The sequence below is a fragment of the Cryptosporangium sp. NPDC048952 genome (assembly GCF_043197895.1).
Classification (GTDB): Bacteria; Actinomycetota; Actinomycetes; order Mycobacteriales; family Cryptosporangiaceae; genus Cryptosporangium.
The window spans coordinates 1-224,675 of record NZ_JBICTY010000002.1; the positions used below are offsets into that span (position 1 = coordinate 1).

Here is a 224,675-nt window from a genome sequence, read left to right on the forward strand (position 1 = left end):
GTGGTGTCCTCCCCCTATCACCCCCCGGGGTTTTTGCGGGTGTCGGCCCCGGGCCACTCCCCCCCCCCCGCGCGCGGCCCGGGGGGGGGCCCGCCCCCCCACGGGGCGCCCGGCCGGGTCGGCACGTGGGCCGACCCGGACCACCTGGTGCTGCCCGCGTCGACGCTGGTGTCGCTCGCGGGTCCGGTGGCGGACGAGACCGGGTGGCGTGCCGGGTTCGACCAGATGATCGAGTACGCCACGAAGAAGGGCTGGGTCGACGCCGCGGGCGGCATCCGGGTGCACGTGGAGCAGCGCCGCTAGCGCGCCTCGGCCGTGCGGAGGCGGGTGGCGTCCTGACCGGGTGGGGCGCCGAACTGCCGCCGGTACTCGCGGCTGAACTGCGACGGGCTGTCGTAGCCGACGAGGTGGCCGACGCGGGCGACGTCACCGGCGTCGGCGACCAGCAACGCGCGGGCCTCCTGGAGGCGGATGCGCTTCTGGAACTGCAGCGGGCTCATCGCGGTGAGGGCGCGGAAGCGCCGGTGGAACGCCGACGGGCTCATCCCGGCGCGCTGCGCGAGGTCGTCGATCCGGAGCGGTTCGGCGTAGTTGCTCCGGATCCACCGGATCGCCCGGTTGACGTGCGACAGGTCGCTGTCGGGGGTGCCGATCCGCCGCAGCAGCGGGCCGTGCGGCCCGGTGAGCAACCGCCACAGAATTTCCGTGACGACGAGCGGCGCCAGCACGGGCGCGTCGTCCGGGTGATCGAGGAGCCGGACGAGCCGGGTGACGGCGTCGAGCAGGGCGGCGTCGGCCGTGCCGGTGGCCAGGGTGGGGAGGTTGTCCGGGGCGCGGCCGCCCGGTGCCCGCAGCAGCAGCGGCGCGATGTCCTCCGGGCGGAGCGCCAGGCCGAGCCCGAGTGCGGGGTTCGTTCTCGTCGCGTCGACGAAGTGCCCCGTGACCGGGAGGTCCGTCGTCACGACGAGATAATCGCCCGCGCGGTATTCGAATTGCTGCTCACCGAGGAGTAGTCGCTTGGCGCCCTGAGCCATGACGACGAACAGCGGCTCGGTGAGTTCGTGGTCCGGTTCGGACGTCTGAATCTTGGAGAGCGCCAGCCCGCTGATCGACGTCCGGAAGTCGGAGCGGGCATGCCTGTCGATCAGCTCCGCGAGTGGGGTCACTGTTCGATCCAGCCAGATCGAGCAGGATCGTGCAAGAGGTAGCCAGGATCGATCTACCCGGTTTCTGCCCCGTGCGGTGAGCTGGTCCCACCAACCTTTGGAGGCCAGGCACCATGCCACTCGACCACTACGTCACCCTCGGCCGCTCCGGCCTGCGCGTCAGCCCGCTCGCCCTCGGCGCGATGACGTTCGGCGACGACCCGGGCGCCGCCGGATCGGGGGTCGAAGAGTCGGAGAAGATCCTCGCCACCTATCTCGACCTGGGCGGGAACTTCGTCGACACCGCGAACTTCTACGCCAACGGGCACTCCGAGAAGATCCTGGGCGACTACTTCGCGGCGCGCCCGGGGAGTCGTTCGCGGGTGGTCCTCGCGTCGAAGTTCTTCACGAACATGCACCCCGGGAACCCGAACGGCGGCGGCGCCGGCCGGTCGTCGATCCGGGCCCAGTTGCACGAGACGCTGCGCCGTCTGAGCACCGACTACCTCGACCTGTACTGGCTGCACAACTGGGATCGGAACACGCCGATCGAGGAGACGATGAGCGCGTTGGACGACCTCGTGCGCGCGGGCACGATCCGGTACGTGGGCTTCTCGAACGTGCCCGCGTGGGTGACCGCGCAGGCGCAGACCCTGGCGGTGCTGCGGGGTTGGACACCGCTGGTGGCACTGCAGGTGGAGTACTCGCTGCTGGCCCGGGGCGTCGAGGGCGAGATCGCGCCGTTGGCCGCGGACCAGGGCCTGGCGCTCGTGCCGTGGAGCCCGCTGCGCAACGGGTTCCTGTCGGGCAAGTACCGGCGTGGCGTCGCGGTGAGCGACTCCGCGCGGGCGGCGTACGTCGGTGGCCCGACCGATGAGGAGTTCCGCGTGATCGACGCGGTGGGCGCGGTCGCCGGGTCGCTCGGGGTTTCGTCCGCGGCGGTCGCGCTGGCGTGGTTGCGTGCCCGTCCCGGGACGGTCGTGCCGATCCTGGGCGCCCGCCGCCTGGAGCACCTGCAGACGAACCTGGCGGCGCTCGACGTCACGCTGACGCCGGAGCAGATCCAGGCACTGGACGAGGTCTCGGCGCCATCGCTCGACTACCCGGCCCCGATGCACGGCGCCCTGCGCGCGATGCTGCAGTTCGCCGGCACGACCGTCGACGGCGAGCCCTCGACCGTCTACCCACCGCTCCTGGCCAGCGACGTCCGCTACTGAGCCACAGCCGTTCGGGGCCCGCGGGCTCGAGCGCTACTCCACCATCCGGTGACCCGCTGCTGGAGGAGGTATATCGGGTCGCGGAGACGATCGTTCCCGCCCGGCGGTACTCACCCGGGCCAGGAACGACCGGGTCCGCTCGTGGGTCGGCCGGGAAAGCACGTCGTCCGGCCGGCCCCGCTCGACGATCCGGCCCTCGGCCATGAAGACGATCTCATCGGCGACGGCCCGCGCGAACTCCATCTCGTGCGTCACGACGAGCATCGTCATGCCGGACCGGGCGAGGTCGGCCATCACCGCGAGCACGTCGCCGACCAGTTCGGGATCGAGCGCGGACGTCGGCTCGTCGAACAGCATGAGTTTCGGGTCCATCGCCAGCGCCCGCGCGATCGCGACCCGCTGCTGCTGACCGCCGGACAACTGGCGGGGATAGGCGTCGGCCTTGTGTGCCAGCCCGACCTGATCCAACAGCTCCGCGGCCCGGGCGCGGGCCGGCGCCGTTTTCTGCTTCCGGACGCGTATCGGCGCTTCGACGATGTTCTCGACGACGGTCAGATGCGGGAACAGGTTGAACTGCTGGAAGACCATGCCGATCTCGGCGCGGCGGCGAGCGGCTTCCCGCGCCGGGATCTCGCGCAGCACGGTGCCTCGCCGCTCGTAGCCGACGTGCTGACCGTCGACGGTCAGGTACCCGCCGCTGATCGTCTCCAAGTGGTTGATGCACCGGAGCATCGTGCTCTTGCCCGAGCCCGAGGGCCCGATGAGGCACAGCACCTGGCCGGTGTCGACGGACAGGTCGACGCCCTTCAGTACCTCGTGGGAATGGAACGACTTGCGGACTCCGACGGCGTTCACCAGCGGGCCGGTCATCGGGCCTCCTTCGTGCCGCGTCCGAATCGGCGTTCGAGCAGGGATTGGCCGGCGGTGAGCAGCGCCGTCAGCGCGAGGTAGTAGAGCGTCGCGACGATGAGAAGCGGGATCGTCTGATAGGTCCGGGCGTAGATCGTCTGCGCGGTGTTGAGCAGTTCGGGAACAGCGATGATGCTGACCAGCGACGTCGTTTTCATCATGCTGATCACCTCGTTGCCCATGGGCGGAACGATCGATCGCATGGCTTGCGGCAGCACGATCCGCCGCAGGGTCAGCAGATGGGACATGCCCAGGGCGGTCGCCGCCTCCCGCTGACCGGCGTCGACGGAGAGGATGCCGGCTCGCACGATCTCGGCCGTGTACGCGGCCTGGTGCAGGGAGAGTCCGAGCAGCGCGGCGGTCCACACACTGATCAGCTGCTCGGCGGGCACCTCGACCAGGGCGGGACCGCCGAACGGTACGGCGAGCGCGACCGACGGGTACAGCGCCGCGAGGTTGTACCAGAACAGCAGCTGCACGAGCAGCGGCGTGGCCCGGAATACCCAGACGTAGGCACCGACGACCCCGGAGACCACCGGGTTGGGTGACAGCCGGAGCACGGCGAGAACCGTGCCCAGCGCCGACCCGGCAATCATCGCGACGACGGTGAGCTGCACCGTGTTCAGCAGACCGACGAGGATCGCGCGCGCGAACAGGTAGTCGGCGACGACGTCCCACTCGAAGCGAGGATTGCTGGTCATCGACCAGAGCACTTCGGCGGTGAGCAGGAGGACCACGGCACCGCCCGCCCACCGGCCCGGATGACGTTGGGCCCGTACGGTCAGCGGGGCCTCGTCCACACTCGTCACCGGTGCGGTCGCGGCGCTCATGCTGCGGCCGCGCTGTTGACGCGGGCGGTCCGCACGGCGTTGTCGGCCAGCCCCCACTGATCGAGGATCGTGCGGTAGGTGCCGTCGTCGATCAGGTGCTGAACGGCGAGCTGCACGAGCCGCGTCAGCGGTGTGGCCTTGGGGAGCGCGGCACCGACCATCGCCCGCTTGTACCGGCCGGCGATCCGGAAGGCCTTGTTCTGGTCGGCCGTCCACGCGACGACGGAGATGCTGGCGTAGAACACGTCCACCCGGTTCCCTCTGATCGCCAGGACGGCGGCGTTGGTGTCGGGGAAGGCCTGGAGCTCGTAGGGACGTCGGCCGGCCTCGGCGCAGAGTGCCCGGGAGTCCTCAAGGGTGGACTGCTGGGTGCTGCCGGTCTGGACGGCGACCCGTTTGCCGCAGAGATCCCGCAGGTCGGTGACGGCGAAGCCGCTGCTCTTCGACGCCAGAAAGCCTTGCCCACCGTAGTAGTAGTCAACGAAGTCGACCACGCGCTGGCGTTCGGCGGTGACGCCCATCGACGACATCACCATGTCGAAGCGCCCCGCCTGCAGGCCGGGCACGAGCGTGTCGAATCCGGCGGTCGTCACGTCGGCGCGTAGCCCCAGCGTGGCCGCGACTGCCTTCGCCATGTCGACGTCGAGGCCGACGAGAGTCGCGTTGTCGTCCGCGACGAACGTCATCGGCGGCAACGACGAGCTGGTCGCCACGCGTAGCACGCCCTTCGTTCGGAGCGGGGACGGAACCTGCTTGGCTAATGCCGGAACTTCGCGGACGTCCGGGGCCGAGGATCGAGAGGCCTGGGGTTGGGTCGGGCCGTCGGCGGCTGGATCGACCGCGCAGGCGGCGGCGGCCGCGACGACGAGCGCGAGGACGCCGGTGAGCAGAGCGCGGCGGACGGAGGGGGGTCGGAGGTGATCCATGGCAACGGCCTGCTCTCTGGTCATCGGAGTCGGATCCGGAAGGGTGCGAGCACGTCCGGTCGGCGACCGCTGGTCAGCCAGTCCGCGGCGTGCCGGGCGACCGCCGGCGCGATGGCGAACCCGTGCCCGTGCCAGCCGGTGGCCACGAAGATCCGCCGGTCGGCGTCGAGGAAGTCGAGGTAGGGGAGCCCGTCGGGCGTGTAGGTCTCGGGGGAACCGGCGTCGGCCGTCATCAGGGCGCCACCGGCCAGCGCCGGGAAGACCGACGCGGCGACGTCGAGGCTTTCCCCGATCGAGGCGTCGACCGGACGACCGGTGTTCGTGCGTGGATCCCACCGGCCGCGCATGCCGCCGGAAATCATCGTGATGCCGTCGCTCAGAGGTTTGACCGACAGGGTCTTGGCCAGATGTCCGACCAGGTGGCGGGGCTGGTAGTCGTCCTTGGCCTGGACCATCAGCACCTGCGGCGCCATCGTCCACAGCGGGAGAACCGGCATCGCTGAACGTTCGAGCAGCGCGTTCGTCCCATGGTTGGTCGCGAGGACGACCGCGCGGCGGGCTCGCAGCGTCGTGCCGTCGCGCAGCCGGACGGCGGGCCGCGAGCCGGGGTTGATGTCCAGGACCGGGCTCGACTCCCGGATCGAAGCGCCGAGCTTCCCAGCGGCGGCCGCGTAGGCCAGCGCAGTGCTTCGCTGGTCGGCTATCCCCTCGTCGGGATTGAACAGCGCACCGGCCGCGGAAGGCGCGACGCCGGGTTCCAACGCCGCCAGGTCGTCGCGGGCGAGCAGCCGTGACGCGAGGCCGAAGGTGGCCTGCAGCCGCTGGTGCGCCTCCGCGCGCGCCCAGCCGATCTCGCCCTGCTCCGGGGCGGAATCGACCAGCATGAGGCCCCCGAGCCGCTCGAATCCGGTTTCCGCGCCGAGCAACTCGGACAGGGACGGCCACTGCGCCAAGGCTTCGTGGACCAGCGGAAGTTCCCGCGAATTGCGACCGTTCGCCCGTACGCCGCGCTTGCCGGGTCCGCCGGACGCGCGCGTGGCCAGGCGGTCGGCCTCGACGAGCGTGACGGACGATCCCGTCGACACGATTTCGTACGCGAGGGCGGTGCCGTACACACCGCCGCCCACAATGAGAAAGTCTGCGTCGTCCACAGGCGAGCACCCTTCCGGTGGCCGGAGTCCTGAAGCATTTACTTCAGGAATTGGCCGAGACTGTAGTAGTCTCTACGGCAGTCCGACAAGGGTCGCCGGGAGGAAAGTGAGTACGAGTTGGAAGCCAGCACCCCACTGCACGAGCGGGTCGCCGCCGTCACCCCTTCGCTGACGCCGAGCGAAGCGCAGGTCGCCGCGTTCATGGCGGCCAACCCGGCCCTGGTCGCCGTCTCGTCGACGGCAGAGCTCGGCGAGCTCACGTCCACCAGCGACGCCACGGTGGTGCGGACGACGAAAAAGCTCGGCTATCAGAGCTACCGGGAGTTGCGCCGGTCGGCGCTGGCCGTCTCCGGGCGGCACCGGGATCCGTCGAAGGTGCTCGACGACCAGCTCGGCCAGCTCAGCGGTTCGGGGTCAGGGGCGACGAAGGTGCTCCGGGACACCGCGGAGCTGCTCACTCAGTTCGAAGCGGAGCTGGACGCGGACGGCTGGAACCGCGCCGTCACCGCGATGGTGCGTGCCGAACGTGTGCTCACCTACGGCATCGGGCCGAGCGGCTGCCCGGCCGACTATCTCAGCATCTACCTCAACCGTCACGGCCTGCGCAGCGTCAGCATGCACGCCACCGGATTCGCACTGGCCGACAACCTGCTGGACGTCACCGGGTCCGACGTCGTCGTCGTCTTCGCCACGCTGCGCCGCTTCCGCGAAGTCGACGCGGTGATCGACCACGCGGGGAAGGCAGGAGCGACGACGATCCTGATCAGCGAGACGCTGGGGTCGGCACTGCGCGACCGGGTGGACATCGTTCTGGCCACCCCGCAGACCACGACCGGCACCAGCGACGGCGTCATCATGGCGATGGTCGTCGCCCGGGCGCTCGAGCTGTCGGTGGCCGCGCACGACCCGGCGAGTGCGGTGCGGTCGATGGAGCGGCTCAACGCGCTGCGCGCGGACATCGTCGGCGACGAACTCGACGCGGACGGCTGACGGCGGAACAGCGGACCTCGGACTAACGGCGCCGTGCGGGCATCAGGAAGACTGTGCACCGAGCAGCAGCCGAACGAGGAGGTTCGATGGCCGCCGAGCGCCACGGGGTGCGATTTCCCACCGTCGACGGCCGTCGGAGTTCGTCGAGGACGGGCGCCGACATCGTGGCCGACTCGCTCGTGCGGGTGGACGGGCGGCTCGCCGGGCAGGCCCGGCAGGCGACCGACTGGCGTAAGAGCTACGCCGAATTCTTCGCCGCCTCGACGCGGGAGAGCGCGTTGGCGAAGGACTCGGTGGCGATCGCCGAGTACGGGCTGCAGTCGGCGTGGGACCGGCTGGTGTTCCGAGCGGCCGACGGCGCGGAGACACCGATCGCGACGTGGGCGCGGGACGTGCCGGCGGACGATCGCCTCGGCACGTCGCAGGTCGAGGGCACGGCCGAGCGGCTCGAGCGGCTGGAGGTGCCCTACCGCGGCGAGACGCTGCACGGCGTCGCGCTCGAGCGCCAGCTGCGGGAGTGGGTGCGGCGCGGCATCGTGGAGCAGGGCTTCGCCGACGCCGTGCAGACGGTGGTGGAGGAGCCGGCGCGGCTCGCGCTGCCGGGGTACGAGGTGATCCTGCTCGGCGCCGGTGCCGAGATGGGGCCGATCGAGTCGCTGCTGCGCTGGGGTGTGCGGGTGGTGGCCGTGGACGTGCCGGGCGCCGCGATCTGGGAACGCCTCCGGGGTCTTCCCTCGGCGGGCACGCTCACGTTCCCGGTGATCGACGACGTGCCGGGCGTCGACATCGGGGCAGACCTGCCCGCGCTGGCGAGCTGGCTCGCCGGGCGGTGGAATGGCGACGCGGTGCCGGTGCTCGGCAGCCACGCCTATGCCGACGGGGCCGCGCACGTGGAGGTGAACCTGGCCGCAGACGTGCTCGCTCATACGCTGACCACCTCTCGTCCGGATGCGGTGCTGTCCTATCTACACACCCCGACCGACAGTTTTCTGGTGCCGTCGGACGCGGTCGCCGAGGCGCGGGAGCGGGGGCGTTCCCGGCGCTGGAACGGGCCTGCGCACCGGGTCGCGGCGCTGGCGAGCGGGCGGCGGTTGTTCCGGCCCGCGTACCCGGAGACGTACGCCGACGACACCGGGCGGGCGTGGGGGCTCTCGGACACGCTGGTGCCGATCCAGGGGCCGAACTACGCGCTGGCCAAGCGGCTGCAGCGGTGGCGTGCGGTGCTGCAGTTCCACGCCGGGCGGCCGATCTCGAGCACGGTGGCTCCGGCATCGTGGACCAGGTCGGTGACGAAGAACCGCGTGCTCAACTCGGTGTACGCGGGGGCGGGTGCGTTCGGTGTCGAGATCTTCCGGCCGGAGACCGCGCGGGCCCTCGCGGCGGCGAAGCTGGTGGCGGACGTGCACCGGCCGGTCGCGGCGTCCGACGCCCACCCCGAGAGCGTCTTCGTCGACGCCGCCCACGGCGGTCTCTGGCGCCAGCCCTTCGACCCACGCACCGCGCTGAGCGTCGCCGCCCTGCTCGGCGGCCCGAAGTCCCTGGTCGGCCGTGGGGTCAGCCGTTGACGTCGGACGGGTGTGTCGCGAGCGGCGTCACGTGGACGTCCAGGTACGGGAACAACGGCAACCCCGACAACAGGGCGTGCAGCTCGTCGTTCGATTCGACGTCGAAAATGGAGTAGTTGCTGTACTCGCCGACGATGCGCCAGAGGTGCGGCCACTTGCCCGCCCGCTGGAGCCCCTGCGAGTACTCCTTTTCCCGGGCCACGATCCCGGCCCTGTCGCCCGGGTCGAGATCGTGGGGGAGACGGACGTCCATCCGCACGTGGAACAGCATCAGGCGGGGTCCAGCACGAAACCGTAGTCGACGTGCACACTGCCGTCCGGCTGCGTCACCGGCGCCAGGATCAGCTCGGGCTTCACCGCGTCGGCGATGTCGTCGTCGTTGTGGGCGTCGCCGGGGAAGTACAGCTGCGCGGTGAGCTGCTCGTGCCCCTCCGCGGCCACCTTGACGTGCAGGTGCGCCGGACGCCACGAGTGCCACCCCGCGGCGTCGATGAGCGCTCCGCAGGCCCCGTCGGTCGGGATCTGGTACGGCGCGGGCTGGATCGTCCGGATCCGGAACCTGCCGTCCGAGCCGGTCGTGAACGTGCCGCGCAGGTTCCACTCGGGGATGCCCGGCGCGAACTGGCTGTAGTAGCCGTCGTCGTCGGCGTGCCAGAGCTCGATCGTGCCGGCCAGCGGCGTCCCGTCGGTCGACGTGATCGCGCCTTCCCAGGTCAGCGGCGTGCCGTGCTCGCCGTCGCGCATCGGGATCACGCCGTCCGCGCCCTGCTCCGGAGCGCCGGGCACGTAGTACGGGCCCTCGATCGTGCCCTTGTTCCCGCGACGGTGCGACGTGTTGACGTCCTCGACCACGTGCTCGGTCCACACGTCCAGGAACAGCGGCCACTCGCCGTCTTCGCCGACCTGGATCATCCATGCCTTGAAAGCGTTGTACTCGTCGTAGGTGACGTGGTGGCGGCGGATCGTGTCGTGGACAGCGCCGAGGATCTCCCGGGCCAGCAGGTTCACCCGCTCGGGCGGGGTGTCGCGGACGGCGGCGTACGGGGATTTGTCGCTGTGGAAGCGCTCGGTCGCAGCGGCTCCCGAGGCGGCGGCGGTGGCGACCTCGTCGATGCTCATGAGGGGGTGTCCTTTCAGTCCTGGCGGTATCTGGCGAGCTTGTCGGGGTCGACGTCGACCCCGAGTCCTGCGCCGGAACGGACGAGCAGCTCGCCGTCCCGGATCTGCAGCGGTTCGGTGAGCAGGTCGTCGCTCATGTCGAGGAAGTTGGAGAGCTCGCCGGCGCGCCGCGACGTGCGGGCGTACGCGGCGCCGAACGCGACGGTGCACGCGGTGCCGAGCTGACCGTCGATCTGGTTGCCCATCACGAGTTCCAGCCCGAGTCCCTCGGCGAGGTGGTGCGTGCGCTGGGAGCCGGTGAAACCGGTGCGCGCGGTCTTGATGCTGATCGCGGTGGCGGCGCCGCCGAGGACCTCGCGGGTGACGTCGGCCTGCGTCACCACCGACTCGTCGGCGATGAACGGTACGTCGAGCTTGTCGACCAGCCACCGACGTCCGAGGACGTCGTCCGCCGGGCACAGCTCCTCGGCGAAGGTCAGGCCGAGGTCGGTCATCTCCCGCATCGCCGTCAGTGATTCCGACGCCGTCCAGCCCCGGTTTCCGTCCACGTACAGTTCGACGTCGTTCGCGAACCGGTCGCGGAGCGCGCGGACCACGGCGGTGTCGAGGGTGACCGGTCGGCGGCCGACCTTCACTTTGAACGTGCGGATCCCGAACGTGTCCACGATGCGTTCGGCCTCGGCCACCATCGCGGCCGGTTCGGCGAAGCCGAGCATGTGGCTGACGCGCATGCGGTCGGTGAAGCCGCCGAGGAGTTCGGAGACGCCGACGCCGGTCGTGCGGCCGAACGCGTCCCAGAGGGCCATGTCGATCGCGGCCTTGGCAGTGGGGTTGCCCACGGTGCGGTCGAGTCGTTCGCGGACGAGTTCGCGCTCGGTGAGGCGCAGGCCGACGATCTGTGGCGCGAAGATCGTGTCGATCACCGCGACGATGCTCGCCTGGGTTTCGCCGTACGTGAACGGGCGCGGGGGTGCTTCGGCGGTGCCGACGACGCCGTCCTCGGTGCTGATCCGGACGAGCACGTGCTCGGCGGTGGTGACCTCGCCGGACGCGAATCTCAGCGGCTTCGTGTACGGGATGGCGAACGGGATCGCCTCGACCCCGGTGATCTTCACGATTGCTCCTCGCGGGTGCGCACCGCGGTCGCGGCGGCCGCCGGTGTGGCGGCTTCGTCGGCCGACAGGCCGGACTCGATCGCGGCCACCACGGCCGCTACGGCGGGGTTGTCGTCGTCGGAGCGCCAGGCGAGGGCGAGGTCGATCGAGCCCGCGTCGGCCAGGTCGCGGAAGACGACGCCGTCCAGGGGGACTGCGCGGACGCCGGCGGGGACCATGGCCAGGCCCAGGCCGGCTGCGACGAGGGCCAGGAGCACGGCGGTGCCCTGGGCGGTGTGGGTGCGCTGGGGCACGAACCCCGCTGCGCGGCAGGCGCGGATCACGGCGTCGTTCACGACCGAGCCGCTCGCCGCGTACAGGACGAAGTCCTCGCCGGCGAGTCGCGCGAGCTCGACGATCGGCTCGGTGGTCAGGGGGTGGGTGGCGGGGAGGGCGAGGGTCAGGGGTTCGGTGGTCAGGGTGCGGGTCTCGATGCCCTCGCCGGTCGTGGGCGGGCGGAGCACGGCCAGGTCGAGGGCGCCGTCGCGGAGGCGGTCGCACTGGGCGGGGGTGAGCAGGTCGGCGTGGATCTCCAGCGCGATGCCCGGGAGCCGTTCCTTCACGGTCCGCGCGATCCGCGGCAGGTGCGAGTAGGCGGCGGTGCCGGTCAGGCCCAGGCGGACGAGCCCGACCTGGCCCTCCGAGATGCGCCGGACCCCGTGCGTCGCGGCTTCGAGGGCGTCGAGCGTGCGACGCGTCTCGTGCAGGAAGAACTCCCCGGCTGGGGTGAGCGTCACCTGCCGGGTGGTGCGCGTGAACAGCGCGGCACCGAGCTCGGCCTCGAGCTGGCGGATCGCCTGCGAGAGTGCGGGCTGGGCGAGGTGAAGCTGCTCCGCGGCGCGCCCGAAGTGGCACGTCTCCGCGACCGCCGCGAAGTAGCGCAGGTGCCGCAGCTCCATCGCTGTCTCCTCGCCGTCGAGTGGGATGCCTCGACGGTAGGTTCGGCGATCGATAACCACAAAGACGAAAAACAGGCCGATTAATCAGCCCGACTTATCAATCACCGTGGCCCGTCGGAGGGCGGAGGCCAGCGCCACTGCGGTGTCGACGACCGCGTCGAGGTCGTCGCCCAGGCGGCCGTCGGACCACTGGCGGGCGAGCTCCGACATCGCGCCCGTGAACATCGTGGCTGCGACCAGCGACGACAGGTCCGGGCGCCCCATCGCGACGAGCACTTCGAGCAGTTCGGTCTCGGTCACCCGGCGACGGCTCGCCAGCACCTCGCTGCTGAACAACAACCGGCCTCGACGGGGGTCGTCACGCAGGAACTCCAGTACGGCACGCACACCGGCCCGCGTCTGCGCCTCCGCGCCGGGTCCCGCGGCCGCGACCGCGCCGTGTAGAGCGTCGCCCAAAGCGGTTGCCTGGCGGTCGTAGATCGCTGACAACAGTTCGCCGACATCGGCGAAGCTCTCGTAGAAGTAGCGGGAGTGCAGGTCGGCCTCGCGGCACACCGCGCGGACCGTGAGCGCGCCGTCGCCGAAGAGCTGGTAACCGGCGCGGACGAGCATCTCGCGTCGCTCGGCGCGGCGGTCGCCCGCGGAGACGCCCGCCCATCGGGTCATGCCCTCACCGTACAAGTCTGGACACGACCGTGGCCAGACGCTTAGTCTGGATACAGCCGTAGCCAGAACTGGAGGCTCCTCCGATGCCGAACCTGCTCGCAACGCGCTTCCAGCAATCGTTCGACGCCGACACCCGCACCCGCTTCTTCCGAGGCATGGACTTCCGGGGGCCGGAGGGGGATCCCGGATGGTTCGGACCGGAGAGCGCGGTCTGGTACGTCCACTCGCACACGCCCGCCGTGATCCTCGGGCTGGTCGCGGCGGCGTACATCGAGGGCCTCGATCCGAGCATCAGCTGGATGGGGTACGACCATTCGCGGCTGGTCGAGCGGAAAGACGGGGTGCCCACCGGCGCTATCGACGAAGAGGGCGGCAAGGTGCGGCTCGGTCACTCGGTAGCGTTCTTCATCGGGACGGCGTACGGGTCGACGACGACCGCGGAGAACCTGGCCCGCACCGTGCGGGCGATGCACCACACCGTGAAGGGGGTCCGGCCGGACGGGTTGGCCTACGACGCCGACTCGCCCGAGTGGCTGCGGTGGAACTACGCGACGGTGGTGTGGGGGCTGGCCACCGCGCACGAGCGGTACCACCGGGCTCCGCTCGACGACATCGACCGGTACTACGGCGAGTTCGTGCGGGTGGGGGAGGCGCTGGGTGGCACCGACCTGCCGACGACCAAGCAGGAGACGCTCGACTGTCTCGAGTCGTACCTGCCCAAGCTCGCGGTGACGCCGATCAAGGCGTTCGGTACGGGCCCGAACCTGCGCGGGAACGGGCGGAAGCCGTGGGAGCCGGGGAGTGAGTTCATGGACTGGGCCGCTCGGGACATGCTGCCGGAGTGGGCGCAGAAACTGGCGCTCTACCAACGGCCGGGCGCGGTGAAGCTGCGGTTACGACGGGCCGCGCTGCGTGCGGTGGTGAACGGCGTGGACGCGCCGCTGCGTGAGTTCCGCGAGGCGCAGGCGCGGGTGGCGGCTGGTGTCACCGCATCGGTGGCATCGACTCGGCCTTCGGTCCCGGACCCGGCGCGCACGCGCGACGAGGTCGAGGCCGCGCTCTAGACCCGGCCGCCACGGGGCTCAGTACGTCTCGATCACCTCGCCGGCGAAGCGGCGGGCGGACTCGATCAGGGCCTGCTTGTCCTGGAAGTCGACGCCGTACTGCCACCACGGTGCGGCCTGGCACTCGGTGACACCGGCCTCCTCGAGGCGCTGGTAGTCGTCCCGGCTCACGTTGCCGACGGGGCCGGCGATGATTTCGAACGGCTCGTCGGTGCGGCCGTACTCGGCGCGTAGTTCGTGCAGGCGCGTGCAGGCCTCGATGATCTTGTCGGGCGACGTGTTAACGGAAATCCAGCCGTCGGCTACGCGTGCGGTGCGCCTCAACGCCGGTTCACTGTGGCCGCCGACCAAAATGCGAACCGGCCGGTCCGGGGCCGGGGAGATCATCAGCCGGTCGAAGTCATAGTGCTTGCCGTGGTACTCCACCCACTCCGGACCGTTGCCCGCGCACACCGCCTTGAGGATGTCGATCGCCTCGTCCACCCGCGCGCCGCGCGTCCGCATGTCGGTGTGGGTGTACCGGAACTCCTCGGGGATCCACGACAGCCCCACGCCGAACGCGAACCGGTTGTTCGACAGCACCGCGATCGACGCCACCTGTTTGGCCGTGAGAAGAGGATCGCGCAGCGGCAGCTTGCAGACGTTCGTATGAAATTCCAGCCGCGACGTCACCGCCGCCATCGCCGGTATGGCGACGAACGGGTCGACGAATTCCGTCTCCGGCGGCCAGAAGCGGCTTCCGTCCTTTGTGTACGGATACTTCGCCGAGACCTTCTCCGGAAAGAACACCGAATCGGGCATCGCGACGGAGTTGTAGCCGCTCTCTTCCGCGGTGCGGGCGACGTCGACGAGGTGCTGGGCGGGCAGCAGCGCCGCTGCGAGGGTCCACTTCATGTGCTGATATTAGAACAGGTTCTAGGTTCGCGGAGCCATGCCGTGTTACGGCACAATGCCCGCGTGCCTGCGCAGCGTTCGTTCCAGGTCGACCTCCGCGGAATCATCGACGAACGTCCGCAACTGGTGCTCGACCACCGCAGCGCGCTGGTGCGGCGGATCTGCGCGCTGACCGATGGGAGACGCTGACCGATGAACGCCAGCCCGCACGACCTCGAGCACCTGCTCGCCGAGGCGTGGCGGATGCCGTACGGACGCGCCCAGGTGACGGCCGTCGAGGAGGTGATCCGGCACGCCGACGCCCAGCAGCTCAGCGATCTGCAGTACGCCGCGCGCATCCTCGCGATCAGCGCGTACACCGACGCGGGCGAGCGGGCGAAGTCGTTCGTGCCGTTCGCGTGGTGCCTGGCCGTCCACGACCGCGGCGACGCCGACCCCAGCTACGACCACTCGCTGATGGGGGCGTTCAAGCACGTCGTCAGCGGGCTGACCACGTTTCCGGAAGTGCCGCTCGACCGTACGTACGCGGTGCTCGACGACATGGAGCGCCGCTATCGGCTGGCGGGGCACTCGATGAACCCGGTCCACATGCTCCGCACCGAGGTCGCGGACCACGTGGGTGACCGGGAGACCGCCGCCGAGCAGTACCGGCTGTGGGGCGCCGCCCCGCGCGGCGAGCTCTCGGACTGCATCGGGTGCGAGCCCACCCAGAAGGCCTGGCACCTGCTCAAAGCCGAACAGTACGACGACGCTCTGGCGGTCGCCGCGCCGGTGCTGACCGGTTCGCTCTCCTGCGTCGAACAGCCGGCGGCGATCCTGACCGCGCTGCTCGAGCCGTACGTGCGCACGGGGCGGTACGCGGAGGCGGCGGACGCGCACCGGCGGGCGTACCGGCAGCTGCAGACCTCGCGCAGCGACCTCGGCGCGATCGGTCGGCACATCGGGTTCTGCGCGCGCACCGGCAACGTGCCCCGTGCGGTGGAGCTGGTGCAGCGTCACGCCGGGTGGCTCGACGAGCCCTCGACACCGATGGCGGACCTGATGTTCAGCGCCTGTTCGGCCCACGCGCTGCGCCTGGCAGGCGACGCCCCGGTGCGTACCGGCGGCGCCGAGCGGCGGGCCGCGGAGTTCGGGGAAGAGCTCGCGGCCCGCGCCACGGCGCTGGCCGAACGGTTCGACGCCCGCAACGGCACCTCGGCCGTGGGCGACTGGACGACGGAGCAGCTGAACGCGGAGCCGCTGGCCGACGCGGTTCCCCTCTCCGGTCCGGCGCGCCGGAAGGCGAGCCCCACCCCCGTGCAGGAGCCGGCACCCACCCCCACCCCCACCCTCCCCACCGACCCCCAGGCCCTCATCGACTGGACCGCCCTCCAGGAGTGCCTCCACAACGACCAAGCCGTCGAGACCGCCTGGGCCCGCTTCGACGAACTCTGCCCCGAACCGACCGGTGTTCTGCGCGGCCAGCGCCTGCTCTACGAGGGTGCCCGCCACGCGCGTAACCACCGCCTGAGCGGCGCCCTGCGGTACTGGGCCGAGGCCACCGAGACCCTCGCCGGACTGGACGACGTCCGCGCGGCCGCCGCCCGGCAGCGCCACGGCCTGCTGCTGTGCGTCATCGGCGACAGCGACCGGGGTCTGCCGATGGCCGAGGCCGAGGCGGCGATCGTGGACACCCACGGTGACGCCCTGCAGCGGTGCGCGGCCGCGTCCCGGCTCGCCAGGGCACTGCGCGTCGCGGATCGCCGCGCGGACGCGGAGAAGACCGCGCGCCGGGCGCTGGCGATCGCCGACACCGCGGCGGACCTCGGATCCGCGCCTGAGGCCGACGCCATGCGCGCGGACGCCACCCTGTCGCTGGCGCACCTGGTCGGAGAAGGCGGCCCCGACCGGTGGGCCGAGGCGCGCGAGCTCGCCGACCGGGCGGCCGCGCTGTACGAGGAGCTGGCCCCCGCCGAGGGCCTGCACAAGGCGCAGCTGATCGGTGGACGGCTCCGCGCGAACCTGAGCGAGCTGGACGCGGCCTACGCGCTGCTCGGCGAGGCGGCGCGCAGCGCCGAGCCGGCCGCCCGCGCGGAGGCGCTCGGGCTGCGCGGACAGGTGGCGCTGCACCTCGGTCGGCCGATGGACGCGGCCGCCGCGTTCGGCGACGCCGTCACCGCGTTCGAGGACGACGACGAGCCGCGAGGCGCCGCGTACGCGCAGGTCGAGCTCGGCCGGGTGTACCTGGTCGCCGACCGGCCCGACGAGGCGGTGGACGCCCTCGAGGACGCGATCGGCGCGTTCACCGAGGACGACGCCGTCACGTTGCTCGAGGCGAAGTCGCTGCTCGCCGAGTGTTACGCGGACCTGGGCCTCGACGAACAGGCGCTGGTGCTGTTCGACGAGGTCGCCGAGGAGTGCGGTCCGCTCGGTGACCACGAGAACCTCGGTCGGATGCGGGGTCAGGCCGCCGACGTGCTCGACCGGCTCGACCGGGACGAGGCCGCCGCCGCGCACTACGAACTCGCCGCGGACGCGTTCGCGGCGGCCGAGGACGACGGTCGGCACCTGCACAATCGTCGCCGAGCCGCGCTGGCGTGGCACTGGGCCGGCCAACCCGAGCGGAGCGTCGCCGCGCTGGAGGCCGCCACCAAGCTCAGCGAGACGCTCCCCGACGACGAGCCCGGGATCCCGTACGAGATCGGCATGATGCACTACGACGGTGCGCGCATCCTGTCCGCCCAGGACCGGATCGCCGACGCGGCGGGGCACGCGGCCACCGCGGTGGAGTACTTCGACCTGATCGGCGCCGCGTCACAGCTCTCGGCGGCACGTACGCTCCACGGTCGCCTGCTCGCCGACCTCGGCGCGACCGACCTCGCCCGGCACGTGCTCACCGAGGCCCGGGACGCTCTCGACGAGGGCGAGCGCCGGGACGAGATCGACGCCCTGATCGCGCAGTTGGCCGACCGGGAGCCGGGAAAGTAGTGCCTGCTGTACCTGGGTTCGGTCGTAGGCTTCATCGTCGCCGGCGGCCGATTTTCCTAGCGTTCAGGTATGCCTTTCCCACAGGATCATCACGCAGTCCGGGTCGAGCAGCTGACCCGCGTCTACGGCTCCGAGCGCCAGCCGGTGACGGCACTCGCGGGCGTCGACGCCGCCTTCGCACGCGGCACATTCACCGCCATCATGGGACCCTCCGGGTCCGGTAAGAGCACGCTGCTGCAGACCGCCGCCGGCCTCGACCGGCCGTCGTCGGGCCGGGTCTGGCTCGGCGACACCGAACTGTCCGGTCTGTCCGAGACCAAACTGACGAAGCTGCGCCGTGACCGCATCGGCTTCGTGTTCCAGGCGTTCAACCTGCTCGGTGCCCTCACCGTCGAGGAGAACATCCTGCTGCCGTCGCGGCTGTCGGGCGTCCGCCCCGACCGCGCCTGGTTCGACCAGGTCGTCAGCCGGGTCGGGCTCAGCGAACGGCTGCGCCACCGACCGTCCGAACTCTCCGGCGGTCAGCAGCAGCGTGTCGCGATCGCCCGCGCGCTCGCCACGCGTCCCGACGTGATCTTCTGCGACGAACCGACCGGCGCGCTCGACACGTCCACCGCCGCCGACGTCCTCGCGTTACTGCGCGCACTGGTCGACGAGCAGGCGCAGACCGTCGTCATGGTGACGCACGACCCGGTGGCCGCGTCCTGGGCCGACCGGGTGCTGGTGCTCGCGGACGGGCGCATCGTCCAGGACGTGCCGCAGCCGGGCGCGACCAAGATCGCCGAGATCCTCGCGTCGCTGGGTCGGCGGCGAGCGGCATGATCGCGCTCGCGGCACGACTGTTGAAGCACCGCTGGGGGACGGCCGCCGCGACGCTGGTCGCGCTCGCCTCCGGGGTCCTGATCCTGACCAGCATGGGGACGCTCGTCGAGTCCGGGCTGCGGTACCGGGCCGAGCCGCACCGCTACGCCGCTGCCGACCTCGTCGTGGCGCGGCCGGACGTCTCCCGGACGTTCACGGAGTTCGACGGCGAGCAGACGACGACCACCGTGCACCTGCCCGACGGTGGCGCGGTGCCGTCGTCGCTGGCCGACGAGCTCAGGGACATCCAGGGCGTGGACACCGTCGTCGCCGACGTCTCGGTGCCGATCGGCAACTCCCCGGCCACGGGGCACGGCTGGAGCAGCGCGGCTCTCGGCGGGGTCGACCTCGTCGACGGCACCCAGCCCACCGGCGCCGACCAGGTCGTCGTCGACAGGAGGAAGGGAAAGCCGGGTGACTCCCTCGACCTGCTCGTCGGCGGCGTCACCCAGCAGTTCACGGTCAGCGGCGTCGTCGACGACGCCGGATCCGTCTACTTCAGCGACGCACGGGCGGAGCAGCTGAACCCGACGCCCGGCCTGGTGACCGCGATCGCCCTGCGAGCGGATCCGTCCGCGGTGGCGGTCGTCACGAAGCTGGCCGACGAGTCCGGGGTGCGCGTCTTTTCGGGCGACGACAAGGGCCGCGCCGAACCGTCCGCGAACCTCGACGCCAAGGGCCTGCTGATCCAGCTCTGTGCCGCGTTCGGTGGTTACGTGGCGCTGCTCATCGGGTTCGTCGTCGCGGGCACGGTGGGGCTCTCGGTGCGTCACCGTCGGCGTGACCTGGCGCTGCTCCGCGCGATCGCGGCCACGCCCGGCCAGGTACGCCGGATGCTGCTCGCGGAGGCCGTGCTGCTCAGCGTCGTCGGCGCGGTGATCGGGGTCCCGCTCGGTCTGCTGGCGACCCGCTGGGTGCACGGCGAGCTCGTCGACCGCGGGTTCGTGCCGGACTCCTTCCCGATCGTTCCCGGCGTGGCGGCCGCGCCGGTCGCGGTACTGGCGACGACGCTCGTCGCGGTGCTGGCCACGCTGGCCGCGTCCCGGCGCGTGACCAGGATCCGCCCCACCGAAGCGCTGGGCGAGGCCGCGGTGGACCCGGGCCGCAGCAGCAAGGCGCGGTTGGTCGCCGGCCTGGTGACGCTGGTCGGCGCGATCACGCTGAGCACGACGACGCTCGGTACCAGTGGGTTGGTCGCGGTCACGACCGCCTCCGGCATGCTGTACCTGTTCGTCATCGCGATCGGGCTGCTCGCGCCGTGGATCAACCGGTTCGCCGCCCGGGTGCTCGACCCGTTCCTGCAGGTGGCGTGGCGCTCCAGCGGATACCTCGCGGCGGCCAACCTGCGGGCCAATGCGAAGGGCGCGGCCACCGTGCTGACCGCGCTGGTGCTCGCGGTCGGTCTCGGCGGGTCGGTCTGGTTCCTCCAGGACAACCTCGAACACACCACCGTGGACCAGCGCCGCGACGGCACGCTCGCCCAGCACGCGCTCGTCGCGCCCGCCGGGCTGCCCGCGTCGGCGCTCGACGAGATCCGCAGGGTCCCCGGCGTCGAGGCCGCGACCCCGGTGCGCGCCACGACCGTCGTCGTCTCGGTGTTCGACGGCATCGAACCGGCCGGTGCGCAGGCCGTCGACCCGGCGACGCTGGCGAAGACCGTCGATCTGGACGTGGTGGAGGGATCGCTCGCGGACCTCGGGAGGGACACGGTCGCGGTGTCGTCGCTGCGGGCCTCGTCGTCCTCGTGGAAGCTCGGTGAGAGCGCCGAGTTCTTCCTGGCCGACGGCACGCCGGTGAAGCTGCGGGTGGCCGCGATCTACCAGCGGGGTCTCGGATTCGGTGACGTCACGATGGCGACGGCGACCGTGGCCGGGCACACGCGGACCGGCCTGGACGACCAGATACTGATCCGGTCGGGTGATCCCGCCGCACTCGCCGCGGTGGCCTCGCACTATCCCGGCAGCGCGCTGGTCGCCCGCGACGACCTCACCGCCGGCCTGGCCGAGGATCTCGCGATCGGAGCGTGGGCCAACAAGCTGCTGATCGGCGTGATGGTCGGTTATGCGGCGCTGGCGGCGGCCAACACGATGGTGGTGGCGGCGCTGGCCCGTCGGCGCGAGCTCGCGGTGCTGCGTCTCGTCGGACTGACGCGGGGCCAGGTGAAGCGGATGATGCACGCCGAGCAGGTCGGTCTGCTGGGCGTGGCGCTGGTGATCGGCGGCGTGATCGCGGCCTGGACGCTCGCGTCGGTGGTGCGGGCGCTGACCGGCAGCCCGGTCCCGTACGTGCCGCCGCTGGGGCTGGTCGTGGTGGTCGGCGGTGCGACGCTGCTGGCGCTGGCCACGACCGTGCTGCCGATCGGCCGCCTGTTGCGCACGCCGCCGGTGGAGCACATCGGGATCAGGGAATAATCCCTCGACACCGCCGTCGGAGGGAACACTGTGGACTCGGTAGCGCTGGACATCGCCGACGGGATCGCGACGATCACACTCGATCGGCCCGAGAAGCTGAACGCGTTCACACCGACGATGGCCCGGGAGATCGTCACGGCGTTCGACGTGACGGACGCCGACGACGCGGTGCGGGTGGTCGTGGTGACCGGGCGCGGCCGGGCGTTCTGCGCCGGCGCGGACCTCTCGGGCGGGCCGGACACGTTCGACCCGGAGCGGCCGGAGCGGACCGGCCGCGATCTGATCGACGGTGCGCCGCGGGATCTCGGCGGGGTGGTGTCGCTGCGGATCGCGGGGTCGTCGAAGCCGGTGATCGGAGCGATCAACGGGCCGGCGGTGGGGGTCGGGGCGACGATGACGTTGCCGATGGACATCCGGGTGGCTGCTGCATCGGCGAAGTTCGGGTTCGTCTTCGCGCGGCGCGGGTTGGTGCCGGAGGCGGCGTCGAGTTGGTTCCTGCCTCGGGTGGTGGGGATTTCGCAGGCGATGGAGTGGGTGGCGACGGGGCGGGTCTTTCCCGCGTCGGAGGCGTTGGCGGGGCGGCTCGTGTCGCGGGTGGTGCCGGATTCGGACCTGCTCGACGTCGTGCGGGGGATCGCTACGGAGATCGCGGAGAACACATCCGCGGTGTCGGTGGCGGCGTCCCGGCGGATGCTGTGGTCGATGCTCGGGGCGTCCTCGCCGTGGGACGCCCACCGGCTCGACTCCCGCGTGATCAGCACGCTCGGCGTGAGCCCGGAGGTGGCCGAGGGAGTCGCGTCCTTCCTCGAAAAGCGCCCACCTCGCTTCCCAGGCTCCGCCTCCGACGCCGCCGACTTGGTTCCCGAGTGGCCGGGCGAGTTCTCGGGCTGACGACGGAGACTCGTCACGACTCCCGGTCGATCGCGGGGCGGGGGCGGGGTGGGTGGGAGGGTTGGGCAGGATTGGGGTATGGCTGCACCCCTTGCCCCTACCCTGCACCGCATGGCCATCGAGCTGGCGGCGATGGCCCAGAACGGGCTGAACTACGGCACCGACCACTACGACATCGACCGCTACACCCGCATGCGAACGCTCTCCGCCGAGCTGATGAGCATGATCACCGACGCCGAGCCCGTCGACGTCGAAGCGCAGCTGGCGCTGGAGCGCGGTCATGCCACGCCGAAGGTCGACGTCCGTGGCGCGCTGTTCGACGACGAGGACCGCGTGCTCCTCGTCCGCGAGGCCCGGGACGGCCGATGGACCCTCCCCGGCGGCTGGGCGGACGCCCTGGACCTCCCGTCCGTCGCCGCCGAACGCGAGTTCGCCGAGGAAGCCGGACTCGCCGTGCGGGCGACCAAGCTCGCAGCCGTCTACGACGGCACCGCGCACAACGGCCACTCCGCGGCCGGTCCGTGGCACATCTACAAGCTGTTCTTCGTCATGGAACGCACCAACGACGCCGCACCCGTCGCTGGCCTCGACGGCGAGACGAGCGACGTCGGGTTCTTCGCGCTCGACGCGCTCCCCGAACTCTCCACGACCAGGACCACGTCCGGCCAACTGCAGCGGATGCTCGCCCAGGCCCGCGATCAGGCCGAGCCCGCGGACTTCGACTGAGACCGCATGTCCCACGCGTCGGTGACGAGTTCGGTCAACCGGGTGACGTCCACCCGCTCCAACCGGCACATCACCAGCGGCAACCCGTCGTAGCCGGGGGTGGTGAAGAACAGGTCGGGCTCGCCGAGCACCAACGCCTGCTTCTCCGCTTCGTCACCGACGAAGAGCACCGCGATGTCGGTGCGCAGCCGACGCCGCTCACCGGGGTTGCGCTCGGGGTACGACCAGACGAACCCCTTGCCGTGCACCCGGAAATCGAAGCCGTCGCTCTCGATCTCGACGACGTCGGGCAACCCCAATGCGATCGCGCGCACGTCGTCGGCATCGGCCATGCGCGACAGCTTAGGCCGCGCACTTCCAAGCCTGAATCCTGCAGCGCCGCTCAGCGGCGGCGGGACGCCTGCTCCGCTACTCGCTGCAGACGGGCGGTCTGGTCGGCGGGGGAGAGGTGGCGTGGCTCGGGGCCGTCCTCCGGGCTGCGCCGGGTCTCCTCCAGGAACAACCACAGCGCGTCGACGGCGGTGAGCTGCACACCGGCGGCGGCTGCGGCCGCTACTCGGCGGCGGGTCACCCGCACCAGCGCCAGGCCGGCGAGCGCGATCGCGGCCCCGGTGCCCGCGACCAGCGGCACCTGGAGGTTCGACCCGGTGATCGGGAGCTCGTCGTCGTGCGCGGCGGCGGCCTGCTCCGAGGCGCTGAGCGTCGCGGCGGCGTCCGGGTCCTCGGCCTCGACCGTCGACTCCGCCGTTGCGGCAGCGTGTGCTTCCTCCGAGGCTTCCGCGGAAGCCTCGGCAGTCGCCTCCGCGGACTCCTCCGAAGCAGCCTCTTCCGAAGAAGCCTCCTCCGCATGATCAGCCGCCGGCGCCTGCGCCCCCGACGCAACCCCTTCGCTCGGCCCAGGTGCGACCTCCGCCTGTGGCGCCGTCGCGCGTGCCGACGCCGCCCGCGCGGCCATCGTGTCGTCGGAGCGGCCCCGCCAGAGCATGATGCTCAGCGCCACCGCCAGCGCGAGAAAGATCGCCGTGGCGCTGGCCAGCATGATCACCGCGGTGTCGCGGTTACCGGCCGCGAGCGCCGGCATCGGCGAGGGCGGTAGGTGGTGGTCAGACCGCTCGTGAGCCGAGTGCCTGTTCGTCGGCTCGGAGTGATCCGCCATGGGCTCTCCTCCTTGACGGGAGAAATGTCCGTTAAGTGATGTGTACCCCGTTCGACTTCAAAAGTCACCCCGAAGTCCGGCTTCCCGGGCGAGCAACCCCGCCTGCGTGCGGTTGTCGCAGCCGAGCTCGAGCAAGAGCCGCGAGACGTACCCCTTCACCGTCGCCTCGGACAGGTGCAGGTGCCGCGCGATCTGCTGGTTCGAGCGCCCGGCGCCCAGGCAGGCGAGCACGGCCCGCTCCCGGTCGCCCACGGCGGACACGAGGTGCTGCGTCGCCTCCGGCGACAACACGGTCGCCCCCGACGCCGCCACCCGCACCAGCGCCACCAGATCCTCCGGCGCCGTCGACTTCAGCAGGAACCCGGGGTTTTCGGCCTGCTGCACATGCCGCTGCAGCACGGCGAGGTCCTACGGTTCTATGCGGTGTTCGGCGTGCTCGTCCTGCTCCCGGCGTCGTACCTGTCCCGCCGTTGGGCGCTGGGGCTCGGCGTCGTGCTGACGCTCGCCGGGTGGCTGTTCCTCAACGGCGTCGCGATCATTCCCGGCCTGTTCCTGCTCGGCCTCGCCGCCGCGCACTACGGCCTCGCCGACACGCTCGATGAACGCGGGAAACTGTTGGCGATCGCGTTCGCGGTCGCGCTCGCGTTCGCGGTGCTCCTCGAGTGGTGGCAGTTCCAGGGTGGCGTCGGTCAGCCCCACATCGGCCGGATCGTCTCCGCCGGCACCGTCGTCGCGGTGCTGTTCGCCGTCGGGTTTCTGTTGCTTTTGCGGACGTCCCTCGAGCGGCCGTTGGACGCGGTGTTCGCACCGATGGGGCGCCTCGCGCTGACCAACTACGTGCTCGCGACGCTGCTGATCCTGGCTGCGGACCGGGTGTTCGACCTGGGGGGCCGACGGATACGGACCGGTCGTGGCGGTGGGGGTCGGGATCGGCCGCGCCGCCAAGGCCAACGCGTCTCCGGACGGCTCGGTCAGCTGCCGACGCCGGCCACCGGGCGTTCGCCGTGGACGCGAATCAGGCCCTGGGTGCCGCGCAGGAAAGTGTCGGCGATCAGCGCCGGGTCGAACAGGCAGCCGGCCGCCATGGCGCCGTCGCGCAGCATCACGAAATGGCGGGCGGCGGCGTCGGACGACTCCTCGGCGACCTGTGCCAGCAAGGTCGTGAGGGTGTCCAGGAACCACTGCCGATGGTCGATGATCTGCTTGTGCACGGGGTGCTCGACATCGGGGAATTCTGCGGCGGCGTTCAGGAACGCGCACCCGCGGAACCCCGGCGACTGCAGGTTCGTGGCGATGCCGTCCGCGATGGCCAGCAGCGCGTCGGTCGGCGTCGGATGCGTGGCGATCGCGGCAGTGACGGCGCCGCGCTCCATCTGGTGCACTTCCTGCAGGTAGGCGACGACGAGGTCGTCCTTGCTGGGGAAGTGCCGGTAGAACGTGGCTCGGGTGATCTTTGCCTCGGCAATGATCCGGTCGACGCCGACCGAATGGATGCCGTTCGCGTAGAAGATCTGGGTCGCCGTGCCGAGGAGCCGCTGACGGGCCTCGGAAGGCCGTGCATCAGAGACTCGTGTCTCGGTCGCGCCGCGCTTCATCCTCCCAGAATAGCGGGTAGAACGTTCGGTCCCAAGCTTATGAGCGGGTGCCTTGCTCGCCCGCAAGAGTGAGCGCGACGTCGACGATCATGTCTTCCTGGCCGCCGACCAGGTTCCGCCGGCCGCACTCCATGAGGATGTCGCGGACGTCGAGGTCGTAGCGCGCCGCGGCGGTCTCGGCGTGGCGGAGGAACGAGGAATAGACGCCCGCGTAGCCGAGGGTCAGCGTTTCGCGGTCGACGCGGACCGGGCGGTCCTGCAGCGGGCGGACGATGTCGTCGGCGGCGTCCTGGAGGGTGAACAGGTCGCAGCTGGGTTCGAGGCCCGGCAGGTTGGCGACGGCGATGAACGCTTCGATCGGGGTGTTGCCGGCGCCGGCGCCGTGTCCGGCGAGGGAGGCGTCGACGCGGTAGGCGCCGTTCTCGACCGCGACGACGGAGTTGGCGACCGAGAGCGAGAGGTTCTCGTGGGCGTGGATGCCGACTTCGGTCCCGGGGTCGAGGGCGTCGCGGTAGGCGCGGATCCGGTCGGCGACGTCGTTGGTCGTCAACCGGCCGCCGGAGTCGGTGACGTAGACGCAGTGCGCGCCGTAGCTCTCCATGAGTTTGGCCTGTGCGTCGGCGTAGGCGACCGGTACGACTCGGGAGATCGCGGCGACGATCGGGATCGTGGCCTGGCCGCCGCAGGTCACCATGTTGACGTTGGACGCGTCGAGGTGGTCGTCGAAGTTGACGGCGGGCACCACGTACGGGCCGATCGCGGCGGGGGTGAGGTCGATCAGCCGCTTGCCGTACGGCTCGAGGACCGCGGCGTTGTGGCGGTGCGCCGCAGCGGAGGTGGCGTCGAACACGATGCCTATCTCGTCGAACGACGGGTGGGCGATGAGCCCGTCCACGCCCTCGGACGTCGTCGCGTAGCCCATCCGGGCGGCGCGGGCCAGACCGTCGGAGGTCGGGTCGATGCCGACCAGCACCCCCATCTCGAGGTACTCGGCGGTGCGGATCTGACCTGCGAGCAGCGGCTGCCCGAAGCGCCGCGCTTCACGGGGAGTCCCACGGGCAGATCGGCGGACGACACCCCGCTCAGACAGCGGGGACGCAGTTCCCGGGGTCGGGGGTGAACACGAAATGAACGGCGCTACTAGTCCGGAAGTCGGCGGACGGCTCCCTTGTCCGCGGACGTGGCCATCACCGCATAGGCGCGCAGCGCGGTCGAGACCGGACGATGGCGATTCCGTGGCCGATAGCCGTCCAATTGCTGCCGACGCGCGTCGAGCTCGGCGTCGTCCACCAGAAGTTCGATCGACCGCGACGGGATGTCGATCGCTATGCGGTCACCGTCCTCGACGAGCGCGATCACACCGCCGGCGGCGGCCTCCGGCGAGACGTGGCCGATCGATAGACCGGAGCTGCCACCGGAGAACCGGCCGTCAGTGACCAGCGCGCACACCGACGCGAGCCCCCGTCCCTTGAGGAACGCGGTCGGGTAGAGCATCTCCTGCATGCCGGGGCCGCCCCGCGGGCCTTCGTACCGCACGACGACGACGTCACCGGGGCGCACCCGGTTGCCGAGGATCGCGTCCACCGCGTCCTCCTGCGACTCGACGACGACCGCGGGCCCGGTGAACGTGCGGATCGCGGCATCGACGCCGGCGGTCTTGACGATGGCGCCGTCGGCCGCAAGGTTGCCGCGCAGGACCGCCAGGCCCCCGTCGGCCGAGTACGCGTGCGCGACGTCCCGGATGCAGCCGCGCGCAGCGTCGACATCGAGCGCGTGCCAGCGTTCGGACTGGGAGAACGCCTCCGCGGACGGCTTGCAGCCGGGAGCGGCATGGAACAGCTCGACGGCGGTGGCGGACGGCCTGCCGCCGCGCACGTCCCACCGGGCCAGCCACTCGTCGAGCGACGCCGCGTGCACGCTGTGGACGGACTTGTCCAGCAGCCCCGCCCGGTGCAGCTCGCCGAGCAGTGCCGGAACACCGCCCGCGCGGTGCACGTCCTCGATCAGGTACGTGCCGTTCGGCGCCACCTTGCACAGGTTCGGCACCCGGCGCGACAGCGCGTCGATGTCGTCGAGGCCATAGTCGAGGCCGGCTTCGTGGGCGGCGGCCAGCAAGTGCAGGACGGTGTTCGTGGACCCGCCCATCGCGACGTCGAGCGTCATCGCGTTCTCGAACGCCTCGCGCGTGGCGATGGTGCGCGGCAGCGCGCGTTCGTCGTCGGCATCGTAGTAACGGTGGGCGAGCTCGACGACGCGTTTCCCAGCGTCCTCATAAAGAGCACGGCGTGCCGTGTGGGTGGCCAGGACCGTGCCGTTGCCCGGCAGGGCCAGGCCGAGGGCCTCGGTGAGGCAGTTCATCGAGTTCGCGGTGAACATGCCGGAGCAGGAGCCGCAGGTCGGGCACGCTGCGGCTTCCACGCGCGCCAGGTCCGCGTCGCTGACCCGTTCGTCGGCGGCGTCCGCCATCGCCGAGATCAGGTTCAGACCCGTACGAACGCTTCCATCGACGAGAGTCGCGCGGCCACCCTCCATCGGACCGCCCGAGACGAAGACCGTGGGGATGTTCAGGCGGAGCGCCGCCATGAGCATGCCGGGGGTGATCTTGTCGCAGTTGCTGATGCACACGAGGGCGTCGGCGCAGTGCGCTTCGACCATGTACTCGATCGAGTCGGCGATCAGGTCGCGGGACGGCAGGGAGTAGAGCATGCCGCCGTGGCCCATCGCGATGCCGTCGTCGACAGCGATCGTGTTGAACTCGCGGGGGATGCCGCCGGCGGCGCGGACCGCGTCGGACACGATCCGGCCGACGGGCTGCAGGTGGGTATGGCCGGGCACGAACTCGGCGAAGCTGTTCGCGACCGCGACGATCGGCTTGCCGAAGTCGTCAGCGGCGACGCCCGCCGCGCGGAGGAGCGCGCGGGCGCCGGCCATGTTGCGGCCGTGGGTGACGGTGCGGGAGCGGAGAGCGGGCATGTCCTCATCCCGCCAGGTGCCGGTCTCCCTGGCCAGACGGCCTCGCTACTAGTAGTGGCACTACCAGTGTGCGTTGCCGTCTCCTCACGGATTGACGCACTGGCACGGTCATCCGTCGCATTCGCGGGAGCGAACCCGCCGGCGCGGACAGCGCGGCGACCCGCACCGAGGACTTCCCGCAGGTGGAGCCCTACAGGTCCACCAGGTCGGCCTCGTAGGCGACGATCGCGGCCTGAACGCGATTCTGGACGCCGAGTTTGTCGAAGATCGCGCTCACGTGCGTTTTGACCGTGCCTTCGACGACGAAGAGCCGGCCCGCGATCTGCCCGTTCGACAATCCGGTACCGACCATGGCGAGGACGTCACGTTCCCGCGAGGTGAGCCTCTCGATCCGCGCCCGGGCCAGTGCGCCTCGTCCGAGATCGCCGCGTTTCAGCTCCGCGAGAACCCGGATGGCGACGCTCGGTGACAGGTACGCACCGCCGTTGCTGACCGCTCGGACCCCGGCGATCAGCTCGCGGGGATCGGACGCCTTGAGCATGAAGCCGGTGGCACCGACGTCGAGCGCGCGGGCGACGAAGGCGTCGTCGCCGAACGTCGTGAGCATGGCGACCGCGGTGTCGGGCGTCGCCGTACGGATGTCGCGAGCGGCGGACAGCCCGTCCAGGCCGGGCATCCGGATGTCGAGCACGGCGACGTCCGGGCGGTGGGCGCGTGCGAGTTCCACCGCCTCCCCGCCGGTGGCCACCTCGGCGACGACCTCGATCTCCCGATCCGAGGTAAGGATCGCGCGGACGCCGGCGCGGACCAGCGCTTCGTCGTCGGCCAGCAGCACCCGGATCATCCGTCGTCCATCAGGGAGTGTCGCGACACGTCAGAACTTCCTCCTGAGCACGTTCTTCGACACCAGCCGGTCGTCTCGCCAGCACAGTCGGTACAGGTCGTCGGACAGGTCGAACGGGTTCGTGCTGGTACGGAAGTACTCGCACTCGGAGCCGGGCGGTGCCGCCGGCTCAGGCACCACCGGCAGGGTCTCGCTCAGGTGGGAGGACGGCAGGTAGGGCTCGGCCGCGGCCCGGCTCTGGTCGATCCGGATCCGTGCGTAGTCGGCCGAGTTCAAGCCGATCGTGTATGTGGTGTACGTCCGCAATCCCAGGAAGGTCAACGCGAGCAACGCGACCAACGCGAGCGGTAGCAGCACGGTGAACCGCAGGTCCCAGAGCAGTCTCCGCCGGGCGCCGTGGACCTCGCCGCCGGGCGCGGGCCAGCCCGGGACCTGGTCGGACGGTGGCCCGCCGACCGCGGCCAGGGTCCGCGGCAGCCGCGCGACGACCCAGAACTCGCCGTCCCGGGGCCCCGCCCGGAGGACACCGCCGGCCAGCCGGACACGCTCGTGCAGTCCGAGGAGTCCTCGGCCGCTGCCGATCCGGTTCATCCCGTCGACGGGTGGCCGGCGGAGTGGCAGTTCGTTCACGACCGAGACCTCGACGTCGTCGGGTCGGTAGGTCATCCGCACCGTGATCGGCCGCCCCGCGGCGTGCTTGATGGCGTTGGTCAGCGATTCCTCGACCACCCGGTACGCCGCCCGGTCGACCCTCGAGTCCAGCGCGGAGGGCTCGCCTTCCCGGTGGAGCAGCACCGGAGCGCCCGAGGCGCGGGCCTCCGCGACCAGCTCCTCGATGCTGCGGACGATCGGTTCCGGGTCGGCGCCCGATTCTTCGTGCAGCAGGCCGATGATCTCGTGGAGCTGATGGGTCGCCTCGGTCGCCGTCCTCCGGAGCTGTTCAGCTGCCGCGTGCGAGGGCCCGTCCAGGCCGGGGGACACCTCGAGCGCACCGGCCTGCAACGCGATCAGGCTGAGTCGATGGCCCAGCGAGTCGTGCATGTCCTGAGCGATGCGGGTGCGTTCGCGGAGCCGGGCTTCCTGGGCGGCCGTCCGGCTCTCACGTTCCAGACGCTCGGCGTGGCGCCAGCCCTCGTCCGTGAGGTCGCCACGCAGTCGCCGGTAGCGCCCGGCGGCCCAGGAGAGCACTGCTGTGGTCTCCAGCAGCAGCAGGGACAACCAGCTCCATCCGTCGCCGAGGGCGAGCGCGAGCACGAGCCCGACGAGGGCGGTCGCGCTGAACACAACGGTCGCCGGCCGCCGGCCGACCGCTCGCCGGCCGGCCAGATAGGCGATCACGACCGACGCCGGCACCGGCCAGAGGTCGAGCGCGCCGAAGCCAACCGTCAGGCACAGCAGGCTCAGGCCGCCGACGGCCTGGAGCGACAGTAACGGGGCGAAACGCAGTGCGCCGACTCCGGCGGTCACCAGGACGACTGCTGCGGCGACGGCGGCGACGGGTGCGTCGCGCGCAGCGGCGAGCGGAAGCGCGAGCCCCGACAACAGCAGCACGTCGGCGACCGAGGGGCGGCTGACCCCTCGATCGAGCTGCAGACGCGGCCGATGCACGCGGTCCACGCTAGTTGCGGCGGGCGCTACGACACCGCGACGGCAGCGGATCTCTGTCGAAAGTAAGAGACGGCCGCGCGTCCATCGACCGATGTGGACGCCGAGTCGGCCCCCTACCGTTTGAGTCCACCGGAAGGGGTGAAAAGGTGATATCGCTACAGGAACTCACCAAGCGATACGGTGAACGGACTGCGGTGGACGGCCTCAGCGTCGAGATCGCCGCGGGCCGGGTGACGGGATTCCTCGGACCGAACGGCGCCGGCAAGTCCACGACCATGCGCATGATTCTCGGGCTCGATCGCCCGACGTCGGGCGTCGCTCTGCTGGACGGCCGGCGGTACGAAACCTTGAAGCACCCGCTGACGGAGGTCGGTGCCGCTCTCGAGGCCCGGGACATGCATCCCGGCCGGACCGCCCGTAACCACCTGCTCGGCATGGCCCGCAGCAACGGCATCCCAGTCGGCCGGGTGGACACGGTCCTCGAAATCGTCGGGGTGACGGCCGTCGCCGGCAAGCGGGTGGGCACCTTCTCGCTCGGAATGACGCAGCGGCTCGGAATCGCCGCCGCGCTGCTGGGTGACCCGCCGATCCTCCTGCTCGACGAACCGATCAACGGTCTCGACCCGGACGGCGTGCGTTGGGTACGCGGGCTGATTCGGGGACTGGCCGCCGAGGGCCGCACTCTCCTGGTGTCCAGCCACTTGATGAGCGAGATGGAGGACACTGCTGATCACCTCGTGGTCATCGGCCGCGGCAAGCTCATCGCGGACGCCCCGATCGACGAGGTGATCCGGCAGAGTTCGAGGAACGCGGTGACGGTTCGCAGCCCACGGACCGACGAATTGCGCTCCGAGTTCATCCGGTCGGGCTGGCAGGTCGACGAGGCCGCCGACGGACTGCTGGTCACCGGAGCATCGCTGGACGAGATCGGCGAATTGGCTTATCAGCGACGGCTGCCGATCTACGAGTTGAGTCCGCGCCTGGCCTCTCTGGAAGAGGCCTATCTGGAGTTGACCGCCTCGTCGGTGGAGTACGGCTCCGCCACCCGTCCGAGCAAGGGGTGATCCATCGATGAGTACGGACAGCACGAGTCGGACGCGGGTCCGCGGTGGCGGACTGCCCGGCGCGCTGGCGTTCGAGTGGATCAAGATGGCCGGCGTTCGCTCGACCTGGTGGAGCGTCGCCGGCGGGTTCTTCCTGATCGTGTGCGTCGACGTCGTCATCGGACTCTCCACGGCGGTCAGCGGCGACAACGGTTACGACGTCACCCGACCGGCGCCGCATGCCGCGATGGAGGGCCTGCTCCTGGCTCAGCTTCCGTTCATCGCGCTAGCCGCGCTGGCTGTCACCAGCGAGTACGCCACCGGGACGATCCGGACGTCGCTGCAGAGCGTCCCGGTCCGCGGCCGGCTGATGTTCGCGAAGGCGGTTGTCGTGACCGTGCTGATCTTCGTGTCCGGGGTCGCGCTCTGCCTGGTCGGCACCGCGGTACTGGCCCCGCTCTCCGGTGGCTACACCGACTTCACCCCCGGCGAACTGGCCGGGACGGCCACGGCGACCGGCACCTACCTGGCGCTCCTCGGCCTGCTCACCCTCGGTCTCGGCACCTTTCTGCGAAGCGCCGCGGGCACGATCGTGGCGACGACGCTGCTGCTTCTCGCCGTGCCTCAGCTTCTCCGGCTCGCGACCGTGGACTGGCTGGCGGACGTTAGTGACTTCCTGCCCGATACCGCCGGTTCGATCTTGTTGACGCAGGGTACCGATCCGTACGGCTCCGGCGTTGCTCTCGTCGTTCTGGTCGGTTGGGCGGCGGTCGCCTCCGGCGCCGGCTTCTGGCGGCTCCGCACCCGGGACGCCTGACCTGCGAGCGCGGCCCGGTGAAGGCGGACGACGCCGAGGCCACCGATTACGCGGCGGCTATCGACCGCGCCAAGTGGCGTTACTGCGACGCCCACTCGTGCCGCGTGGGGCTGACCGGTTTCGATTGACGTCGCTGAGACCACTACTTCCTGAGCGTCCGCTCATGTCGCTGTGTTTGCCTGACGTCGGCCGGCCGGTCGGGCGACATACCTTCCCGAGCTGGGAGCTGACTCTGATCCGGTAGATGGCGACGCTGCAATCCGCACGGCTAGGTCACCGACACCCAGTGGCGCGGCATCAGTCGTCTCAACGGTGGGGGCGCGGCCGCGATGTACCCGGTGCCGACCGGCGTCTTGACGTGCGGGTCGCGTACCGAGGGCCTGAGGAGCGACGTCGGGAGTTCACCCGCGAATCGTTGAGGAAGCTCGCCGGGGTCCGGCTCGGAGGACCGACCTGACCCAATCGGCTCCTCCTAGTAGCCACCCATACCGGCCACTGGCAGGAGGAGCCCGCACCTCCGAGCGGCTTAGCGTCACTCCATCAGACCAACGCCGCGACGGGAGCAGGTTCGATGAGGTGGCTCAAACAGCAGCACAAGGCGATCCTGGTGATCAGGTTGTTCTTAGTGGCCGTTTTTCTGATGTATGGCTCGGTGAAGCTGGCCGGTGGCCAGTATTACTACGGAGACTGGACGATGTCCAAGGCCGATCGTCCCAATGAAGGGCTCGTGTGGGCGTTCTACGGCTATTCTCCTTTCTACGGACGGGTGACTGGGCTGTTCGAGTTGCTCCCGGCCATCATGCTGCTTTTTGGCCGCACGTCGCTGATCGGTGCCGGGGCGTTATTCGCGGTGGGTCTGAACATCACGGTGATGGATTTCGCCTTTGATTTCCCGGCAGTGAAGTATTTCGCTCTGTTCTATACCGTGCTGAGCTTGGTATTGGTGCTGCACGAGAAGGAGAAACTGTCGGTGTTGTTGAGCCCCCCGGCCGACGTGAACCGGAGGGCGACGAGTCCGTCCGCTCGGGCCGGTGCCTGATGGTACGGGTCAGCATCATGAGGCCGCCGAACGATCTCCTCACCTGCCGCGGGCACGTCGTTCGGTGTCGACGTGGCGACCCCGCGGCGGTGTGATCATGCGGGCAGGTTTCCCGGGAGGACATCGGAGGGCTTTTGCCAGACCGAGACGTGGCTTTCGCTGCTGGCGGTGTACGGCGCGCCCTTCCAGTCCGCGAGTCGTTGTTCTAGCTCAAGGCCGGCCAACCGGGCCATGAGATCACACTCGGACGGCCAGACGTAGCGGAAGTTGCTGGCGCCGTAGCGCAGGGATCCATCCTCCTGCCGCCAATAGTGATGCGAGGTACCCCGCTGGGTGACCAGGTCATAGGTGTCGAACCCGGTGTGCTCGGCGGAGACCTCGAACGGCACCGCAGACTGTCCCGGCGGCATCCGTTGGATCCCCGGGACCCACAGCTCGATGACGAACCGTCCGCCCGGCGTCAGATGGCGGGCGGCGTTGGCGAAACACCGGACCTGCTCATCTTGGGTCCGCAGGTTACTCAGACCGTTCCAGACCAGGTAAACGAGCGTGAACCGGCCGTCTGTCGCCGTGGTGGCCATGTCACCGAGAACGACCGGTACCGTTTCTTGGTCATCCCGGCGGCGCAATTGGTCGGCCATGGCTCGGGACAATTCGATACCGGTCACGGGAACGCCCCGGGCCGCGAGCGGTATCGCGACGCGGCCGGTACCGACAGCGAATTCCAGCGCCGCGCCGGAGCCGGCCAGCCGCGCGAGGAAGTCAACCGCAGGATCCAGCACTTCCGGCGCGTACATCGCCGCCGAAGTCTCCTCGTAGTGCTCCGCTGCGTCCTGATCCCACAGATCGCTACTCGTCACCGCTTGAGGGTCGTCCTCGGCGTGATGAACGCGCGACCTATTTATCCGTTCGAAGGCCCGGAGACATCGACCCGGACATCCGCTCATGCGGCCGAGCGGTTTCCCGGCTCCTGGAGGCGATGGCCGGTTGTGAGGACATGCCCCGGCCCGGGGCGCGGGGTGCGCTCCGGGCCGGGTCGTTCGGCTGGCTGCTTCAGCTGCGGTAGTTGTAGTCCGGGCAGCCGTAGCAGCCGCTCGTGTTCTCCAGCCTCCATGAAGTATGTGGGTTGCTTGCGGTGCCTCTGGATTCGCGCCGAACCGCGGGCGGCTCGATCGAACCGCCGAACGCCGGGAACGTCCGGTTCGGCACACTCGCTCGCACCGTTCGCATCTGGCGGATCAAAAGGTGACCGTTGCGTCGCGGGTCGCCGTGGGGCTGCTCAGCACCGCGTCGAAGGCCTGATGCAGGTCGGTGTCCACCACGGCGCTCTGCGAGCGGATGGCCGTGAAGGTGAATTCCGACTTCCGCAGGTCGGTCAGCGTGATCGAGTCGCCGAGACCGGCGTCCACCAGTGCCCTTTCCACGCTCCCCGGCTGCGGTGCGGCTAGTTCGACGTCGTTGACGGTGAAGCCCACCGGGGAATCCGCGGCCGGGAAGGCCATCTCGGGCACGCGGTCACCGGTGTGGGTCAACGCCACGGCGCGGTACCCCTCGCCGAGACTCTGGGCGAGGTAGTGGCCCATCGGCAGGGCCGCGAGTTCGCCGTCGAACGTCACTGGCGTCTTCTGAATGTGGTTGTTGTGCGCGACCACCACGATTCGGGTGTCCGGGGCGGCGAGCTGCTCCTGCACCGTGGTCGCCAGGTAGTACTCCCGTAGCGAAGGATCGCAGGGCAGTCCGTTCCCGGCGAAGAAGTCGCTCATCGCGCGCAACTGGTAGTCGGTGTGAACGGCCGAAGCGACGTGCCGGCAGGCAGCGGCGTAGTCGCGGCGTCGGCCCGACCGTAGGTAGAGCGGGCCCATGGCGCGGAGGCGCAGCGACAGCCGAGCGAGGCCGGCGGAGAGCGACTCCTGCCGAGCGACACCCAGGGCGCTCCACTGCGATGCCGAGACGACGGCCGAGCCGCCGGTGATCTCGTCCGCCGCAGGCAGGACGTCGTCCAGCAGCGCGACACTCGGTGGATCGAGCTCGCGCAGGTAAGCCGCCACCGCGTCCAGGTCCGGACTCAGGTTGAGGGTAGTCGGCAAGTCGATGCCGACGATGTGCAGGACGGCCGAACGGCCGCGGTTGTAGCTGCGTAGCCAACGGAGCAACTCGCCGAAGACAGCCAGGGTCAGTGGCCTCGCCAGCTCCGGCAGGTCCGCGTCGGTGCCGTCCCCGGCGAGCCACGGGTTGAGCTTGGTGGCCTCGGTGTAGCCGAGCTCGAACGCCAGGCTGGTGAAGCCGCACTGCTCGACGAGGTATCGCAGGAGGCGGGCGCGGGCCAGCGTGAACTCACGGACGAAGTGAGCGCCCTCGCCGATACCGACGATCCGGGCGCCGGCAATCGAATTCCGGAGCGGTTCGAGGTCTGACAGCTGCGGATCGGCCGGGTCGAGACTGTTCAACGCAGACGTGTGGTGAAGAGAAGTCATGATGGAGCACTCGTTCCTGTAGCGGCGGGCACAACGATGGCGACGTGCGGCTCAAGCCGCACGTCCAACGAGGGACCGCGCCACTCAGAGGTAGAGAGTGCCAGTGAACACGCGGCGACTTTAACCGACGGCATGAGCGTGCTGGGAGCGCTTGCAGCCGCCGGTTGTCGCGCCTGGGTGAGCGGAGGCTGGGGCGTCGACGCCCTTGTCGGCCGTCAGTCGCGTCCACACCGCGACCTGGATCTTGCTCTGGACGCGTCACACGAGCGCGAGGCTCTGGACGCGCTCGCGCAACTCGGCTACGGCGTCGAGACGGACTGGCGCCCGGTTCGGGTCGAGCTCGCTCGCGCGGGGTGCAGCTGGGTCGACCTGCACCCGGTCGTGTTCGGCGAGGCCGGCCACGGACGGCAAGCGGGTCTGGGCGGCGCCCTGTTCTCGTATCCACGCGATTGTTTCGTCACCGGCCGCATTGCCGGTGTACAGGTCGGCTGCTACGAGCCGCGGGACGTGGATCGCGCCGACGAGGGCCCGGTAGAACGCAGCCGGCCCGGAGCGCGGGATGCGCTCCGGGCCGGTGGTCAGTGTGGGTCAGCTGCAGGGGTTGTCGTCGTAGCAGCCGCTCATGTCGTCCAGCCTCCTGAGGAAAGTTTGTGTGTTCCTGCTGTGCCACTAGGTTCGCGCGAAACAGGCGCCGACTCGTTCAGCCTCGCAACGGCAGCAACGTTGGCCTCCGGACACTCGCTCATGCCGCGTCGCGCCGCTGAGGTGGTTCGAGACGGACGGCGTGCTTGTGGCGTGGAGAAATCGGCCCCGTCGTTAGTCACTCGCTCGCGGAACTCTCCTCGGCGCCCATCAATCCCACAGGCACCATCAGCAACCCACTGATGGCCAGACAAAGTAAGAACGGCCAGATCGGCAGACCAGCAACCGCGCCGGGCCGCCACAGACACAGCAGAGCCGCCGCAGGTAACAACACCAGGCCTGCCGCTCCGGCTCTGGCCAGCTGCGGAGCCCGCACGCCACGGGCCACGGGTCCTCGGCCCCACCGACCACCGACGACGGTGCCCAACACAAGTAGCACGGCGAATCCGACACCGAACGGAGTGCCCGCGCCTGTCCCGGCGCTCAACAGGATCAGGAGGCCGATACCGAACGACGTTGCCGCAAGAACGAACAGCACGTGACGCACGACCGCATACTCCTCACGGTGAACGGCCACTCCGGTCGCTCGGTGCCCCACCGTCCTGCCGTACAAACCCGCGGCTCCACCTGCCCGCGGTCATTTCTCGCGAATTCAGCCACTCAGTCGCGGCCGCGCTCGCTCGGATTCCGGAGCGGTGACGACGGCACGATGGTTCGGCCCACGACGAGCAACAAATCTCCGCGCTCTCGGTCGAGTGGGGATACCTCGAAGTCCCCGATGAGGCGATGGCTCAACTCGCCTCCGCGATTTCGGCCCGCCTCATTCAGAAGCTCTGATGCCGGCTGAGACATCCGCACGTAGCGCAGATCATGACGACGCGGAGTCGGGCTAACGTCGTCGTCGTCGCTCGTTCGGAGGCGGGCAGGGACGTCGGCTCCGGCCGGTCGGGACCGGATGTGGAGGTGGCTTTCCAGCGGCCATGGAGGTGAGCGGGTAGGACCGCGCTCAGCGCGAAGCCGATCCTGGATGCGACCCCGCATGACGCGATGCCCCGTCCGCGCGCCTGCGGAGCTACCAGTAGCCCACCTCCGCTGACGTGCTGGAATCTCTGCGCTTGAGGACGACGTGAGGGGGCCGGCGTCTCCGCAGGGAACATGCGCCGGCACCGCGAAGCCGAGCCGTTCCCCGGATGGGCGTGCCCGTCAGAGCGGTTAGGAACTGTGCCGTGACGCAGCCGGTTCGGGCGGCCAGTCCTCCGGAACCGGCACGAAAGGCGTCAGGTAGAACGGATGCCCGGCCGGATCGAGCAGCAGCCGCGGCGGAGCTGCGCCACGATGCGATGTCGGTGGTGGCCGTCGCGGCAGTCACATGGTGGAAAGCGCGAGCGCGAACACCAACCCGGAGGCGGCGAGCAGGCCGCTCAGCGTTCCGCCCATGACCAGCAGCGCCGGACGGGTCCGCACCCAGAGACGGAGCAGCACGTAGACGCCCGCTGCACCGAGAAAGGCCAGCACTGCGAGGTACGAGACGAACATGAAGCTGACGCTGATGAGCGCAGCGGCTCCGCTGCCGGCCACGATCGCGCGCAGCCGACCGACGTCGCGGAGCAGCGCGAGGAAGGCGACGGCGCCGCTGAACACCGCAACCGCGGCTACTGTCGCGATCACGGTGACCTGAGCGAGCAGGACCATCACCACGAGGCACGCCGCGACGCCCGCCGTTGTGCCGGCGCCGCTTGCCGCAGCGCGCTGCGGACCGTGCTGTCCGATCAACGCGAGGAACATCACCGTTCCGGCGTACAGGGCCGCCAAGCCGAAGAGAATCGCGAGAGATAGGTCCATTGTCGCGATGGCATTCACGTCGTCCAGCCTCCTGGATTTCAGCGGCAGGGAGTTTCCTGCTCGCGGAACCAGGTTCCCGCGGACCGGGCCGGCTCTCGATCGACTGCATGACGCCGCGAACGTTAGCCCCGGAACACTTGCACGTGCCGACATCAGGTGAGTGCGGCCGAGCGGGGTGCTGGCGCTCCGTCGGGCTGGGCGGCGTACAGTCTGCGGGCCGCTGCCGGGGCCGCTGCTTGCGGCGCCTGGATCGGGCTGGCTATCGAGGAGGCGTGTGTGCTCGCGGAACGGATGGGCGACGACCCGAACCCCGACATCGACGATGTCTGGAACGAGGCCAGGACGAGGGTTCTGCGCGGGGAGCGATTGACCGCGCAGGAGCGCTGCTGGGTTCTGCTCTCGAGGCCCGTCGCCGCAGTCGATGACACCGTGCTGCTCGCAGCGCCGACCGAGTTCGCGAGAGTGGCGTTCGAGGGCCGGATGCACGTCATGCTCAGGTCGGCTGTTTCCGACGCCCTGGGCCGGCCCGTATTGCTCGCTATCACCTCTCGTGTGCCTGTGCACTGATGATCGTGGCGGCGCTGCAGCAGTGCTGCAGCGCCGTGAGCTCACGACTCAGTCGAATGCGTTCAGCAGCTCGCAGTGAACTGGTAGGCGTAGCCGAAACGGGGCCTTCTTTCCCAAATGCTGCTGTTGGCGGGAATCTCTCGGCATTTGGGCCCACTGGCGGATGCCCCAAGCCAATAAATCTTCACCCGGATCGCGTTCCCGCAATTGTTCTTCACCGTCGCCACTTGGCTGATCCTCTTCGTGGACACGGTGGTGGTGTCGCAGTCTGCGGACTTCTCGGGAGTGGTGGCATTGGCGGCGCCCGCGGGGCCGAGAACGAGTACGGCGCTCACGGTCGCACCAACGGCCAACTGGCCTAGCAGGCGCATTGTCGTGAAGGCGGGAACGCATGATGTAGTCAAGGATTACTCCCACGATGGTTGTTCGGGATATCCCGCATAGGCGCAGCGAGTGCCTTCAGGAAAACATTTTTTCTCCGGATTCTCCGTCCCCCAACGTGGCCCGATGGCATGAGGACGAAGTGCATTACCGCGATGGCCTTTCAGGCGAGGCCCGCATCGATCTCGCTCCGTTAGGTCGATGTGGGCCTTAACTCCTGATGGCTTCGACAGTCTCCAGAGCGGCCTGGAACGGCGTGAGATGCGTGGTGTCCACCAGCGTGGCCGTGCCGGGTAGCCAGGTGCGGACTGCTGCGGCATACGGCTCGAGGTGTTTGAGGCGGAACGGGGAGTTGGGACCGACCATCGTGTCCTCCGCGATACGCCGACGGAGGATGTCCTGGTCGGCGTGGAGGACGACGTGCCTTATCGGGATGGCGTGCTCGGCGAGGCCTGCGCTGATCTCGCGCCAGTACTGCTCGATCAGGACAGTCATCGGGATCACGAGAGTTCCGCCGGTGTAGTCGAGAATGCGGCGGGCGGTCTCGACGACAAGTGGCCGCCACGGCGGCCAGTGCTGGAAGTTGTCGGTCTCCGGCAGGCCCGGCCTGATGTCCATGAGCGTCTCGCCGACCTTCTCGGCATCGAACACCCGCGAATCGCGGATCAGTTGCTGCACGAGTGCGCTGGTCGTCGTCTTGCCGACGCCGTGGGTGCCGTTGATCCACACGATCACGAGGGCCGATGCTAGCGCGTGCGGTCGGCGATTCGGTCTCGGCGACCGGGCTTCGAAGTCGGTGCGGCTGAACGGGTCACCCGACTCAGAAGCCGCGGAAGACGCCGTCCGCGTCGCTCGGAATCATCGCCCCGGGTCGCGAAGCAGCGCCGCCACTTCCTCGGGGCTCAGCCCGGCGAATGCGGGGTCGATGACGAAAGCGAGGCTGGCCTGAAAGCCGGCGGGGTTCTGCGCCGCGCTCGCCGCGCAGATGACCTGGCAGGTCACGGTTGTCGAGATCCGGCGGTTTAGATTGCGTCCGTGGACCAGCACGCCGAGCTCGGCACTTTCCTGCGCGCCCGGCGGCAGCAGCTGGTGCGGGCGGACTTCGAGCTGCCCCCGGTCGGGCGTAACCGCACGATCGGGCTGCGGCGGGAGGAGATCGCGTACCGGGCGAGCCTGAGCGTCACCTGGTACACGTGGCTCGAGCAGGGGCGGCCGGTGAACCCGTCCCGGCAGGTGCTCGATGCCCTGGCGATGACGATGCGGCTCTCGGCCGCCGAGCACGACTACCTGCTCTCGCTGGCGGGATACGCCCCCGCAGCTCCGGCGGGCTCCACGCCGACGGACGCCCCCGCATCACTGCGCAGGCTGCTCGACGCACTCCTGCCGTCACCCGCCTTCGCGGTCTCCACCGACTGGACCATCGCCGCCTGGAACGCCGCCTACGAGGCGCTCTACCCACCCGTGGCAACAGCCGCGCCGGAAGACCGCAACCTGCTGCTCGCGATCTTCACCGACCCGTCGGTGCGCGACCTCCTCCCGGACTGGGACGTCACCAGCCGCCACTTCCTCGCCGAGTACCGCGCCGACGCGGGGCCGCTCCTGGGACAGCCCGAGCACGTAGCGCTCGTCACCCGCCTGCTCGCCACGAGCCCGGACTTCGCGGCGGCCTGGGCCGCGCACGAGGTCGAACGGTTCGCGTCGCGCGAACGACGCTTCACCCACCCGACGGCGGGCGAGCTGGTCTTCGAGCACCACCGCCTCATCCCGTCCGACCAACCGGAGCTCCATGTCGTCGTCTACCTCGCGGACGGCGACCCGCCCACCCGGGACAAGATGGGGTCGTTGGTACCGTACGACCGGTTCTGAACCGTGCTCAGCTGGGAGAACAAGTGTCGTCGATCGCTCTGTTGCGGGCCGCTGGGGTCTCGCTCGTCCTGGACTTGAACGGACCGGTGCCCGCGGTCCTGCACTGGGGTGCCGACCTCGGCGAGCTGGACGGTCCGGACCTCGACGCGCTGCGCCTCACGGGCGTGCTCGAGGTGCCGCACAACTCGCCGGACGACCCGCGCCGGCTGTCGCTGCTCCCGTTCGAGCGGGACATGTGGTCGGGCACGCCGGGCTACGCCGGGCACCTCGCCGGCACGCGCACGACGCCCCGCCCGGCACTGCGCTCCGAGGCGGTGGTGAACGGCAACGTGGTCGAGATTCCGCTCGCCGACCCGATCACCGGCCTCGAGATCGACCTCCGCATCGAGCTGAATCGCTTCGGGCTCGTCGAGGTGAAGCACATCGTGCGCCGACCGGCGGGGGATTCCGACCCGGAGACTCCGTTCGACTTCAGCGGCGTCCTCGCGCTGCTGCCGGTGCCGTCCCGCGCCACCGAGATCCTCGACTTCACCGGCCGCTGGGCCCGCGAGCGGCAGCCGCAGCGGCTGCCGATCGTCGACGGTGCGCACCGCCGGGACATGCGACGCGGCAAGCCGGGCCCCGGATCGCCGTACGTGACGATCGTCGGCACGCAGGGGTTCGCGAGTCGGGCCGGCGAGGTGTGGGGTGTGCACCTGGCGTGGAGCGGCGACACGACGTGGCTGGTCGAGCGTCTGCCCGAGCCCGCCGGGGCGTTCAGCTCCGTGCTCGGCGGTGGGGAACTGCTACGCGCCGGTGAGGTGCGACTGCTGCCCGGCGAGGAGTACGCGTCGCCCACGGCGTTCTTCGCCTGGTCGGACCGGGGCACCGACGGGGTGGCCGACCGGTTCCACCAGTACCTGCGCGCCCGGGCGTCGCACCCGTCGCGGCCGCGGCCGGTCATCGTCAACACGTGGGAGGCGGTGTACTTCGACCACCGCCTCGAGCCGCTGCTGGAGCTCGTCGACCGGGCCGCGGAGGTCGGCGTCGAGCGGTTCGTGCTCGACGACGGGTGGTTCCTCGGCCGTCGGCAGGACAACGCGGGGCTCGGTGACTGGCAGGTCGACCGCGCGGTGTGGAAGGACGGGCTCGGTCCGCTGGCCGACCGGGTGCGTGAGCGTGGCCTGGAGTTCGGGCTCTGGTTCGAGCCGGAAATGGTCAACCTCGACTCGGAGCTGGCCCGCGACCACCCCGAGTGGATCCTGGCGCCCGCGGAAGGTGAGGGGCCCTCAGAGCGTCAGCAATACGTAGTGAACCTGAGCCATCCGGAGGCGTTCGCGTACCTGCTGACCTCGATCAGTGACCTGGTCGCGGAGTACGGGATCGCGTACATCAAGTGGGACCACAACCGGTTGTTGCAGGAGGCGGTTTCGCGGGTGGACGGTCGGCCGACGGTGTCGGCGCAGACGCACGCGGTGTACCGGTTGTTCGACTCGCTGCGCGAGCGGCACCCGGGGTTGGAGATCGAGTCGTGCTCGTCCGGGGGCGGGCGGATCGACCTGGGAATTCTCGCGCGCACCGACCGGGTGTGGGCGTCGGACTGCATCGACCCGGTCGAGCGGGTGATGATCGACCGCTGGACGATGCAGCTGCTGTCGCCGGAGCTGGTCGGGATGCACGTGGGGGCGCCGCGGTCGCACACCACGGCGCGGGAGACCGATCTGTCGTTCCGGATGGCGTCGGCGCTGCTCGGGCACGCGGGGATCGAGTGGAACCTCAACCAGCGCAGTCCGGAGGAGCTGGAGGCGATCCGGTCGTGGATCTCCTTCCACAAGAGTGTGCGGGGGCTGGTGGCGTCGGGGACCGTGGTGCACGGTGATCTGGCGGATCCGGCGACGGCGTTGACCGGCGTGGTCGCGCCGGAACGCGACCACGCGGTGTTCGTGTACAGCCGGACGGGGACGTCGCCGACCACGCAGTCGGGGCGGGTCGTGCTGCCCGGGTTGGAGCCGTCGCGGAAGTACTCGGTGCGGATCGTGACCGAGGCCGGTTCGCCCGCGTTCGCGGCGCGGGTGGCTCCGCCGTGGGTGGTGTCCGGCGAGGTCGTGCTCTCGGGTGCCGCCCTGTCGGGGGTCGGCCTCTCCATGCCGACGCTTCACCCGGCCCAAGCGCTCGTCCTGGAGCTGCGGGCTCAGTGAGGGGTCGCCGCGGACGCGTGGCCGGAGCGATGGCCCGGGAGTAGCGGTGGATGGCTAGGGTCGGTGCCGTGCTGCGCTCACTGCGTGTTCCGTTGACGCTCGCGACGCTCGTGGCGGCGGTTTCCACGACGTACGTGGTCTTCGCGTCGGTGCTGGTCCAGCGGCAGTTGGATGCTGACGGCGTGCCCGGTTGTCTCGATCCGAACGTGTGTTACCCGCACGGGGCGGCGATGGACGCGGTGTTCGGGATGGAGCTGAACGCGGCGATCACGCCCGCGTTGATCGGGGTGATCCTCGGGGTCGGGTTGTTCCGGCGGGCGTCGGCGTTGGGGGTCGCGCTGAGCGCCGGGGTGGTGCTGACCGGGATGGTCGCCACTGTGCACCGGCTCGTGGGTGCGCGGTACACGGTGCTGGCCAACGACACGTACGAGGGTGTGCAGCTGCTGCACCTCAACCACCCGATGTTCATGATCATGGTGACGCTGGTCGTCGCGGCGCTGGGCGCGCGCCTCGGTCGGACGCCTGGCCCCACGCGGGGCAGGTGGCCGATCGTGCTCGTCGTCACGTACCTGGTGGTCGGGCTCGCCGGGGTGCTGGCCTGGCAGGTGGCCGCGCCCACCGGTTCCTACGCCGCCGACATCGGCCTCGCGGACGGCGTCGGCTACGTGGCGAGCGCGCTGCTGGCCGGGTTCCTTGCCGCCCTGATCGCCACCACCCGCGGCGGCACCACCCCAGCGGTACCCGCTCCCGCGTAAAGCCGCGGAGGGGCGCGCCCGCGACGGCGGCCCGTGGACCGATGGCCGGTGGGCCTCAGGTGCGGGTCGGGGGTGCCGACAGGGTCGTGTGTACCTCGTGCGCAGGCTCGTCAGCCCGGCCGGGTTCCTGCTCGCGCTGCTGTGCTTCGGTTTCCCGTTCCTGACGGTCTCGTGCGACCTGCCGGACGGCAGCGTGCGGCTGCACGCATCGGGCGTGAACCTGGTCGCGGACACCGCACCCACGGTCGAAGGGGCCGGCCGGCAATCCGACGACGCGGGCATCGCGTCCTCGGACGCCGTCTCCTGGGACGACATGAGCGCGGTCGGGCGCACGCTGGTCCGGGCGAGCGCGGCGCTGACGGTCGTGGCGCTCGGACTGAGCCTGGTGCGCCGCAACCGGATCTGGCCGGTGGCCGCCGGCGTCGCCGCCGCGCTGGCCGGCGTCACCCTGGTGGCCGGCACGATCACGATCCGGCGCTGGCTGATCGACGCCGTGGTCGCGCAGGACGGCGGCTCCTTCTACTCGCGCGACGACGTCGCCGCCGCTGTCCACCTGCGCTACGGCATCGCCGCCACCGTCGCCTGGCTCGTCGTCGGCATCGCCGGCCTGGCCGCAGACGTCATCCGCCCCCACCGCCTCCCGTCCCACGCAGCCTGACGGCCGCGGGCGTCAGAAGGTGACCGGCTGGCCGGTGGTTTCCAGGACGGCCATCCAGATGTCGCTGTGCGGATCCACGTGGTTGCTCGTCGCCGTCGCGAGCTTGATCGGCAGGTTGATGAACCGGCCGCGCCGGCTGCCCACCATCATCGACGTGAACCCGGCCATTGCCGCGTGCGTCGCGGCCTGCGCGAGGCGGGTGCAGTACACCGCGTCGAACGCGTTGGCCGGTACCGAACGGATCGCGTACCCCGGATCGATGTAGCGCAGCGAGAACGGCAGGTCGCCGAGCCCCTCGGTGATCTCGGACCGCAGGAACGCGCCGATGTCACCGAGCTTCCGGTTACCCGACGGGTCGGTGGCCGTCGACGCCGGCAACAGATCCTGCCCGGCACCCTCGGCCACCACGACCACCGCGTGCCCCTGGTCCGCGAGCTTCTTGCGGATCCCGGCCAGCAGCCCGTCGAGCGTGAACGGCACCTCGGGGATCAGCGTGAAGTCGACCCCCTGCGCGACGAGCGTCGCGTGCGCGGCGATGAACCCGGAGTGCCGGCCCATCAGCTTGACCAGCCCGATCCCGTTGACCCCGGAGCTCGCCTCGACGTGCGCGGCCGTGATCGACTCGGCGGCCCGGGCGTACGCGGTCTGGAACCCGAAGCTGTGGTCGATCCACGGGATGTCGTTGTCGATCGTCTTCGGGACGCCGACGACAGCGATCGGCAGCCCGCGCCGGGCGGCCTCGTCGGCCAGCGTCGACGCGCCGCGCAACGTGCCGTCACCGCCGACGACGAATAGCATGTCGACCTTGTGGGCGACGAGCGTGTCGACCATCGTCGCCGGGTCCTGGCTGCCCCGGGACGTGCCCAGGATCGTGCCGCCACGGGTGTGGATCTCCCGCACCAGGTCCGGGGTCAGCCGCACCGGATCCGAGCCGTCAGCGAGGCCCTGGTAGCCGTTGCGGAAGCCCAGGACGTCCCGGCAGCCGTACGCGTGCCGCAGGTGCAGTACCAGCGCCCGGATGACGTTGTTGAGCCCGGGGCAGAGCCCGCCGCACGTCACGATCGCGGCGGTGACCTCAGACGGGTCGAAAAACAGCTTCGCCCGCGGACCGCCCGGGTTGAACGCCGGAAGATCGGCCGCTTCGAGCGCGCGGCTCTTCGCCATGCCCAACGTGTCGTCGACGAGGACACGGTCGGTCTCGGTGACGTAATGGACCGATTCTTGTCGATTCCCGAGCAGTTCCTGTAACGGAGTCTCTACTGTCCGTGTACCTAGTCGGGTGATCAACAGGTCTTCGTGGGTGATCGCCTGCAAGTCACTCAGTCGCACGGTTATTCCTCAGCCTGTAACCCGTTACACCGTCCTGTACGGTATCGCACGCACGGCAGTTCGGGGATCGATCAAGACGCCAGTGGCAGTTGGCCATCTCTCAATTCGAACCGGTGGAGCGTTAACACCGTGAATAAGATGGCCTGCCCGCGGTTTAAAAAGGGGATGCACGATGGGTCTGCCACGGAAAGTCCGGGCATCGTTACTGGTGGTAGCGGTGCTCCTCGCTGCCGTCGGTTGTGGCAATTCGGAGTCGGACGACGGCGCGGCCCAGGCGGAAACCGGTGGTCTCATCGGTATCTCGATGCCGAGCGGCGACCAGGCTCGTTGGATCACCGACGGTGAGAACCTTTCTTATCAATTCGAGCGGATGGGTTATACCGCCGACGTAGAGGTGGCGGACGGTAAGCCCGCCAAGCAGATCCAGCAGATCCAGCAGATGATCGACTCCGGCGCCCGCGCATTGGTCATCAGTGCGGTCGACGGCAAATCGCTCACGGGTGTTCTCGAAAAGGCCCACGAGGCCAAGGTGAAGGTCATCGCGTACGACCGCCTCATCGAGGGCACCCCTGACGTCGACTACTTCGCCACGTTCGACGGTCGACGCGTCGGCGTGCTGCAGGCCTCGTACCTCGTCGACGCGCTGGGTCTGCGCAACGGCGGCGAACCGGTCACGATGGAGCTGTTCGCCGGTTCGGCCGACGACAACAACGCCTCGGTGTTCTACAAGGGCGCGATGAGCGTCCTGCAGCCGTTCATCGCGAGTGGCCGGCTCGACGTGCGCAGCGGGCAGACGTCGTTCAGCGCCGTCACCACGAAGGCGTGGAGCGACGAGGTGGCCCGCCAGCGCATGGCGCGCATCCTCGACGAGTACTACCAGTCGGACGACCTCGACGCGGTCCTCTCGCCGTACGACGGCATGTCCCGGGGTGTCCTGCAGGCGATCACGGCCGCCGGCAAGAAGCGCCCGGTGATCACCGGGCAGGACGCCGAGATCGAGTCGGTCAAGCTGATCGCGTCCGGCAAGCAGGACCAGACGGTGTTCAAGGACACCCGCAAGCTGGCCGAGCTCGCCGCCAACATGGTCAAGACGCTGCTCACCGGTGGTACGCCGACGGTCACTGACACCACACAGTTCGACAACGGCGTCAAGGTCGTCCCGACCGCGCTTCTGCAGCCGGTGACGGTCGTCAAGTCCAACTACGAGAAGATCCTGGTCGGCAGCAGCTACTACAGCGCCGCCCAGGTGGGCCTGGCCTCCTAAGCCGGATCCGCGATGACGGACAGCCGGTCGGCCGTGTGCCGATCGGCGTCCGGGTCGTAGAACGCGACGCCGAGGTGGCCGCGCTTGGCCGTGTACATCGCGATGTCCGCGTGCTGCAGCAGCTTCTCGGCGTCGCTGCTGGGGCCGGGGTACCGGGAGATCCCGATGCTGCCCGACACGGCCACCGTGACGCCCTCCACCGTCGCCGGCCCGCACAGCGACCCGTGCATGCGCTCGCCGAGCTCCACGGCGGTCGCCGCGTCCGGCACCCCCGGCAGCAGCACGGCGAACTCGTCGCCGCCGAGCCGGGCCACCAGGTCGTCACGCCGCGCGGCCTCGGTCAGCCGCGACGCGACCTCGATCAGCAGCTGATCACCGGCGTGGTGCCCGAGCGTGTCGTTGACCTCCTTGAACCGGTTGAGGTCCAGCAGCAACAGCGCCACCCCGACGTCCGCCTCGCGGTCACAGCGCGCCAGCGCGTCGTCGATACGTTCGTGGAGCAGTGAGCGGTTGGCCGTACCGGTCAGGCTGTCGTGGGTCGCGCGGTGCCGGCTCTCCGTCGCCAGCCGCTCGGCACCGCGCTGGTAGGCCAGCAGCACGAGCGTGCTGAACGCGACCAGCACCAGGTCGACGGCCGAGATGACCCCCACGGCGATCAGCAGCCGCGCATTCGTGCGCTGCGCGGCACGCAGCAGCGCGCTCATCTCCAGCCCGTTGCGGGCCACGTTCACCGACGCCTGTTTCCGCAGCGCCGAGGCGCTCAGCGCGGCCTGCTCGGCGTCCAGCAGCACCTCGGCACGATCGCCGCGCTGATCGGCGTCGACCAGAGCTCTGAGCGTGAAGCTGTACCCGCCGTAGGTGTTCTGCAGCGCACGCGCCTCGGTGGCGTCGGCGCGGTCGCCGTTGGCGACCAACCACCGCAGATTGGCCTCCGCGGAGCCGATCGACGAGATCAGCGGCTGCTTGCCGACCTCGCTCTTGGCGCGCACGAAGTCGATCAGCTGTTCGTACTCGATGCTGATCTTGAGGTAGACGTCGCTCCACTGCCGGCTGTGCTGCTGCGTCGCGGTGATCGTCGACATGGACGCGGACGAGCTGCGCGTACTGATCACGGCCAGCCCCGCGAGCATCGACAGGCCGATGGCCAGCGCGGTCACCGCGCCACGCGCCACGCCGCGTCGGCGCATCCACGCGATCCGCATCGGCGGGTGTCTCCCCTCGGCCGGCCTCCTGGTTCAAATCGACCGCTCCGCGTTCAAAACAACTGAAAACCCGTTTTTGGACGCCGATCAGGTGGACGTGACCCGCGCCGTGCTCGCGCTGCTGCTGACGCTCGTCGCGGTCACCTCGTGCTCGGGCCGGTCGGGCGGAACGCCGCTGGCCGCGCTGGTCGTCGTCGGCACCGAGTTGACCACCGTGCAGCAGATGATCCGCGGCTTCGCGACCGGCGTGCGTCAGGTCGGCGGCGTGCGGCACCGGGAGTTCGGGCCGCGGATCGCCGACACCGCCGAGCAGCTGCGCGAGCTGCAGGCGATCCGGAAACCGGCCCCGGACAGCTACACCGTGTTCACGTTCAACCCGGAGCTGTTCGCCGAGCCGCTGGCCGAGCTGAGCCGCACCGGCGTGCCGATCGTCGCGCTGCAGTGCCCGCCCGCGCCGAGTTCCGAGGTGCCGCTACTGGTGGGCAACGACAACCGGGCGCTCGGGTCGGCGCTCGCGAAGCAGCTGGCCCGCCAGCTGCCCCCGGACGTCGCCGGAACCGTCATTCTCGGCAACCCCGCGCCGGGCGTGCAGACGTACGACGAGCGCGCGATCGGGTTCCGCGAGACGCTCACCCGCCAGTTCCCGCGGATCCGGGTGATCGGGCCGTTCGACACGAAGCTGGAACCGGAGCTCAACCACGAGGCGTGGGACGTTCTGGTGCGGGCGAATCCGCGTGCGGTGGCGTTCGTCGGGGTCGGTGACGTCGACTCGGGGAACATCGCGGCGGTGCGCACCCTCCACCGCGGGCGGTGGGCGGCCGCGGGGATCGGCCTGGCGATTGAGGGGCTGCGTGCCGCCGAGGCGGGGGACCTCGTGCTCGTGTCGGGGGAGACGTTCCTGCAGGGCCTGGTCGCCGGTCGCGTCCAGGCCGAGCACCTGCGGTACGGCACGAACCTGCCCTCGGGGTGGGTGCAGGTGCCCGCACTCGTCATCACGCGCGACAACGCGCCGGAGATCCTCGCGCGGCAGCGGTCGTCGGACACGGCGGCCGCCTGGTTCGCCGAGCACCACGCCGACCTGCTCGACCACCCCGAACGGTTCCTGCGCCCGTTGACGGAGGCCGCGGTGGGGGCCGCCTCCTAGTTGACGCCGCTGTCGTCGGCCAGGCGTCTGGCCTTGGTCAGCGCGTCGCGCCAGGCGGTCGCGGGCGCCTTGCCGCGGTACTCGACGTTGCGCAGTTCCTCGAGGTAGACGTCCTGGATCGCGCCGTCGGCGGGGGCCTCGTAGAGGCGGCGGGTATGGCGGGCCGAGGCGCTGAACACGTCGATCGTGCGCTGGCCGCCGAAGAACGGGTCGGCCACGGTCAGCGCCGGCATCGCGTACGTGGACGGCGTCGACGGGAACAGCCGGGCGTCGGTGAACGCGCGCGCCTGGTTCTCCGGGTTCAGCATCCAGGTGATGATCCGGAACGAGAGATCGGGGTCCGGCGCCGACGCCGGGATGCCCAGGTACGAACCGCCGATGTTCGTGTCACCGGCCGGACCGGTTGCCACCCGCCAGTTCCCGCTGGTCAGCGGTGCCGCGCCCTCGACGTCCTGGGCGTGCCAGGCGGCTCCCAGCGACACGGCGATCGAGCCGTCGGCCACCGCCGCGCCCCACTTCGGGTCGTCGTTGTCGACGTGCGCGCTGAGCCCGTCGGTGCTGGCGCCGATCGCGATGTCCCAGGCCGACCGGATGTGGTTGCCGTCGCCGACGAACCGGTTGAGCTCGTCGACGAACCGGGTGCCGGACTGCGACACCGCGATCGTGAACAGCGTCATCGTGTTCGCGATCCAGTACGTGTCGGGCAGGCGTCTGCGCAGCCGGGCACCGAGCGTCCGGAACTCCGCCCAGGTCCGCATCGCCAGGTCGACGTCGGCGGGGTCGGTGGGCAGACCGGCTTTCCTGAAGATGTCCGCGCGGTAGAACGCCGCTGTGGGACCGATGTCGATCGGAATCCCGACCAGCCGCCCGTCGTTCGCTCGGCCCTGCTGCCACTTCCAGCCCAGGTACTCGTTCTCGATGTCGCCGGCGCCGAGCGTCAGCAGGTCGACGAACAGGTCGGCCCGGGGGAGGTAGGAGGCGAGGTCCTCACCTTTGATGCCGGTGATGCCCGGCGTGCCGTCGGCCTTGGCGAGCGCCGCGTCCAGGCGCGTGCGGAACACACCGGCGTGCTCGGTGTACGTCAGCTTCGTGTCGTCTGCGAAGCGTTCGGTCGCGTCGGCCAGCACCGACGGCGCCAGGCCGCCGGGCCAGCACCAGAGCGCGGTGCCCGTCGACTTGCGCGCGCCCGTCTCCGAGGATCCACAGCCGGCCAACGCGGTGAGCAGCGATGCGCACAGCACTTGCCGTCGTGTCAGACCCATGAAAACCGACAATAAACCCCATTCGGTTGAACACACCTTCACGGGCGGAGCGTCGGCTCCAGTTCTTCGAACACCAGCCAGGTGCGGGTGCTCAGAACCCCGTCGATGCTCTGGATCTCGTCGAGCACCAGCCGGCGCAGTTCCGCGTTGTCGCGGGTGCGCACCAGCAGGATGACGTCGAACTCCCCGCCGACCAGACCGATGTGCACCACGCCCGGCAGCGCCTGGAGGCGGGCGCGCAGGGGCCGCCACTGGTGCTGGCTCAGGTTGAGCGTGATGTAGGCCGTGGTGCCGAGCCCCGCCGCGACCGGATCGACGTCGGCGTGAAAACCACGCAGCACGCCGGTGTCACGGAGCCGCTCCACGCGGGCGTAGGCGTTCGCGCGGGAGACGTGGATCTGTTCGGCGAGCGTGCGGATCGAAAGGCGGCCGTCGTCGCGGAGGGCCGCGAGGATGCGGCGGTCGGTGTCGTCGAGCTCGGTGGCCATGTGTCTCGCCCGCCTTCCTGGAGGGGTGGGGTGGTTGGACGTTTGGCTGGCTTTTCGGTGGGGTGTGGTGACATCTTCTCGCAATCCGCCGGCCTGCCCCATGCGAATGGCTAGCGCTGGAGCATCTATCCATGACACGTGATCCTGATCATCTGCTCCCTTCGGCGACTCCCGTCCAGCTGATCGACGAGCACGGTCAGCGTTGCGAAAGCGGTTCGGCGGTCGGTGCCGACCTCCCGTCGCACGAAGCCTTGCTCGACGCCTACGCCGCGCTCGTCGTCGGGCGGCGGTTCAACGAACAGGCGTACGCACTGGTGCGGCAGGGTCGCCTGGCCGTCTACCCGTCGTCGCACGGGCAGGAGGCCTGCCAGGTCGCCGCCGCCCAGGTCCTCGACGAGACGGACTGGCTGTTCCCCACCTACCGGGACGCCGTCGCGATGGTGACCCGCGGCGTCGACCCCGTGGCCACGCTGACGCTGTTCCGCGGTGAGTGGCACACCGGCTACGACGCCCCGGCGCTCCGCGTCGCGCCCCAGACCACACCGCTGGCCACCCAGCTCCTGCACGCGGTGGGGGTGGCGCACGCCGCGCGTCTGCGCAGCGAGCCGACCGTCGTCATGGCCCTGTGCGGGGACGGCGCCACCAGCGAAGGTGACTTCGCCGAGGCGCTGAACTTCGCCGCGGTGTTCCGCACCCCCGTGGTGTTCCTGGTGCAGAACAACCAGTACGCGATCTCCGTGCCGCTGTCCCGCCAGAGCGCCGCGCCGTCGCTGGCGCACAAGGGTGTCGGGCACGGCGTCCCGTCCGAACGCGTCGACGGCAACGACGTCGCTGCCTTGCTGGCCGTACTCACCGACGCGGTGGGGCGGGCCCGGAACGGCGAGGGGCCCCAACTGGTCGAGGCGCACACGTACCGGGTGGCCGCCCACACCAACGCCGACGACCCCGGGCGGTACCGCGACTCCTCCGAGGTCGACGAGTGGATTGCACGTGACCCGCTCACCCGCGTGGCGACGTACCTGCGGTCCGCCGGTGCCCTGGACGACGCCCGGCAGGTCGAGTTCGACACCGCGGCCGAGCGGGTCGCTACGGCACTGCGGATCGACACCGCACCCCAGAAGGACCCCGGGCGGCTGTTCGCCCAGGTCTTCGCGTCGCCGACGCCGCAACTGCAGGAACAGGCCGCGCTCGTGCGCGACGAGATGAGCCGGGAGGTGGACGTCTGATGGAGAAGATCACGCTGGCCGGTGCGGTCAACGCTGCGCTGCGCGACGCGATGCGCTCCGACGAGAGCGTCGTGGTGTTCGGTGAGGACGTCGGTCCGTTGGGCGGTGTCTTCCGGGTCACCGACGGGTTGGCCGCGGAGTTCGGCGACACGCGGTGCTTCGACACGCCGCTGGCCGAGTCGGGGATCGTCGGCATGGCGATCGGGATGGCGATGAACGGGTTCCGGCCCGTCGTCGAAATGCAGTTCGACGCATTTGCGTTTCCCGCGTTCGAACAGATCGTGAGCCACGTCGCGAAGATGCGGAACCGGACCGCCGGGGCGGTGACGTTGCCGCTGGTCATCCGCATTCCGTACGGCGGGGGGATCGGTGGGGTGGAGCACCACTGCGACTCGTCGGAGGCGTACTACGCGCACACGCCCGGGCTGCAGGTGTTCACGCCGTCCTGCGCCGCGGACGCGTACGGGTTGATGCGCTCCGCGCTCAGTGGGTCCGATCCCGTCGTGTTCATGGAACCCAAGAAGCTTTACTGGACGAAAGAGGAGCGCGATCCGTCGGCGGTGGTGCCACCGCCCGGGCAGGCGGTCGTGCGGCGGCGCGGCACGGACGCGACGCTGATCGCGTACGGGCCCGCGGTACCGGTTGCGCTGGACGCCGCTGCGGTGGCGGCGTCCGAGGGGCGGTCGCTCGAGGTCGTCGACGTGCGGACGATCGTGCCGTTCGACGACGTGACGGTGTGTGAGTCGGTGGCGCGGACCGGGCGGGCCGTGGTCGTGGCCGAAGCGCCCGGGTTCGCGAGCGTGGCGTCGGAGATCGCGGCGCGGGTGTCGGAGCGGTGCTTCTCGTCGCTTGCCGCGCCCGTGCGACGGGTGACCGGGTTCGACATTCCGTTCCCGCCGCCGGCGTACGAGTCGGTGTATCTGCCTGGTGTGGACCGGATTCTCGACGCGGTGGACGACTTGTCGTGGGAGCTCGTGTGAGTGCGCAGACGTTCCTGTTGCCGGATCTCGGGGAGGGGCTCACCGAGGCGGCGGTCGTGCGGTGGCTGGTCACCGAGGGCGACTCGGTGACCGTCGACCAACCGGTCGCGGAGGTGGAGACCGCCAAGGCCGTCGTCGAGGTCCCCACCCCGTACGCGGGCACCGTGACGGCTCGCCATGTCGAGGTGGGCCGCACCGCCACGGTCGGCGACCCCCTCCTCTCCGTGACCACCACCGAGCCCGCGGGCTCCGGCGCAGTCCTGGTCGGCTACGGCACCACCACCCCCACCGGCCCCCGCCGCCACCGCCGCCCCCGCCAACACCCCGCATCACCCACACCCACCGCACCCACATCCACCCCGCCCGCGCCGCCCGCGTCCGCCGCGCCCGCGCCGCCCACATCCACCGCGCCCGCGCAGCCCGCGTCCGCCGCGCCCGCGTCTGCGGCGCCTGTAGCGCCCGCGTCTGCGGCGCCCGCGTCTGCCGCGCCCGTGGCGCCCGCGTCTGCCGCGCCCGTGGCGCCCGCGTCTGCCGCGCCCGTGGCGCCCGCGTCTGCCGCGCCCGTGGCGCCCGCGTCTGCCGCGCCGGTAACGCTCGCCGCCTCCGCGGCGGCGCCGGCGGCATCCGCTGTAGCCACAGCCGCGCCTGCGGGCGCGCCCTCCGGTGCGGCGCAGGGCGACACGGGGGTCGCCGCGCCTCGGCCGCGGGTGGTGTCGCCGCTCGTGCGGCGGCTCGCGCACGAGTTGGGCGTGGACGTCCGCACGGTCCGCGGTACCGGACACGCCGGCCTGATCCTCCGCCGAGACATCGAAGCCGCCGCATCGGCCGGCCAGACCGCCCCCGCGGCCACCGCGCCTGGCGATCAGGGCGCCCTCGCGCCCGGAGCGCCCGGCGGCCAGGCTGCCTCCGCGACCGCTCCGACCCCTGGCCTGGCACAGGGCGGAGCCCCGGCCGCCGGCCCGGCGGACTTCGGACCGGCGGCAGCTCCTGCGGCAGCTCCTGCGGCGGCAGCTGCTGCGGCGGTAGCCCCTGCGGCGACCGTCGCCGCAGCCTCGCCGGCGGTGGCGGTGGGATCGGGCGAGGTGCGGGTCGAGCTGTCGGCGCGGGGCAAAGCGGCGGCCTCCGTGTTCGAGCGGAGTCGGCGGGAGATCCCGGAGGTCACGATCTGGGCCGACGTGGACGCCACGCCGCTCGTCGAGTTGCGGGCGAGCGCCCCCGACGGCCCCGGCCTCCTCGCGTACCTCGCGCGCTTCACGACAGCCGCCCTACGGGAGCACCCCGTGTTCAACGCCCGCTTCGACGCCGAGCGCCGAGAAATCGTCCACAACCCGAACGTCCACCTCGGCCTGGCCGTCCAAGGCCGACACGGCCTCACCGTCCCCGCGATCCAGAACGCGGACACGCACACGACGACCACACTCGACACCGAGATCCGCCGCCTCACCGTCGACGCGCGCGAGGGCCGCAACAACCCCGCCAACGCGACCTTCACCCTCAACAACTACGGCGCGTTCCGTGTCGATGGCAGCACCCCGATCCTCACACCCCCGAACGTCGCCATGCTCGGCGTCGGCCGAACGACGGACCGCCCCTGGGTGGTGAACGGACAGATCACGGTCCGGAAGGTGACCACGTTGAGCTTTGTCTTCGACCACCGCGTCTGCGATGGCCAGACCGCAGCGCAGTTCCTCCGCGCGGTAGCCGACGCGGTGGAAAACCCAGCAAACGCAATAGCCCGACTCTGATCGGCATGCTGCGAAGGACTGGTTGTTCGGCCTCCGCGCGGGGTCCGTCCGAAGTAGCGTCAGTCCGATCGGCGGCCTCGACCGGCGACGGAGCGACGGATGGCGATCGAGCGCGGGCACGTCGCCGCGGCGTTACCGCAGTACGAGATCGGTGATGTGATCGGCCGGGCGCGCACGGCACGGCGCTGCACATCGACGTGCGAACGACCAGCGGCCCCACGGTGGTCGGCTTCACGTCCGACTCGACTGACGTGATTGTCACGCTGCCCGCGTAGGTGGTTGTCAGATTTTCCGCCCCATGGCGCGGATTTCTTGACAACCATTCGGCCCGGAGCGCGGACAGCGTGACAACCATTCGCGGGGGCACCGCCGGAGGGCTGCGACGGGGCGCCGCGTAGTCAGACGAACGCGGCGACGACACCGACGATCATGACGACGCCCATCAGCACGCCGACCGTGTGCCAGAGCCAGGGCTGCAGGAAGGTGAAGTCTCGCTGCAGGAGGCCGTAGGCGAGCAGCAGGAGCGTCGCCATCGTGATTGCGCCCCAAATCGCGACGCGCTGGCCGGCCCAGGCCGTGAGGCCTTCGATGGCTGCGGTCACGACCAGCCAGGCGAGGGCGGCCTTCGCTGCGTTCGGCATTGCGTCACCTTCTACTGGGCGTGGTCGACATGTCTCATGGTGACCGTTGACGGCGTTCGCTGTCTGTCCTCCGGACGACGGTTTGGTCGACGCTCCACATGGGAAAGTCGCAGCTCATGGGGTCGAGGGGAAAGCAGCCACCGCTGTGGATCGGCGTGCCGCTGGGCGTCGTCGTGATGCTTCTGTTCGGTTACCTGGCGTATCAGAACTGGAGCAACGACCACGCTCTGAAAGACCGCGGGAAGGAGACGACCGCGGAGGTCGTGCAGGTCGCGGCGAGCCGGAAGCACAAGCGCGACACGGTGCGGTTCACGACCGAGGACGGGCGCCAGGTGGAGAGCCTGATCGGTCAGGGGGACAGCGCACCGGACGGTGAGCTGCACGTAGGTGACCGGATTCCGATCGTTTACGATCCGCAGAATCCGTCGGACGATGTCTCCGACGCCCGTGCGCGGGAGAACCACTCGGTGGCGATCTTCCTGCTGATCCCCACCGTGATCTGTGCGCTGGTCGTCGCGTTCTGGTCGTGGAAGCTGTTTCAGCAGCGGAGGTCCAGCCGTGTCGCTGGTGTGGGTGACCGGTAGCTCCGGCACCGGAAAGTCGACGGTGTGCGCGCTGTTGAAGGCGCGGGGGTACGTGGCGGTGGACGCCGACTGGGAGGGCTACAGCTGCTGGGTGGATCGGGTGACGGGTTCGGTCGTGGTCGACCCGCCGTACCCGGTGCCGGCGGGGTGGCTCGATCAGTTCGGATGGCGGATCGTGCGGGAGCGGGTCGAGGCGCTCGAGGGGTCCGGGACGGTGTTCCTGTGCGGGCTGGTCGAGAACGAGGCCGAGGTGCGTGACCTGTTCGACGTCGTCGTGTGCCTGGTAGTGGACAGCGGGACGCTGCGCAGACGGCTGTCGGACCGGACGACGAACGCGTTCGGGAGGCATCCCGAGGAGTTGGCGGCGACGGTGGAGTGGAACGAGCGGGCCCGCTCTACCTACCGGACGATCGTCGACGCCGGTTTGCCCCCGGAGGCGGTGGCCGACGCAGTGCTCGCCGCTGCGGGTGCTGAGGACCCGCTGACGTGAATCCAGCGTGCCAAGCGTGCAGGCGCCCCGGCGCGGCAGTGGGCGGAGACCGGGAGGAACCGGCGCCGGCCGGGGACTCGGCTAGGTGGTGGGGACCCAGAAGCGCAACGTGTCGCCGCGCTGGTCGTCGAAGGTGCCGGCGTTCTGTTCGATGACTCGGCGGGAGGCGATGTTGTCGGTGTCGCAGGTGATCAGCGCCGGGTTGATGCCCAGGGCGTGGGCTGCGGGAAGGGCTGCGCGGAGCATCGCTGTGGCGTGGCCCTGGCGCCGCGCCGATGGGCGGATGTCGTAGCCGATGTGGCCGCCGGCCTCGAGCAGGTCGGGCGTCAGGCGATGGCGGATCGCGAGGCGTCCCAGGTAGGTGTCGCCATCGACCCACCAGAACGTGGTCGCGGGCACGAACCCCTCGCGGCGGGGCGTGTCTTCGCGAGCGAGCCCGTTGAGCCAAACGACGTACCGCGTGAACCCGTCGAGTGAGGACCATTCCGGCCCGAAGCGGCGGATCTCCTCGCCGAGGGAGGTCCGATCGGACTCGAGGCCGCGCCCCTCGTCCGCGAACTCGGCCATCGCGACGAGGTACGAGGTGCGCACGTGAGGGCTGGGACGCTCCAGTGCGCTCATGGCGCGGCCAGGAACTCGAGGCGGTTGCCGACGGCGTCGGCGGTGTGGAAGCGGCGCCGGCCCGGGATCTCCGCCGGGTCCGCCCAGCGAACGGGGCTGCCTGCCGCGGTCAGCGCGTCCGCCACTACGTCGATGTCGACGACGAACGCGGGGTGTGCCTTGCGGGCAGGTCGGAAGTCGGCCTCCACGCCGACGTGGAGCTCACCCCCGCCGGGCACCTGGAACCAGCACCCGCCCCGCGCGGCGAGCAACGGGGGTTTGGGCAGCTCCTGCCAGCCGAGGACGCCGCCGTAGAAGCCACGGACCGCGTCCTCACTACCGGGCGGGCACGACACCTGCACATGATCGATCACGCTGACCATTGTGCAGTACGCCCGTACTGCTTGGGGACGCGTTCAGCGACGGCGGGCGCCAACGACGAGAAGTCGGCCCTACGACGAGTTCCCGGGCCTACGACCGGCGGTCGTAGGCCCCCAAACCTGTCGTAAGGCCGGAAACCCGTCGTAGGGCCGAAAAGCTGTCGAGCGCCGGTCAGTGATCCTTCTTGATGACGAAGTACGAGCCCCGAATCGTGCCGGCCAGCTTCGACTTCTGCCGCGCGAACTTGAACGAGGAGAGCTCCTCGGGAACCTCCATGCCGTCCGACAACTTGAACCCGACCGCGCGCTTACCGCCCTCGTCGAGCCCGTACATCACGTTGACCGACAGACCACTCTCGTAGAACACGTACGCCATCCGCATGTTCTCGACCTGGAACCCGGTCGCCTCCAGCGGGCGCGACCCGATGACGATCCCGCGCTCCTCCGAGAGAATCTCGTGCACCCACGCGACCGTCGCCTCCGCGTCACCCGCGGGATCGACAGTGAAAACGTGGTCGTACTTGTTCTTGAAGTACCGCGCCTCGTTGGCCCGCAGGCCGGCGAGCGCATCTGCGACCGGTGACGACTCGAGGCCGACGGTTGACACGGTGGTGAAGTCCACGGCATACGACACGGCGCATCCCCCTTTTCCCCGGGGACGATAACTTGCGCTGGAGTGCGCTCCAGGAGGCACGCTGGTGCCCATGACGACGGCTATCGAAAGCTGGCGTGGGATCGCTGAGGTCGCCGAACTGTGCGGCCTCAGCCAGGACACGCTGCGCTGGTACGAGCGGGAAGGTCTGATCCCGCAGGTGCGACGCGGCCCGGACGGGCGTCGCCGGTTCAGCGCCCGCGACACCACGCTGCTGGTGATGCTCGCCAAGCTGCGCGCCACCGGCATGCCCACCGAGGACATGCGCGCGTTCTCGCGCATGGTCGGGGAAGGTGCGGCCAGCCACGGGCGTCGATTGGCGCTGCTGGAACGGCACCGGCTACGGATCCGGGAGCAGATGGACGCGTTGCGCGACGCGTCGCTGGCGTTGGAATCGAAGGCCGACCACTACCGGTCGCTGATCGATGCCGGTCTGGACTGCGACGGCGTACCGGTGAGCGCGGACGTTGCCCGTGCCCAGGCGGAGGGCGCCGCGTGACCGTACCGGCGAGTCACCAGGACCTGCTCACCCGGCCGCTCTTCGGCCACCTCGCGACCACCCGGCCCGATGGCACGCCCCAGGTGAACCCGATGTGGTTCAGCTGGGACGGAACGGCTCTCCGTTTCACCGGCACGACGACGCGCTACAAGTACCGCAACATCACGGGTAACCCGGCGGTGGCCGTGTCGGTCAACGACCCGGAGCAGCCGTACCGGTACCTGGAGGTCCGGGGCGTCGTCACCAGCATCGAGCCCGATCCGGACGGCACGTTCTTCCTGAGCCTGGCCGAGCGCTACGGGTTCGCGATGGACGGCCCGCCCGCCGACGTCGCGGACCGCATCGTGTACGTGGTCGAACCTCGCGCGACCAGCTCTCAGTAGCCGCGGGTGGCGGCAAAGACCAATCGAGTTGCGCCGCCGCGCCGAAACCGGGCGGGGGGCTTGCGCGGGGGTTGATACCTAGAACTACTATGCATCGCAGTTCTAGGGTCAGGAGGTCGGATGCGTATCACGAAGGATCTGGTCGCCGCGTCCGCGACCCCGTTGGTGCTCGGCATCCTCGCGGAGAGCGACAGCTACGGCTACGCGATTCTCAAGCAGGTCAACGAGCTCTCCGACGGGCAGCTGGAGTGGACCGACGGGTTGCTCTACCCGTTACTCCACCGGCTGGAGCGGCTGGGGCACGTGGAGTCGTTCTGGGAGACACCGCCCACCGGGCGGAAGCGCAAGTACTACCGGATCACCGCGCAGGGGCGCGCGGAGCTGGTCGAGCAGCGGCGGCAGTGGGCCGCGGTCATCGCCACGCTGCGTGGGGTGTGGGATGCGCGCGCGCTTCCGCCGCTCGCGTGGGAGGGGGGACTGTGACCACCGATCTGGAAACGCAGATCGCGGACTGGCGCGCCTACGCCGAGCGTCGCCGCGAACTGCACAACGCCGACACCGACGAGCTCGAGGACCACCTCCGCGCGCGGATCACCGAGCTCACCGACGCCGGCCTGCACAGCGACGAGGCGTTCCTGATCGCGGTGAAGCGGATGGGCAGCCTCGACGAGCTGTCCCGGGAGTTCGCGCGGGAGCACTCCGAGCGGCTGTGGAAGCAGCTGGTGCTGCCTGGGGAGGAGCCGTCGAGCGGACCACCGCGGCGGGAGTTCCTCGCGGCCCTCGTCTGCGCGGTGATCGCCGCCGCCGCGGTGAAGCTCCCCGCGCTCTTCGGCTTCGACCTCGACGACGACCCGGCGTTCTACGGGCGCAACCTCAGCCTGTTCGTGCTGCCGGCGCTGGCCGGGTACTTCGCCTGGCAGCGCCGGGTGTCGCCGCGCGTCATCGCTGTGGTTGCCGCGTTGTTCGTCCTCGGGGCGGTCGCGGTCAACGCCTACCCGATGGACGAGGACTCGCAGAGCCTCGTCATTTCCGCCGTGCACCTGCCGCTCGCGCTGTGGCTGGTCGTCGGCCTCGCGTACGTCGGCGGCGACTGGCTGGACGGGCGCCGGCGGATGGACTTCATCCGGTTCACCGGCGAGTGGGCGATCTACTTCGCGCTGATCGCGCTGGGCGGCGGCGTCCTCACCGGGTTCACCGTCGCCACGTTCGAGGCGATCGGCGTCGACACCGAGACGTTCATTTCGCAGTGGCTGCTGCCGTGCGGTGCGGCGGGCGCGGTGATCGTGGCCGCGTGGCTGGTCGAGGCGAAGCAGAGCGTCATCGAGAACATGGCGCCGGTGCTGACCCGGGTGTTCACGCCGCTGTTCGCGGTCGCGCTGCTCGCGTTCCTGATCGGGCTGGTCTGGACCGGCAACCTCGACGTCGAGCGGGACGTCCTGATCCTGTTCGACCTGCTGCTCGTCGTCGTCCTGGGACTGTTGCTGTATGCGATTTCGGCGCGGAATCCCGCCGTCGGACCCGGGTGGTTCGACCGGCTGCAGCTCGGCCTGGTGGTTTCTGCCCTTTTGATCGACGCTGTGGTGCTCGCCGCGATCACTGGGCGGATCACCGAATTCGGGTTCACCCCGAACAAGACCGCGGCGCTGGGCGAGAACCTGATCCTGCTCGCCAACCTGGCGTGGAGCGCGTGGCTGTTCCTCGCGTTCGTGCGCCACAAGGTGAAGTTCGCGGCGTTGGAGCAGTGGCAGACGCGGTACGTGTTCGTGTACGCGGGATGGGCGTGGTTCGTGGTGCTGGTGTTCCCGCTGATCTTCACATTCGACTGACGTCGAGGTCGAGGAGGTCGGCGAGCGCGGTGCGGCCCTCGGGGGTGGGGCGCACCGCGCGCGTCTTGCCGGCGCGGACGAGCCAGTTGTTGCGGAGGAAGGTCGTGCAGAGGGTGGCGCCTACGGTGCCTGCTACGTGGGGGCGGCGTTCGGTCCAGTCGAGGCAGTCGCGGGTGAGGGGGCGTCGGGTGGGGTGCAGGGGGGAGCCGAGTGCTTTCGTGAACCAGTTCGTGCCGGCCGGGGTCACGGTGAGGCCGCCCTCGGCGTGCAGCAGGCCCTTTCGCACCATGGCGTCGGTGACTGCCACGCCGAGGGTGCCGGCGAGGTGGTCGTAGCAGGTGCGGGCGCGGCGCAGGGCGGCGTCCGCGGTCACTGCCGTGAGCCCGCTCGATGAGGGTGGGCGGGGCTCGACCCGGGACGAGAGGTCCTCGAGCAGGTCGGCGACCGAGGCGTCGGCCAGTTCGACGTAACGGTGGCGGCCCTGGCGCCGCTCGGTGAGCAGGCCGCCGCCGACGAGCCGGTGCAGGTGCTCAGTGGTGGTGGAGCGGGCGACTCCGACGTGACTCGCCAGCTCGCCGGCGGTCCAGGCTCGGCCGTCGAGCAGGGCCAGGCACAGTGCGGAGCGCGTCTCGTCGGCGAGCAGCGACGCGAGGGCGGCGAGGTCCCGGGCGGTGGTCACTCGTCTATTTTCCGCCCGGGACCGTTCGGTCGGGGCCGAACGGTTCGGGGCCTAGCGTCGGGGCGATGAGCATCCTCACCGACCCGGCCTACATCGTGCCGCCCGTTCCCGACGCCTCACGCGGGGTCGCGTGGTTGCGGGCTTCGGTGGCCCGCTTCAGCTCCGGCGATGCCCACCGCCGCCGCCGAGCCCTCGCCGTAGCCCTGCTAGCCACGATCCCACCCGATACCCTCGCCGACCACTTCGCCGCCGAAGCCGCGCTCGCCGCGCGGGCGGAGGGCGCCGCGACCGCCGAGGGCGCCGCGTTGGTCGAGGGCGCCGCGGATGCGGGCGGGGGGAGTGGCGCGCCGCATCCGGTCGCGGTGCTCGCTCGCGCGCTAGGGATCGAGGTGCCCGTCGAGTGGGTGGAAGAGGTTGCGCAGGGCTATCAGCCTGGGACCGGGGACCAGGGGAGGGCCGATCTTGCGGTCGAGCGGCTGGTGGGGCGGCTCGGAGGTGTGTACGACGAGGCTACGGCGGCACGGATCGGGGTGTTGGTGCAGGCGTGTCAGGCCACTGTGGCGCTCATCGACCGCTCCACGAACGCGTCTGTCGACGACGTGCTGCGCGACGATCCGCCCGCGCCTGCGACCAAGCGGCTGGCTCCGAACGGGGAGATCGTCTGGGTACCGCTCTCCGGCGACCTCGCGTTCGGCGCCGGCCCCCACGCCTGCCCGGGCCGGGCCCACGCCCTGGCCCTGGTCCGGGCAGCCACCGCCCGGTCGCACGCCGACTGATCACCGCACGGGAGAAGTGCTCCATGAGGTCGGTGCGTTCACGTCGCCGAAGGGCGTGAGGCTCGCGGCGATCGTCAGGCACTCGGACCGCACCGTCTCCCGGGTAACCCCCGGCTTGGGCCGGCACGTCACCTCACCCACGTTCCGGCTGAACACCTGCCGCACCACCTCGTCGACCCCATCGGTCCGCACGCTGGCCTCCCGCCCGTTCACCGTCGTGTTCGACGGATACTCCTGCTGCACGAGCCGGTCCGGCGTCCACCGCACCTCGGTCTCCTTCAACACCCCCGCGCTCGGACCGAACCGCACCGACGTCGAACCGGTCTCCTTCGGCCGGTGGACGATGGAACCGAGCACCCACGCGTGCGACGGACCCGTGACGGTGAACGGCAACGCCACCCGCACCGGCGACTGGGGCCGCAGCCCCGCCGCGATCCGCGCCGCGAACTCCGCGTTCTCCGACGAATCCCCCTCGAACCCGAAGAGCTGGACGATCGCCCCGGCGCCGTCGGCCCACTCCCAGCGCAACCAGCTGCGGCGCGTAGCAGCCCGCTCCGACCAGGTCGACGCTTTCCCGTTCACGTCCGGACCCGGCACGGTGGTGTCGGCCGGCAGATGCTGGAGCGGCGCCGGCGCGGTTCGCGGCGTTATCGAAATCTGGATCATCGGTTCGGCGTACCCACCGAGCCGCACCATCTCGTCGGACCGCGACACGGCACGCTCGGTGACCGGGAAGTCCGCCGGCACCCAGTTGGGCGTCAACCGCGTCCACAGCGGGTCGAACGTCGTCGGATTCACCGGCGGCGGCCCGGAGACCGACGGCGACAGCGCACCCGACGGCGGATGGGTCGCCACCGGCGCCGGCTCCGGCGACGGCGACCCAGCCCGCAACACCCCGATCGCCGTGAACACCACGACCAGCACCGCGGCCGCCGCAGCCAGCGGCAACAACCAGCGGCGCCGCGACGGCGCCTCGTCGTACGTCTCCTCCAGCACCCGGGCGCGCAGCGCGGAATGGACGCCCGGCGGTAGATCACGGGACGGTGGCGGCAGATCGTTCATCGCTGGGTCCCCGCTTCCGCGCGGTCGGTGAGGGTGGCGGACAACCGCGCCCGCGCGCGGCTGATCCGGGATCGGACGCTCGCCTCGGTGATCCCCAGCACCTGGGCGGCGTCGGCATAGGAGACGCCGGACCAGACGCAGAGGGCCAGCGCCTCGCACTCGGCGCGGGGCAACGAGGCGGCGGCCTCGAGCAACCACCGCATCCGACGCTCGTCGTCCAGGCGTTCGGCGACGTCGTCGGCGTGGTCGGGCACGCTCGGCGCGGGCCCGGCGCGGTGACGCACCGCGATCTGGCGTCGCAACGAGCGGTGCTCGGTACGGACGGTGTTCGTCGCGACGGTCAGCAGCCACGGCAGCGCCGACGAGCGGGTCAACGTCACGTCATCCCGATGTCGCCACGCAGAGAGGAACGTGGCCGCCACCGCGTCCTCCGCCATCGCCCAATTGCCGGCCAGCCGGAAGCAGTGGTTGTAGACCGCGCGGGCGTGCCGGTCGAACAGCACGCCGAAGGCGTCGCGGTCACCGCGGGCCGCGGCTGCCCACAACGATCGGTCGTCCGGGTCCTCTGGGCTCGTCACATCTTCCTGAGACCGGCATCGACCGGTGTGTTGCACGATTCGGGCGGTATTCGGACCGAACGTGGTTACCCCTGGCTGAGATCGGTCACTACACGGGGTGTGGTTCTCGACAAGATGGCTGAACTCAGCCGTATCGTCCTCGCCGACACGCCACTCGACCAGGTACTTCTCCGCGTCGCCGAGGTCGCGCGTGACGCCGTTCCCCGGGTCTCCGGCGTCTCGGTGACGCTGCTGGTCAACGACCGGCCCACCACCGCGGCGTTCACCGCCGACCTCGCACGCGAACTCGACGAGCGGCAGTACCGCCAGGGCCACGGCCCGTGCCTGGACGCCGCCCGCGGCGGTGAGACGCTGATCGTCGACGACATGCGCAGTGAGCCGCGCTGGCCGGTGTACGCGCCGCAGGCCGCCGAGCGCGGCGTGTTCAGCAGCATCTCGTCGCCGCTGCCGGTGCAGGAGCACGTCGTCGGTGCGCTGAACATGTACAGCTCCGAGAAGGGCGCGTTCGACGACGAAGCCGCCGGGGTGGCGGCACTCGTCGCCGACTACGCGGCGGTCGCCGTCGCCAACGCGCACCTCTACGCGACGACGTCGGAGCTCGCCGAGGGCATGCGCAGCGCGATGGAGTCGCGGGCCGTCATCGAGCAGGCGAAGGGCATCCTCATCGCCGAGCACAAGTGCTCGGCGGAGGAGGCCTTCGCCCAGCTCACGACGGTCTCCCAGCACACCAACCGCAAGCTGCGGGACGTCGCGGCCGCGGTGGTGGCCCGGGCGCAGGGGCTGCGCTAGGCGTTGCCCCGCTTGTCGCCGGCGTGGACCGGCTTTCCGAACGCCTCGACCTCCGTGGCCTTGAGGCTCGAGGTCATGACGTCGCGCCAGATCGCTCCCGGCACACCCGACCCGCGGACGTTGATCTTGCCGTTGACACGTTCCGCGTCGGGGATCGTCGTGCTCTCGCCCTTACCGGCCCAGACCGCGGTGACCAGCTGCGGCGTGTACCCGACCACCCACGCGTCGGACGAGCTGCCGTACTGCTGACCGCCGGACTTGGCCGCCGCCGGACGTCCGATCTGCAGGCTCCGGTCCGCCGCGTAGGACTGCTGCAGGACGTACGACACGTCGCGGCTGGTCGCCTGGTCCCACGCCTTCGTCGGCTGGGCGACGTTGGCCGCGTGGTCGAAGAGCACTGTCTTGCCGTCCGCGTCGATCACCGTCGCGACGAAGTACGGCTGGCGCTGGACGCCGTCGGCCGCGAACGTCGCGTACGCGGTCGCCTGGTCGAGCGCCGAAACCCGGTACCGGCCGAGCGCGAGCGAACCGTCGACGTTCGCCTTGTCGGTTTGATCCTTGTCCAGCGTCTTGTACCCGGCCCGCTTCGCGTCCTGAGCGACGTTCTTCGCCCCGTTCTTCAGCGTCGCAGCCCAGAACACGGATTCGACGGACTGCACGGTGGCCGTGGTCAATGAGCACCGCGGGCCGCACGAGCTGCTGTTGTCCAACGGCTTCGGGCGGTCCTCGAACTTCTGCCCGGAGACGCCGTTCCACAGCGAGTCGATGCTGTACCCGTTCTTCACCGACGTGGCGAGCACGATCGGCTGGAACGTCGCGGCCGCCGGGTGCGCGCCGAGCGTCGACGCCTGGTCGAAGTTGCCGTAACCCCGCTCGCCACCGTAGTAGGCGCGGACCGCGCCGCTCCTCGGGTCGAGCACCACGACCGCGGCTTCGGTGTCCTTGTCCTTCACGTGCGTGTTAGCGGCCTGCACCACGGCCTTCTGCACCTGCGGGCTGATCGTCGTCTGGACGGTCAGGCCGCCCGTGTTGATGTCCTGTTCGCTGAAGCCGATCTGCTTCAGTTCCGACTCGATGCGCTGGCCGAGGACGCCGGAGGAGCCGGTGCGCCAGGCCGAATACTGTGGCCGCACCTGCGCCGCCACCTTCGGGAACTGCATCTGGGCGCGCGCGGCCCGGTCCAGGTAACCGGCGCTCACCATGGCGTCGAGCACGCTGTTCCAGCGGGTGCGAGCGGCGTCGGGATTGCCGAACGGGTCGGAGCGCGACGGATCGTCGATCAGCGCGGCGAGCACGGCGCCTTCCTCGACGGTCAGCGTGTCGACGTCCTTGCCGAAGTACGCCTGCGCGGCCGCCTCGATCCCCGACGCGCCGCGGCCGTAGTAGATCGCGTTCAGGTAGCCGATCAGGATGTCGTCCTTGGACATCGTCTGTTCGAGCTTCGCGGCGTACACCGCCCGCCGGACGCTTCCGGACCGGCCCACGTTCGTCGACACCGCATTGCGCACGTACTGCTCGGTGATCGATTCCTTGCCCGAGCTTCCCGCCACCAGGTACCGGAGAGCACGGGTGCTGCCCGAGAGAAACCCGTGCGACTTCTCGAAGTCCGGGTCCTGGGCCGCGACCACGGCCTGCTGGACGTGTTTCGGCACCTCGTCCAGCGATACCGGGACGCGATTCTCGGTGGTGAACGTCGCGAGCGGGGAGTTGTCGACGTACTTGATCTGGGTGGTCGACGAGAGCTTGGGAATCGGCGGCAGGTCCGTGGTGCTCCACGCCACCCAGGCGCCGACCGCCGCCAGCACCAGCCCGATGACGACCACGACGGCCACGATCCGCAGACGACGGGGACGGCCGCGTCCCTCGGGCGGAGCGGATGGGGGAGTGTCACCGGGTGGCGGCGCGTCAGCCTTCGTGTCGTCGACTTCGGCTTCGATGACGTCCGGCTGATCGATCGGCATCGCGTGATTCTGTTGTGGATTGCGGCGAAATGCAATTCACGCAGCTCACGCCGGTTCACTCGCGTGATCGCGGCCGGGCAGGGCCGCGGCGGCGATCAGCATGACGACCGCGAGACCGACGAACACGACGACGATGCGGCCGATCGCCTCGGTCAGCAGCGCCGGGGTGCGCTGGTGCGAACCCAGCACGGCGTTGACCAGCGCGCCGAACGCCGCGGTGCCGACCGCGCTGCCCATCGAGCGCAGGAACAGGTTGTTCGCCGTGACGACGCCCCGCTCGTGCCAGCCGACGCTCGACTGCGCCGCGATCAACGTCGGACTGGCGGTGAGTCCCATGCCTCCGCCGATGACGAAGCAGCAGGCGGCGACGAACCAGACGCTGCTGTGTTCGTCGAGCAGGAGCAGCAGCGCGGTGCCGGCGAGGATGATCGTGGTGCCGATCAGCGCGCACACGCGGAAGCCGTAGCGCAGGTAGATCTTGCCGGAGCGCGACGCGGCGATCGGCCACCCGATCGTGAGCGTGGCCAGCGCGAACCCGGCCACCAGCGGGCCGTGCCCCAGCGCCTCCTGCACGTACGTCGGCACGTACGACGTGAGCCCGAACAGCACCGCACCGAGCGTCAGCGACACCAGACCGCTGGTGACCAGCAGCCGGCGCCGGAACACCCACAGCGGCAGCACCGGTTCGTCGACCCGGCGTTCCACCAGAACAAAGACCACCAACAGGGCGACGCCCACCGCGACGGTTCCGAGGCCGGCCGGCGAGCCCCACGCCCAGCGCTCGCCGCCCTCCAGCAGGGCCAGGATGAGCAGCGTCAGGCCGCCGGTGAGCAGGGCGGCGCCGGTGTAGTCGATCTTCGGGCGCGTGCGTTCGACGCGCTCGGAGAAGTTGCGGAGCACCATCGTTGCCGCGATCAGGCACAGCGGGACGTTGACGAAGAAGATCCAGCGCCACGAGACGTACTCGCTGAACACGCCACCGAGGGTCGGGCCGACGACAGCGGCCATGCCCCAGATGCTGGCCATGTAGCCCTGGATGACCGCCCGTTCCTCGGTCGTGTAGAGGTCGCCGGCGATCGTGATCGTCATCGGCATGATCGCGCCGGCGCCGAGGCCCTGGACGAGGCGGAACACGATCAGTGCGCCCATGCTCCAGGCGAAGCCGCAGAGGATCGAGCTGATCAGGAACATCGCGATGCCGAAGAGGATGACCGGTTTGCGGCCGAAGAGGTCGGCGAGCTTGCCGTAGATCGGGACGGTGACCGCTTGGGCGAGCAGGTAGATCGAGAACAGCCACGGGAACTCGTTGAAGCCGCCGACGTCGGAGACGATCGAGGGGACCGCGGTCGCGAGGATCGTGGAGTCGAGCGCGACCAGGGAGGTCGAGAGCATGAGGGCCAGCAGGATGGGTCCGCGATCCGAGCGGAGGCCGACTCCTGGAGACGACTCCAGCTTGGTCACGATCGTTCCTCCCCGCCCGACGGTTGCTCGGTACACACATTAACCCGGGCCCTAACCGGCCATCACCCAATGGCGGGATGGGATGACCGCACGGATCCGTCGAGGCGTCAGGAGATGCGCCGGCGGTACACGGCCACCGCACCGGCGTACGCGACGAGGAGAATCCCGACGCACCAGGCCAGCGCGGCCCAGATGTCGGACCCGACCGGCTGCTCGGTGAACAGGGCCCGAAGAGCGTCCGCGATCGACGTCACGGGCTGGTGCTCGGCGAACGCCCGGAGCGGGCCGGGCATCGAATCGGTGGGGACGAACGCCGAGCTCAGGAACGGCAGGAACAGCAGCGGGTAGCCGAACGCGCTCGCGCCGTCCGGGGTCTTCGCGATCAGGCCGGGAATGACGGCCACCCACGTCAGCGCCAGCGTCAACAACAGCACGATGCCGACGACGGCGAGCCACGCGCCGAACCCGGCACCGGACCGGAATCCCATGGCCAGCGCGACCAGCACGACGACGACCAGGGAGATCGTGTTGGCGATCACCGAGGTCAGCACGTGGGCCCACAGCACGCTCGAGCGGGCGATCGGCATCGACTGGAACCGTTCGACGATGCCGTTCTGGATGTCGGCGAAGAGCCGGAACGCGGTGTAGGCGACCCCCGAGGCGATGGTCATCAGCAGGATGCCGGGGAGCAGGTACGACACGTACGACTTCGACCCGGTCTGGATCGCACCGCCGAACACGTAGACGAAGATCAGCATGAAGAAGATCGGCACGAGCGTGGTCGTGATGATCGTGTCGACGCTGCGGGTGACGTGCCGCAGCGACCGTCCGAGCAGCGTGACCGTGTCACCGAGGAACGTCATCACTTGTCCTTCGCGGTCAGGGCGAGGAAGACGTCCTCGAGGCTGGGCTGCTTCTCGACGTACTCGACCTCGGCGGGCGGCAGCAGCTTCTTCAGCTCCGCGAGGGTGTCGTTCACCAGGATCTGACCCCCATGGAGGATCGCGATCCGGTCGGCGAGGTGTTCGGCCTCGTCCAGGTACTGGGTCGTGAGCAGCACTGTCGTGCCCGCATCGGCCAGTTCGCGGATCGCGCGCCACACCTCCAGGCGGGCCTCCGGGTCGAGCCCGGTCGTCGGCTCGTCGAGGAAGATGATCGGCGGGTTCCCGATCAGGCTCATCGCGATGTCGAGGCGGCGGCGCATGCCACCGGAGTACGTCGACGTCCGCCGTCCGCCGGCCTCGGTCAGCGCGAACTGGCGCAGCAGGTCGTCGGCGATCTTCTTCGGATCCGGGAGATGGCGTAACCGGGCGACCAGGATCAGGTTCTCGCGCCCGGTGAGGATCTCGTCGACAGCGGCGAACTGCCCGGTGAGGCTGATCGAGTTCCGTACCTCGCCCGGTTCCGTGGCGACGTCGAAACCGTTGACGTCCGCGGTGCCCCCATCCGCCTTGAGCAGCGTCGACAGGATCTTGATGACTGTGGTCTTGCCGGCGCCGTTGGAGCCGAGCAGCGCGAAGATGCTGCCCCGGGCGACGTCGAAGTCGACGCCGCGCAGCACGTCGAGGTCCTTGAACGACTTCCGCAGCCCCGAAACGGTGATCGCGCTCATGACGGAGCCCCCACCGATCGGTAGATCAGGATGTCGCCGAACGCGGTGCGGGCCTTCACCTCGGCGCGGTTGTCGGTCGCGGCCGGCCCGCTTGCCGCGTCGAGTTCGTTGACGACGCGACCGAAGTCGGTGTGTACGTCGAGGCGGGCGGCGGTGCCCTGCTGGATGCCGACCTCGACGCGCCCGGCCGCGGTCTTCAGCGTCGCCGTGCCGCTGACGACAGCGGTGAGGCGGATGTCGCCGAGCGCGGTGTTCGCGGTGACCAGCCCGGCGGTGTGCTCGGCGGTGATGCTGCCGTTCGCGGAGCGCACCTGCAGGTCGCCGGCGGCGTCACCGATCCAGCTGTCGCCGTTGCTGTTCGCCAGCACGGCGCGCCCTCGCACCGACCGGACGGTGAGCTGCCCGGATGCGGTCGTGAGGTCGGCGTCGCCGGCGACGTTTCCGGCCGAGATCTGACCCATTCCGGTGGTCGCCGTGAGCGAGGCGACGTCCTCGACCTGCAGATCACCGGCGCCGCTCTTCAGCCGGGTGGCGCCGAGCGTGCCGGAGCAGCGGAGCGCGCCCGCGCCGAGCTTGGCGTCGACCGAGGAGCCGGTCGGAAGTTCGATCGTGACGTCGACGATTCCGGCCCGGCGGAACGGGCTGTACGAACGCGGACCGCGGACGGTCAGCCGGCCGGACGCGAAGTCGACGACGGTGTCCTGCGCGTCGCGGACGTCACGGTCACCGGCCGTATCGGCGGGGGAGATGGTCACGACGGTGTCGGAGCGCTCGCCCGCGAGGATCCGGATGTCGCCGGCGACCATGTTGAGGTCGACGGAGATCGGCTGCGGGGTGTCGTAGGTGGGCATCGCGGTGCTCCTTCGGGAAGTGACGGTCATCGGACCCAGCCCGTGTAGCGCTGACCGACGCCCGGCGACGCGGTGGGCGGGGTGCGGGGTGGGGTCTGGCCGGGGTTGCCGACGCTCACGGCGACGGTCGCGGTGCGGATGAGCCAGGTGTTGATCGAGACGCCGGCCACGGCGGCCGCCTGCTCGACCCGGGACTTGAGGTTCTCCGGCAGCCGCAGGCTGATCCGGACCGTGGTGGTGTCGTCGTCGCTGTCGGCGACCGGCGGAGCGGTGGGCTCGGGTGCCTCGGGCGTCTCCGGAGGCGGCGGCGTGACGACGAACGACGGTTCGCGCTGACGCAGGCGCAGGTCCACCGAGCCGGGCGCGAGGTCCCGGGTGATCTCGGTGGCGGCTTCGGAGAGCGCGTCCAGCAGGGCGAGGCGCAGCGCGGACTCGAGCGGCGCGGTGAGCCGCTCCGCTAGTTCGCGGGCGTCGTCGCCACCGGCCGCCGCGGCGAGCGCGAGCTCGTGGCGAACGGCGTCGACATAGGGGCCAAGTTCCATGGCGCCATAGTGGCATCACTTTGATGCCATGCGCAATGCCAATCGTCAAGCTGTGGCATCACGGGTGCGCACGGTGACGTGAAGTGCGAACCCTCCCGCGTTTTTGGAGGATTCCTACAACGCATCTACCGCACCATGCGTGGTCCGCTCCATTGGTCTGGTCTCCGGAATCGAGCAAGGTAGAGAGCAGTCTGTCCGTACTGGGAGTGGGGAGATCCAGCCGGTGTTCAGTCGTGTGGCCATCGTCAACCGTGGAGAAGCTGCGATGCGGCTCATTCACGCCGTCCGGGACCTTTCGGCCGAAACCGGGGTGCGGATCGAGACGGTCGCGCTGTATACGGACGCCGACCGAACGTCCACATTCGTGCGTGAAGCGGACATCGCGTATTCGCTGGGCCCGGCGTCCGCCCGGCCGTACCTGAACCTGGGCGTCCTCGAAAAGGCCCTGCTCGACACCGGCGCGGACGCCGCCTGGGTCGGCTGGGGCTTCGTCGCCGAGGACCCGGCGTTCGCCGAGCTGTGCGACCGGATCGGCGTGACGTTCGTAGGCCCGAGCGCCGACGCGATGCGCAAGCTCGGCGACAAGATCGGCGCGAAGCTGATCGCCGAGGAGGTCGGCGTCCCGGTGGCGCCGTGGAGCCGAGGCGCAGTCTCCACTCTGGAAGAAGCGTTGGAAGCCGGCGAGAAGATCGGCTACCCGCTCATGCTCAAGGCCACTGCGGGCGGTGGCGGCCGCGGTATCCGGCGCGTGGACTCCGGCGACGACCTCGCCGACGCCTACGAGCGCACGAGCCAGGAGGCGTTGCGCGCGTTCGGCTCCGGTGTCGTGTTCCTGGAGCGGCTGGTCACCGGCGCGCGGCACGTCGAGGTGCAGGTCATCGCCGACGGTCAGGGCACCGCGTGGGCGCTCGGCGTGCGCGACTGCTCCGTGCAGCGCCGCAACCAGAAGATCATCGAGGAATCGGCGTCCCCGGTCCTGGGAGCCAGCCAGGTCGACGAGCTCAAAACGTCGGCCGAGCGGTTGGCAGTAGCGGTCGGGTACCGCGGGGCCTGCACCGTGGAATTCCTGTACCACCCGGGCGAGAAGCTGTTCGCGTTCCTCGAGGTCAACACGCGGTTGCAGGTGGAGCACCCGATCACCGAGGTCACCACCGACACCGACCTCGTGCGCCTGCAGCTGCACGTCGCGGGCGGCGGACGCCTGGAAGGTCCGCAGCCGGTCGAGAAGGGGCACGCCGTCGAGGCCCGGCTCAACGCCGAGGACCCCGACCGCGACTTCGCGCCCGCCCCCGGACGCATCACGCGCCTCGCGCTGCCCGCCGGCCCCGGCATCCGGGTCGACACCGGTGTCAGCGAGGGCGACACGATCCCCGCCGACTTCGACTCGATGATCGCGAAGATCATCGCCTACGGCCGCGACCGCGACCAGGCGCTCGCCCGCCTGCGCCGGGCGATGCGCGAGACCACCGTCCTGATCGAGGGCGGCGCCACGAACAAGAGCTTCGTGCTCGACCTGCTCGACCAGCCCGAGGTCATCGACGCACGTGCCGACACCGGCTGGATCGACCGCGTGCGCGCCGAAGGGCGCCTCGTCAGCCACCGGCACTCCGCGATCGCGCTCGCCGCGGCCGCGATCGAGGCGTACGAGGACGAGGAGGAGATCAGCCGGCAGCGGTTGTTCGCCACCGCGCACGGGGGGCGGCCGCAGGTGCGGCACGATCCGGGGCGGCCGTTGGATTTGAAGCTGCGGGGCGTGGGCTACCGGGTCAGCGTGGTGCGGGTGGGGCAGCGTGCTTTTCGCGTGGGGTTCGCCGACGGGGTGACCGCCGACGTCGACGTGGACCGCTACGACCCGCACTCCGGCCGGATCGCGGTGAACGGCCAGCGGTTCCGGCTGGTCACGGCGGTGCACGGGCCGGTGCACCTGGTCGAGGTCGACGGGGTCACGCACCGGGTCAGCCGGGACGAGGGCGGTGTGGTCCGGTCGCCCGCTCCGGCGCTGGTCGTCGCGACGCCGCTCGCCGTCGGTGACGAAGTCGAGTCCGGTGCGCCGATCCTCGTGCTCGAGTCGATGAAGATGGAGACCGTGCTCCGCGCGCCGTTCAAGGCACGGGTGCGGGAGTGCCCGGTGTCGGTGGGTAGCCAGGTCGAGGCGGGGGCGCCGCTGCTGCGGCTGGAACCGCTGGGCGATGTCGTCGCGGAAGAGGAGTCCCGGGACGCCGTCGACATCGAGCTGCCCGGCGCGGCTCCCGAGCTCACCGCGGAACGCTGCCTGCAGGACCTGCGCAGCCTCCTGCTCGGCTTCGACGTCGACCCGCACGACCAGAAGCGTGCGCTCTCCGCATACCTGTCCGCCCGCGGCGACCTCCACGGTGAGCTCGACCTGCTCACCGTCTTCGCCGACCTCTCCGAACTGAGCCGCAACCGCCCCCGCGGCGACGGTGACGTCGAGCCCGGCAGCCCCGTGCACAGCCCGCGCGAGTTCTTCCACAGCTACCTGCAGAGTCTCGACGCCGACCGCGCGGGCCTGCCGCCGAGCTTCCGCGCCCGGCTGGAGAAGGTCCTGGCCCACTACGGCGTCAGCGGCCTCGACCGCACGCCGGAGCTGGAAGCCGCCGTGTTCCGCATCGTGCTGGCCCAGCAGAACGTCAGCAGCAACGTCGCGATCGTCTCCGAGCTGCTGCGCCAGTGGCTCGCCGGCCCGCCGCCCGTCGAGCCGATGAGCGAGCCGGCCGGCCTCACGCTCGCGCACGTCATCGAAGCGACCCAGGTGCGTTTCCCGACGGTCTCCGACCTGGCCCGCGGCATCGTCTTCCGCTGGTTCGCCCAGCCGCTGCTGCGCCGCACCCGCGCGACGGTCTACGCCGAGGTCCGCGACCACCTGCGCTACCTCGACGCCAACCCCGAGGCGCCCGACCGCGCCGAGCGCATCGCGTCGATGGTGGCCGTCGCCGAGCCGCTCGTGCGTCTCGTCGGCCAGCGCACCGGCCGCACCGACCGCGATTCCGCGCCGCTGCTGGAGGTGCTCACCCGCCGTTACTACGGAAACCGGGGACTGACGGGCGTCAGCTCGCTCGACGTCGCCGGCCACCGCTTCGTCACGGCTGAGTTCCTCTCTTCTGACGACGTGGAGCGCGTTGTCACGACCGCGGTGGACATCGCGGGGCTGGCCGGGGCGCTCGAGGCGGTGGCGCTGTTCAACGGCCCGATCGCGGCAGACCTCTACGTCACGTGGGAGGACCAACCGGACGCGGACGCGATGGCCGGTCGGCTGGACGGAATGCTGGCGGGGGTCACGTTCCCAGCGGGCGTTTCGCGGATCACGGTGACGGTCGCGGGCACCGCGGGTGCGCGCATGCACCACCACTTCACGTACCGCCAGGGCGCGTCGTCGTTCTTGGAGGATCGGCTCATCCGCGGGCTGCACCCGCAGATCGCCGAGCGGCTGCAGATCTCGCGTCTGCGGGAGTTCGACCTCACCCGCCTGCCCTCGTCGGACGAAGAGATCTACCTGTTCAAGGCGGTCGCGCGCAGCAACCCGTCGGACGAGCGGCTGATCGCGATGGGCCAAGTCCGTGACCTGACGCCGCTGCGGGAGGCCGACGGTCGCCTGATCGCGCTGCCGGCGGTCGAGGACGCGGTGACCGCGGGTCTCGACGCGATCCGGGCGGTCCAGGCACAACGTCCACAGAGCAAGCGTTTCGATACGAACCGGATCATGCTCTACGTGTGGCCGCCGACGGACCTGTCGCCGGACGAGCTCGAAGCGCTGGTGCAGCGCGTCCTGCCGACGACGTCGGGGGCGGGCCTGGAGGAGGTCGAGTTCGTCGGCCGGCAGCGCAACGACGCCGGTGAGCTCGAAGAGCTCTCGGTGCGGATCGGGTTCGACCCGGGGCGCGGCATGCGGCTGGACGTGGGCGCGCCGTCGACGGAGCTGATCCTGCCGCTCGACGACTACCGGCAGAAGGTGCTGCGTGCGGCGCGGCGGGGGAACGTGTACCCGTACGAGCTGACCGGGTTGCTGGGGTCGTTCGTGGAGTACGACCTGGTGGGTAACTCCTTGGAGCCGGTGGACCGGCCGCGCGGGAAGAACACGGCTGCGCTCGTGGTGGGTGTCGTGACGACGCCGACCCCGCGGTACCCGGAAGGCGTGACGCGGGTCATCCTGCTCGGTGACCCGACCAAGGCGCTGGGCGCGCTGTCCGAGCCCGAGTGCTCACGGGTGATCGCGGCCCTGGACCTGGCCACCTCGATGCAGGTGCCGCTCGAATGGTTCGCGCTGTCGGCCGGTGCCCGGATCTCGATGACGTCGGGCACCGAGAACATGGACTGGGTGGCGGCCGCGCTCAAGCGGATCGTCGCGTTCACGCAGGCCGGGGGCGAGATCAACATCGTCGTCGCGGGCATCAACGTCGGTGCGCAGCCGTACTGGAACGCCGAAGCGACGATGCTCATGCACACCAAGGGTGTGCTGATCATGACGCCGGACTCGGCGATGGTGCTCACCGGCAAGCAGGCGCTGGACTTCTCCGGTGGTGTGTCGGCCGAGGACAACTTCGGCATCGGCGGGTACGACCGGGTGATGGGGCCGAACGGCCAGGCGCAGTACTGGGCGCCGAACCTGCCGGCCGCGCGGGACGTGCTGATGAAGCACTACGACCACACGTACGTCGTGCCGGGGGAGTCGTCGCCGCGCCGGGCCGTTACCGCTGACCCGGCTTCGCGCGACATCTCGGACTACCCGCACGCGATCGTGGAGAGCGACTTCCGCACCGTGGGCGAGATCTTCTCGACCGCGCTGAACCCCGACCGGAAGAAGCCGTTCGACATCCGCACGGTGATGCGGGCGCTGACCGACCAGGACCACCCGGTGCTCGAACGCTGGGCGGGCATGGCCGACGCGGAGACCTCCGCGGTGCAGGACGTGCACATCGGTGGCTGGCCGGTGTGCCTGATCGGTATCGAGTCCCGGGCGGTGCCGCGCCGCGGTTTCCCGCCCACCGACGGCCCCGACACGTACACCGCCGGCACGCTGTTCCCCCGATCGTCGAAGAAGACCGCGCGCGCGATCAACGCGGCCTCGGGCAACCGTCCGCTGGTGGTGCTGGCGAACCTGTCCGGGTTCGACGGGTCGCCGGAGTCGATGCGGCGGCTGCAGCTGGAGTACGGCGCCGAGATCGGGCGGGCGATCGTCAACTTCTCCGGTCCGATCGTCTTCTGCGTGATCTCGCGGTACCACGGTGGGGCGTTCGTCGTGTTCTCGAAGGCGCTGAATCCGTCGATGACGGTGCTGGCGCTGGAGGGTTCGTTCGCGTCGGTGCTCGGCGGCGCGCCGGCGGCGGCTGCCGTGTTCGCCGGCGAGGTCAACAACCGGACCGCGACCGACCCGCGGGTGGCTGAACTTCAGGCGCAGGCCGCTGCTGCCGACACTACGGAGCGGGCGGCGCTGAACGCGCGGCTGGCCGAGGTGCAGTCGGGCGTGCGGGCCGAGAAGCTCGGCGAGGTCGCGGCCGAGTTCGACCGGGTGCACAGCATCGAGCGTGCGGTGGAGGTGGGGTCGGTCGACGAGATCGTGTCGGTGGCGTCGCTGCGGCCGCGGATCATCGCCGCTCTCGAGGCAGGGATGGCCGGCCGGTAAGTTTTCGGCCATGGACCAGCGGATCGTCGTGATTCACACCGATGGGGCGTGCATTCCCAACCCCGGGCCCGGGGGTTGGGGTGCCGTCCTGCGGTACGGCGACGTGGTGAAGGAGCTGCGCGGCGGCGAGGCCGGCACCACCACGAACAACCGGATGGAGCTGATGGCGGCGATCCGGTCGCTGGAGTCCCTCACCCGGCCGTGCTCGGTCGTGCTGCACACCGACAGCTCGTACGTCCAGCAGGGCATCACCAGCTGGATGACGAAGTGGAAGCGCAACGGGTGGATGACCGCTGCACGTCAGCCGGTGAAGAACGCCGATCTGTGGGTGCGTCTCGACGCGGCGATCGGAGTGCACGAGGTGGAGTGGAAGTGGGTGAAGGGCCACGCCGGGGACCCCGGGAACGAGCGCGCCGACGAGCTGGCGGGGCTGGGGCTGCGAGAGAGCGTTGCCGGCGTCTGACACGATCTGAGCTGTGACGACGGCTCGGGTTCCGCGGCAGCGCCGTCGCGTTGTGATAGGGCTGGTTCTCGTTGGCGGGCTCATTGTCGTGGGCCTGAGGTTCGTGTGGCCGATGGTGTCGCCGTACGCCGGGCCGCTCGCCGGGCCTCCTGGGCCGCGGCCCGCGTTCCAGATGCCGGTGGCGTGCGGGGAGCGGTGGCAGCTGGGCACGTACCCGGGGCACGACGACTTCGACGTCGACTTCTTTCCGCTGGACGGGGAGTCGTGGGGGCGTCCGGTGTTGGCATCGTTCGAGGGCACGGTGACGATGGCCGGGATCAACGGGACGCTCGGCGGCCGGACACCTGCGGATCCTGACGGGCCGCGGGGGACCGGGGGCGGGTACTGGGTGAAGATCGCCCACGAGGGGCGATGGGAGACGCAGTACCTGCATCTCCTGGAGCCGCCGCTGGTGTCGTCGGGGGACCGGGTCGCCCGGGGTCAGCAGATCGGGAAGCTGGGGAGCACGGGTAACTCCGGAGCGCCGCATCTGCACTACGAGCAGCGTCGGGGCTGGGAGAAGGTCGAGACGTACTTCGACGGCCGGCCGTCGGGCATCACGACCGACGACCGCGAGTACACGACCGCGAGGGTCAGCAAGAACTGCTGACCGGGCGCGCGGCCCGAGCGCTAGCTCGGGCGCGGGTTCGCGCGCTGGCTCGGGCGTGGGGTCGGGTCGCTGTCGTGGGCTGACGCTGGGTCGCGTTCGGGGATCAGTGGGCCTCCGATGGGTAGGGTGAGGTGCGGCTGGGCGCGGTCGAGGCTGTGGCGGGCGGCATTGACGAACACGACCTGCGCGTCGACCAGGGTGGTGAGCAGCCGCGCCCACTCGTCCGCGTTCTTGTGGCCGGCGTGGACGTAGGCGTCCATCTGCACCAGCGCGTCACCGACGGGTGTGATCGCCGTGACGACCTCCTCGTCGGCGACGAGGCTCAACTCGGTGAGCGCACCGCCCCAGCGGGCCCAGTCGACGTCGGTGACGGGGAGCGTGCCCAGGTAGGCGCGGCGCACGTCGAACTCGATGCGGGCGTACTCGCGTAACAGGGTGCGGTACGCGGCCGCCTTCGTGTCCTTGAGCCAGTGCTGGCTCTGACTACGCCGGGTCAGGAACCCGCCCACGAGCACGCCGGCGAGCGTCCCGACCATGCTCCCGGCCACCGTCACCACCACGGTCCACGACACGCAGCCAACCGTGCCGACTCCCGCAGCCCAGCGCAACCGCCGTGACCCCCGGCTCGACCAGCTCGTACCCCTCGAAGAACCTCTCCACCCCGGCCTTGTCCGGCAGCGCGACACAGATGCCCGGCTCCTCGTAGGCCGCGGCGGCGCGGTGGATGCCCTCGCCGATGTCGCCGGTGGCGGTGGAGAGCGCGAGGTAGCTGCCGCTCGGGAGCCGGTCATCAGCCGGCGGCACGGTCGGGCGGGCAATTGTCGGAACCGCCCAGGATGTAGTCGTAGATTCGGGCAGAGTGCGGTATGTCCGTCCGGAGGTCCACCGGAATGTGTTCAGGCACAGTGGACAGTCTGCTTAGACTCGCCACCATCCGCCACAGGTGACGGAGATGTTCCGCATGACGTTGCAGCGTTTACGGTCGGTCTCGGCGTCGGAGTGGGTTCTGCTCGCCGCGCTGCTGGTCATCGCGGTCGCCACCCGGTACGTCGGACGGGACTACGTCACCGGCGACATGCAGATCTTCTTCGAGTGGCACGCCCACTTGGAGGCCGACGGTCTGGATTCGCCCGTTGGCAACTACAACGCGCCATTCCTCTATCTGCTGATGCTCGCCGGGTGGCTGCCCGGTGAACTCCTGTACAACCTCAAAGCCATCTTCGTCGTCTTCGACGTGCTGCTCGCCTGGTACGTGTTCCGCCTCGTCGGCCTGCGCTACGCCGGGTGGCGCATCCCGGCCGCGGCCGCGCTGATCGTCGCGTTCCTGCCGACGGTCGTCATCAACGCGTCGATGTACGGCCAGTGCGACTCGATCTGGGCCTCGTTCGCCGTCGGCGCGCTCTACCACTTCCTGCGCGGTTCGCACTGGATCGCGGTGTCGTTCTGCGCGCTGGCCTACGCGTCCAAGCCGCTGGGCATCTTCATCTTCCCGACGCTCGCCCTGCTGTTGCTCGCCGGCACGGTCCGCTGGCGCACGCTGATCGCACTGCCGCTGGTGTACGTCGCGGTCGACGTCCCGATCATGCTTTTCGGCCGTGACCCGGTCGAGGTGCTCACGCTCTACTTCCACCAGTTGGACGACCCTGCCCGGCTGACCCGTGGCGGTCCGACCGTTTTTCAATTCTTCGACGTCAGAACTGGCGCCCTCGAGCTGGCGTCACTGGGGACGCTGCTGGCCGGGGCCGCGGTGCTCGGCATCTGCTGGGTGCTGATCGCGACCCGCACCGAACTGGACCACACCCGCATCGTCACCGCTGCGACGTGTTTCGCACTGATCGTGCCGTTCCTGCAACCCCGGATGCACGAGCGCTACTTCTACCTCGCCGACATCCTGACGCTCGTCCTCGCGTTCTACGTGCCTAGGCGCTGGTACCTGCCGCTGATCGTGCAGGCGGCGTCGTTCTTGTCCTACCTACCGTTCATGCTGCGCGGTGGACCGCCGGGCACGTACCTGGACCGTAAGTGGCTCGCCGCACTGATGCTGGTGGCCCTCGTCCTGACCACCTACCAGCTACTCCGCGACGTCCGCGGCCACCGTCCGGCACCGCCGGACGGCGAACCGCGGATGCCCCTGGACGACGAGACCGCATCGGCGCCCGACAACGGCGAACGGCGGGCACTGCTGCGCCCGCCGCACCCGCTGTCGTCACCTCAGCAGCTGTAGGTGACCTTGTACGGCACGGACAGCGCCTCGGACGTGCCCACCCGGATCGTCTCGGTGCACTTCTTGAGCGGGAAGCCCCGCTTCGAGCTGTGATCCATCTCGACGTACACCGAGTTACCGGTTTCGGCGATGGTCAGGATCGACGCCACGGCTGCCCCGAGCTGCACCGCCGCCGAGCAGCCGCGCTTGGCCTTCGCGGCCTTCAGTGCGACCTGTGCGGTCCTGGCAGCGACCGCCAGCGGCACCGTCCGCGCGCGCAGCCGGTCGGCGGTCTTGGACAGGCCGCACATGAGGCCGAGCTCCTTCTCGGCGCTCATCAGGCCCAACGCGGCCTGCTGGGCCTGCTGCGGAGCGATCATCTTCCCGGGCGTCGAATCCGCAGCCGCCGGCGCACCCGCGACCCCCAGTGACGCACCGAGCACCAGTGTCAGGACTGCGATTCGTCGGGATAGTCCAGTCATTCGTTCCCCCCAAAGTCGAAATTGGACGGGACGAACGTAAGAGAGCCCAGCGGGCCGTTCCTAGGGCGTTAACGGTGAAATCGCCCTTTCGGCGGGGGAGGCGCGACCGATCGGTGCGCGGTCAGCGTCGATCGGATTGTCGTTCCGGGACCGACATCTCACCCGCGGCGACGAACGCAGGGCGGGTTCCGTTGGTCAGCCATCGAAGACCCCACTCGACCGGGCCGTACCGGAACCGGCGCAGCCAGAGTGCGCTCACGGCGAGCTGGGCGGTGAACACCGCGAGGGCGAACACCATCAGCGCGAGCGGGGAGAACCGCCCGGCGAACCCGAAGCCGATGCCGGTGAACACGATCAGGCCGACCGCGGACTGCGCGAGATAGTTCGTGAGCGCCATCCGACCGGCCGGAGCCAGCACCCGCCGCACCACGGGCCGGGCCCGCAGCAGCGTGGCCACGTACGCGGCGGCGAGCAGCGGGGCAGTGGCCACGCTCGCGGCGACGCACAGCGGGGCACCGTTCCCGCCGAGCGCGTAGAGGACCCCGCCTGCGATCCCGACCGGGAACCCCACCAGCTGGATCCGGCGCAGCACCGGGTGCGAGTTCGTTTCCGGAGCGAGCCAGCGCCGACGTCCCGCGACCATGCCGAGCAGGAACATGCCGAGCGCGGTCGGGCCCTGCAGCGTCGCCGATTGCAGCAGCAGCAACGGCAGACCGGCGAGGTGCTCGCCGATGTTGGGACCCCAGTCGCCCAGCAGCGCCCGGGTGGCGTCGGCACCGTTCGCGAGCGCCTCGGACTCGCCGGGCAGAAACGTCGAGCCGTCCACGAACAGTCCACTCGAGATCAAGCTCAACAGCACGACGACGTACAGCCCGACGGCGATCCGCAGCGCCGTGCGGTCGGTGACGTTCCGCAGGAGCAGCAGCGCCAGGCACGCCACCGCGTACGTGGTGAGGATGTCGCCGCCGTACAGCACGACGATGTGCAGCACGCCCAACGCGAACAGCCCCGCGATCCGCCGCAGCATGCGGGGCCGGAACTCCGCTCCGGCACGTCGCGCGGCGTCCATCTGGAGCGTGAAGCTGTACCCGAACAGGAACGAGAACAGAACGTAGAACTTCATGTCGACGAAGACCGACGAGAGCGTGCGGACCGCGTCGTCGAGCGAGGAGTCGAACGTCGGGTCGTGAACCAGGTTGCCGGGATAGCCGGACGCCATGAACGTCACGTTCACCGCGAAGATCCCGAGTAACGCGAAGCCGCGGACCGCGTCGACGTCGTGAATACGCATGGGGCCTCTCTCTGTATCGTCTACAGCGTATGACGTACAGAGTCGGTGATCTCTAGAGTGACGCGCAAGAGACCTGAGAGGGAGATCTACGTGGCGGACGCCGGCCTGCCCCCGGTGGTGGCCCGCATGTGGGGCCGAGACACCGCGGCCCGGTACGGGCCACGTCCGAGTCAGGACGTGCGTGCGATCGTCGACGCGGCGATCGCGATCGCGGACCGCGAGGGCCTGGACAAGGTGACGATGAGCAGCGTCGCGGCCGACGTGGGGGTGGCGACGATGTCGCTGTACCGGTACGTCGGGAGCAAGGACGAGCTGTTGCTCCTGATGGCCGATGCCGCCGCGCCGGAGCCCCCGGCGCTGGAGGCTCAGGGCTGGCGCGCGTATCTCACCGCATGGACCCGCGCGAACCGCGACTACCTGCTGGGTCGGCCCTGGCAGTTGACGCTGGGCCGCACCGCCCCACCCGCCGGCCCCCGCACCCTGCGCTGGCTCGACCGAGCCCTCGCGGCGCTGGCTGACACCGGCCTGACCCACACCGAACGAATCAACATCGCGACCACCCTCACCGGCTATGCCTCGCAGCAAGCGAGCGTGGTCGTCGCCATGCTCGGCGCCGCAGCCGCTCCGCCTCGGCCATCTGCGACCGGCACGAGCGGCCCCGGCGCCACCGCCGGCCCGCGTGGCGGCCCGCGCGGCGGCTCGCCGGCACTGGCCGAGCCCATCGATGGGCTCGTCGACTATGGGCGGATCCTCGGGGAGTTGCTCGAGCCGGAGGAGTATCCGGCGCTTTCGGCGGCCGTCGCTGAAAACGCGTTCGGGGCCGCTCCCGACTGGATCGACGACGCGGACTTCCAGTTCGGGCTCGACCTTCTCCTCGACGGCATCGAGGCCCTCATCGCCCGCCGGAACAAATAAGTCTTTGGCCCCACGCGGCACCATTAACCCCGTGAACACCCTGCTCCTCGGCGTCGTCGGATCGACCGCCTACGGACTCGCCCACACGGGCTCCGACGTCGACCGCCTCGGCGTGTACGCCGTGCCCACCGCCGAGCTGCACGGACTGCACCTGCCGATCGACCGGGCCGCCACGGTCGTCCAGCACGACCCGGACCAGACCATGCACGAGGCCCGCAAGTTCGCGATGCTGTGCCTGTCGTCGAACCCGACGGTCACCGAACTGCTCTGGCTGCCGACGTACGAGCAGCGCACCCCGCTCGGCGACGAACTCGTCGAACTCCGGGACGCATTCGCCAGCGCCGACGGCGTGCGCAACGCGTACTTCGGCTACGCGACCGCCCAGTTCAAGCGCCTGCTCGCCACCGGACAGTTCCAGTCAAAAATGCGGAAGCGGCAGTCCAAGCACGGCCGGCACCTGCTGCGCCTGCTCGACCAGGGCTACGACTACTACGTCACCGGCCGGCTGACACTGCGCGTCGACGACCCGGAGCGCTACCGCGAGTTCGGCGACCGGGTGGCGGACGACCCCGAAGTGGCCCGGCCGGTGCTGGCCGAGGCGCAACAGAAGTTCGCCGACGCGAAGTCACCGCTCCCCGAGGCGCCGGACGAGCCCGCGGTCGAGGCCTGGCTGAGGCGGGTCCGCGCCGCCTACTGGAAGGCCGCACAGTGACACCGTCAACGGTGCTCGTCGACATCGACGGCACCCTCGCCACGCGGGTCACCGACCGCTCCCCGTACGACTGGCAACGCGTGGGGGAGGACGCCCCGGTGGAGGCCGTGGTCGCGGCCGTGCGCGCCCTGCACGCGGCCGGACACACGATCCTCGTGCTGTCCGGCCGCGACGAGGAGTGCCGCCGCCAGACCGAGTCCTGGCTCACCCACCATCTGGGCGTGCCCTACGAGCGCCTCCTGATGCGCCGGGCCCGCGACAACCGCCGCGACGACATCGTCAAACGCGAACTCTACGAGCGCCACATCAAGAAGCACTACTCCGTCCTTTTCGTCCTCGACGATCGAGCGCAAGTCGTAAAAATGTGGCGGAAAATCGGTTTGGTCTGTTTCCAAGTTGCCGCAGGCGACTTCTGATCTCACGCCGCCGACGAGTTCCCGGCCCTACGACGTCTCGCCGGGCCTACGGTCGGCGCGCGTAGGCCCCAGAACCCGTCGTAGACCCCGAAACCCGTCGTAGGCCCGGAAATCTGACGTAGCCCCGGCGCGGTGGCGGTGGCGGTGGCGGTGGCAGGAAAGGTGGGAACGACGACGTTGCTGCCGCCGCCGGACACCGCCACGCTGAAGGCATGCGATGCGTAGTGGTCGTGCTCTTCGACGGGGTGCAGAGCCTCGACGTGACCGGCCCGCTGGAGGTCTTCGCGGGGGCGAACCGGACCGCTCCCGCGACCTACCGCCTGATCACGGCGAGCCCCGGCGGTAAGCCGGTGCGAGCCTCCTGTGGGCTCATGCTCGTCCCGGACGAACCCCTCGAAAAGACCAAAACCGCGCACACCCTCGTCGTCCCCGGCGGCGAAGGCACCCGCGACCTCGATCCCGACGTGGTCACCTGGCTGCGCGAGCGGGCACCGGAGGCCACCCGCCTCGTCTCGGTCTGCACCGGCGCGTTCCTGCTCGCCGAAGCCGGCCTGCTCGACGGCCGGCGCGCCACGACGCACTGGCGAACGTGCGACACGCTCGCCAAACGCTATCCGCAGATCGACGTCGATCCGGAGCCGATCTTCGTCCGGGACGGGCCGGTCGCCACGTCGGCGGGAGTCACCGCCGGCATCGACCTGGCGCTCGCGCTCGTCGAGGAGGACCTGGGCCGTGAGGTCGCGCTGAGCATCGCCCGGCACCTGGTGATGTTCCTGCACCGGCCGGGCAACCAGGCCCAGTTCAGCACCCAGATGGCGGCGCAGGTCGCCGACCGGGCTCCGCTGCGCGAGGTGCAGCGCTGGATCGTCGACAACCCGCGGGCCGACCTGAGCGTCGAGGCACTCGCGCGCCGCGCGAACCTCTCGCCGCGGCAGTTCGCGCGGGCGTTCGCCGCGGAGGTCGGCCGCACGCCCGGCCGGTACGTGGACGCGGTGCGGCTGGAGACCGCCCGCCGCGTGCTGGAGGAGAGCGACGAGAGCGTCGACCGGGTCGCGCGTCGCAGTGGATACGGAACGACGGAGGCGATGCGCCGCGCCTTCGTGCGGACGTTGGGCGTCGCGCCCGGCGAGTACCGGCAGCGCTTTTCGACGAGGAGGTAGCAGACGATGCAATTCGCGATCCTGCTGTACCCGAAGGTCACCGCGCTCGATGCGGTCGGTCCCTACGACGTGTTCAGCAAGTACCCCGGCAACGAGGTCGTGTTCGTCGGCGAGAAGACCGGCGTGGTCCGCACCGAGATCGGCAGTCTGGGCCTCGCCGTCGACGCCACGCTGGCTGAAATAACAAGCCCAGACGTACTAGTCGTCCCCGGCGGCCACGGCCAAGCCGTCCAGCTCGGCATCGAGTACGACCCGCAGCCGCCCTACGACGCCGGCTCCCCGACCAAGGCCCCCGCCGACGTCGTCGACTACCTCCGCCAGAACAGCCGCTTCGTCCTCACCGGCAAGTCCTAGCCGGCCAGGCCGCTCTCGTAGGCGATGACGACGAGCTGGGCGCGATCGCGCGCGCCGAGCTTGCTCATCGCGCGGTTCACGTGGGTCTTCGCGGTCACCGGACTGATCACCATGCGGTCGGCGATTTCGTGGTTGGACAGTCCCTTCGCCACCAGCGCGACGGCTTCGCGTTCCCGGTGCGTCAGCCCGCCGAGCGCCTCGCTGGGTGGGCGCGGCAGGCGATCGACGTAGCGGTCGATCAGCTTGCGGGTGATCGCGGGGGCCAGGAGCGCGTCGCCTCGCGCAGCGACGCGGACGGCGTGCAGGAAGTCCTCGGGCAGGATGTCCTTGACGAGGAACCCGCCCGCGCCCGCACGCAGCGCGTCGAACACGTACTCGTCGAGGCCGTAGTTGGTCAGGATGACGACGTGCACGTCGGCCAGTGTCGGGTCGGCGGCGATCCGCCGGGTCGCCTCGATACCGTCGACGAGCGGCATCCGGATGTCGACGAGCGCGATGTCGGGCAGGTGTCGGCGGGCCAGTTCCACCGCGGCGTGGCCGTCGCCGGCCTCGGCCACGACCTCGATGTCGTCCTCGATGTCGAGCAGCGCGCGGAAGCCGCTGCGGATCAGCGGCTGGTCGTCGACCAGCAGGACGCGGATCACAGCGGAAGCTCCGCGTCGACGGTGAAGCCGCCCTGACCGGCGGGTTCGGCCCGGATGCGGCCGCCGAGCGCGATCACCCGTTCCCGCATGCCGAGCAGGCCGACGCCGGGCACGGGCGGGGCGTCGGGGTTGGCGCTGCCGTCGTCGGTGATTCGGATGGCCACGGCGTTGGGACGGAAGGAGATTCGCACCGCCGCGCTGGTGGCGGCAGCGTGCCGGGTGACGTTGGTCAGCGCCTCCTGGACGATCCGGTAGGCGGTGCGATCGACAGCGGACGGGACGTCGGTGCGGTCGCCCTCGACCGTGAGGGTGGCGTCGAGGCCGGTCGTGCGTGCCTGCCTCACCAGGTCGGGCACCTGATCGAGCCCGTGCGGCGGACTGCTGCTGTCGTCGCGCAGGGCTTCCAGCGTCGCGCGGAGTTCGCGCGCGGCCTCCCGACCGGCCTCCCGGATCGCGAGGACCGCGTCCGGCACCGGCTCGCCGCGTCGCTGCGCGAGGTGGACAGCGGCCTCGGCCTGGACCTTGATCACCGAGATCTGGTGGGTCAGCGAGTCGTGCAGTTCGCGGGCGATGTGCAGACGCTCCTCGTCGGCGCGGCGCTGGGCGATCTCCTCCCGGGTGCGTTCGGCTTCCTCCGCCCGGCGCTCGGCCTGGCGGAGCGCTTCACCGGCCGCGCCGGCGGCGATCAGCCAGGCGAGTTCGAGCACGCTGCGGGCGTGCGCGATCGCGTCGTCCGCGCCGTGCAGGCGCGCGGCCAGGGGGAGGGCGGCGAGCACCACCACGCTGACGACGATCGTGAGCGTGCGTCGGCCGGCCCGCACCGCCCCGTAGACCGCGATCAGGTAGGCGACCGCGAACACGTCGAATCCGGCCGCCTGGTAGCCGACCGCGGCGGCGCCGGTCACGACCAGGACGACGACCGGCGCGCGTTGCCGGCCGACGAGCGACAGGCCGCTCAGGACGAGCAGGGCGTAGCCGGCGGGACCCCCCTGTGACCAGCCGCTCGCCAGGAGGATCCCCGCCACCCCGACGGCGATCGCCCAGTCGAGGGGACGGCGCATGGGGGCACCGTAACCGCCGGGAGACCCGCGCGAATCGTCCGCGCGAAGGACGGCACTACCGCGTTCGCAGCAGTGGAAAGTGTCCGCGATCGCACGACGCGCGGCGAGGGCGCGGGGAGCCAGGCTCGGAGCCATGGACACCACCTACGCACTGACCACCGGCCGTGCCCTCGCCGGCGCCGCCGCACTGATCGCGCTCGTGGGAGTGATCGCCGCAGGTCTGGCCCTGGCGCGGGGCACGCGGGCCTCGGTCATCGGCCTGGTCGCCGGGGCGACCGGCGTCGTCGTCGGCGGGATCGTCGTGGCCACCGCCGACGGCGGACCAGGCTCCGGCAGCGGCATCGTCGGCGGCTACGCGGCCCTCGCGCTCGGCGTGATCGCCATGCTCCTCAGCGCGGCGGCGCACGCCCGCCACACGACGCGCCGGGCCGCCGCCGTCAGCGGCACACAGCGGGAATAAGCGCTGGCCGCGCCGCGTCGGCTCATGCATGAGCGACCGGTCGATGATCCTCGGGGCAATGATCTTCTACCCGGGTGGCGAGCACCTCGCCAGCTGGCGGCTTCCCGGGGCCGAGCCCGAGCGGTACCTCGACCTCGGGTACTACAAGAACTTCGCCCGCACCGCCGAGCGGGGTGGCTTCGCGACGCTGTTCATCGCCGACGAACTCTACGTCTGGGATCGTTTCCCGTCGGGCATCGACCACGTCGTCAACATCCGCCCCGAGCCGTTCACGCTGCTCGGCGCGCTGTCGCAGGTCACCGAGCAGATCGGCCTCGCGGCCACGGTCTCCACCACGTACAACGAGCCGTTCCACGTCGCCCGCAAGCTCGCCTCCCTGGACTTCCTCAGCGAGGGCCGCGCCGGCTGGAACGTCGTCACGAGTGCCAGCGACGAGGAGGCCTGGAACTTCGGCCGCGAGGCGAACCTCGACCACCCGGTGCGTTACCGCCGCGCGAAGGAGTTCATCGACGTCGTCAACGGGCTCTGGGACAGCTGGGACGACGACGCGTTCCGCTACGACAAGGAAACCGGCTACTTCGCGGACCGCACCAAGCTGCACACCCTCGACCATCGCGGTGAGTTCTTCACCGTCCGCGGCCCGCTGAACATCGCCCGCCCGCCGCAGGGCCGCCCGGTGATCTTCCAGGCCGGGGCTTCCGAGGCCGGTCGTGCGCTGGCGGGCGCCACCGCGGAGGCCGTGTTCACGATGGGCAACAACGCGGTCCGCGGCGCGAAGATCCTCTACGACGACTACAAGGCCCGCGCGCAGGCCAACGGCCGCAACCCCGATCACCTCAAGGTCATGCCGGCGCTCTCCCCGGTGATCGGCCAGACGCTGCGCGAGGCCGAGGAGTACCTCGACCAGATCGAAACCCTCACTCCCGAACGGCTGTCCCTCGACTGGCTGTCCCACTACCTCCAGTTCGACGTCAGTCAGCACCCGATGGACGAGAAGTTCCAGCCCGACCTGTCGGTGCCCACGAACCAGGTGCAGTCGGTGCAGGAACAGATCGGCCGCCTGGTGGGGCAGGGCACCTACACGCTGCGTGAGGTCAACCGGGCGCTGCTGCGTCGGCGGTTCCTGCTCGGTACGCCCGACACGATCGCCGATTGGATGGTCGAGCGGTTCGAGGCGGGTGCGGCCGACGGCTTCATGCTGGCGTTCTCGTCGATCCCGGTGGGCGTCGACCAGTTCGTCGATTTGGTCGTTCCGGAGCTGAAGAAGCGGGGGGCGTACCACGGCGGGTACCGCGGGCGGACCCACCGCGAGAACCTGGGCCTACCCGTGCCCCCGAGCCGCTATGCGTGAGGCCCGGGCCACGTAGGAGGCGATCCGGGTGGCGGCCGCGCCGCCGTCGAGGTCCGGGTTGTAGATGCAGACGCTGAGCCCGCCGCAACCGCCGATCGAGAGCAGCTGCTCGGTCAGCGTGTCGAGCTGGTCCCAGGTCAGGCCGCCGGGCTGCGGGTAGTCCACGGCGGGGAGGGCCTGCGTGCTCAGGACGTCGAGGTCGACGTGCAGCCACCAGTGTTCGGTGCGGGCGACGAGCGCGGCGGCTTTCCCGACCGCGATCGGAATGCCGTCGGGGGCGGCGAGGCGGTCGCCGGGCAGCACGTCCACCCGGTCGGCGATGCTCGGCTGGCCGGCCTCGGCCAACTCCTCGGCGTCGCGGGGCCCCAGCTGCAGCAGGTCGGCGGTCTGCAGCACGGGCGCGAACCCGGGCACCATCCCGAGTGCCAGCGCGATCTCGCTGTCGGCCGCCTCGCCGGTGGGGGACCGGTGCGGGTCCCAGGCGTCCTCGTGGCCGTCGACGAACACCAGGCCGGCGCCGTAGCCCCGGCGGTCCGCGGCGACGAGCCCGCCGAGCAGCACCGGGCAGTCGCCGCCCAGCAGGATCGGGAACCGGTCGGCGGCCCAGGCCGCCAGCACCCGTTCGGCCACGGACGCCACCGTCGCGGTGAGCGAGGCCTCGGCCGCCAGGCCGCTCGGGCCGCGGGTCGGGTCGCCGACCGGGACGTCCGCGTTCACCACGCGCGCTCCGGGGAGTGCGGCGACCAGCCCGGCGTCGAGCAATGCCGACGGTGCCCGCGCGACGCCGTCCGCGACACCGGAGGAGTTGAACGGCACAGTGATGAGGTCCACGGGTTGATGATCGCGCGAGCTACTGTGGCCTCGTCAGGAGTTTACTGACTCGTCTACTGTAGACCTCCGCTGCCCGGGAGGTGTGATGACGGCGTTTCGGCTGCTGGGCAGCTTCGAGGTGCGGGCTGCGGACGGCTCCGAGATCGCGGTCGGGCGGCGCAAGCAGCGGGCGCTCCTCGCGCTGCTGTTGCTGCGTGCCGGGTCGCTGGTGCGCTCCGACGAGATCGTCGACGCGCTCTGGGGTGACCAGGTGCCCTCGTCGGCACGGGCGAACCTGCACTCGTACGTGTTCGGGGTGCGCCGGGTGCTCGAGCAGGTCGCCCCCGGAGGCGCGTCCCGGCTGGTCACGTCCGCCGCCGGCTACCGCTTGGACGTCGCCGACGGCGACTGCGACGCCCGCGTCTTCGAGAACCTGGCCGCCGACGGACGGCGCGCGTTGGAGCACAAGCGTCATGCGGACGCCGTCCAAGTGCTGTCCCAGGGCCTGGCGCTGTGGCGCGGGCCGCTCTTACCCGACCTCGCCGATTCGCCGTGGATCGCCCCGCACGTCACCCGCCTGACCGAGACGCGCCTGGCCGCGATCGAGGACCGCAACGAGGCACGGTTGGCGCTCGGTGACCACGCGGGCCTGGTGGGCGAACTCGCCGCCGCGATCGCCGAGCACCAGCTCCGTGAGCGGCTCTGGGGCCAGTACCTGCGGGCGCTGCGTGCCACCGGTGCCCGCGCCCAGGCGCTCGCGGCCTACGAGACGCTACGCGGTGTGCTCGCCGCCGAGTTGGGCATCGAGCCCTCACCGGAGCTGCAGGAACTGTACCGCTCGATCCGCGACGACGTTCCGGAGGCCGCGCCGCGTCCACCCGCTCTCCTGCCCCCGGCGGTGCCGGATTTCACCGGACGTGCGCGCGAAGTGCGTCGCCTCCGGAAAGTCTTGACGCCGCACACGCCGCCGGCGGGACTGGCTGTCCTGGGCATCACCGGCATGGCCGGGGTGGGCAAGACGACGCTGGCGGTGCACGTCGCGCACGCCGCGGCGCCGACGTACCCGGACGGGCAGCTGTACGTGAACCTGGCCGGTGCGGGGCCGGATCCGGTCGCGCCCGCCGACGTGCTGGGCCGGTTCCTGCGTGCGCTGGGCGTGCCGAGCCCTGCGGTGCCCACCGATCCGGACGAACGTGCCGAGCTCTACCGCACGCTGCTGATGGGGCGGCGGGTTCTCGTCGTGCTGGACAACGCGGCCACCGAAGCGCAGGTCAGGCCGCTGCTGCCGGGGGCTGCCGGGTGCACGGTGCTGGTCACCAGCCGGGTGCGGCTGTCGGGGCTGGAGGGCGCGCGCTGGACCGAACTGGACGTGCTCGACGCGGAGGACGGCGTCCGGCTGCTGGCCCGTATCGTCGACGACGCGCGGGTGGACGACCATAACGACGACGCGGCTGACGTCGTCGGGCTGTGTGGCGGTTTGCCGTTGGCGGTGCGCATCGCGGGCGCGCGCCTGACCGCGCGGCCGCGGTGGACGGTCTCGCATCTGGGCGAGCTGCTCCGCGACGAGAACCGTCGGCTGGACCGGCTGGACGCCGGGGACCTGCAGATTCGTGCGTCGTTGGCGTTGTCGGACGACGGGCTGCGGCCGTCGGCGCAGGCGCTGTTCCGGCGGCTGAGCGTGCTCGACGTACCGGACTTCGCCGGGTGGCCGGCGATCGTCCTGTCCGACGAGAAGCCCGAGCGCGCCGCCCGTGACCTCGACGAACTGGTCGACGCGCACGTGCTGTCGGTCGTGGGCACGGATGCGGCCGGGCAGACGCGCTACCGGTTCCACGACCTCGTGCGTCTGTACGCCCGCGATCGTGCCACCGAAGCGGCGGACGACGAGGAGGCGCTGCGCCGCGGTCTCGGCGCCTGGCTCGCGCTCGCTGCGCTGTACGAACCGGGCATTCCCGGCCCGACGTGGGACCAGATCGAGAGCCGGGCGTTCCGCCCGGACATCCGGGATGTCCGGTGCGAGCTGTCCGGGGTGGCCGCTGTTGACTGGTTCGACGCCGAGCAGGTCGCGTTGCGCTCGCTGGTGCGCCAGGCGTGCGCGACCGGGCGCACCGAGGTGGCGTTCGATCTGGCCCAGCGGTGCGAGAAATACTTCGACCTGCGCGGGATGTATGCCGAGTGGGAGGCGACGAACAGCCTGGTGGTCGACGCTTGCCGGGCGGTGGGTGATCGGACGGGGGAGGCCGTCGCGCGGCGCGGGCTGACCGACCTGACCACCTGGATCACCGACGATCAGAGCACGGAGGCGATGACCCGGCAGAACGCGGAGGCCACCTCCGTGCAGGAGATGTTCCGCGAGGTCGGCGAGTACGGCGGGATGGCCGACGCCGGGGTGATGCGGTCGTGGGCGTTGACGGCCACGGGTCGGCACGCCGAGGCGATCGACGCGGCCCGCGAGTCGTTGACCTGGGCGGCGTCGGCGGCGCACGTGGGTGGGGAGTCGCGGGCGCACCTCGCGCTGGCGGTGGCGGCGGGGGAGTCCGGTGACCTGGGGGTGGCGCTCGAGCACCTGAACCTGGCGCTGGAGCGGGCGCGGACGCTCGGCAATCCGCGGGGTGAGGCGACCGTTCTGCAGTTCTTCGGGATCGGGTTCGGACGGGCGGGGCTGCTCGACGAGGCGGAGGGGTACCTGATCGAGTCGCTGGAGATCTCACGGCGGCACCGGGACCTCTACGCCGAGACGCTCACGATGATCTGCCTGGCGCGGGTGCGGATGCAGCGGGGGGACGCCGATGCGTCCGCGGCCGCGCAGGAGGCGCTGGCGACGGCTCGTGAGTACAACATGCCGCATCACGTGGCCGATGCGTTGGGCATTCTCGGTGAGATCGCGCTCGGGGCGGGGCGGCCGGAGGAAGCCGTGGGGTACCTGCGGGAGTCGGTGGCGTTGTGGCGGACGCGGGGGTGGCTGCGTTTCCTCGCCGGCGCGTTGGTGTTGCTGGGGCGGGCGCTTCTTCCGGTGGATCGGGCCGAGGCCTTCTCCGTGTTGCGCGAGGGTGCCTCGCTGTTCGACCAGGCCGGGGATGACGCCGGGGCCTCCGAAGCCCGGGGGTTACTCGAGGGACTGTTGTAGCGCTAACGGAACTTACGGGTCTTTGCGCTTTCACTTGGTAACGGAAGGAACGAACCAGTCGAAGGGACGCCGCCTGATGAAGAGCCGTATCGCTGGCCTGACCGTGCTCGGGGTTGCTGTACTCGGCCTGTCGGCGTGCACCATCGAGTTTTCGACTGCGCAGGCCGCTGATCCGGTGCCGTGCACTGCCGACGACATTCAGGCCGACGTGACGTTGCAGCCGCAGTTCTCGTCGCCGGTGGGGCTGGTGGCGTTGACGAACGCCTCCGAGCGCGAGTGCACGCTGAACGGGCGGGCGGCGGTGACACTGACGAACGCGGCGGACGAGAACGTGCCGGTGGCGACGACGTCGGTGGACCAGCCGGGACCGGCGGTGTCGTTCGTGCTTCCGGCCGGGGCGACGGCGTTCGAGGGGATCAAGTGGACGCCGTGCTCCAAGGGGGACGAGTCGTGCGGTGTGGGGAACGGGTTGCGGGTGACGCTGCCGGGGTCTGACGTGCCGCTGAACGCGGAGTTGTCGGGGTTCCCGGCGCCGGAGAAGAACGACATCACGATGTCGTCACTGCAGGTGGGGACTGTTCAGGCTTCGCGTCAGGGGGTCGTGGCCTGGTAGCCGGGCCGAGCCGAGCCGAGCCGGCCGCGCTCGCGGCCGGAGGCGGCTAGCTGCCGGAGGCTAGGCGGAGGACGGCGGCGTTGGTGGGGGTCCAGCCAACCAGTTGGAGGCCGATCTCGCCCGGGGCCGGTTTCGGGGTGGGAACGTCGGCGGGGCCGGCGGTGGATGGGCAGGCGGACGCGGACATGTGGCCGCCGCTGAAGTCGCGGTAGAAGTAGCCGATCACTCCGCAGTTGCCTTTGAGAGTGCCGCTGCCTCCGCCGCCGGGCAGGGTGATGTCGAAGGTGATCCCGTCGTCCGGTTGAAGCTTCGACACCGAGAGTTTGCCGAACCGGATCGGGATGGTCGTCGGCCGGGAGACGGCGACCTCGCACGTGCCGTCCCAGCAGGCCGCGTAGCGGGTGCCGTCCGCGGCGGCTAGCGGTGGCGGCGACGGCGACGGCGACGGGCTCGGTGGTGGGCTCGGTGGGGGCGTCCGCGCCGCGGGGGGCTCGTCTGCGCCGCACGCGGCGACGAGCATCAACCCGGCCAGCGCTGCCGCGATCCGCACGTCCATCCGGCGAGCCTGATGGCTCCCGATACACGGCTTCTACACATCGGACGAAACGCCATGTGACCCGAGTGGTTGAATCAGCCCGATGAGTATCGAGCGGGGACGGATCGAGGCCGCGCTACCGCACTACGAACTGGGCGCCGTGCTCGGCCGAGGTGGGTACGGCGTCGTCTACACGGCCCGTCACCGCCGGCTCGGCACGATGCGCGCGGTCAAGGCCCTCGCTCTCGCGGGGGAGCACGACTCCACCGCCGCGGGAAGGTTCCTCACCGAAGCCCAGGTGATGACCGAACTCGACCACCCGCACGTGGTCCGCGTGCACGAGTACGCCGAGCACGATTCGCTCCAGCTGCTGGTGATGGAGTATCTGGCCGGGGGCTCGATGGCCCAGCGACTCCGCAGCGCTGTCGCACCCACCGTGCTGTGCGCGTGGATGCTCGCGACCGCGGACGCCCTGCACGCGGCGCACCGCCGCGGGGTGGTGCACCGGGACATCAAGCCGGACAACCTGCTGTTCACCGGCGAGGGTGTGCTGAAGGTCAGCGACTTCGGCATCGCGAAACTCCTGGCGGCCACCGCCGCGACCGCCAGCGCCGGATTCCTCGGCACGCCGATGTACATCGCGCCCGAGCAGATCACCGGGTCGGGCATCGGCCCGCCGACCGACGTCTACGCCCTGGGCGTCACGCTGTACCGGGGTTTGGCGGGCCGTCCGCCGTTCGCGCCCGACCTCGGGGTGACCGGCCTCATCTACCACCACCTGCACGAACGCCCGGCGCCTCTGCTGGAGGCGCCACCGTCCGTGGCCGCGGTGACGCTCCGCGCACTGGAGAAGAACCCCGCCGACCGCCCAGCGTCGGCGAGCGAGTTCGCGGAGGAGCTCTCCGCAGCCGCAGCTCGAGACTTCGGCGCCCATTGGCTGGAACGCACCGAGGTCCCGTTACGCCTGGAAGCCCGCGCCTACACCACCCGCCCCCTGTCCCCGACCGTAATCGAGTCCCCCCACCAACCCGCCTCCGGCCCCGCCGGCGGCATGCATGGCGCAGCGCCCCCGCCCGCCGCTCGCCCCGGCACGGAGGCCCTCGCCGCGGATCCCGACGCGCGCGCCGGCGGTGATGCGCTCGGCGCGGCTGTCCCGGCTGACGCTCGGTCTCGGGCGGAGGCGCCCCGCGCTCGCACCCGCGCCGAGACGGCGGGAAGACCGGCCGCTCTCGATGCGCGCGCTGGTGGTGGTGCGCTCGGTGTGGGCCCCGGCGGTGACGGGCTCGATGCGCGCGCCGCCGGCGGTGCGCTCGGGGTGGCGGGCTGGGGTGACGCCGGCTCGGGCGTCGACGTGGGTGGTGGCAAGGCTTTCGCTGATGTGCGTTCCGGCGGGGGTGCGGGGGAGGCGCGGAAGGGGGCGGTTGCGCGGCGGTGGGTCGTGGTTGCGGGAGGTGTGGCGGCGGTGCTCGTGGCCGGTGGGGTCGGGGTGGCGGTATGGACGAACTCCGACGGCTCCGTGGCCGGGGGGCCTCGGGCTGGTGCGTCAGCATCGGCGGGTGGCTCGGCGACCGTGACGCTGGCCGGCGCGGAGCCGGTGGACGCGGTGGCGTTCAGTCCGGACGGGGCGCGGCTGGTGGCCGGGAACTCGGTGTGGGATTCCGCGACCGGTAAGCGGATCGGCAATTCCTGGGCGTCCGGAGAGACGAAGTCGGTCGCGTTCGACGCCGACGGTGCGCGCATGGCGACCGGGGGCCGCGACGGCGCGATCCTGCTCCGCAGCGCCGGAACCGGAAAGGTCATCCGACGGATGGGCGTCGCGGACGACTGGGTCCGATCGGTCGCGTTCGCACCGAACGGCCGCTGGCTCGCGGCGGCGAGCGACGACGGCTCCGCGCGCATCTGGGACCTGAACAACCCCGACGCGGTCACGCTGCTCACCGCCACCGCGACCATCGTGTCCTTCTTCTCCGACGGCTCACGACTGGCCGCCGCCGCCCCGAACGGCACCGTCACCTTCCACGACCCCGCGACCGGCACCCGCGTCGGCCCCACCCTCGGCGTTCCCGGCGCGACCACTCTGTACTCGATGACCTACAACAAGCAGGGCACCGTCCTCGCGACGGGCGACGAGACCGGCAACGTCCAGCTCTGGGACCCCTTCCGAGGTGCCCCGATCCGCACGATCCCGGCGCACAAGGGACGGGTGACGTCGCTGGCTTTCGCGCCTGACGGCCGGTCGCTGATCACCGCGGGGAGGGACGGCTTCGTGCACGTCTGGGACGCCCGGACCGGCGAGCGCACCGCGACGTTCGGCGCCGCCGGCACCGAGCGAACCGCGGTCGCGATCGACCCCGAAGGCCGCCACCTCGCGATCGCCAGCGCCGACCGCACCGTCCGAATTCACGCACTCCGCTGAGATCAGACCCGGTACCCCGGGCGACGACTTCCCGGCCCTACGACGACTTCCCGGCCCTACCGCGCGCGGCCGTAGGCCCGAGAACTCGTCGTAGGCCCGAGAACCTGCGCTAGGGGGATGGCTGGGTGGGTGTGCGCCGCGCCAGCGGCAAGGTACTGAAGACATTTCTCCGTGGTCAGTACGGAGGCGCTGCCCGCTGATCGTTGCGACGATCAACGGCATGACCGGTTACCTGCCCGACCCGCCGCCCTCGGCGGAGAGCGACGCGCTCTTCGCCGAGGACGTCGCGGACCTCGGTTACGTGATGAACGCGACCCGGCTCTGGGCGTACGAGCCCGCCGCGGCGCACGGACTGTTCGATCTGATGGGGGTCGTGACTACGGGAACGTCGCTGGACTTCCGGCGCCGCGCGATCCTGGTCTCGGCGACCGCGTCGGCGTTCGGTGATCCGTACTGCTCGCTGGCCTGGGGGGCGCGCCTGGCGAAGGTCGCCGGTGACGACATCGCGGGCGGGGTTCTGTCCGGCGACGACGAGGGGCTCTCGGACACCGAGCAGGTGATGGCCCGGTGGGCGCGGCGCGTCGCCCTCGACCCGCGCGGCACGTCGGAGGCCGACGTCGGCGCCCTGCGCGACGCCGGCTTTCCCGACGCGGAGATCTTCGCGATGACCGTGTTCATCGCGTTGCGGCTCGCGTTCTCGACGGTCAACAACGCCCTCGGCGCAGGTCCCGACGACCGTCTCCGCGACGACGCTCCCGCGGCCGTGCGCGACGCGACGCTGCGCCTCTCGTCGGGGCGATAGAAGGACGGGCCTGTCGTCGGGCTACGGGAAAGCAGATACCTGCTCGCAACACCGTGCCGTCTTGACTCGTGGCATGAGCCGAATAGTCATCTACGGATGCGGGCCGGACGAGGCCACGGTGTTCCGGGAGATGGCGCCTCGTGTCGGTGTCGTGCCGATCATCATCGAGGCGCCGGTCTCCGAGGAGAACAGCGGGTTGGCCGCCGGGAGCCGGTGTATCAGCGTCGGCCACAAGACACGGCTGACGAAGCCCGTTCTCCGCGCACTGAGCCGGGTCGGCGTCGAGTACGTCTCCACGCGGAGCGTCGGGCTCGACCACATCGACACCGGCTTCGCGGAGCGGATCGGGATCGCCGTCGGTACGGTCGAGTACGCGCCCGACAGCGTCGCCGACTACACGCTGCTGCTCATGCTGATGGCCTCGTTCTGGACGACGGTCGCTACGAGACGATCCCGCTGGACGTGGTGCTGCCCGTTCTGCACGGGAGGTACGGCGAGGACGGCGAGGACGGCGAGGACGGCGTGATGCAGGGCCTGCTGGAACTCTCCGGCATTCCCTATGTGGGCTGTGACGTGCAGAGTTCCGCGCTGTGCATGGACAAGTCGCTCACCTATGCCGTCGTGCGCGGCGCGGGAGTCGCCACGCCGAACTTCTGGATTCTCGGGGAGGACGACAAGCCCGACGGGCTCACCTATCCGGTGCTCGTGAAGCCGGCCCGCTCCGGTTCGTCGTTCGGCGTCAGCAGGGTGTCCCGGAGAGGACGAACTGCTGGCCGCGATCGACGTCGCCCGGCAGTACGACTCGAAAGTGCTGATCGAGGAAATGGTCGTCGCCAGCGAGATCGGCTGCGCGGTTCTCGGCAACGATCCGGACCTGATCGTCGGTGACGTGGATCGGGTCGCGTTGTCGCACGGATTCTTCCGCATCCACCAGGAGGACTCACCCGAGACGGGCTCGGAGAATTCGAGCTTCATCGTGCCCGCAGACATCCCGGCGGTGGCCCGCTCGCTCATCCAGGAAACCGCGAAGACGATCTACCGCGCGCTGGGCTGCCGCGGACTCGCGCGCGTCGACATGTTTCTCCGCCCCGACGGAACCGTCGTGCTCAACGAGGTCAACACACTCCGGAGGCCCATTCGCTGGGGTTCGGGCTGCTCCTCTGGGACGGGTACCGCCCGCAGCGTGCCGTCGACCGGTTCCTGCGGTGGTCGGAACAGCCGGAGGACGGCCGCACCAAACCGCGGCACTATCCGAACATCAACCGCACCGACATGTTCGCCCAGGGTTACGTGGCCGCCAAGTCGGGCCACAGCCGCGGCAGCACCGTCGATCTGACGCTGTTCCACCTGGCCACCGGCGAATTGGTGGCGATGGGTGGCGACCACGACCTGATGGACGTCGTCTCCCATCACGGAGCGGTCGGCATCCGGCGTATTTCGATTTCCCGATCACGATCGGTCGAGTGGTATTCGCACCGTGACCCGGAGGCCACCCGCGGCCCGGGGAGCGAGATCGAGGGTTCCGTCGTGAGCGCACGTGATGCTCTTGACGATCGCGAGGCCCAGGCCGACGCCGGCCTGGTCGTCGCGGACGCGTTCGGTGCCGCGCCGGAAACGTTCGGCGAACGTGTCGACGAGGTGCGGGCTCAGCGGGTCCCCGGTGTTCTCGACGATGAGCACGACCGACTGTCGTTCGGTCGCCGTGTCGATCCGCACGGTGCCGTTCGACGGCAGGTTATGGACGATCGCGTTGTGCACGAGGTTCGTCGTCAGCTGCAGCAGGAGCGCCGGCGAACCGGACGCGGGGGCGACATCTCCCCGGACCTCGATGACCACGCCGTGCTTCTCCGCGAGGGGCAGCAGCGTCTCGACGGCTTCCTCCGCGACCAGCGACACGTCGACCGGCTCGCGCGTGAACGCCCGCTGGTCGGCGCGACTGAGCAGCAGCAAGGCCTCGGTGAGGTCGATCGCCCGGGTGTTGACGGTACGGAGCCGGTCGACGAGCTCCGGGCGGTTCGGATCGCTGCGCGCGACGTCGAGCATCGTCTGCATGATCGCGAGCGGAGTGCGAAGTTCGTGGGACGCGTTGGCCGCGAAGCGCTGCTGTTCGGCGACGTGCGACTCGAGGCGGGTAAGCATCGCGTCGAAGCTGTCGGCGAGTTCGCGGAACTCGTCGGCGGGGCCTTCGAGGGCGATGCGGTGGGAGAGCGAGCCGTTCGCCGCCAGGCGGGTGGCGTCGGTGATGCGGGAGAGCGGAGCGAGCATGCGGCCGGCCAGCAGCCAGCCGCCGATCAGGCCGAAGACCAGCAGGAACGCCATCAGTTGCGCCGCGCGCGGGAGGAACGCCTCCTGCAGCTCGTGGCGGGTGGGGCTCATCAGACGCAGGTGCACGCCGGGGGTGCGTGGCGGGTCGGGCACGTACCGCAGGAGGAACACCCAGACGACGGCGAGCAGCAGCACACCGGCGACCATCAGGAAGCCCGCGTAGCTGAGCGTGAGCTTGAGGCGGACGCTCGAGCCGGGGTGCCTACGCATCGATGCGGTAGCCGACGCCGGGCACGGTGGTGATCACCCAGGGTTCGCCGAGCCGTTTGCGCAGCGCGGAGACCGTGATGCGCACCGCGTTGGTGAACGGGTCGGCGTTCTCGTCCCAGGCGCGTTCGAGCAGATGCTCGGCGCTGACGACACCGCCCTCGGCGGCGAGGAGCACCTCGAGGACGGCGAACTGTTTGCGGGTCAGCGCGACGTAACGGCCGTCGCGGAAGACCTCGCGGCGGAACGGGTCCAGGCGCAGTCCGGCCAGCTCGCGCACCGGCGGGCGGCTGTACCCGCGGCGGCGGTCGAGGGCACGGAGGCGAAGGACGAGTTCGCGCAGCTCGAACGGTTTGGTGAGGTAGTCGTCGGCGCCGAGCTCGAAGCCCGAGGTCTTGTCGTCGAGGCGGTCGGCGGCGGTGAGCATCAGGATCGGCAGGCCGCTGCCGGACGCGACGATGCGCCCGGCGATCTCGTCGCCGGAGGGCCCGGGGACGTCGCGGTCGAGCACCGCGATGTCGTAGGCGTTGACGCCCAGCAACGCCAGCGCGGTGTCGCCGTCCCCGGCGATGTCGGCCGCGATGGCTTCCAGCCGCAACCCGTCGCGGATGGCCTCGGCCATGTAGGGCTCGTCCTCGACGACCAGTACACGCATTCCCTCCACGTTACGGACCGGCGCATATCGTCGGCATAACGAACTCTGCGGGGTGTTCAGCCGGGACTGACGCCCGCGACCGTCAGGCGCAGCAGGCGGTCGGCCTCCGCGGCGCGGTCGGGGAGGTGCTCGGTGGCCAGCGCGATCCCGGTGATCAGGTGCAGCAGGTCGGTGATCGTGACGCCGGGCGTCAGCGTTCCCGCAGCCCGGCGGACCAGGGGAGCGCCGGCCTCGGTGAGCCGCGCCGTCGCACAGTGCTCGTGCGGCTCGACCGGGTCCCGGTTGAGGGCCTCGGCCACCCCGCGGGTGGTGGCGGCGAACGACAGCACGGCGTTGAGCCAGTCGACGAGCGCGGCCCGGGCGTCCGGGTGCCCGGCCAGCTCGTCGGCCCGTGCGGACAGGGCGTCGATCTGCCGGCGGAACACCGCTTCGAGCAGCGCGTGCCGGGTGGGGAAGTGGCGGCGGACCGTGCCGGACCCCACCCCCGCGGTGCGCGCGATCTGCTCCAGCGAGGCGTCGGCGCCCTGCTCGGCGATCGCCTGCTCGGCCACCTCGAGGAGCAACGCGTAATTGCGACGGGCGTCGGCGCGCATGGATGCCCTCTCGGTTGCTAAGTGGCGGGGTCCGCCGTATGTTAGCAGGCAGCTAAGCGGCGGACCCCGCCGCTTGTAACCGGAGGAAGATCATGTCCGCTCCCGTACTTGTCGTCGGCGCCACCGGTCAACAGGGCGGCGCGTCCGCCCGCGCCCTGCTCGCGGCCGGTGTGCCGGTCCGTGCGCTGGTCCGCAACCCGGCGAAGGCCGCGGCCGTCGCCGCTCTCGGTGCGGAGGTCGTGATCGGCGACCTCAAGGACCCCGAATCGCTGGCCGCCGCGGTCGCCGGTGTCCGGTCGGTCTTCTCGATCCAGATGCCCGAGGTGAAGGACGGTGCGTACGACTTCGACGGCGAACTACGACAAGCACTGAATCTGATCGACGCCGCTCGAGCCGCGGACGTGCCGCAGTTCATCCACACCTCGGTGTCAGGCTCCGGCCGGCTCCGCACCGCGCCCGGCTACGACACGGGCCGATGGGCGCCGCTGGAGCCGTACTACACCGCGAAGCAGGGCATCGAGAGCCGGGTGCGCGACGCGGGCTTTCCGCTGTGGACGATCGTCAAGCCGGCGTTCTTCATGGAGAACTTCCTGCCCTCGGCGAAGTACCTGCTGCCGCGGGGCGTCGACGGCGGCATCGCGACAGTGCTGCGGCCGAGCACGTACCTGTCGCTGGTCGCGGTCGACGACATCGGTGCGACGGTCGCCGCGGCCGTCGCCGACCCGCAGCGGTTCGCCGGCGTCGAACTGGAACTGGCCAGCGACTACCTGTCGATGACCGAGATCGCGGCAGTGCTGTCGCGGGCCGTCGGGAGGACGCTCACCGCGCCCGACATGACCGAGGACGAGGCGCTCGCCGCGGGCATGCCGGCGTACGCGGGGCTGCCGATGGAGCTGATGAACGTGGCCGGGCAGCCCGCGCGCCCCGAGTTCGCCCGCGCGCTGGGCGTCCCGCTCACGTCGTTCGACGTGTGGGCGCGCGAGCACATGGCGGTGTAGGACGGAGGGGTGGCCGCCGACCAGGTAGCCCGGTCACACGTGACGCAGGATCTCCTCCACGACGGTTGATGGCTGCTCGAACATGATGTTGTGGCCCGCATCGGTCGCCACGACGTGCCGGGCGTCGAGGAACGCCGCGTGGGCGGCCCGGAGCGAGTCGCGGGCGCCGCGCCCGGCGCTGATCACGGTCACCGGCAGGTCGCCGAGGTCCGGTGGTGCCGCGCGCAATGAGGCCAGACCGGGAAGGAAATGGCGGACCTCGTCGGCGTACACCCGCCCGACCCGGCGGCCGAAACACTCGTCGCGGAACTGCGTGAACAGGTCCGGTGGCAGCGCGCTGCCGATCCGGGCAGCGGCTCGGTAGATCCCGGTCGCGGCCAGCGTCCGCGTGAGCGGCCCGGCCACCGCCATCCGCCGTGCCGTCGCGCGAGTGAAGAACTCGTCGGCACGCTCGTCCGACGGATCGACGAGCACCAGCGCCCGGACGTCGAAATCACCGGCGGCGAGCCGCGCGATCGGCCCACCCCAGCTGTGTCCGACCAGCACGAACGGCCCGTCCAACGACCGCAGTACACGACCCAGGTCCGACGCCAGCCGCGCAAGCGTCCGCGGCGAAGAGTCGTACGAGCTCGCGGCGTAACCCGCACGGTCGTACACGACAGTGCGGGCCCGCTCCGCGACGCCGGGCGCCACGAGACCCCAGCACACGCCGGACATCCCGAGACCGGCCTCGAAGACCACCGTGGTGTCGCCCGCACCCGCGGTGCGCAGGTGCAGACGACGACCATCAGCCAGTTCGACGAACCGCGATTCGCCGAGCGGATGCGCGCTCAGAGCTTCTTGGCCTTGCCCAGGTCGGTGGCCAGCTCCTGGTAGATCTTCGCGTACGCGGTGTACGAGTACGGCGCCGCGGCGTACCACGGATAGACCTGACCGGCCTTGACGGCGGGCAGGTTCGCCCAGGTCGCGATCTTCGCCAGGTCGGCCTTCGACCCGTCGTAGGTACGGGCGTCGACCAGGATGACGTCGACGTCCTGGTAGGCGGTCGCCTCTTCCCAGCTCTGCTGGGCGAAGACGTCGGCGGCGCCCGGCATCTTCGTCGGGTTGATGAGGTCCAGACCCTGGGCCTTCAGCGTCGTGCCCTCGGACAGCTTGTCCGGGACGACGACGTAGAGGCTGTCCTTGCCGGGCGACATGATCGCGACCTTCAGGCCGGAACTCTTCGCGACGTCGCTGACCGACTTCAGCGCGCTCTCGTAGTTGGTCTTCGCGGTCTTCAGCGCGTCGGACTCCGTGTCGGCGCCGAGCTTGCCCGCGAGGTCGACGTAGGTCTTGATGGCCTCGTCGGTGTCCGTGAACTGGCCGGGCAGCGCGAGCGACGGCGCGAGCTTCTCGACCCGGGACGCCTGCGCCTGCGGGACGTACCAGAGCGCCTTCTTGTCGAAGGTCTGGTCGACGATGAGCTGAGGGTTCATCAACGCGTACTTCTCGGTGTCGAATTCACCGTAGGTCTTGCCGAGGACCTCGACCTTGGTCAGGTCCAGCGAACCGGCCTGGTAGCTGAGCTTGCCGTCCGCGCCGGGCGTGAGCTCGCCGTAGGCACCCTTGACCTGGTAGCCGGCGTCCCACAGCGACGCGGCGACGGTGCTCTGGGCGACGACGGTCTGCGGCGTCTTCTCGAGCGAGACGTTCTTCCCGCGGGCGTCCGGGAACTCGAACGGACCGGCCGACGCGGAGGCCGACGACGACGAGGTGTCGTCGTCGGTATTGCCACCGCAGGCTCCGAGCACCAGCGAGGCGGCAACGGCGACGGCGATGCCGGCGACGCGAATCTTCACGGAGTGGTTTCCTTCCCGGAATTGGCGTGCGACGAGAGTCGCGGGATCACGAGCGGCGTACCGGATTCCGGGTCGTCGATGACCTGGCACGGAAGTCCGAAGACGTGCTCGATGAGGCTGGGGGTGATGATTTCCGTGGGGCTTCCCTCGGCGACGATCGCGCCGTCCTTCATCGCGACGAGATACGTGGCGTACCGCGCGGCGAGGTTGAGGTCGTGCAGCACGGCGACGAGCGTCGAGCCGCGCTCTTCGCGCAGGCGGGCGCAGAGGTCGAGCACATCGATCTGGTGCGCGATGTCGAGATAGGTCGTGGGCTCGTCGAGCAGCAGGATGTCGGTCTCCTGCGCGAGCGCCAGCGCGATCCAGACCCGCTGACGCTGACCGCCGGACAGCTCGTCGAAGAGGCGTCCGGCGAGCTCGGAGGTGCCGGTGAGCTCGAGTGCGGCGTCCACGGCGCGCTGGTCGTCCGGTGACCACTGGCGCAGCATCGTCTGGTGCGGATAGCGGCCGCGGGCCACCAGGTCGCGGACGCTGATCGCGTCGGGCGCGGTCTGCGACTGCGGCAGCAGGCCGAGCCGCCGCGCGACCTCCTTCGACGAGTACTCCCGGATGGCCTTGCCGTCGAGCACGACCGAGCCGGCTTCCGGCTTGAGCAGCCGCGCGAGGCCGCGCAGCAGCGTCGACTTGCCGCTGCCGTTCGCGCCGACGATCGCGGTGAACGACCCGTCCGGCACCGTCAGGTCCAGGTCGTGGACGATGCGGCGCCCGTCGTAGCCGAGCGCGACGCCTTCCGCCTTCAGTCTGGTCATGCCCGGCCCTTCTTCCATTCGCGGCTCAGCAGCCAGGCGAGGTACAGACCGCCGACGACGCCGGTGACGACACCGACCGGCAGGAGCCGGGGTTGGAACGCCTCACGGGCGACGAAGTCGGCGGCGACGAGCAGCACGGCGCCGGTGAGGCCCGAGGCCACCAGGTTCGGGCCGGCCGCGCGGGTGAGGCGGCGGGCGATCTGTGGCGCCGGGAGCGCGACGAACTGGATCGGGCCGGCGGCGGCGACCGCGGCCGACGCGAGCAGCACGCCGGTGGAGACCGCGCCGATGCGGGCCCGGTTGACGTGCATGCCGAGGCTCGTGGACCGTTCGTCGGAGAATTCGCTGAGGCTGAGCGGCCGTGCCAGCAGCGCGCACAGCACTAGGCCGACGACGAGCACGCCGCCCATCAGTCGCGCCTGGGTCCACTCGCGGCCCGCGAGGTTGCCGACGATCCACGCGGAGGCGCTCTGCGCGTCGTAGAGCTGTGATCGCACGATCAGCAGCGAGTTGACCGAGTTGAGCGCCAGCGCCGTGCCGAGTCCGACGAGGACGAGACGCAGCGGCGCGATGCCGTTGTGCGCCGAGAGCGTGAACACGAGCACGGCGGTGACCGCACCGCCGATGACCGCGCCGAACGACGCCGCGGCGAAACCGCCGTGGAGCAGCAGCATCGTGACGAGGGCGCCGGTGGTGGCGCCCTGGCCGAAGCCGACGACGTCGGGGCTGCCGAGCGGGTTGCGGGTGAGCGACTGGAAGATCGCGCCGGAGATGCCCAGTGCCGCGCCGACGAGTACGGCGGTGATCGCCCGGGGGAGGCGGAGTTCGGTGACGATCAGCTCCGCGGCCGGGCCGCCCTGGCCGAACAGCGCGGTGGAGACCTGCTTCAACGTGAACGAGTTCGACCCCGCGGCCAGCGACACGACGACCAGAATGAACAGCACGACGACGAGCCCGAAGCACACCACGACCGACCGCCGATGAACCTGCACGGACACCGGACCCGCAGCGAGCACCGCGGGCGCCGGTGCTGGCCGCGACTCGCCTCGGCGGCGCCGCAAAACCGAACCGCGCGCGGTCATGCGGCGGCCAGCATGCGGCGGCGCACGAGGGCGATGAACAGGGGGGCGCCGAGGATGGAGGCGACGAGGCCGGCTTCGATCTCCGCGCCGTTCGACACGATCCGCCCGAGCGTGTCGCAGAGCACCAGGAACAATGCGGCGAGCACCATCGACAGCGGCACCGCCTTCCGCTGATCAGGGCCGACGAGCCAGCGGGCCACGTGCGGCACGGTCAGTCCGACGAAGACGATCGGGCCCGCCACCGCGGTCGCACCTCCGCACAGGAACGTGATCGCCAGGCCGGTCAGGGCCCGGGTTCGCCCGACCCCGAGCCCGAGCGCCCGGGACGAGTCCTCACCCAGCGCGAGCGCGTTCAGCGCCGGGGTCACGAGCAACGCGGCCAGCGCCCCGATCGCGATGAACGGCAACGCGGCGAGGAGCCCGTCGTAACCCCGGTTGACGACCGAGCCCACCACCCAGAAGCGCATCTCGTCGAACGTGTTCTGATCACGCATCGCGAGCCCGTTCATGTAGGCGAACAGCACCGCGGTGAGCGCGGCCCCGGCGAGCGCGAGCCGCGCGGGTGTCGTCGCCGCGCGCCCACCGCCACCGAGTACGTAGACCGCGACCGACCCGAACGCCGCACCCGCCAGCGCGAGCCAGACCTGCGGATATCCACTGGTGACGCCGAAGAACGTGAACCCGGTGACGACCGCCGCGGCCGCACCCGCGTTGACGCCGAGCAGGCCCGGATCGGCCAGCGGATTACGCGTCAGCGCCTGCATGAGCGCACCGGCGCCACCGAGCGCGAGACCGACGACGACCCCGACGACAGTTCGCTCGAGCCGCAGGCCCCGCACGATGTCGGCGGCCTCGCCGGTGGCACCGGGCAGGAGCGCGCGCACGGCGTTCACCGGTGCGATGGCCTGCCGGCCCACCATCAGGCTGAGCACGACCACACAGCCGAGCGCGGCGATCGCAAGTCCGAAGACCGCGACCTGTCGGGTGACTTTCACGGCAGTGAGGTTAGCCTACCCAAATTTGTCTGCGCTGGTGGAGGGCATGCTCCAGAGATTTCCCGGCTCGATTCCGCCGTGACCCCTACACGCCCAGCAGGGCGAAGCTCCCGTGGTCGGCCACCGCGCGGCCCAGGCGGGCGGTGAGGTGTTCGATGATCGGGCGGTCGACCTGCCGGGTGATCGCCCACAGGTAGAACCCGTACGGCAGGTGCGTGCGGTAGGCGTGCCACGCATCCTCCCGGGACGGCGCCGGCGCGCCGTGCGACGCCAGCCGGTCGAGGTAGTGGTCGAGCAGGTCGCGCTCCGAGACCGCGCGTTCGGCCGGGTCGAGCACCGCGGCCAGGTGGTAGCTGACGTCCACTGCCCAGCGTCCGAACTGGGCGACCTGCCAGTCGATCAGCCCCGGGCTGCCGTCGGCGAGCCGGTAGACGTTGCCGGTGTGCAGGTCGCCGTGAACCAGGCAGTCGCCGTCCGAGGCGGCGAGCGCCGTCATCGCCGCGAGGAGCCGGTCCGCGCGCCGCATCTCCTGCGGCAGGTCGGGCGCTCGCCCGTCGTCGAGTTGCTTCTGGAGCAGTTCGGGCGGGACCACTGTCGCGAGCATCGCCAGCCGCGGCGGGAAGGCCGTGTCACGGGTGCCCCAGGTGGCCGCGTGCAGCGCGGCCAGCTGATCGAGCGTTCCGGCGGCGTCGGAGGCCCGGTAACCGACAGTGGGATCGAGGAACTGGGCCCCGTCAGCGACCAGGTCCTCCATGAGGATCAACGCGTGCCCGGCGTCCACCGCTGAATGCACACACGGTGGCGTCCGCACCGGTAATCCGGACGCCAGCAGCGAGTAGAAATCGGCCTCGGTGCGGTTCGGCCCCCGGCGCGACGCCGGGTTGAAGTACCCCTTCGCGCAGAGCGCCGCGGTCTCACCCGTGTCGTAGGTGACCACGAACCGCACCTTGGTCGCCACGGTCTCCAGCCGCTGGGTCACTGCCACATCGGTGACGCGTCGGCCCAGCACCGTCGACAGCCACGCGGGAGAGAGAACAACAGCCTCGTCGTCAGGTGCTGCGCTGTCAGGTGGGGCAGACATCAGATTTCCTCCGGTACGTCGAGGTCGAGCAGATGACACGCACGCACGATGAAGGCGCTCGGCGCGGAGCTCTGACCGCCGTCGAAGATCATCGACCGCCGCGTGTGCAGACCCAGCAGCCCCGTTTTGACGCAGGCGAACACCTCGTGCCAGTGCAGGTCGGTGACCCGCCGCCCGGTCAGGTCCTGCCACAGCTCGATCGTCTCCGACCGGCTGCCCAGCCCCTCGAGCCGCGGAACCTCGCTGTAGACGCTGTGGATCTCGTCGAACATCAGCCACCAGCCGAGGTCGGCCAGCGGGTCGCAGAGCGCGGCCTGTTCCCAGTCCATCACCGCCACGACGTGGTACTCGTCGTCGAACATCATGTTGCCCATCCGGGCGTCGCCCCAGGCCAGGCCGGTCGCTTCCGACGCCGGCCGGTGCTCGCGCAGCCAGTCGAGCATCCGGCGCATCAGCGGAGGCACGGTGTCACCGAGCGCCCACGCGGCGAACGACGACCAGTAGTCCAGCTGACCGGTGAGCCCGTCACCCCCGACGAACCGCACCTGGTACGGCGGGATCCGGTGGATCGCCGCGAACTGGCGCATCGCCGATTCCCACATCGTCCGACGCTGGGCGGGTGTGGCCTCGGTCAGCCAGCCGACCGCGTTGTACACCGGAATGCTGACCGGCACGCGCCCGTACGACCGGCGCATCAGGAAGAACTCCTGGCCGAGGATCGACGTGTCGTCGCAGTACCAGAGCGCGTGCGGCACCCGAACGGTTCCCAGCCGGCGCAGCGTCCGGAGGATGTCGTACTGCATTTGGAACCGCGGGTCGAGGAACATCTGGTACTCCGGCCGCGGCGCGATCCGCAGCACGTACCGCTCGTTGCGTCCGGCGGTGCGGGCGGAGAACAGGATCGTCTCGTTGGAGATCCCCGCTCCGCGCGGGTAGGTGAAACAGTCCAGAGTGATCTCGTCGGCGCCCAGCCGGGCGGCGAGCCACGGCCCCAACGTCCGGGCCGTGGCGTCGAGATCACGGCCCTTCGAGAAGACCTTCGCGCCTCCCATCCGTCTGTCCCCTCACGTCGGGCCCGCCGCCGACGGCGGCCAGGCAAAAGTTCCAGAGATGGTCGACGATCCGGTCGACCTGTCGCGGGTCCTCGGCGAACGAGAAGTGGTGGTACGCCGAGGTGACCAGCTGGTTGATGAGCCAGGCGTCCTTGGGCGGATCGGACGAGAACAGCAGCCCCGCGGCCGTCGCCGCACGGAGTTCCTGCTCGATCATGTCCGTGTACGCCTGCCGCGCCCGGTTCAACTCGTCGGGAAAGATCTGGTAGAGCCGCCAGTGCTCGGCGGTCAGGAATCGCGCCTGAGTGGTGGTGCGACCGCCGCTCAAGCTGACGAACGGCTCGGTCACGTGCAGGCGCAGCCGCGCCACCGGGTCCTTGAGTCGGCGGGCGGCCTTCGCCGACTTGACCGCCTGCTCGCCGATGATCCGCTCGAACACCGCGAGCATCAGCTGGTCCTTGCCGCCGAAGTGCCGGTAGAAGGTCTGCAGCGCCACCCCGGCTTCTTTGACCAGCTCCTGGGTGGTGAACGCGCTGCCCTTGCGGGTCATCAGCCGGTGCGCTGCGTCCACCAGCGCGGCCGCTCGCTGCGCACTGCGGACCCGGGAGCGCTGCACCGCGGGGGAGCGGTCGGCCGCCCGGTCCAGCCAGGCGGACCCGTCACTCGTCACATAGGCGAGAGTACGACCACCGGAATCACGCGTTCCGTGCGCGTCTGGTAGATGTCGTAGTTGGGCCACACCTCGGTGAGGATTCTCCACAACCGAGGCTTCTCGTCGTCGCCGGCTGTGCGGGCACGGACCCGCAGCCGCTCGGTCTTCACCTGGATCTCCGCAGTCGGGTTCGCGGTCAGGTTCAGATACCAGGCCGGATGCCGCGGTGCGCCTCCGGTGGAGGCCACGACCAGGTAGTCGTCCGCGTCGCGTCCGAAGATCAATGCCGACGTCCGGAGCTGACCGGTCTGGCGCCCGGTGGTCGTGAGCAGCAGCGTCGGGACGCCGTTCCACTCGTACCCGACCGCACCGCCGGTCTCCCGGTAGCGCTTGACATGTTCCTCGCCGACGAGCGCGAGGTCGGGGGGTTGATAGGTACTCATGAGAACACCACCGGAATCTCGGTCGCACCGCGCTCGTACATCCCGATGAAGCGCGGCGGTTCGGCGTCGGGGTCCAGCCGCAGTCCGGGCAGCCGGTCGAGCAAAGCGTTCAGGCCCACCGTCATCTCCGCCCTGGCGACGTGCATGCCGAGGCAGACGTGCGCCCCGCCGCCGAACGCGAACGACGCGCGCAGCCGGCGGTGGATGTCGTACGTGTCGGGGTCGGGCCAGCGCGCCGGGTCACGGTTGGCGGCGCCGATGCACAGGTGCAGCACCGATCCGGCCGGGAGCGTCACGCCGTGGAAGTCGACGTCACGCGTCACGTACCGGGAGAACATCGGGTCGGTGGCCATCCAGCGCAGCGACTCCTCGATCGCCGGCCGGAGCAGTTTCCGGTCGTTGCGCACCTGTTCCAGGACGTCGGGCCGCTGGAGCAACGCGGTGAGCGTGCTGCCCAGCTGCTTCCACGTCGTCCCGGACCCGGCCGCCAGCAGGAGGAACGCGAACGAGTTGATCTCGGCGTCGGAGAGGCGGTGCACGACTCCGTCGTCGTCGGTCATCTCCGCCTGAACGAGAATGCTGATCAGGTCGTCCTTCGGTGCACGGCGCCGGGCGGCCACGATCGGGGCGATCACCTCGATGATCTTCGCCGGGTCGCGCAGCGCGGCCCGGATGTCCAGCGCCTGCTCCACCGGCACGCCGAAGCTGCCGGTGATCGTCAACACCGGGATCGCCGCGCAGAAGTCGACGTTGAGCTCCGCGCGCCCGTCGTTCGCGAACCCGTCGATCAGCAGGTGGACGGTCTGTTCGATCCAGTTGCGGATCCACCACTGTGCCTTCGCCGGCACGAACGAGGGCTGCACCAGCGAGCGGTACCGGCGATGCTGGGTGCCGCCCATCGAGAGCATGCTGTTGAGCGCGCCGGGTTCTCCGTGCACCGGGTCGACCGCCTCCGGTGCGGAGGCGAACACCTCGGGGTTGCGGTACGCCTCGTCGCAGGCGGCGTAGCTGAACACCGAGAAGTGCGGCCGGTCGGGGTAGGGCAGCCCGGAGAACGTGGCCGGGCCGGGGTAGCCGGTGAGTTCGTGCACTGTTCCCTCGTGGACGACCTTTTCCTCGCGGAGGCGGTGCCAGGCGGGGTACGGGTCGTCGGTGTACGCCCCGCCCACCCCGGCGAGGTAGGCGCCACGCAGGTCGAACAGTTCGCGGACGCGGTCGCGGTCCAGTCTCTCGGTCGTCATCGGGCCACGTACCCGCCGTCGATGGGGAGGACGACCCCGGTGACGTTCGGGGCCGTCACCAGGTAGACGGCGGCCTCGGCGCAGTCCTCGGCCGTGATCGGGTCGCCCAGCGGGTGCTGCTGGCCGGTGATCCGCGCCCTCTCCTCGGGGTCGCCCGTGAGCCCGAACCCCGCGGCGAAGTTCGTGTACGGCATCCCTGCCGGGGCGAGTGCGTTCGCCCGGATCTTGAACGGAGCCCCTTCGATCGCCGCCGCCCGTGTCAGCTGGTGCACCGCGCCCTTCGTGGCGCCGTACACGGAGCCACCCCAGGCCACCAGTCCGGCCACCGAACCGGTGTTGAGGATGACCCCGCCGTCGCCCTGCTCCTTGAACCGTCGGATGGCGAACTTCGTGCCGTGGAAGACGCCGCGGAAGTTCACTGCGACCAGGCGTTCGAAGTCCGCTCCGGTGTGGTCCTCCAGGGTGAGGCCGGGCCGCGGGGTGGCGATCCCGACGTTGTTCACGATGATGTCGAGGCGTTCGGGGGCCGCGACGACGGTGGCCACGGCGTCCTCGTCGGCGACGTCGCACTCGTGTGCGGTGGCCGAACCGCCGGCGGCCTCGACCTGCCGGACGGTCTCCTTCACCCAGTCGAGCCGCAGGTCGGCGCACACGACCTGGGCGCCTTCCGAGGCGAACCGGAGCGCGATCGCCCGGCCGACCCCGGATCCGGAGCCGGCCACGATCGCCGTCTTGTCCTTGAGCAGCATCAATCCTCCCGCAGGGTCAGGGCGCCGGTCGGGCACGCCTCCACGGCTCCCGCAACGACCCCGGCCGGTTCGCCGTCCAGAGCCAGGACGACGGCTTTCGCGTCGGCGTCCTGGCTGAAGGCCGCCGGCGCGGCGACGACGCACATGCCCGAGCCGATGCAGACGTCCCGATCGACGTCGACGGTGATCACAGGACGGGCGGCTCGGCCGGCGTGAAGCGGTACAGCTTCTCGGCGTTGCCGCGCAGGATCTTGTACTGCTGCTCCGGCGTGAGCGCCTTGATCTGCCGCTTGACCACCGCGATGCTGTCCGGCCAGGTGGAGTCCGAGTGCGGGTAGTCCGTCTCGCACATGATGTTGTCTTCGCCGATGACGTCGATGCTGTCGATGCCGTGCTGGTCCTCGATGAAGCAGCCGTAGACGTGGTCGCGGAACAGTTCGCGGATGTTGAAGTCGGTCAGGTCGACGTCGGTGCCCGCGTGCTCGGCGAACGTGACGCCGCGCTGCACCCAGTACCGCTGCTTGTCGTAGACCTGCTCGGCCCGCTCGAGGAAGTACGGCATCCAGCCGATGTTGCCCTCCGACAGCGCGATCTTCAGGTTCGGGAAACGCTGGAACAGGCCGCTGAACAGCCAGGCCAGCATGGTCCCGGAGGTGCGGGTCGCGCCCCACGTCAGGTTGGCCATGAACGGCGCGTCCTTGGTGATCTGCGGCAGCTGCGACGACGACCCGACGTGCATCGACGCCACCATCTGCAGTTCGTTGGCCGCCGCGAAGACCGGGTCCCAGTAGCGGTTCCGGTCGTGGATCGTCGGCAGGCCCAGCGGCTCGGTGTTCTCGGAGAACGCGAACGTCGTCGCGCCCTTCGCGGCGCACCGCTCCATCTCCTTCGCCGCCAGTTTCGGGTCCCAGAGCGGGATGAGGACCAGCGGGATGTAGCGGCCCGGCGCCGCGCCGCACCACTCCTCGATCATCCAGTCGTTGTAGGCCTGCAGGCAGGCGAAGCCGAACTCGCGGTCCGCGGCCTCGTAGAACAGTTGGCCGCAGAAGCGCGTCACCGACGGGAAGCTCAGCGACGCGAGCACGCCGGCCTGGTTCATGTCCTCGACCCGGGCCGCCGCGTCGTAGCAGCCCGGACGCATCTCGCTGTACGCGAGCGGCTCGGGGCTGAACTCCTCCTTGGACTTGCCGACGACCGCCGACAGACCGGAGCTCGGCAGCTTCTTGCCGTCGTAGACCCAGAAGTCCATGCCGGTGTCGTCGATCTCCATGTGCGGAGCCCGGTCGTGGTCCTTCGCGGGCAGCCGGTCCAGCCAGAGGCGCGGCGGCTCGAGCACGTGGTCGTCGACGGAGATCAGCCAGTCGAGGTTCAGTTCGTGGGTCACGGTGCTCTCCTTCACTTCAGCTCGCCGATGGCGAGGTGTTTGACTTCTTGGAAAGCGCGGATGCCTTCCCGGCCCCGCTCGCGGCCGAGGCCGCTCTGCTTGTAGCCACCGCTGGGTGCGTACGCGCTGTACATGCCGGTGTTGACGTTGACCGCGCCGGTGCGCAGACGCCGGGCCACGGCGGTCGCGGCTGCGGTGTCGGCGCCCCAGACCTGGCCGGACAGGCCGTAGTCGCTGTCGTTCGCGACCGCGATCGCCTCGTCCAGGTCGCGGTAACCGATCACGCCCAGGACCGGTCCGAAGATCTCCTGCTGGGCGGCCGGGTTGCTGTTGTCGGGCAGGTCCAGAACCGTCGGTTCGACGTAGTAGCCGCGCTCCAGCCCGGCTGGGCGGCCGCCGCCGGCGACGACGGTGGCGCCGTGCTCGACGGCTTCGGCGACGATGCGCTCACACCGTGCCCGGGCCGCTCCGTTGATCACCGGGCCGAGAGCGGCGCCCTGGTCGTCGGGTGGTCCGACGCGCAGCGCCCCGTAGGTTTTCGCGACGGCGTCCAGGACTTCGGCTTTGCGGTCGGCGGGCACGAGCAGGCGGGTCGCGGCCACACAGGCCTGCCCCGCGGTCATCGCGACCACCGCTGCGGCACCCGCGGCGGCGCGCTCCACGGCGTCCGGCAGATAGATCTGAGCGGATTTGCCGCCGAGCTCGAGAGCCACGTGCTTCACGGTGGGCGCGGCCTGGGCCAGAATGGCCCGGCCGACGGCAGTGGAGCCAGTGAACGAGACCATGTCGACGGCCTTGTGCGTCGTGAGCATTTCGGCGCCCGCCGAGCCGCCCTCGACCACCACGGACAACACCCCCGGGGGGAGCCCGGCCGCCTCGGCCGCAGCGCCGAACACCAGCGAGGACAGTGGCGTCAGGGGGCTGGGCCGGAGGATCACGGAGTTGCCGGCCATCAGCGCGGGAGCCAGTTTCTGCAGCGCCATGATGATCGCGCCGTTGTACGGGGTGATCGCGGCGACGACGCCGATCGGCTCGTGCCGTCGCACGGACAGCGCGACGCGGCCGCGGACGAGATCGTCGATCGGGACGGGGTTGAAGTCTTCGTGGCGCATCTGCTGGTAGAGCTCGATCGTGCCGCGGGCTCCGGCGAGACCGGCCTGGAACTGGGCCAGCTCGGCGAACCGCGCCGGTTGGCCGGCCTCGGTGACCATCGTGTCGACGAGCTCGTCGTGGTGCGTGGCGAACGCGTCGAAGAAGGCGTTGAGCATCGTCGCGCGTTCGTCGATGCTCCGGTCGGCCCAAACGCCGCTGTCGAAGGACTTCCGTGCCTCGACGATCGCGCGCTCGACCTCGGGGAGCGGGGTCTCTGGAAGTTCGGTGACAGTGGTTTCGTCGGCGGGGTTCTCGACGGTGAACGTCGTGTCGCCTTCGACCCAGGTGCCTGCGACGTAGGACTTCATGAGTGGGGCCCTTCAGGAGCTGTAGGCGACCGCGCCGCCGTAGTGAGGTGACGAGGCGCAGGCCACCGCGCTGGAGACGTTCTGGCGCTGGCGGTCCCCGGCGCGGCCGGAGAGCTGCAGGTAGCACTCGAGCATCTGAGGGATGCCGTGCATGCGGCCGTTGCCGAGCGCGCCACCGCCGGAGAGCGCGGGGAGTGCGGTGTCGCTGTCGATGCCGCCGTCGGCGACGAAGCGGTGGGCCTCACCCGGTGGGCACAGGCCCAGCGCCTCGAGCCAGAACCAGACGAACGGGGAGAAGCCGTCGTAGACCTGGGGAAGGTCGATCTCTCGCGGTGGGATCCCGAGCCGCCGCACGGTCAGGGCGGCGCCGGCCATGATGTCGTCGAGCGGCCAGTGCTGCGGTAGCCGGTGCGGGGGCGGTGGGCTGGTCGCGTAGCCGCTCACGTAGACGGGGCGGTTCGGCAGGTCACGTGCACGTTCCGCGGTCGTGAACACGAACGCGGCGACGCCGTCGACCGGGATGTCGCAGTCGTAGCGGCAGATCGGGTCGGAGAGGGGTTCGGCTCGTTCGTAGTCGTTTTCGACGAGGGGCTTGCCGTACCAGTAGCTGTGCGGGATGCGGGCGCCGTTCTTGCGGGCCTCCACCGCGACTTTCGCCAGGTCCGCGCGCGTCGCGCCGTAGCGGTGCATGTACTCGGTCGTGGGGAGCGCGATCATCGACAGGGGGCCGAAGTAGCCGTGGGGGACCGTCCACTGCTGGGGGCCGGCCGCTTCGCGCATCGGGTTCGCGTGGTAGGTGCCGCGGGGGTTGTGCAGGGCGCGGTGCATCACGACGTAGTCCGCCGCGCCGGCGATCAGCGCGTTGACGGCCAGCGCGACCGAGCCGGGGATCTGGCCGATGCCCTGGAAGCCGGCGACGTACCGCGGCTGGACCTTTTCGCCCAGGTGGCGGGCCATCCAGTCGGCGGAAACCGTGCTGACGCCGTCAACGATCGGGTGGCTGCCTGCGGTGGGGAAGAGGGTGGAGGTGACGAAGCCGTCGATGTCCGCGGGTTGGAGGCCGGCGTCGGCGATGGCTGCCTTGGCCGTGGTGATCGCCAGGGCGCCGAAGGGTTGGTCGGCGTGGCGCTGGATGGGGCTCTGGGCGTAGCCGACGATCGCGGTGCGGTTGTTCATGTCGTCCACGCCGGGATGCCGTCAGGGAAGATCGCGGTGACGGTGTCGCCGGGGTGTGGTTCGCCGTGGACGAGGCGTCCGATCATGCGCAGGTCGGGTTGTTCGGCCAGCTCGACGTCGACCACTGTGAACGGGGTCGGCTCCCCGAGGAACGATTTGCGGACGACGGTCCAGGAGCGGATCGTGCCTCGGCCGCTGAGACCTTCGTAGCGATACGCGGGCGCAACACTGCCGCACTGTGGGCACACCGGCTCCGGCGGCAACACCAGCCACTCACAGTCCGCGCACCGAGGAACCGCGAGCACTCCCCGCGCTGCGGCTTCCCAATGGGGCGCCGAGAGTTCGTCCGGCACCGGCGGGATCACGGGAGGGCCCCCGCGTCTCGGAGGGTGGTGATGCGGTCCCAGTCGTAGCCGAGGTCGAGGAGGATCTGCTCGGTGTGTTCGCCGTGTTCAGGGGCTCGGCGAGGTACCGGGGGCGCTTCGTCGAACTGCACGGGCACTGTCGGGAGCCGGTACGAGGGGCCGCCGTCGACGTCTACGTCGCCCAGGTAGTTGTTGGCCTCGACCTGCGGGTCGGTGAGCAACTCCTCCACGGACTGCACCGGCGCCCACGGCGCATCGAGCCGACCCAGCAGGTCCTTCCACTCCGCGAACGTCCGCGATTCGAACTCTTCGGCCAGCGCGGCGACGCACGCCTCGCGGTGGACGCCTCGATCGGCGAGTGAGGCGAACCGCGGATCAGCGGCAAGATCCTCCCGCCCGATCAGCTCGCAGAACGGCGTCCAGTACCGGTCGGACTGCAGGAACACCAGCTGGATGTGCCGCCCGTCCTTCGTCCGGTACGCCCCCACCACCGGATTCGGCCCCACCGACGGCCCGGACGCCCGTGGCGCCCCACCGGCCAGCGCCGACAGCACGTCCGACGACAACGTCCAGATCGCCGTACCGAGCAGCGACACGTCCACGACCGACCCACGCCCGCTCCGCGCCCGGCGCAACAACGCCGCCGCCATGCCGAACGCGAGCGCCATCGCCCCGTTGCGATCGCCCATCGCACCACGCTGATTCAGCGGCCAGTCCTGACCGGGCGGCGTCAGCACGTGCGCCATCCCGCCCCGCGCCCAGAACGCCGACGAGTCGTACCCGGCCATCTCCGCATCCGGACCCCGAACGCCGTACCCGTGTCCACGGGCGTACACCAGCGACGGGTGCCGCTCGGTGAGCGTGTCCGCGTCCAGCCCCAGTCGACGTAACGCGCCGGGACGGAAGTTCGTCAGGAACACGTCGGCGGTGGCCAGGAGATCGTCGAGGACTTCTCGGCCCTCGTCGGTACGCAGATCCAACGCGATCGACCGCTTGCCCCGGTTCGCCAGCGCGACCGACAGGTTCACGCCGTTGGCGTCGGCGCCGATGCCCTGTGTGGACAGTGCGCGGTAGGGATCGCCTTCCGGTCGTTCGATGCGGATCACGTCCGCGCCCCAGTCGGCCAGCAGCGCACCGGCCACGGGGACGAAGACCCACTGCGCCAGCTCGACGACTCGGATTCCCTCGAAGGCATGGGATGTCACGTGCACCTCCGCGTCATTGCAGACTGTGGTGCTTTGCAACTGTGTCTTTTGCAGAATCAGATGCCGCGACGAAGTAGAACGTCGCTCTCGTTCTAGGAAACACAAAGGTTTTAAAAATGTAAACGTTGACTTTGGAGCAGGCGGTTGCGAGCATGGCCTGACTTGACTTCGAGGCCCCCGTAGCGGGCCGATTGTTGCTGGTAGCGGCCCCTCGCTCGTCCGGCGCCGCTCATCGGAAACCCTGCCTGCCGACCTGGGTGCCCCCTGCCCTGCGTCGTGCCCTGGGCAGGGCCGTGCTGCTCCACGACGAGGTGGCTGACATGGTTCTGAAACCCGGCCGACGACTACTGATCGCGGCACTCGCCGCACTCTCGCTCACCGCCACCGTCGCGTGTGGAGAGGCCGAGGACGACTCCCCGACGCAGCCGATCAACGCCGCCGCCCTGCTCGGTCCCGAAGCCGCCGCGAAAGGCGAACCCGTCCGGATCGGCGTGGTGACCGGGAAGGCCGCCACTGGCCAGCGGGCCGTCGAGCGTGACGTCTCCGAAGCGACGATCGAGTACCTCAACGCACGGAAGTCCGGCATCGGCGGACGCCCGATCGAGCTCAAGGTCTGCGACACCACCGCAGACCCGAGCACCGCCACCGACTGCGCCAACCAGATGATCCAGGCCCACGTCGTCGGCGTCGTGATCGGTTCGACGTCGGTCGCCGAAGCCGTCTGGGACCCGCTGCACGCCGCCGGCATCCCGACGATGCTGTTCGCGGCCAGCGACGCCCCGGTGCTGCGCGACGCCGACTCCACGTTCGTGCTCTCGGACCCGATCTTCTCCAGCGTCACGCTCCCGCTCGAGCTGGCCAAGGACGAAGGCAAGACGACAGTGACGACGATCGTCGTCGACGTTCCCTCGGCGCTCGGCCTGTACTCGACCGTCGCGCCGCCCCTCTACGCCGCGGCCGGCGTCGAGCACCAGCTGATCGTGGTGCCGCTCGACACCGCCGACATGACCCCGCAGCTGCAGAAACTCGCCAAGGGTGACCCCGGCGTCGTACAGGTGGTCGGCAACGACTCGTTCTGCGTCGCCGCGTTCAACGGCCTGCGCGCTGTCGGCTTCACCGGCCTGATCAACGCCGCCGGTCCGTGCATCTCCGACGCCACCCGCAAAGCGACCCCGAAAGACCAGCTCGAGGGCATGATGGTCTCCGCGGCGACGCCGCTGGGCACCGACAACCCGTCGATGCAGCTCTACGAGGCGGTCGCGGCCACCTACGGCAGGGACATCGACCTCACCGTGCCGGCCGGGATGTCGCTGTTCTCGACGATCGTCTCGTTCCACGCGGCAGTCGCGAACATCACCGGTGACGTCACCCCGGCGGCGGTCACCGCCGCGATCAAGGGCGCGCCCGAAACCGCGATGCCCGGCGCCGTGCCGCTGAAGTTCAAGTGCGACGGCTCGTACTACCCCGCGACGCCGGCGGTGTGCCTGCGCGGCGGCCTGATCGCGACGCTGGACGACCAGGGCCGGCCGGAGAAGTACGAAGCGCGGGGCGTGGCATGAGCCACGTCGCCGCACTGCTGCTCGGGCTCGGGAACGGCGCGGTGTTCGCCGCGCTGGCCCTGGCCCTGGTGCTGACGTTCCGAAGCTCCGGGGTGATCAATTTCGCGACCGGTGCGATCGCGCTGACCGTCGCGTACGTCTATGCCGGGCTGCGGGACGGGGAGCTGCTCGTGCTCGTCGTGCCGGGGCTTCCGCCGACCGTCGATGTCGGCGCGCCGTGGGGACTGGGGCCCGCGGCACTGGTGGCGCTGGCGGTGGGTGCTGGGCTCGGCGCGTTGCTGTACGCGGCGGTGTTCCGGCCCCTGCGTGCCGCGCCGCCGCTGGCGCAGGCGGTGGCGTCGCTGGGTGTGCTGGTGTTCCTGCAGGCGTTGCTGGCGATCCGGCTCGGTGGGTCGCCGGTGAGCGTCGAGGCGATCTTCCCGGCTTCCCGCTGGGAGCTTGGGGATCTGACCGTGCTGTCGGACCGGTTCTGGCTCGCGGTCAGCGTGCTGGTTCTGACGCTGGTACTCGCGGCCACGTTCCGGTTCACGCGGTTCGGGCTGCTGACGCGGGCGACAGCGGAGACCCGGCTCGGGGCGTACCTGTCCGGTGTCTCGACCGACCGGGTCGCGCTGGCCAACTGGATGCTCAGTGCCACGGTGGCCGGAGCGGCCGGAATCCTCATCGCGCCACTGACCCCGTTGACGCCCGGCACGTACACGCTGTTCATCGTTCCGGCGCTGGCCGCGGCGGTGGTCGGCGGGTTCCAGCAACTGGTGCCGACGGTGTTGACCGGGCTGGCGATCGGCATGTTGCAGTCCGAGGCGTTGACGCTCGCGGCGCAGCACTCATGGTTGCCGCAGATCGGGTCGGCCGCGTTGATTCCGCTCGTGGTGATCCTTATTGCGTTGCTGTTCACGCGGCGTGGGATTCCGGGGCGCGGGCAGTTGCTGCGGCAGCGGCTCGGGCGGGCCGGGCGTCCGCGGGGACTGCTCGTGCCGACGGTTTCGGGCTTCGTGGTGGGGCTGATCGCGCTGGTGTTCACGTCGGGCACGTGGCGCAGTGCGGTGATCGCGACGTTCGTCCTCGCGATCATCGGGCTGTCGTTGGTGGTGGTCACCGGGTACGCCGGGCAGGTTTCGCTGGCGCAGCTCGCGTTGGCCGGGACGGCGGCGTTCACGCTGAGTGCGCTGTCGGACCTGCCGTTCCCGGTGGCGCCGTTGCTGGCGGCGTTGGTCGCGACGTTCGTCGGGGTGGTCGTGGGGCTTCCGGCGCTGCGGTTGCGCGGGTTGGCGTTGGGGATCGTGACGCTCGCGTTGGCGTACGCGATCGAGGCGGCGTGGTTCCGGAACACGGAGCTGGTCGGGACCAGCGGGGCTCGGGTGACGCAGCCGTCGCTGTTCGGGCTGGATCTGTCCGTGGGGGCCGGGGAAGCGTTCCCGCGGTTGCCGTTCGGGGTGTTGTGCCTGGTGGTGTTGGTGGCTACCGGGTGGGGGGTCGCGCGGCTGCGGATGAGCGGGTTGGGGTCGGCGATGCTCGCCGTGCGGGCCAACGAGCGCTCCGCCGCGGGTATCGGTGTGAACGTGGTGCGGGTGAAGATCCTGGCGTTCGCGCTGGCGTCGTTCATCGCCGGGATCGGCGGGTGTCTGCTGGCGTACCGGCAGACCGTCGTCACGTTCGACTCGTTCACGACGCTGGGCGGCCTCGCGCTGTTGTCCACTGCCTACCTGGCCGGGGTGACGTCGGTGTACGGCGGGGTCCTCGCCGGCGTCATGGCCGCCGGCGGCATCACGGCGATCGCTCTGGACCGCTGGATCCACCTGGGCGACTGGTACCAGGTAGTCAGCGGCCTGGGCCTGATAGCCGTGTTGCTGACCAATCCCGAGGGCCTGGCCGGCAGCGGCCACGACCTGGTCGCCCGCGTACGCCGCCGCTTCCTACGCCCCGAGCCCGCCCCGGCGGCAGCGGGCGCCGCGCCCGGCGCCGGTACCGCGTCCGACAGTCCGGCCCCCACCTCCGGCGCGCTGCGCTCGGCGCCTGCCGCCGCGTCGTCTCTCGCCGCGTCGTCTCTCGCCGCCGGAGGCGTGCCTCGGCTCGAAGCGGAAGGAGTGACCGTACGGTACGGCGGGGTCACCGCGGTTTCAGAGTTCGACCTGCGGGTCGGGGCTGGGGAAGTGGTGGGTTTGATCGGGCCCAATGGGGCCGGGAAGACCAGTGTGATCGATGCGTTGACCGGGTTCGCCCGGGCTTCGGGCACCGTGAAACTGGACGGTGCGCCGATCGACGGGCTGGCGCCGCACGTCCGGGCCCGCCGGGGACTCGGGCGCACGTTCCAGGCGCTGGAACTGCACGACGACCTCACCGTCGAGGAGAATGTCGGCGTCGCGGTGCACAGCGGATCCCGGGCCGCAGCCGTGGCCGAGGCGCTCGGCACCGTCGGCATCTGGCCGCTGGCCGTCCGCGTCGCCGAGGACCTCAGCCAGGGTGAGCGGCAACTCGTCTCCCTGGCCCGCGCGTGCGCCGCGAAACCGCACGTGCTGCTGCTCGACGAACCCGCAGCAGGCCTGGACAGCACCGAGAGCCAGCGGCTCGGCGAACGCATCCGCGCGATCGCGCACGACACGGGCGCGGGCGTGCTCCTGGTGGACCACGACGTGTCGCTGGTGCTCGCGATCTGCGACCGCGTCCACGTCCTCGACTTCGGCCGCACGATCGCCGAGGGCACCCCCGACGAAATCCGCGCCAACCGCGCAGTGGTCACCGCCTACCTGGGCCGCCTCCACGAGTCCACCCCCGAACAGGCGGCAGCCGAATGACCCCCGACCCGAACGACACCGGCTCCGGCAGTGTCGCCTCCCCGAACGGGCGCGCGACGGCGGCCAGGCCGCGGCTCGAGTGCCGAGGGCTCGCCGGGGGGCGGGGGAGCGTCACGGTGTTCACGGGGCTCGAGCTCGCGCTGGACGGGGGGCGGATTCTGGCGTTGGTGGGGGCCAACGGAGCCGGGAAGACCACGTTGCTGCTGACGCTCGCGGGGGTGCTGCCGGCCACCGGCGGGGAGTTCCGGGTCGACGGGGAGCCCGTCAAACCGGGCCGCCCGCGCGCTGCCAGCCGAGCCGGGGTCGTGCTCGTCCCGGACGACCGGTGCCTGTTCACCAGCCTCACAGTCCGCGAAAACCTGCAGGTCGCGGCAGTACGCGGCGGCCCCACCCCGGACGACATGCTCGATGTCTTCCCGGCCCTGCGCCCGAGGATCGGCCTCGCCGCCCGGGCCCTCTCCGGCGGCGAGCAGCAGATGCTGGCGATGGCCCGCGCGCTCGTCCAGCAACCCACCGTGCTGCTCGTCGACGAGCTCAGCATGGGCCTGGCCCCCCAAGTCGTCGAGACCCTGCTGCGCACCGTCCGCGACATCGCGGACACCCACCACTGCGCGGTGGTTCTCGTCGAACAGCACGTCGACCTCGCCTTGGAATTCGCCGACGACGCGGTCGTACTCAACCGGGGCCGGATCGCCCTGCACGGCCCCGCGAACGAACTGACCGCGACCCACCTGGAACAGGCGTACTTCGGAGGCACCATTGACCACTGAGATCAGCATCGGCGCGAGGATCGCGGAGCTCGCCAAGGAGGGCCCCGAAGGCCCAGCCCTGACGATCCTGCGCCTCGACGGCACCGAGGCGAGCTACGACTGGCCACAGCTGCACGAACTCTCGTCCCGCCTGGCCGGCGCGTTCGCCGAACGCGGCCTCACCCACGGCGGCCGGCTCGGCATCGGGCTGCGGAACTCGCCCGAGTTCGTCCTGAGCGTCCTCGCCGCCTGGAAACTCGGCGCCGTACCGGTCCCGGTCCGCTGGGACCTGCCCGACTGGGAGCTGCAACGGCTCCGCGACGTGATCGACCCCCAGCTCTACGTCGGCCCCGACGATCTCGAGTGGATCCAGGCCGCCGGGCCGGCCCCCGACCTTCCCGACGTCGTCTCGCCACAGCTCAACGGCATCTGCAGCAGCGGCTCGACCGGCACCCCGAAGGTGATCGTCACCGACCGGCCCGGCTACTACAACCCGATGCTCGCCAGCCCACTGGCCGACGCCTGGTGGCCGATCCCGCGCCCGCAGACGATCCTCGTCCCAGCGCCGATGTACCACACCAACGGGTTCGCCCCGTTGCACAACCTGCTCGCCGGCGACCAGCTGATCGTCCTCGAGAAGTTCGACGCCGCCCGCATCGCCGACGCCGTCGAACAGCGAAAAGTCACCAACTTCACCGCGACGCCGACGATGCTCAAGCGCATCGCGGACCTGCCCGACGTCGATCAGACGGATTTTTCCAGCATTGTCTGGATCACCCAGGGCGCGGCACCGATGCCCGCCTCGCTGGTGCACCGCTGGGCCGGGCTGATCGGCGCCCACAAGATCTACATGGCCTACGGCATGACCGAGGGCCTCGGCCTGACCGCGATCCGCGGCGACGAGTGGATGACCCACCAGGGAACGGTCGGCCGGGGCATCCGCGGCACCGAGATCCGCATCCTGGACCCCGACGAGCAGGGTGTCGGCGAGATCTACCTGCGCTCGCCGTTTCCGGCCTCGTCGCACTACCTCGGCCCGGTGCCCCAGCTCAAGGAGACCGCCGACGGCTTCAAGACCGCCGGTGACCTCGGGTTCCTCGACGACGACGGCTACCTGCACCTCGTCGACCGCCGCGTGGACATGATCGTCACCGGCGGCGCCAACGTGTACCCCGCCGAGGTCGAGGCCGCGCTGATCGATCACCCCGGCGTCGCCGACGTCGTCGTCATCGGATTGACGGACCCGGAGTGGGGGCGTCGGGTGCACGCCATCATCCAGCCGACCGACGTGTCCGCGCCGCCGACGGCGGCGGAGGTGATCGCGTACGCGAAGAGCCGCATCGCGGCCTACAAGGTGCCCAAGACCGTGGAACTGGTCGATGCGGTGCCGCGGAGCGAAGCGACGAAGGTCAACCGCGGCGCGCTGGTCGCGGCCAGGGAGGCATGATGCGCCAGGTTCCGAAGGGCACCCACAACTGGGGCCGCTGGGGTGCGGACGACGAGCGGGGCGCGCTCAACCACCTCACGCCGGACGTGGTGCGGGAGGCCGCGGCGTCGATCCGGACCGGGCAGGTGTACCAGCTCGGGATCCCGATCCAGCAGCAGGACGTGCCGCTGATTCCGACGCGCGGCACGCCGATGCGGCTGACGCTGCGCGACTCCACCGACGAGGGCACGTACCCGCCCGGCCGGGACGTTCCCCGTGGTACCGGCTCGCACGAGGACATGTTCTTCTTCGCCGCGCACACGACGTCGCACATGGACGCGCTGGTGCACGTCTACGCGGACTACCACCACTACAACGGCGTGGCGTACGAGACGATGTACGCGATGAGCGGCGCCCAGAAGCTGGGCATCGAGAAGGCGGGCGGGTTCGCGGCGCGGGCCGTGCTGCTGGACATGCCGCGGTACTTCGGTCTCTCCGCTGTCCCGCACGGACAGACGATCACGGCGGCCGACCTGGAGGGTGCCGCGGAGGCCGTCGGTGTCGAGGTCCGCGCCGGGGACGTGGTGCTGGTACGGACCGGGTTCCTGGAGTACTGGTTCGCATCGAGGCCCTCCGATGCGGAGCAGTACCGCAACGGCCAGGCCGGTATCGGCGTCGACGCCGCCGAATGGCTCGCGAGCCGCGACGTGGCGGCGGTGGGCAGCGACAACGCGGCCGTCGAGGTGATGCCGTTCGACAAGGACGACTTCCTCATCGTCCACAAGAAATTACTCGTCGATCACGGCATCTACCTGCTGGAGTTCCTCGACCTGTCCGGCCCGGCCCGCGACGGCGTCGCCGAAGGCCTCCTCACCGTGGCCCCGCTCAAAGTCACCGGCGCAACCGGCTGCCCGATCAACCCGATCCTCATCGCGTGAAAGTGGACGGATCTTGACACCCGCTCGGCGTGATCTTTAGCCTCTGAGCAATTGCCGAGTACCTGTGTAGCAAATAGTGCACGAGGTGACCGTGTCGGATGCCGTCGACGTCGCTGTGGTCGGAGCCGGTCCCGCCGGCCTGATGCTCGCCAACCTGCTCGGCTTGCACGGCTTACGCGTGCTCGTGCTGGAGGCCGAGCCCCAGCTCATCGACTATCCACGTGGCGTCGGCATGGACGACGAGACGCTCCGCACGTTCCAGGCCGCCGGCCTCGTCGACGAGGTGCTGCCGCACACGGTCCCGCACCAGCTGCTGGTGTTCGTCGACGCCAAACAGCGGGACCTGGCGCGGCTCGCCCCACCCACCGCGGAGTTCGGGTGGCCCCGGCGTAACGGCTTCGTGCAACCGCTCGCCGACCGCGTGCTGCTGGACGGGCTGAAACGTTTCGACGCGGTCGACGTCCAGTGGTCCGCGCGGGTCACCGGCCTCGTCCAGGACGATGGCGGCGTCGACATCGCGGTCGACGGGAAAAGCCCCGTCCGCGCGGCCTACGTCGTCGGCGCGGACGGCGGACGCAGCGCCACCCGCAAAGCGCTCGGCCTCGGATTCCCCGGAACCACCGCGGAGGCCTCCTGGTTCGTCATCGACATCCGCAACGACCCGCTCGGCCGCCCCGGCGCGTACGTCGTCGCGGACCGCAGGCGCCCGTACGTGTCGATCAGCATCCCGCACGGCATCCGCCGCTTCGAATTCATGCTCAGGCCCGGCGAGACCGAGGCAGACGCGATGACCGACGGGTTCGTCCGGCGACTGCTCACGCCGATCCTGCCCGCGTCGGCCAAGGTCGACATCATCCGGCAGCGCGTTTACACCCACCACTCCCGGATGGCCGAGCGCTTCCGCTCCGGCCGTGTGTTCCTGATCGGCGACGCCGCCCACGTCATGCCGGTATGGCAGGGCCAGGGCTACAACAGCGGCATCCGCGACGCGTCGAACCTCGCGTGGAAGCTGGCGATGGTCCGGCGGGGCCTCGCGGGGGACGATCTCCTGAGCACCTACGAACTCGAGCGACGCGGCCACGTACGCGCGATGATCGACCTGTCCACCTGGGTCGGCCGCGCCGTCTCCCTGACCGGTCCGGTCGGGGTGACGCTCAGGAACAGCTTCTTCCGGACGCTCTCCGCGGTGCCGCGCGCCAAGAACTATCTCGTCCAGATGCGGTTCAAGCCGATGCCGACGATGACCGAGGGCGCGGTGACGCGAGCGGGAACGACGAGCGAGCCGAGCCCCGTCGGCCGGATGTTCGTCCAGCCCACGGTCAGCACCAGAGACAGCCCGTCGGTCAAGCTCGACGACGCCCTGGGACCGTGGTTCGCGCTCCTGGCCTGGAACAACGATCCCCGCGCGATCCTCGACGACGACGCCCGGCAGCGCCTGGAACGGGCCGGGGCGCGACTGGTCTGGGTCCGGCCCGCCGTGCAGTTGGGTTGGGGACAGGCCGACGACGTGCGGGTCGTCGGGGACCTCGACGGGTCGCTCAAGCGTTGGTTCGACGCCCACGCCGAGTCCGTACTGCTGCTCCGGCCGGACCGGATCGTCGGCGGCGCGTGCCCCGCGTATGCGGCGTCGGACATGGTGCGCTCGTTCGAGCAGGTGATCGGAGCATGACGCTCTGGACCGACCTCGGCGGCCTGGAATACCAACTCCACCACACGACGGTCGGCGTGTGGTCCACCCGGATCCTGGAGTGCGGCGACGGTCCGCCGCTCGTGCTCCTGCACGGCACCGGCGGCCACCTCGAGGCCTACGCCAGGAACCTCCGCGCGCTCGCGTCCCGCCACCGCGTCGTGGCCTACGACTTCCCCGGTCACGGGTGGTCGTCGACGGCCACTGCCGACCTGCAGATCGACGACTACGTCACGCACCTGGCCGGGCTGCTGGACACCCTCGGCATCGAACGGGCCCACCTGTCCGGGGAGTCACTCGGGGGATGGGTGGCGATCCGCTTCGCCGCCGCGCACCCCGGGAGGGTCCGGCGGCTGGTTCTGAACACGCCGGGCGGCACGATGGCCACTCCGGCGGTCATGGAGCGCATCCGCGCGCTCAGCCAGGCCGCCGCCGACGATCCGACCGAGGAACGGATCCGCGCGCGGCTCGAGTGGCTGATGGCGGACCCGCTGTCGGTGACCGACGAGCTGGTGACGATCCGCCGTCGGATCTACGCCAGGACGGGATTCGCCGACTCGATGCGCCACATCCTGTGCCTCCAGGACCCCGAGGTCCGGCGACGCAATCTCGTCACCGACGACGAACTCGCCGCGGTCACCGCACCCACGCTGGTCATCTGGACCAGCGACGACCCGTCGGGACCGGCGAAAGCCGGGCTGGACATGGCTGCACGCATCCCCGGCGGACGGTTCGCGCTGATCGAGGACGCCGGCCACTGGCCGCAGTGGGAGCAGCCCGAGCAGTTCGACCGGATGGTGCTGGACCACCTCGGAGGCGGCACATGACCGACGACGTCGTCGTGCTCGGATCCGGCGCGGCCGGGTTGACCGCCGCGCTCGCCGCCGCCGTGGAGGGCGCGCGGGTGGTGGTCCTCGAGAAGGCGCCGCTGCTCGGCGGCACGACGGCGCTGTCCGGAGCGGGGATCTGGATCCCCGGCAACCAGCTCGCGGCGCGCGCGGGCATCGACGACTCCCGCGAGCGCGGCCTGGAGTACCTGCTGAGCCTGTCCCGCGGGATGATCCTGCCCGAGCTGGCCGAGGCGCTGGTCGACGGTGGTCCGCAGTTCGTCGACTTCCTCGAGCGGCACACGGAGATCCGGCTGCAGCTCGTGCCCGGCTACCCGGACTACCACCCGGAGCAGCCCGGGGGGATGCCCGGCGGGGGGCGCACGCTCGAGCCCGCCCTGGTGTCGTTCGCCGGGCTGGAGGAGTGGATCGGACGCATCGCCGGGGACGTCCAGCGGACGATGCTCGTGGAGGCGCCGCTCGGGGGTGGTACCGGGGTGGTGGCGCCCGAGACCCTCGCCTCGCGCGCGGCCGCGAATGTCGAGGGGCTCGGTCGGGCCCTCGTCGGCGGCCTGCTCAAGGCGTGCCTTGCGCGCGGCGTCGAGGTGCGGACCTCTGCGCGCGGTCTTCGGCTGACCACCGCCGACGGTGCCGTGACCGGCGTCGAAGTGGAGAACGGCACCGTGGACGCGGACAGCGTCGTGCTGGCCACCGGCGGCTTCGAGTACGACGCGGACCTGGTCCGCGACTTCCTCCGCGGGCCGCTCACCCGCGCCATCGGGGCGCCGACGAACACCGGCGACGGCCTGCGGATGGCGATGCGCGTCGGTGCCCAGCTGGGCAACATGCGTGAGGCCTGGTGGTCGCCGGTGCTCACCACGCCCGGCACCCGCAGCGACGGTGGCCGCCGCGGCCTGCTGGTCGCACGGGAACGTGCACTGCCCGGCTCGATCCTGGTCAACCGGTACGGTCGCCGCTTCGCCAACGAGGCGGCCAACTACAACGCGTTCGGCGGCGCGTTCCACCAGCTGGACGAGTCGCGGCTGGACTATCCGAACATCCCCGCCTGTCTGATCTTCGACCAGGCGTGCGTCGACCGGTTCGGCGTTCTCGGCGGTCCGCCCGGTGGCGCGGTTCCCGACTGGATGATCCGCGCGGAGACGCTCGCCGAGCTCGCCGCGGAGCTGGGTTTACCCCCCGACGCGGTGCGCGCGAGTGTCGACCGGTTCAACACGAATGCCCGGGCCGGCGTCGATCCCGACTTCGGCCGCGGCGCCAGCGCCTACGACCGGTTTCCCGGCGGACGCTCCGGCGACCCCGACTCGCCGCTCTCCACGCTCGGACCACTGGAGAAGGCCCCGTTCTACGGCGCGGTGGTCGAGAGCTCGGCCCTCGGCACGAAGGGCGGTCCACGTACCGACCGGCATGGCCGTGTCCTCGACGTCGACGGTGACGTCATCCGCGGCCTCTACGCGGCGGGCAACGTCATGGCGAGCCCCACCGGCATGGTCTACGGGGGCGCGGGCGGCACGCTCGTCGTCGCCGGTGTGTGGGGCATGTACGCCGGCCGCGCCGCGGCTAACGACCCGGGTCGATCGGCTCGATCCCGACCTCGATCGCTTTGATCAGCAGCGCGGTGAACCGCGTGTAGAAGCGGGCCATCCGGATGAACCCGGTGCCGAACCACAGTCCGGGCTGCGCGGAGCGGCGCCAGGTGTTGGCGTACTCACCGTCGGCGGCGCGCCCGTAGGCCTTGTCGATGCGGTCGGCGATGTGACCGAGCATCGGCTTGATGTGCCCCCAGAACTGGTGGTAGCCGGTGGCGAAGATGATCAGATCGACGTCGGTCGTCTCCGTGCCGTCGGTGAACAGCACCGTGCTGCCCTTGATTTCGGCGACCTCCGCGCCGGTCTTCAGGTGGATGCTGCCGTCGGCGATCAGGCTCGAGGCCCCGATGTCGATCTGGTAGGCGTCCTTGCCGGACATGTGGGCCCCGATGACACCCGTCCCGTTGGGACCCCAGTTGCGCTGGAAGCCGACGCGGTCGAGCCCGTCGAGCAGGTCCTTGTCGTACTCGGCGGCCTGCTTGACCAGCTCCCGGTTGATCGGGTCGAGCCGGACGTTCGGCGTCGCGTACGCCATCTGATCGGCGTAGTCCGCCGGGTAGACCATGTCCTCGACGAAGAGCGGGTTCCAGAACTTGTGGTTGGCGTCGAAGCTGACGACGTACGTGGAGCCGCGCTGGAGCAGCGTGACGTCGGCGCCGTGCTCGTAGAGGTCGTGGGCCAGTTCGTGGCCGCTGACGCCGGCGCCGATCACCAGGGCTTTCTTGCCCTCGTACAGCGCGCCGTCCTGGAAGCAGTCCGAGTGGGCGGACACCCCGGTGAACGTGTCCAGGCCCGGGACGTCCGGCACCTTGGGATCGGCGAACAGCCCACCGGCGACGACGAAGTGCCGCGGCCGCAGTTCCCGGATGGAGCCGTCGTCGCGCCGCACCTGGATCCGCCAGCGTTGTTCTTCGTCCTCGTAGTGCCCGTCGAGGAACGTCGTGCCGGTCCACACGTTGAGGTCGAGCAGCGTCGCATAGGACTCGAGCCAGTCGGCCCACTTGTCCTTCGGGGTGTGCGACGTCCACGTCGCCGGTAACGGGAGGTAGGGCAGGTGGTCACCGGGCACGCTGCTGTGCAGGGCGAGCGAGGCGTACCGCTTGCGCCAGGTGTCACCGACGCGGGCCTCGCGGTCGATGACCAGCGTCGGTACGTCCAGAGCGCGCAGCCGGGCCGCGATCGACAGGCCGTTGTGTCCGGCGCCGAGGATGAGCACGGCGGGGTCGTCGTCGGCGAACGCGGCCTCGCGTTCGCGGTCGGCGGCCCATCGGGTGCGTCCGGGCACGTAGCCGTGGACCTTGCCCTCGGGGCGGCGGTCGCGGACGAACTCCCGGTGGTCCTGCAACTCGACGACCTGCGTCTGCAGCGTGAAAGCGACGTGGCGGTCGCCGTCGGGCACGAGCAGTACGTACCCCCGGTCGATCCGGTCGCTGGTCGTGAAGTCGAAGAACGCGGTGATGCCGCGGGGAGTGGCGAGCGGTGGCTGCGTCGTATTGATGGCGAACCCCGCCGCGTCCCAGCGGTCGGCCAGCAGGAGGAGCTTCGGAACGAGCGCACGGCGCCCCACCGCGTTGGAGAAGTCCCACGGAAAGGCCATGAAGTCGCGCCAGGTGGCGTCCGGGTGGAACAGCTGCTCCAGCTCGGCGGGGGAGTCGTGGTCGAGTGCGGCGGTGAAGTTCCCGAACCAGTCGGCGAAGACCGCCGTGGCGTCCAGATCGGTCACGGGGAGCCCCCTGGAGAAGTGCAGATAATGCACACCAAATAGCAGTATTCGCACGCTAGCGTGGAGCCTGAAGGGCGTCAAGAAGTCGGGAGGGCACTGTGGACATCATCAGCCGGATCGAACCGGGCACCCGTGCGGTTCTGGACCGGCTAGCGCGCTGGGACACCACCGACGTCGAAACTCTCCGGGCCTCCTACCGTGCCGTCCGCCCCGCGCACGTACCACCGCACCCGGGGGTCGAGCGTCGCGACGGTGTCGTCGCCGGTGTACGGGTGCGCTGGTACCGCCCCACCGACGCGAACGGCGCCCTGCCCGGCCTCGTCTACTTCCACGGCGGCGCCTACGTCATGGGCACCCTCGACGAGAACGACGACCGGCTCGACCTGATGGCGGCCGAACTCGGCTGTGCGATCGTCTCGGTCGACTGGCGGCTCGCGCCCGAACACCCCTACCCGGCGGGCCTGGACGACGCCGAAACGGTGTGGCGCCAGGTGTCGGGCGACCCCGTGGCCCACGGCGTCGACGGCGAGCGGCTCGTGGTCGGCGGCGCGAGTGCGGGCGCCGGTCTCGCCGCCGCGCTCTGCCTGCGGATCAACGGCCGGTCCGTGCCACAGCCGGCACTGCAACTGCTGATCTACGCCATGCTCGACGATCGCGAGGTGACCGCGTCGATCCGGGCGCTCGAATCCGGCGCGGGCCACTGGGGTCTGTGGCCCCTGCGCGCCCAGCGTCTGACCTGGCAGGCATATCTGAGCGGCCTCGCGGACGTCCCATCGACCGCGGCGCCCGCCCGGGCTACCGCGGACGAGCTGCGCGGGTTGCCGCCCGCGTTCGTCGGCATCGGTGACGTCGACGCCTACCTCGACGAGAACGTCGCCTACGCCACCCGCCTCGCCGGCGCCGGTGTGCCGGTCGAGCTGCACGTCTATCCCGGCGTCATCCACGGCGGATTCGTCGCACGCCCGGCCACCCCGCGCACCCGGCAGTTCCGCGACGACGTGCACGCCGCGCTGCGCTGCGTGTTCGGCTCTCTATGCTGAGCCCCGTGCGGGAGTGGAGCGAGGGCATGCAGACCAAGGGCCGTGACGGGAACCAGACCCTCGCGCGCGGGCTCTACGTGATGTTGGCGATCGCCGACAGCGCCGACGGGCTGACCATCCAGCGGGTCAGCGAGCTGCTCGGGGTCCACCGGTCGATCGCCTACCGCGTCCTGCAGACGCTCGTCGACTTCGACCTCGCCGCGCGCAGCAGCGACGGCGCCTACATCCCCGGGGCACGCCTGGCCACTCTGGCCGATGCCTACCTGCCGGCGCTGCGGGATGCCACCGGCCCGGTGATGCGCGCGCTCGCCGACCGGCTCCAGTCGACGATTTCGCTCTTCGTCGAACAGGGCGGGGAAGCCGTCTCGATCACGATGACCGAGCCGACCACCGCACCGCACCACCTGGCGTTCCGCCCCGGCATGCGCACGCCGCTGACCCGTGGCGCCGCCGGGTACGCGCTGCTGGCGTCCGGGCCGCCGCTGCCGGACGAGCCCGAGCAGGTGGGCGTCGCGCGCACGCTCGGCTACGCGTCGAGCCACGCCGAGATCGAGGCCGGGCAGTATGCGGTGGCGGCCTGGATCCCGATGGGTGCCACCGGGACGCGCGCCTGCCTGACGCTGATCACGTACCGCCAGGACATCGCGGACTCCGCCGGACCCGACATCCGCCGCGCGGCGGACGAGGTCGCCCGTCAGCTGAGCCGATCGGTTGACTGACCGCAGGGCCGTGATTACTGTCCCGTGCACATAGCTGCACCATGTGTTGCAAATAGTGAACTGAGCCTGGCCCGAGAGGGGCAGCCATGGCCGTCGCCCTGTGTGCAACCTCCCACTCCCCACTGATCGGTCTGCACGACCCCGAACCCGCCGTACGCGCGAGTGTGGACACCGCGCTCGGCGCGGCCCGCTCGTTCGTCGAGGATTTCGCGCCCGACCTCGTCGTCCTCTTCGCACCGGACCACTACAACGGCTTCCTGTACGCGCTGATGCCGTCGTTCTGCATCGGCGCGGCGGCCACGTCGGTCGGCGACTACGGACTGCCCGCCGGCCCGCTCACCGTGGACCGGGACGTGGCGCAGGCGATCGCCGAGTCGGTGCTCGCCGCCGACGTCGACGTCGCGTTCTCGCTCGACATGCAGGTCGACCACGGGTTCGTCCAACCGCTGACGTTCCTGTTCGAGGCGCCCACGCAGATCCCCATCGTGCCGATCTTCCTCAACTGCGTCGCCGAACCGCTCGGCCCCGCCGTACGCGCCCGCCACCTCGGCGCGGCGGTCGGCACCGCCGTCGCGGCGCTCGGCCGCCGCGTGCTCGTCGTGGGCTCCGGCGGCCTGTCGCACGACCCGCCGGTACCGCGGCTGGCCGAAGCCACTGCCGAGGTGGCGCACGGGCTCACCCACGGGCGTAACCCGACCCGGGAGCAGCGTGCCGCCCGTGAGGCGCGCACGGTGGCCGCGGCCGGTGAGTTCGCCGCCGGCCGCGGCGCGTTCCGGCCGTTGAACCCCGAGTGGGATGCCCTGGTGCTCTCGAGCCTGGCCGCCGGTGACTTCGCCGCGATCGACGAGCGCAGCAACGACTGGTTCCTCGACGAGGGCGGCCACTCCGCGCACGAGGTGCGCACCTGGATCGCCGCCTACGCGGCACTGGCCGCCGCCGGCCCCTACGACGTGGTCTCGACCTTCTACCGGGCGATTCCGGAGTGGTTCGCCGGCTTCGCCGTCACCTGCGCCGTTCAGCGATAGCGAGGTAAGCGCGTGTACGACGTCGTCGTGCTCGGGTCGGGTGCCGCCGGGTTGACGGCGGCCTTCACCGCGGCCCGCGAAGGGGCGCGGGTGGCGCTGTTCGAGAAACACGAGCGGCTCGGGGGCACGACCGCGTGGTCGGGCGGCCACGTCTGGATCCCCGCGCACCACCACATGACCGAGCCCGACTCCGTCGAGGACGGCGTCACCTACCTGATGTCGCTCAGCCGCGGGCTGCTCGACGAACGGCTGATCCGGGCGTTCGTCGAGGCCGGGCCGCAGATGATCGCCTATCTCGAGCGACACGGTGGGGTCGAGTTCTTCGGAGTGCCGGGGCTGCCCGACTACCACCCCGAGCATCCCGGCGGGAAGCCCGGCGGTGGCCGGACCCTCGGCGCCGGCCTGTTCCCGTTCGTCGACCTCGGCGAGTGGCGCGAGCGCGTCGAGGTCAGCCCGTACTACGCGGTCGACCTGCGCATGGACGAGACGCCGCTGGGATCGGCGGTGCCGAAACCACCGACGGAGGAAGAACGGGCACGCCGGGCCGAACGCGACGAGCGCGGGATGGGCGGTGGCCTCGTCGGTTGGCTGCTCGCCGCCTGTTTACGCGCGGGCGTCGAGATCGAACTCGGTGCGCGGGCGGTCGAGCTCGTCGCCGAGGACGGGCGGGTGCGGGGCGTGCGGCTGGCGTCGGGCCGGGAGGTACGTGCACACCGTGCGGTCATCCTGGCGACCGGCGGATTCGAGTGGAACGAGGAGCTGCGCCGGACGTTCCTGCGCGGTCCCGTCAGCATGCCGACGTCGATCCCCACGAACACCGGCGACGGTCTGCGCATGGCTCTCGGGGTCGGCGCCGCGCTCCAGAACATGCGCGAAGCGTGGTGGATCCCCGTGACCGCGCTGCCGCCCGGCGTCAACGGGATGGACCGGGAGATGGTGAACGGCGACCGCACCCGGCCCCGGAGCATTCTGGTCAACCGTCGCGCGCGCCGGTTCACGAACGAGGCCGCCAACTACAACGCGATCGGCGGCGCGTTCCACCAGGAGGACGTCAACGCGTTCGGCTACGCGAACCTGCCGGCGTACCTGATCTTCGACCACACCTATCTGGAGCGGTACGGGTCGATCGCTCGCCCGTACTCCGGCGCGACGCCACCGTGGCTGACCGAGGCGCCGACGCTGGCCGGGCTCGCGGAGGGCCTCGGGCTGCCCGGGGACGCGCTGGAGCGCACTGTCGCGCGGTGGAACGCGAACGTGGCCGCGGGGGTGGATCCGGACTTCGGGCGCGGGGCCAGCGCGCACGACCGCTGGTGGGGGGATCCGTACCGGAAGGGCTCGATCGACGGCACCCTCGGGCCGATCACCGACCCGCCGTTCTACGCGATGGAATTGTCGATCGGGACGATCGGCACCAAGGGTGGGCCGAAGACCGACGCCGACGCGCGGGTGGTCGACCACGACGGGGCGGTGATCCCCGGGCTGTTCGCGGTCGGGAACGTGTCCTCGCCGATGGGAGCGGCGTACGGCGGCCCCGGCGGGACGCTGGGGCCCGCGATGACGTTCGCCTGGCGGGCCGGTTGTCGCGGCGCGCACGATTGACGCCGTGACCAACTGAAGATTATGGTGCCTAGACAGTAGACACACTGTCTAGTGAGTGTGGGGTCGATCGTGACGCTGAGTCGTCCGCTGCACGGAATCACCGTCGTCGATCTGTCCAGCGGGATCCCCGGCGCCTACTGCACCAAGCTTCTTGTCGACGCCGGGGCGACGGTCGTGAAGTTGGAGGCGCCCGAGGGGGACCCGCTCCGGTCGTGGTCGGCGTCCGGGGCATCGGGCCGTGATCTGCCGCTGTTCCGGTTCCTGAGTGGTGGGAAGCAGAGCGTGGTGGTCGATCCGGGGGCCGTTGCGGCGGCCCGGGCGGTCCTTTCTCGTGCGGACGCGGTCGTGTGGTCGCCGGAGTCGCGACTCGCGGCGGTGCTTTCGCCTTCGTGGCTGACCGGGGAGTTTCCGCACCTGGTCGTCACGGCGGTGACCCCGTTCGGGCTCAGTGGGCCGTGGGCGGGGCGGCCCGCCACGGATTTCACACTGCAGGCGTGGTCCGGGGGGATCGTCGGGATCGGGCGGGGGCGCCCGGACCGTGCACCCGTGCAGATCGGTGGGCGAGCGGGTGAGTGGGTCAGCGGTGCGTATGCCGCTGTGGGCTTGCTCGTGGGTCTGCTGGCGCGGCGCGGAGGGCTGGTCGACGTGTCGCGGCTCGAGGTCGCGGCGTTGACGATGACCTACTACCCGGTGACGTTCTTCGACGTGAACTCCGAGCCGTACCGGGCCGAGCGGATCGTGCGGGCGCCCGGGGTGTGGAGCGCCAAGGACGGGTTGATCGGGCTGGCGTGCGGCACGCTCCAGCAGCGCACGGACTTCTACGCGATGGTCGGGCAGCCGTCCTGGACCGACGACGACGCGTTGCTGGCTCGGCCGGAGGACGTCGTTCCGGTGGTCGCCGAGTGGATCGCCGTCCGCACGGTGGCCGAGATCCGCGAACTGGCCAGCGCGTTCCGGATCCCCAACGCCCCCATCGGCACCGGCGCCACGATCCCCACCTGGGACCAGATCACCCACCGCCACAGCGTGGTCCCCAGCTCCGACGGCACCTTCCTCCAACCAGCCGCCCCGTTCCGCCTCTCCGCGGCCCCTCTCCGAGAACCTTCCCCAGCCCCCCAACTCGGCGAACACACCGCCGCGTGGACGGCGCCCCCCGAGCCGCCCCTCTCGGCCGCGCCGCCGCGATCGGCGCCAGTGGCCGCCGGCGGTGCGCGGGCGGCGGCCTCTGCCGCTGCGGAGGCGCCCGACGTGCTGCCGCTGGAGGGGCTGCGGGTGCTGGATCTGACCGCCTATTGGGCGGGGCCGCTCAGCACGCACACGCTGGCGCTGCTCGGGGCGGAGGTCGTTCACGTCGAGTCGACCACTCGGCCGGACGGAGGGCGGCTCGTCGTCGCGGCGGAGCCCACCGTGGAGGCGTGGTGGGAACGTTCCCCCATCCACCTCGGCGGCAACGCCGGCAAGAAGGACGTGACGATCGACCTCGCCACCGACGAGGGCCGGGAGCTCCTCCTCGGCCTGATCCCGACCTGCGACGTGATCGTCGAGAACTACACCCCGAGGGTATTCGAGCAGCTGGGGCTGACCTACGACCGCCTCCGAACGATCAAGCCCGACCTCGTCATGCTCCGTATGCCCGGCTTCGGCCTGGACGGCCCCTGGCGCGAAAACACCGCCTTCGCCTACGCGATCGAAGACGCCTCCGGCCTCACCTGGCTCACCGGCTACCCCGACGAGAACCCGGTCGAACCGAACTGCTTCGGCGACCCGAACGCCGGCATCCACGCGGTCTTCGCGCTACTCGTCGCGCTCGAACACCGCACCCGCACCGGCCAGGGCTCCCTCGTCGAAGCAGCCATGATCGACGCCGCGCTCAACGTCGCCGCCGAGCAGGTGATCGAACACTCCGCCCACGGCGTCCTGCTCAACCGCGCCGGAAACCGCAGCCCGGCCGCGGCCCCGCAGAACCTCTACCACGCGTCCGGAACCGACGAGTTCGGCCGCGACGACGTCTGGGTCGCCCTGTCAGTGACCTCGGACGAGCAGTGGGCAGCACTGTGCGAGGTGACGAACGTACCGCTCGCGGACAGACACGAGGACGAACTCCTGCGCCAGTGGTTCCGCGAACGCACCGCCGACGAGGCCGTCGACCTGCTCTGGACAGCGGGCGTTCCCATCGCCCGGGTGGTCCTTCCACACCGCCAACCCGAGCTCGAACAATTCCGGGCACGCCACTTCCACGAACAGGTCGACCACCCGATCGTCGGCCGATATCGCCAGTCGACACTGCCGTTCCGCTGGCCCGGCGCCCCCGAACGCCTGACCCCCAGGCACGCCCCACTCCTCGGCGAACACAACGCCGAAATCCTGGGGCTGCCCCCCGCCGAACTCGCCCGCCTGACGGCGACAGGCGTCATCGGCACCGCCCCCGCGGGCCAGAACTGACGGAGGTCACGATGAGCGAGGACTGGGTTCTCTACGAGAAGAATCCCCGTACCAAGATCGCCACGATCACGTTGAACCGGCCGGAGAAGAAGAACGCGCCGACCACCGAGATGCGCCTGCGCTATGCCGACCTGCTGCACCGTGCCAACATCGACGACGACGTCAAGGTGCTGGTCATCCGCGGTGTGGGTCAGGACCTCGGCACCGGCGTCGACCTCCCGGACTTCCTGGCCACCGCCGCGGCGGACGACCCGGAGGCCCGCCTGGAGGAGTACCGCCTGGCCGAGCACGCCGACGACGTGACGTTCCCGCCGGCGGGCTCCTACCGCAATTCCGGAATGCTCGGCCCCTGGTTCGCCAACGCGCAATCCGGCTGTCGCAGCCTCCGCGAATTCCAGAAGATCAGCATTCTGCAGGTGCAGGGCTACTGCTACGGCTGGCACTTCTACCAGGCCGCCGACGCCGATCTGGTGATCGCCTCGGACGACGCCCTCTTCGGCCACGCGGCTTTCCGCTATGCGGGGTGGGGCCCGCGGATGTGGTCCTGGGCGCTCACGATGGGCACCCGCCGGTTCAAGGAAATGTTGTTCACCGGTCGCCCCTTCACGGCCGACGAGATGTACGACTGCAATTTCGTCAACTCAGTCGTTCCGCGGGACCAGTTGGACGCCGAGGTGGCGAAGTACGCCGACGCCTGCTCCCGGTCACGACCGACCGACACCGTCCATCTGCAGAAGACGTTCTTCCACATCTTCGAGCAGTTCCAGGGCGAATACCTCGGCTCGCTCCTCGCCGGACTCCTCGAATCGTTCGGCCCTCAGATCCGACCCGACCGCGACGACTTCCGGCTCGACGACGAGACGATGGAACGGGGCCTGACCACGTCGGTGAAAGACAACGACGAGGGGTTCCCGCCGGACTGGCGGCTGAGCCGCGCCGGCCGTCGGCGCGCGTGACCGACCGGACGGACGGCCCGGGTTGCTACATTCGACCCCATCATGAGTGACGCAGCATGAGTGACGCAGCCCCGAGGTCCACGCTCCGAGATCGCCAGCGCGAGCTCACGCGGCAGACCATCTTCGAGGCCGCGCTCGAGGTCTTCGGGAACAAGGGTTATCACGCGGTCACCGTCGACGACATCGTGAAGCGGGCCGGGATCAGCCGGGCGACGTTCTACCTCCATTTCAACAGCAAGGCGACGGTGCTCCGGGGGCTGCGCGCACAGCGGCTCGCCGATTGGTCGTTCACGGACAATCTGCGATGGGGTCCGGGTAAGCGCCGGGCGATCAAAGATTCCGTCGAGAAAATGGTCGACTTCTACACCGCGGTCCCCGTGCTGCACCGCAGTTTGCACGAGGCGCGGGCGTCCGACCCGGAGTTCGCTGTCGAGCACCGCGCCCAGATGGAGCGCGACGTCGCCGATTGGATCGCGTCCGACCGGGCGAAGGGAATGAGCCCGGCGCAGATCCGGGTGACGATCCTCATGCTCTACACGATGCTCGACCAGTTCCTGTACCTCTGGCTCGTGCAGGGCTGGGAGGTCGACCGGGAAGCCGCCGTCGACGCGATGACCGACGCGTTGTACGCGACGATGAAGTGAGCTCAGGCGAACCGCACGCCCTCCGTGCGGCCGGTTTTCCGCCAGTCGTCCAGTAGTTGGAAGAACGCGACCGGACCGGCGCCGTACCCGGCGGCCAAGAGGCTGTCGGGGTTTTCGCGGTCGCCTTCGGTGTTCAGATAGCTGGGCGTGCAGTCGTCGAAGAACGCGAGCGCGCGCCGCGAACCCTCGTACATCGTCTCCACCCAGACGTTCTCGGCGTCGAGATCGGCTTCGATCGTGCGCGCACCCCGCTCGGAGCGCTGGGTCACGAGATAGGCCAGGTGCCGGGCGCGTTCCTCGGCGGTGTGGGTGTAGTTGCTGGCGATCCCGGTCTGTGTGTAACCGAGGAAGAAGCAGTTCGGAAAGCCGTGGGACAGCAGCCCGTGGAACGTGCGCGGCCCTTTGGACCACTTGTCGCTCAGGTGCACGCCGTTGCGGCCCACGATGTCGAAGCCCGCGCGCCGGGTGTAGCTGGTGCCGACCTCGAAGCCGGTCGCGAAGATCAGCGCGTCGACCCGGTACTCCGTGGCCCCGACGACGACACCGGTTTCGGTCAGGCGGTCGATTCCGCGTCCGTCGGTGTCGACGAGCTCGACGTTCGGCCGGTTGAACGTCTCCAGGTACTCGTCGTGGAAGCCGAGGCGTTTGCAGTTGCGCTTGTACCAGGGCTTGAGCGCCGCGGCAGTTCTCGGATCCCGCACGATCGTGTCGATCCGGGCGCGGACGCGCTCCATCGACAGGTAGTCCTGCTCATACAGGAACTCGCCGATCTCCTCGGGGGTCATGGCGCCCCCGCGCCGAGCCATCTCGCGGGCCACCGCGGGCCCGGTCAGTTCGCGGGCCACCTCCGTCCAGCCGTCGCCGACCAGGTCGAGGTTCCGCTCGGCGCCGGCGCACACGCGGGTGAAGTTCAGCATCCGCTCGCGGTGCCAGCCGGGTCGCAGGCCGGCGGCCCAGGCGGGGTCGGTGGGCCGGTTCCCGCGTACGTCGACGGCGTTCGGGGTGCGCTGGAAGACGTAGAGCTGTTCGGCCCAGCGTCCCAGCTGGGGGACGACCTGCAGGCCGGTCGCGCCGGTGCCCACGATGCCGACGGTCCTGTCGCGCAGGCCGGTCAGGCCACCGGACTCGTCGCCGCCGGTGTAGCCGTAGTCCCACCGGCTGGTGTGGAACGTGTGCCCGCGGAACTCGTTGATGCCCGGGATGCCCGGCAGCTTGGGCTTGGTGAGCGAGCCGGGGGAGACGACGACGAGCTCGGCAGCGATCCGGTCGCCGCGGTCGGTGGACACGAGCCACCGATCGCGGGTGGCGTCCCAGGTCATGCCGGTGACCGTCGTCTGGAAGAGCACGTCGTCGTAGAGGCCGTAGGAGCGCGCCGCCGTCTGGAGATACGCACGGATCTCGGCGCCGTGGGCGTACCGCTCCGTGGGCACGTACCCGAGTTCCTCCAGCAGCGGGAAGTAGATGTAAGACTCGATGTCGCACTGCACCCCGGGGTAACGGTTCCAGTACCAGGTCCCCCCGAAGTCCCCGGCCGTGTCGACGATCCGGATCCCGGCCGTCCCCGCTTCCTTCATCCGCACCGCGGCCAGGATGCTCCCCAACCCGGCGCCGACGATCAGGACCGGCACCCCGTCGTCCACCGGCCGCCGATCGATCGGCGCGGTGTACGGATCGTCCTCGTAGTGCGAGAACTCGGCCGTGACCTCGACGAACTGGTCGATGCTGTCCGGGCGCAGGCGCTTGTCCCGCTCGTGGGTGTACTTGGCCCGCACCCAGGCGGGATCGTAGGAACTCGGCTGCGGCCCGGGATCGGTCATCGGATTCGCGACCCCTCGTCGAGGCGGTGCCAGGTGCGGTCGTGGTGGACGAGCGGCGGGAGCGTGCGCCCGTCGTCGGGAAGGACCACCTGCGTGGCCTCGACGACGACCACCGTCGAGGTGCCCAGGGAAAGGCGTTCGACGACGGTGCCGCAGATCCGGGTCCGGACGCCGGGGAAGAACGGCTCGCCGGTGGGCAGCCTCGACCACAGCGAGGTGTCCGCGAACCGGTCGACGCCGCTCGTCGAGCCGAGCCGGGCCAGGGCGAGGTCGTCCGCGTCGAGCAGGTGGACCACGACGCTCGTCGCGGTGAGGAGCACGGGCGCGGCCGAGGCGGCGGCCGACACCGAGAACAACAGCAGGTTCGGATCGACGCTGACCGAGGACACCGACGTCGCCGTCAGCGCGGCCCGGTCGGTCCCGTTGTCCGCGGTGACCAGTGCGACCCCGCCGGCGTGCGTGCGGAACGCGGCTTTGAAGTCGTCGGTGCGGGCGTGCCTCGCCGCGACGGCTCGGTTCACTCGGCGACCTCCTCGCCGAACCGTTCCCGGAGCGGACGCTCGTGCGGCGTCTTGCGGTAGATGCCGCGATCGATCAGGCGCGGGACGACCTCGTCGATGAACTCCTGGATGTCCGAACCGGAGATCGGGAACATCAGGTTGAAACCGCCGACGTTGCCGTCCTCGAACCACTGCGCGAAGTTCTCGACGATCTCGTCGTAGGAGCCGACGAACTTCCGGTGCTGCGCGCCGCCACGTCCGATCGACTGCGCGGTGATGTCCTTCACCGTCGCGCCCGGGTGTTCGCGCAGCCAGTTGTAGAGACCGACGTAGTTCCCGTACGTGCTGGAGATCGTCTTCTCGACGTCCTCGGGCCGGGGCAACGTCCGGATGTCGATGACGTCGTCGAGGCTGTCGTAGGGCACCTCGAAGCCGAACTGCCCGATCGCGAACGGCGCGAGGAACTCCCACGGCACGTGGTCGTCGAGCGCGCGCATCCGCTCCTCGGCCGCCGCCGCGGTGGGGCCGAGGAACGGGATGAGCCCGGGGATCTGCGGAACGCTGTCGCGCGGCCGGCCCGCACCGGCGAGGGCGTCGTTGAGCTGCGCTTGGTACGACGCGGCCTGCTCGCGGGTCGTGGCGTTCGTGAACACCATCTCGGCGTGCTTCGCCGCCAGCGTGATGCCCGCACCGGAGCCGCCGGCCTGCGCGAGCATCGGCCGGCCCTGCCTGCTGGGCGCGACGCCGAGCGGCCCGGCGACGGAGAAGTACGCGCCCCGGTGATTGATCGGGTGGGCGTAGAAGCGGGTGACCCCGTCCGGGCCCGTCCGCAGCTCGCGGTTCTCCCACAGCGCCTTGACGACGTCGACGAACTCCTCGGCGCGGCGGTAGCGCGTCTCGCGGTCGAGGTGCGCCTCGAGGCTGTAGTTGAGCGCGAACTGCTCACCGGCGGACGTGACCGCGTTGAACCCGGCCCGGCCGTCCGAGAGCTGGTCGAGGGAGGCCAGCAGACGCGCCAGGTTGTACGGGTCGTAGAACGTCGTCGACGCCGTCGCGATGAGACCGACGTACCGCGTGTGCTGGGCGATTGCCACCAGCGACGTGATCGGATCGGCGGGTCCGAGGTCGAACGCGGGGGACGACGACATGCCGGGCAGGTCGCCGATGAAGATCGCGGTGAACAGGCCCTCGTCGCCGAACCGGGCGTACTCCAGCAGGCGCGCGTAGGGACCGCGTCCGTCGGCGCTGTTGCCGTGTTCCCGCTCGTAGGCCGGTGCGCCGTGGTGGCGGTTGATGTCGTTGGCCACGAGGTTCAGGTGCAGGTGACGCTGCTTGGGCATGCCGTCTCCTTCGGCTGGAACCGGGGCCACACCGTATCGCTGGACGTATAGGCCAGGCAATAGACGCAGTGTCTAATCAACCGTACACTCAGGCCCATGCCTGGAGAGTTCACCGGCAAGGCCGGCATCGTCACCGGTGGTGCCGGTGGCATCGGGCGGGCGATCGTCGAACACTTCGTCCGCGAAGGAATGCGTGTCGTCGTCGCCGACGTCGACCGGGAGCGGGGCGAGGCCCTCGCCGCGAAGCTCGCGCCGGACGCGCTGTTCACCGCGACCGACGTCTCCGATCCGGAACAGATCAAAACCCTTGTCGACGTCACTCTGAACGCGTTCGGCGGGCTCGACGTGATGGTCAACAACGCCGCGATCTCGGGGCCGATGTTCCAGCGGTTCCTCGACGACGACCTGGCCGCGTTCCACCGCATCCTCGGGGTGAACCTGCTCGGCGTCATGGCCGGCACCCAGGCAGCCGCACGCCACATGGCCGGCAACGGCGGCGGCTCGATCGTCAACGTCTCCTCGATCGGCGGGGTGGAGGCCGGGGCACGTGTCCTGACGTACCGGGCCTCGAAGGCGGCCGTCATCCACTTCACCAAGTCCGCCGCGATCGACCTTGGCGAGCACGGCGTGCGCGTCAACTGCATCACGCCCGGCGGCATCCCGACCGAACTGCTCGGCTCTGCCGCCAACGGTCTGAGCGGCGCCGAACTCGACGACTTCATCGCGGGGATCCGCCGCATCCAGGCGGCTGGACGACCGCTCAACCGCGCCGGTGTTCCGGAGGACGTCGCGGAGGCCGCCGCCTACCTGGCCGGCGACCGCGCGCGCTACCTGACCGGCGCCGTGCTGCAGGTCGACGGCGGCACGGCCGCGGGCAAGTACCTCCGGAAGGTGGCCACCCGATGAAGGTCCGGGTCGACGAGGACAAGTGCGTTGCCGCGGGCCAGTGCGTCGCGCTGGCTCCGGACGTGTTCGACCAGCGGGACATCGACGGCGTCGTGTTCCTGCTCGACGAGCACCCGCCGCCGGACCAGTTCGACAACGTGCGCCGGGCGGCGGCGGCCTGCCCCGCGCTGGCGATCGGATTCGAGGAGGAAGCGACGTGATGGACTTCCCGATGCAGCGCGACGCCACCTGTCCCTTCGATCCGGCGCCGGAGGTGATCGCCCTCGCGGCCACCGAACCGGTCACCCGCGTCCGGATCTGGGACGGGAGCACCCCGTGGCTGATCACCGGCAACGACGAGCTCCACGCGCTGGCCGCGGACCCGCGGGTGAGCGTCGACCACCACCTGCCCGGGTTCCCGCACTGGAACGAGGGCATGGCGGTGATGGCGCCGCACCGGCCGAAGAGCATCACGACCGTCGACGGCGCCGAGCACACCCGCCTGCGGCGGATGGCGACCCGGTCGTTCTCGTTCAAGCGGGTCAACGCCCTGCGCCCGGTGATCCAGCGGATCACCGACGAACACATCGACGCGATGCTGGCCGGTCCGAAACCGGCCGACCTCGTTCCGGCGCTGGCGCTCCCGGTGCCGTCGCTGATGATCTGCGACCTGCTGGGAGTGCCCGCCGAGGACCGCGAGTTCTTCGAGACCGCCGCGGCCAGCGCGCTGGACCGGTACGCGACGGCGGGCAGCCAGCGGGAGAACTACGCCGCGCTGGGCAAGTACGTGGACCGGCTGGTCGAATCCAAGTACGACACGTCCGACGACGAGGACGGCTCGGTCGTCGCCGACTACGCCAGGCTGGTGCGCGAAGGCACGCTGACGCTGGCCGAGGCCCGGCAGATGTGCACCACGCTGCTGTTCGCCGGCCACGAGACCAGCGCGAACATGATCGGGCTCGGTGCGCTCGCGGTGCTGCGCAACCCCGACCAGCTCGCGGTCCTGCGCGACAGCGACGACGAGAAGGAGATCGCGAACGCCGTCGAGGAGTTGCTGCGGTACCTGAGCATCATCCACAACGGCCAGCGCCGGATCGCCGTCGACGACATCGACATCGGCGGTCAGGTGATCCGCGCCGGCGACGGCATCGTCCTGGACTTCTCCGCGGGCAACTGGGACACCCGGGTGTTCGACGACCCGGCCCGGCTCGACCTGCACCGGGACGCGGGCCGCCACGTGGCGTTCGGCTTCGGGCCGCACGTCTGCGTCGGGCAGCAGCTCGCCCGCGCCGAGCTGCAGATCGTCTTCAGCACGCTGTTCCGGCGGGTACCCACCCTGGAGGCGGCGATCCCGCTGGAGCAGGTGGCGTTCAAACACGACCGGCTCGCCTACGGCGTCTACTCCCTGCCGGTCACCTGGAGCTAGAGGACACGACAGAGGCGGGGGCGCTGTCGCGGCTCACGAGGGCGCTGCCGCCGATCACCTCCCGGCTAGGGGGAATGAAAGAAAGTGATGAACAGATAGGTCAGAGCGCGGTCCTCTCCGGCGGAGAGATCGAGGCCGGTGAGCTCTTCGATCCGCGCTAATCGCTGGTAGAGGGTCTGCCGGTGGATCGACAGGCGCTGGGCTGTAGCCGTCGCGGCGGTACCGAGTTCGAGGTAGGTCCGTGCGGTGTGGATCAGGTGAGCGTCGAGCGTTGTCAGTCGTTCGAGGCGGTCGTCACTGAGCGTCGTCGCCAGTGTGGACGCGTCGGCGAGCGCGAGCAGCCGGCGGACGCCGAGCGCGGCCCAGTCCGCGATCTCCACGCTGGAGTCCCCGCGCCGGCCGCGCGCCACCTCCAGCGCGGTACCGGCCTGCCGCCACCCGAGGTGCGCCTCCGCCGGATCCACCTGCCCGGAGATCCCGGCCGCAACGCCTCCGACGTGCTGCGCGAGCAACGAATGCGCCACTTTCGCCGCCACGGACGCGGCGAACGCGGCGCCGCCGTGCGCCGCGGCGGCGGCGCCGCGCGTGGCCGACCCGCTGCCGGCCGCGCCGGTCGGCGCGGCGGGGACCAAAAGGGCGGCGTGGCCGCCGACGGGGGCGGCGACGACGCCGCGGGGCAGTAGCCAGGAGTTGACGGGACCGAGGGTTCCCTCGTGGCGAGGGGCGAGCGCGACCACGGAGACGTTGCCGGTCCGGGACAGGGCGCCGCGGCCGCGCAGTTCGTCCAGCGCGCGGGCACGGACTCCGGCGTCGTCGGACATCAGCCCCCCGGCCGCCCACGTGACCCGCTCCGCGGCCTGCGAGCGTAACGCCAGCAGCGCCGCGGCCTGGTCCACGACGTCACCGAGTCCGTCGATCGTCGCCCGGGGCACGGCGTCGTCCGGATCGAGCAGCCACACGTACCCGTACGTGACCTGACGCCAGCGGACCGGCAGACACCAGCGCCCCATCCGCTCCGACGGCACGTCGCCGGGGATCCGGAGCGGCCGCGTGGCCCGCGCGATGCCGAACGTCGCGAAGAGCAGTTGCACGTCGGCGCCGGAACGGCGGCGCAGGATCGTGGCCCGCCGGACCGCGTCGATGACGTCCTCGTGACCCGACGACGCGACCAGGTTGAGGTCACGGTCCTCGAGCGTGACCGGGCACCCGGTCACGTCGGCCACGGTGTCGACGAGGTCCTGCAGCTGGCCGAGTTGCTCGATCATGACACTTGTATACAACGAAAGGCGCCTCCTACTGACATCTGTCGATAGGTTCATGACGCCTCCAGGCATAACGTCGAGCCATGTACGGACAGCTCGTGCTCGGCGCGGCCCGGCAGAAGCCGGTCCGGTCCCTGCTCGCCCGCAGCACCGTGAACCGGCGCGTCGTCGCCCGGTTCGTGGCCGGCGACGACATCGAGTCCGCGCTCACCACCGCGCGCACGTTGTCCGCCGACGGCCTCCGCGTGACCCTCGACCACCTCGGCGAAGACGTCACCGACGCCGTCCACGCCGACCGCACCGTGGCCGCGTACCGCGTCCTGGTCGACCGGCTCGCCGAGGAAGGCCTGGCCGACGGCGCCAAGGTGTCGGTGAAGCTGTCCGCGCTCGGCCAGTCCACCGAGCGGGGCTTCGCGCTCGTCGAACACGCCTACCGCAACGACGTCGACGTCACGTTCGACATGGAGGACCACACCACCGTCGACCGGACGCTGGCAGCGGTCCGCGAACTGCGCCAGCAGTTCCCGCGCCTCGGATGCGTCCTGCAGTCGATGCTGTTGCGCACCGAGGACGACGCCCGCGACTTCGCCTACCCCGGCTCGCGCGTGCGGCTGGTCAAGGGCGCCTACGCCGAACCGCCGTCCGTGGCCCACGGCCGCAAGTCCCAGGTGGACCGCGCCTACGTCCGGTGCCTGCGCACCCTCGTCGAGGGCGGCGCGTACGCGATGGTCGCCACCCACGACCCCCGCCTGCTGCGCATCGCCGCCACCCGGCCCATCGGCGAATACCAGATGCTCTACGGCGTCCGCCCCGCCGAACAGCGTCGCCTTGCCGACGCCGGCGACACCGTGCGCATCTACGTCCCGTTCGGCACCGACTGGTACGCGTACTTCACCCGTCGGCTGGCCGAGCGCCCCGCCAACCTGGCCTTCTTCGCGCGCTCCCTGGTCTCTTCCTGAAAGGCGGTCCCGTGCAGTCGATCACGCAGGTTCCCGTTCCGGTCAACGAGCCGGTGCACACCTACGCGCCGGGCTCACCCGAGCGTGCCCGTCTCGTCGCGGAACTCGACAAGCAGGCCGCCGACCACGTCGAGCTGACGCAGACGATCGGCGGCGTGCAGGCGCGCGCGGCCGGCCCGGCATTCGACGTCGTCCAGCCGCACCGCCACAAGTCGGTGCTCGGGACCGCCGGAACCGCCACCCGCGCGGACGCGACGGCAGCCGTCGAAGCGGCGACCGCTGCCGCACCCGACTGGGCCGCGATGAGCTACGACGACCGCGCCGCGGTGTTCCTGCGCGCTGCCGACCTGCTCGCCGGGCCGTGGCGCGAACGGATCGCGGCGGCGACGATGCTCGGCCAGTCGAAGACCGCGATCCAGGCCGAGATCGACGCCCCGTGCGAACTCGTCGACTTCTGGCGGTTCAACGTCGCCTACGGCCGTCGGTTGCTCGAAGAGCAGCCGGTGAGCTCGCCCGGCGTGTGGAACCGGATGGACCACCGGCCGCTCGAAGGCTTCGTCTACGCGATCACGCCGTTCAACTTCACGGCGATCGCGGGGAACCTCCCGACCGCGCCCGCCCTGATGGGTAACACGGTCGTGTGGAAGCCGAGCCCCACCCAGACGCTCTCGGCCTGGTGGACACTGCGGTTGCTCGAGGCCGCCGGGCTGCCTCCCGGCGTCATCAACATGCTCACCGGGGACGGCCGCGAGGCGTCCGAAGTGCTGCTGGCCGACCCGCGGTTGGCCGGCATCCACTTCACCGGCTCCACCGCGACGTTCCAGCACCTGTGGCAGACCGTCGGGCAGAACATCGCGCGGTACCGCACCTACCCGCGCCTGGTCGGGGAGACCGGCGGCAAGGACTTCGTCGTCGCGCACCCGTCGGCCGACCCCGCCGCGCTGAGCACCGCGTTGATCCGCGGCGCGTTCGAGTACCAGGGCCAGAAGTGTTCCGCCGCGTCCCGGGCGTTCCTGCCCCGGTCGCTGTGGACACGCATGTCCGACGACTTCCTCGCCGCGGTCGATGGGTTGAGCTACGGCGACGTCAGCGACCTGAGCAACTTCGGGGGCGCGCTCATCGACGCCCGTGCGTTCGCCAAGGTCAGCGCCGCGATCGACCGTTCCCGACCGAACGTGGTCGTGGGCGGCACCTCCGACGACACCGAGGGCTGGTTCGTGCGGCCCACGGTGCTCGTCGGCGACGACCCCACCGACGCGATGTTCCGCGACGAGTACTTCGGCCCCATCCTCAGCGTCCACGTGTACGACGACGAGCGCTGGTCCGACGTGCTGCACACCGTCGACACCGGCTCGCCGTACGGTCTGACCGGCACGGTCTTCGCCGACGACCGGCGCGCGGTGGCCGAGGCCGAGCAGGCGCTGCGGTTCGCCGCGGGCAACTTCTACGTCAACGACCGGCCCACCGGTGCTGTCGTCGGGCAGCAGCCGTTCGGTGGTGGACGGGCGTCCGGCACGAACGACAAGGCCGGTTCGATTCTGAACCTGCAACGGTGGACCAGCCCGCGGTCGATCAAGGAGACGTTCGTCCCCCCGACCGACCACCGTTATCCGCACATGAACTAGGGCGCGCCGGCACGGGGTCGTTCGGGCCCGCGCGCCGCGTGGGCGGCGGGTGTCGGAGGGGGCGCGTAAGGTGGCCGCACTGCCGCCGATCGGGCGGTGCGAGAGCGAAGGAGTCGGGGTGCGCCTGGCGGTGGGGTGTGCTCAGTGGACGCACAAGGCGTGGGCCTGGCACGCGCTGCCCTCCGCGGAACGTCTGCGCGCGTACGCCCACCACTGCGACGCCGTCGAAGGCAACACCACGTTCTACGCCACGCCGCCCCCGGCCACGGTGGCCGGCTGGGTCGCCCAGACCGACAGCGATTTCCGCATCGTCCCGAAGTTCCCCCGCACCATCACCCACGAGGGCCGCTTCCAGAACGTCGACAAGGAAGTTCGTGCTTTTCTGGACGCGATGGAGCCGCTCGGGGCTCGGGCACACGCGTTGTGGGTGCAGTTGCCTGGCGCGTTCGCACCGGCGGACGTGCCGGCGCTGGCGCGGTTCCTGCGCAGGTTGCCCGCGTCGTTCCGATACGCGGTCGAGGTGCGTCACCCGGCGTTCTTCGACGACGCGCACGCCACGAGCGAGCTCGAAGCAGTGCTCACGGCGGCCGACACCGAGTGGATCCCGTTCGACACCACCGCGTTGTTCGCCTCCCCACCCACCAGCGACGCCGAGCGCGACGCCTGGACGAAGAAGCCGCGGGTCGCCAAGCGCGACGAAGCGCTCACCGATCGGCCGATCGTGCGTTACCTGGGCCGCGACGACCCGGCCCGCACCGTCGAGGGCTGGCAGCCCTGGGTGAAACAGACGGCGACCTGGCTCCGGGAGGGCCGCGCACCGACAGTGTTCATCCACACGCCCGACAACGCCCAATCGCCCGAGCTGGCCCGCCTCTTCCACGCGGCCGTCCGCGCCGAGGTCCCGGCGCTCGACCCCCTCCCGGAACCCGAGCCCGAACCGGAACCCATGCGCCTGTTCTGACGAGGGGGGCGCCGTCGGGAGGTCCCGAGCGGCGCCCCCGATCGCCTAGGCGCGCTGGCCCTCGGCTTCGACGTCGACCGAGTCGACGCGGCCGTCCCAGAACGCCACATGACCCTTGATCGCGGCCACGGCCTCGTACGGCTCGTTGTACTCCCAGACCGCGTCCTTCGACTTGTCCCCGCCCAGCGGGATCGAGTAGTACGTCGCGTCGCCCTTGAACGGGCAGTACGACTCGTAGGAGCTGCGCTCGAGCAGCGACTGGTCGACGTCCGCCAGCGGTACGTACTGCACCGGCGGGTACGTGGATTCCTGCAGCGTGAGCGCGTTGCGGGTGTCGGCGACGACCTTCCCGGCAACCGTCACGATCACCCGGTTGTGGTTGGGCGTGACCGTGATCGGGTGGTCGGGTCCTGGCTGTAATACCGGCTTGTCAGTCATATGAGCTACAGACCCCGACCGCCGCGAATTATTCCTTCCGGCCCACCGCGCCGTAGCACCCGACGTGCGCGGGGTCCGGGCGCTCCGACTCCGGCAGCGGCGAGCGCCAGTCGGTGATGCACACCAGCCCGGGGTCCACCACGTGCGTCCCGTCGAAGAACGGGAGGAGCTCGGCGCTCGACCGCATCTGGAACGTCGCCAGGCGCTGGAACTCCGGCACGTCCGCGAGCGCGTCGGCGGTCATGAAGTCGGCGGTGCCGTGGCTCATGACCAGGTAACTGCCGGACGGCAGTGCGTCGAGCAGCGTGCGGACGGCGGCCAGCGGGTTCTGCGCGTCGGGGATGAGGTGCACGAGCGCGACGAGCATCAGCGCGACCGGCTCGTCGAGGTTCAGCACCTTCGTCAACGTGGGCGAGTGCAGAATGTCGTCCGGTGCGAGGAAGTCGGCTTCGAGGTACTCCGTGCGACCCTGCGCCGAGAGCAGCGCCCGCGCATGGGCCATGACCAGCGGATCGTTGTCGACGTACAGCACCCGTGACTCCGGCGCGACGCGCTGCGCGACCTCGTGCACGTTGTTCGCGGTGGGTAACCCGGTGCCGATGTCGAGGAACTGGCGGATACCGACCTCACCGGCCAGGTACTCCACCGCCCGCACCAGGAACGCCCGGTTCTCCCGCGCCCACATCGGCGTCCACGGGTAGAGCGCGGCGATCTGGTCCCCGGACTCCCGGTCGACAGCGAAATTGTCCCGCCCACCGAGCCAATAGTTGTAGCGTCGCGCGGCGTGCACCACGCTCGTATCGATGCCGCCGTCGGTCAACGGAGTCTCCCGGTCGCTCGAGGGGACGCCCAGCCTACCTGTGACCCAAGCCACCAGTGTGGGTGCATCGCCTTCCCGTTAGGGTTTCGGTAAACGATGGAGGGGGTTCTCGAATGACTGCGATCCAGGACATTCCGGTACGGACGATCACCGGCGAGGAGACAACGCTCGCCGCGTACGACGGCCAGGTGCTGCTCATCGTCAACGTCGCCTCGAAGTGCGGCCTCACCCCGCAGTACGAGGGCCTGGAGAAGCTGCACGAGCAGTACCGCGACCAGGGCTTCTCGGTGCTCGGCTTCCCGGCGAACGACTTCGCCGGCCAGGAGCCCGGCACCGACGAGGAGATCGCCGAGTTCTGCACCAGCACGTTCAACGTCCAGTTCCCGATGTTCTCGAAGATCGCTGTCACCGGCGCCGAGAAGCATCCGCTGTACCAGCAGCTCACGGCCGCGATGGCGCAGGCCGAGGGCGACAAGGAGACCCACCGGGCGCGCCTGGAGGGCTACGGCCTGCCGGCCGGTCAGGACCCCGAGGTCCTCTGGAACTTCGAGAAGTTCCTGGTGTCGCGGTCCGGTGAGGTCGTGGGTCGGTACGCGCCGTCGCTCACTCCGGACGACGCCCGGCTGACCGGCGCCGTCGAGCGCGAGGTCGCGAAGTAACCCGGATCGCGCTGGTCGGCGCCGGGCGGATGGGGCTGCCGATCGTCCGGGCCCTGGTGCGTGCCGGGCACGACGTCCGGGTGGCCGACCGGCGCGCCGAGGTGGCGCCCGCCGTGCGCGACGCCGGTGCGCACTGGGCTCCCGACGACGTCCTGGACGGCGTCGAGGTCCTGATCACCGTGCTTCCGGGTAGCCCCGAGGTGCGTGCCGTGGTGCCTGGCCTGCTGGAGCGCGCCGCGCCTGGCGTCGCCTGGATCGATCTGACCAGCACCGCGCCGGACCTGGGGAAGGAGCTGGCCGAGGCGGCGCGAAAGCGCGGCCTGGTGGCGCTCGACGCGCCGATGGGTGGCGGACCGGGCGCCGAGCTGACTCTGTACGTCGGTGGCGATGCCGCGGTACTGGATGCCTACCGGGACCTGCTCGGCGCATTCGCCGGCCGGATCCATCACTGCGGCGGACCGGGCGCCGGTTACCTTACGAAGTTGCTGGTCAACGTGCTGTGGTTCGGTCAAGCGGCCGCGGTGACCGAGGCTCTGCTGATCGGGCAACGCGCCGGCCTGGCGCCGGAGGCCCTCGGCGAGCTGCTGAACGACGGCCCGGCGGCCAGCGCGTTCCTGCGGGACTACCTGCCGGCCCTCACCAGCGGGGACCGGTTGCCGTCGTTCGGCCTGGACCGGATCGTCGAGGAGCTGGAGTCCGTGCAGGCGCTCGCCCCGTACCCCGTGTCCGGCGCGGTCACCGCGCTCTACCGCGACGCGCTCGCGCACTTCGGCCCCGTGAACGGTGAACTGCTCGGCGCGGCCTACCTGGAGCACCTGGCCGGGCGGCGGCTCACGGACCCGGCTTGACCTTCTTCGTCGAGAGCAGCGCCCAGGCGACCAGCGCCGGCTGACCGAGCAGGCGCACCGCGCGCTTGGTGTCGGTGTCGAGCCCGAACCCGTCCTTGTGCTCGACGAACTGCGCGATGTTGCCCGGGAACACCGCGACGAAGAACCCGGCGACGAGCCACCCCAGCCGACGCCGGGCCGGCTGCTTCCACGTGGTCACCAGTGCGGTGCCCAGGGCCAGTTCGACGATGCCCGACGCGAGGACCACCGTGTCGGCGTCGGCCGGGAACCAGTTCGGCACCTGCGCCTGGAACTCCTCGCGCGCGACGGTCAGGTGAGCCGTGCCGGCGGTGAGCAGCACCGCGCCGAGCGCGGCCTGTCCGGTGGCGCGCAGCGCCTGGGAGATGGTCACCCGGTCGACGCTACGTGAACAGGCGCCGCTTGGCTTCTTCGAACTCTTCCTTGCTCATCTGCCCTATCTGCACCAACTGCCAGAGGCGACGCAACTCGTCACCGGGATCCGGCGCGGCGGCCGGTGGAGGGGGTGGCGGCGGAGCGAGCATCCCGGCACGGGCGGCTTCGAGCGTCGCGCCCAGGCGGTAGAAGTCGTCGGCCCGGCCGCTGCGGAACGCGACGGCGAGCTCGGCACGGGCACGGCGCCCGTCGGAGCTGGTGATCTCCACCCGGAACTGCCCGTTCGTGAATCGCGCCGGGCGCACGTCGATCGCCGTGATGTCCTGCACGTGCGCACGTCGGTCGCTCGGCCGCACCGGCTCACCCCGGCGCTGGATGGTGATCCAGGTGCCGTCGAAGGTGACTTGCTCGGATTGGCCTTCTACGCACAACGGCTGGTGCGGGTTCGGTAGCGGATACGGCGGCTGAGGGCTGGCCACAGCCTGAAGTTATGGGAGTGCGCAGCGCGACGTCTGATGTTTTCGGCGGACCTGGACGTCCTGCTTCCGGAGGATGACCGGACGGACAACGGGAACCAACTGTTCGTGGGTAGCGGTATGGTCGCGGGATGGGATTCCGGTGTTTTGCAAGTTGCATGGGGCGCCCGACATTCAGCCCATCGAGGTTGAGGTAGGCGCTGAACAGGACAGATAGTGGTTGGGTACGGCCTCGACGAGCCACACCCCGTTGTCCGACCGGTAGAAGACGTGACCGTCCCGGGCCATCGCCGCCGCGTCGATCGTCAGGATCGCCACCGCGCCCCGCCGACGGGAACCGACCCGCTGGGCGGTTGCCTCGTCGGGCGACAGGTGGACATGGTGACGCTTTCCGCGGTGCAGACCGGTCGCGCGGATCGACGGCACCGCGTCAGCGCTCGTGCCGTGGAAGAGCACGGCCGGGGGTTCCGCGGGCCGGTACCCGAGCTCGACGGTGACCGAGTGGCCCTGGTTCGCCCGCACCCGATCGTCGATCACCGCGAAGCGTTGTTTGTCGTCGAGGGCGACGACGGTGTCGAAGTCCGCGCGGTCGATCTGCAGCGCGGCGAGGAAATCGTCGATCGAGACCCAGCCGGCGGGGTCGAGCGTCAGGCCGAAGCGGCCCGGCTCGTGCCGCAGCGCGAGCGACATCCTTTTGCTCAGGGTTACTCGTCGTGTGTGTTCCACGTCATCAGTGTGGACCGGTTGTCCCAGCCGTTTTCTAGGATCGGCGGATGGATTACGAGACGCTCCGGTACGCCGTTTCCGACGGCATCCTCACGCTGACGCTGCACCGCCCCGAGAACCTCAACGCGTTCACGGTGACGATGGCCGAGGAGCTGGTCGACGCGTTCGGCCGGGCCGGCACCGACGAGGGCGTCGCGGCGGTGGTGGTGACCGGCAGCGGCCGGGCGTTCTGCGCGGGCATGGACCTTTCGGCCGAGGGCAACGTGTTCGGTCTGGACGAGTCGCTGCGCCCGACCCCCGAGGACGTGCGCGAACGGTTCGACGACCCGGAGATCGTGCGGGGTGTGCGTGACACCGGTGGCCGGGTGACACTGGCGATCTTCGACTGCCCGAAGCCGGTGATCGCGGCGATCAACGGCCCGGCAGTCGGTATCGGCGCGACGATGACGCTGCCGATGGACATCCGGATCGCATCGGAGAAGGCGCGGATCGGGTTCGTGTTCGGCAAGCTCGGCATCGTGCCGGAGGCGGCGAGCTCGTGGTTCCTGCCGCGGCTGGTCGGGATCAGCCGGGCGCTGGAGTGGACGTACTCGGCGGAGATCCTGACCGCGGCAGAGGCACACGAGGGTGGGCTGTTGCGGTCGGTCGTCGCGCCGGACGACCTGCTGCCGACGGCGTACGCGCTGGCGGCGAAGTTCACGACCGACCGGTCGCGGGTGGGTACCGCGCTGACCCGCAAGCTGATCTACCGGAACGTGGCGCAGCCCCATCCGCTGGAGGCGCACCTCACCGACTCGCTCGCGATGTTCTACACGAGCATCGGCGACGGCAAGGAGGGCGTGCGCGCGTTCCTGGAGAAGCGCAGCCCGAAGTTCACCGAGCGGGAGCTGCCCCGGGTGTTCCCGACGTGAGGTCGCGGACGCCGACGGTCTCGCCGTCGTAGGCCAGCGACCCGCCGCGGGCGCGGATCTCGTCGCAACGGCCGCTCAGCCGAGGGGAATGCGGGCGCCGGCGGAGGACGGGGTGGAGTGCAGGTCGAGCTCGGCGGCCCGGAAGTTCTCCGGGAGCGCGAACACGAGCGTGACCTTGGCGGTCTCCTTCGGTTCGAGCGACGTCAGCGACACCGCGCCGTGGGCGGTGCGTGATTCGGAGCTGACCACCTGCTGGGCCTCCCCGTAGAAGGACACGAACGCCGAGGTGCGGTTGTGGACCGAGACGGTGACGGTGAGCTCGCGCGGGCTCGCCGACTGGACCCCGATCAGCTGCAACTGGAGGTCGCCGTCGGTGACCGTGGTGGTGTCGCCGACAGTGGGCTGCACGGAGGTGCGTGACTGCGCGGGCGTCGGGTTCTTGTCGTCGTCGCTGCCGAAGAACCGGATGGCGCCGGTGGTGATGGCCCACAGCGCGAACAGACCGACGACGAGCACCACCGCGATGATGATCACGCGGTTGCGGTCCATCGGCCGGCGGTGGCCCGGTGGGGCACCAGGATCCGTCAAACTCGCCACGGTGTGTCCCTTCGTCGCTGCGAACGGTATCGGGAAACCGACGCCTTGACCTCGACCTTGGTTTACCTCCTACCGTCCCTCCCTATGCGACCGACACTGCACGACCCCATCGCCGGGGCGACCGCCGAGGAAGTTGTCCGGCGGTTCGCCGATGAATTGCAAAAAGCCGGAGACACGCTCGACGCCGACCTGTACGACAGTTCCTTCGCCGACGACGTGCTGTGGGGCAGTCCGTACGGGGCGACGCTCGCGGGGTACGCGCCACTCAACGCGATTCATCACCGGCTGATGGACGGGGCGCGCGCCGCGGTCTCTCCCGACGCGCCGCCGGTCGGGGCGCCGGCGTCCCGGTTCGAGGTGATCGCGGTGCTGGCGCCGGCGCCGGGCGTGATCGTCACCCAGATCCGCCGCCAGGCCGTCGCGGAGGGCGCGTTCTCCGAGATGGCGCTGTACGTGCTCGTGGAGCGCGACGGCGCCTGGTGGCTCGCCGCCGCCCAGAACACCCCGATCCGCCAGCCCCCGGCCGCCTAGGTGTTCACAGGTCGATGAGTTCTACCTCCACGGAGGTGGTGTCGCCCGGTTCGAGCGACTGGGCCGTGCGGATCGCGCGTTTGATCGGCAGCACGTAGGAGCCGCGTTTGCTGTCGGGGAAGATCGACGTCTTCCACGTGCTCACGCCGATGCGCGCGCGGACGCGGAGGGACCCGAAGCCGCGCTCCAGGCCCGCGGTGATTTCCCGGATGTCTTCGGAGGCCTCCGCCGGGAGGCTCACGAAGGTCCAGCTCTCGTTGCGCCGTGCTTCCCACAGCCACAGCTCGGCGTCGAAGGTGACGATCACGACCGACACACTCGCACGCGGGTGCGACAAGATTCTCCTGGGTAAGCCGTGTGCGGTTGCACGTGAACAAAGGAGCGCTTCGTGACCGAACTGCCGCTGTACGCGACGCTGGGCTTTACCGACCCCGAGTGGGGGCTGCTCGTCGGGCTGCCCCAGTCGGTGCTCGTCGCCGCGAGCGCCGCCAGTCCGGACAGCTCGCGCAAGACCCGCGCCGAAGCCGCCGCGGGGCTGGACGTCATCGCGGACGCGCGGGCGTCGGCGAGCACGCTGGTGGCTGCGATCGCCAACGAGATCGTCGCGGAGGTGGGAGACCCCTCGCTCGGTGAGGAGGCCCCGGTGATCGAGCCGGGCGACCCGGCCGCGTACGCCGCGGACGTCGTCGGCCGTGCCGCGGAGGCGAACGCGCTGCTCGCCGCCAAGGCCGCTCCGGCGGACGCGGAGACCTACCGGCACTGGCTGGTGGAGGTCGCCGAGAGTGTGGTGGGCGCGGCGTCCAGTGGGGGATTGCTGGGCCTCGGTGGCGAGACCGTGACCCCGTCCGAGCGGGCCTTCCGCGACGATCTGGCGAAGGCCCTCACGGACTGAACCGTCGGGGGTGGTTCGTAGTGTCGGCGGCATGCGGGGTGGGGGCGAGTCGCAGCTACGTGGGGATCGCGGCCCTGCTCGGGCGGGAGCCGGGCCGTGGTCTCCGAACTGTGAGGGGGGTGTGGCAGCGTTCGCGGCCGCAGCGCGTCGCCCGACGAGTTTCCGGGCCAACGACGGGTTCCCGGCCCAACGACCGCCGATCGTAGGCCCGCAAAACCGCCGTAGGCCCGAGAGCTCGCAGTAGGCCCCGGCCCACGGACCGGCGCGCCATGGCGAGACCCACCCGAGCGCTGCGGGCCGCGGGAGACCGCGCGCGAACGTCTGGGGCCGGTGGCGGGGTCAGGGGATCAGGCGGGTGATTCGGGGGATTTCTTCGGGCTGGACCGAGGGGTCGGAGAGGCGGCGGTTTGCGGCGGAGGGAAGCGCCTCGTCGAGGGCAGCTGTGTCGGCGGCGCCGCGGAAGAGGAGCGCGAACCCGCGTTGGCCGGCGCGGCCCACCGTGCGTTGCCACGCCCCGCCGGGGAACGTCGAGGTCACGATCAGGACGTAGGTCTGCGCCAGGTCCGTGGGGGCCACGCCCCGGGCGGCGCCCTGCCAGTCGACGAGCACCGGCCCGGCGGCGGAGAGGATGACGTTCGCCGGGTGCAGGTCGAGGTGCAGCAGGCGGTCACCGGCCGGGCCGATGACCCGCAGCGAGTCCGGGGCTCGCACGGCGTGCACGCGTTCGTGCAGGTCCACGAGCGTGCGCGCGTGCTCGGACGCCCGCCACGGCCGGCGGGCCAGGTCGGCGAGCATCGTCGGCCCGTCGATGCGTTCGAGCACCATGTCGGCGCCGTCGACGTCCAGCACCTCCGGCACGGGCACCCCGCCCTCCCGCGCCAACCGCATCACATCCGGCTCCCACGACGGCCGCCCCGCCATGTCCCGGCAGCGCCGCAACACCCGACGCTCATCGAGCGCGTAAATGTCACTCCACCGCCCCGAAGCCAACAACCGCCCCGGCACCGGGTCCCGGCCGCCGGAGGCCGGGGAGGGAGAAGCCGCCGTCACGTCGCCTCCGCCATCGTCACCAGCGGCAGCGCGCATGGCCGCTCCTATCCAGACACTCCGCTCAGGGTACGCGCACCGTGGCCCAGGTGGTCTTGCCGCTCGCGGTCGGCAGCGTGCCCCACGCGGTCGCGAACGCGTCCACCAGGCGCAGGCCCTTGCCTGGAGACCGGTGGCACGCCGGCTCCGGCGAACCGTCGTACACCGCGATGTTCAGGTACACCCCGCGATAGGCGAGCGTGACCGCCAGCTCCGTCCGCGCGTGCCGGGCAGCGTTGTCGACCAGCTCCGTCACGATCACGGCAGCCTCGTCGACCACACCGTCGAGCTCCCACGCCGCACACGCGTCCCGGGTGAACCGCCGCGCGTCGGACGCCGCCGCCACGGTAGGACGCAGGCACATTCGCACCCGCCCGGCAGGCGTGCCACGCTCCACCGCCGCGATCGCCTCGTCCACGCTGGGATAGATCGGCACCACCGAGCTGTGCACGAGCCCCGTGAGCACCACCGGCACGGCCGGCCACGGTGCTGCCCGGCGGAGCACCGCCGGGAACACCGTGAGCACGACCGGCCGGGTGACGGTCAGTTCCGCGAGGTCGACGACGACCCCGGCGGGACATTCCGCCAGGCACTTGAGGAGCAGCCCACGCACGACCGGAACGTCGGGCAGCCCGAGATGACCACGGAGGCGGATCACCGTCACGTCGTCCCGCTGCTCGACCTTCCAGGACAATTCGTCCACAACATCATCGGACCTCGGAATTCAGTCATCCGCAAGGTCAGCTCTCCGCGAGATCCGGCGCGAACTCACCTTCGAACGCGTCCTGCACCACTTTCGCGCCGCCGGGTACGTCCGCCGGCTGGTAGACGTAACTCTGCAGGCTGGGCGAGCGGTGCAGCGTGAACGACTCGATCGGCACGATCAGCCCACCGGTGTTCACGTTGCGGAGCCCCTGGAACGCCGTGAGCACCCCGGCCCGCGTCAGGTCACCGTCTTTGCAGGCGGTGTCGAGCACCTGCTTCATGATCTCGGCCATGCCGTAGCCGAGGATCACGCCGCCGCTGGGGTTCTTCGCGTCCGGGAACGCCGTCGTGTACTGCTTGAGCAGGTCGGCGTGGCGCTCGAACGTCGACACCGGAGCGGCGACGTACAGGTGCGACTTGAGCCACGCGGCCGTCGGACCCTGCAGGAGGCCCGGCGCGAACACCGGGTTGCTACCGAGGATCGGCACGTCCAGGCCCTGCGCCTGCGCGGCCGCGGCCACCGACGAGGTCTGCGCCGGCGCGACCGTCAGCACGATCGCGTTGACACCGCGGGCCTTGAGCTGGGTGACCTGCGCGCTCATGTCCTGGTCGGTGGCTTTGATCTGCACCTCGACGACCTTGAGCTTCTTCTGCTTCGCGACGTACTGCGTGCCCTCCAGGCCGGTCTCGCCGTACTCGCCCTCGAAGTAGATGTGCCCGACCGTGTCGCCTTCCTTGAGCAGGCCCTTTTCGAACGCGTAGTCGTAGGCGTTGGACATCTCGACGTCGTAGGTCGGGCCGAGCACGCCGGTGCCGGGGATGTCGGTGAGCTTCTCGCCCCACGCCGACGGGAAGTTGACGATCTTGTCGGCCTCGTAGTCCTTGGCCAGCGCCGCGTTGATCGGCGAGCCGATCGTCTGCTGCATCGCGAGGATGTCGGACTTGATCGAGCTGTAGAGCTGGACGCCCTGCTGCGGCACGTACCCGGTGTCCTGTACGTCGAGCTTGACGCCGTACTTGTCGCAGACCTTCGCGGCCTTCCAGTAGAGGTTGTTGCCGTTGGTGATGTCCTTGCCGAGAGCGGCGAACACACCGGTCAGGTCGGTGAGCACGCCGAGCGTGATCGTGTCGCCCTCCACGCCGACGTCGGTCGTGACGTCGCCGGACCCGCCGTCGGAGCCGGACTCGGCCTTACTGCTGCACCCCGCGGCCAACAGCGCGAGGGCGACGGTGGCCGCGGCCACTCTGGTCAGCATCTTCATTGATGGTTCCCCTTTGCGGCTTGCGTCTCCGGACCAAATGGGCGAACCCCGCGAGACCCGCGGGCTGGAACAGGACGACGAGAACGATCGCGAGCCCGTAGAGGTACCGGGCGGCCTCACCGGCGGCCAGTCCGTCACCGCCGGCCCCACTGACCAGCGGCAGAGCGTCGGAATAGCGTTGAAGGACGAGCGGAAGGGCAGTCACGAACACCGCACCGGCGACCGCACCACCCAGTGAGCCGAGCCCGCCGAGCACGACCATCGCGAGGTACTGGATGGAGACGAACAGGCCGAACGACTCCGGCGCGATGCTGCCGATCGACAGCGCGTACATCACGCCGGCCAGCCCGCCGTAGGCGGAGCTCACCAGGAACGCGCCGGCCTTGTACCGCTGGACGTTCACGCCCATCACCGACGCGGCGAGCTCGCTGTCGCGCACGGCTTGCAGCGCGAGACCCGGACGGCTGCGCACGAGGTTGCGGGCGAAGAGGAATGCCCCCAGGACGATCACCAGCCCCAGGTACCAGAGGCGTTCCGACTCGCGGAACGGCACCCCGAGCAGAACCAGCCGCGGCGTGTCGGCGAACGAGAACCCGAACAGCGAGAAGTCCGGCACCGAGCGTCCGTTGAAACCACCGGTCACCGACGTCCAGCTGTTCAGTACGTGCTGGCCGACGAACACCAACGCCAGCGACGCCACGCCCAGGTAGATGCCCCGCAGACGCGCGGCGATCGGACTGAACGCGAGCCCCGCGACCCCCGCGAGCAGCACGCCCACCAGCGCCCCGAGCAGCGGAGGCCAACCGAGTCCCGACACCTCGTCGGAGCCGGAACCGGAGAAGAACGTGTAACTGATCGCCCCCACCGCGAGGAAGAACGAGTGCGCCAGCGACAGCTGCCCGGCGGTACCCAGCAGCAGGTTCAACCCGATCGCGCCCACGACCGCCCCGCAGATCGCAAAGCCGGTGCGCAGCCAGAACTCCTCGACGTAGAACGGCGCGACGATCAGGACCAGGGACGGGACGATCCAGCGCAGGGTTCTAGACACGGGTCAGCTCCCGGGTGCCGAACAAGCCCGACGGCCGCACCAGCAGTACGACGATCATCACCAGGTACGGCACCACCGGCCCGAACCCGCGCCCGAGGAACAGCAGCTGGTCCTGGTACCCGGCGGCAAGCGCCTCGGCGACGCCGATCAGCAACCCACCGACCAGCGCACCGCCGGTCGAGTCGAGGCCACCGAGGATCGCGGCCGGGAACGCACCGAGCGCCACCGTGTACACCGCCGGGCTCACGCCGGGCGTCGGCGCTCCGACCAGAAACAGCGCGGCAACCGCGGCGAGCGCCCCGGCGACCAGCCAGGCGATCGCGGACACCCGGCCCTGCCGGATGCCCATCAGCGCAGCCGCGTCGCCGTCCTCGGCGACCGCCCGCATCGCCACACCCCAGTTGGAGTACTTGAACGCGGCGAAGAACCCGCCGATCAGCACGGCCGCGACCAGGATCGCCAGCGCCCGGTTCGTACTGATGCCGACGTCACCGAGCCGCACGACGTCGCCGCCCCAGGGGTGCGGCACGTTGAGGATGTCCGAGCCGATCCGCCGGGTCAGGTCGGTGAGCAGGATGATGTCGACGCCGATCGTGACCACGGCCAGGGCGATGTCGGTCGTGCCCTGCAGGCGGGTCAGGACGATCCGTTCGATGAGCAGGGCGACCAGCGCGGTGAGCGCGATGCCGACGACCGCTCCCGCCCAGAACCCCAGCGGATCCGAGAGCCGCACGATCGTGTACGCCCCGAGCAGCAGGAACGACCCGTGTGCGAAGTTCACGACGCCGCTGGCCTTGAAGATGATCACGAAGCCCAGCGCGATCAACGCGTACATCGCGCCCAGCGAGATGCCGTTGAGCAGCAGTGAGAGGAACTGGGTCATGCCGCCCCCAAATACGCCTTGATCACGTCGGGATCGGACTGCACTTCCGCCGGGGTTCCGTCGGCGATGCGGCGGCCGAAGTCGAGCACGGTGACCCGGTCGGCCAGCGACATGACCATGCCCATGTCGTGTTCGACGAGGACGATCGTGATGTCGAGGCCGCTGCGGATCTGCGCGATCGCCTCGGCCATCCGCCGCGTCTCGTCGGCGTTCATGCCGGCGACCGGTTCGTCGAGCAGCAGCAGACGCGGTTCGGCGCAGAGAGCGCGGGCCGCCTCGACACGTTTCTGGTCGCCGTAGGGGAGCACGCCGACCGGGGTGTCGAGCTTGTCGCCCAGGTCGAGGAAGTCGGCGATCTCGGCCACCCGGCCTGCGTGCCGGACCTTCTCGCGCCGAGCCGACGGCAACCCCAGCCCGCCGGTGACGAAACCGGTCTTCGTCAGGTGGTGCCGTCCGAGCATCAGGTTGTCCGCGACCGACTGCCGCGACGAGAGCGCAATGTTCTGGAACGTGCGGGCCACCCCGACCCCGGCGATCTGGAACGGGCGCATCCGGTCCAGCCGGGCGTCGCCGAACCGCACCTGCCCGGACGTCGCCCGGTACACCCCGGACAGGACGTTGAACAGCGTCGACTTGCCCGCGCCGTTCGGGCCGATCACCGCGTGGATCGTGCCGGGCTCCACCGTGAACGACACGTCCGAGAGCGCTGTGACAGCGCCGAACCGGACACTGATCGCGTCGATCTCCACCGGGTCGTTCACTCCGACCACCGCGACAACGTCTTGGGCTCGCCGACCGTCGGCCGTTCGGAGGCATGTCCGAGGTACAGCCGGCGTACGTCGTCGTTGCCGGCCAGGTCGTCTGCCGCACCGGAGAGCGACACTTTCCCTACGTCCAAGACATGCGCTTCCGACGCCACGCGCAGCGCCATCGTCGCGTTCTGCTCGATCAGCAGCACCGCCGTGCCCTGCCGGTTGATCTCGGTGACGATCTCGCCGATCTGGCCGATGATCTTCGGCGCCAGGCCCAGTGACGGTTCGTCGAGAAGCAGCAGTTTCGGAGCCGCCATCAGCGCGCGTCCGATCGCGAGCATCTGCTGTTCGCCGCCGGAGAGCAGCGCGCCGCGTTGCGTGCGTCGTTCGGCGAGGACGGGGAACAGATCGTTGATGCGCTCGCGCGCGGTGGCCTTCGCCGCCCGGTCCCGGTTGCCCAACCCTCCGGCGCGGAGGTTCTCGTCGACGGTGAGGCGTCCGAAGATCCGGCGCCCTTCGGGGACGTGTGCGATCCCGCGGCGCACGATGTTCGCGGGGTCCCTGCCCAGCGGTTGATCGTCGAACGTGATCGAGCCCTGGTCGACCCGACCGCCCAGGCGCCGCAACGTGCCGGAGATCGCCCGCAGCAGCGTGCTCTTCCCGGCGCCGTTACTGCCGAGCACGGCGACGATGCCGCCGTCGGGCACGGTGAGGGAAATTCCGCGCAGGGCCCGGACCGCGCCGCCGTAGGAGACATGCAGGTCGTCGACCGTCAGCGTCACAGTCGAGAGTGTGTGTGCGGAGGGGCTACGACCAGGTCGAATGGGCCTCAATCGGTGTCAACAGCACTGTTTGGTCACGCACTTGGTGTGCAGAGTGCACACTCGTCGTTTCGCTCAGTGATTCCGTCTGCTGTTGCCGGTGCTCAGACCCCGTTACCCTCCGCCGTTATGGCAGCGGAGCCGGTCGGTCCGAGCGTGTCCGCGCTCGCGGACCGGCTGCGCACGCGTCGGCTGCGGGCGCTCACCGCGGACGTGTCCGAGCACGTCCGTGCCGTACTGCCCGACTACCCCGAGGCGGCCACCGACTGCGCGATCAGCGTCGAACAGATGCTGGGGGAACTCGCCGGTGAAGGCGAGCGGATCTCCCTGCAGGAAACCGGGCGGCGGCGCGCACAGGAGAGCCTCCCGGTGGAGTGGCTGTTACACAGCTTCCGGCTCTGCGCCCGGGTGATCTGGCAGGGCCTGGTCGAGGAGGCCACCCACGCCGGCGACGACTGCGTGCGCCGGCTGCTCGACGAGGCCGTCGTCGTCTGGGACGCGCTCGACCGCGTGTCGACGCTGGTGACCAAGGCCTACCGCGAGGAGCAGAGCCGGGTGCAGCGCACCACGCGCCGGCGCCGCGAACTCGTGCTCTCCGCGCTGCTCGACCGCCCACCGGCGTCCGCGTCGGCCGGCGACGAGGCCGGTGAGGTGCTCGCCATCCCCGTCCGCGGTCCGCGGGTCGTCGTCGTCTCGACCGTCGGCTCCGGTCATCCGGAAACGGCCCTGCGGGCCGCCGGCTTCACGTCCGCCTGGGTCACGCAGGGCGCGCGTGACGTCGGGCTGCTGTCACTGCTCTCATCCGACGATCTGCCGCGCGCCACCGAAACGTTGGCGTCGTGCCTGCCCGGTGCCGTGACGGTGTCGCCGTTGATCGACAGTTTCGACGAGGTGGCCACCGCACACCGGCTCGCCGCGCTGACACTGCGTACGCTGCCCGGCACCTTTCAGGGCATCGCGCGGGTCACCGACCGGCTGCCGCACACGCTCGTCGCCGGGGTGCCCGACGTCGCCGACGTGCTCGTGCGGAACACGCTCGGCGGGTTGCTCACCGTGCGCGCTGCGGAGCGCGAGGTCTATCTGTCCACGCTGGAGGCGTTGGTGGACGCCGACGGGTCGTTCGCCGGTGCGGCGCGCAAGCTGTACTGCCACCGCAACACCGTCCTCAAGCGCGCCCACCGCATCGAGGCGCTCACCGGTCGGCGCCTCACCAGTACCCGAGCATTGGTCGAGCTGTACCTCGCCGTTCTCGCCGTTCGAATGGACACGAATCGTTCCGGCGAGAATGGCCGGTACGCGCCACGCCCGTAGGGTTTTCCCGGGTAGCAGTTCGGCCGCGCGCGTCGCGGCCCCGATCGGCGACGCGGTCAGCAGCGCCGGGAACCGAGCGGGACGACAGTGGTGCGGCCGGCGTAGGTCAGGCGCAGGCAGGTGAAGGACGAGTCGGTGACGTCGTCGAATTCGAGGGCCGCGGGGAACTGGCGCAGGGTGCCGGCGGCGCAGGTCGGAGTGCATTCGTTGACGTGGACGACACCGACGGCGGTGCCTCTCTCGGGCGTGAGGCTCGTCCAGCGGATCTGCCCGACGAAGAGGCTCCCGCCGGCGCCGACGTAGAGCTCGCGGGCCTGCACGACCGGCTCCGCACCGACCCACGGCGGCACACCCGGCAGCGGCGGGGACGCCGCCGCGGAGGACGGCACCAGCAGCAGGAAGGCGAGCGCGACGACCAGGCGCATCATCTCCCACCTCCTCTGGTCCCTATCGGACCAGTATGAGCCGATCTGAGCCCGGTGCGCTGCCCGGTCGTCGCGTGCTAAACAGGGGGCCTTCACGCTGCTCCGGGGCGATCCGTGGCTTCACCATCACGTGCGGCGACCCGGAGAGACTCGGGACCTACCGGATCGTCGGCCGGCTCGGGGAGGGCGGGCAGGGCGCGGTGTACCTCGGGGAGGGGTCGCAGGGCCTGCGCGTCGCCGTGAAGGTGCTCCAAGCCGGAGCTCGTCGCGGACACGTCGGCGCGGCGACGGTTCGGTGGGGAGACCGTCGGTCCGGCGAGCGACGTGTTCAGCTGGGCGGCGACGGTTGCCTATGCCGCGACCGGTCGGCACCTGTTCGGGAACGACTCGGTGCCGGCGGTGCTGCGGCGGACCGGCGGCGAGCGAGGTGCTGCTGCGCCTGCTCGGCCACGAGCCGTCCACTGACACGCTGGACGCCCGAGCCATCGCCGAAACCAGACTGACCCCCCGCCCCGAGTTCGCTCCCGAGCAACCCACCGCGCCCTTCCCCGCCCCGTCGCGCGTCACGCCGTCGAGCGCGGTGCCGCTGGGTGGCGGTCCGCCGTCCGCCACCCGGCGGATGCCGGATGGTCCTCCGGTGAGCCCGATGCCGGTGTCCGGTGGGTACGCCGTGCCGACGGCGGCTGGCCAGGCGCCTGCGCCGGTGCCGCCCGCACCCGTTTCTGCCGTCGTGCCGGTGCGGCGGCGAAGACGGGGGTTGTGGATCGGAGTGTTTGTCGTGGCGCTCGCGCGGGTGGCAGTTCCCGCCGAAGGACGGCGCCGACACCGCCCTCCGCGACATCGCCTTCGGCGTCACCGCCCACGTGGAGAGCCGGTCACGCGGCACCGGCGAGGCAGGCCTGAGCTGCCGCGGCGACGAAGACACCGGCACCGGCTACTTCTTCTACCTCGCCCGCGACGGCGCCGCGCGTATCGTCGGCCAACAGAACGGAACCCCGACGGAGCTGCTGCCGTCCACCGGACGGACGACCGAGCTCGGGGACGACCCCGTGCGTCTCGAGGCGACCTGCCGCGCGGACCGCCTCACGCTGTGGGTCAACGGCACACAGGTCGCGGACGTGCGCGACCCCAGCCCACTGCCGGAGAACCCACGCGTCCAGGCGGGCATCCTCGTCCGCATCCCCGACGCGGGCGACGACGTCCTCGAAGTCTCCTTCGACGACTTCACCCTCTACCGCGCCGGCTGAGCCAGGCGAGCGGTGAGGTCGGCCGGGGAGGCGGCCGCGCTGGCGGCGACCCGCGCGGCCGTCAGGTGGTCGCGCGCGGTCGAGAGGTGTTTGCGGAACAGCGCGGCCAACGCCTCGGCGTCCCCGGACTGCAGAGCGCCGACCATTTCCAGGTGTTCGTCGTTGGCCGGGCCCCGGCCGCCGTGCACCTCGATGTTCTCCTGCGAGTACGGCTGCGTGAGCGCCAGCAGGTTCCCGCAGACACGCTCCAGGTGCGGACGCCCCGCCACCCCGTAGAGCCGCAGGTGGAAGTCGTAGTTCAAGCGTAGCCACGTGGCCGTGTCGGGCGCGGCGGCGATCGCCTCGGCCAGGGCCCGCAGTGCCGCGATGTCCTTGCCGCGTGCCTCGTCGACCAGCGCCTGCGCGAGGAGCGGCTCCAGCGCGATGCGCATGTCGTAGAGCTCGCGGAGGTCCTCGAGCGTCAGCTGCCGCACCGAGGCGCGCCCACCGGTGGTCATCTCGATCAGGCCTTCGCTGGCCAGGATGCGCAGCGCCTCCCGCACGGGGTTGCGGCTGACCTCGAACCGCCGGGCCAGGTCCTCCTGCACGAGTTGGCTGCCCGGTGGGATGACTTTCTCCCGGATGGCGCGGCGCAGTGCCTCGGCCATCTCCTCGGGCGATGACACGGCGCCTCCCGCTGTGACTGCACCCCCTCGGTCGGGGGAGTCGGTTCATTTTGCCCGCGCCTCTTGACGACGCAAGGCAGCACCCCCCTACTGTACTCACTGTCCTCACCGAGGACAGTTGTTCAAAGTGAGTACACACCGATGGGATGTGGACGATGACTCCCCCGGAATCCCCCCGGACGTACGGTTATTTCGTGCGTTTGTCCGGCAATCACCTGATTCGTAGATCGGCCGCAGGGCTTGCTCTGGTCACCGCGCTGACCGCGTGCAGCGGCGGCGGGAGCAGTGATCCCGCAGCCGCGCCGACCGGCGCGTCCGAGCGCGGTGGCACCCCGAAGAGCGGCGGCACGCTCACGGTGGCGCTGAGCGCGATCCCGCCCGTGCTCGACCCCTATGCCTCGACGCTCCAGCTGAACTGGGCGCCGGCCCGCAACGTCTGTGAGCCGCTGTTCGACGTCAGCACGTCGAACGAGGTGAAGCCGGTACTGGCCGAGAGCTTCACCTACGACAAGAAGCTGACCTACGTCATCAAGCTCCGCAGTGGCGTGAAGTTCCACAACGGACAGGCGTTCACCGCGGCGGACGCGGTCGCGAACATCGAACGCTTCGAGAAAACGCCCGGCAACGGCTCGTTCCTCGCCGACAACCTGGCTTCGGTCCAGGCCACCGGTGACCTCGAGGTGACGCTCACCCTCAAGGCGCCCAGCGCGATCGTGCCGACGCTGCTGACCACCGCATACATCATGCCCGCGTCGGTGCAGAAGAACCGGCCGATCACCGAGCCTGCCAACGACCTGATCTGCACCGGGCCGTACCAACTCGAGTCCTACCAACCCGACCGCCAAGTGACGCTGAAGCGCTACGACGGCTATGCGGCCCGCACCGACCCCGGTGACGGCGCGACCGGCAAGAAGGTCGCCTACGCCGACAAGATCGTGTTCACGCCGATCCCGGAAAGCTCCGCGCAGGTGCAGGCGGTGCAGACCGGCCAGGCCGACGCCACGCTGGCCCTGCCGCTCGACACGTACCCCACGCTCGAGTCGGCGAAGGCGGCCGCGCTGCTCAGCCCGTCGCAGGCGTCCACCGTTGTCTTCAACAAGGCAGCCGGGCCGATGGCGAAGCTGGAGATGCGGCAGGCGTTCCAGGCCGCGCTCGACATGGCTCAGGTGATGGGTGCGGGCTTCGGCGACAAGCAGTTCTACCTGCTCGACGGCAGCGTCATGCCGAAGACCGCGGGGGTTTGGTACGCGACCGAGGGGACAGAAAGCTACAACAAGCCTGATCCGGCGAAGGTGAAGGCCCTGCTCGCGAAGGCCGGGTACAAGGGCGAGAAGATCGTCTGGCTGACGACCAAGGCCGATTCGATCTGGTACGGCCCCGTGGAGCCGGCCGCGCAGCTACTCAAGACCGCCGGTTTCAACATCGAGCTGCAGGTTGTCGACCAGGCCACGGTGTTCGAGCGCCGCACCGACCCGAAGCAGTTCGACCTGTTCTCGTCCGGGTTCCCGACCTACGCCGACCCGCTGCTGCTGCCGTACCTGCAGGACGGTTTCCCCGGCAACTGGACCAACCCGCAGAAGAACGCCCTGCTCGGGCAGCTGGCCACCGAGCCCGACAGCGCCAAGCGCGTCGAGATCTGGAAGCAGATCCAGGCGCTGGTCTACAGCGACGTGCCGTTCTTGAAGTTCGGCACGGTCCGCCCGCTGGTCGGCGCGTCCCCGCGGACGCACTTCGAGAACGCCGACGGCATGCTCTCCGGCTACTACAACGTCTGGATCGACGAGGCGTGACGACATCGTCCGAGGTCGGCCGGTTGCTGCCCGCGCAGCGGCCGGCCGGTGTCCTGCGCCGGGTACTGCGCCGCCGTGGCGCCGCGGTCGCGGCGGGTCTGTTCGTGGTGATCGTGCTCGTGGCGGCGATCGGTCCGCTGGTGGCCGGTGATCCGAACGCGTTCGACGCCCTGGCGCGCCTGCAGCCCCCGAGCCCCGGCCACCCGTTCGGTACCGACAACCTCGGGCGTGACGTCGCGGTGCGCGTGCTCTACGGCGGTCAGGCGTCGCTGCTCGTCGGAGCCTCGGTGAGCGCGTCGAGCGTCGCGATCGGAGCGCTGATCGGGGTGGCGGCCGCGTTGTTCCACCCCGTCGACCTCGTCGTCATGCGCATCGTCGACGGGATCATGTCGTTCCCGGTCATCGTGCTCGCGCTGTCGATGGTGGCGATCCTCGGCGCCGGGCTCGGCACCGTGATCACGGCCCTGACGATCGTGCTGGTGCCGTCGGTGGCCCGGATCGTGCGCGGCCGCGCCCTCGTGGTGTCGCGGCTGCCGATGATCGACGCCGCCCGGATGGTAGGAGCCGGCCGGTGGCGGATCATGACCCGGTACGTCCTCGCGCACTGCGTCACGCCGGTGCTGGTGCAGGCCGCGGTGGTGTTCACGACCGCGGTGCTGATCGAGTCCGCGCTCAGCTTCATCGGCGCGGGGCTCCCGCCGGACGTCCCGAGCTGGGGCGCGAGCCTGGCCGAGTCCCGCAACTACCTGCAGTCGGCGTGGTGGATGTGGCTGTTCCCCGGGCTGGCCCTGCTCGCGACCGTGCTCTGCGCGAACGTCGTCATCGATGCGGTGCGCGACGTCCTCGACCCGCACGGCGAGAGGAGCTGATGTGTTCTCCTATATCGGAAAGCGCCTGGTCGCGCTGCTGCCGACAGCTTTGGTGCCGGTCATCGCGGTGTTCCTCCTGATCCGGCTCGCACCCGGTGACCCGGCGGCGCAGATCCTCGGGGATCAGGCCACGCCGGAGCAGGTCGCCGCCTTGCGTCACGAGCTCGGCTTGGACGCGCCGCTGATCACGCAGTTCGGTGTCTTCCTGAAGGATCTCGTCACGCTGAACCTCGGCGACAGCCTGTTCCTGCACCAGCCGGTGCGCGACCTGGTGCCGTCGTACGGCGCGGTCACCCTGGAGATCGGGCTGTTGTCACTGATCTTCTCGACGATTCTCGGGGTGGGCGTCGGCGCGCTCGCCGCGTTCCGGCGCCGGCACCTGAGCGGGCGGATCGCGTCGGTGCTGGGGATGATCAGTATCTCGATCCCGCAGTTCTGGTTCGGCCTGCTGCTCGTCGTACTGTTCGCGGTGCAGCTGCGGGTGTTCCCGGTCAGCGGTTACCGGCCCTGGTCGGACGGCGCCGGGCCTCATCTGCAGTCGATCGTGCTGCCCGCGCTCACGCTCGCGCTGGCGCAGCTCGGCCTGGTGAGCCGGATGGTCAGTACCAGCATTCTCGACGTCGTGAACGAGCCGTTCGTGCGGACGGCGACCTCGCTCGGGGTGCGACCGAGGCGGATCCGGACGCGCTACGTGATGCGGGTCGCGTCGGTGGAGATCCTCACGATCATGGGCTTGCTGCTGGCCACGATCCTGTCCGGCACTGTCGTCGTGGAGAACATCTTCGCGATCCCCGGCCTCGGCCGACTGCTGTTCGACGCCGTCGGACGTCGCGACTACGACGTCATCCAGGGCGTCGTGCTGTTCGTCGGACTCTTCATCATCGTCGTCAATCTGCTGGTGGACCTGCTCTACGCGCTCGTGGACCCGCGCGTGAAATACGGGAAGGCGACGACATGAGCCTGCTGTCGGTACGCGGGCTGTCAGTCCGCATCGGGGCTTCGTCCGACGCGGTGCGGGACGTCGATCTGGACCTTTCACCGGGTGAGTCGCTCGCGCTCGTCGGGGAGTCCGGGTCCGGCAAGACCGTGACGGCCTCAGCGATCGCCGGGCTGCTGCCCCCGGGGCTGGTGCCGAGCGGCTCGGCAACGCTCGACGGCGTGGAGCTCATCGGGGCTGTTCCCGAGAGGCGGCGCGAGCTCGCCGGGCGTCAGATCGGGTTCATCTTCCAGGAGCCGGCGTCCGCACTGCACCCGATCCTCACCGTGGGTCAGCAGATCGCCGAGGCCCTCGACGCGCACTTCGACTACTCACGCACGGCCAAGCGGGCCCGAACCGCAGAGCTGCTCGAGTTGGTGGGGCTCGCGCCGGAGGTCGCCACACTGCGCATCGGGCAGCTGTCGGGCGGTATGCGGCAGCGGGTCATGATCGCGATGGCGATCTCCTGCGGCCCGAGCCTGCTGATCGCCGACGAGCCCACGACCGCGCTCGACGTCACGCTGCAGAAACAGGTGATGGAGCTGATCGCGTCGCTGCAGCACCGGCTCGGGCTGGCATTGCTCCTGATCACCCACGACCTCGCGGTGGTGAGCGAGGTGTGTGAGCGGGTCGCGGTGATGTATGCCGGACAACTGGTCGAGACCGGCCCGACGCAGGTCGTGCTCAGCGGTCCCGGGCACGAGTACACGAAGGCACTGCTCGCGGCGATCCCGCGGCTCGGTGATACCCGACGGCGGCTGCCGACCGTGGCCGAGGCCGCCCCGAACCTCCGTGACGAACGCGCCGTTTCGCCGGAGGAGCGCACGGCGACCGAGATGCGCGAGATAGCCACAGGCCACCGGGTGCGCTGCGAGTTGACCACATGACCGCGCGGCGCGGGCGTGATGCGGGGCGCACGATGCTGAGGGAGGGCGGCGCGTGAGCGCGTTGATGGAGGTCACCGGGCTACGGAAGGTGTTCCGGCTCGGGCCGGTCTGGGCCCGGCGGGACCTGGTCGCGGTCCGGGACGTCTCGTTCACGATCGACGCCGGGCAGACGTACGGGCTGGTGGGCGAATCGGGCAGCGGCAAGTCGACGGTGGCGCGGCTGATCGCGCGGCTCGAGAAACCCAGCGCCGGCACGATCCGACTCGACGGCCAGGACATCGCGGAACTCCGAGGCGCGGCGCTGAAATCGCTTCGCCGTGACGTCCAAATGGTCTTCCAGGACCCGTTCACCGCGCTCAACCCGCGGATGAGCGTCCGCGAGCTGGTGTACGAACCTTGGCAGATCCACGGCCTGTACAACGCGACGCAGCGGAACACCCGCCTGCGGACCCTGCTCGACCAGGTCGGGCTGCCGGCGACGGCGGCCGGGAAGAAGCCGGTGGAGTTCTCGGGCGGGCAGCGTCAGCGCATCATGATCGCCCGCGCGCTCGCGCTCGAACCGAAGCTGCTGATCGCGGACGAGCCGGTGTCGGCGCTGGACGTGTCGGTGCAGGCGCAGGTGCTCAACGTATTCAAGGACCTGCAGGAGAACCTGGGGTTGGCGTGCCTGTTCATTTCGCACGACCTGTCGGTGGTGGAGTTCGTGAGTGACCGCGTGGGCGTGATGTACCGCGGGGACCTTCTCGAGGAAGGAACGCCGTCGGAGATCTACCGCTCCCCGTCGACGGACTACACCAAGCGGCTGTTGGCTGCGATTCCGCAGGTCGAAGCGGGGCCGCGATGAGGACGTGGCACGGGGTCCCCTTCGCGTCGCCCCCGATCGGAGACCTGCGCTGGCGCGCGCCTCGCCCCGTGGCGGCCGCGACGACGCAGGGTGCGGCGGACGCGGCGCCGTCGGCCGCGGCGGCGACGGTGGTGGGGGAGGCGGCCCCGGGACCCGCGCAGGTGGCCAGCCCCTGGCAATCCGCGTTTCCCACGTCGGAAGACTGCCTGTACCTCTCGGTGTCGACACCCGACGCGGACGGTCCGCGGCCGGTGCTCCTGTGGCTCTACGGCGGCGGGTTCGAGAACGGCGCCGCGCGGACCCAGGACCTAGGACTGCTCGTGCGTGAGCAGAACCTCGTCGTCGTGACGCCGAACTACCGGGTCGGCGCGCTGGGGTTCGCGCAGCTCGCGCACCACGGCGGACGGTTCGCGGAAGCGTCGAACCTCGGGCTGCAGGACGTGATCGCGGCGCTGGCCTGGGTGCGGGAACACATCGCGCGGTTCGGCGGTGACCCGGACCGGGTGACGGTCGGTGGCCAGAGCGCCGGAGCGTTCCTGGCGGCCGCCCTTCCGGCGGCGCCGGCTGCGAGTGGGCTGTTCCACCGGCTGGCGATGTTCTCGGGCGGGGCGTCGCGAGTATTGCCCGCCACGCATGCCGCCGCGCTGGGTGATGCGTTCCTCTCGGCGCTCGGGGCTGATCCGGACGCGGCGGTGGAGGCGGTGCTGCGGGCGCAGCGGGTGGTCCCGGCGGAGGACATCGGGGCTCGGAACGGGCCTGCGCCGCGGGCGTTCGGGGTCGTGCTGGACGGGGTGACGGTCACGGAGCATCCGATGGACGCCGCCCGTGCCGCGCACGACGTCCCGATGCTGATCGGGACGACGACGCGCGAGGTGGCCGGGTTGCGGGGCCCGGGTGCGTTCGCGACCGGTTCGCTCGTGCCGGAGGTGGCTTCGTGGGGTGTGCCGGCGGTCCGGGCTCTGTCCATCGCTGGGCACTACGAGGCGGGGCGTTCCGCCGACAACGCCCGTGAGGCGCTCCTGACCGACTACATCTACCGGCTTCCTGCCATGCGGCTAGCCGCCGCCCGCCCGGACGACTCCACGTGGGCGTGCGCGTTCGGTCCGTCCCCGAGCCTCGGAGACTACGCCGGCCACAACGCCGAGGCCCCCTTGCTCTTCGGCACCGACGCCGAGCGCGCCTCGGCGGCCGCCGGGGCGGGGGAGGCCCGAGCGGGAAGCCTCGGCCGGCGGTTTCGGTCGTATCTCGGCGCGTTCGTGCGGGACGGCGACCCGGGCTGGCCTGCCGTGACCGGGCCGGTCCAGGTACGCGGGTTGCTCGTCGAAGCGGACGAGCTGACCACGGTGTCGGACCTGTCCTCCGGAATCCTCTCGACATGGGAAGGCGTGGACCGCCCATGAGCACCGCGTTACCACCCCGCGGGCCGGGCACGTTCCGCATCGGCGTCGGGGCGGGGTTCGCGGGCGACCGCTTCGATCCCGCCGAGGACCTGGCCCGTCGGGCCGACCTCGACGCGCTCGTCTTCGAGTGCCTGGCCGAGCGGACGATCGCGCTGGCCCAGCAGAGCCTGCGCCGCGGCGAGTCCGAAGGCTACGACGGCCGCCTGCTCCGCCGCCTGCGCGGCACGCTGGAACCGACCGTCGCGGGGGGAGGCGTCGTCATCACCAACGCCGGCGCGGCGAATCCGACCGCAGCCGCGCACGCGGTCCGTGGACTGGCGTCCGAATTGGGCATGAAGCAGTTGCCCGTCGCGGCTGTCACCGGCGACGACATTCTCGACCGCCTCGTACTCGACGAGTGTCGGGTCCTCGGCACCGACCGGACCCTGGCCGACTACCGCGACCGGATCGTCTCCGCGAACGCCTACACGGGCTCCGCCGGAGTGATCACGGCGCTCCGCGACGGCGCGCAGGTCGTCGTCACCGGCCGCACCGCCGACGCAGCGCTCTTCCTCGCACCGCTCGCCGTCCACTTCGACTGGGACCTGGACGCCAAGGACCCGCGAATCGCCGACGGGCTGCTCACCGGACACCTGCTGGAGTGCGCTGGGCAACTCACCGGCGGGTACTTCGCGGACGGTCCGCGCAAACACGTCCCTGACCTCGCACGGCTCGGGTTCCCGTTCGCCGATGTGGACGCCACGGGGCGCGCGGTCTACCGCAAGCTCGCCGGAACCGGCGGCCGCCTGGACTCGGCCACCGTCGTCGAGCAACTGCTGTACGAGATCGACGACCCGACCCGGTACGTGACACCGGACGGCGCCATCGACCTGTCCGCGGTGATCGTCGACGACCACGGCGCGGACGAGGTCGCGGCGTACGGAGCCGTGCTCGGCGACCGCCCGGATCTGCTCAAGGTGAGCGTCGGCATCGACGACGGGTGGATCGCGTCGGCCCGCATCGTCTACGCCGGGACGGGCTGCCGGGCCCGCGCCGAACTGGCCGCCCGCGTGGTCGCCGAGCGGTGGGTCGCCGTCCACGGTCGGTCGGCCGACGAGCTCACGTTCGACCTGGTCGGCGTCTCGTCGGCGCGGCCCTGGGTGGCGGCCGTCGACGTCGAGCCACCGGAGGTCGTGCTGCGTGCCTCGGCGCGGACGTGGTCGCGGGAGAGCGCGGCGCTGCTCGGCGAAGAGATGGAGGCGCTGTACACCAACGGGCCGGCCGGAGGGGGCGGAGTGCGGTGTGTGATCGGCGAGACGGTGGGGTTGGTGTCGACGCTGGTGCCACGCGAGCTCGTGCAGACGTCGGTCGAGGTGTTCGCGTGAACGTGCTCCTCTGGGACGTGGCGCACGCCCGGGCCGGGGACAAGGGCGACATGTCGATCCTCATGCTCCGGCCGTACGTCGCCTCGGACTTCGGGGCGCTGCGCGAGGCGGTGACGGCGGACCGCGTCGCGCGGCACTTCGGGGTACCACCGGACGCGGTGTCGGTGATCCCGATCGCCGGCCTCCGCGCGCTGACGGTCGTCGTGCGCGGAGGGCTGGACGGCGGTGTCACCAGGTCACCGCGGATCGACCCGCACGGCAAGACGCTCTCGGGTCACCTCCTGGACCTGCGGGTGCCCTGGGGTTAGCCGAGTGCGAGTGCCTTCAGCTGGGCCGGGGTGCCGTTGAAGACGTTCGAGTCGCCGGGGAACGGGCCGGTGGACGAGTGCTGCCAGAACGTGTGCTTCGACCAGCCGGCGGGGAGCGGTCCGACGGTGCTCCGGTAGCGGGCGATCCAGAGCGGATGCTTTGCCGCGAACTCGCGGGTGTTTCCGGTGCAGGCCTTCCACCAGCTCGTGGTGGTGTAGATGACGGCGTAGCGGCCGGTGCGCTGGTGGTAGCGGGTGAGGAACGCGCGGATCCAGCCGCGCATCGCGGTCTGGGTGAAGCCGTAGCACTCGTTCTTCTTGTACTCCGGGCGGCCGGCGCGGTCGGGGTACGGGTTGTGCTCGATGTCGAGGGCGCCGGGGAGGGTCCGTCCGTCGCGGGACCAGCCGCCGCCGTGGTCGACGAAGAAGTCGGCCTGGCGGGTGCCGTTGCTGCGCAGCGGGAGCGCGAAGTGGTACGAGCCGCGGATGAGGCCGATCGCGGTGGCGCCCTTGTACTGCTGCGAGAAGTTCGGGCTCCGGAAGTCGGTTCCGAGGGTGGCCTTGATGTAGGCGAACTTCGGTTTCTGGGCGGCGACGCCCGTCCAGTTGACGTCGCCCTGCCAGTTGGAGACGTCCAGGCCGCGTACTGGTGTGGCCTGGGCGGCTTGAGCCGCGGGTGACGGCTCGGCCGTCACGTCCGCGGTGGGTGCTGACCATCGCACTACGGCCAATGCTGTGCCGAGCCCTACGACCGCGGCTAACACCGCTACTAAGAAACCGCGCATCACGCGCAAACCCCCGTCACCGTGATCAATTCGCAGCACGGTAACAAGGGGTAGGAGGCGCGGTCGCCCCCTGGCGTGGGTCCTCCACCGCTCGGTCGATGCTGACCCGGTCCGTACAACCGAACGGTTCGGGGTGGCCGGAGATCTCGGAGCGAGCTCGGATCGGCGGGTGGTTGGGGACGGCGACTGCCGACGCTGCTGCTCAGCTGCGGCTTCGGCGCGCGCGAACCGCTGGCGGCTGCGTTGCCCGCGCAGGTCGAGGCCGAGTGGGCCGCGCACCGCCCCATCACCGTGCGGCCAGGTTGTATTGCGGCCGGAAGCCGACCGGAATCCCCACTAGCGTCACCACCATGAAGTGGAACGAGGTCCACGCCCGCCGCCTCACCCGCCACCACCTCACGACCCCGCCCGCGCCGCGCACCCCGGTCGGCCCGGCCGGGCTCCCCGCGATCGCGCGCGCGATGTGTGGCGCGCACGCTCAGGTGATGTCAGCGGCCGAGCTCTCCCTCGGCCTCCGAACCACCGGCGTCACCAGGACAGACGTCCGCGAAGCGCTCTGGCGCGAACGCACGCTCGTCAAGACGTTCGGCCCTCGCGGCACCGTGCACCTGCTCCCCGCCGACGACCTCCCGATCTGGACGAGCGCGCTCTCCGCGGTGCCGAGCCCGAACCGGTTCGCGGACGGCGTCCGCCTCGACGACGGCCAGACTCGTGACGTCATCGGTGCAATAGGCGAAGCGCTCGACGGCGCGGAGCTGACGATCGACGAGCTGAGCGACGAAGTCGTGGCCCGCACCGGACCGTGGGCGGGGGAACTGACGATGCCGGCGTTCGGCGGCATGTGGCCGCGGTGGCGGCAGGTTCTGCACCTGGCCGGTCACCGGGGCGTGCTGGCGTTCGGGCCCGTCCGGGGGCGGAAGGTCACGTACACGAACCCGCACGTGGAACCGGCGGACTCGCAGAAAGCCACCGAACAGCTGCTGCGCTGGTATCTCACGGCGTACGGACCGGCGCTGCCGGAACACTTCGCGCAGTGGCTCGCCGCGCCGAAGCCGTGGGCGGCAGCGTTGTTCGAGGCCCTCGACCTGGAAAAGGTCGACGTCGAGGGCACCCCGGGGTGGGTCCTCGCCGGCGACACGGCACCCGTCACGGACAAGAGCGTCAAGCTACTGCCGTATTTCGACGCCTATCAGGTGGGGTGTCATCCGCGGGACCGGGTGTTTCCGGGGAGGGCGTGGGAGCGGGCGCTCGCTCGCACCCAGGCCGGGAATTATCCGGTGGTGCTCGTGGACGGCGTCGTCGCCGGGGTGTGGCACGTGCGTCGCTCCGGGCGCCGGCTCGCGATCACCGTCGAGCCGCTGGGACCGATCCGGCGCGACGAGCTCGAACAGGAGGTCGAGCGGGTCGGCGCGATCCTCGAAGGTGCCCCCTCTTTGGCCCTCGGCGAAGTAACGATCGGCCCACACGCCTGACAACCCCTTGCGTCGATCGACCCTTGTGGACATACGATCGCGGCACGCCGAACCGAGGGGGTAGCGCCGTGAACGATCCGGACTGGGCTGCGCAGAACATCGACACCAACCAGCCGTCAGCGGCCCGGATGTACGACTACTACCTCGGGGGATCGCACAACTTCGCGTCCGACCGCCAGGCGGCCGGCAAGGTGCTGGAGTTGCTGCCCGACGCGCCGCTGATGGCCCAGGCCAACCGCGCCTTCCTGCACCGCAGCGTGCGCTTCCTCGTCGACCAGGGTGTTCGGCAGTTCATCGACCTGGGCTCGGGCATCCCCACCGCCGGCAACGTCCACGAGGTGGCGCCGGAGTCGACTGTCGTCTACGTCGACATCGACCCGGTCGCCGTCGCCTACAGCGAAGCGATTCTGAGTGACGTCAGTCGCGCCGCCATCGTGCACGCGGACGCCCGGCAGCCCGAGAAGGTGCTCGAGTCACCGGTCACCCAGGGGCTGCTCGACTTCGACCAGCCGATCGGCCTGCTCATGGTGGCCGTGCTGCACTTCGTCGCGGAGTCGGAGGACCCGGCCAACATGGTGGCCACCTTCCGCGACGCGCTGCCCGCCGGGAGCGCCATCGCCCTGGCCCACGTGACGCTCGACGAACGTCCCGAGGAGATGGAGCGCATCACCGCGATCTACCAGAACAGCGCCAATCCGACGACGTTCCGCACCCGCCAGCAGATCGACGGACTGCTCACCGGCTGGGACCTGGTGGATCCGGGGGTCACCTGGGTCGTGGAGTGGCGCCCGGACTGGCCCGACGACGCCGACGGCAACTCGGCATGGTGCGGCAACTACGGCGCGGTGGGGTGGAAGCAATAATCGGGTGATGTCCGCTTGGAGAGCCCGCGCCGAGCACGCGGAAATTGTCGGTGGTCTGCTGTACGACTTCAACGTCGAGTTCGAGGCGCCGACGCCGAGCGCCGAGGTTCTGGCGGGCCGGTTCGCCCGGCTCCTCGAGCTCGACGACGTCATCGTCCTGATCACCGGCAGCACCGCGGATCCGACCGGTTTCGCCTACCTCACGCTGCGTCCGACGCCGTTCTACGACGGCCCGCTAGCCCAGTTGGAGGAGCTCTACGTCCGGCCCCACCGGCGTGACCAGGGCATCGGCACGGTGCTGCTGCGCACCGCGTGCGACCTGGTCCGCGAGCGGGGCGCCGGCGAGATGCACATCAACGTCGACGAGGTCGACACCGACACCCGCCGCTTCTACGAGCGCCACGGGTTCGTGAACATCGAGCCCGGCACCGACTACCGCATGCTCTGCTACCTCCAGGAGTTCTGACCCCGCTGCGCCGGGCCGTATCCGCTGCTCGGGCGTCGGCCACGGCTCAGCGCAGGGATGCGGCCAGGCTCTGGGCGGCGTCGGCCACGCTCTTACCGATGCGCTCGACGTCAGCTCCGTCGTCGACGTAAACGACAGCCACAGCGCCACGCGCCCCACCGCCGGGACCCGGCACGGGCGCGGCGATCGAACGGAACCCCCGGATCACCTCGCCGTGCGACACCGCCCAGCCGACGCGGCGGGCCTCGCGGAGCTCCTCGCGGTCACCGGGCGACGGCGGCTCGGGGATGAGCAGCGCCAGCCCCGGCGCGCCCCGGTCGACGGGATGGCGCGTGCCCGGGCGGTACGTCACGTGCGCCGCGGTGTCCTGCGGCTCGACGCTGACCACCGTCACCGCCTCCGCCCCGGCGCGGACCACCAGGAACGCGGTCATGCCCCACGCCGCCACCAGCGCGTTCAGCCGGGGGAGCGCGGCGGTCTGCAGGTCCGAGCGCACCCCGCGCGCGAGCACCGCCATGCCCAAGCCGAGCCGGTAGTGCCCCTGCTGGTCCCGCTCGACCAGCTGGTGGTCCTCCAGCGTGCGCAGCAGCCGGTACGTGATCGAGCGGTGGACGCCGAGCACCTCTCCGATCTCGGTGATCGGCACCGCCCCGCCCGCGACCGCGAGGTGCTCGAGGATCCGCACACCGCGGTCGAGCGTCTGCGAATGCGGTGCGTCCATGCCTGCCAGCCTAAATCGACGCCCGGCCGCGGCCCGGACCGGTGCACGAATCGGCGTGTGACCGTGCACGGGGCACTTCCCGATCGTGCTGGAAGGCCGGAACGGTGGTGCTGACCTGGCCTGCTGCGCCTGTACCGGGCGGGGGATCTCACGCTCGACGAGCTGATCACGCGCGAGTACACGCTGGACAACATCCGCGGCGTGATCGTGTTCGAGTAATCGGGGTTTCGTTGCGAGTCTCCGGGCTCATCCGCGCGTGGATGAGCCCGGAAACTCCGATTTGCGTTCGGGTTAGTCGAGGTCGGAGAGGTCGAGGACGAAGCGGTAGCGGACGTCGCCCTTTTCCAGGCGGGCCAGGGCGTCGGTGACCTGCGACGACGGCAGCACTTCGACGTCGGCGGTGATGTTGTGTTCGGCGCAGAACGCCAGCAGTTCGGCGGTGTGTTTCGTGCCGCCCGTGCCCGACGAGCTCAGGCTCTTGCGGCCGAGCGTCAAGTGCATGATGTTCAGCTCGATCGGGCGCGGGAAGCCGACGACGCTCAGCGTGCCGTCGAGCGTCAGCAGGCGCAGGAGCGACTCGACGTCGTGCGGCGCGGGGATCGTGTCGAGGATGAGGTCGAAGCGTCCGACCGCTTCGTTCGGTTCGGTGAGCAGGCTCGTCGCGCCGAGGGTGCGCGCGTCGTCCGCCTTGTCGGGGGTGCGGCTGAGCACTGTGACCTCGGCGCCCAGCGCTGCGGCGAGTTTGACACCGAGGTGTCCGAGGCCGCCCAGGCCGGCGACCGCGACCTGGCTGCCGGGGCCGATGCCGGCGGCGCGCAGGGGTTCCCAGACAGTGATGCCGGCGCAGAGCAGCGGGGCGGCGGCAGCCGGGTCGAGGCCGTCGGGGAGGCGGTAGGCGAACCGGGAGCGCAGCACGTACTCGCGGCTGTAGCCGCCCTTGGTGATCGTGCCGTCGACCCGGTCGGTGCCGCCGTAGGTGGAGGTCGGCCCCTGGTAGCAGTAGTTCTCCTGGCCGGCGAGGCACATCGCGCATTCGCCGCAGGAGTCGACGCAGGTCCCTACCGCGACTCGGTCGCCCAACGTCAGGGCGGTCACGTTCCGGCCGACGGCGGTGACGACGCCGGTGAACTCGTGTCCGGGGACGAGGCCGTCGGTGGGTTTGCCCACCAGGCCGTGGAGGGCGTGCAGGTCGCTGTGGCAGACACCGCAGTAGTCGATGCGGACCGCGATGTCGTCGTCGCGCAGGTCGCGGCGTTCGATCGGGACGCGTTGGAGCTCGGTGGAGGTGGGAGTGCTCTGCCAGGCGGTGGTGGGGCGCACGGGATCTCCTAGAATAGAACCGGAAAGGTTTCCGCTTGCTGTTCGAGCATAAGCGGAAACCTTTCCGATTAGCTAGGAGGGGCCAGTGGTTCGTGCGGACGCAGCCAAGAACCGTGAGCAGATCCTCGCGGTTGCGCGGGAGGCTTTCGGGGAGTCCACCGAGGCGTCGATGATCGGCATCGCGCGGCGTGCAGGGGTGGGGGCAGGCACGCTGTACCGGCATTTCCCGACGCGGGAAGCGCTGCTCGTCGCGGTGTACCGCGACGAGGTGGAGCGGTTGGTCGGGGCGGTGCCGCGGATGCTGGCGGATCATTCGCCGCTCGACGCGTTTCGGGCGTGGTTCTGGATGTTCGCGGAGGCGGTGCGGTTCAAGTACGGGCTCGGGGACGCTCTGCAGGCGCCGGTGCTGCAGGAGGAGGTCAGTGGGACGGTCACGCCGATGGTGGCGGCGGTGCGGGAGTTGCTCGCGGCCTGTGCCGCGGATGGCAGCATGCGGCCCGGCCTGGACGCCGAGGACGTCCTGGTCGTGATGGCGTTCATGACCCGCATCGACCGCCTCCCCGGCGGCCCCGACCAGGCCGAACGAGCCATGGACCTCGTACTGACCGGCCTGGGCCTGCTCGGTTAGCCGGTGGCTCGGCGGAGTTGGGTGGGGGACTCGGCGGGTCGAGGAGGTCGCGGCGGATGTGTTCGAGGCGTTGGCTGCCAGGCGAGTTCCACGAACTCGGGGTCCGTGGAGCGGAGTAAGCGCCCGCGACGGCGGCTGTGCCGCTCGGGCCGAGCGAGGCGGTCAGGGGGCCGGCTCTATTCTTCCGGTCACCTCGCCGAGCGTGAGGCGGCTGCCGTCGACGGCCGGTGCGGTCGCGCTGATCGTCACGGTGTCTCCGTCCTCGAGGAAAGTGCGGGTCGACCCGTCCGGCAGCGAGATCGGGCACTCGCCGTTCCACGCCAGCTCGATCAGCGACCCGCGCTCGTCGTGGCCCTCACCGCTCACCGTGCCGGATGCGAACAGGTCCCCGGTCCGCAGCGACGCACCGTTCACGGTCAGGTGAGCGAGCTGCTGAGCAGCCGTCCAGTACAGCTGGCGGAACGGAGGCTTACTCACCTCGACGCCGTTCAGGCTCACCGTCAACCGCAGATCGAGACCCCAGCGCTCTTTCGTGTCATCCAGGTACGGCAGCAACTCGACGTCACGCGCCGGCGGGTCCACCCGCGCAGCCCCCAGCGCGGCCAACGGCACCACCCACGGCGACACCGACGTCGCAAACGACTTCCCGAGGAACGGACCGAGCGGAACGTACTCCCACGCCTGGAGGTCGCGGGCGGACCAATCGTTGACCACACACACCCCGAAAACGTGCGACGCGAAATCCGTGACCGGCACCGGACCGGCAGCCGGAACCCCCACCACGAACCCGATCTCCGCCTCGATGTCCAGCCGCCGCGACGGCCCGAACGTCGGCACATCCTCCGACGGCGCCTTCCGCTGCCCCGACGGCCGCACCACCGGTGCGCCCGACACCTGCACGGTGCCGGACCGTCCGTGGTACCCGATCGGGAGGTGCTTCCAGTTCGGTGTCAGCGGCGGACTCCCCGGCCGGAACAGCTGCCCGAGGTTCGACGCGTGGTGCTGCGAACTGTAGAAGTCGACGTAGTCCGCGACCTCGAACGGCAGGTGCAGCGTGACCTGGTCGCGCGGTACGAGGTGCGGTTCGACCCGGTCCCGATGTGCCCCGTCCGACAGCCACTGCGTGAGTTGCGCGCGCAGAGCCGCCCACGCCTCCACGCCCTGTGCCATGAACGCGTTGAGCGAGCCGGTCGCGTGGACCGGGTCGCTGGTCACACCCGCCACGTCAAGGACACGATCGCCGATGGCGACGCCGGTCCGCGGCGCATCGCCCGCGACGGAGAACACCCCGTACGGCAGATTCGTGACGCCGTATCCGGTGTCACGGGGGAGGTCGAGCCAGGTCACGAACGGACCCCTTCCAGTAGTCCGAGGGCGATCAGGTCGTCGATCGGCTCGGTGACGCTGCAGGTCCCGAACGACGTGAACGCCGCCCGAGCCCGCCCCACCCGCTCCGCCGACCACCCCTTGACCACCGCCACGAGCCGCGAAGCATCCATTTCCTCGAGCCACTCCACGGCGGTACCGGACTCGAGTGCGTCCACCGCTACGAGGATGTTCACGAAGCCGTGGTGGGTGAAGCCGGTCTCGGGATCCGTGTGGCGCACGGCGTGGTGGAGGCCCGCCGTGCACTTGAACGGGACACCGCGAGTTACGCACGCCGCTATCGACGCGGCTAGCTCCTCGCTCGGTGGGAACGCCGCGGACTCGAGGCCGCCGGTGCGGAGCTTCGCGCGGTAGCCGGCGGACGCCAGCGCGTCCAGCACCCCCTCGCGCGCCACGGATCGAGGAATTTCCACGGCCACCGGAATCTCGCGAGGAAGGATCTCAGCCAGCTCGCTGACGCCCGCCGCAATATCGTCGATAAGGGGAACCTCAACCGCGCGGAGCGCGAGGACCGGGTGGGCGCGCACCCTCGCTAGCGCGTCGGGCAGGTCCAGGGGAGCGGCGATGACGGAGACGCCGAACGGCGGGTCGCCGGTGACCTGGGCGGCGAGCTGCTCGAGGCGCGCGGCGGGGACCACGAACGGGCCGACGAGGTCGCCGTAGCGCGCGACCAGGGCGCGGTGCGCCGGCACGGCCGACTCCATCGGCGCGTCGCCGGGCGGGAAGAGCGCCGCGTCGTCGAAGAAGTGGGAGAACATCAGCGACCGCCGGACCAGGACCACGCGTACCGGCCGTCGTCGGAGGCCAGCCCGGCTTCGCCGAGGTCCAGGGGGCGGAAGGTGTCGACCATGACCGCTGTCTCGTCGAAGTAGTCGACGCCCAGGGAGCGTTCGACGGCGCCGGGCTGGGGTCCGTGCGAGTGCCCACCCGGGTGCAACGAAATGGACCCGACACCGATGCCCGATCCCTTGCGCGCCTCGTAGTCCCCGTCGACGTAGAACATCACCTCGTCCGAGTCCACGTTCGAGTGGTAGTACGGCACCGGGATCGCCAGCGGGTGGTAGTCCACTTTCCGCGGCACGAAGTTGCAGATCACGAAGTTCGTGCCCTCGAACACCTGGTGCACCGGTGGCGGCTGATGCACGCGCCCGGTGATCGGTTCGTAGTCGGCGATGTTGAACGCGTACGGGTACAGACAGCCGTCCCAGCCGACGACGTCGAACGGGTGCGTGGGCACCACGTGGATCGTGCCCCCGCCGCGGTGCTTCACGTACACCTCGACGTTCTCGTCCTCCACCAGGAGAGGAGCCTCCGGCCCTCGCAGATCGCGCTCGCAGTACGGCGCATGCTCCAGGAATTGCCCGTACCGCGACAGGTACCGCTTGGGTGGCGCGATGTGGGAGGAGGCTTCAATCGCGTAGGTGCGTAGGAGCTCGTGTGGCACCCACCGGTGTGTGGTCGCCCGGGGAATGACCACGTAGTCGCCCCGACCCACCTCGAGCGCCCCGAACACGGTCTCGAGCACCGCCGAGCCCCGCTCGACGTACACGCATTCGTCGCCGGTCGCGTTCCGGTAGTACGGCGACGGGACCTCCGACACCGCGTAGGAGATGCGCACGTCGGCGTTGCCAAGTACGAGCCGCCGGCCCGTGACCGCGTCCGCTTGATCGAACTTCAGGTCGTGGAGGCGAAGATGCCGGGGAACCAGCGGCGCGTTCGCCGTCAGTGTCTGATCCGGCAGCTCCCACGTCCGCGCATCGACGATCGCCGACGGAATCCCGCTGTGGTACAGCAACGACGAGTCCGACGAGAACCCCTCCTCGCCGACCAGTTCCTCGGAGTACAGGCCCCCGTCGGGGCGGCGGTGCTGGGTGTGGCGCTTGGGAGGGATGCTGCCGACCTGTCGGTAGTAGCTCATGCGAACGCCTCCTCGCGGGCGAACAGTCGACCCAGTGCGGTGTTCACGTCGGCCGCGGTGGTCACCACGGCGGCGATGTGCGCGTCGGGGCGCAGGATCCAGATTTCGTCGGGGTGGGCGCCGAGGGCCTCGGTGAGGGTTCCGGTGGGATCGAGGTCGTCGATGCGGTGGACCGTGACCGGTCCCTCGATCGGTGGGCAGACGGCGGAGGGACCGACCAGCACCGTAACCCCGTTACGCGCCAGCTCGCGCAAACGGCGCGAACCCGCTACCGGGCAGTCCGGTACCAGCACTCCCGGGGCGGGCACCGGCACGTCACCCCGCGCTGGGCGTCCGGGGAACGGGCGGCGGGGATCCGGGGTGGTCAGCGGGGAGTCCACGTACCAGAACGGTTCCGCGAGGCGCCCGGAGTCGACGTGCGCCCGGGCCTCCGGGTCGTCGACAGCGCGCTCCAGGATCTCCCGGCGGTGCGCGGCGTCGGCCGGCGTCGGCGGCACCAGGAACCGCATCGTCGCCGACGTGACCTCGATGTTCTCGCGCGCCGCCGCATGCCGTTCGTCGTGATAGCTGTCCAGCAACGAGGCAGGCGCCCACCCCCGCAGCACGAACGCGATCTTCCACGCGGCGTTCTCCGCGTCGAGCACCCCCGAGTTCAGGCCGCGCGCGCCGAACGGCGACACCAGGTGCGCCGCGTCCCCGCCCAGCAATACCCGCCCCACCCGCATCCGGTCCACCACCCGCGAATGGAACCGGTACACCGACTTCCACACGATCTCGTACGGCCGCTCGCCGATCACCTGGCGGATCCGCCGGTCCAGCCCGCCCGTCGACTCTTCTACGGCCAGATCGAAGTCCGGCGGCACCTGCCAGTCGATGCGGTACGTCGAGTCCGGGCACGGGTGGATCAGCACCTGCCGGCCCGGATTCCACTCCGGGTCGAAGTAGAAGCGGCGTTCGGTCTCCCAGCCCGGAAGGTCAGTGCGGATGTCGCAGATCAGGAAGCAGTCGGCGAACGACTCGCCGTCGAATGTCAACCCGAGCATCGTCCGTACGTCGTCGCCGCGGGCGCCCGGACAAGCAACGACATAACTGCCTTGGTGGACGCCCATCGAGGTGCTGACCGCGACGCCGGTGTCGTTCTGCGCGATGCCCGTGACGCGGTGGCACCACCGCACGTCGATGAGGGGCTCGGCGTCGATCGCGGCGTCGAGGATCTGTTCGGTTTCGCACTGGGACACGTTGACGAACGGCGGGAACACCGATTTGCCACGGTCGGCGAACCGCATGCTGAACAGTTCGCGGTCGCGGTGGAATGTCCGCGCCGTGGTCCAGGTGACGCCCCGCCGAGCGATGGCCTTTCCGGCCCCCACCGAGTCCCACACGTCCAGCACGTCCCGCTGCTGACAGATCGCCTTGCTCCCGATCACGTCCCGCTCGCCCCGCCCATCCAGCACGACGACGGGCACACCCCACCGCGCCAGCAGTAAGGCGGCCGTCTGCCCGACCGGTCCGTTCCCGATCACCAGCACCGGCTCGACCCCAGCCGCGACAGCGCCGCCGCCATCGGCCGGCGGCGTGGGGGTGGTGGGAGTCACGACTGGAGCTCGTCCCAGACCTGGCGGTCTCGGTCGGCGGTCCAGATGACCGGGCGTTCGATGCCGTGGATCTCGTCCCAGAGGCGCTGGACGTCGAACGGAAGGCAGTGTTCGAAGATCGGCCACGTGCCGTACTTGGGTGCCAGGGCGGCATGGGTGGCGGCGAAAGCCTCGGTGAGCGTCTGCGCGTCACCGACAGTGCGCTGCATCGTCAGCAGGAAATCGCGGGTCTGCTCGATCGCCGCATCGACGGCGTCCCGCCCCCGCGCGATCGCCCCGCGCCCCCCGATCAGCTGCTCGGCCCCCAGTGCCTTGACGCTGTCGAGCGTCCCCGCCGCCCAGTCGAAGTGGAACGCGTCCCCGGTGTACAGCGCGGCCTGGGACTCGACGAGGTCACCCGCGAACACGATCCGCTGCCTCGGCAACCACGCCACGATGTCGCCCTCGGTGTGTCCGCGGCCGTGGAACCGCAGCTCCAACTCACCTCGGTCACCCCCGAGCTCGATCGTCAGCGTGTCGCGGAACGTCACCGTCGGCCACGTGAGCCCGGGAATCGACTCCGGCTCCTCGAAGAGCCGGGGCATCCGCCCGTACTCGCTCTCCCAGTCCTGCTGACCCCGCTCGGCGATCAACGCCTTCGTCTGCGCGGAGCTCACGATGATCTCGGCGTCGAACGCGCTCGCACCCAGCACCCGCACCGCGTGGTAGTGCGACAACACCAGGTACCGCACCGGCTTGTCGGTGTGCTCGCGCAGCTTCGCGAGCCACCGCCGAGCCGCGACCGGCGTCGCGAGCGCCTCGAAGCAGACCAGGAAGTCGTCGCCCTCGATGGCGCCGAGGTTCGGGTCGCCCTCGGCGGTCAGGGCGTACACGCCGTCGGCGAGCACCTCGAGGGTCTGCTCTTTCACGCCGCGGTCGGCGGAGGACGCGAACGGCTTCGTCGCCATGGTGAGGCTCCTGCTCGATAATAGAACACGCTGTTCACCTATCGATCAGCACGTTACGAGCCGTCCACGTCGCGGACAAGGTCCGTGCACAAAAAGGCGTCACCTGCAGCCCCATCAGCATCGACAGCAGCTCGTCGGCGAGTTCGTCGGGCTCGCCGCGATCCTGGTGATCACCGTCGACAACCGGCCGCTGCTGGTCGGCGGCTCGACCGCCCTGGCAATCACGATCGACGTGGTCCTCGTCCTGTCGTTCGTGGCCGGCCTGGTGCTGGCAGCCGTACGCCCGAACGCCGACGCCAACGCCCTGGACGTCGATAGGGTCTGAGTCCGTGCAGTCGGCGGCGCCAGCGCCGGATCGGGAGCCGGTGATGGCGGCGGCGGATTGGAGCGGCCGGGTGTGGTATTCATCGCGGTCGGGCCGGAGGTGGGCCCGGCTGGCGGCCGCGCTGAGCGCGGTGTGCGTGCTGGCGCACGTGCGGATGGCGTGGGACGGGGCGGTTCTCGGCAGCGTGCCGCTGGTGATGGCGTCGCTGGGACTCGCGGTGGCGTGCTCGCCCTGCGCCGTCGGCCTCTGGCGGACGCCGGCCGCGGGGGAGTGGCGGCTGACCGCTCTGATGGCAGCCGCCATGCTCGCCCTGCACGCCCCCCTCATGTCCTTCCCCGGCCACGTACACACTGGCACCGCGCCCGGGTCCCTAGCCGCAGCAGCCCTGCTGGTCCTCACTAGCGGAGTGATTGCCACGCAGGGCCTGCGCCGGACCAGCCGCTCCCCGGCGCAGTTGCCAGCGCGCTAGCGCATCCGCGGCGCCGCCGCCCGCGGCGGTGGCGGGCGCGACGGGGTGGGGTCAGGCGGTCAGGGCGTTGTTTTGGCGCCACCATTCGGCGACCGTGGCCGGGTCGGTGGACGTGGGGTTCTGGATCTCGGCGCCGACCAGGGAGCCGCGGTCACCCCAGGTGATCCACCACGCGCCGTTGCCCGTCCAGTAGCAGGCGGCGGTGCCGGTGGAGTTCCAGCTGCCGTAGCCCTGGTTGCCGACGGTGCCGCAGTCGTGGTCCGGGTCGTTGTCGTCGGAGTAGTCGTTCACCGCGTCGAAGTGGTCGCGGTAGTCGCGGTTGCCCTGGAACTTGAAGTAGCGGACCTGGGTCTCCAGGGTGCCGGCGGTGTCGCACACCAGCGTGGCGTCGACGTCGATGTCGTCGGGGGCGGGGCCCGAGCGGCAGCTCGCCTTGTCGATGCCGCGGCCACTGAGCGTGGACCACAGAGCCTGTTCCTCCGACGAGAGGTCGGCGGGTGCGCTGGGGGTCGGTGACGCCGAGGGTGACTTCGACGCGGCGACGCTCGGGCTCGGACTCGGGCCGGCTTTGGCGTCCGGATCGTCGGTCTGTGACATCACGATCGCGTACGCCGCGAGCGCGAGGACCAGCAACAACACGGTGCCCGCCGCCACGAACGCAAGCGGCGGCAACCCCTTCGCGCGCCCCAGCCCGGGCTGCGTAGGAATCGGCGTGGTCCGCTCGAGCACGGGGCCGGGCACCGGCCCACCGTGCGGCCCTACCGGGTTCCCGCCCGGGCCCACCGGGTTTCCGTGAGGCCCCACAGGACTTCCGTGCGGACCTACTGGGCTTCCGTGCGGACCTACTGGGCTTCCGGGCAACGCGACCGGACTGCCAGGAGCAGCCACCGGGCTCCCCGGAGCCACCGGGCTCCCCGGAGCAGCCACCGGACTCCCCGGCGCCCCGGCCGGCGCGTACCCCGCGGGGAGCGCACCAGCCGCATGCCCCCCGGCGCCGTACCCAGCCGCGAACGGCGGAACCGGCGCCACCGTCGTAGGCCGCACCGGCGGCCGCGGCGGACTGGCCTGCCCCGGTGCGAACGGCCCCGGCAACGGCGGAAGCCCCGACGCGCCCGCCACCAGCGCCGCCAACGAACGACCGTCCGGCGCCGCCACCGCCCGAAGCGCCTCCGAAGCAGCCTCCGCGTCCGGCCGCTCCTCCGGCTCCTTCGCCAGCAATCGGTCAAGAATCGGTCCGAGCTCTCCGGCCCGCTCGGGAGCCCGGTGCGGCGCCGTCGCCACCGCGAACAACCCCGACAACGCGTCCCCGAGATCGAACGCCTCGGCGCCCTCAACGGCCAGATACAACGTCGCACCCAGCGCGAACACGTCAGCGGGCGGACCAGCAGTACCTCGCATCAGACGCTCCGGCGCGATGTACCCGGGCGTCCCGAGCAGCACCCCGGCCGCCGTCCGCGACCCGGTCCCCACCACCGACGCGATCGAAAAATCGGTGAGCAGCACCGTGCCATCCGGCTGCACCAGCACGTTCGCCGGCTTCACGTCCCGGTGCACGACCCCCGCCCGATGAGCGGTGTCCAGCGCATCGAGCACGGTGAGCCCGATCCGCGCGACGACGTCCGGCGGAAGCGGACCCACCGCCGCGACCACCTGATCGAGCTGATACCCGCGGATCAGCCGCATCACGATGCAGGGATGACCGCCGTCCTCCACCACGTCGTACACCGCGACGATGTTCGGATGGTCGAGCGCACCAGCGGTGCGTGCCTCCTGCATCGCGCGCCCGACCATCGCGGTGCGCTCTTCGTGCGTGGACAGCGGCGGTACCGCGAGCTCCTTGACCGCCACCTCGCGACCGAGGCGCTCGTCGTAGGCACGCCAAACCACACCGCTGCCACCGCGGCCGATCTCCGCTGACAGCCGGTAGCGGCCACCGATCAAACGCCCCTGCGCGTGCATCACTTCTCCCGAGACCATCGGAGGGGAGTCTAGGGAGCCGGTGCAAGCGTGAGCAGCCCGGTCAGCTGTGAAAACTTACAGACCGTAGGTCTTGGAGATGATGTCCCGCTGGATCTCCGACGTGCCGCCGTACACCGTCGAGATCACTGACGCGCGCAGGATCCGTTCCATCTCGTACTCGGTGGCGTACCCGTAGCCACCCATCATCTGCATGCCTTCCAGCGCCATCGTCTTCGCGAACTCGGTGGCCTTGAGCTTCGCCATCGACGCCTCGCGCGGGAAGAGTTCGCCGGGGTTGGCGTCGACGAGCTCCGCGGTCTGGAAGACCAGCAACCGCACGCAGGTCAACTCGGTTGCCAGGTCGGCGATCCGGTGCCGCAAAGCTTGGAAAGTTCCGATCGGGCGCCCGAACTGCGTCCGCTGTTTGACGTACGCCACCGCGTCGTCGAATGCGCGCTCCGCGGTGCCGAGCATGAGCGCGGCCAGCACCAGCCGCTCGAAGTTCAGCCCCGCCATCAGCTGACGCCAGCCGTTGCCGACCTCCCCGACCACCGCCGACGCGGGCAGCACGCAGTCGGTGAAGTACAGGTCGTTGACCTCTTTGCCGCCCATCGTGTCGATGCCGTGGATCGCCAGCCCAGCGGTACCGGTGGGCACGGTGAACATCGTCAGGCCGTCGTGCCCGGAGCCGGACGTCCGTGCGACCAGCAAGATGTGATCGGCGATGTGGGCGTTCGAGCACCACGTCTTCTGCCCGTTCACCACCCACGAGCCATCGTTACGCTGCGTAGCGCGGCACGTGAGCGCCGCCACGTCCGACCCGGCTCCCGGCTCGGACATCGAGATCGATTCGACCGCCCCGTCGACGATGCCTCCGAGGATCGTCGTCTTCTGTTCGTCGCTACCGAACCGTTCATACGCACCTGCCACGATGATCGACGTCGCGAAGCCGCCGATCGGGGCGAGCGCCTTCGCCGTTTCCTCGAGGAACAGGCACAGGTCGACCGCCCCGCCACCGGCGCCGCCGTACTCCTCGGGTAACCCGGCGCCGAGGTAGCCCAGCGCGGCCATCTTGCGGTAGAGCGCGTCGCTGTGTCGTTCGCCTCCCGCGACCAACGCGTCCCGCTGCTCGCGCGTGCCGGCCTCGCGTCGGCAGAACTCGGCGACAGCGCTCGCGAACGCGCGTTGCTCGTCGGTGAGGTCAGGAGTCACGACGCCCTCCAGGGCTGCTCGGTGTCGGCCCTGCCGACCGACGGCCGGAGGAGCAGAATCGGTCCGCGTGGACGGTCGGGTAGTTACTCGCTCGCCCAGAAGTTTTGGGCGTCGAGGTGGGTGAGGAGGCGTTCGGCGCCGTCGGTGAAGTGGCGGGCCATCTCCGCGGTGGCCCGCTCGGCGTCGCCCGCTTCCAAGGCGTCCAGAACGTCGTCGTGCGCAGTGAGCATGGACGCGCGCCACCCCGGGTCGGACGAGTAGAAGCTGACCGGCGTGTAGCGCAGCGCGGTGTGCAGGAACCAGGACAGCTTGCGGGCGTCGGCGATGCGGTTGAGCGTGCGGTGGAACTCGAACTCGCGATCCTCGACCTCCTCCGCCGAGGACGCGGCGCGCAGCCCTTCCTGGTGCGTGCGCAGGTCCGCCAACTGCTCCGCGGTGATCGACGCGGCCGCCCGCGCCACCAGCTGACCGGCCACGTGTCCCTGCAGCTCGAACACGTCGACGATGTCCTGCCGCGACAGCGGCGCCACCCGGTATCCCCGGCGCGGCTCCAACTCCACCATGTCCTCGCCGCGCAGCGTCAGCAACGCTTCCCGCACGGGCGTGATGCTGACGCCGAGCGTCGCCGCCACCTCGTCGAGGCGGACGAAGACACCCGGCCGCAGCTCACCGGACATGATCTGGTCGCGCAGGTACGTCACGACCTCGTCGGAGAGCTGGGGACGCCGGCGCCGGATGGTGGCGTCAGTCATGCGGTCCTCCCTGATCGTCCTGGACCGCTAAGATATCAAATATAAGAAGCGCGGAACTCACGTTTGCGGACGAGGCCGTGCCCCTGGTCGGCGGAGTCTGACCCGCGCATGTAGTGAGCGTGTAGCTGGGCCCTTCATGCTCGCGGAAACACCCGGGCGTCGGGTGGTCCGGCGGCTACACGATCTCCCTCGACTGCGTCGGCCGGGCGTCGAAGCCACCTGCCGCTACTCCGTGGTCCTGGCCCGGTGACTAGAACCGGCTCGAGCAGCAGCCGGTGCCGTGTGCGGCACGTTCGACCGCCAGTTACTCCTGTCGGTAGAGGCCTTCGATCGCGTCGGAGTGGCGATCGGTGATCGTGCGGCGCTTGAGCTTCAGCGTCGGGGTCAGTTCTCCGGACTCCGGGCTCAGCGCAGCGGGCAGTACGACGAACTTCTTCACCTGCTCGGGCCGCGCGAGCCGTGAGTTCGCGGCGTCCACGGCGGCCTGCAGTTCGGCGAGCACCAACGGGTGCGCGGCCAGGACGTCCGAGGCGATACCCCGCGCGGCGGCCCAGACCGGAGCAGCCTCCTCGTCCAGGCTGATCAGGGCGGTGACGTACGGGCGCCGGTCGCCGATAGCGACCGCGTAACCAATCAGCGGGTGCGTCCGCAGCAGGTTCTCGATCTGTGCCGGCGCCACGTTCTTGCCGCTGGCGGTGATCAGCAGTTCCTTCTTGCGGTCCGTGATCGTCAGGAACCCGTCGTCGTCGATCGTCCCGATGTCCCCGGTGGCCAGCCACCCGTCGGCGTCGGTGACCGGCGCGACGGACCCGTCCGCCTGCAGGTACCCCTGACAGACCAACGGGCCCCGAACGAGGATCTCGCCGTCGTCGGCGAGCCTTACTTCCATGCCGACGTTGGGGACGCCGACAGTGCCGGTGCGGAACTGACCGGGCGTGTTGATCGTCGCGGTACCGGTGGTCTCGGTCATGCCCCAGACCTCGTACACCTCGACGCCGATGCCGGCGAGGAACGTCAGCACGTCGACGGGGATCGGGGCTGCGCCGCTGCCGGCGTGGACGATGTTGTCGAGGCCGAGCTTGGCGCGGATCGGTTTGAGGATCAGCGCGTCGAGCGACTCGAGCTTCTCGGAGAGCTCGGCCGGCACTTCCTGGTGGTTCTCCCGCAGGCCGTGCACCTGCAGTGCGACAGTCGTGGCGCCGAGAACGGCGTCGCGCACGGCGTCGTCGGCGCCGGCGAGGAAGCCCTGCAACGCGGCGACCATCTTCTCCCAGACCCGGGGAACGCCGAAGAAGGTGTACGGCTTGACCGCGAGCAGCGCAGCGACCGCCTGCGCGGGGTCGGAGACGATGTGGACGTGCCCGGCCCGGTACACCGGGATGTAGATGCCGAGCACCCGCTCGGCGATGTGCGCGAGCGGCAGGTACGCGATCGTCGGGGCGTGCGGGGGAAGGTCCACCAACAGCTCCAGCGCGACGGCCTGGTGCAGGACGTTGCGATGGCTCAGCACGACGCCCTTCGGGTCACCGGTGGTGCCGGAGGTGTAGAGCAGCGTCACCGGGTCGTCCGGGGTGATCTGCGGCCAGCGCTCCTCGAACAGCGAGATGTCCTGGTCCGCGCCGGCCGCTTCGACGGTGGCGAGGTCGGTCAGCCGGGGGTCCTCGAACTCGATCCCGGCGGGATCGATCAGAACGATGGACGTGACGTCGTCGAGCTCGGCGAGTACGGGTGACCAGCGGCTGAGCTGCTCGGCGTTCTCCACGACGAGCACGGTGGCCCTGCTGTGCTCGGCGAGGTACTTCAGCTGGGGTGTGCTCAGCGTGGCGTAGGCGCTGCAGGGCACGGCTCCGAGGTGGACGGCGGCGAGGTCGACGAGCCAGTGCTCGATCCGGCTGGACGCCGAGATCAGCATCCGGTCACCGCGGTCGAGGCCGGCGTCGGCGAGGCCGAGCGCGACGGCGGCGACTCTGCGGCGCAGCTCGCCCCAGGTGACGGTCGAGTCGTCGTCGCCCAGCACGCTGAGTGCCGGGCGGTCGGCGAATTCCGCGGCGTTCGAACGAAGGAGTAAGGGGATGGTCAGCTCGGCGGTGGCCGCCGCGCACTCGTCGGTGAGGGACATCCGTGGTCTCCCTTCACCGGCCACGACGGCCGGCGCCGGCCCGGGTGTGGGGCTTGGCAGCACTGTAAACCAGGGTTAACTTCTGTGGACAGGGAAGGACGCGGATTCGTACGTTGGGCCGCTGTCGTCCCGCGCGGCGGGCGACGGAGGGGGCGCTCAGGCCTGGCGCATGAGGCGTAGGGCGAGGGCCGCCACCAAGGGCCGGAACGAATCCGGCGGCGACGGGTCGGTGGCCCCGCCGAGGTCGGTGACAAGGTTGAGCGAGGCGTGCACCAGGATGCGTGCCTCGGAGGCCGCCAGTTCGGGGCGCACACCCACGAGTAGCCGCACCCATTCGTCGACCTGGAGCCTTTGGATTTTGCGCAGTTCGTGGCGGTCGCGGTCGGGCAGGTTGTTGTTCTCCGCCAGGTAGACCGCGACCAGGTCGCGTTGGCCGAACGTGAGGTCGACGAAGCCCTCGACGAGCCGGCGCAGGCCCTCCTCGTCGGTGGCCGCGGCTTCCAGCGACGCCGTCGTGTTCGAGGTGACCTGCTCGGCGGCCCGGTGATAGGCGGCAGCGAGCAGGTCGGCCTTGCTCGGGAAGTAGCGGTAGAGGCTGGAGGCGTGCAGACCCGAGGCCTTGCCGATGTCCTCCATGCCGACGGCGTGGTAGCCGTGCTGGTGGAACAGCCGGATAGCCGTGGCCAGAACCGCTTCCCGACGAGCGTCCCGAGGTCCCGCGTCCTCGGGCGCGGGCCGGGCGTCGGTCGGTGAGTCGGTTGTGGGCTGGGCGTCCGTCGGTCGGGTGGCGCCGGGTCGGGTGGCGTCGCGGGGCGCGGGGGCGGCGGGTGCCGGAAGCGCGGCGGGAACGTCGGCCGTGAGCAGTGCCCAGCCGGCTCGGCGCAGGAGGTCCACCGCGCGACTGCGCGAGATCGGCGCCCGGTGCGTGGCCGGGCTCGCCAGCGCGCTGAACGCGGCTCGGGTCAGCAGCCGCGGGGCCCGGGGCGGCAGCTCCGGACGGATGACGCTCAGCGGCTCGGCGATGCGACCGATCAGCGTGTTCAGTCCCGCGCGGAACTCGGCCCGGTGCTCGGGCTCCAGGTACCGGTTCTCCCACTGGTACAGGCCGCCGACGCGTCGCTGCTCGACGCTGAGCGTCGCCAGCGCGTCGAGCACGTGGTCGAGCTTCTCGCGGGGGTCGGTGGACTCGGCCAGCGCCCGGTCGGTGGCCGCGCGGATCGTCACCGTCAGTTCCCGCGTCGCGTGCACGAGCATCGCGTACTTGTTCGGGAAATGCCGATAGATCGCGGGCCCGGTGATCCCCACCGCGCCGGCGATCTCGTCCACCCCGACACCGTGGTACCCGCGCGCGCAGAACAGCTCGGCCGCCGCCAGAGCGATCTGGGCCTTCCGGTTCTTCGGACGCTTGGTTGGCGTCGGCAGGGCCGCGTCCGTGTCGTCCTCCGGTGGTCGTACTCATCAGTGCCGCGCTGAAGGGCTGTGTCGCATTGAAAATACCGGGAGCCCGATCGTCACGGCGAGCGACCTCGCTCATAGCAGCGGCTTCCCACGGCGGATGCGCCGTTTGACGTCCCACAACAGGTAGTTGAACGGGAACTCGCGAACGGCGGCGGGCTGCCGGCGGGACAGCGTGCCGATCGTGCGCATCATCGTCTCGAAGCGCCGCTGGCGGCGCTCGTCCCACTCCAGGTGCATCTGCTCGCGGAACTCGGGCGGCAGGAACCCCGTGGTGACGAACGTGTTCAGCGGGACGGACAGGGCGCGGAGGGGCCGGGGTAACCAGTCCGAGCGCACAACGGCGAGCAGGTGCTCACGGATCGTGTCGTCGATGTGCACGTTGGCGAGTTCCGCGTTCCAGTAGCGCTGAAAAGCGGCACGGTCGGGCGGCCACATGTTCGCGCGGACCTCGAGTGTGGTGCCGAGCGCCTGGGAGCGACGGTAGATCTCTTCGGCCTGGGTCTCGCTCAGCTCGTAGCCGAGGGCCGCGTGGACGTCCTCGAAGCCGCGGTAGAGGCACGCGGCGACCCAGAGCTGGAGGCGCGGGTCCATCCCGGAGTAGCGGACGGGGCTCTCGGGCGTCGAGTAGACCTGTTTGTGGGCGACGGCGACGGCGGAGCGGTAGGCGTTCTTCTCCGCGTCGGTGCCGAGCATCGCCACGGCCAGGTACGAGAGCGTGGTGCGCGTGCGCTTGATCGGGTGGTCGAAGAGCCTGCCGCTTTCGACGCGGCTCTCGTACACGCCGTAGCCGACGCCCGGGTGGGCGAGCTGCATGATCACGTTCGCTGCGGCGGCCATGAGGCCCGCGCCGTGGACTATCCGCCGTAAGTCCGTCATGGGCCCTCCCGGCTATCTGATAACGTGCGTTTCCAGATACTGTGGCAGACGTGTCAAGATGTGCGCCATGGAGAGCCTGCGTACGTACGGCGGGGTGGCGGGTACGGAGCGGGCAGCCGAGCGGCGCGCCGCGCTGCTGGGGGCGGGGCTCGAGCTGCTCGGGTCACCGACCGGGCCGGGGGAGCTGACCGTGCGCGGGGTGTGCCGGCATGCCGGGCTCACTGCCCGGTACTTCTACGAGAGCTTCGCCGACCGGGACGCGTTGACCGCCGCGGTGTACGACGGGGTGGTCGCGGACCTGGGGGCGGAGGTCCTCGCCGCGCTGGAGATCGCGCCGGGGACGGCGCAGGCCCAGACGCGTGCCGGGCTCGCGGCGCTGATCGGGAGCATCACCGAGGACCCGCGGCGCGGGCGGTTGCTGTTCTCGCGGTCGCTCGGGGCGAGTCCGGTGGTGGCGGCGCGGCGTGCGGAGTCGACGCGGTGGTTCGTGGATCTGTTGACCGCGCAGGTGCGCGAGTTCTACGGGATCTCGCGGACGCCGCGGATCGACGTGGCGGCGGAGTTGTTGGTGGGTGGGGTGGCGCAGGTTCTCACGTCGTGGATGGACGGGGTGCTGGAGGTCAGCGCGGACGAGCTCACCGAGCACTGCACGAGCCTCTTCCTCGCCCTGGCGGGCGAGCGCCCCTGACGCGCGCCGGTGGCGCGGCGAGTGCCGTTGACGCGCGCCGGTGGCGCGGCGAGTGCCGTTGACGCGCGGCGGTGGCGCGGCGAGTGCCGTTGACGCGCGGCGGTGGCGCGGCGAGCGCCCCTGACGCGCGCCGGCGGCGCGGCGAGTGCCGCTGCGCCAGCCCGTCTGCGGCCAGCCCCTCTGCGGCGAGCGCCTCTGTGGCGCAGCCGCGGGCTGGTGCGGCGAGGACGGCCGCGCGGGTGGGGTGCGGCTATGTCGCGGGGTGGGGCGCGGTCAGCGCCCGGGGGTGGTGTGCGCCCGACGGGGGCGCGTACGTGGATCCTGCCGGAAGCGCCGCCGGGGGAACTCCCGCAGGGAGTGCCGCGGGACGGGCCCCTGCGGTGAGCGCCGGGCGGATCGGCGCGGGGAGGGCGGCGACGGTCGGGAGGGCCGCGACGGCGGCTGCTGCGGTCGGCAGGGGAGTGGGTGCGAGCTCGAGGCGGGCTCGGTGGCGGAGCCAGAGGGTGCCCACGATGCCCCACGCGACGCTCGCAATCCCGACGATCGTGAGCCCGATCAGCCCCAACACGATGTCGCCCCAGAGCCACCCACTCGTCACCACGAACTTGGCCCCGTACGCCACCAGCATCACACCCGCCCCCGACGCCGACGTGGCCACCGTCCAGTGCGGACGTGTCGTCGGTCGGCACATCAACGGCCAGGTCACGTACGCGACCGCAACCGTCAGTGCGACGACGAGCACCGGCGACCGCCCGTGCTGCAACGCCCGCACCCCGAGCACGGTGGCCAACCCCGTAGTGAGCGTGATCGCCGCCAACCACCGCCACCGCCGATTCCGGCTCGGCTCCACGCGAGTCCGCGCGGCCACCGCCGCTGCTAAAGCGACAGCCATCGCATACGTCAACACAGAGCCTCCCCGACGCCGGAGCCAGTCGAGTCAGATATGTAGCATTAAGTCCCCTCAACCCGGGCGTGTCGCCACGCCGCCCCACCCGAGACCACATCGGAGTACCGAACGCGACAGACTTTCCCGAAATCGCCCCGGAGAATCGAGGCAACGACTGGAGGCCATCACATGCGCGCGCAGGCGAAAGCAGATGGACTGACCGTCCGAGCGGTCGCGGGAAACAACGTCGTACTCCTGGGCTTCGACCTACCCGCCCCGAGCACCGCCGGGCTCCTGGGCTTCGGCATCGAACGCACCGACCACACCGAGGGCGAACGCTACTGGCTCCGTAACGACCTGGCGTTCAGGAACAGCCGCGGCCGCACGACCGACGTCAGCCCCGTACAGACTTTCCGCTGGGGCGACTACACCGCCAAGCCCGACCACCACTACACCTACCGCGTCGTCGCCTGGGTCGGTACGCCCGGAAAGCTGATCCCGCTGGCCGAGGCCGCGGTCGAGATCCGCACCGAGGGCTACCTCACCGGCAACCACTCGGTGTATTTCAACCGGGGCATCGCCGCGTCCCAGCAGTACGCCGCCCGCTTCGGCAACAAGGCCCCCGCCGACATCCCGCGCCGCGAAGCCTACACATGGCTCAGCCGAGGTCTGGAGGAAGCGCTTCTGGCGTTCATCGGCCAGGCCGCCGACGCGTCCTGGGAGCTGCAGGGCGCGTTGTACGAGTTCCGTCACCAGCCCGTTCTCGACGCGCTGCGCATCGCCGCCGACGCCGGCGCACGTGTCCGTCTCGTGGTCGACGCGTCGACGAAGGACGACAGCCCGCGGGAGACCAACCTGGCCGCGATCGCCGACGCCGGGCTCGGCCCGAACGTCATCCCGCGCGAACACTCGAGCGCGATCGCGCACAACAAGTTCCTCGTCGCCCTGCGCAACGGCACACCGGTCGCGGTCTGGACCGGCTCGACGAACATCACCGAGGGCGGCATCTTCGGGCACTCCAACGTCGGCCACGCGGTGCACGACCCTGACGTCGCCGCCGCGTTCTCGGCGTACTGGCAGGAACTCGCCGCGGACCCGACGTCGGCAGTGCTGCGCAAGTGGGTGGGCGCGAACCCGCCGGTGCCGTCCGGGCCCGCGACCTCCGGCACGCTGTTCAGCCCGCGTAGCGGGTCGGCCGCGATGCTCGACTGGTACGGCTCGCTCGTCCGCGGCGCCCAGCGCTCGGTGTTCCTGACCGCCGCGTTCGGCGTCGCCGAGCGGTTGCGGCCGGTGTTCGTCGAGGAGCGCGACATCCTGCGGTACGTGCTGCTGGACAACAACCGCGGGCGGATCGACCTGATGATCCGCGACGCCGACCCCGACAACCAGGTGTCGGTGGGGGCCGCGCTGCCGGCGGGGAGGTTCGGGCAGTGGCTCGGGGAGTCGACGCTGGACCTCAACCAGCACGTGAACTTCATCCACACGAAGATCCTGCTGATCGACCCGCTCGGCGACGACCCGGTCGTGCTCACCGGCTCGGCGAACTTCAGCCCGGCGTCGGTGTCGTCGAACGACGAGAACATGCTGGTCATCGCCGGGGACACCGCGGTCGCCGACATCTACCTGACCGAGTACATGCGCCTGTTCACGCACTACGAGTTCCGGTACGCGGTGACGGCCCGTCCGGTGGCGGCGCCCGGCCAGGCGATCACCCCGCGCCGCTCCCTGACCCCGGACGACTCCTGGGTACCCCGCTGGTACGAACCCGGCTCGGCCCGGGCCAAGGAACGCGCCCTCTTCAGCGGCAACTAGTAGGCGCCGGCCACGACCGCGGCCAACCGCCGCGCGAGCGCCAGCTGGAGTTCTGCATGCGAAGGCCCCAGCCGGTGTTCGGGAGCATCCCGGTCGGGATACCGCCACACCGGCCCACCGCGGTACTCGTCGGGCTCCCACGAGTACCGGGCGTGCACGTGGCCGTGCAGGTGCTCCCACGAGTTCCCGAGCACCTCGTAGTTGATCCGCCGGAACCCGGGCCCCGCCTCCGCGGCGACGACCTCGCCGAGCAGCGCCAGATCGAACAGGAACTCGGTGCGGCGGGCACGCGGCAGATCGGTGAGGTGGTTGGCCTGCCCGGCGTAGAGCAGAAGGCAGTAGCCGGGCAGGTGCTGGGTGTCTCCGATGACCGCCCAGCCGGTGCGCAGGCGGCCGAGGACGGTCGGGTTTTCGCCCCGTTCGGCGGCGGCGAGGGGATCGTCGCGGGAATCCATGCAGTCGGTGATACCACGTCCTAGGCTGGCCACAATGGACACCACCAGCACGCCGCAGACCGCCCGGATCTGGAACTACCTGCTCGGGGGCACCGACAACTATCCGGCCGACCGGGAGGTCGGTGACCAGATCATCCAGGGCATGCCGCAACTGGCCGAGAACGCGCGGCTCTCGCGCGGGTTCCTCATCCGCGCCGCCCGCTACCTGGCGGGCGAGGCCGGCGTGCGCCAGTTCCTCGACATCGGCTCCGGCCTCCCGGCCGCCAGCAACACCCACGAGGTCGCCCAGGCCGTCGACCCGTCCGCGCGCGTCGTGTACGTCGACTACGACCCGCTGGTCGCCGCACCCGCCCGGACGATGCTGACCAGCACTCCGGAAGGCGCCACCGACTACCTCGAAGCCGACATGCGCGACGCCCCGACGATCCTGCGCGAGGCGTCCCGCACGCTCGATCTCGACCAGCCGGTCGCGCTGTTCCTGATGGGCGTCCTCGGACACGTGGAGTCCGATTCGGAAGCCAAAGCCATCGTCGGCGGATTCCTCGACGCACTCGCGCCCGGCAGCTACTTCGCGATGTACGACGGCAGCGACACCAGCGAGGCCAACACGGAGGCCGTCCGCATCTGGAACATCTCCGCCAACCCGAAGTACCACCTGCGCAGCGTCGACCGGCTCACCGCCCTGTTCGACGGGCTGGAGATCGTCGAACCGGGCGTGGTCCCGGTGACCCAGTGGCGGTCCGAGCACCCCGCCGAGCCGGTCGACCAGTATTGCGCGGTGGGGCGCAAACCCGCCTAACTCTGCACGGTCGGGCGAATGACCACTTCGTTGACGTCCACCGAATCAGGTTGCTCGATCGCGTACGCGATCGCCTGGGCGATGGCCGACGGAGGGATGGCGATCTTGTCGCGCATCGCGAGGAGGTCGGCGCGGACCTCGCGATCGCTGGAGGCTTCGGCGAAGTTGGTGGCGATGAAGCCGGGGGTGACCGTCGTGACGCGGTAGGCGCCCTCGGATTCCTGGCGGAGGCCCTCGGCGATCACCCGTACGGCGGTCTTCGTCGCGGCGTACACGGCCATCGTCGGGAGCGTCCAGAACGCGGCGGTCGACGCGGTCGTCACGAAGTGCCCGCTGCCCTGCGCGCGGAACACCGGTAACGCCGCCGCAATCCCATGCAGAATGCCTTTGAGATTGACGTCGATCATGGCGTCCCATTCGTCGACGCGCAGATCGGCGAGGTGCGAGACCGGGCCGATACCGGCGTTGCCGACCAAGACGTCGAGGCGGCCGTGGCGTTCGAGCGCGAGGTCCACGAGCGCGGCGACGTCGTCGCGGTTGCGGACGTCGGTCGTCGCGGAGGCGGCGCCGAGTTCCGCGGCGAGAGCGTCCAGGCGGTCGGTGCGCCGCGCCCCGAGTACGAGCTGTGCCCCCTGCGACGCGAGCAGGCGGGCGGTCGCCTCGCCGATGCCACTGCTGGCACCGGTGATGACGACGACTTTGGTGGTTGTTCCCATGCATCGAACGGTAGGAATGGGGGCGTGGGAGTGACCATGAGCGAACGTTCGGATCGTGTGCGCGATCGTTCGGGGGACGTGCTGCCGGACGCGCTGGCGATGGTCGGCGCGCGGGCGGCCCGGTCGTCGACGTTCGCGGGCGGGGGTGACTGGGCACTGCGGTTCGCCGGGTCGCGGCACGCGAAGGTCGTCGCGGTCGAGCAGGGCACGTGTTGGGTACGCACGGGCTCCGCCGACCCGGTCCTGCTCCGCGCCGGCGACGCCTATCTCCTCAGCGGTGTCGACTACGTCACCGCGAGTGACCCGGGTCTGCGGCCACGCGACGGAGCGTCAGCGGCCGTCGACCCCGCGCGGTACGAGGCGGGGAGCGGGGCCACCACCGTGCGGATGGTGGGGAGTTCGTTCGACTTCGTGCACGCTGACGGCGCGCGGCTGCTGCTCGACGGGCTCCCCGCCGCGCGCAAGCTCCGGCCCGGCATCGCGGCCACGATCTCCCTGCTCGCCGCCGAAGCCGCCACCGGGGGCCGGGCCGGTGAGGCGCTGCGGTGGCACCTGAGCCAGTCGCTCTACCTGCAGGTCTTCCGGTCGAGCGCCCTTGCGGGCGCACTCCGCGAACCGGGCATCGGCGACGCTCTGCTCGCCCTGCACGAGCGCCCCGCCGAACCCTGGACGGTCGCCCGCCTCGCCACCGTCGCCGGACTGTCCCGCACCGTCTTCGCCACCCGCTTCACCGCGCTGATCGGCGTCCCCCCGATGCGGTACCTGCTCCGACGGCGGATAGCCGGCGCCGAAACCGACCTCGCCGCCGGTCGAACCGTCGCATCGGTCGCGGGCCGCTGGGGCTACGCGTCGGAGAGCGCGTTCAGCGCCGCGTACAAACGCGTCACCGGGCACCCACCAGGTGCGCGAATGCAGCATCCTTTTCGGTATGACTGACGCACATCCGCTCCTCCGGTACTTTCTGGACGCCGCCGACGGCCGCTTTCCGGACGCCGACGGGACGGTGACCACCGTGCCGGCGCTGGACGGTGGAAAAGAGGCGTCGGTCGCGTTCACCGGGCACGCCGTGGTCGCGACCGCCCTGAGCCCCGCGCAGGTCGCCGCCGAGAAGCCCGACGGGTTCGGCCGCTCGATGTCCCCGGAGTTCCTGCGGGTCCTCGCCGGGCCCGCGGGTGACGTCGGCGACCTGGACGTCACCGTGGTCGCCCGGGGCCGGGGCGGCTCGGCGGCGCTCCCCGCCGTGACCGACGCCGACGACCACCCCCGCGTCGCGTTCGCCCGCGCGCGCCGGTCGAACGTCCGCGTCTACGGCGACGAGCGGGGCCTGGTGACGCTCGCCGAGGGCATCGCCGGGCGACTCGAGATGTCGGTCGAGCTGCACGCCCAGACCCCACCGGGCCGCGGGAACGGCCGCTCGCTGATCCGCGAGGCTCTCTCGCTGGTGCCGCGCGACGAGGCCGTGTTCGCGGGGGTCTCCCCGGGCAACGCCCGCTCGCTCCGGTCGTTCCTCGCTGTCGGTTTCACCCCGATCGGCAGCGAGGTCCTGATCCGGCCGTCGCGATGAAGCTGTTGTCGTTCAACGTCCTCGATCTGTACGGCGACCCGGCCGAGGAGCCGCGGTTCCACGCGATCGAGAAGTACCTGCGCGCGTCGGACGCCGACGTGATCGCGGTACAGGAGCTCATCGGGCGCGTGGCGGGAGGCCGACGCCGCCCAGGTGCTGCGCGCGATCAACATCGGGACGACACCGGGGCTGGTCGGCGGCGACTTCAACGGCGTCAGCGCCGACGACCCCGACCCCTACGAGGGCGTGCCCTGGCGTCCCGCGCATGCGTTCGGCCTCGCGCCCGAGGGAGGCGCCGACCGCCGGGCCGCGTTCCTGCTCGAACGGCAGGGCCGGTTGCAGGACTGCGCGCGGCTGACACCTCTCCGACCACTGTCCGGTCGAGGTTCAGCTCGCGAACTCCCGGAGGTAGGCCGCCAACTGGTCGGCGTCTTCCGTCGGCATGGTGTGGTGGCTGGCTTCCGCGACGGCGCGCGTCGTGACGTCAGGCAGAAGGCTGTGGGCGACGCGCGCCACCCGCGCGGTGTCCTGTGACCGGCTACGGCCACCGGTGACGACGAGCGTGGGCTGGGAAAAAGCCCTCAACTGCTCTTCTGTGGGACGCTTGGGGAGCACCGGGCTCTGCCATTTGCGGGTGGTGGTGGCGCGCATGAGCTCCATCCAGGCGGGGTCGAGCGGGCGGCCGCCGGTTTCCCAGTCGAAGAGGCGCTGGAGTCGCCGGGGTGTGTTGCCGAGCAGAACGGGGAGTCCGCGAACCAGATAGGCGGGCGCCATCGGTGCGAAACAGGACGACGGTTCGAAGAGCACCAACCGGTCGACGCGGTCGGGGTGAGCGAGCGCGTAGGTCAGCGCGATCCAGCCGCCGTAGGAGTGGCCGCCGAGGACGATCCGGTCGAGGCCCAGGCCGGTCAGCACGGCATCGAGCCAGGCTGGTGGATCGGTGAGCTTGGTGTTCTCGCTCATCCCGGGATCGCCCACGAGGTCGGGCGCGTACACACGGAACCCGTCGGCCAGGTGGTTCGCGGCGGCGAACCAGGCGGTGGACGTGGCGCCACCGCCGTGCAGCAGCACGATCGGGGTGCCGGCGCCGCACACCTGCACCCGCGTGCGGCCGCTGGGCGTCGCGACATCGAGCGATTCGGTGCCGGCCGGCCACTGGGCGAGGACGGCGTCGTAAGCTGCCTCGAATTCGATCACCCCTACTGTCTACATCATGTAGTCAGTGCGGGTTCCCGGTTCGCGGCAACTTCGGTGATCACCAGGTCCAGGAGCGCGTCGGCCCGCTCGTTCTCGACCTGGCAGCTGCCCGCGGCGCGGTGACCGCCGCCGCCGTGGCGCAGCATGACCGCCCCGATGTCGGTCGGCGACGTGCGGTCGAGGATCGACTTGCCGACGGCCAGCACCGTGTTCGTGCCGCCGCGGCCCGGCAGCACGTGGATCGACACCCGCGACTGCGGGAACAGGGCGTAGACCATGAACCGGTTGCCCGCGTGGATGACCTGCTCGCGCCGGAAGTCGACGACGACGACGTCGCCGTGCATGTGCCCGAGGCGCCGCAGCTGCTCGGTGAACGCGTTCGCCTGCTTGCGGTACACCTCGACCCGCTCGGCGACGTCCGGCTGAGCGAGGATGTCGTCGACCGTGGGGCTCGCCGCGCAGAGGCTGATCAGCTTCATCATCAGCTGGTAGTTCGAGATCTTGAAGTGCCGGAACCGGCCGAGGCCCGTGCGGCTGTCCATGAGGAAGTTCAGCAGCGTCCAGCCCTCGGGATAGAAGATGTCCTCGAGGTCGTACGCGCCCGAGTCGCCGGCGTCGACAGCCTTCATCATCTCGTCGGAGACCGTCGGGAAAACCTTCTTGCCGCCGTAGTAGTCGTAGACCACGCGCGCCGCGGACGGGGCATCCGGCCGGATGACGTGGTTGGTCGCGTTCGCGCTGACCCGCAGCGTCTCCGAGCGGTGGTGGTCGAAGACCACGTGCGCGTCGGGGGAGTACGGCAGGTTCGTCAGGATGTCGCGCTCGGTGATCTCGAGGAGGCCGTCCTGCACCGGCTTGGGGTGGACGAACACTATCTCGTCGATGAGGTCCAGGTGCTTGAGGAGGACAGCGCAGACAAGTCCGTCGAAGTCGCTGCGGGTCACCAGGCGGTATTTCATCGCGGTTCCTCAGGCTCTCGGCGGCTCTCGCTCTACGGTGGCCTCGCGTCGGTTGCGGGAGAGCCTGGCTTGAGGTGTAAATCGGGAGTTTCTGGCTGGAACTGAGAGCTGTTGCTGCCAGTCGTCAGTGGCTCAGTCGTCGATTTCGGGGCTCGGCCTCGGAAGAATTCCGGCGGGTGTGTCCGATCGGGTGGGGGGCGTTCGTAGCAGGGTTGAATCGCGACCGACGAACGAGGAGATGAGCCCGATGGCGCAGTACCTGATGTCCGTGCTCGACGACGGTACCAACCCCGGAAGCGCAGAAGAACAAGCCGCTATCGACGTCTTCAACGACACGCTGAAGTCCGACGGACACTGGGTGTTCGCGAACGGTCTCGCGCTGCCGTCAGCAGCCACCGTCGTCGACGGGCGCGACGGCGAGCCGGTGTTCACCGACGGGCCGTACGTGGAGTCGAAGGAGTACGTCATCGGGCTGTGGATCATCGACGCCCCGCACCTCGACGTCGCGCTGCGTCTGGCCGCCGAGGGCTCCAAAGCCTGCAACCGGCGGCTCGAGCTCCGACCGATGCACGGCGAATGACCGACGTCACCGAGACGATCGCCCGGGTCCACCGCGAGGAGTGGGCCCGGGTCGTCGCGACGATGGCCAGGCGCCTCGGCGACCTCGACATCGCCGAGGAAATGGCGGCCGAGGCGTTCGCGACCGCCGTCGAACGCTGGCCGGTCGACGGGATGCCGCCGAACCCCGGTGCCTGGCTGACCACCACCGCCCACCGTAGGGCGATCGACCGCCTGCGCCGGGAGGTCAAACGCGACGAGAAGCACCGGGAGGCACTGATGCTCACCGACACCCCCGAGCCGCTCGGCGCGATCGACGACGACCGCCTGCGCCTGGTCTTCACCTGCTGCCACCCCGCGCTGTCCATGGAGGCGCGCATCGCGCTGACGCTCCGCCTGGTCGGTGGCCTCACCGTGCCCGAGATCGCCCGCGGGTTCCTCGTCGAAGAAAGTGCGATGGCGCGGCGGATCACCCGCGCGAAGGCGAAGATCGCGGCGGCGAAGATCCCGTACGGGGTGCCGTTGCGCGACGACCTGCCCGCGCGCGTCACCGGTGTGCTCGCCGTCCTCTATCTGATCTTCAACGAGGGCTACCTGACCTCCGATCCGGACCGGCCGCCGCTGCGCTCCGAACTGACCGACGAGGCGATCCGGCTGACCCGCTTGATCCGGGAACTGCTGCCGGCCGACGGCGAGGCCGCCGGGTTGCTGGCCTTGATGCTGTTGACGCAGGCCCGGCGGGCCGCGCGGGTGTCTTTCCGCGGTGAGCTCGTCGCCCTGGGCGAGCAGGACCGCGGGGCGTGGGACCGCGCGCTGATCGCCGAGGGGCACGCGCTGGTCCGGGCGCGGCTCGCGTCGGGGGAGGCGCCGGGGCGCTACCAGGTGCTCGCCGCCATCAACGCCGTGCACACCGACGCCCTCGACGTGCGGGACACCGACTGGTCGCAGATCGTCGCCCTGTACGAGCAGTTGACCCGCCTCGACCCGTCGCCGATCGTGCGGCTCAACCGGGCGATCGCGGTCGCCGAGATCGACGGTCCGCAGGTCGCGCTCGCGCAGCTGGACGGTCTGCCGCTGGACGCGTACCACGCCTACCACGCCACCCGTGCCGACCTGCTGCGCCGGCTGGGCCGCAGTGCCGAGGCCCGCGAGGCCTACGACCGGGCCATCGCCCTCTCCACCAACGCGGGGGAGACGGCCTACCTCACCCGCCGCCGCGCCCAACTAGCGGGTTGACCGCAGACCTCCGGCCGGCCGACGACGCGCTGGTCGGGCGGTAATTGAGCCGACATTGTCGGTGGGGCGCGCAACACTGTCGCGGTGCTCCTGACGCTGTCGACCACCCACCAGCCCGCCACCGACCTCGGGTACCTGCTCCACAAGCATCCCGACAAGGCACTGCGCTTCGACGTCGCCACCGGCGCCGCACACGTGGTGTGGCCCGAGGCGACGCCCGAGCGCAGCACCGTCGCGCTCCTGCTGGAGATCGACCCGATCGCCCTGGTGCGCTCCCAGACACCCCAGGCGCTGAGCCAGTACGTCAACGACCGGCCGTACGTGGCCTCGTCGATGCTGTCGGTCGCGCTCGGCAAGGTGTTCCGCACCGCGCTCAACGGCCGCTGCGACGCCCGGCCCGACCTCGCCGAGCGTCCGCTGCCGCTGGAGATCCGGCTGCCCGCGGTGCCCAGCCAGGGCGGCCCGGAGCTGCTCGAGCGGCTGTTCGCCCCGCTGGGCTGGGCCGTGCGCGCCGCGCCGATCCCGCTCGATCCGCAGGTACCCGCCTGGGGGAATTCGCGGTACGTGTCGCTGGAGCTCACCGGTGAGGTACGGCTGGCCGATGCGCTGAATCACCTCTACGTCCTGCTGCCGGTGCTCGACGACGCCAAGCACTACTGGGTCAGCGAGGACGAGGTCGAGAAACTGCTGCGCGCCGGTGAACGCTGGCTCGCCCGCCACCCCGAGCGCGATCTGATCACCCGTCGCTACCTGCGCCACCGGCGGTCCCTGGTGCTCTCCGCCGTGGGTCGGCTGGCCGAGGTCGACGACACCGAGCCGGAGGCTCTCGACAACGCGGTCGCGGCCGAGCAACGCCCGCTGGCCCGCCGCCGGATCGACGCGGTCGTCGCCGCGCTCGTCGAGGAAGGCGCCGCGAGCGTCGCCGACGTCGGCTGCGGTGAAGGCGCTCTGCTCCGCGCGCTGCTCAACGAGCCACGGTTCGCCCGCGTCCTCGGCGTCGACGTCTCGGCCCGTGCGCTGGAGGCCGCGGCCAGGCGCCTGAACTTCGACCGGATGTCCGACCACGTCCGGGCACGGATCGAGCTGATCCAGTCCTCGCTCACCTACCGCGACGACCGCCTGCAGAACTACGACGCCGTCGTCCTGATGGAGGTCATCGAGCACGTCGACCCGCCGCGCCTGCCCGCGCTCGGCCGCACGCTGTTCGGCACCGCCCGCCCGAAGACGGTGCTGGTCACCACACCCAACGCCGAGTACAACGTCCGCTACACCGGCCTGGCCGCCGGTGCGGTGCGCCACCCCGACCACCGGTTCGAGTGGACCCGCGCGGAGTTCCGCGCCTGGGCCGGGCACACCGCGGCCGAGTACGGCTACACCGTCCGCTACCAGCCGATCGGCGACGAGGACCCCGAGCTCGGCCCGCCCACCCAGCTGGCGATCTTCCGGCGCGAGGAGGCCCGATGACCACGCTGTCCATTCCCGAGCTGTCACTGGTGTGCCTGGTCGGCGTCAGCGGATCGGGCAAGTCCACGTTCGCCCGCGCCCACTTCGGACGGTTCGAGGTTCTCTCCAGCGACTTCTGCCGCGGGCTGGTCGCCGACGACGAGAACGACCAGAGCGCGACCGCGGCCGCGTTCGACGTCCTGCACCACATCGCGGGTGTCCGGCTCGCCGGTGGGCGCCTGACCGTCGTCGACGCCACGAACACCCAGTCCCAGGCCCGCAAGTCGCTGATCGAGCTGGCCCGCGCGCACGACGTCCTGCCGGTCGCGATCGTGCTCGACGTGCCCGAGAAGGTCTGCCTGGCACGCAACGCCGACCGGGCCGACCGCGACTTCGGCGCCCCGGTCATCCGCCGCCAGAGCGACCAGCTGCGCCGCTCCCTGCGCTCCCTGCGCAAGGAGGGCTTCCGCACCGTCCACGTGCTGCGCGGCGAGGAGGAGATCGCCGATGCGGTCATCGTCCGCGACAAACTGCTCAACGACTTCCGCGACGACCACGGGCCGTTCGACGTCATCGGCGACGTCCACGGGTGCCGCCGCGAACTCGAGACGCTGCTCACCCGCCTGGACTACACGCTCGTCCACGACGCCGAGGGCCGGGCGATCGACGCTGTTCCGCCCGCCGGGCGCACAGCGGTGTTCGTCGGCGACCTCGTCGACCGCGGACCTGACGCCCCCGGCGTGCTGCGGCTGGTGATGGGCATGGCCGCCGCCGGGCACGCCCGCGCCGTCCCCGGCAACCACGAGAACAAGCTCGTCCGGGCACTGCGCGGGCGCGACGTGCAGCGCACCCACGGGCTGGCCGAGACGCTCGACCAGCTCGGCGAGCAGCCGCCGGAGTTCGTCGCCGACGTCGAGCGGTTCTGCGACGGGCTCGTGTCGCACCTCGTGCTCGACGACGGCAAGCTCGTCGTCGCACACGCCGGGCTCAAGGAGGACTACCACGGCCGCGCGTCCGGCCGGGTGCGCAGCTTCGCGCTCTACGGCGACACCACCGGCGAGACCGACGAGTACGGGCTCCCCGTCCGCTACCCGTGGGCCGAGGAGTACCGGGGCCGCGCGATGGTGCTCTACGGGCACACGCCGATCCCCAAGCCGCAGTGGATCAACAACACGATGTGCCTCGACACCGGCTGCGTGTTCGGCGGCAGCCTCACCGCGCTGCGCTACCCGGAGAAAGAGCTGGTCAGCGTCCCGGCCGAACGCGTCTGGTACGAGCCGGTGCGGCCGCTGTCCCCGGAAGCGACGCGTCGCGGAGACGAGTTGGCGATCACCGACGTCACCGGCCGCCGTGGCGTGGAGACCCGGCTCGCCGGTCGCGTGACGGTCCGCGAAGAGAACGCCGCCGGCGCCCTCGAGGTGATGAGCCGGTTCGCGCTCGACCCGCGCTGGTTGATGTACCTGCCGCCGACGATGGCACCGTGCGCCACCGCGCCCACCGGCGACCTGCTGGAGCACCCCACCGCGGCGTTCGACGCCTACCGCTCGGCCGGCGTCGACCGGGTGATCTGCGAAGAGAAACACATGGGCTCCCGCGCGGTGGTGCTGCTCTGCCGGGACGCGCAGGTCGCCCACACCCGTTTCGACGCGACGCCGGGCTCAGGAGGGGCCGTCTGGACGCGCACCGGGCGGTCGTTCTTCGGCGGCGCGCTGACCGAGGAGTTCCTCGGCCGCCTGCGCGGCGCGGCCGAGAGCGCCGGGCTCTGGGCAGACGCCGACTGGCTGCTGTTCGACGCGGAGATCCTGCCCTGGTCCGCCAAGGCCGACGAGTTGCTGCGGCAGCAGTACGCCGCCGTGGGCGCCGCCGGGCGCGCCTCCACCCCGGCCGCCGCCGACGTGCTGGCCGCCGTGGCCGCCCGCGGTGTCGACGTCGGCGACCTGCTGGGCCGGGCCACGGCCCGTGCGCACAACGTCGAGGCATTCACCGCCGCCTACCGGCGGTACGTCTGGCCGACCGCCGGCTTGACGGGCGTCGAGATTGCGCCGTTCCAGCTGTTGGCCTCGGGCCCCGCGGAGGGAGAGGGGCGCACCTGGGCCGACCACGACCACGCCTGGCATCTGGACGTGGCCGATCGGCTCGCCGCGGCCGACGCGTTCGTGCGGCGCACGGGGCGGCTCGTGGTCGACGTGAACGACCCGGACTCGTGCGGAGCCGGGGTCGCGTGGTGGGAGGAGCTGACCGGCGCCGGTGGTGAGGGCATGGTCGTGAAGCCGCTGGCCAACGGGGCGGTCGGCCGACGGGTGCAGCCGGGCATCAAGGTGCGCGGCCGCGAGTACCTGCGGATCATCTACGGTCCCGACTACACCGAGCCGGGCAACCTCGAGCGGCTGCGCCAGCGGGGGCTGGGCCGCAAACAGTCGCTCGCGCTGCGCGAGTACGCGCTCGGCATCGAGGCGCTGGAACGGGTGGCGCGCGGCGAGCCGCTCTGGCGGGTGCACGAGGCGGTGTTCGCGGTGCTGGCGCTGGAGTCCGAACCGACCGATCCCCGCCTGTGAGTGGCGATCCACGGAGTTCGTGCGGGACCCGCTCGGTGTGGCTTCGTCGTACCGCGGCCCGTCCGCCCTCACGCGCTGAGCGCGAGCACCGTGACGGTGTTCGACGCCCGGTTGCTCAGATACCCGGTGCGGCCGTCGGGAGAGACAGCGAGCACCCACGGTCCGCGGCCGGCCTTCACCGTGGCCGTCACTTTCGCCGTGGCGGTGTCGACCACCGTCAGCACGTTGCCGCCCTCGGCCGCGAAGTAGGCGTGCCTGCCGTCGGGCGCGATCGTCACGCAGCGCGGGTGGTTGCCCACCGGGATGGTGGCGATCGTGCGCCGGGTACGCAGATCGATCACCGACGCGGTACTCACGTCGAAGTTCGCGGTGAACGCACGGGTGCCGTCGGGCGTCACGGCGACGCTGTGCGGACTGCGGCCGACGGGGATGTCGGTGATCCGTGTCTTCTCGGCGGTGTCGATGAGGATGACCCGGTGCGAGTCGTGGTCGGCGACCAGCGCGATCGGCCTGGTGGGGTCGAACGCGACCCAGTGCGGGGTGGGTTCGACCGGGACAGTGGCGACGTGTTCGTTGGTGGCGGTGTCGTAGACGACGATGGTGTCCTTGTCGTGGTCGGGCACGTAGAGGCGCTTACCGTCGGGTGAGACGGCCATCGCGTACGGGCTGGACCCGGTCTTGTCGAAGCCCGCGGTGATCCAGGTGATCGGCTTGTTGGTCGCGGTGTCGACGACGGCGACCGCGTTGCCGCCCTTGGTCGTGTAGTTGTGGGTGGCGGCGAAGAGCCGTTTGCCGTCCGGCCTCATCGCCAGGTACTGCGGGTCCTCGCGGAGGCGGACCGTGCCGATCACGGTCTTCGTCGCGGTGTTGATGACCGACAGGCTGCGGGCGTCGCTGTTGGCGACGTAGGCCCGGGTGCCGTTCGGGGCGACGACGATGCCCTGCGGGCCGGCGCCGACGCGGATCGTTCCGACGACCCGGGGCGTACCGGTGCTCGGTGCGGGCACGGGTTTTCGCGCTGGGGTCGCCTTGGCCGGGGCCACCGTGGCCGGGGGCGGGCTCGCGGCCGGAGTCGTGTCCTCGCGGTCTCCGGTCAGGTAGAGGCCGAGTGCGGCGGCCAACGCCATCACCAGGAACGTCGCTACCGCGACCGGGAGCGCGGAGCGGCGACGCCGGGACGCCGGGGGATAGAGCGGTGGCGGGTCCCCGGGCCCGGGGAGCTCCTCCCTGTCGACGACCGTCTCGGGCGCACGCCGGTGGCTGGCCAGCGTCTTGTGCTGCGAAGAACGGACCGCCGGGAGCCCGGTCGGGCGACGCAGAGTAACAGTCGGCGCGTCCGCAGGCTCGATCGGCGGAGCCGGTGCGGCCGGTGCGGCCGGTGCGGCCGGTGCGGCCGACGGGGCCGACGGGGCCGACGGGTTCGGCGCCGCCGGACGGGCCAGGGCCGGGGCGGCCGGCGGGGCCGGGGCCGGTGCGACGGAGACCGGTGGCCGCCATGGAGGTGCGGGCGGACCAGCGCGGTAGGCCTCACGCAACCGCGCGATCAGTTCGCGCGACGTCGCGGGCCGGTCCTCCGGATCCTTCGCCATCGCCGCGGCCAACACCGCATCGCCGTCCGGCGGAAGACCCGGCACGACCGTCGACAGCGGAGGCGGCTGCTCGGTCATGTGCGCCCAGATCACGGCCACGTGATCCTCGCGCGCGAACGGCGGAACGCCGCTGAGCACGTGGTAGACCACGCATCCCAGCGAATAGATGTCGGCGCGGTGATCGACGGGCCGGTTGGCGATCTGCTCCGGAGCGACATAGGCGATCGTGCCGAGGAACTGCCCTGCGGTGGTGAGACCGGTGAGGCTCGCGCTGCGCTTGGTGAGCCCGAAGTCGGTGAGGTAGACGTGGCGCGACTCCAGGTCGGTCCCCTCCGCGCCGGTCAGCAGAACGTTTCCGGGCTTCACGTCCCGATGGACGAGGCTGCGTGCGTGCGCGGCGTCCAGTGCGCCGGCGACCGAGCCGAGCACCGTGAGCGCCTCGTGCACGTCCAGGCGCCCCCGCCGGGTGAGCACCGCGTCCAGATCCTCGCCTTCGATGAAGCGCATCGCGAGGTACAGCAGTCCGTCGTGCTCGCCCGCCTGGTAGATCGGGAGCACGTTCGGGTGGTCCAGCGACGCCGCCAGCTCGCTCTCCCTGGTGAAGCGGGCGCGGAACGTCGGGTTCTCGGCGAGCTCCGGTGCGATGATCTTCAGCGCGACGGGCCGGCCCAGCCTGCGGTCGACCGCCTTGTAGACCATGGCCATCCCGCCGCGCGCGACGAACGACTCGACGCGGAAGCCGTCGACCTCCTGGCCGACCTCGAGAACCATCCGGTCATGGCGACCCACGCGGTAACCCCCTGCCGGCGTAGTCCCTTCGCGACGGTGGACGCTTCGCTGGCGAGCGTAGGCAGACGGGCCGAGGGTGGGGTAGCCGCCTTTCGGCGGGCAAACCAGACGTTTCGCGCTCACGTCAGCGCAAGCGTTGACAGGCGAGGTAGGTTGTCAACGTCGATGATGACGGACGATCGGCGGCCCCATGCAGAAGAACTCGCGACTGGCCGACTGGATCCGCCAGCAGGCGCGCAACGTCCCGAACCGGCGGTGTTTCGTCACCGAGCAGGGCGCCACCACGTTCGCCGAGGTCAACGCGCGGGTGAACCGCGTTGCCGGTGGGCTGGCGCGGTTCGGGGTCCGCACGGGCGACCGGGTCGCGCTGTTCGCCACCGACTCACCCGAGTACATCGAGACGCTCCTCGCCTGCGCCAAGCTCGGCGCGGTGTTCGTGCCGCTGAACCCGCGCCTGGCGCTGCCCGAACTGCAAACTCTGTTACGCACCGCCGAGGCGAAGGTGCTGTTCTACAGCGAGCGGTATGCGGACCTGGTCCACGCGCTCGACGTGCCCGGTCTCACCGCGATCGTCGACTACGGCGCCGGCTACGCCGAACTCCTCGCACACGACAACGACGACGAGGCCGACGTCGAGGTCTCCGACGACGACACGGTGTGCCTCGCGTTCACCAGCGGCACGACCGCGACCCCCAAAGCCGTCGTGCACTCGCAGCGCTTCGCCAAGCACCTCTCGATCCACTCGATCCTGTCCCTGCGCCTCCCCGGAACCGCGTTCCACTACTCCGCGGCGCCGCAGTTCCACATCGCCGGGATGCACCTGGTGCTCGGCGGCATCGCGCTCGGCTACCCGTCGCTGATCCTGGCGGCCTTCGACCCGGCCACCGCGGCCCGCTGGATGAGCACCGGTGGCCTCGACCGCGTCTTCCTCGTGCCGACGATGATCGACTCGCTGCTCCAGCACGGCGCCGGTGACTTCTCCCGGATCCGCCACATCGTCTACGGCGGTTCGCCGATGTCACCCGCGCTGCTGCGGCGCGCCATGGACACGTTCGGCTGCGACTTCACCAACGCGTTCGGCGCCGGCACCGAGGCCGGAACGCAGACCGTCCTCACCCCCGAGGATCACCGCCTCGCGCTCGCGGGTCAGGAGCATCTCCTGGGGTCGATCGGCAAGCCGGCGCCCGGCGTCGATCTGAAGCTGTGCGACGACGAGTGGAACGAGGTGCCGGACGGCGACATCGGCGAGATCGTCACCCGGTCGGACGCGGTGATGGACGGCTACCTCGGGCAACCGGAGGCGACGAACGACGTCCTGCGCGACGGCTGGTTCCGCTCCGGCGATCTGGCCTACCGGGACAGGGACGGCTATCTGTACCTGTCGGGGCGCACGAAGGACATGATCATCCGCGGTGGCGAGAACATCTATCCGATCGAGATCGAGACGGTCCTTGCCGCACATCCGTCCGTGCGGGAAGCCGCGGTCGTCGGCGTCGCGGACGAGCACTGGGGCGAAATCGTGCGCGCACACGTCGTGCTCGAACCGGGCGCCGCGTTCGACGAACGCTCCGTGCAGGACTTCTGCCGTCAGCGCCTGGCCACCTTCAAAGTGCCAACACTTTTTGCGACGCACAGCGAGCTGCCGCGCAACGCCGCCGGCAAGGTCCTGAAACGCGAACTCCGGAGCCGCTAGACCTTGCGGCCGACTGCGCAGACCATTTCGGTCCACGACGGGTCCTCGGTGGCCTCGTCGGGCCAGTCCGGGCGCCACTGCGGCAGCCAGACGAGGCCCGGCTCGAGCAGTTCCCAGCCGGTGAGCAGCTGCGCGACCTCCTCGCGGGTGCGGAACGTCGTGGGGTCACGCGTGTTGCGGTAGACGCCGGACACCTTCGCGACGTTCTCGGGCCGCCGATCGACGGTGCCGTGCGAGAGCGCCAGGTAACTTCCCGGCGCGACGGCCTCGCGGTACCGCGCAAGAACGCCGGCGGGGTCGTCGTCGGGAGAAACGAAGTGCAGAACCGCGACGGCGAGGACGCCGACCGGCTGATCGAAATCGATCAGCCGGCGGGTGATGGGGGAGTCGAGGACCTCGTCGGGGTGGCGGACATCGGCGTGCACGACACCCACGTCGGTGCGCCCGCCGAGGATCGTTTCGCTGTGCGCGATCGCGACCGGATCGATGTCGACGTAGACCACGCGGGCGCCGGGGCTGACGGCGTCGATGACCTGATGGACGTTGCCGGCGGTGGGGATGCCGGAGCCGAGGTCGAGGAACTGGCGGACACCGGCCGCGAGCAGGTGTTTCACGGCGCGGGCGAGGAACGCGCGGTTGGCCTGGGCGATGAGCGCGGCGTTCGGGTAGATCTCCACGACGCGGGCCGCGGCCTCCCGGTCGACGGCGAAGTTGTGGCCTCCGCCGAGGTAGTAGTCGTACATCCGCGCTGCTGAGGGCCGCTCGAGGTGCGGCTGGTCGACGTGCCGCCGCCCGTCGTCGTCCTGCGGTGCTTCCACCGTGATCCCCCCGTCGGTCATCTGTCCACAGTATCCTCAAGACGTCCGGAACGGGCAGGTCGCACCACAGCATTATCGTGCCGGTATGTACCACTGGAGTGAGCCGGGCTCGACGCCGACCGCGGCGATCTGGCGCGACGCGTTCATCGACCTGCACGGGGACAGTCGCGTCACGCTGGCCGAGGCGGGCCCGTGGGCCGGGCGCCTGGACTGGCAGCAGTCGAAGTCCTATGGCATCGCACTGTGCGGCAACGTCCGCGAGGAGTTCGTCCGGCAGCGGCGGCACATCCGCAACGATCCGCGCGGGACGTTCGAACTGCTGGTGCCCACTGCCGGAAGCGCCCAGGTGGAGCAGGCCGGCGTCACAGCGGAGATCCGTCCCGGCGCCCTCGCGCTGTGCGACGTGGATCGCCCGGTCACGTTCTCCCACGCCGAGGACTTCCTGTCGATCGCGCTGCTGGTCCCGATCGAGGCCGTCCATCGCCGCAACAAGCGCCAGGATTCCCAGGCCCTCGACGGCACCGCCGGGCTGGGGCGCCTGATCCGGACCATGGTGATCACGCTCCAGGAGGAGCGCGAGCAGCTGTCCGAGGCGAGCTTCGACATCGCGTGCGAGCAACTGCTCGACCTCGTCTGCCTGGCCGCCGACGGCGCCGTGGATTCCGCGCCGTCGGCGCAGCGCGAGGAGGTCGAGGCGCAGGTCCGGACGTACGTCCGGCACCACGCCGCCGAGCCCGACCTCGCGATCGGGGGCATCGCGGGCGCCCTCGGCTGGTCGACCCGCTACATCCAGGACGTGCTGCAGGCCGCGGGCACCACGTCCCGCGACCTCATCCGCACCGAACGGCTGCGCCTGGCGCGCACCCGTCTGGCCAGCACCTCCTGGCGCCACCGGTCGATCTCGCAGATCGCGCACGCGTGCGGGTTCGCCAGCCACGCCTCGTTCACCACCGCCTACCGGCAGGAGTTCGGCCAGACCCCCAGCGAGACCCGTCAGGCCAGCGCGCCGCCGTCGACGCGCAACGTGCTGCCGGTGATGTAGGCGGCGTCGGGCCCGGCGAGGAACGCCACCGCGGCACCGACCTCGTCCGCGCTCGCGTACCGGCGCAACGGGATCGTCTGCACGAACACACGGCCCAGGTCCGAGTCCGGCGGTACGGCCATGTCGGTGTCGATCAGTCCGCACTCGATGACGTTCACCGTGATCCGCCGCGGGGCGACGTCGTTGGCCCACGCCCGGGTGTACGCGCTGACGGCCGCCTTGGTCGCCGCGTAGTCCGCGACGCCCGGCGTGCCGGTGCGGGTGCCGAGGGCCGACGACAGGGTGACGATCCGGCCGCCGTCGCTCATGTGCTTCAGGGCCAGGTAGGTCGTGTCGGCCACGCCGGTGACGTTGACGGCCGTCTGGGCGTCCCGGTCGGCGGTGGACAGCTCGCCCGGCAGGAAGATGCCCGCGCTGTTGACCAGGATGTCGATCCGGCCGAACTGCTGCACGACCGCGTCGACCATGGCTGTCACGTGGGCCCGGTCGGCCTGATCGGCCTGTACCGCCTCGGCGCGCACCCCCTCCGCGCGCAGTTCGTCGAGCACGGCCTTGGCCTTCTCCGCCTGCCGGACGTAGGTGATGACCACTGCCGCACCCAGCCGGGCCAGCCGCCGAGCCGTCGCCGCGCCGATGCCTCGGCTCCCGCCGGTCACCACCGCGACCTTGCCGGACAGAACCTTCTCGCTCACGTGTTTCCCTTCGCGTCGAACGTGCTGCCCACGCTGCTCGACGCGAAGCCGACGCGCTTTCGCCCCGGCGCACTGCCCTTGCGCCCAGCCGCATGACATCGTCAGCACGTGCGCGTCGACGAGGAAACAGTGACCCTGCGGGAACGCCAGATGTCGTCGCTGCGTGGTGCGCGCGCGGCGCTCATCGTCGTCGACGTGCAGCGCTCGTTCGCCGACCCGGCGTACCTCGTCGACTACGGTCTGCAGCCGTCCGCGTCCGTCGCTGTCGCGTCCGCCGTCAAGAACACCAGTGCGCTGGTCGAGGCCGCACGCGCGGCGAACGTGCCGGTGGCCTGGGTCGGCCTCGGCACCGACCCGGCCACGCCCTGGCGGGCCAGCGTCTGGTTCCGCACCGGCGACCACAACACCCCGTACGGCCCGGACGAACCGTGCGTCCTCGACACCCCCGGTGCCGAGTGGTACGGCCTCACCCCGGCCGCCGACGAGATCCAGGTGACCAAGCGCGGCTACAGCGGCTTCCTCGGCACCGGGCTCGAAGCGGCGCTCCGACGAGACGACATCGACTGGGTCGCGGTGGCGGGGCTGACCAGCGACTGCTGTGTCGCCGCCACCGCCACCGACGCGTTCCAGCTGGGCTGGCCGGTGCTCCTGCCCACCGACGCGACCGCCGCGTACGACGTCGCCGTGAACGAGGCCGCGCTGACGCAACTCGCGCTCAACGTCGCGGTCACGACGACGGTGGAGGAGTTGGTTGATCGATGGTGAGCCGCGCGAGTTCCAGCGTGCGGCGGGCGACGTCCGGGGGCGTGCCGAACGGCTTCACGCGCAGATTCACACCGGTGATTCCCCAATCCCGGTACCGGCGGAAAGCAGCGCCCACCTCCGCCGGGCTGCCCACCAGCACCGACGGGCTCGGCGGATCACCGGGCACCGACTCCCACAACCCCCGCGACGCGTAGTAACCCGCCACCGGCGCGAAGTACTCGTCCGCGAGTTCCCGTGCCCGATCCCCGTCGGGGTGGATCAGACACAGCCGGTTCGCGACGACGTCCCCGTCCGGGACGAGGTCGCGATAGGCGGTGGCCTGGCGGGCCAGCAGCCGGTCGGTGTAGTTCGTCGCCGCGTAGTAGCCGTCCCCGAGTTCGGCCGCGCGCCGCACCGCGACCTCGGCACCGCCGCCGACCAGCAACCGCGGCCCGCTCACCGGGTTCGGTGCCACCTCGTCCCAGGCGGTGCGCAGTGCCCTCAGCATGGCGTCCGGATGAAGGCGGGAACCGAACCGGGACCGGAGCTCGGCCGGGCCCAGGCCGACGCCGACGGTCAGCCGACCGCCGGAGAGCTGGTCGAGCAGCGCGGTCTCGTACGCCAGGCGCAGCGGATCGTAGGCGCGCAGCAGCAGCACGCCGGTGCCGAGCCGCAGGGACGTCCGCCCGGCCAGGTGCGAGAGCACGAGCAGCGCCGCCGGCAGGTGGAACGGCTCGGGCTTCCGGTGGTAGCTCTCGCCGATCCAGACGCCGTCGACGCCGACGTCCTCGGCCGTGCGCAGCACCGGCAGCGCGGCCGTGACCTGGTCCGCAACCGGAGCCGCCGACCCGAGGTCGAGCGCGAGTCCTAATTTCACCCCTCCCACGCTAGCCTCAGGTAGATACCGCGCAAAGGAGCACGATCATGACGAGCTGGACCGTCCCCTGGGACGACTGGCGCACCGACCCCGAGGACATCGCGGACGACTCCGCCTATGTAGACCCGGAAGACGTGGCCGACACCGATCCGGAATGAGGCGTTCCGTGCCCAGGCACGCCTCGATCGGGAGGGATGGGAAGCTCCTCGCCCTCGGGCAGACCGAGCGCGGCGATCCGCCGGTAGTAGTCGTCGACCGCGTCGAAGACGGCCTCGATCGCCCCGAGCAGCCGCTGCCCTCCCCGCTCGATCACGTCCGCTTCGTGCTCCTCGAACGCACGGATCCCGTCGCGTAACGCGGTCTTCACCGCGCGGAGCACGCCCTGGTCCGCGGCCGCGAACTCCCGGACCGCGCGCTCCGCGTCGGAATCCCGGGGTGAAACCCGAACGGCCGGCGCCCGCCGAACCGTGCGCAACTCCCGCACGTCCTGCGACGGCGCACAGAACCCCACCGTCATCCGCCAGAGCGCGGTCAGATCCTCCCCGACGAGCCCCTCGAGATAACTGGCCAGGAACCGCCGGTGCGCCTCGATCAGGAACTGCAGCTTGAACGGCGTCAAATCAGCGGGCTCAGACCCGGCCGTCGCCTGCGCCCCGGCGAACCCGTAGTCGTTGACCAGCGCGTTCTCCATCGACACGACCAGGTACACGTACCGCACCCACGCCGTGAACAGCTCCTCGAGCCCCGCGAACCGCAACCCGTCCGCGCCGAGCACCACACCCCAGCGGTCACCGAAGTCCAGCCGGCGCATGTGCCCGAGCTCGTACGTGCTCAGCTGCGCGTCGACCTCGGAGGCCTGGTGGTGCAGCACCCCCTGGTACGCCGACGTCGCGTCCATCCCCACGTAGTGCCGGATGATCTGCGGCCCACCCACGTGCAGGTGGATGAACTCCGAAACGTCGTAGACCTTCCCGCTGACCACCATCCAGTGCCCCGCCTCGGCACTGTTCCGCTCGATCACCGTCGAGATGTCGTACTGCCTACCCTGCTGCGCGTGGCCGCGGTACGTCGTGAAGATGTCCAGCCCGAGCCGCCCCCGCGCGATCAGCTCCCGGACGTCGACATCCAGCTTCTGCAGTGTGGACAGCACCGACCCGGCAAACCCGGCGCTTCCGCAGACGTACAGGTGCGCCCCGCTGTCCACCGCCGCGCGCAGGCCTTCGGCCTCCGCGGTCATCAGCCGGTCCACGCGCTGCCGGACACCCTTCACCACCACAAACGCTTCGCTATCGACGTCATACAGCACCGTGTTGTCGGCTTGGGAGAACGCCGCACGGAGGTGCAGGCGGCCCGCTGCTGCGAGCCGGGCGAAGTCCTCGGGGTGGACGAAGTCGTCCGGTCTTCGCAGCCCGAGGAAGAGCCAGTTGGTGCCGGGCGCGTCCGCGCGGGCCTGCGCGAACCCGTGGAACGGCGCGACGCCGGAGCCCGCGGCGAACATGACGACCGGCGTCGACGGGTCGGCGGGGAGCCGGAATCGGGGTGTCGGCACGATCGTCAGCGACAGGCGTTTGTCGCGGTAGCGGACGTCGCTGGTCATGCGGCGCAGGAAGTGCGAGGCGCTGCCGGTGCGGCGTCGTTCGTAGGAGACGGTCGTGTGCGGGCTGGTGTAGGTGAGGCCGCCGACGACCAGGTCGATCGTCTCCGCGGCACCGGTCGCGGCCGCTTCCGCTGGGCCGGTCGCGGCCGCTTCCGCTGGGCCGCTCGCGGCCGCTTCCGCTGGGCCGCTCGCGGCCGCTTCCGCTGGGCCGCTCGCGGCCGCTTCCGCTGGGCCGCTCGCGGCCGAAGCAATCGAGTACAGGCGGAACACCTCGGGCGGCACGAGCCGGCAGATGCTGTCGGCCTCGTCGGGCGGCGCCGACCAGAGCCGGGTGACGTCGTATCCGGCGGTGCGCACCAGGTCGAGGACGTCCCAGAGCTCCCACTGATCTTCCATGCGCGCCGACACGATCCGGGCGAGCGCGCCGGTGCCGGCGATCGCGAGGAGGCGTTTCGCGGTGGTGCGGCCCACCGGCCGGATGCGACCGAACGTGAGCAGCGTCCGCAGCGGAAGTACCTCGGCGCCGTCCTCGAAGCCGGCGCGGAACCGGATCGCTTCCTGCCAGTCGGTCGTGAGGCGGACGAGCTCGTCGCCGGTGGCCCGCAGCGCGCGGAGCGTCGCACGCACCAGCGCGTCGTCGTTCTCGGGCAGCACACCGAGTCGGTCGCCGGGCTGGTAGCGAATGCCCTGCCCGGCGACGTCGAGGCGCAGGTGGGTGGTCCAGGCGGAGGAGTCGGGGTCGGTCGTGGTGACACCGCGCCGGACCCGGCCGAAGTAGACCTGCTGGTTGCCGGCCGGCCAGCGTTCGTCGCGGACCTCGCCGAGCTCCTGGTCGATCGCCTCCCACGTCTTGTCGCGGAACAGGCCGGTGAACTTCGCACCGGTGGTGACCGACCGCCCGACCTTGAACGCCACCTCCAGGAACCCGTATGCCTTGATCCGATGCAGGCCCATCCAGCCGCGGTCGCCGATATAGGCATCGAGCACGGCGGCGTAGAGCCCGCGCAGGTCGGGCCGGTCCCGGACGTACTCGCTGACCGAGACCTGGTTCAGTGCCTCGATCAGCTCGCGCCAGTGCCTCGGCATCTGGGCGCGGAGTTGAAGGCTCTGCCGGCCGACCGTCGAGTGGTACGACTTCCGGCCGAAGAACGCGTCGAGTGCGTGGATCTGCGGCTGCGCGGTGCCGGCCGGGCTGGGTGCGCCGTCGAAGATCGGGACGCCGGACGTGCCGACGGTCTTCGCCCAGAGCACGAGATCGAGGTGGTTCGCGCTGCGCGGGTTCGGGTCGATCTGCGGGTAGATGGTCTGGGTGACGTGCTGCAGGCGCTCGAGCATCGTCAGCAGTGCAGCTTCGACGGCGTCGCGGTCGTCGGCCAGTACGGCGTCCTGGGCGCTCAGCATCGCGCCGAGCATCGGTGTCAGCTCCATCGCGAACTCGGTGGTGACGAGGTAGAAGATCTCCTCGGCCCGGTTGCGCCAGGCCGGTACCAGGAGCTCCAGGTTGGCCAGGCGGCGCGGACCGTCCGGGTCGCGGAGCTTCCAGTTGTAGAAGAACAGGTCGATGTAGGAGACCGAGGGCACGTCCTTGCCGAGCCGGCGCGACACCTGCTGCCACGGGCGCAGGATGCTCGGCGGCAGCGCGTCCGGCGGAGCGGTCTGCCCGTACTGGTAGGCGTGCGCGAAGACGCCGAGCAGCGCGGACGCGCGGAGCAGGTAGCGCTCGGGGAGCGCGTCGGCGTCGGCGTCCAGAATCGGTAACCGGTCGAACTCGGCGCGCAGACCCAGGTTCGCGTACAGGGCCGGGAGCCGGTCGACGAGGTCGTCCCAGGCCCGGTGGGAGGCGGGCAGCTCCTGCAGCGGCGGCTCGACCGGCAGGAAGCCGTGCTCGATCGACAGGAAGCCGTCGAGCTCGTGGCCGTGCGTCTTGTTGTACTTCTCGGCGGCCTCGACGATCCGGCGCGCGGGGGAGACCCGGCGGGTCGGCGTCGGAGGGAGAAAGGGCGCGAGCAT

At 70.6% G+C, this 224,675-nt stretch carries 218 protein-coding genes and 5 pseudogenes (1 of these 223 running past the window's edge); 107 read left to right on the forward strand and 116 right to left on the reverse strand.

The features are described from left to right. On the forward strand, window positions 1-303 hold a 303-nt coding region (locus ACGFY5_RS08075; protein WP_392718709.1), incomplete at its 5' end, for a hypothetical protein. Here ACGFY5_RS08075 and ACGFY5_RS08080 read toward each other — a convergent pair. Further along, entirely contained in the window at window positions 300-1,166 is an 867-nt protein-coding gene (locus ACGFY5_RS08080; protein ID WP_392718711.1) for an AraC family transcriptional regulator N-terminal domain-containing protein, read from the reverse strand. The two genes, ACGFY5_RS08075 and ACGFY5_RS08080, sit on opposite strands and share 4 nt — an antisense overlap. A gap of 113 nt (window positions 1,167-1,279) precedes the next feature. Here ACGFY5_RS08080 and ACGFY5_RS08085 point away from each other — a divergent pair, with 113 nt between their 5' ends. Next, window positions 1,280-2,362: an aldo/keto reductase gene (locus ACGFY5_RS08085; protein WP_392718713.1), complete on the forward strand. Its 1,083-nt coding sequence runs from the start codon at window positions 1,280-1,282 to the stop codon at window positions 2,360-2,362. A gap of 33 nt (window positions 2,363-2,395) precedes the next feature. Here the strand turns inward: ACGFY5_RS08085 and ACGFY5_RS08090 are convergent, their stop codons facing one another. The 4 genes from ACGFY5_RS08090 to ACGFY5_RS08105 are packed head-to-tail and all read right to left on the reverse strand — an operon-like array spanning window position 2,396 to window position 6,178. Next, window positions 2,396-3,232, reverse strand: coding sequence for an amino acid ABC transporter ATP-binding protein (locus tag ACGFY5_RS08090; RefSeq protein ID WP_392718715.1), 837 nt, complete (start codon window positions 3,230-3,232; stop codon window positions 2,396-2,398). Then, a complete protein-coding gene (locus ACGFY5_RS08095; RefSeq protein WP_392718717.1) occupies window positions 3,229-4,101 on the reverse strand; it encodes an amino acid ABC transporter permease in 873 nt (290 codons plus the stop codon). Before ACGFY5_RS08095 ends, ACGFY5_RS08090 begins: the two co-directional genes overlap by 4 nt. Continuing rightward, window positions 4,098-5,027 (reverse strand): ABC transporter substrate-binding protein, encoded by a 930-nt coding sequence (locus ACGFY5_RS08100; protein ID WP_392718719.1) that lies wholly within the window; start codon window positions 5,025-5,027, stop codon window positions 4,098-4,100. Before ACGFY5_RS08100 ends, ACGFY5_RS08095 begins: the two co-directional genes overlap by 4 nt. A gap of 20 nt (window positions 5,028-5,047) precedes the next feature. Beyond that, window positions 5,048-6,178, reverse strand: a complete 1,131-nt coding sequence (locus ACGFY5_RS08105; protein WP_392718721.1) for an NAD(P)/FAD-dependent oxidoreductase — start codon at window positions 6,176-6,178, stop codon at window positions 5,048-5,050. Between the two features lie 117 nt (window positions 6,179-6,295). Here ACGFY5_RS08105 and ACGFY5_RS08110 point away from each other — a divergent pair, with 117 nt between their 5' ends. Together ACGFY5_RS08110 and ACGFY5_RS08115 are read left to right on the forward strand one after the other, a co-directional pair. Then, entirely contained in the window at window positions 6,296-7,168 is an 873-nt protein-coding gene (locus tag ACGFY5_RS08110; protein ID WP_392718723.1) for a MurR/RpiR family transcriptional regulator, read from the forward strand. A gap of 86 nt (window positions 7,169-7,254) precedes the next feature. Beyond that, window positions 7,255-8,733 carry a hypothetical protein gene (locus tag ACGFY5_RS08115; protein WP_392718725.1) on the forward strand — a complete coding sequence of 493 codons (1,479 nt, stop codon included), beginning with the start codon at window positions 7,255-7,257 and terminating at the stop codon, window positions 8,731-8,733. On the opposite strand, the gene catC is transcribed toward ACGFY5_RS08115, so the two are convergent. The 5 genes from catC to ACGFY5_RS08140 form a co-directional block, all read right to left on the reverse strand. Next, window positions 8,723-9,004 carry a muconolactone Delta-isomerase gene (gene catC / locus ACGFY5_RS08120; RefSeq protein WP_392718727.1) on the reverse strand — a complete coding sequence of 94 codons (282 nt, stop codon included), beginning with the start codon at window positions 9,002-9,004 and terminating at the stop codon, window positions 8,723-8,725. The genes ACGFY5_RS08115 and catC overlap by 11 nt on opposite strands. Next, a complete protein-coding gene (gene catA / locus ACGFY5_RS08125; RefSeq protein ID WP_392718729.1) occupies window positions 9,004-9,852 on the reverse strand; it encodes a catechol 1,2-dioxygenase in 849 nt (282 codons plus the stop codon). The genes catC and catA overlap by 1 nt, the downstream gene beginning before the upstream one ends. A gap of 14 nt (window positions 9,853-9,866) precedes the next feature. Next, window positions 9,867-10,967, reverse strand: a complete 1,101-nt coding sequence (locus ACGFY5_RS08130) for a mandelate racemase/muconate lactonizing enzyme family protein (RefSeq protein ID WP_392718731.1) — start codon at window positions 10,965-10,967, stop codon at window positions 9,867-9,869. Further along, the gene (locus tag ACGFY5_RS08135; protein WP_392718732.1) at window positions 10,964-11,905 is read right to left on the reverse strand and encodes a LysR substrate-binding domain-containing protein; all 942 of its coding nucleotides are present in this window, start codon (window positions 11,903-11,905) and stop codon (window positions 10,964-10,966) included. The genes ACGFY5_RS08130 and ACGFY5_RS08135 overlap by 4 nt, the downstream gene beginning before the upstream one ends. Before the next feature lie 84 nt (window positions 11,906-11,989). Beyond that, the gene (locus ACGFY5_RS08140) at window positions 11,990-12,571 is read right to left on the reverse strand and encodes a TetR/AcrR family transcriptional regulator (protein WP_392718734.1); all 582 of its coding nucleotides are present in this window, start codon (window positions 12,569-12,571) and stop codon (window positions 11,990-11,992) included. A gap of 83 nt (window positions 12,572-12,654) precedes the next feature. Between ACGFY5_RS08140 and ACGFY5_RS08145 the strand changes: the two genes are divergently transcribed. After that, the gene (locus ACGFY5_RS08145) at window positions 12,655-13,635 is read left to right on the forward strand and encodes an oxygenase MpaB family protein (protein WP_392718736.1); all 981 of its coding nucleotides are present in this window, start codon (window positions 12,655-12,657) and stop codon (window positions 13,633-13,635) included. A gap of 18 nt (window positions 13,636-13,653) precedes the next feature. On the opposite strand, the gene ACGFY5_RS08150 is transcribed toward ACGFY5_RS08145, so the two are convergent. Further along, window positions 13,654-14,529 (reverse strand): TIGR03619 family F420-dependent LLM class oxidoreductase, encoded by an 876-nt coding sequence (locus tag ACGFY5_RS08150; protein ID WP_392718738.1) that lies wholly within the window; start codon window positions 14,527-14,529, stop codon window positions 13,654-13,656. A 63-nt stretch (window positions 14,530-14,592) separates the two neighbouring features. Between ACGFY5_RS08150 and ACGFY5_RS08155 the strand changes: the two genes are divergently transcribed. The 6 genes from ACGFY5_RS08155 (at window position 14,593) to ACGFY5_RS08180 (ending at window position 22,385) form a co-directional block, all read left to right on the forward strand. Next, window positions 14,593-14,718, forward strand: a complete 126-nt coding sequence (locus ACGFY5_RS08155) for a hypothetical protein (protein ID WP_392718740.1) — start codon at window positions 14,593-14,595, stop codon at window positions 14,716-14,718. Window positions 14,719-14,721: 3 nt separating this feature from the next. Beyond that, window positions 14,722-17,496, forward strand: coding sequence for a hypothetical protein (locus ACGFY5_RS08160; RefSeq protein WP_392718742.1), 2,775 nt, complete (start codon window positions 14,722-14,724; stop codon window positions 17,494-17,496). A 69-nt stretch (window positions 17,497-17,565) separates the two neighbouring features. Continuing rightward, window positions 17,566-18,318: an ABC transporter ATP-binding protein gene (locus ACGFY5_RS08165; protein ID WP_392718745.1), complete on the forward strand. Its 753-nt coding sequence runs from the start codon at window positions 17,566-17,568 to the stop codon at window positions 18,316-18,318. Beyond that, the gene (locus tag ACGFY5_RS08170) at window positions 18,315-20,768 is read left to right on the forward strand and encodes an ABC transporter permease (protein ID WP_392718747.1); all 2,454 of its coding nucleotides are present in this window, start codon (window positions 18,315-18,317) and stop codon (window positions 20,766-20,768) included. Before ACGFY5_RS08165 ends, ACGFY5_RS08170 begins: the two co-directional genes overlap by 4 nt. Before the next feature lie 30 nt (window positions 20,769-20,798). Further along, a complete protein-coding gene (locus tag ACGFY5_RS08175) occupies window positions 20,799-21,659 on the forward strand; it encodes an enoyl-CoA hydratase-related protein (protein ID WP_392718749.1) in 861 nt (286 codons plus the stop codon). 111 nt (window positions 21,660-21,770) lie between these two features. Next, window positions 21,771-22,385: an NUDIX hydrolase N-terminal domain-containing protein gene (locus tag ACGFY5_RS08180; RefSeq protein ID WP_392718752.1), complete on the forward strand. Its 615-nt coding sequence runs from the start codon at window positions 21,771-21,773 to the stop codon at window positions 22,383-22,385. Here the strand turns inward: ACGFY5_RS08180 and ACGFY5_RS08185 are convergent. From ACGFY5_RS08185 to ACGFY5_RS08195, 3 genes and pseudogenes are all read right to left on the reverse strand, one after another. Then, window positions 22,358-22,717: an MmcQ/YjbR family DNA-binding protein gene (locus ACGFY5_RS08185; RefSeq protein ID WP_392718753.1), complete on the reverse strand. Its 360-nt coding sequence runs from the start codon at window positions 22,715-22,717 to the stop codon at window positions 22,358-22,360. The two genes, ACGFY5_RS08180 and ACGFY5_RS08185, sit on opposite strands and share 28 nt — an antisense overlap. A gap of 50 nt (window positions 22,718-22,767) precedes the next feature. Then, complete coding sequence (locus tag ACGFY5_RS08190; RefSeq protein ID WP_392718756.1) at window positions 22,768-23,541, reverse strand: hypothetical protein; 774 nt, start codon at window positions 23,539-23,541, stop codon at window positions 22,768-22,770. Window positions 23,542-23,598: 57 nt separating this feature from the next. Continuing rightward, window positions 23,599-23,904, reverse strand: a pseudogene (locus tag ACGFY5_RS08195) (response regulator transcription factor); the annotation flags it as partial. A gap of 21 nt (window positions 23,905-23,925) precedes the next feature. Between ACGFY5_RS08195 and ACGFY5_RS08200 the strand changes: the two are divergent. Next, a pseudogene (locus tag ACGFY5_RS08200) lies at window positions 23,926-24,345 on the forward strand (hypothetical protein); the annotation flags it as partial. A gap of 167 nt (window positions 24,346-24,512) precedes the next feature. Here ACGFY5_RS08200 and ACGFY5_RS08205 read toward each other — a convergent pair. The 5 genes from ACGFY5_RS08205 to ACGFY5_RS08225 form a co-directional block, all read right to left on the reverse strand. Continuing rightward, complete coding sequence (locus tag ACGFY5_RS08205; protein ID WP_392718759.1) at window positions 24,513-25,136, reverse strand: TetR/AcrR family transcriptional regulator; 624 nt, start codon at window positions 25,134-25,136, stop codon at window positions 24,513-24,515. 37 nt (window positions 25,137-25,173) lie between these two features. Continuing rightward, window positions 25,174-26,391 carry a 4-hydroxy-2-oxovalerate aldolase gene (gene dmpG, locus ACGFY5_RS08210; RefSeq protein ID WP_392720436.1) on the reverse strand — a complete coding sequence of 406 codons (1,218 nt, stop codon included), beginning with the start codon at window positions 26,389-26,391 and terminating at the stop codon, window positions 25,174-25,176. After that, window positions 26,277-28,109, reverse strand: a complete 1,833-nt coding sequence (gene ilvD / locus ACGFY5_RS08215; RefSeq protein WP_392718761.1) for a dihydroxy-acid dehydratase — start codon at window positions 28,107-28,109, stop codon at window positions 26,277-26,279. Before ilvD ends, dmpG begins: the two co-directional genes overlap by 115 nt. Window positions 28,110-28,299: 190 nt before the next feature. Next, a complete protein-coding gene (locus tag ACGFY5_RS08220; protein WP_392718763.1) occupies window positions 28,300-28,953 on the reverse strand; it encodes a response regulator in 654 nt (217 codons plus the stop codon). A 30-nt stretch (window positions 28,954-28,983) separates the two neighbouring features. Next, window positions 28,984-30,561, reverse strand: coding sequence for a sensor histidine kinase (locus ACGFY5_RS08225; RefSeq protein WP_392718766.1), 1,578 nt, complete (start codon window positions 30,559-30,561; stop codon window positions 28,984-28,986). A 146-nt stretch (window positions 30,562-30,707) separates the two neighbouring features. Between ACGFY5_RS08225 and ACGFY5_RS08230 the strand changes: the two genes are divergently transcribed. The 3 genes from ACGFY5_RS08230 to ACGFY5_RS08240 all read left to right on the forward strand — a co-directional run bounded on the left by ACGFY5_RS08230 (window position 30,708) and on the right by ACGFY5_RS08240 (window position 33,460). Further along, window positions 30,708-31,625 (forward strand): ATP-binding cassette domain-containing protein, encoded by a 918-nt coding sequence (locus ACGFY5_RS08230; RefSeq protein WP_392718768.1) that lies wholly within the window; start codon window positions 30,708-30,710, stop codon window positions 31,623-31,625. 7 nt (window positions 31,626-31,632) lie between these two features. Beyond that, window positions 31,633-32,421, forward strand: a complete 789-nt coding sequence (locus ACGFY5_RS08235; protein WP_392718770.1) for an ABC transporter — start codon at window positions 31,633-31,635, stop codon at window positions 32,419-32,421. Window positions 32,422-32,992: 571 nt separating this feature from the next. Further along, window positions 32,993-33,460, forward strand: a complete 468-nt coding sequence (locus ACGFY5_RS08240; protein ID WP_392718772.1) for a hypothetical protein — start codon at window positions 32,993-32,995, stop codon at window positions 33,458-33,460. Between the two features lie 95 nt (window positions 33,461-33,555). On the opposite strand, the gene ACGFY5_RS08245 is transcribed toward ACGFY5_RS08240, so the two are convergent. After that, on the reverse strand, window positions 33,556-34,320 hold the full coding sequence (locus ACGFY5_RS08245) for a class I SAM-dependent DNA methyltransferase (protein ID WP_392718774.1): 765 nt from the start codon (window positions 34,318-34,320) through the stop codon (window positions 33,556-33,558). Between the two features lie 378 nt (window positions 34,321-34,698). After that, window positions 34,699-35,934, reverse strand: coding sequence for an erythromycin esterase family protein (locus ACGFY5_RS08250; RefSeq protein ID WP_392718776.1), 1,236 nt, complete (start codon window positions 35,932-35,934; stop codon window positions 34,699-34,701). A 132-nt stretch (window positions 35,935-36,066) separates the two neighbouring features. Between ACGFY5_RS08250 and ACGFY5_RS08255 the strand changes: the two genes are divergently transcribed. Further along, window positions 36,067-36,819, forward strand: coding sequence for a nucleotidyltransferase domain-containing protein (locus ACGFY5_RS08255; protein WP_392718778.1), 753 nt, complete (start codon window positions 36,067-36,069; stop codon window positions 36,817-36,819). Here ACGFY5_RS08255 and ACGFY5_RS08260 read toward each other — a convergent pair. Further along, the gene (locus ACGFY5_RS08260) at window positions 36,755-37,123 is read right to left on the reverse strand and encodes a hypothetical protein (RefSeq protein ID WP_392720532.1); all 369 of its coding nucleotides are present in this window, start codon (window positions 37,121-37,123) and stop codon (window positions 36,755-36,757) included. The genes ACGFY5_RS08255 and ACGFY5_RS08260 overlap by 65 nt on opposite strands. An 818-nt stretch (window positions 37,124-37,941) precedes the next feature. Next, window positions 37,942-38,418 carry a hypothetical protein gene (locus ACGFY5_RS08265; protein ID WP_392718780.1) on the reverse strand — a complete coding sequence of 159 codons (477 nt, stop codon included), beginning with the start codon at window positions 38,416-38,418 and terminating at the stop codon, window positions 37,942-37,944. Window positions 38,419-38,694: 276 nt separating this feature from the next. On the opposite strand from ACGFY5_RS08265, the gene ACGFY5_RS08270 reads away from it, so the two are divergent. After that, window positions 38,695-38,985 carry a hypothetical protein gene (locus ACGFY5_RS08270; protein WP_392718782.1) on the forward strand — a complete coding sequence of 97 codons (291 nt, stop codon included), beginning with the start codon at window positions 38,695-38,697 and terminating at the stop codon, window positions 38,983-38,985. Window positions 38,986-39,576: 591 nt separating this feature from the next. Here ACGFY5_RS08270 and ACGFY5_RS08275 read toward each other — a convergent pair. Both ACGFY5_RS08275 and ACGFY5_RS08280 read right to left on the reverse strand, forming a co-directional pair. Continuing rightward, window positions 39,577-40,101, reverse strand: a complete 525-nt coding sequence (locus ACGFY5_RS08275; RefSeq protein WP_392718784.1) for an AAA family ATPase — start codon at window positions 40,099-40,101, stop codon at window positions 39,577-39,579. Between the two features lie 123 nt (window positions 40,102-40,224). Beyond that, a complete protein-coding gene (locus ACGFY5_RS08280; RefSeq protein ID WP_392718786.1) occupies window positions 40,225-40,413 on the reverse strand; it encodes a hypothetical protein in 189 nt (62 codons plus the stop codon). Here ACGFY5_RS08280 and ACGFY5_RS08285 point away from each other — a divergent pair. The 4 genes from ACGFY5_RS08285 (at window position 40,393) to ACGFY5_RS08300 (ending at window position 44,822) form a co-directional block, all read left to right on the forward strand. Beyond that, complete coding sequence (locus tag ACGFY5_RS08285) at window positions 40,393-41,232, forward strand: helix-turn-helix transcriptional regulator (protein WP_392720438.1); 840 nt, start codon at window positions 40,393-40,395, stop codon at window positions 41,230-41,232. The genes ACGFY5_RS08280 and ACGFY5_RS08285 overlap by 21 nt on opposite strands. A 23-nt stretch (window positions 41,233-41,255) precedes the next feature. Then, entirely contained in the window at window positions 41,256-43,409 is a 2,154-nt protein-coding gene (locus tag ACGFY5_RS08290) for an alpha-galactosidase (RefSeq protein WP_392718788.1), read from the forward strand. A gap of 50 nt (window positions 43,410-43,459) precedes the next feature. Further along, the gene (locus tag ACGFY5_RS08295) at window positions 43,460-44,164 is read left to right on the forward strand and encodes a hypothetical protein (RefSeq protein ID WP_392718790.1); all 705 of its coding nucleotides are present in this window, start codon (window positions 43,460-43,462) and stop codon (window positions 44,162-44,164) included. Between the two features lie 97 nt (window positions 44,165-44,261). Next, on the forward strand, window positions 44,262-44,822 hold the full coding sequence (locus ACGFY5_RS08300) for a hypothetical protein (RefSeq protein ID WP_392718792.1): 561 nt from the start codon (window positions 44,262-44,264) through the stop codon (window positions 44,820-44,822). Window positions 44,823-44,834: 12 nt separating this feature from the next. Here ACGFY5_RS08300 and ACGFY5_RS08305 read toward each other — a convergent pair whose 3' ends face one another. Further along, on the reverse strand, window positions 44,835-46,151 hold the full coding sequence (locus ACGFY5_RS08305) for an ATP-dependent 6-phosphofructokinase (RefSeq protein ID WP_392718794.1): 1,317 nt from the start codon (window positions 46,149-46,151) through the stop codon (window positions 44,835-44,837). A gap of 172 nt (window positions 46,152-46,323) precedes the next feature. Between ACGFY5_RS08305 and ACGFY5_RS08310 the strand changes: the two genes are divergently transcribed. After that, the gene (locus ACGFY5_RS08310) at window positions 46,324-47,415 is read left to right on the forward strand and encodes a substrate-binding domain-containing protein (RefSeq protein ID WP_392718796.1); all 1,092 of its coding nucleotides are present in this window, start codon (window positions 46,324-46,326) and stop codon (window positions 47,413-47,415) included. Here the strand turns inward: ACGFY5_RS08310 and ACGFY5_RS08315 are convergent. Beyond that, a complete protein-coding gene (locus tag ACGFY5_RS08315) occupies window positions 47,412-48,617 on the reverse strand; it encodes a diguanylate cyclase domain-containing protein (RefSeq protein WP_392718798.1) in 1,206 nt (401 codons plus the stop codon). The genes ACGFY5_RS08310 and ACGFY5_RS08315 overlap by 4 nt on opposite strands. Window positions 48,618-48,708: 91 nt before the next feature. Here ACGFY5_RS08315 and ACGFY5_RS08320 point away from each other — a divergent pair, with 91 nt between their 5' ends. Then, complete coding sequence (locus ACGFY5_RS08320; protein WP_392718800.1) at window positions 48,709-49,761, forward strand: sugar ABC transporter substrate-binding protein; 1,053 nt, start codon at window positions 48,709-48,711, stop codon at window positions 49,759-49,761. Here ACGFY5_RS08320 and ACGFY5_RS08325 read toward each other — a convergent pair. After that, a complete protein-coding gene (locus ACGFY5_RS08325; RefSeq protein WP_392718802.1) occupies window positions 49,758-51,023 on the reverse strand; it encodes an ABC transporter substrate-binding protein in 1,266 nt (421 codons plus the stop codon). The two genes, ACGFY5_RS08320 and ACGFY5_RS08325, sit on opposite strands and share 4 nt — an antisense overlap. A 38-nt stretch (window positions 51,024-51,061) precedes the next feature. Then, the gene (locus ACGFY5_RS08330; protein WP_392718804.1) at window positions 51,062-51,511 is read right to left on the reverse strand and encodes an Lrp/AsnC family transcriptional regulator; all 450 of its coding nucleotides are present in this window, start codon (window positions 51,509-51,511) and stop codon (window positions 51,062-51,064) included. A 131-nt stretch (window positions 51,512-51,642) separates the two neighbouring features. Between ACGFY5_RS08330 and ACGFY5_RS08335 the strand changes: the two genes are divergently transcribed. The 3 genes from ACGFY5_RS08335 to ACGFY5_RS08345 are packed head-to-tail and all read left to right on the forward strand — an operon-like array spanning window position 51,643 to window position 55,462. Further along, window positions 51,643-52,737, forward strand: a complete 1,095-nt coding sequence (locus ACGFY5_RS08335; protein WP_392718806.1) for a thiamine pyrophosphate-dependent enzyme — start codon at window positions 51,643-51,645, stop codon at window positions 52,735-52,737. Beyond that, on the forward strand, window positions 52,737-53,717 hold the full coding sequence (locus ACGFY5_RS08340; protein WP_392718808.1) for an alpha-ketoacid dehydrogenase subunit beta: 981 nt from the start codon (window positions 52,737-52,739) through the stop codon (window positions 53,715-53,717). The genes ACGFY5_RS08335 and ACGFY5_RS08340 overlap by 1 nt, the downstream gene beginning before the upstream one ends. After that, window positions 53,714-55,462, forward strand: a complete 1,749-nt coding sequence (locus ACGFY5_RS08345; RefSeq protein WP_392718810.1) for a dihydrolipoamide acetyltransferase family protein — start codon at window positions 53,714-53,716, stop codon at window positions 55,460-55,462. Before ACGFY5_RS08340 ends, ACGFY5_RS08345 begins: the two co-directional genes overlap by 4 nt. Before the next feature lie 398 nt (window positions 55,463-55,860). Here the strand turns inward: ACGFY5_RS08345 and ACGFY5_RS08350 are convergent, their stop codons facing one another. Then, on the reverse strand, window positions 55,861-56,103 hold the full coding sequence (locus ACGFY5_RS08350; RefSeq protein ID WP_392718812.1) for a hypothetical protein: 243 nt from the start codon (window positions 56,101-56,103) through the stop codon (window positions 55,861-55,863). A 116-nt stretch (window positions 56,104-56,219) separates the two neighbouring features. Between ACGFY5_RS08350 and ACGFY5_RS08355 the strand changes: the two genes are divergently transcribed. Then, window positions 56,220-56,687, forward strand: a complete 468-nt coding sequence (locus ACGFY5_RS08355; protein WP_392718814.1) for a DUF3592 domain-containing protein — start codon at window positions 56,220-56,222, stop codon at window positions 56,685-56,687. Next, window positions 56,662-57,177, forward strand: coding sequence for an AAA family ATPase (locus ACGFY5_RS08360; RefSeq protein ID WP_392718816.1), 516 nt, complete (start codon window positions 56,662-56,664; stop codon window positions 57,175-57,177). The genes ACGFY5_RS08355 and ACGFY5_RS08360 overlap by 26 nt, the downstream gene beginning before the upstream one ends. Before the next feature lie 81 nt (window positions 57,178-57,258). Here ACGFY5_RS08360 and ACGFY5_RS08365 read toward each other — a convergent pair whose 3' ends face one another. The 3 genes from ACGFY5_RS08365 to ACGFY5_RS08375 form a co-directional block, all read right to left on the reverse strand. Beyond that, complete coding sequence (locus ACGFY5_RS08365; RefSeq protein ID WP_392718818.1) at window positions 57,259-57,798, reverse strand: GNAT family N-acetyltransferase; 540 nt, start codon at window positions 57,796-57,798, stop codon at window positions 57,259-57,261. Next, window positions 57,795-58,160 (reverse strand): glyoxalase, encoded by a 366-nt coding sequence (locus ACGFY5_RS08370; protein WP_392718820.1) that lies wholly within the window; start codon window positions 58,158-58,160, stop codon window positions 57,795-57,797. The genes ACGFY5_RS08365 and ACGFY5_RS08370 overlap by 4 nt, the downstream gene beginning before the upstream one ends. 169 nt (window positions 58,161-58,329) lie before the next feature. Next, complete coding sequence (locus tag ACGFY5_RS08375; protein WP_392718822.1) at window positions 58,330-58,791, reverse strand: phage tail protein; 462 nt, start codon at window positions 58,789-58,791, stop codon at window positions 58,330-58,332. Between the two features lie 70 nt (window positions 58,792-58,861). On the opposite strand from ACGFY5_RS08375, the gene ACGFY5_RS08380 reads away from it, so the two are divergent. From ACGFY5_RS08380 to ACGFY5_RS08395, 4 genes are all read left to right on the forward strand, one after another. After that, window positions 58,862-59,308, forward strand: coding sequence for a MerR family transcriptional regulator (locus ACGFY5_RS08380; protein ID WP_392718824.1), 447 nt, complete (start codon window positions 58,862-58,864; stop codon window positions 59,306-59,308). Beyond that, entirely contained in the window at window positions 59,305-59,691 is a 387-nt protein-coding gene (locus ACGFY5_RS08385) for a PPOX class F420-dependent oxidoreductase (RefSeq protein WP_392718826.1), read from the forward strand. Before ACGFY5_RS08380 ends, ACGFY5_RS08385 begins: the two co-directional genes overlap by 4 nt. Window positions 59,692-59,811: 120 nt before the next feature. Then, window positions 59,812-60,174, forward strand: coding sequence for a PadR family transcriptional regulator (locus ACGFY5_RS08390; RefSeq protein ID WP_392718828.1), 363 nt, complete (start codon window positions 59,812-59,814; stop codon window positions 60,172-60,174). After that, the gene (locus ACGFY5_RS08395; protein WP_392718830.1) at window positions 60,171-61,517 is read left to right on the forward strand and encodes a permease prefix domain 1-containing protein; all 1,347 of its coding nucleotides are present in this window, start codon (window positions 60,171-60,173) and stop codon (window positions 61,515-61,517) included. Before ACGFY5_RS08390 ends, ACGFY5_RS08395 begins: the two co-directional genes overlap by 4 nt. On the opposite strand, the gene ACGFY5_RS08400 is transcribed toward ACGFY5_RS08395, so the two are convergent. Beyond that, complete coding sequence (locus ACGFY5_RS08400; RefSeq protein ID WP_392718832.1) at window positions 61,504-62,196, reverse strand: ArsR/SmtB family transcription factor; 693 nt, start codon at window positions 62,194-62,196, stop codon at window positions 61,504-61,506. The two genes, ACGFY5_RS08395 and ACGFY5_RS08400, sit on opposite strands and share 14 nt — an antisense overlap. Window positions 62,197-62,261: 65 nt before the next feature. Here ACGFY5_RS08400 and ACGFY5_RS08405 point away from each other — a divergent pair, with 65 nt between their 5' ends. Continuing rightward, window positions 62,262-62,972 carry a hypothetical protein gene (locus ACGFY5_RS08405; protein WP_392718834.1) on the forward strand — a complete coding sequence of 237 codons (711 nt, stop codon included), beginning with the start codon at window positions 62,262-62,264 and terminating at the stop codon, window positions 62,970-62,972. Here ACGFY5_RS08405 and ACGFY5_RS08410 read toward each other — a convergent pair whose 3' ends face one another. Both ACGFY5_RS08410 and ACGFY5_RS08415 read right to left on the reverse strand, forming a co-directional pair. Continuing rightward, a complete protein-coding gene (locus tag ACGFY5_RS08410; protein ID WP_392718836.1) occupies window positions 62,973-64,034 on the reverse strand; it encodes a hypothetical protein in 1,062 nt (353 codons plus the stop codon). Next, a complete protein-coding gene (locus tag ACGFY5_RS08415; RefSeq protein WP_392718837.1) occupies window positions 64,031-64,612 on the reverse strand; it encodes an RNA polymerase sigma factor in 582 nt (193 codons plus the stop codon). Before ACGFY5_RS08415 ends, ACGFY5_RS08410 begins: the two co-directional genes overlap by 4 nt. Before the next feature lie 114 nt (window positions 64,613-64,726). Between ACGFY5_RS08415 and ACGFY5_RS08420 the strand changes: the two genes are divergently transcribed. Beyond that, window positions 64,727-65,401 (forward strand): GAF and ANTAR domain-containing protein, encoded by a 675-nt coding sequence (locus ACGFY5_RS08420; RefSeq protein WP_392718838.1) that lies wholly within the window; start codon window positions 64,727-64,729, stop codon window positions 65,399-65,401. On the opposite strand, the gene ACGFY5_RS08425 is transcribed toward ACGFY5_RS08420, so the two are convergent. From ACGFY5_RS08425 to ACGFY5_RS08450, 6 genes are all read right to left on the reverse strand, one after another. Then, window positions 65,398-67,362 (reverse strand): transglycosylase domain-containing protein, encoded by a 1,965-nt coding sequence (locus ACGFY5_RS08425; RefSeq protein ID WP_392718840.1) that lies wholly within the window; start codon window positions 67,360-67,362, stop codon window positions 65,398-65,400. The two genes, ACGFY5_RS08420 and ACGFY5_RS08425, sit on opposite strands and share 4 nt — an antisense overlap. A 45-nt stretch (window positions 67,363-67,407) precedes the next feature. After that, window positions 67,408-68,754 carry an MDR family MFS transporter gene (locus tag ACGFY5_RS08430; protein WP_392720439.1) on the reverse strand — a complete coding sequence of 449 codons (1,347 nt, stop codon included), beginning with the start codon at window positions 68,752-68,754 and terminating at the stop codon, window positions 67,408-67,410. A gap of 176 nt (window positions 68,755-68,930) precedes the next feature. Continuing rightward, the gene (locus tag ACGFY5_RS08435; protein WP_392718842.1) at window positions 68,931-69,686 is read right to left on the reverse strand and encodes an ABC transporter permease; all 756 of its coding nucleotides are present in this window, start codon (window positions 69,684-69,686) and stop codon (window positions 68,931-68,933) included. Beyond that, window positions 69,686-70,435 (reverse strand): ABC transporter ATP-binding protein, encoded by a 750-nt coding sequence (locus ACGFY5_RS08440; protein WP_392718844.1) that lies wholly within the window; start codon window positions 70,433-70,435, stop codon window positions 69,686-69,688. Before ACGFY5_RS08440 ends, ACGFY5_RS08435 begins: the two co-directional genes overlap by 1 nt. Next, window positions 70,432-71,286: a DUF4097 domain-containing protein gene (locus ACGFY5_RS08445; RefSeq protein ID WP_392718846.1), complete on the reverse strand. Its 855-nt coding sequence runs from the start codon at window positions 71,284-71,286 to the stop codon at window positions 70,432-70,434. The genes ACGFY5_RS08440 and ACGFY5_RS08445 overlap by 4 nt, the downstream gene beginning before the upstream one ends. A 26-nt stretch (window positions 71,287-71,312) precedes the next feature. Beyond that, the gene (locus ACGFY5_RS08450) at window positions 71,313-71,828 is read right to left on the reverse strand and encodes a hypothetical protein (protein ID WP_392718848.1); all 516 of its coding nucleotides are present in this window, start codon (window positions 71,826-71,828) and stop codon (window positions 71,313-71,315) included. A gap of 223 nt (window positions 71,829-72,051) precedes the next feature. Here ACGFY5_RS08450 and ACGFY5_RS08455 point away from each other — a divergent pair, with 223 nt between their 5' ends. The 3 genes from ACGFY5_RS08455 to ACGFY5_RS08465 all read left to right on the forward strand — a co-directional run bounded on the left by ACGFY5_RS08455 (window position 72,052) and on the right by ACGFY5_RS08465 (window position 78,578). Continuing rightward, entirely contained in the window at window positions 72,052-77,466 is a 5,415-nt protein-coding gene (locus ACGFY5_RS08455; protein ID WP_392718850.1) for a biotin carboxylase N-terminal domain-containing protein, read from the forward strand. Between the two features lie 10 nt (window positions 77,467-77,476). After that, on the forward strand, window positions 77,477-77,929 hold the full coding sequence (rnhA, locus tag ACGFY5_RS08460; RefSeq protein WP_392718852.1) for a ribonuclease HI: 453 nt from the start codon (window positions 77,477-77,479) through the stop codon (window positions 77,927-77,929). Between the two features lie 112 nt (window positions 77,930-78,041). Further along, window positions 78,042-78,578: a M23 family metallopeptidase gene (locus ACGFY5_RS08465; RefSeq protein ID WP_392718854.1), complete on the forward strand. Its 537-nt coding sequence runs from the start codon at window positions 78,042-78,044 to the stop codon at window positions 78,576-78,578. Window positions 78,579-78,598: 20 nt separating this feature from the next. Here the strand turns inward: ACGFY5_RS08465 and ACGFY5_RS08470 are convergent, their stop codons facing one another. Genes ACGFY5_RS08470 through ACGFY5_RS08480 form a run of 3 tightly spaced genes read right to left on the reverse strand, consistent with a single transcriptional unit; the run spans window position 78,599 to window position 79,512 of the window. Then, window positions 78,599-79,150, reverse strand: a complete 552-nt coding sequence (locus ACGFY5_RS08470; protein ID WP_392718856.1) for a hypothetical protein — start codon at window positions 79,148-79,150, stop codon at window positions 78,599-78,601. Beyond that, entirely contained in the window at window positions 79,062-79,382 is a 321-nt protein-coding gene (locus tag ACGFY5_RS08475) for an SAM-dependent methyltransferase (RefSeq protein ID WP_392718858.1), read from the reverse strand. Before ACGFY5_RS08475 ends, ACGFY5_RS08470 begins: the two co-directional genes overlap by 89 nt. Further along, a complete protein-coding gene (locus tag ACGFY5_RS08480) occupies window positions 79,369-79,512 on the reverse strand; it encodes an SAM-dependent methyltransferase (RefSeq protein ID WP_392718860.1) in 144 nt (47 codons plus the stop codon). The genes ACGFY5_RS08475 and ACGFY5_RS08480 overlap by 14 nt, the downstream gene beginning before the upstream one ends. A 27-nt stretch (window positions 79,513-79,539) precedes the next feature. On the opposite strand from ACGFY5_RS08480, the gene ACGFY5_RS08485 reads away from it, so the two are divergent. Next, a complete protein-coding gene (locus ACGFY5_RS08485) occupies window positions 79,540-80,802 on the forward strand; it encodes a hypothetical protein (protein WP_392718863.1) in 1,263 nt (420 codons plus the stop codon). Here ACGFY5_RS08485 and ACGFY5_RS08490 read toward each other — a convergent pair. After that, a complete protein-coding gene (locus ACGFY5_RS08490) occupies window positions 80,790-81,263 on the reverse strand; it encodes a hypothetical protein (protein ID WP_392718865.1) in 474 nt (157 codons plus the stop codon). The genes ACGFY5_RS08485 and ACGFY5_RS08490 overlap by 13 nt on opposite strands. A 121-nt stretch (window positions 81,264-81,384) precedes the next feature. Continuing rightward, window positions 81,385-82,554: a DUF418 domain-containing protein gene (locus tag ACGFY5_RS08495; RefSeq protein WP_392718867.1), complete on the reverse strand. Its 1,170-nt coding sequence runs from the start codon at window positions 82,552-82,554 to the stop codon at window positions 81,385-81,387. Window positions 82,555-82,644: 90 nt separating this feature from the next. On the opposite strand from ACGFY5_RS08495, the gene ACGFY5_RS08500 reads away from it, so the two are divergent. From ACGFY5_RS08500 to ACGFY5_RS08520, 5 genes are all read left to right on the forward strand, one after another. Next, window positions 82,645-83,469 carry a TetR/AcrR family transcriptional regulator C-terminal domain-containing protein gene (locus ACGFY5_RS08500; protein WP_392718869.1) on the forward strand — a complete coding sequence of 275 codons (825 nt, stop codon included), beginning with the start codon at window positions 82,645-82,647 and terminating at the stop codon, window positions 83,467-83,469. A 31-nt stretch (window positions 83,470-83,500) separates the two neighbouring features. Continuing rightward, window positions 83,501-84,181: a DNA polymerase beta superfamily protein gene (locus ACGFY5_RS08505; protein ID WP_392718871.1), complete on the forward strand. Its 681-nt coding sequence runs from the start codon at window positions 83,501-83,503 to the stop codon at window positions 84,179-84,181. 11 nt (window positions 84,182-84,192) lie between these two features. Beyond that, the gene (locus ACGFY5_RS08510; protein ID WP_392718873.1) at window positions 84,193-84,597 is read left to right on the forward strand and encodes a polynucleotide kinase; all 405 of its coding nucleotides are present in this window, start codon (window positions 84,193-84,195) and stop codon (window positions 84,595-84,597) included. 212 nt (window positions 84,598-84,809) lie between these two features. Beyond that, entirely contained in the window at window positions 84,810-85,757 is a 948-nt protein-coding gene (locus tag ACGFY5_RS08515) for a GlxA family transcriptional regulator (RefSeq protein ID WP_392718875.1), read from the forward strand. A 6-nt stretch (window positions 85,758-85,763) separates the two neighbouring features. Beyond that, entirely contained in the window at window positions 85,764-86,111 is a 348-nt protein-coding gene (locus tag ACGFY5_RS08520) for a DJ-1/PfpI family protein (RefSeq protein ID WP_392718877.1), read from the forward strand. Here ACGFY5_RS08520 and ACGFY5_RS08525 read toward each other — a convergent pair. Both ACGFY5_RS08525 and ACGFY5_RS08530 read right to left on the reverse strand, forming a co-directional pair. Then, complete coding sequence (locus tag ACGFY5_RS08525; RefSeq protein WP_392718879.1) at window positions 86,108-86,755, reverse strand: response regulator; 648 nt, start codon at window positions 86,753-86,755, stop codon at window positions 86,108-86,110. The two genes, ACGFY5_RS08520 and ACGFY5_RS08525, sit on opposite strands and share 4 nt — an antisense overlap. Then, complete coding sequence (locus ACGFY5_RS08530) at window positions 86,752-87,816, reverse strand: sensor histidine kinase (RefSeq protein WP_392718881.1); 1,065 nt, start codon at window positions 87,814-87,816, stop codon at window positions 86,752-86,754. The genes ACGFY5_RS08525 and ACGFY5_RS08530 overlap by 4 nt, the downstream gene beginning before the upstream one ends. A 133-nt stretch (window positions 87,817-87,949) precedes the next feature. Here ACGFY5_RS08530 and ACGFY5_RS08535 point away from each other — a divergent pair, with 133 nt between their 5' ends. Both ACGFY5_RS08535 and ACGFY5_RS08540 read left to right on the forward strand, forming a co-directional pair. Beyond that, entirely contained in the window at window positions 87,950-88,276 is a 327-nt protein-coding gene (locus ACGFY5_RS08535) for a DUF6223 family protein (protein ID WP_392718883.1), read from the forward strand. A 28-nt stretch (window positions 88,277-88,304) separates the two neighbouring features. After that, window positions 88,305-89,627 carry an LLM class flavin-dependent oxidoreductase gene (locus ACGFY5_RS08540; RefSeq protein ID WP_392718885.1) on the forward strand — a complete coding sequence of 441 codons (1,323 nt, stop codon included), beginning with the start codon at window positions 88,305-88,307 and terminating at the stop codon, window positions 89,625-89,627. Here the strand turns inward: ACGFY5_RS08540 and ACGFY5_RS08545 are convergent. Then, window positions 89,598-90,458, reverse strand: coding sequence for an arginase family protein (locus tag ACGFY5_RS08545; protein ID WP_392718887.1), 861 nt, complete (start codon window positions 90,456-90,458; stop codon window positions 89,598-89,600). The two genes, ACGFY5_RS08540 and ACGFY5_RS08545, sit on opposite strands and share 30 nt — an antisense overlap. Window positions 90,459-90,543: 85 nt before the next feature. Between ACGFY5_RS08545 and ACGFY5_RS08550 the strand changes: the two genes are divergently transcribed. Together ACGFY5_RS08550 and ACGFY5_RS08555 are read left to right on the forward strand one after the other, a co-directional pair. After that, window positions 90,544-93,564 carry a BTAD domain-containing putative transcriptional regulator gene (locus tag ACGFY5_RS08550; RefSeq protein ID WP_392718889.1) on the forward strand — a complete coding sequence of 1,007 codons (3,021 nt, stop codon included), beginning with the start codon at window positions 90,544-90,546 and terminating at the stop codon, window positions 93,562-93,564. Window positions 93,565-93,640: 76 nt separating this feature from the next. Further along, window positions 93,641-94,177, forward strand: coding sequence for a DUF4232 domain-containing protein (locus ACGFY5_RS08555; RefSeq protein ID WP_392718891.1), 537 nt, complete (start codon window positions 93,641-93,643; stop codon window positions 94,175-94,177). 46 nt (window positions 94,178-94,223) lie between these two features. Here the strand turns inward: ACGFY5_RS08555 and ACGFY5_RS08560 are convergent, their stop codons facing one another. Further along, complete coding sequence (locus tag ACGFY5_RS08560; protein WP_392718893.1) at window positions 94,224-94,733, reverse strand: hypothetical protein; 510 nt, start codon at window positions 94,731-94,733, stop codon at window positions 94,224-94,226. A gap of 82 nt (window positions 94,734-94,815) precedes the next feature. On the opposite strand from ACGFY5_RS08560, the gene ACGFY5_RS08565 reads away from it, so the two are divergent. The 5 genes and pseudogenes from ACGFY5_RS08565 to ACGFY5_RS08585 all read left to right on the forward strand — a co-directional run. Then, entirely contained in the window at window positions 94,816-97,128 is a 2,313-nt protein-coding gene (locus tag ACGFY5_RS08565; protein WP_392718895.1) for a WD40 repeat domain-containing serine/threonine protein kinase, read from the forward strand. 220 nt (window positions 97,129-97,348) lie between these two features. Then, on the forward strand, window positions 97,349-97,930 hold the full coding sequence (locus tag ACGFY5_RS08570) for a carboxymuconolactone decarboxylase family protein (protein ID WP_392718897.1): 582 nt from the start codon (window positions 97,349-97,351) through the stop codon (window positions 97,928-97,930). Between the two features lie 73 nt (window positions 97,931-98,003). Further along, window positions 98,004-98,351: pseudogene (locus tag ACGFY5_RS08575) on the forward strand (lactate dehydrogenase); the annotation flags it as partial. 5 nt (window positions 98,352-98,356) lie between these two features. After that, a pseudogene (locus ACGFY5_RS08580) lies at window positions 98,357-99,056 on the forward strand (ATP-grasp domain-containing protein); the annotation flags it as partial. Window positions 99,057-99,061: 5 nt separating this feature from the next. After that, window positions 99,062-99,358: pseudogene (locus tag ACGFY5_RS08585) on the forward strand (M15 family metallopeptidase); the annotation flags it as partial. Window positions 99,359-99,379: 21 nt separating this feature from the next. Here the strand turns inward: ACGFY5_RS08585 and ACGFY5_RS08590 are convergent. From ACGFY5_RS08590 to ACGFY5_RS08600, 3 genes are read right to left on the reverse strand one after another with little or no spacing between them, the layout of a single operon-like run. Next, window positions 99,380-100,465, reverse strand: a complete 1,086-nt coding sequence (locus tag ACGFY5_RS08590; RefSeq protein ID WP_392718899.1) for a sensor histidine kinase — start codon at window positions 100,463-100,465, stop codon at window positions 99,380-99,382. Further along, window positions 100,458-101,117 (reverse strand): response regulator transcription factor, encoded by a 660-nt coding sequence (locus tag ACGFY5_RS08595; protein WP_392718901.1) that lies wholly within the window; start codon window positions 101,115-101,117, stop codon window positions 100,458-100,460. Before ACGFY5_RS08595 ends, ACGFY5_RS08590 begins: the two co-directional genes overlap by 8 nt. A 56-nt stretch (window positions 101,118-101,173) precedes the next feature. Next, window positions 101,174-101,710 (reverse strand): TetR/AcrR family transcriptional regulator, encoded by a 537-nt coding sequence (locus ACGFY5_RS08600; RefSeq protein ID WP_392718903.1) that lies wholly within the window; start codon window positions 101,708-101,710, stop codon window positions 101,174-101,176. A 92-nt stretch (window positions 101,711-101,802) separates the two neighbouring features. On the opposite strand from ACGFY5_RS08600, the gene ACGFY5_RS08605 reads away from it, so the two are divergent. Continuing rightward, on the forward strand, window positions 101,803-102,708 hold the full coding sequence (locus tag ACGFY5_RS08605; RefSeq protein WP_392718905.1) for an NmrA family NAD(P)-binding protein: 906 nt from the start codon (window positions 101,803-101,805) through the stop codon (window positions 102,706-102,708). Between the two features lie 33 nt (window positions 102,709-102,741). Here the strand turns inward: ACGFY5_RS08605 and ACGFY5_RS08610 are convergent, their stop codons facing one another. The 17 genes from ACGFY5_RS08610 to ACGFY5_RS08690 all read right to left on the reverse strand — a co-directional run bounded on the left by ACGFY5_RS08610 (window position 102,742) and on the right by ACGFY5_RS08690 (window position 118,240). Further along, the gene (locus tag ACGFY5_RS08610; RefSeq protein WP_392718907.1) at window positions 102,742-103,449 is read right to left on the reverse strand and encodes an alpha/beta fold hydrolase; all 708 of its coding nucleotides are present in this window, start codon (window positions 103,447-103,449) and stop codon (window positions 102,742-102,744) included. Window positions 103,450-103,538: 89 nt separating this feature from the next. Beyond that, window positions 103,539-104,546: an ABC transporter substrate-binding protein gene (locus ACGFY5_RS08615; protein WP_392718909.1), complete on the reverse strand. Its 1,008-nt coding sequence runs from the start codon at window positions 104,544-104,546 to the stop codon at window positions 103,539-103,541. Beyond that, window positions 104,543-105,355, reverse strand: coding sequence for an ABC transporter ATP-binding protein (locus tag ACGFY5_RS08620; RefSeq protein ID WP_392718912.1), 813 nt, complete (start codon window positions 105,353-105,355; stop codon window positions 104,543-104,545). Before ACGFY5_RS08620 ends, ACGFY5_RS08615 begins: the two co-directional genes overlap by 4 nt. Next, window positions 105,352-106,353 carry a FecCD family ABC transporter permease gene (locus ACGFY5_RS08625; RefSeq protein WP_392718914.1) on the reverse strand — a complete coding sequence of 334 codons (1,002 nt, stop codon included), beginning with the start codon at window positions 106,351-106,353 and terminating at the stop codon, window positions 105,352-105,354. The genes ACGFY5_RS08620 and ACGFY5_RS08625 overlap by 4 nt, the downstream gene beginning before the upstream one ends. Before the next feature lie 80 nt (window positions 106,354-106,433). Then, on the reverse strand, window positions 106,434-107,432 hold the full coding sequence (locus tag ACGFY5_RS08630; RefSeq protein ID WP_392718916.1) for a FecCD family ABC transporter permease: 999 nt from the start codon (window positions 107,430-107,432) through the stop codon (window positions 106,434-106,436). A gap of 85 nt (window positions 107,433-107,517) precedes the next feature. Next, window positions 107,518-108,513, reverse strand: a complete 996-nt coding sequence (locus ACGFY5_RS08635; RefSeq protein WP_392718918.1) for a phosphotransferase family protein — start codon at window positions 108,511-108,513, stop codon at window positions 107,518-107,520. Further along, window positions 108,513-109,565: a phosphotransferase family protein gene (locus ACGFY5_RS08640; protein WP_392718920.1), complete on the reverse strand. Its 1,053-nt coding sequence runs from the start codon at window positions 109,563-109,565 to the stop codon at window positions 108,513-108,515. Before ACGFY5_RS08640 ends, ACGFY5_RS08635 begins: the two co-directional genes overlap by 1 nt. Beyond that, window positions 109,531-110,235 carry a TetR/AcrR family transcriptional regulator gene (locus ACGFY5_RS08645; RefSeq protein WP_392718922.1) on the reverse strand — a complete coding sequence of 235 codons (705 nt, stop codon included), beginning with the start codon at window positions 110,233-110,235 and terminating at the stop codon, window positions 109,531-109,533. Before ACGFY5_RS08645 ends, ACGFY5_RS08640 begins: the two co-directional genes overlap by 35 nt. Then, window positions 110,232-110,660 carry a nitroreductase family deazaflavin-dependent oxidoreductase gene (locus ACGFY5_RS08650; RefSeq protein ID WP_392718924.1) on the reverse strand — a complete coding sequence of 143 codons (429 nt, stop codon included), beginning with the start codon at window positions 110,658-110,660 and terminating at the stop codon, window positions 110,232-110,234. Before ACGFY5_RS08650 ends, ACGFY5_RS08645 begins: the two co-directional genes overlap by 4 nt. Continuing rightward, the gene (locus ACGFY5_RS08655) at window positions 110,657-111,901 is read right to left on the reverse strand and encodes a cytochrome P450 (protein WP_392718926.1); all 1,245 of its coding nucleotides are present in this window, start codon (window positions 111,899-111,901) and stop codon (window positions 110,657-110,659) included. The genes ACGFY5_RS08650 and ACGFY5_RS08655 overlap by 4 nt, the downstream gene beginning before the upstream one ends. Beyond that, window positions 111,898-112,650 carry an SDR family NAD(P)-dependent oxidoreductase gene (locus tag ACGFY5_RS08660; RefSeq protein WP_392718928.1) on the reverse strand — a complete coding sequence of 251 codons (753 nt, stop codon included), beginning with the start codon at window positions 112,648-112,650 and terminating at the stop codon, window positions 111,898-111,900. The genes ACGFY5_RS08655 and ACGFY5_RS08660 overlap by 4 nt, the downstream gene beginning before the upstream one ends. Beyond that, window positions 112,650-112,841, reverse strand: coding sequence for a ferredoxin (locus ACGFY5_RS08665; protein WP_392718930.1), 192 nt, complete (start codon window positions 112,839-112,841; stop codon window positions 112,650-112,652). Before ACGFY5_RS08665 ends, ACGFY5_RS08660 begins: the two co-directional genes overlap by 1 nt. Beyond that, window positions 112,838-114,034, reverse strand: coding sequence for an amidohydrolase family protein (locus tag ACGFY5_RS08670; RefSeq protein ID WP_392718932.1), 1,197 nt, complete (start codon window positions 114,032-114,034; stop codon window positions 112,838-112,840). The genes ACGFY5_RS08665 and ACGFY5_RS08670 overlap by 4 nt, the downstream gene beginning before the upstream one ends. Window positions 114,035-114,045: 11 nt before the next feature. Continuing rightward, window positions 114,046-115,494 (reverse strand): aldehyde dehydrogenase family protein, encoded by a 1,449-nt coding sequence (locus ACGFY5_RS08675; protein WP_392718934.1) that lies wholly within the window; start codon window positions 115,492-115,494, stop codon window positions 114,046-114,048. A 12-nt stretch (window positions 115,495-115,506) separates the two neighbouring features. Continuing rightward, window positions 115,507-116,670 carry a thiolase family protein gene (locus tag ACGFY5_RS08680; protein WP_392718936.1) on the reverse strand — a complete coding sequence of 388 codons (1,164 nt, stop codon included), beginning with the start codon at window positions 116,668-116,670 and terminating at the stop codon, window positions 115,507-115,509. Then, window positions 116,667-117,035 (reverse strand): Zn-ribbon domain-containing OB-fold protein, encoded by a 369-nt coding sequence (locus ACGFY5_RS08685; RefSeq protein WP_392718938.1) that lies wholly within the window; start codon window positions 117,033-117,035, stop codon window positions 116,667-116,669. Before ACGFY5_RS08685 ends, ACGFY5_RS08680 begins: the two co-directional genes overlap by 4 nt. Further along, window positions 117,032-118,240: a CaiB/BaiF CoA transferase family protein gene (locus ACGFY5_RS08690; protein ID WP_392718940.1), complete on the reverse strand. Its 1,209-nt coding sequence runs from the start codon at window positions 118,238-118,240 to the stop codon at window positions 117,032-117,034. The genes ACGFY5_RS08685 and ACGFY5_RS08690 overlap by 4 nt, the downstream gene beginning before the upstream one ends. A 320-nt stretch (window positions 118,241-118,560) precedes the next feature. On the opposite strand from ACGFY5_RS08690, the gene ACGFY5_RS08695 reads away from it, so the two are divergent. From ACGFY5_RS08695 to ACGFY5_RS08730, 8 genes are all read left to right on the forward strand, one after another. Beyond that, window positions 118,561-119,799 carry an ABC transporter substrate-binding protein gene (locus ACGFY5_RS08695; RefSeq protein WP_392718942.1) on the forward strand — a complete coding sequence of 413 codons (1,239 nt, stop codon included), beginning with the start codon at window positions 118,561-118,563 and terminating at the stop codon, window positions 119,797-119,799. Continuing rightward, window positions 119,796-122,594 (forward strand): ATP-binding cassette domain-containing protein, encoded by a 2,799-nt coding sequence (locus tag ACGFY5_RS08700; RefSeq protein WP_392718944.1) that lies wholly within the window; start codon window positions 119,796-119,798, stop codon window positions 122,592-122,594. Before ACGFY5_RS08695 ends, ACGFY5_RS08700 begins: the two co-directional genes overlap by 4 nt. Beyond that, the gene (locus ACGFY5_RS08705; RefSeq protein WP_392718946.1) at window positions 122,591-123,364 is read left to right on the forward strand and encodes an ABC transporter ATP-binding protein; all 774 of its coding nucleotides are present in this window, start codon (window positions 122,591-122,593) and stop codon (window positions 123,362-123,364) included. The genes ACGFY5_RS08700 and ACGFY5_RS08705 overlap by 4 nt, the downstream gene beginning before the upstream one ends. Beyond that, a complete protein-coding gene (locus tag ACGFY5_RS08710) occupies window positions 123,354-124,790 on the forward strand; it encodes a class I adenylate-forming enzyme family protein (RefSeq protein ID WP_392718948.1) in 1,437 nt (478 codons plus the stop codon). The genes ACGFY5_RS08705 and ACGFY5_RS08710 overlap by 11 nt, the downstream gene beginning before the upstream one ends. Next, the gene (locus ACGFY5_RS08715) at window positions 124,790-125,707 is read left to right on the forward strand and encodes a cyclase family protein (RefSeq protein WP_392718950.1); all 918 of its coding nucleotides are present in this window, start codon (window positions 124,790-124,792) and stop codon (window positions 125,705-125,707) included. The genes ACGFY5_RS08710 and ACGFY5_RS08715 overlap by 1 nt, the downstream gene beginning before the upstream one ends. 85 nt (window positions 125,708-125,792) lie before the next feature. Further along, a complete protein-coding gene (locus ACGFY5_RS08720) occupies window positions 125,793-127,376 on the forward strand; it encodes a bifunctional 3-(3-hydroxy-phenyl)propionate/3-hydroxycinnamic acid hydroxylase (protein ID WP_392718952.1) in 1,584 nt (527 codons plus the stop codon). Beyond that, on the forward strand, window positions 127,373-128,221 hold the full coding sequence (locus ACGFY5_RS08725) for an alpha/beta fold hydrolase (RefSeq protein WP_392718954.1): 849 nt from the start codon (window positions 127,373-127,375) through the stop codon (window positions 128,219-128,221). Before ACGFY5_RS08720 ends, ACGFY5_RS08725 begins: the two co-directional genes overlap by 4 nt. Continuing rightward, on the forward strand, window positions 128,218-129,846 hold the full coding sequence (locus ACGFY5_RS08730; RefSeq protein ID WP_392718956.1) for an FAD-dependent oxidoreductase: 1,629 nt from the start codon (window positions 128,218-128,220) through the stop codon (window positions 129,844-129,846). The genes ACGFY5_RS08725 and ACGFY5_RS08730 overlap by 4 nt, the downstream gene beginning before the upstream one ends. Here ACGFY5_RS08730 and ACGFY5_RS08735 read toward each other — a convergent pair. Next, window positions 129,800-131,551 carry an NAD(P)-binding domain-containing protein gene (locus ACGFY5_RS08735; RefSeq protein ID WP_392718958.1) on the reverse strand — a complete coding sequence of 584 codons (1,752 nt, stop codon included), beginning with the start codon at window positions 131,549-131,551 and terminating at the stop codon, window positions 129,800-129,802. The two genes, ACGFY5_RS08730 and ACGFY5_RS08735, sit on opposite strands and share 47 nt — an antisense overlap. 98 nt (window positions 131,552-131,649) lie before the next feature. On the opposite strand from ACGFY5_RS08735, the gene ACGFY5_RS08740 reads away from it, so the two are divergent. From ACGFY5_RS08740 to ACGFY5_RS08770, 7 genes are all read left to right on the forward strand, one after another. Beyond that, the gene (locus ACGFY5_RS08740) at window positions 131,650-132,591 is read left to right on the forward strand and encodes an alpha/beta hydrolase (protein WP_392718960.1); all 942 of its coding nucleotides are present in this window, start codon (window positions 131,650-131,652) and stop codon (window positions 132,589-132,591) included. A 5-nt stretch (window positions 132,592-132,596) separates the two neighbouring features. Further along, window positions 132,597-133,310 carry an IclR family transcriptional regulator gene (locus ACGFY5_RS08745; protein WP_392718962.1) on the forward strand — a complete coding sequence of 238 codons (714 nt, stop codon included), beginning with the start codon at window positions 132,597-132,599 and terminating at the stop codon, window positions 133,308-133,310. Between the two features lie 86 nt (window positions 133,311-133,396). After that, a complete protein-coding gene (locus ACGFY5_RS08750; protein WP_392718964.1) occupies window positions 133,397-134,335 on the forward strand; it encodes a 3-carboxyethylcatechol 2,3-dioxygenase in 939 nt (312 codons plus the stop codon). Window positions 134,336-134,347: 12 nt separating this feature from the next. Continuing rightward, window positions 134,348-135,934: an FAD-dependent oxidoreductase gene (locus ACGFY5_RS08755; protein ID WP_392718966.1), complete on the forward strand. Its 1,587-nt coding sequence runs from the start codon at window positions 134,348-134,350 to the stop codon at window positions 135,932-135,934. Between the two features lie 69 nt (window positions 135,935-136,003). Continuing rightward, the gene (locus ACGFY5_RS08760; RefSeq protein WP_392718968.1) at window positions 136,004-138,376 is read left to right on the forward strand and encodes a CoA transferase; all 2,373 of its coding nucleotides are present in this window, start codon (window positions 136,004-136,006) and stop codon (window positions 138,374-138,376) included. A gap of 11 nt (window positions 138,377-138,387) precedes the next feature. Further along, window positions 138,388-139,332 (forward strand): enoyl-CoA hydratase/isomerase family protein, encoded by a 945-nt coding sequence (locus ACGFY5_RS08765; protein WP_392718970.1) that lies wholly within the window; start codon window positions 138,388-138,390, stop codon window positions 139,330-139,332. 56 nt (window positions 139,333-139,388) lie between these two features. Then, complete coding sequence (locus ACGFY5_RS08770) at window positions 139,389-139,976, forward strand: TetR/AcrR family transcriptional regulator (RefSeq protein WP_392718972.1); 588 nt, start codon at window positions 139,389-139,391, stop codon at window positions 139,974-139,976. A 2-nt stretch (window positions 139,977-139,978) separates the two neighbouring features. Here the strand turns inward: ACGFY5_RS08770 and ACGFY5_RS08775 are convergent, their stop codons facing one another. From ACGFY5_RS08775 to ACGFY5_RS08785, 3 genes are read right to left on the reverse strand one after another with little or no spacing between them, the layout of a single operon-like run. Next, window positions 139,979-141,793 (reverse strand): flavin-containing monooxygenase, encoded by a 1,815-nt coding sequence (locus tag ACGFY5_RS08775; protein WP_392718975.1) that lies wholly within the window; start codon window positions 141,791-141,793, stop codon window positions 139,979-139,981. After that, window positions 141,790-142,314, reverse strand: coding sequence for a flavin reductase (locus ACGFY5_RS08780; RefSeq protein WP_392718977.1), 525 nt, complete (start codon window positions 142,312-142,314; stop codon window positions 141,790-141,792). The genes ACGFY5_RS08775 and ACGFY5_RS08780 overlap by 4 nt, the downstream gene beginning before the upstream one ends. Then, window positions 142,311-143,633 (reverse strand): NtaA/DmoA family FMN-dependent monooxygenase, encoded by a 1,323-nt coding sequence (locus ACGFY5_RS08785; RefSeq protein ID WP_392718979.1) that lies wholly within the window; start codon window positions 143,631-143,633, stop codon window positions 142,311-142,313. Before ACGFY5_RS08785 ends, ACGFY5_RS08780 begins: the two co-directional genes overlap by 4 nt. Window positions 143,634-143,729: 96 nt before the next feature. On the opposite strand from ACGFY5_RS08785, the gene ACGFY5_RS08790 reads away from it, so the two are divergent. From ACGFY5_RS08790 to ACGFY5_RS08800, 3 genes are read left to right on the forward strand one after another with little or no spacing between them, the layout of a single operon-like run. Continuing rightward, window positions 143,730-144,539: a glucose 1-dehydrogenase gene (locus ACGFY5_RS08790; protein ID WP_392718981.1), complete on the forward strand. Its 810-nt coding sequence runs from the start codon at window positions 143,730-143,732 to the stop codon at window positions 144,537-144,539. Then, window positions 144,536-144,739, forward strand: a complete 204-nt coding sequence (locus tag ACGFY5_RS08795; RefSeq protein WP_392718983.1) for a ferredoxin — start codon at window positions 144,536-144,538, stop codon at window positions 144,737-144,739. Before ACGFY5_RS08790 ends, ACGFY5_RS08795 begins: the two co-directional genes overlap by 4 nt. Beyond that, a complete protein-coding gene (locus ACGFY5_RS08800; RefSeq protein ID WP_392720441.1) occupies window positions 144,739-145,944 on the forward strand; it encodes a cytochrome P450 in 1,206 nt (401 codons plus the stop codon). Before ACGFY5_RS08795 ends, ACGFY5_RS08800 begins: the two co-directional genes overlap by 1 nt. Before the next feature lie 65 nt (window positions 145,945-146,009). Here the strand turns inward: ACGFY5_RS08800 and ACGFY5_RS08805 are convergent, their stop codons facing one another. Next, window positions 146,010-147,209, reverse strand: coding sequence for a PucR family transcriptional regulator (locus ACGFY5_RS08805; RefSeq protein ID WP_392718985.1), 1,200 nt, complete (start codon window positions 147,207-147,209; stop codon window positions 146,010-146,012). Window positions 147,210-147,289: 80 nt separating this feature from the next. On the opposite strand from ACGFY5_RS08805, the gene ACGFY5_RS08810 reads away from it, so the two are divergent. The 3 genes from ACGFY5_RS08810 (at window position 147,290) to ACGFY5_RS08820 (ending at window position 150,751) form a co-directional block, all read left to right on the forward strand. Next, window positions 147,290-148,165 carry a proline dehydrogenase family protein gene (locus ACGFY5_RS08810; RefSeq protein WP_392718987.1) on the forward strand — a complete coding sequence of 292 codons (876 nt, stop codon included), beginning with the start codon at window positions 147,290-147,292 and terminating at the stop codon, window positions 148,163-148,165. A gap of 11 nt (window positions 148,166-148,176) precedes the next feature. Further along, on the forward strand, window positions 148,177-149,790 hold the full coding sequence (gene pruA / locus ACGFY5_RS08815) for an L-glutamate gamma-semialdehyde dehydrogenase (RefSeq protein WP_392718988.1): 1,614 nt from the start codon (window positions 148,177-148,179) through the stop codon (window positions 149,788-149,790). A 118-nt stretch (window positions 149,791-149,908) separates the two neighbouring features. Further along, window positions 149,909-150,751 carry a DUF72 domain-containing protein gene (locus ACGFY5_RS08820; RefSeq protein ID WP_392718990.1) on the forward strand — a complete coding sequence of 281 codons (843 nt, stop codon included), beginning with the start codon at window positions 149,909-149,911 and terminating at the stop codon, window positions 150,749-150,751. Between the two features lie 45 nt (window positions 150,752-150,796). On the opposite strand, the gene ACGFY5_RS08825 is transcribed toward ACGFY5_RS08820, so the two are convergent. Together ACGFY5_RS08825 and ACGFY5_RS08830 are read right to left on the reverse strand one after the other, a co-directional pair. After that, window positions 150,797-151,189 (reverse strand): DUF427 domain-containing protein, encoded by a 393-nt coding sequence (locus ACGFY5_RS08825; RefSeq protein ID WP_392718992.1) that lies wholly within the window; start codon window positions 151,187-151,189, stop codon window positions 150,797-150,799. A 28-nt stretch (window positions 151,190-151,217) separates the two neighbouring features. Then, window positions 151,218-152,009 carry an SAM-dependent methyltransferase gene (locus ACGFY5_RS08830; protein WP_392718994.1) on the reverse strand — a complete coding sequence of 264 codons (792 nt, stop codon included), beginning with the start codon at window positions 152,007-152,009 and terminating at the stop codon, window positions 151,218-151,220. Window positions 152,010-152,122: 113 nt separating this feature from the next. Here ACGFY5_RS08830 and ACGFY5_RS08835 point away from each other — a divergent pair, with 113 nt between their 5' ends. Beyond that, window positions 152,123-152,668: a glutathione peroxidase gene (locus ACGFY5_RS08835; protein ID WP_392718996.1), complete on the forward strand. Its 546-nt coding sequence runs from the start codon at window positions 152,123-152,125 to the stop codon at window positions 152,666-152,668. Between the two features lie 11 nt (window positions 152,669-152,679). Continuing rightward, complete coding sequence (locus tag ACGFY5_RS08840) at window positions 152,680-153,516, forward strand: NAD(P)-dependent oxidoreductase (protein ID WP_392720443.1); 837 nt, start codon at window positions 152,680-152,682, stop codon at window positions 153,514-153,516. Here ACGFY5_RS08840 and ACGFY5_RS08845 read toward each other — a convergent pair. The 3 genes from ACGFY5_RS08845 to ACGFY5_RS08855 form a co-directional block, all read right to left on the reverse strand. After that, window positions 153,500-153,907 carry a hypothetical protein gene (locus ACGFY5_RS08845; RefSeq protein ID WP_392718997.1) on the reverse strand — a complete coding sequence of 136 codons (408 nt, stop codon included), beginning with the start codon at window positions 153,905-153,907 and terminating at the stop codon, window positions 153,500-153,502. The two genes, ACGFY5_RS08840 and ACGFY5_RS08845, sit on opposite strands and share 17 nt — an antisense overlap. A 10-nt stretch (window positions 153,908-153,917) precedes the next feature. Next, complete coding sequence (locus ACGFY5_RS08850) at window positions 153,918-154,388, reverse strand: hypothetical protein (RefSeq protein WP_392718998.1); 471 nt, start codon at window positions 154,386-154,388, stop codon at window positions 153,918-153,920. 171 nt (window positions 154,389-154,559) lie between these two features. Then, window positions 154,560-155,111, reverse strand: a complete 552-nt coding sequence (locus ACGFY5_RS08855) for an RNA 2'-phosphotransferase (RefSeq protein ID WP_392718999.1) — start codon at window positions 155,109-155,111, stop codon at window positions 154,560-154,562. Window positions 155,112-155,158: 47 nt separating this feature from the next. Between ACGFY5_RS08855 and ACGFY5_RS08860 the strand changes: the two genes are divergently transcribed. Continuing rightward, window positions 155,159-156,022, forward strand: coding sequence for a crotonase/enoyl-CoA hydratase family protein (locus ACGFY5_RS08860; protein ID WP_392719000.1), 864 nt, complete (start codon window positions 155,159-155,161; stop codon window positions 156,020-156,022). A gap of 75 nt (window positions 156,023-156,097) precedes the next feature. Here the strand turns inward: ACGFY5_RS08860 and ACGFY5_RS08865 are convergent, their stop codons facing one another. After that, window positions 156,098-156,571 carry a hypothetical protein gene (locus tag ACGFY5_RS08865; RefSeq protein WP_392719001.1) on the reverse strand — a complete coding sequence of 158 codons (474 nt, stop codon included), beginning with the start codon at window positions 156,569-156,571 and terminating at the stop codon, window positions 156,098-156,100. 132 nt (window positions 156,572-156,703) lie between these two features. On the opposite strand from ACGFY5_RS08865, the gene ACGFY5_RS08870 reads away from it, so the two are divergent. Beyond that, the gene (locus ACGFY5_RS08870) at window positions 156,704-157,150 is read left to right on the forward strand and encodes a DUF4440 domain-containing protein (RefSeq protein ID WP_392719002.1); all 447 of its coding nucleotides are present in this window, start codon (window positions 156,704-156,706) and stop codon (window positions 157,148-157,150) included. A 4-nt stretch (window positions 157,151-157,154) separates the two neighbouring features. Here ACGFY5_RS08870 and ACGFY5_RS08875 read toward each other — a convergent pair whose 3' ends face one another. Then, a complete protein-coding gene (locus ACGFY5_RS08875) occupies window positions 157,155-157,457 on the reverse strand; it encodes a DUF1905 domain-containing protein (RefSeq protein ID WP_392719003.1) in 303 nt (100 codons plus the stop codon). Between the two features lie 81 nt (window positions 157,458-157,538). Here ACGFY5_RS08875 and ACGFY5_RS08880 point away from each other — a divergent pair, with 81 nt between their 5' ends. Further along, on the forward strand, window positions 157,539-158,042 hold the full coding sequence (locus tag ACGFY5_RS08880) for a hypothetical protein (protein WP_392719004.1): 504 nt from the start codon (window positions 157,539-157,541) through the stop codon (window positions 158,040-158,042). Window positions 158,043-158,381: 339 nt separating this feature from the next. Here the strand turns inward: ACGFY5_RS08880 and ACGFY5_RS08885 are convergent, their stop codons facing one another. Genes ACGFY5_RS08885 through ACGFY5_RS08915 form a run of 7 tightly spaced genes read right to left on the reverse strand, consistent with a single transcriptional unit; the run spans window position 158,382 to window position 164,560 of the window. Then, the gene (locus ACGFY5_RS08885; protein WP_392719005.1) at window positions 158,382-159,128 is read right to left on the reverse strand and encodes a phosphotransferase; all 747 of its coding nucleotides are present in this window, start codon (window positions 159,126-159,128) and stop codon (window positions 158,382-158,384) included. 25 nt (window positions 159,129-159,153) lie between these two features. Next, the gene (locus ACGFY5_RS08890; protein WP_392719006.1) at window positions 159,154-159,831 is read right to left on the reverse strand and encodes an ATPase; all 678 of its coding nucleotides are present in this window, start codon (window positions 159,829-159,831) and stop codon (window positions 159,154-159,156) included. Window positions 159,832-159,868: 37 nt separating this feature from the next. Then, complete coding sequence (locus ACGFY5_RS08895; RefSeq protein ID WP_392719007.1) at window positions 159,869-161,089, reverse strand: ABC transporter substrate-binding protein; 1,221 nt, start codon at window positions 161,087-161,089, stop codon at window positions 159,869-159,871. Beyond that, window positions 161,025-162,143, reverse strand: a complete 1,119-nt coding sequence (locus tag ACGFY5_RS08900; RefSeq protein ID WP_392719008.1) for a branched-chain amino acid ABC transporter permease — start codon at window positions 162,141-162,143, stop codon at window positions 161,025-161,027. The genes ACGFY5_RS08895 and ACGFY5_RS08900 overlap by 65 nt, the downstream gene beginning before the upstream one ends. Beyond that, on the reverse strand, window positions 162,136-163,026 hold the full coding sequence (locus ACGFY5_RS08905; protein ID WP_392719009.1) for a branched-chain amino acid ABC transporter permease: 891 nt from the start codon (window positions 163,024-163,026) through the stop codon (window positions 162,136-162,138). The genes ACGFY5_RS08900 and ACGFY5_RS08905 overlap by 8 nt, the downstream gene beginning before the upstream one ends. Next, window positions 163,023-163,787, reverse strand: coding sequence for an ABC transporter ATP-binding protein (locus ACGFY5_RS08910; RefSeq protein WP_392719010.1), 765 nt, complete (start codon window positions 163,785-163,787; stop codon window positions 163,023-163,025). Before ACGFY5_RS08910 ends, ACGFY5_RS08905 begins: the two co-directional genes overlap by 4 nt. Further along, window positions 163,784-164,560: an ABC transporter ATP-binding protein gene (locus ACGFY5_RS08915; protein ID WP_392719011.1), complete on the reverse strand. Its 777-nt coding sequence runs from the start codon at window positions 164,558-164,560 to the stop codon at window positions 163,784-163,786. The genes ACGFY5_RS08910 and ACGFY5_RS08915 overlap by 4 nt, the downstream gene beginning before the upstream one ends. 168 nt (window positions 164,561-164,728) lie before the next feature. On the opposite strand from ACGFY5_RS08915, the gene ACGFY5_RS08920 reads away from it, so the two are divergent. After that, a complete protein-coding gene (locus ACGFY5_RS08920) occupies window positions 164,729-165,910 on the forward strand; it encodes a PucR family transcriptional regulator (RefSeq protein ID WP_392719012.1) in 1,182 nt (393 codons plus the stop codon). Between the two features lie 56 nt (window positions 165,911-165,966). Here the strand turns inward: ACGFY5_RS08920 and ACGFY5_RS08925 are convergent, their stop codons facing one another. Then, on the reverse strand, window positions 165,967-166,338 hold the full coding sequence (locus ACGFY5_RS08925) for a hypothetical protein (protein WP_392719014.1): 372 nt from the start codon (window positions 166,336-166,338) through the stop codon (window positions 165,967-165,969). A 770-nt stretch (window positions 166,339-167,108) separates the two neighbouring features. Between ACGFY5_RS08925 and ACGFY5_RS08930 the strand changes: the two genes are divergently transcribed. After that, window positions 167,109-167,582 (forward strand): hypothetical protein, encoded by a 474-nt coding sequence (locus ACGFY5_RS08930; RefSeq protein WP_392719015.1) that lies wholly within the window; start codon window positions 167,109-167,111, stop codon window positions 167,580-167,582. Here ACGFY5_RS08930 and ACGFY5_RS08935 read toward each other — a convergent pair. Further along, on the reverse strand, window positions 167,567-168,247 hold the full coding sequence (locus tag ACGFY5_RS08935) for a GntR family transcriptional regulator (protein WP_392719016.1): 681 nt from the start codon (window positions 168,245-168,247) through the stop codon (window positions 167,567-167,569). The two genes, ACGFY5_RS08930 and ACGFY5_RS08935, sit on opposite strands and share 16 nt — an antisense overlap. Window positions 168,248-168,441: 194 nt before the next feature. On the opposite strand from ACGFY5_RS08935, the gene ACGFY5_RS08940 reads away from it, so the two are divergent. From ACGFY5_RS08940 to ACGFY5_RS08975, 8 genes are read left to right on the forward strand one after another with little or no spacing between them, the layout of a single operon-like run. Beyond that, window positions 168,442-170,037: an ABC transporter substrate-binding protein gene (locus ACGFY5_RS08940; RefSeq protein ID WP_392719017.1), complete on the forward strand. Its 1,596-nt coding sequence runs from the start codon at window positions 168,442-168,444 to the stop codon at window positions 170,035-170,037. Beyond that, on the forward strand, window positions 170,034-170,906 hold the full coding sequence (locus ACGFY5_RS08945; protein WP_392719018.1) for an ABC transporter permease: 873 nt from the start codon (window positions 170,034-170,036) through the stop codon (window positions 170,904-170,906). Before ACGFY5_RS08940 ends, ACGFY5_RS08945 begins: the two co-directional genes overlap by 4 nt. A 1-nt stretch (window position 170,907) precedes the next feature. After that, on the forward strand, window positions 170,908-171,864 hold the full coding sequence (locus ACGFY5_RS08950; RefSeq protein ID WP_392719019.1) for an ABC transporter permease: 957 nt from the start codon (window positions 170,908-170,910) through the stop codon (window positions 171,862-171,864). Continuing rightward, window positions 171,861-172,769: an ABC transporter ATP-binding protein gene (locus ACGFY5_RS08955; RefSeq protein ID WP_392719020.1), complete on the forward strand. Its 909-nt coding sequence runs from the start codon at window positions 171,861-171,863 to the stop codon at window positions 172,767-172,769. Before ACGFY5_RS08950 ends, ACGFY5_RS08955 begins: the two co-directional genes overlap by 4 nt. A gap of 52 nt (window positions 172,770-172,821) precedes the next feature. Further along, window positions 172,822-173,613 carry an ATP-binding cassette domain-containing protein gene (locus ACGFY5_RS08960; protein WP_392719021.1) on the forward strand — a complete coding sequence of 264 codons (792 nt, stop codon included), beginning with the start codon at window positions 172,822-172,824 and terminating at the stop codon, window positions 173,611-173,613. Continuing rightward, complete coding sequence (locus ACGFY5_RS08965) at window positions 173,610-175,013, forward strand: carboxylesterase family protein (RefSeq protein WP_392719022.1); 1,404 nt, start codon at window positions 173,610-173,612, stop codon at window positions 175,011-175,013. The genes ACGFY5_RS08960 and ACGFY5_RS08965 overlap by 4 nt, the downstream gene beginning before the upstream one ends. Beyond that, complete coding sequence (locus ACGFY5_RS08970; protein ID WP_392719024.1) at window positions 175,010-176,377, forward strand: acyclic terpene utilization AtuA family protein; 1,368 nt, start codon at window positions 175,010-175,012, stop codon at window positions 176,375-176,377. Before ACGFY5_RS08965 ends, ACGFY5_RS08970 begins: the two co-directional genes overlap by 4 nt. Further along, a complete protein-coding gene (locus ACGFY5_RS08975; RefSeq protein WP_392719025.1) occupies window positions 176,374-176,685 on the forward strand; it encodes a hypothetical protein in 312 nt (103 codons plus the stop codon). The genes ACGFY5_RS08970 and ACGFY5_RS08975 overlap by 4 nt, the downstream gene beginning before the upstream one ends. On the opposite strand, the gene ACGFY5_RS08980 is transcribed toward ACGFY5_RS08975, so the two are convergent. Then, complete coding sequence (locus ACGFY5_RS08980; RefSeq protein WP_392719026.1) at window positions 176,682-177,407, reverse strand: lysozyme; 726 nt, start codon at window positions 177,405-177,407, stop codon at window positions 176,682-176,684. The genes ACGFY5_RS08975 and ACGFY5_RS08980 overlap by 4 nt on opposite strands. Window positions 177,408-177,820: 413 nt before the next feature. Here ACGFY5_RS08980 and ACGFY5_RS08985 point away from each other — a divergent pair, with 413 nt between their 5' ends. From ACGFY5_RS08985 to ACGFY5_RS08995, 3 genes are all read left to right on the forward strand, one after another. Further along, window positions 177,821-178,942 (forward strand): winged helix DNA-binding domain-containing protein, encoded by a 1,122-nt coding sequence (locus ACGFY5_RS08985; RefSeq protein WP_392719027.1) that lies wholly within the window; start codon window positions 177,821-177,823, stop codon window positions 178,940-178,942. A 68-nt stretch (window positions 178,943-179,010) separates the two neighbouring features. After that, window positions 179,011-179,805, forward strand: coding sequence for an SAM-dependent methyltransferase (locus ACGFY5_RS08990; RefSeq protein ID WP_392719028.1), 795 nt, complete (start codon window positions 179,011-179,013; stop codon window positions 179,803-179,805). Window positions 179,806-179,812: 7 nt separating this feature from the next. Beyond that, a complete protein-coding gene (locus ACGFY5_RS08995) occupies window positions 179,813-180,271 on the forward strand; it encodes a GNAT family N-acetyltransferase (protein ID WP_392719029.1) in 459 nt (152 codons plus the stop codon). A gap of 46 nt (window positions 180,272-180,317) precedes the next feature. On the opposite strand, the gene ACGFY5_RS09000 is transcribed toward ACGFY5_RS08995, so the two are convergent. Together ACGFY5_RS09000 and ACGFY5_RS09005 are read right to left on the reverse strand one after the other, a co-directional pair. Then, the gene (locus ACGFY5_RS09000; protein WP_392719030.1) at window positions 180,318-180,992 is read right to left on the reverse strand and encodes an IclR family transcriptional regulator; all 675 of its coding nucleotides are present in this window, start codon (window positions 180,990-180,992) and stop codon (window positions 180,318-180,320) included. 291 nt (window positions 180,993-181,283) lie between these two features. Then, complete coding sequence (locus ACGFY5_RS09005; protein ID WP_392719031.1) at window positions 181,284-182,312, reverse strand: NAD(P)-dependent alcohol dehydrogenase; 1,029 nt, start codon at window positions 182,310-182,312, stop codon at window positions 181,284-181,286. Window positions 182,313-182,397: 85 nt separating this feature from the next. On the opposite strand from ACGFY5_RS09005, the gene ACGFY5_RS09010 reads away from it, so the two are divergent. After that, window positions 182,398-182,940, forward strand: coding sequence for a TetR/AcrR family transcriptional regulator (locus ACGFY5_RS09010; protein ID WP_392719032.1), 543 nt, complete (start codon window positions 182,398-182,400; stop codon window positions 182,938-182,940). A gap of 162 nt (window positions 182,941-183,102) precedes the next feature. On the opposite strand, the gene fahA is transcribed toward ACGFY5_RS09010, so the two are convergent. Genes fahA through ACGFY5_RS09035 form a run of 5 tightly spaced genes read right to left on the reverse strand, consistent with a single transcriptional unit; the run spans window position 183,103 to window position 188,786 of the window. Further along, window positions 183,103-184,287, reverse strand: coding sequence for a fumarylacetoacetase (fahA, locus tag ACGFY5_RS09015; RefSeq protein WP_392719033.1), 1,185 nt, complete (start codon window positions 184,285-184,287; stop codon window positions 183,103-183,105). Then, the gene (locus tag ACGFY5_RS09020) at window positions 184,284-185,108 is read right to left on the reverse strand and encodes a hypothetical protein (RefSeq protein WP_392719034.1); all 825 of its coding nucleotides are present in this window, start codon (window positions 185,106-185,108) and stop codon (window positions 184,284-184,286) included. The genes fahA and ACGFY5_RS09020 overlap by 4 nt, the downstream gene beginning before the upstream one ends. Then, window positions 185,084-186,244 (reverse strand): homogentisate 1,2-dioxygenase, encoded by a 1,161-nt coding sequence (locus tag ACGFY5_RS09025; protein ID WP_392719035.1) that lies wholly within the window; start codon window positions 186,242-186,244, stop codon window positions 185,084-185,086. The genes ACGFY5_RS09020 and ACGFY5_RS09025 overlap by 25 nt, the downstream gene beginning before the upstream one ends. Next, complete coding sequence (locus tag ACGFY5_RS09030) at window positions 186,241-187,839, reverse strand: FAD-dependent monooxygenase (protein WP_392719036.1); 1,599 nt, start codon at window positions 187,837-187,839, stop codon at window positions 186,241-186,243. Before ACGFY5_RS09030 ends, ACGFY5_RS09025 begins: the two co-directional genes overlap by 4 nt. Next, entirely contained in the window at window positions 187,836-188,786 is a 951-nt protein-coding gene (locus ACGFY5_RS09035; protein WP_392719037.1) for an MBL fold metallo-hydrolase, read from the reverse strand. Before ACGFY5_RS09035 ends, ACGFY5_RS09030 begins: the two co-directional genes overlap by 4 nt. A gap of 166 nt (window positions 188,787-188,952) precedes the next feature. On the opposite strand from ACGFY5_RS09035, the gene ACGFY5_RS09040 reads away from it, so the two are divergent. Both ACGFY5_RS09040 and ACGFY5_RS09045 read left to right on the forward strand, forming a co-directional pair. Then, window positions 188,953-189,111: a hypothetical protein gene (locus tag ACGFY5_RS09040; RefSeq protein WP_392719038.1), complete on the forward strand. Its 159-nt coding sequence runs from the start codon at window positions 188,953-188,955 to the stop codon at window positions 189,109-189,111. Window positions 189,112-189,154: 43 nt separating this feature from the next. Then, the gene (locus ACGFY5_RS09045) at window positions 189,155-189,580 is read left to right on the forward strand and encodes a hypothetical protein (RefSeq protein ID WP_392719039.1); all 426 of its coding nucleotides are present in this window, start codon (window positions 189,155-189,157) and stop codon (window positions 189,578-189,580) included. A 51-nt stretch (window positions 189,581-189,631) separates the two neighbouring features. Here ACGFY5_RS09045 and ACGFY5_RS09050 read toward each other — a convergent pair whose 3' ends face one another. The 6 genes from ACGFY5_RS09050 to ACGFY5_RS09075 form a co-directional block, all read right to left on the reverse strand. Then, window positions 189,632-191,557: a protein kinase gene (locus ACGFY5_RS09050; protein ID WP_392719040.1), complete on the reverse strand. Its 1,926-nt coding sequence runs from the start codon at window positions 191,555-191,557 to the stop codon at window positions 189,632-189,634. A gap of 57 nt (window positions 191,558-191,614) precedes the next feature. Continuing rightward, window positions 191,615-192,751, reverse strand: a complete 1,137-nt coding sequence (locus ACGFY5_RS09055; protein WP_392719041.1) for an acyl-CoA dehydrogenase family protein — start codon at window positions 192,749-192,751, stop codon at window positions 191,615-191,617. 83 nt (window positions 192,752-192,834) lie between these two features. Beyond that, window positions 192,835-193,503 carry a GntR family transcriptional regulator gene (locus ACGFY5_RS09060; RefSeq protein ID WP_392719042.1) on the reverse strand — a complete coding sequence of 223 codons (669 nt, stop codon included), beginning with the start codon at window positions 193,501-193,503 and terminating at the stop codon, window positions 192,835-192,837. 304 nt (window positions 193,504-193,807) lie between these two features. After that, a complete protein-coding gene (locus ACGFY5_RS09065) occupies window positions 193,808-195,622 on the reverse strand; it encodes an AMP-dependent synthetase/ligase (protein WP_392719043.1) in 1,815 nt (604 codons plus the stop codon). Window positions 195,623-195,778: 156 nt separating this feature from the next. Continuing rightward, the gene (locus ACGFY5_RS09070; RefSeq protein WP_392720445.1) at window positions 195,779-197,044 is read right to left on the reverse strand and encodes a TetR/AcrR family transcriptional regulator; all 1,266 of its coding nucleotides are present in this window, start codon (window positions 197,042-197,044) and stop codon (window positions 195,779-195,781) included. A gap of 108 nt (window positions 197,045-197,152) precedes the next feature. After that, window positions 197,153-197,956, reverse strand: coding sequence for an oxygenase MpaB family protein (locus tag ACGFY5_RS09075; RefSeq protein ID WP_392719045.1), 804 nt, complete (start codon window positions 197,954-197,956; stop codon window positions 197,153-197,155). 67 nt (window positions 197,957-198,023) lie between these two features. Between ACGFY5_RS09075 and ACGFY5_RS09080 the strand changes: the two genes are divergently transcribed. After that, window positions 198,024-198,644 carry a TetR/AcrR family transcriptional regulator gene (locus ACGFY5_RS09080; protein ID WP_392719046.1) on the forward strand — a complete coding sequence of 207 codons (621 nt, stop codon included), beginning with the start codon at window positions 198,024-198,026 and terminating at the stop codon, window positions 198,642-198,644. 250 nt (window positions 198,645-198,894) lie between these two features. Here the strand turns inward: ACGFY5_RS09080 and ACGFY5_RS09085 are convergent, their stop codons facing one another. Continuing rightward, entirely contained in the window at window positions 198,895-199,512 is a 618-nt protein-coding gene (locus ACGFY5_RS09085) for a hypothetical protein (RefSeq protein ID WP_392719048.1), read from the reverse strand. A 207-nt stretch (window positions 199,513-199,719) separates the two neighbouring features. Here ACGFY5_RS09085 and ACGFY5_RS09090 point away from each other — a divergent pair, with 207 nt between their 5' ends. Then, window positions 199,720-201,342, forward strand: coding sequence for a phospholipase D-like domain-containing protein (locus tag ACGFY5_RS09090; protein ID WP_392719049.1), 1,623 nt, complete (start codon window positions 199,720-199,722; stop codon window positions 201,340-201,342). Here the strand turns inward: ACGFY5_RS09090 and ACGFY5_RS09095 are convergent. Continuing rightward, window positions 201,339-201,797 carry an HIT family hydrolase gene (locus ACGFY5_RS09095; RefSeq protein ID WP_392719050.1) on the reverse strand — a complete coding sequence of 153 codons (459 nt, stop codon included), beginning with the start codon at window positions 201,795-201,797 and terminating at the stop codon, window positions 201,339-201,341. The genes ACGFY5_RS09090 and ACGFY5_RS09095 overlap by 4 nt on opposite strands. Window positions 201,798-201,831: 34 nt before the next feature. Between ACGFY5_RS09095 and ACGFY5_RS09100 the strand changes: the two genes are divergently transcribed. Then, window positions 201,832-202,596, forward strand: coding sequence for an SAM-dependent methyltransferase (locus tag ACGFY5_RS09100; RefSeq protein ID WP_392719051.1), 765 nt, complete (start codon window positions 201,832-201,834; stop codon window positions 202,594-202,596). On the opposite strand, the gene ACGFY5_RS09105 is transcribed toward ACGFY5_RS09100, so the two are convergent. Then, complete coding sequence (locus ACGFY5_RS09105; RefSeq protein WP_392719052.1) at window positions 202,593-203,312, reverse strand: SDR family oxidoreductase; 720 nt, start codon at window positions 203,310-203,312, stop codon at window positions 202,593-202,595. The two genes, ACGFY5_RS09100 and ACGFY5_RS09105, sit on opposite strands and share 4 nt — an antisense overlap. Before the next feature lie 36 nt (window positions 203,313-203,348). Between ACGFY5_RS09105 and ACGFY5_RS09110 the strand changes: the two genes are divergently transcribed. Together ACGFY5_RS09110 and ACGFY5_RS09115 are read left to right on the forward strand one after the other, a co-directional pair. Further along, window positions 203,349-204,248 (forward strand): AraC family transcriptional regulator, encoded by a 900-nt coding sequence (locus ACGFY5_RS09110; protein ID WP_392719053.1) that lies wholly within the window; start codon window positions 203,349-203,351, stop codon window positions 204,246-204,248. Further along, entirely contained in the window at window positions 204,241-204,876 is a 636-nt protein-coding gene (locus ACGFY5_RS09115) for a hypothetical protein (protein WP_392719054.1), read from the forward strand. The genes ACGFY5_RS09110 and ACGFY5_RS09115 overlap by 8 nt, the downstream gene beginning before the upstream one ends. A gap of 387 nt (window positions 204,877-205,263) precedes the next feature. Here ACGFY5_RS09115 and ACGFY5_RS09120 read toward each other — a convergent pair whose 3' ends face one another. Together ACGFY5_RS09120 and ACGFY5_RS09125 are read right to left on the reverse strand one after the other, a co-directional pair. Next, window positions 205,264-206,073, reverse strand: coding sequence for an alpha/beta fold hydrolase (locus ACGFY5_RS09120; RefSeq protein WP_392719055.1), 810 nt, complete (start codon window positions 206,071-206,073; stop codon window positions 205,264-205,266). A gap of 14 nt (window positions 206,074-206,087) precedes the next feature. Continuing rightward, the gene (locus ACGFY5_RS09125) at window positions 206,088-207,032 is read right to left on the reverse strand and encodes an exopolyphosphatase (protein WP_392719056.1); all 945 of its coding nucleotides are present in this window, start codon (window positions 207,030-207,032) and stop codon (window positions 206,088-206,090) included. Between the two features lie 247 nt (window positions 207,033-207,279). On the opposite strand from ACGFY5_RS09125, the gene ACGFY5_RS09130 reads away from it, so the two are divergent. From ACGFY5_RS09130 to ACGFY5_RS09145, 4 genes are all read left to right on the forward strand, one after another. Further along, window positions 207,280-207,612, forward strand: a complete 333-nt coding sequence (locus tag ACGFY5_RS09130) for a YciI family protein (RefSeq protein WP_392719057.1) — start codon at window positions 207,280-207,282, stop codon at window positions 207,610-207,612. Continuing rightward, a complete protein-coding gene (locus ACGFY5_RS09135) occupies window positions 207,609-208,826 on the forward strand; it encodes an RNA polymerase sigma factor (RefSeq protein ID WP_392719058.1) in 1,218 nt (405 codons plus the stop codon). Before ACGFY5_RS09130 ends, ACGFY5_RS09135 begins: the two co-directional genes overlap by 4 nt. A gap of 84 nt (window positions 208,827-208,910) precedes the next feature. After that, the gene (locus tag ACGFY5_RS09140) at window positions 208,911-210,290 is read left to right on the forward strand and encodes a 3' terminal RNA ribose 2'-O-methyltransferase Hen1 (protein ID WP_392719059.1); all 1,380 of its coding nucleotides are present in this window, start codon (window positions 208,911-208,913) and stop codon (window positions 210,288-210,290) included. Continuing rightward, window positions 210,287-212,824 carry a polynucleotide kinase-phosphatase gene (locus ACGFY5_RS09145; protein ID WP_392719060.1) on the forward strand — a complete coding sequence of 846 codons (2,538 nt, stop codon included), beginning with the start codon at window positions 210,287-210,289 and terminating at the stop codon, window positions 212,822-212,824. Before ACGFY5_RS09140 ends, ACGFY5_RS09145 begins: the two co-directional genes overlap by 4 nt. Window positions 212,825-212,892: 68 nt before the next feature. On the opposite strand, the gene ACGFY5_RS09150 is transcribed toward ACGFY5_RS09145, so the two are convergent. Continuing rightward, on the reverse strand, window positions 212,893-215,184 hold the full coding sequence (locus ACGFY5_RS09150) for a protein kinase (protein WP_392719061.1): 2,292 nt from the start codon (window positions 215,182-215,184) through the stop codon (window positions 212,893-212,895). 208 nt (window positions 215,185-215,392) lie between these two features. Here ACGFY5_RS09150 and ACGFY5_RS09155 point away from each other — a divergent pair, with 208 nt between their 5' ends. Next, window positions 215,393-216,895 carry a class I adenylate-forming enzyme family protein gene (locus ACGFY5_RS09155; RefSeq protein ID WP_392719062.1) on the forward strand — a complete coding sequence of 501 codons (1,503 nt, stop codon included), beginning with the start codon at window positions 215,393-215,395 and terminating at the stop codon, window positions 216,893-216,895. On the opposite strand, the gene ACGFY5_RS09160 is transcribed toward ACGFY5_RS09155, so the two are convergent. Further along, window positions 216,892-217,734, reverse strand: coding sequence for an SAM-dependent methyltransferase (locus tag ACGFY5_RS09160; RefSeq protein ID WP_392719063.1), 843 nt, complete (start codon window positions 217,732-217,734; stop codon window positions 216,892-216,894). The two genes, ACGFY5_RS09155 and ACGFY5_RS09160, sit on opposite strands and share 4 nt — an antisense overlap. A gap of 64 nt (window positions 217,735-217,798) precedes the next feature. On the opposite strand from ACGFY5_RS09160, the gene ACGFY5_RS09165 reads away from it, so the two are divergent. Next, the gene (locus tag ACGFY5_RS09165; protein ID WP_392719064.1) at window positions 217,799-218,755 is read left to right on the forward strand and encodes an AraC family transcriptional regulator; all 957 of its coding nucleotides are present in this window, start codon (window positions 217,799-217,801) and stop codon (window positions 218,753-218,755) included. On the opposite strand, the gene ACGFY5_RS09170 is transcribed toward ACGFY5_RS09165, so the two are convergent. Beyond that, on the reverse strand, window positions 218,707-219,447 hold the full coding sequence (locus ACGFY5_RS09170; protein ID WP_392719065.1) for an SDR family NAD(P)-dependent oxidoreductase: 741 nt from the start codon (window positions 219,445-219,447) through the stop codon (window positions 218,707-218,709). The two genes, ACGFY5_RS09165 and ACGFY5_RS09170, sit on opposite strands and share 49 nt — an antisense overlap. A gap of 108 nt (window positions 219,448-219,555) precedes the next feature. On the opposite strand from ACGFY5_RS09170, the gene ACGFY5_RS09175 reads away from it, so the two are divergent. Continuing rightward, on the forward strand, window positions 219,556-220,212 hold the full coding sequence (locus ACGFY5_RS09175; RefSeq protein WP_392719066.1) for a cysteine hydrolase family protein: 657 nt from the start codon (window positions 219,556-219,558) through the stop codon (window positions 220,210-220,212). On the opposite strand, the gene ACGFY5_RS09180 is transcribed toward ACGFY5_RS09175, so the two are convergent. Continuing rightward, window positions 220,175-221,068, reverse strand: coding sequence for an LLM class flavin-dependent oxidoreductase (locus tag ACGFY5_RS09180; protein WP_392719067.1), 894 nt, complete (start codon window positions 221,066-221,068; stop codon window positions 220,175-220,177). The two genes, ACGFY5_RS09175 and ACGFY5_RS09180, sit on opposite strands and share 38 nt — an antisense overlap. 115 nt (window positions 221,069-221,183) lie before the next feature. Beyond that, on the reverse strand, window positions 221,184-224,675 hold the 3' portion of the coding sequence (locus tag ACGFY5_RS09185; RefSeq protein ID WP_392719068.1) for an FHA domain-containing protein. 345 nt of this gene lie beyond the right edge of the window; the window shows 3,492 of its 3,837 coding nt (coding positions 346-3,837); the start codon falls outside the window, past its right edge; its stop codon occupies window positions 221,184-221,186.

Bases quoted from the DNA above. Each gene is read 5' to 3' on its own strand.
- ACGFY5_RS08085 (WP_392718713.1), top strand. From the start codon at position 1,280: ATGCCACTCGACCACTACGTCACCCTCGGCCGCTCCGGCCTGCGCGTC.
- ACGFY5_RS08090 (WP_392718715.1), bottom strand. From the start codon at position 3,232: ATGACCGGCCCGCTGGTGAACGCCGTCGGAGTCCGCAAGTCGTTCCAT.
- ACGFY5_RS08095 (WP_392718717.1), bottom strand. From the start codon at position 4,101: ATGAGCGCCGCGACCGCACCGGTGACGAGTGTGGACGAGGCCCCGCTG.
- ACGFY5_RS08100 (WP_392718719.1), bottom strand. From the start codon at position 5,027: ATGGATCACCTCCGACCCCCCTCCGTCCGCCGCGCTCTGCTCACCGGC.
- ACGFY5_RS08115 (WP_392718725.1), top strand. From the start codon at position 7,255: ATGGCCGCCGAGCGCCACGGGGTGCGATTTCCCACCGTCGACGGCCGT.
- catC (WP_392718727.1), bottom strand. From the start codon at position 9,004: ATGCTGTTCCACGTGCGGATGGACGTCCGTCTCCCCCACGATCTCGAC.
- catA (WP_392718729.1), bottom strand. From the start codon at position 9,852: ATGAGCATCGACGAGGTCGCCACCGCCGCCGCCTCGGGAGCCGCTGCG.
- ACGFY5_RS08135 (WP_392718732.1), bottom strand. From the start codon at position 11,905: ATGGAGCTGCGGCACCTGCGCTACTTCGCGGCGGTCGCGGAGACGTGC.
- ACGFY5_RS08140 (WP_392718734.1), bottom strand. From the start codon at position 12,571: ATGACCCGATGGGCGGGCGTCTCCGCGGGCGACCGCCGCGCCGAGCGA.
- ACGFY5_RS08145 (WP_392718736.1), top strand. From the start codon at position 12,655: ATGCCGAACCTGCTCGCAACGCGCTTCCAGCAATCGTTCGACGCCGAC.
- ACGFY5_RS08150 (WP_392718738.1), bottom strand. From the start codon at position 14,529: ATGAAGTGGACCCTCGCAGCGGCGCTGCTGCCCGCCCAGCACCTCGTC.
- ACGFY5_RS08160 (WP_392718742.1), top strand. From the start codon at position 14,722: ATGAACGCCAGCCCGCACGACCTCGAGCACCTGCTCGCCGAGGCGTGG.
- ACGFY5_RS08165 (WP_392718745.1), top strand. From the start codon at position 17,566: ATGCCTTTCCCACAGGATCATCACGCAGTCCGGGTCGAGCAGCTGACC.
- ACGFY5_RS08170 (WP_392718747.1), top strand. From the start codon at position 18,315: ATGATCGCGCTCGCGGCACGACTGTTGAAGCACCGCTGGGGGACGGCC.
- ACGFY5_RS08180 (WP_392718752.1), top strand. From the start codon at position 21,771: ATGGCCATCGAGCTGGCGGCGATGGCCCAGAACGGGCTGAACTACGGC.
- ACGFY5_RS08185 (WP_392718753.1), bottom strand. From the start codon at position 22,717: ATGGCCGATGCCGACGACGTGCGCGCGATCGCATTGGGGTTGCCCGAC.
- ACGFY5_RS08190 (WP_392718756.1), bottom strand. From the start codon at position 23,541: ATGGCGGATCACTCCGAGCCGACGAACAGGCACTCGGCTCACGAGCGG.
- ACGFY5_RS08205 (WP_392718759.1), bottom strand. From the start codon at position 25,136: ATGAAGCGCGGCGCGACCGAGACACGAGTCTCTGATGCACGGCCTTCC.
- ilvD (WP_392718761.1), bottom strand. From the start codon at position 28,109: ATGCCCGCTCTCCGCTCCCGCACCGTCACCCACGGCCGCAACATGGCC.
- ACGFY5_RS08220 (WP_392718763.1), bottom strand. From the start codon at position 28,953: ATGATCCGGGTGCTGCTGGCCGACGACGAAGCGCTGGTCCGCGCCGGC.
- ACGFY5_RS08235 (WP_392718770.1), top strand. From the start codon at position 31,633: ATGAGTACGGACAGCACGAGTCGGACGCGGGTCCGCGGTGGCGGACTG.
- ACGFY5_RS08240 (WP_392718772.1), top strand. From the start codon at position 32,993: ATGAGGTGGCTCAAACAGCAGCACAAGGCGATCCTGGTGATCAGGTTG.
- ACGFY5_RS08250 (WP_392718776.1), bottom strand. From the start codon at position 35,934: ATGACTTCTCTTCACCACACGTCTGCGTTGAACAGTCTCGACCCGGCC.
- ACGFY5_RS08255 (WP_392718778.1), top strand. From the start codon at position 36,067: ATGAGCGTGCTGGGAGCGCTTGCAGCCGCCGGTTGTCGCGCCTGGGTG.
- ACGFY5_RS08265 (WP_392718780.1), bottom strand. From the start codon at position 38,418: ATGGACCTATCTCTCGCGATTCTCTTCGGCTTGGCGGCCCTGTACGCC.
- ACGFY5_RS08295 (WP_392718790.1), top strand. From the start codon at position 43,460: ATGGCTAGGGTCGGTGCCGTGCTGCGCTCACTGCGTGTTCCGTTGACG.
- ACGFY5_RS08310 (WP_392718796.1), top strand. From the start codon at position 46,324: ATGGGTCTGCCACGGAAAGTCCGGGCATCGTTACTGGTGGTAGCGGTG.
- ACGFY5_RS08315 (WP_392718798.1), bottom strand. From the start codon at position 48,617: ATGCGGATCGCGTGGATGCGCCGACGCGGCGTGGCGCGTGGCGCGGTG.
- ACGFY5_RS08325 (WP_392718802.1), bottom strand. From the start codon at position 51,023: ATGGGTCTGACACGACGGCAAGTGCTGTGCGCATCGCTGCTCACCGCG.
- ACGFY5_RS08330 (WP_392718804.1), bottom strand. From the start codon at position 51,511: ATGGCCACCGAGCTCGACGACACCGACCGCCGCATCCTCGCGGCCCTC.
- ACGFY5_RS08335 (WP_392718806.1), top strand. From the start codon at position 51,643: ATGACACGTGATCCTGATCATCTGCTCCCTTCGGCGACTCCCGTCCAG.
- ACGFY5_RS08340 (WP_392718808.1), top strand. From the start codon at position 52,737: ATGGAGAAGATCACGCTGGCCGGTGCGGTCAACGCTGCGCTGCGCGAC.
- ACGFY5_RS08350 (WP_392718812.1), bottom strand. From the start codon at position 56,103: ATGCCGAACGCAGCGAAGGCCGCCCTCGCCTGGCTGGTCGTGACCGCA.
- ACGFY5_RS08355 (WP_392718814.1), top strand. From the start codon at position 56,220: ATGGGGTCGAGGGGAAAGCAGCCACCGCTGTGGATCGGCGTGCCGCTG.
- ACGFY5_RS08365 (WP_392718818.1), bottom strand. From the start codon at position 57,798: ATGAGCGCACTGGAGCGTCCCAGCCCTCACGTGCGCACCTCGTACCTC.
- ACGFY5_RS08370 (WP_392718820.1), bottom strand. From the start codon at position 58,160: ATGGTCAGCGTGATCGATCATGTGCAGGTGTCGTGCCCGCCCGGTAGT.
- ACGFY5_RS08380 (WP_392718824.1), top strand. From the start codon at position 58,862: ATGACGACGGCTATCGAAAGCTGGCGTGGGATCGCTGAGGTCGCCGAA.
- ACGFY5_RS08390 (WP_392718828.1), top strand. From the start codon at position 59,812: ATGCGTATCACGAAGGATCTGGTCGCCGCGTCCGCGACCCCGTTGGTG.
- ACGFY5_RS08405 (WP_392718834.1), top strand. From the start codon at position 62,262: ATGAGCATCCTCACCGACCCGGCCTACATCGTGCCGCCCGTTCCCGAC.
- ACGFY5_RS08410 (WP_392718836.1), bottom strand. From the start codon at position 64,034: ATGAACGATCTGCCGCCACCGTCCCGTGATCTACCGCCGGGCGTCCAT.
- ACGFY5_RS08420 (WP_392718838.1), top strand. From the start codon at position 64,727: ATGGCTGAACTCAGCCGTATCGTCCTCGCCGACACGCCACTCGACCAG.
- ACGFY5_RS08425 (WP_392718840.1), bottom strand. From the start codon at position 67,362: ATGCCGATCGATCAGCCGGACGTCATCGAAGCCGAAGTCGACGACACG.
- ACGFY5_RS08430 (WP_392720439.1), bottom strand. From the start codon at position 68,754: ATGCTCTCGACCTCCCTGGTCGCGCTCGACTCCACGATCCTCGCGACC.
- ACGFY5_RS08435 (WP_392718842.1), bottom strand. From the start codon at position 69,686: ATGACGTTCCTCGGTGACACGGTCACGCTGCTCGGACGGTCGCTGCGG.
- ACGFY5_RS08440 (WP_392718844.1), bottom strand. From the start codon at position 70,435: ATGAGCGCGATCACCGTTTCGGGGCTGCGGAAGTCGTTCAAGGACCTC.
- ACGFY5_RS08445 (WP_392718846.1), bottom strand. From the start codon at position 71,286: ATGCCCACCTACGACACCCCGCAGCCGATCTCCGTCGACCTCAACATG.
- ACGFY5_RS08450 (WP_392718848.1), bottom strand. From the start codon at position 71,828: ATGGAACTTGGCCCCTATGTCGACGCCGTTCGCCACGAGCTCGCGCTC.
- rnhA (WP_392718852.1), top strand. From the start codon at position 77,477: ATGGACCAGCGGATCGTCGTGATTCACACCGATGGGGCGTGCATTCCC.
- ACGFY5_RS08465 (WP_392718854.1), top strand. From the start codon at position 78,042: ATGGTGTCGCCGTACGCCGGGCCGCTCGCCGGGCCTCCTGGGCCGCGG.
- ACGFY5_RS08480 (WP_392718860.1), bottom strand. From the start codon at position 79,512: ATGGTGGCGAGTCTAAGCAGACTGTCCACTGTGCCTGAACACATTCCG.
- ACGFY5_RS08485 (WP_392718863.1), top strand. From the start codon at position 79,540: ATGACGTTGCAGCGTTTACGGTCGGTCTCGGCGTCGGAGTGGGTTCTG.
- ACGFY5_RS08490 (WP_392718865.1), bottom strand. From the start codon at position 81,263: ATGACTGGACTATCCCGACGAATCGCAGTCCTGACACTGGTGCTCGGT.
- ACGFY5_RS08495 (WP_392718867.1), bottom strand. From the start codon at position 82,554: ATGCGTATTCACGACGTCGACGCGGTCCGCGGCTTCGCGTTACTCGGG.
- ACGFY5_RS08515 (WP_392718875.1), top strand. From the start codon at position 84,810: ATGCGATGCGTAGTGGTCGTGCTCTTCGACGGGGTGCAGAGCCTCGAC.
- ACGFY5_RS08520 (WP_392718877.1), top strand. From the start codon at position 85,764: ATGCAATTCGCGATCCTGCTGTACCCGAAGGTCACCGCGCTCGATGCG.
- ACGFY5_RS08530 (WP_392718881.1), bottom strand. From the start codon at position 87,816: ATGCGCCGTCCCCTCGACTGGGCGATCGCCGTCGGGGTGGCGGGGATC.
- ACGFY5_RS08535 (WP_392718883.1), top strand. From the start codon at position 87,950: ATGGACACCACCTACGCACTGACCACCGGCCGTGCCCTCGCCGGCGCC.
- ACGFY5_RS08540 (WP_392718885.1), top strand. From the start codon at position 88,305: ATGAGCGACCGGTCGATGATCCTCGGGGCAATGATCTTCTACCCGGGT.
- ACGFY5_RS08550 (WP_392718889.1), top strand. From the start codon at position 90,544: ATGACGGCGTTTCGGCTGCTGGGCAGCTTCGAGGTGCGGGCTGCGGAC.
- ACGFY5_RS08555 (WP_392718891.1), top strand. From the start codon at position 93,641: ATGAAGAGCCGTATCGCTGGCCTGACCGTGCTCGGGGTTGCTGTACTC.
- ACGFY5_RS08560 (WP_392718893.1), bottom strand. From the start codon at position 94,733: ATGGACGTGCGGATCGCGGCAGCGCTGGCCGGGTTGATGCTCGTCGCC.
- ACGFY5_RS08565 (WP_392718895.1), top strand. From the start codon at position 94,816: ATGAGTATCGAGCGGGGACGGATCGAGGCCGCGCTACCGCACTACGAA.
- ACGFY5_RS08570 (WP_392718897.1), top strand. From the start codon at position 97,349: ATGACCGGTTACCTGCCCGACCCGCCGCCCTCGGCGGAGAGCGACGCG.
- ACGFY5_RS08590 (WP_392718899.1), bottom strand. From the start codon at position 100,465: ATGCGTAGGCACCCCGGCTCGAGCGTCCGCCTCAAGCTCACGCTCAGC.
- ACGFY5_RS08595 (WP_392718901.1), bottom strand. From the start codon at position 101,117: ATGCGTGTACTGGTCGTCGAGGACGAGCCCTACATGGCCGAGGCCATC.
- ACGFY5_RS08600 (WP_392718903.1), bottom strand. From the start codon at position 101,710: ATGCGCGCCGACGCCCGTCGCAATTACGCGTTGCTCCTCGAGGTGGCC.
- ACGFY5_RS08605 (WP_392718905.1), top strand. From the start codon at position 101,803: ATGTCCGCTCCCGTACTTGTCGTCGGCGCCACCGGTCAACAGGGCGGC.
- ACGFY5_RS08620 (WP_392718912.1), bottom strand. From the start codon at position 105,355: ATGACCAGACTGAAGGCGGAAGGCGTCGCGCTCGGCTACGACGGGCGC.
- ACGFY5_RS08635 (WP_392718918.1), bottom strand. From the start codon at position 108,513: ATGTCTGCCCCACCTGACAGCGCAGCACCTGACGACGAGGCTGTTGTT.
- ACGFY5_RS08640 (WP_392718920.1), bottom strand. From the start codon at position 109,565: ATGGGAGGCGCGAAGGTCTTCTCGAAGGGCCGTGATCTCGACGCCACG.
- ACGFY5_RS08650 (WP_392718924.1), bottom strand. From the start codon at position 110,660: ATGAGTACCTATCAACCCCCCGACCTCGCGCTCGTCGGCGAGGAACAT.
- ACGFY5_RS08655 (WP_392718926.1), bottom strand. From the start codon at position 111,901: ATGACGACCGAGAGACTGGACCGCGACCGCGTCCGCGAACTGTTCGAC.
- ACGFY5_RS08660 (WP_392718928.1), bottom strand. From the start codon at position 112,650: ATGCTGCTCAAGGACAAGACGGCGATCGTGGCCGGCTCCGGATCCGGG.
- ACGFY5_RS08675 (WP_392718934.1), bottom strand. From the start codon at position 115,494: ATGAAGTCCTACGTCGCAGGCACCTGGGTCGAAGGCGACACGACGTTC.
- ACGFY5_RS08680 (WP_392718936.1), bottom strand. From the start codon at position 116,670: ATGAACAACCGCACCGCGATCGTCGGCTACGCCCAGAGCCCCATCCAG.
- ACGFY5_RS08695 (WP_392718942.1), top strand. From the start codon at position 118,561: ATGGTTCTGAAACCCGGCCGACGACTACTGATCGCGGCACTCGCCGCA.
- ACGFY5_RS08700 (WP_392718944.1), top strand. From the start codon at position 119,796: ATGAGCCACGTCGCCGCACTGCTGCTCGGGCTCGGGAACGGCGCGGTG.
- ACGFY5_RS08705 (WP_392718946.1), top strand. From the start codon at position 122,591: ATGACCCCCGACCCGAACGACACCGGCTCCGGCAGTGTCGCCTCCCCG.
- ACGFY5_RS08715 (WP_392718950.1), top strand. From the start codon at position 124,790: ATGCGCCAGGTTCCGAAGGGCACCCACAACTGGGGCCGCTGGGGTGCG.
- ACGFY5_RS08725 (WP_392718954.1), top strand. From the start codon at position 127,373: ATGACGCTCTGGACCGACCTCGGCGGCCTGGAATACCAACTCCACCAC.
- ACGFY5_RS08730 (WP_392718956.1), top strand. From the start codon at position 128,218: ATGACCGACGACGTCGTCGTGCTCGGATCCGGCGCGGCCGGGTTGACC.
- ACGFY5_RS08750 (WP_392718964.1), top strand. From the start codon at position 133,397: ATGGCCGTCGCCCTGTGTGCAACCTCCCACTCCCCACTGATCGGTCTG.
- ACGFY5_RS08765 (WP_392718970.1), top strand. From the start codon at position 138,388: ATGAGCGAGGACTGGGTTCTCTACGAGAAGAATCCCCGTACCAAGATC.
- ACGFY5_RS08770 (WP_392718972.1), top strand. From the start codon at position 139,389: ATGAGTGACGCAGCCCCGAGGTCCACGCTCCGAGATCGCCAGCGCGAG.
- ACGFY5_RS08775 (WP_392718975.1), bottom strand. From the start codon at position 141,793: ATGACCGATCCCGGGCCGCAGCCGAGTTCCTACGATCCCGCCTGGGTG.
- ACGFY5_RS08785 (WP_392718979.1), bottom strand. From the start codon at position 143,633: ATGCCCAAGCAGCGTCACCTGCACCTGAACCTCGTGGCCAACGACATC.
- ACGFY5_RS08790 (WP_392718981.1), top strand. From the start codon at position 143,730: ATGCCTGGAGAGTTCACCGGCAAGGCCGGCATCGTCACCGGTGGTGCC.
- ACGFY5_RS08795 (WP_392718983.1), top strand. From the start codon at position 144,536: ATGAAGGTCCGGGTCGACGAGGACAAGTGCGTTGCCGCGGGCCAGTGC.
- ACGFY5_RS08800 (WP_392720441.1), top strand. From the start codon at position 144,739: ATGGACTTCCCGATGCAGCGCGACGCCACCTGTCCCTTCGATCCGGCG.
- ACGFY5_RS08805 (WP_392718985.1), bottom strand. From the start codon at position 147,209: ATGATCGAGCAACTCGGCCAGCTGCAGGACCTCGTCGACACCGTGGCC.
- ACGFY5_RS08810 (WP_392718987.1), top strand. From the start codon at position 147,290: ATGTACGGACAGCTCGTGCTCGGCGCGGCCCGGCAGAAGCCGGTCCGG.
- ACGFY5_RS08825 (WP_392718992.1), bottom strand. From the start codon at position 151,189: ATGACTGACAAGCCGGTATTACAGCCAGGACCCGACCACCCGATCACG.
- ACGFY5_RS08835 (WP_392718996.1), top strand. From the start codon at position 152,123: ATGACTGCGATCCAGGACATTCCGGTACGGACGATCACCGGCGAGGAG.
- ACGFY5_RS08860 (WP_392719000.1), top strand. From the start codon at position 155,159: ATGGATTACGAGACGCTCCGGTACGCCGTTTCCGACGGCATCCTCACG.
- ACGFY5_RS08865 (WP_392719001.1), bottom strand. From the start codon at position 156,571: ATGGACCGCAACCGCGTGATCATCATCGCGGTGGTGCTCGTCGTCGGT.
- ACGFY5_RS08870 (WP_392719002.1), top strand. From the start codon at position 156,704: ATGCGACCGACACTGCACGACCCCATCGCCGGGGCGACCGCCGAGGAA.
- ACGFY5_RS08885 (WP_392719005.1), bottom strand. From the start codon at position 159,128: ATGCGCGCTGCCGCTGGTGACGATGGCGGAGGCGACGTGACGGCGGCT.
- ACGFY5_RS08895 (WP_392719007.1), bottom strand. From the start codon at position 161,089: ATGCTGACCAGAGTGGCCGCGGCCACCGTCGCCCTCGCGCTGTTGGCC.
- ACGFY5_RS08905 (WP_392719009.1), bottom strand. From the start codon at position 163,026: ATGACCCAGTTCCTCTCACTGCTGCTCAACGGCATCTCGCTGGGCGCG.
- ACGFY5_RS08920 (WP_392719012.1), top strand. From the start codon at position 164,729: ATGGCAGCGGAGCCGGTCGGTCCGAGCGTGTCCGCGCTCGCGGACCGG.
- ACGFY5_RS08925 (WP_392719014.1), bottom strand. From the start codon at position 166,338: ATGATGCGCCTGGTCGTCGCGCTCGCCTTCCTGCTGCTGGTGCCGTCC.
- ACGFY5_RS08955 (WP_392719020.1), top strand. From the start codon at position 171,861: ATGAGCCTGCTGTCGGTACGCGGGCTGTCAGTCCGCATCGGGGCTTCG.
- ACGFY5_RS08965 (WP_392719022.1), top strand. From the start codon at position 173,610: ATGAGGACGTGGCACGGGGTCCCCTTCGCGTCGCCCCCGATCGGAGAC.
- ACGFY5_RS08970 (WP_392719024.1), top strand. From the start codon at position 175,010: ATGAGCACCGCGTTACCACCCCGCGGGCCGGGCACGTTCCGCATCGGC.
- ACGFY5_RS08985 (WP_392719027.1), top strand. From the start codon at position 177,821: ATGAAGTGGAACGAGGTCCACGCCCGCCGCCTCACCCGCCACCACCTC.
- ACGFY5_RS08995 (WP_392719029.1), top strand. From the start codon at position 179,813: ATGTCCGCTTGGAGAGCCCGCGCCGAGCACGCGGAAATTGTCGGTGGT.
- ACGFY5_RS09000 (WP_392719030.1), bottom strand. From the start codon at position 180,992: ATGGACGCACCGCATTCGCAGACGCTCGACCGCGGTGTGCGGATCCTC.
- ACGFY5_RS09025 (WP_392719035.1), bottom strand. From the start codon at position 186,244: ATGAGCTACTACCGACAGGTCGGCAGCATCCCTCCCAAGCGCCACACC.
- ACGFY5_RS09035 (WP_392719037.1), bottom strand. From the start codon at position 188,786: ATGGCGACGAAGCCGTTCGCGTCCTCCGCCGACCGCGGCGTGAAAGAG.
- ACGFY5_RS09045 (WP_392719039.1), top strand. From the start codon at position 189,155: ATGGCGGCGGCGGATTGGAGCGGCCGGGTGTGGTATTCATCGCGGTCG.
- ACGFY5_RS09050 (WP_392719040.1), bottom strand. From the start codon at position 191,557: ATGGTCTCGGGAGAAGTGATGCACGCGCAGGGGCGTTTGATCGGTGGC.
- ACGFY5_RS09060 (WP_392719042.1), bottom strand. From the start codon at position 193,503: ATGACTGACGCCACCATCCGGCGCCGGCGTCCCCAGCTCTCCGACGAG.
- ACGFY5_RS09065 (WP_392719043.1), bottom strand. From the start codon at position 195,622: ATGTCCCTCACCGACGAGTGCGCGGCGGCCACCGCCGAGCTGACCATC.
- ACGFY5_RS09075 (WP_392719045.1), bottom strand. From the start codon at position 197,956: ATGACGGACTTACGGCGGATAGTCCACGGCGCGGGCCTCATGGCCGCC.
- ACGFY5_RS09080 (WP_392719046.1), top strand. From the start codon at position 198,024: ATGGAGAGCCTGCGTACGTACGGCGGGGTGGCGGGTACGGAGCGGGCA.
- ACGFY5_RS09090 (WP_392719049.1), top strand. From the start codon at position 199,720: ATGCGCGCGCAGGCGAAAGCAGATGGACTGACCGTCCGAGCGGTCGCG.
- ACGFY5_RS09095 (WP_392719050.1), bottom strand. From the start codon at position 201,797: ATGGATTCCCGCGACGATCCCCTCGCCGCCGCCGAACGGGGCGAAAAC.
- ACGFY5_RS09100 (WP_392719051.1), top strand. From the start codon at position 201,832: ATGGACACCACCAGCACGCCGCAGACCGCCCGGATCTGGAACTACCTG.
- ACGFY5_RS09105 (WP_392719052.1), bottom strand. From the start codon at position 203,312: ATGGGAACAACCACCAAAGTCGTCGTCATCACCGGTGCCAGCAGTGGC.
- ACGFY5_RS09110 (WP_392719053.1), top strand. From the start codon at position 203,349: ATGAGCGAACGTTCGGATCGTGTGCGCGATCGTTCGGGGGACGTGCTG.
- ACGFY5_RS09115 (WP_392719054.1), top strand. From the start codon at position 204,241: ATGACTGACGCACATCCGCTCCTCCGGTACTTTCTGGACGCCGCCGAC.
- ACGFY5_RS09125 (WP_392719056.1), bottom strand. From the start codon at position 207,032: ATGAAATACCGCCTGGTGACCCGCAGCGACTTCGACGGACTTGTCTGC.
- ACGFY5_RS09130 (WP_392719057.1), top strand. From the start codon at position 207,280: ATGGCGCAGTACCTGATGTCCGTGCTCGACGACGGTACCAACCCCGGA.
- ACGFY5_RS09135 (WP_392719058.1), top strand. From the start codon at position 207,609: ATGACCGACGTCACCGAGACGATCGCCCGGGTCCACCGCGAGGAGTGG.
- ACGFY5_RS09145 (WP_392719060.1), top strand. From the start codon at position 210,287: ATGACCACGCTGTCCATTCCCGAGCTGTCACTGGTGTGCCTGGTCGGC.
- ACGFY5_RS09150 (WP_392719061.1), bottom strand. From the start codon at position 215,184: ATGGTTCTCGAGGTCGGCCAGGAGGTCGACGGCTTCCGCGTCGAGTCG.
- ACGFY5_RS09155 (WP_392719062.1), top strand. From the start codon at position 215,393: ATGCAGAAGAACTCGCGACTGGCCGACTGGATCCGCCAGCAGGCGCGC.
- ACGFY5_RS09160 (WP_392719063.1), bottom strand. From the start codon at position 217,734: ATGACCGACGGGGGGATCACGGTGGAAGCACCGCAGGACGACGACGGG.
- ACGFY5_RS09165 (WP_392719064.1), top strand. From the start codon at position 217,799: ATGTACCACTGGAGTGAGCCGGGCTCGACGCCGACCGCGGCGATCTGG.